Source organism: Roseivirga sp., assembly GCF_049099775.1.
In the GTDB taxonomy this organism is placed as follows: domain Bacteria; phylum Bacteroidota; class Bacteroidia; order Cytophagales; family Cyclobacteriaceae; genus Roseivirga.
Genome location: NZ_JAGDZM010000001.1, coordinates 1 through 230,686, shown reverse-complemented (window position 1 = coordinate 230,686; position 230,686 = coordinate 1). Strand labels below are relative to the sequence as shown.

Sequence of the window (230,686 nt, the reverse complement as noted above, 5' to 3'; positions counted from 1 at the left end):
TTCACAATCGAAGGAGGGGAGCACAAGAACTTAGCTACTTTCGATGTTTTTCAGAAGAGTTTAAAAGAAGTCCTGAGGTAACAAAGGTTCCTATTTCCCGACTTTCCCTTTCATAGATTCAAAAATCTTTTGTGAATCGAAACCGATACCATCTTTAAAGACGATTTCCATTTTTCTGATATTAGAAACATCGGCTTCAAGGTCGCCATTTATCAGCACGATGTCAGCTTGCTTCCCAACTTCAATAGAACCGACTTTATTAGCCCTTTCAAGAAATTTAGCGCCATCAAGAGATGAAATTTTTATGGCCGTGGCTAAAGAAAACCCTGCTTCAATGAATAATTCGATTACTCTTTGATTTGCATAGCCAGCAATGGTTCTACCGGCACCCGTTGGGTCTGTTCCAGCTAAAAGTTTTCCGCCTGCTTCATAAAACGATTTTTCCCAAGCCATCTGTTTCTTAAAGTCGACCAAAGATGTTGAGTCACGTCCTTGTCTTCTCTTGTGACTGGCAGTAAGACTTTTTTGAAAATCTTCGCTCATGGCTTGTAATCCACCACCAAGAACAATTTCTCTATCAGTGTAAGGCTCAAAAACAGGTAGTGTTGAAGTGATGGCAACATCTTTTTCAATCAGAAAATCCATGAGTGATTTCATCTCAGGACTGTCGGGAGAAAGCCCGCTTAGAGCCCTACCTCTTTTAAATGCAGGGCAAAAGTCCGCTATTTTATCACCTACAAAGTCGGAACTTTGAAAGAAGCCATGTTCAATATTATCAATGCCGATTTCAGCAGCTTCTCGGTAAGTAACAGAACATATATGGCCTGTCACTTTTTTGCCGACAGCGTGTGCAGCTTCAACTACTCGCCTTAAGTCTTCTTTAGTTACATTCTGATAAACTTTAAAGGAGTTAATGCCACGTTTCGACCAGTAGTTTACCATCTCGGCGGCATCATCTGAACTTTCAATTACACCTACTTCTGGCACTGGAGTTCCAGCTCTTTCAATAAATGGACTGGTTAAATCCATTTTTGGTCCTAACATTTTACCTTCTTGAATGGCTTTTCGAATATTAAGATCAGTCTGAGGTTCAATACTTCCGGCTGTTCTCATAGTTGTTACCCCTCCTGCTAGGTATAACCTCGGAAAGGTAAATGTCATTTGTGCTACGCTAAAGAACCCATCGGCTGGTTTTGGATAGAAGATATGTTCATGAAGCATTACTAAACCAGGAATTACAGTTTTTCCTGTGGCATCTACCACCTTCGTATCAGCGGGTATTTGAATATCTCTATCATTTCCAAAATGAGTAATTATACCGTCCTTGAAAATGATTGTTTGATTGGTTTTGATTGCTCCGCCAGTGCCGTCAACTACTTTGGCGTGTGTAATGGCCACTGCGCCTTCTTGCATACTTACATAAGGTTTTACGGCTCTTGAGAATTCTTGATTGTAGGCAGTAAGGGTGAATAAAGAGAGAATTGAAACAGTAAAAAATAACCTGAAATTCATAGTGTTCTGTTTAAGATGATTGGAAGATAAGCAAATCCCTTAAACTTCATGATTAGAGTTGTAATGATTGTATTAATGCTTCTTCTCTTCTAAATTCGATCAACAGCACTCTATGAAATCCATTGAAGATTTAATGCGTCAGTTTGCCCAACCCGGAAAGGTTGAAATAATCACTATTCGTCCTGAGAGAAGGGCAGCTCCTGAAATTAGAGAAAGGGTAAATGCCAAAGCATCTGTGGGCCTTGAGGGCGATCATTATGCGAGCAAGGGAGGTAAGCGACAGGTGACCATTATCGCCTTAGAGCATTTACGTGCCGCTGCTTCTATGTTGGGTAAAGAGAAAATCGACCCCTTATTAACAAGAAGAAATATTGTCACGACAGGGATTAATTTATTGGCGTTGAAGCATAAAAAGTTCCGAATTGGTGATGCAGTTTTAGAATATACTGGTGAATGTCATCCATGTTCTAGAATGGAAGAAAATTTTGGTAAGGGAGGCTACAACGCGATGAGGGGACACGGCGGTATAACATGTAAAATTATTGCCTCGGGAGAAATTGGAGTAGGAGACTCACTCGTTGTGTTAGACTAGTTTCTTATTTCAAATGCAATGATGAAGCTAAACCCTAAGGATTCGAAAACGAAAGTACCTGTACCATCCGAGTAGTCTTTTTCGCTTGTAACCGTTACAGGGTTTACAAGAAAAGAAGCCATAATAGTCGATTGATTTAAATCATCGAGTGGTTCATCATTGTCAATGAATATGAAAGCCCAATCTTCATCTGTAAGAACTTCCTGATTTGCTGGCGGTAAAGTGCCACCGGTTGGAATATCCGAAGGTTGTATATCTAGTCCATCAGTAATATTGTATGGTAAAAATGTTTCTGCGTCTGCTTTGGCAAAGCCAAACAGTAAATCTGGACCAGAGTTGTCTTCATCCCAAGGGTCACCATTTTGATCAGTAAACGGGATAGCATTTATACCCAAAGCAACCACCCAACGCTCACCAACAGTGACACTTCGCGTACTCGTTGATTGGTCGCCAGTTTCACTTGTTGCTGTAAGTGTTACTGTAAAATCTCCTGTTGAAGTATAAGTATGTACTGGATTTTCATCAGTAGATAAGGCTGAATTATCGCCAAAATTCCAAGAATAACTTACGGCATCAGTACTGTTATTGCTGAAGGTAATGTCCTCGTTGGATTCTATAAAATCACGATCTTGTGTAAATAAAGTAGTAGGGATTACCGCTGGCGCTTCATCATCTTTACATGAAAAAACTAAAGCGATTAGGGTTAAGATCAGGAATTTGTTAAGATTTTTCATAGCCTAAAATTTTTGTACGGTGTGAGGTTCAACTTAAAGACACTTTTGTTAAATGCTTTCCCTTATTCAAACGCAATGTTGAATAATAGAAACAATCTTAGATGAGATAAAACCAAATCTACTTAAAGACTGAAATCAAGGCTTTTAGTGCTGAGGAATAAAAAGTGAAATAATTTTTCAGAGATTTTGAACTATCAAAAAAATGAGACGTCTCTAGGGGCGAACATTGTTAATAAGGACAATTAAATGTCAAAACAGAATAATCCGAAACCAACCGATCTCCAGCTTTACTTTCTAGTAATGCGTGCTCAAGTTGGTGATGAAAATGCTTTTCAAGGATTGTTCTTAAAGTTTAGCAAAAGCACGTTGAGGTTTTTACAAAACCTTGTAAAAGACCAACAGGCCGAAGATTTAAATCAAGAAGTTTGGCTTACTATCTATAAACGGGTTGCTAGTTTATCAGAACCAAAAAGATTCAAAACTTGGCTTTTTCAGATCGCTAGAAATAAAGCGCTTGATTATTTCAGAAGCTCAAAAAGAGATTCGGAGTTTCAAGAGATGATGACCAAAGACCATAATGATCTGCAAGAGAGGTCAGTCGATGATGAGGTAGAATTGCTTAATAATCAAGTAGTGCATGAAGCGTTGCAGCAATTATCGACCAAATTAAGAGAAGTCTTGGTGTTGAACTTTCTTGAAGGAATGGATTATGATGAAATCGCTTTGATCACTGGCTGCTCATTAGGTACAGTCAAATCAAGGATTTATAACGGAAAACAGAAGATTAAAGAATTGATAAAAACTAAAATTGAAGAATCATGAATGAGATTAACAAAACAACAAACGACCCAGTTTGGGCGATGATTGAAAAAGAGAAGAAAAGAGACTTACTCATTAAACGCATCAGCAGAGTTGCATGGGGGGCTACCTTGTTGGTGCTATCTATCTACCTGATCATGACTTTGCAAGAATACCACAAGCTACTTGGGCTATACAGAGCCGGTGTTGTTCCTTATGATTCGTTGTCACAGACATTTATACCATTTCTTATCGTTTTTGGCTGCTTAAGTCTAGTGGTCGCTATTCTAACTACGATTGGGATGTTTCTTAGATTAAGAACAACAAGTTTATTGGAGGTACAACAGCGACTTGCCAATCTTGAACAAATGATCACTTCGGAAAAATAATAGGTCAAGTATTCGAAATGTCGATCCAAGAGTGCCTCTGGTCAGAGGGGCACTCTATTATAGTTTACCTACAATCGTCAATCGCCTTTTGAAGTATACCCATTACTTTTTCGGCATTCATACCCACTAAAGAAGCAGGGAAACCCACCTCCAAATTCGAAATAGAAAGTGTCTGCTGTGCCTCGTCGAAATGGTAGTCAGTTGAAATACCGTTTTTACTGAGGTAACCAGATGTGCCATCAAAAGCGAGGCCTTGTTCTTTCAGTTTTGACCCTAAACACTGAAAAGTGTTCGCCGAAACATTATTAAACGTCTTGTTCATCGCTTTCTAATTCAGAAACAGGTGTAAGGTTATCAGGAATTTTCTCCTCGTCGGATTTCACGTGATGAAATACTTCTAAAATTGGAGACTCTTTAATTTCTGGTACCACGAAAGTCACCAACATATTATTTAAGCTTTCGTGAATACGATCCCAAGCTATGCGAATGTCAGAAGCATGAACAATCATTAAGTTGGTTACCTTTTTTTCCTTTCCGGTGTCGGCATCGCCAACCATGTAAGAAACTTTCGCCTGGTAGAAAACATCACCTTCCGGGTATTCAAAAACGTCTATAATTTTACTTTTAGCTATACTCGTTACCTGAAATTCGCCCATTACACGTTGGCCAATCTCATCATAAATTTTAGCCTCAGCTTCAGTAAAAGAAAGCGCATCCGCCAAGTAGGTTTCAGTCACGTTTTTTACTCTTCCGTTTTCGTCTTCTTTTTGATACTTAACCTTACAGGTAAACCAGTTTTGCATAACAATAAATTTGGAATGCGAAGTTAAAATTCAATCATGAGAATGAAAGGCTTTGAACGAAAAGCCTTAGATTATTTTTGAATCATTTCTGATCTGACGTATTTCGCAGTCCATGAGTAGTGTATTTCCCTATAAAAGCGCCATTGTAGTTACTTGTTTTCCACAACAAAGCCCTTGGCTGGCCAAAGAGCTAGAAAACCTAGACTATGAAGTCCAGAGTCAAAGTATTTCTGAAGTAGAAATTTCAGGATATATGGACGATTGTATGCGATTGAACATGTACTTGCGTACCGCGAATAGGGTTTTATTTCAGATTCAACGCTTTAGAGCCAACAACGCGAACGAACTTTACAAGAAAATAAAAGCCATCCCGTGGGAAAATTATCTGGACAATGACGGATACATCTCAATTACTTCTTACGTAAGAAATGAAAGTATTACCGATGACAGGTTTGCCAATGTAAGGGTAAAGGATGCTATTGCCGATAGAATGACGGAAGTAACAGGAAAACGGCCTGATTCTGGTCCCGATCGGGACAAAACGGTAATTCATCTGTACTGGAAAGACGATAAAGTTCGTATCTATTTTGATACCTCAGGTGCTACTATTTCTAAGCATGGCTACCGAGAAATACCTTTTAAAGCACCGATGATTGAGTCTTTAGCGGCATCAACGATTATTGCATCACGTTGGGATAAAAAGAGCACTTTCGTGAATCCCATGTGCGGTAGCGGTACCCTAGCCATTGAAGCGGCACTGATGGCAATTAACAAAGCACCGGGCTTGATGCGTGAAAACTTTGGTTTCATGCACATTAAAGGATATGATCAGGAAGGCTGGGCAGGGTATCAACGACTGGCTGGTTTACAGGTGAAAGAAGCGCCCGATTTTAAGATAATCGCCACCGATCTCAGTAAAAATGCGCTTTGGGCAGCCAACCGAAATGCCAAAAAAGCAGGTGTGGCCAAGCTGATCGAATTTCAACTGTGCGACTTTAGAAAGACACCTATTCCAATAGAAACGGGTACCATTATGATGAATCCGGAGTATGGCGAAAGACTGGGAGCCGACAAAGACCTTGAAGCACTTTATGGCGAAATAGGGGATTTCTTTAAGAAAAGTTGTCAAGGATATACAGGCTTTGTATTCACTGGTAATTTAAACGTTGCCAAGCGTATAGGTTTGCGAACATCTGCCAGAACTCCATTTTTTAATGGTAGAATTGAATGTAGATTGTTGAGGTATGAATTATATCAAGGAACCAAGAAAGGGCAGGATTGAAAATTCTAAAGGCCATTGTTCATAGCTTTCCGATTAAGCTACTCCTTGTGCATATTAAGCACAACCAATTCCTTTTGCTTTATTGGGTAACGCTTTTTGCAATTGTAGATGGAAAATTCGGTAAAGCGCTTGGGCTACCTTTTCTGTTCTTAGACCCAATTTATATTGGTACTGTTGGCTTTTGGGGGTTCTTAATCATTGGGATTGCGCTGGCTGGTTTTTCCATGGCTTTTAATATTACCAGTTATATTTTAGACGGTTTTCGTTTCCCCTTCTTAGGAACGCTGCCAAGGCCATTTTCGCATTATTGCCTGAATAATGCGCTTATTCCCCTCGCATTTTTGGCATTCTATATTCATAGGGTAATTACATTTCAGCTGAATGTAGAACTCTACGAAAATGCACGAATTATAATAGCGCTGCTGGGACTGTTGTCCGGTTATATCTTAATGCTCTGTTTTCTGTTCCTATACTTTACTAGAACAAACCGCGACATTCAGAAAGTATTTTCGAGCAAATCAGTAAGAGTTGCCAAAAATCCTGCAAAAAAATATAACGCTTTTCAAAAGCTTAGAAGACTTAAAAAGAAGAAGGTAAAAGTGCTTTACTACTTCTCTTTAAAACTGAAGTTCCATTCCACCAGACGTTATGAAAAGTATTACGACCGAATAGCTATCCTAGGAATTTTCAAGCAAAATCAACGCAATGCCATCGTTGTAGAGATGTTGCTGCTAGTGGTTTTGATTGGGTTGGGCGTATTTCAATCCTCACCAATTTTCCAGATACCAGCTGCCGCATCAGCTATTTTGTTAATGACCATGATTGTAATGGCCACGGGAGCGCTGAGTTATTGGATGAGATCTTGGGTAGTGACTGCCGTGATTGGTGCGTTCATTTTGGCTAACATTTTGACGAGTGAATTTAATCTTGGCTATGAATACCCAGCTTATGGACTTGACTATTCAGGACCAAAAACTGAATATTCTCTCGATGTTGTGGATGAATTAGCGTCTGCCGAGGCAATTGCCGATTCGAAGGCTCATTGGCTTGAAATGTTGGAGAACTGGAAGAAGAAAACAGGTCAAGTAAAGCCAAGAATGACTTTGGTAGCCGTTAGCGGAGGAGGTCAGCGCTCTGCGTTATGGACCGTAAACGTGCTTCGTCACGCTGATTCAGTTACAAATGGAAACCTGATGAAGGAAACCTTCTTGATTACGGGAGCATCCGGTGGATTAATAGGGGCTGCGTTTTTTAGAGACTTGTATTGGGCAAAAAAAGACCTTCAGTCAGAAAAGCATATTGAAGAAATCGGTCAAGAACTTTTGAACCCATTGATTTTTTCACTGCTGATCAATGACATTTTTTATAAAGCCAAGAGTTTTGAATCTGGAGGACAAGTTTACAAAAAGGAGAGAGGCTATGAGTTTGAATCGAATTTATCAAAAAACTTAAATGGTCATTTAGATCTACCTATATCAGCCTATCAGAAAGCAGAGTATAATGGCGATATACCCGCCCTGCTCGTCAGCCCTTTGATCACAAATGATGGAAGAAAATTGAATATTTCTCCTCAGCCAGTCGCTTTCTTGAACCTAAGACCGAATGGAGAAAGTATAACGCAAGGGGTAGATTTTAGAGCGCTAATGAAGGGGAAGCAACCCGATAGCCTACGTTTTTTAACTGCCTTGCGAATGAGCGCCACATTCCCTTATGTTACGCCTACTATCACGCTACCAACCGATCCGCCAATTCAAATTGCCGATGCAGGTATTTCTGATAATTATGGGGTAGTGGATGCACTCGTATTTGTGAATGTATTTAAAGAATGGATTCTAGAGAATACCAGCGAAGTTGTCCTACTAACAATCCGAGATTCCGATAAAAATGAAGCACTTGGACCTGTTGAGTCTAAGAACTTTTTGGAGAGAGCGCTTTCGCCAATTCGATCGGCCTATCAGAGTTGGGATAAAGTTCAAACCATCAAAAACGATCAGTTTTTTGAAGTGACAAAGTCAGGGATGGGTAATCATTTAAGAAGATTAGAATTTGAATACATCAATGCTGAAGATGCAAGTAATAGAGCATCACTCAGTTGGCGTCTAACAGAGATAGAAAAACTCAATATCCTAAATGCCATTCATCAGAAAAAAAATCAAAAAGTCCTTTCTCGGTATTCTAAGGCTGTTTCAATTCAATAATACTGCCTAACACTTGTTAGGAAAATCACGGTTTTTAGCTAACTTTGAGCTCCGTTTTTAAATGGCAAAAACTATGCAAGAAGTAGCACCTTATAAGCCTAAGAATAAAATCAGAATAGTTACTGCAGCCTCATTATTCGATGGGCACGATGCAGCCATCAACATCATGCGAAGAATAATTCAAGCCACTGGCTGTGAAGTGATTCATTTAGGGCATGATAGAAGTGTGGAAGAGGTAGTAAATACTGCTATTCAAGAAGACGCTCAAGCAATTGCGATGACGTCTTATCAAGGTGGGCATAACGAGTACTTTAAGTATATGTATGATCTCCTTAAGGAAAAGGGGAGTGAGCATATACGCATTTTTGGCGGTGGCGGCGGTGTAATTTTGCCAGAAGAAATTAAGGAGCTGATGGACTATGGAATAACCAGAATCTATGCTCCTGACGATGGTCGTGCCATGGGCTTGCAAGGCATGATCAACGACATGGTTGAAAGGTGTGATTTTGCTACTGGTGAAAATTTAAACGGAGAGACAAAACATCTTGTTGAAAAGAATACAAAAGCTATTGCCCGCGTAATTTCTGCGGCTGAGAATTTCCCTGAAGAGTCAAAGGCTCATATTGATCAAGTGCATGATATGGCCAAGGCCATCGATACGCCGGTTTTAGGAATTACAGGAACAGGTGGTTCTGGAAAATCATCTTTAGTAGATGAACTGGTTAGAAGGTTTTTAATTGATTTTGAAGACAAAACCATTGCGATTGTTTCTGTTGATCCATCAAAAAGAAAAACAGGTGGTGCATTATTAGGTGATAGAATTCGTATGAATTCAATTAATAACGACCGCGTTTATATGCGTTCTTTAGCGACTCGCCAATCTAACTTGGCTTTGTCCAAGCACGTTCGCGAAGCTGTTCAAGTACTAAAGGCCGCACAATACGATCTTATCATTTTAGAAACTTCTGGAATTGGTCAGTCAGATACCGAAATTCTAGACCACTCGGATGTTTCATTGTATGTGATGACGCCTGAATATGGGGCAGCGACTCAGCTAGAGAAGATCGATATGCTCGATTTCGCCGATGTCATCGCGCTCAATAAATTCGATAAACGTGGCGCATTAGACGCGCTTCGTGATGTAAAGAAGCAATTCCAGCGTAACCACGGTCTTTGGACGGCCAATGTTGACGAAATGCCAGTTTATGGCACCATCGCTAGCCAATTCAACGATCCGGGAATGAACTCACTATATAAAGTGATCATGGATAAAGTGGTTGATAGAACAGGTGCGGAACTTAATTCTACTTTCGAGATCACTAATGAGATGTCTGAAAAGATATTTGTGATTCCACCAAAGAGAACTAGATACCTTTCAGAAATATCAGAAAGCAATAGGTCTTATGATGAAATTGCCCTTACACAAGCGGAAGTGGCAGATAAATTATACGGACTTCACCGATCAATAGAAACAATCAAAAGTGCTAACCTTGAAGACCGCGATCGTCTGGTTAAAGGTTTGCAAGAGTCATTCGAGCAAGTAAAACTCGATCTTGATCCGCGCAATTGGCAACTGATTGAACAGTGGGAAACTAAGAAAAAGAAATATACTGATCCTGTCTACACCTTTAAGGTACGTGATAAAGAGATCAACATTCAGACACATTCTGAATCACTTTCACACACTCAAATTCCAAAAGTATCGCTACCAAAGTTTAGAAGTTGGGGCGATATCTTAAGATGGTCTTTGCAAGAGAATGTGCCAGGTGAATTTCCATTTACAGCAGGAATTTATCCTTTCAAAAGAGAAGGGGAAGATCCTACAAGAATGTTTGCAGGGGAAGGTGGCCCAGAAAGAACCAATAGAAGGTTTCACTATGTAAGTTTAGGAATGCCAGCGGCTAGGTTATCAACCGCATTTGATTCTGTCACGCTTTATGGAAATGACCCAGATCATCGCCCAGATATTTATGGTAAAATCGGTAATGCCGGTGTAAGTATTTGCTGTTTAGATGACGCTAAGAAACTGTACTCTGGATTTGATTTATCAAACCCAACCACGTCTGTTTCTATGACAATCAATGGTCCTGCGCCGATGTTGCTAGGCTTCTTTATGAATGCCGCCATCGATCAGCAGTGTGAAATTTACATTAAGGAGAATGGCCTTGAAAAAGAGGTTGAAGCTAAGATTGAAAAAATATATAAAGCCAAAGGCGTAGCCAGACCGCAATATCAGGGTGATTTACCTGAAGGAAATGATGGTTTAGGTTTAATGTTACTCGGTGTAACTGGAGACCAAGTGTTACCTGCCGAAGTTTACGAACCTATTAAAGCCAAAACGCTTTCAGTAGTTCGAGGTACCGTTCAAGCCGATATTTTAAAAGAAGATCAGGCACAGAATACGTGTATTTTCTCTACAGAATTTGCCCTTCGTTTAATGGGCGATGTTCAGCAATACTTTATCGAAAAAGCAGTAAGGAATTTCTATTCTGTTTCCATTTCAGGGTATCATATCGCAGAAGCTGGTGCCAACCCAATTACTCAGTTGGCCTTTACTTTATCAAACGGATTTACTTACGTAGAATACTATTTAAGCCGAGGCATGGACATCAATGCATTCGGTCCTAACCTTTCTTTCTTCTTTTCAAACGGTATCGATCCAGAATATGCGGTAATCGGACGTGTGGCTAGAAGAATATGGGCTAAAGCCTTGAAGAATAAGTATGGTGCCAACTCAAGAGCGCAAATGCTTAAGTATCATATCCAAACTTCGGGTAGATCACTTCATGCGCAAGAGATCGATTTCAACGATATCAGAACTACGCTTCAGGCACTTTATGCGATTTATGATAACTGTAATTCGCTGCATACCAATGCTTATGACGAAGCGATTACTACACCAACTGAAGAGTCGGTGAGAAGAGCAATGGCCATTCAGTTGATCATTAACAAGGAGCTTGGTTTGGCTAAAAATGAGAACCCAATGCAGGGCTCATTTATTACGGAAGAACTGACGGATTTGGTGGAAGAAGCTGTTTTAATGGAATTCGATCGAATCACTGAAAGAGGTGGTGTGCTTGGTGCCATGGAAACTATGTATCAGCGCAGCAAGATTCAAGAAGAGTCACTTTACTACGAGACGCTGAAGCATACGGGTGAATTTCCGATTATTGGTGTAAATACATTCCTAAGCTCTAAAGGTTCTCCTACTGTGTTGCCGAAAGAAGTAATTCGGGCGACAACGGAAGAGAAAGAGTACCAAATTACTATGCTCGGCGATCTGCATAAAGGAAATGAGCCAAAGCAAAAGGAGATCATTAAACGACTTCAGAAAGCAGCTATACAAAATGACAACCTGTTTGAAGAATTAATGGAAGCTTGTAAATACTGCTCTTTAGGTCAGATCACGAGCGCACTCTTTGAAGTAGGCGGCCAGTATAGAAGGAATATGTAAGGTTTTAAAGTGTTTTTGCGTAGTCAATGAGCTACCCTTGAACATCCTGTTTTATAGTGAGGTATAATTAGTGCCTGCGCCAGCACCGTGTTTCTCTATTAGTTTAGCCTCGAGAAGTTGCCCTAGAATCCTCTTTACTGTGGGATTAGGTATTTCTAAGCGTTTAGCAATTTCACCCGATTTAGTACCAGGTCGTTCACTGATTATGGTAATGATAGCCTTTTCTCGTGGGGAAAGCCCAGCCATAATACCTTGTCTGCTAAGCTTTTTCATGAGTTGATTTTGTACCTTGATTAAAGCATTAAAAAAGAAGTGAATCCATGCTGTTATATCTTCATGTGGTCGCTGTGCCTGACATGACCTGAGTGTTTGGTAGTACTTATTTTTTTGAAATTCAATTTCATGCTCTAAACTAACGTACTGTATCCAATTGTAGCCCTCTTTGAGCAATGCCAGTGTTGAGAGTAATCGACTCATTCTGCCATTTCCATCTTGAAAAGGGTGAATGCTGACAAATTCGTAGGCAAGCAGCGCACACTTTATTAAGGTAGGCGTGTCTTTATCCTTTTTATACCAATTCACTAAATCACCCATGGCATCTTGCGTAGGAAAGCCTGGGTCAGGAGTTCTAAAAATAACTTGTTTATTCCCGTCTGGAAGTTTCGCCTCTACAGCGTTACTATGCTGTTTGTAATCGCCACGATGCCACTTATCTTTTTCGCTGTAGCGTAAAAGCGTTTTATGTAAGTTCTTTATTCCGTTTTCTGTTAATGGAATATGCTTAAATGAATCTGAGATAAGGTCGAGTACATCGAAATAACCAGCAACCTCTTGAGAGTCTCTGTCTGTCAGTTTCGAAACATCGATGTTTTTAAGCAGTACGTCAACTTCTTTATCCGACATTTTAGAGCCTTCTATTCTCGTAGAGGCACCTACACTTCGTATGGTCGCAATAGACTTAAGTTCTCGTAAGCTATTACCTTCTCTTTTTTCAATAGATGACCAGGAGGCGTCAAATCGATCAATTTGACTCACAAGGCGCATTAGGTGCCAATTGAGGTCAATTTTGAAGGTATAGACTTCCGTGATCATATATTGAATGTACGAAAAATTATTATAAATGATACGATATGATACGATTATATACGATAATGATACGATCGGTAGTGATACGATTTGATACGAAAAAATGCAATAATGATACGATTGACTACTTTCTCAAGATTGGCTTTTAAGCTTAAACGCTGTTCATAATAGAATGAAAAGGGTATACATTAAAATCGATTGATTTCATTCAGTGTACAGAAGCAATTTTCTTTAGCTGATTAAGCTTTCTAAGTAATGGTGTGAAATGCCGAATTGAGATTTCAGTTTTTCAACTTCGCCTAAGTATTGCTGTGGGTTTGGGTTTTGTTTTTTCTTCTCACCCACGATCATCAAGTTTTTGCCAGTGTGTTCGGTAGATATAAATTCGAAAACCTTTGTTTTGTAGCCATTAGCCTCCATAATCAAGGCCCTGATGGCATCTGTAACAATTTCCGCCTGGCGTTCTTTAAGAATTCCATGCTGTAAAACACTATCAAGTTCATCGTTCACCAACATTGATTTTCGAACTTGTTTGTGGCAACAAGGCGCACAGATAATCAGCTCAGCCTCGGCTGCCATTCCTTTGGCAATTGCATCGTCAGTGGCGGTATCACAAGCATGGAGGGCGATGAGAATATTGGTTTTATCGAGCGAAAAATCTGCGATATAACCCAGCTGGAAGTCGAGATTTTCAAAATTAACGGCTTTCGCAATCCGGTTACACTTATCGATTAGATCTTGACGAACCTCAACACCAGTTATTGTAGTAGGTAGTTTCAGTTGGGTCGATAAATAGTCGTAAAGAGCAAAAGTTAGATAACCTTTTCCAGAGCCCATGTCCACTACTTTTACAGGTTTATCTGTCGTGTTTAATTCACTGTTTTTAATTAGGCTTTCAATTACCTCAACAAACTTATTTATCTGCTTGAACTTGTCGCCTTTATCCTTCAGAACTCGACCATTTTTATCCAAAACGCCAAGTTGTTTTAAATATTCAGTGTCTTGAATCAAGTGCTTTTTCTCCTTGTCATGACCTCGGCTGGGAGTAGTTTTAAAAGAAGGCTTAGTGCTTCTTAACCTACTTTTCGACCCATTTCTTTCATATTGAAAGTCTGCCTTAACTGTGAAAAGGTTAGCAATTTGAAAGTCATTTTCAATTAGAGGTTTAAGGGAGTTAAATGCCTCTTTAATCTTGAAGTTTTTTGTAACGTCGTTCGTTTTATGTCGATAAACAAACGATAAGTGTGCCTCTCTTTTTATAAATGCTAAGGAGATGATCACTTTTTTTAATGTTCCTGCGCTGTCAACTGGTTTGCTGAGTGTTAGCCTAACAAAGGAATCGTTATCGATACTTGATTGAAATTCGGTTAATAACTCCGCTTCTTTTGACATACATCTTTACTTACTTCCGCAAAGATACATTTCTGCGGATGTTTTACAGCAAAATAAATGAAAGCCATCCTTTCTCTGAAGTATTAAGCTTCCGGCTGGGTATTATGATTTTGAATTGTAAAATTCTTGACTGATTCAGGAGTAGGTAGGCCTGGCTTGCAATCTTTATTGCGTACAATATTGCCAGGTATTGTATCGATTTCCAATACTCCAGCCCAAACATCTAAGTCATGATCAGCCACTTCATCGCTGGCTCCCACGTCGCGAATTTTGGCAGAAGCTTCTTCAATGTCTATGGCAACTACTAACGTTCCATTTAGCTCTTTTTCATTGGGGATTCTAGCTTCACTCCATCGGCCGGGAATAATGTTTTCCGTAATAATTTCAAGTGCATCCATTTTCTCATTGCGATCTTCTATTAGATGTGCTTTGCCAAATACGGTGACCGATCTATAATTGACTGAGTGATGAAAAACTGATCTGGCTAATACTAGTCCATCCATATGGCTTACTGTTAAACTGGCTAGTTCTTGGTCTAATAATGAAAGCAACATTCGATTCTTATTCGATCCGTGAATCAAAATTTGACTTCCTTTTCGGCCGTAGGCGGTAGGAATCACGATGGAAGTATTGCCATGAATGTAGGGAACGTAGCATATGAAGTGTGAGTCTAAAATGCTATTGATTTGATCTTTGTCGTAGGAAGCTCTTTTAGAGCCTCTAATCACTTTATTCAACTGGGTTTTTTCGAATTCTGACATCTTTTGAGTTTTTGATCAAACGAATATGTCATTAAATTGGACTATCATAATCATCCAGTTGTAAATACTATAGTAGTCCGGTATGATTGCATTTAAAAATTTGATTAAGATTAAGCGAGGTGGTGAGCAGGCTGTTTACCTACAAATCCATAATGCGCTGATTCATTTAATACAACAGGGCGTACTAGCGAGTGGCCTAAGGTTACCCGGTAGTCGAGATATGGCTGTACAGCTTTCTGTCCACCGAAAGACTATTGTGGCGGCCTATGACGAATTGATGAGTCAAGGCTGGATTGCTAGCGTGCCGTCGAAAGGCACATTTGTAAGCGGCCAATTGCCAGAAGTTAAACCAGAGGGCCTTGTACAAGAGGCGAGGTTCTCGGAAAATGCACCATTTGGATTTGATAGGATTGAAGCACTCCATAGAAGAGAGCCAGCCTTGCCAAGTGGCCTTACATTAGATGAGGGCACTCCAGACGTAAGAATAGCCCCTGTAACTGAGATATTTAGACACTACAGGAGCGTTATTTCACGAAAATACAATTCAAAGCATTTAAACTACGGGCCATTTTATGGAGATCTTTCGCTCAGAGAAGTGCTGGTTAAGCACTTGCAAGAAACACGTGGGTTAAGGTGCAGTGTAGATCAGATTCTAATTACTCGCGGCAGTCAAATGGCTATGTATCTCTCCAGTCAATTGTTGCATCGGGAAGGTGGTATTTCTATCGTTGGTGAAACGAATTACATCGCTGCCAGCTTAACACTGGAGCATGCCGGAGCACAAGTCATGCAGGTTTCTGTAGACGAGAAGGGGCTCGTTACACATGAAGTGGAGGCCCTTTGTCAAGAATATACAATACGCTCTGTTTACGTAACCTCACATCATCACCACCCGACTACCGTAACCATGAGTGCCGAAAGAAGAATGCACCTTGTGGAATTGTCAAGAGAGTATGGTTTTGCCATTTTGGAGGACGATTATGATTACGACTTCCACTATCAGCGTGCACCGCTTTTACCCTTGATCAGCATTGCATCCAACGGGAATGTAATTTATATGGGGGCTCTGTGTAAAATTGTAGCACCAGCTATTCGCATTGGCTACATAATTGCCCCTAAAGATTTCATTGCGTCAGCCGGACATTTAAGGCGTATCATTGATAGGCAAGGGGATGCGATTATGGAAAGATCAATTGCTCAAATGATTCAACAAGGAGACTTGCAAAGGCATAGCAGAAAGGCCTTGAAACTATATCATGCTAGACGAGACCATTTTTGTAACCTTTTATTAGAACATCTTTCTGATTATTTATCCTTTAAAATTCCGGAAGGCGGAATGGCAGTTTGGGTAATCTTAAGAAAGGAGTTGAGCTGGTCGGCCATCGCGGAGTTTTGTTTAAAGAAAGACTTGGTGATACCGAACTACCAGAATTATGACAGGACAAAGATAGGCCACAATGGTATAAGAATGGGATTTGCTTCGTTGGATTTGGGAGAACAACAAAGGGTAGTCGAAATTTTAAAAGAAGCGATTATATCGATCGCTGAGTAAAGACAAAATATATTATTTGATTTTGTCCCCAAGTGCAGAAACTTACGTCTATAAGGTGAATCGCGATTTTTTGAACTATATTTTGAATCATAATTTTTTAAGACAATGCAAAAGTATTTATATCTATTTAGAGGAGGCGACGCGCGAATGGCAACAATGTCGCCGGAAGAAGTTCAGGCTCATATGGCTGAATGGGGTGTTTGGATGCAAGGACTAGCCGAAAAAGGCCAATTAATAGACGGATTGCCATTAAAAGCAGCAGGAAAACAAGTGTCCAAAGGTGGTAAAGTTGTTACGGACGGACCTTTTGCTGAAGGTGCTGAAATAGTAGGAGGTTACTTAATGGTAAACGCCAGTTCTTTGGATGAAGCCACTGAGCTTTCAAAAGGCTGCCCTATTTTAGATGCTGAAGATGGCCACATAGAAGTAAGGGAAATCTCAGATATGTAATGTCTTATGCACTTGGGAATAGAAATTCTCAAGTGCTTTTTTTGCTGGCCATTTTTTTAAAGTAAGACACGGTTTTTTTTAACCAAATTTTTATGTCTAATCCAGTTAATAGTACACTCGATCACTTATTTCGACATGAATATGGAAAGTTAGTTTCTCTATTCACCAACCGCTATTCTCCCCATTTAATCGACAAGATTGAAGATGCTGTGCAAGAAGCGCTTTATAAAGCAGCAAAAATATGGTCATATCAACCTATGCCTGATAATCCTTCGGCTTGGATATATAGGGTAGCCAATAACCAACTGATTGATTTTTTGCGCAAGGATAAAAAGAATGCCGACTGGGATGATCAGGCTTCTATTGAATTGAACAAAGATGCGGAGAGCTTAGAACTTCCAGAAGAAAGCAGCCTTGTCGACGATCAGCTTCGAATGATATTTGCATGCTGTCATCCGGCAATGAAACCAAGTGAGCAGCTTATGCTAAGCCTGAAGCTCTTATGTGGTTTGTCGATTAAGGAAATTGCTCGTGCGCTGCTGAAAAAAGAAGAGGCCGCAAAAAAAGCCATTACACGAGCTAAGAAAAAATTTAAGGAGGAAGTGGGTGAACTAGTTGTACCGAAAGGCGAGGCTATTGAATCACGTTTGGCTGAAGTATTGCAAGTTATCTATTTACTTTTCAACGAAGGTTATAAGGCTACAGAGGGTGAAAATCTGATTAAACAAGACTTGTGTGAAGAAGCTATCCGGCTTGGTTTTTTGCTGACTAATGAGAAGAGTTGCGACAAGGGTGAACTTCAGGCACTTATTTCTATGATGCTCTTTAAAGCCGCTAGGTTTCCTGCCAGAATAGATAAGGCCGGTAATTTATTGACCTTAGAACATCAAGATAGAAGTCTCTACGACGAAGAGTATATCAAATGGGGCTGGAAATTTCTCAAAGAGTCATCTTTGCACGAAGGCTCCTCGGTTTATCAACTAGAAGCAGCCATTTCTGCTTATTATACTACGGCTAAAAACTATGAGGTAACGAATTGGAAGGTGATCCTAGGTCTGTATGATTCCTTGGTTAAGTTGAAACCAGCGCCCGTAGTGCAAATGAGTAGGGTGGTGGTTTTGAGCAAAGTGGCAGGGCCTGCCATAGCTTTGGAAGTAATGGAAGCTACTGAATCTGAGATAAAAGGAAATCAATCATTCAATGCCCTAAAAGCCGATCTCTATGCCGACCTGGAAAAGTGGCCTCAAGCAAGACTTTATCTTCAGAAGGCGATTGCAGAATCTCTCAATATTGCCGAGCGCCGTTTTCTCGAAAAGAAGCTGCAGTCTTGGATTGGTAAGTGATTGCTATATATTTTTGATCTAGAATTTTATTAATTGCAGTATGCTTAAAACAGTATTGCGCTTTGGTTTAATCATTGTGGCCTTACTTGTACTTTTTCAACTTAGTAACGTCTCTCTGTTTATCCCTAGTCTACCGGCAGATGTAGTGATTAGTATTGCCGCCGTTATTTTAATTGCTCTTGGAATCTACTTGGGTGGAAACATTAAAAAAGATAAAGTCATTGAAGTTGCTCCGTCCCACGAAATTGATGTGGAGAAGATCAATTCCTTAGGAATTAGTACTAGAGAAATGGAAGTACTTAAATTGATTGCCCAAGGGTTATCGAATCAAGAAATTGCCGAACGACTTTTTGTTTCGGAGAGTACTATCAAAACACATGTTTCAAGCCTTTTTGTGAAACTAGATGTGAAACGAAGAACGCAAGCTGTAACTAGGGCCAAAGAATGGCGCGTGATCAGTTAGAAGGCTCCTACTTTCGTATGAATAGTTAGATTGGTACTTAAGTATGAGTCTTCAATTATTGGTTTAAAGTTGATTTGGGTAAACAAAACAACAAATGATATGAAAAGAGTACTTAAAATTTATTCCCCTTATGTCTTCGGTATTCTCATGGGAGTGCCAATCATTTTTGGTCTTATTTACGGATATGGACCAGAAACTTTCGATGCAGGAGAGGTAATTGGTTATTCTTCAATGATTGTTGCTATGGCACTTATTTTTGTGGCCGTTAAAAACCATAGAGACAAAGTAAATAATGGGGTGATTAGTTTTGGTGAATCGATGAGAATTGGTTTGGCTATATCGGCTATTGGGGGTCTGGCATGGGGCTTGTATAATTTTATATTCGTAACCTGGATTATGCCGGATTTCAATGAGCAATATTTAGCGCATGTTGAAGGACTCGAAATAGGAACACCTGCCTTTGAAGAAAAATTTGAGGCATTAATGAATGGAAGTGATAGCTTTATGTATACGCCAATCGGTGGAACCATTCTAATGTTTGTAACCGTATTCTTAATTGGCGTGGTAATTAGTGTAATTAGTAGTTTAGTATTAAAATCAAGTGAGCATACAACACCTGCATAATTTCTAGAATGAAGAAGAAATATCTTTTATCGGTAATTTTTTTATTCACTATCCTGAGTTTGATAAAGGCTCAGGATAGCGCCTTTTATAAAGAGATCGCTGAATATCGGAGAACCCAGAATGAAGAATTTCTAGATCCGCAAAAGTCGCCATTAACAGCCCTTGGAAGAGAGAACTTCAAGGGGCATACATTTTTTAAACCTGATCCCACCTATAGCGTAAAAGCAAGGTTCGAGGAAACTCCAGAATCCAAACCTTTTGCCTTAGGAACGAGTAAAGGAACCACAAGAATTTACAGGCGTATTGGTATTCTTCATTTTCAGCTGAAAGGAGAACCTTATACACTTGAGGCGTACGTGCAAGTACAGAGTTTTGCGCTTCGTACAAAAAAGGTCTATGTATTTCTACCAATTATGGATGCGACTACGGGTGGAAGCACCTATAGCGCCGGAAGATATCTTCACTATGAGGGTATTCCAGAAGGAGAGGAATGGGTTGTAGATTTTAACAAGCTCTACAATCCAAGTTGCGCTTACAGCGATAGATACGAATGTCCTAAAGTTCCCGAACCAAATCATTTGCCCATCCCAATAGAAGCGGGCATCAAAGGTTGGTAGGGATAAATTTATTCTAGCGTGCAGCTTCCGTTAAAGTCAGAGGCATCGAAAAGAGAATTGGCTTTCCCCACAAGTGCCCCTTTATTTACCTCGATAGTGAGTTGGTTGTTGCCCGATCTTTTAGGTGAACAATATTCCAATAAATAATAACTATTCGCCCGACCATTAATGAGATCTCCTATTTCTCTAAAGCTGTCCAAGAGTTCTCCAATATTTGCAGCCGAAACGAAGCTTGTTTTTCCAATTTCGCGCAAGACTTGTTCGTCTATTTCTCCCCCTAGTCCAATAGTGTAGATTGATAAATCTCTATCGGCATTGGAAACTGCCGACAATGCTTGTCCTTTTGTGTTTCTGTTGGCCTGATCCGTGCCATCTGTAAAGATTACCACTGCACTTGAGGCAATCTCATCGAGGTTTCTGGTTTGTGTTAATTTTTGAGTGGCTACTTCAATACCTTGTATCACTGCACCAAATAAATTGGTAGAGTTATCAGAGCTCATAGCTGGCGAAATATTGTCAATAGAAGCTTTTAACTCTGTAGCACTCGTCGAAACAGCTTGCAGCTGTTTGATGTTTTCAGAGCCATCAAACCACCAAATGTCCATTTTTATGGCTTGAGCATTGGTTTTATCATCAGATGGAACCACTTCATCAATAAAGCTTTTCGAAGCTGTTTTTAGCGCCTCTAAATTTTCACTACCGAGCACACTCCCACTTAAATCGAGCATAAGCGTAATGTGGTAATCGAATACTTGTTCATTGGGTTGAATCTTCCGAGTGGCCTCAAATTCTGAAATTATGGCACCGTTTTCATAGATAACAAAGTCGTTTTCAGTAAGGCCAGCCACGCCGTTACCGGCGGCGTCCTCTACTCTAAAAAATACCGATACATTGGACGGTAGGTTTACAAATTGATCTTCAATAGTGACAGCTAGGTTTAAGTTTTCACTGTCGTCGCTGTTACAAGACATTGTAAACAGCGCTGAGACCATTAAAAGGAAGAAATAAAGTTTTGATTGTTGCATTTTCTTAGGTTTTGAGTTCCCCCTAAAACCGTGAAACTTATTTTCTTATTGTACAGTTAGGTGTTTAATTAGTTTAAATTTGCAAGCCATACAATTTCAGACAATATGAAGACAACAACCACGTTACTAGGAGATTATGAATTTGAAGCCATCAACGAAAATGGCAATAAAGTTCAGATTGATATGCGTGCACCTGAAGAGAAGAAAGCGCAATCGCCTACCGAATTATTATTGTCTGCTTTGGCAGGGTGTGCATCCGTAGATCTAGTACAGATGCTGAAGAAAAGAAAACGCACCGTCAATGGTTTATCGGTTGAAGCAGAAGGAGATAGAAGGGACGATCATCCAAGAGGGTTTACCCATATCCGTTTACATTTCGTATTGGATTCACCAGATGCGAAACAAGAAGAATTCGAAAAATTAGGCCATTTAGCCGCTACGAAATATTGCTCTGTCGCTGGATCTTTAAGTGCAGAAATGAGCCATACTTTTACCATTAACCGCTAAAGGTTAAGCCAATAGGTAAGCTTGATGACGAGTGCCCGGTTTTTATTCACAAAGTCATTTGGGAAGTAATTATCAGTATATGCAATAAAAATGTCAGATACTGGCTTAAACCTCCATTGAAGTCTCGAATTAACGTTCAGGTTATCAATCTGGCTGTTATACTGAATAAAAGTAGTCCAGAATAGGGATTTTGAGAAGGTGATGTCGAACCTAGGCCCAAAGAGAATAATGTCTGCATCGCCATATGGATCGGGCAGTCTAATGTTATTGTAATTATAGTTTAGGCTAATAAGACCATAGGGCTGAAACCGATAATTTATTGCACCGCCTAAGCTAAATCGATCTCCGTTGAAATACTCACCATAACTGGTTCTGAGTGTGTAATAAAACTTTTTTCGCGTGTCTGAATTATAGTCTGCCTCAAAATTCGTGAATGTATACTCGTTGCCTTCGGGGAGCGCTAGGTTGCCTTCTCGTGTAGGGTCGAAATCCGAAAATAGATATATAAAGTTTCGTACAAGGCTAGCGTTTATACGCCCTGTATTTTGTAACTGGCTACGTAGTCCTACACGATATTCAGAGTCTGTCGTTCCATTTAAGTCGTTTTCAAAAAAGTCAACAGAAACGAATGGGTTTAGTTGCTGAAATGCTCCCTTTTCAGGGTAAAAGTTTTTCGTAACACTCAGGTTACCTCTGTTATATCCGCTTCTTCGGGCAAAGCCAACCTCTGGATTATAATTATCACCCACTTGTTGTACTAAAGCTTCAACACGCCAGTCGATTGTAGAGTAGCTAATGCTAGCAGCTGTCGCATATGAATCATCCGCATCTGTTTTGTCAAATGATTGGTGATAGAATATTTTACCATTCCATACATTATCCGCCGAAGCAAGATTATAATCAATGCCTAAAACGCGATTATATTGATTAAAGGCACTTCCGTTTTCATTGTTTAGATCTTGTTTATTGATGAATATCAATCCAATATTAGACCTGCTAAATACCTTGCGCTGTAAAGCTGCAACGGTGTAATTGAGTTTAGGAAGGTTAATGTCCGATTCTTCAGCTGCCTGCATATTCAAAATGCCGATTCGCCAATTATTATTCAATTTTCCGCTTAACCGTGCGCCGAAATTAATTTTATTTTGAATATTCGTCCCGGTCGATTCGTCCCTAGAAACCCCAATCCGTCTAGAAAAAAACGGGCGTAAACCATCAGCTCCGAATTGACCAAACAAATCTGCGTTTTCAAGGAAAAACTGCCTGCGTTCTGGAAAAAATATTTCGAATCGATCGAGGTTAGTGACCTGCCGATCTACTTCAACTTGAGAGAAATCTGGGTTAACTGTTAAATCAAGATTCAGTGCCGGGCCAACTCCGATTTTAGCATCAAAGCCAAAATCACCTGAAGCATCTGATGACCTCGGGAGTGCGTCCGTTTCACCAGTCGGAACATAGCCTCCTTCGCCATTCATGTTAGCCGATATATAAGGAATTACAGCGATATTGGCCCCAGGATTTTTTAGCGGTTTATCCCAAATCAATTGTCCAGTGTGTGCTAAGGAATAGAGTACAAAATTTCGTGGTATCGGATTCCAGGCTGAACGTTCGCCAGTGTTGCTATCGATACGATATGAATTAATATTCCAAATTGTACCGCCTTCTTTGAATCTAATGCTCTTAAAAGGTATGGCCATTTCTACCATCCAATAGCCATCGTGCTGAGTAGCTTCTCCTCGCCATTTGTTTTCCCAGTCAAGTGATAGGTCACCTCTATTTCCACCTCCATTTGAGACTAAGCCTTCGCGCCTTACACCAAACGGATTTATCCCGAATTGAAAAGCATTTGTCTTATCGTCGAAGGTATCGAAGTGTACGATAAACATATCGTTTCCACCGCCTCGAAAATCCCTTCTTAGAGAAGGTGTTACATAACCATTTGAACCGGTATTGTACATTTTTGCCCCAATGTAAATGTACTTGTCATCATAGGTAAAACGCATTTCTGTTAATGCATTGGCACTTATGCTATCACTTGGAAAGTTTTGTTGATAATTATTGGCGACATCGGCAATTTCCCATGTCTTTTCATTCATTAACCCATCAAGAACTATGTTGTCTGATGCCCTTTGAATCCGGACTTGCTTCCGTTCTTGGGCCAAGGCAGAAAAGCCTAGGACACAAAATAAAATAGAGGTTAGTATTCTAAGGTTGAACATGTTGGATTGCAACAATAATTTTATTTCATGACTCTTCAAAAAACAGTCTATGCTTTCTGACAGGCGGTTGATTTCATAGAAAGACTATCTTTGACAAAATTTTAATTAACAAATGAGGGTAGTTAAAGAAATAGATGGGAAAGCGTGCAAAATAACCGTCTTCAGTTGGAATGGTAAGTATATTATAAAGTTAGAAAAGGGTCCTTTTGAGCAGACTTTTAAGGTAAGTGAGTTCGATGTACTAGAAGAAGAAATAGACGGAATTTTGTCTGATGAATTCATAAAAGAATCAATTACACGATTTAATGCAATGGCATTATCGTTGAAAAAGGCCATGAAATATTAATACTAGTTATACTTCTATAGTTAATGAATAATATTATATGGTAACTTTACTTAAATCTTGCAAAACACTAGATGTCTGAGTATTCCTATTTTTTAATAGCAGTATTCCCAATACTGCTTATAGTGAGTTACTTCTTATTTAAGTATAGAAGGAAAGTCATGCGGCTTGAAGACAAGCTGATTATTGTAAAAATGCGTAATGAAGCAATAACTGATACTTTCGAACTTTTGATGGATCACTCAGCAGATTTTGTTTTTAGATACAATAAAACTGGTGTAATTAACTATGTATCGAGTAATGTGGAAAGAACACTCGGTTATGCAAAAAGCGATGGAGAAATGCATTTTCGAAGCCTCATTACACCCAATAAAATCAATGATAAAATTGCCACACACGTAAAGGAAATTTTCAGAAGTGGTTCTAGTGTCAAATCACCTTATTTTATAGAGGTTTACGATAAACAGGAGCAAACTCAAATGTTGGAAATATTTGAATTTCCGCATACCAGTATTTCTGGAGAAATTGATTATGTAACATGTGTTGCCAGAAATGTTACGAGCATATACAAGGCAGAGTTGGAGCTCAAACAAAGCGAGCTTCAGCAAGCAATGATATTGGAAGCTATTCCAGATGCGCTGTTTACAATGGACAGAGAGGCAAGATACATAGACTACCAAGTGCAAGAAGAAGATCGGCTTTGGTTTAAGCCTGAGCAATTTCTTGGGAAGCGTGTAAAAGATGTGATACCAGAGCCTTTAGGAACAGTCTTTACAGACGCTATTGAAAACGCATTTAAAACAGGGGAATTACAAACGCTAGAATATCAATTCGGTAAACCGGGTAAGGAATCTACGTATGAAGGGCGATTTATAAAACTAGATGAATCCCAAGTATTCGTTATTGCACGAGATATTTCAGCTCAGAAGAATCTTGAAATTGAACTGAGAAAGGCCAAAACTGCTGCTGAAAACGCAACCAAAGCCAAGAGTAATTTCTTAGCCACAATGAGTCATGAAATAAGAACCCCAATGAATGGTGTAATCGGTATGACTAGTTTATTGGCCGACTCCAATTTAAATGAAGACCAACGCGAGTTTGTAGACACTATTCAAGCTAGCGGAGATACACTATTAAGGATTCTCAATGATATTCTTGATTACTCAAAAATTGAATCAGGAAAATTGTCGTTCGAAGAACATGTATTCTCACTCGAGAAAATGATCGATGATGCCATAGGACTTATTTCATTCGAGGCCCAAAAAAAGGACTTGGCGGTGAACAAAATCATTGCAAATGATATTCCTGAATTTATTAAAACTGACCGTGGAAGATTACGTCAAATTCTGCTCAATTTGCTTTCAAACGCAATAAAATTTACAGAGAGAGGAAGTGTTACTATAAATGTTTCGTTGAATAAAGTTACTACCAAGCATGCACACCTAGAATTTCAAATTAAGGATACGGGGATAGGGATTCCTCAGAAGAAACTAGACTCATTATTTAAGGAGTTTACACAAGCAGATTCATCTCATTCGAGAAAATTTGGAGGTACCGGACTCGGTTTGGCTATTGTAAAAAGACTGGTAAAACTTTTCCATGGTAAAGTATCGGTGAAGAGTGAGGTGGGTGTAGGGTCTCAGTTTTCATTTAGCGCTAGAGTAAAACTGGCCCTTGAGGTAGAAATTCAAGAATACCTTAAGGTAGGTGTTCAAAATACAATAGCACCAAACAAAAATAAAATCTGTGATGATTACCCAATTAAGATTCTCTTTGCAGAAGATAATGCCGTCAATAGAAAGCTGACAGTTATATTTTTAGAACGATTAGGCTTTACCCCAAAAGTGGTTTCTAATGGGCTGGATGTAATTGCTGAAATTGAGCGTGCAGCGTACGACGTTATCCTAATGGATATATCAATGCCAAATTTAGATGGATATGAGGCAACCAAAATCATTCGTAAAAAAGAACTAATCCGTCAGCCATATATTATCGGGTTCTCGGCCAATGCATTTCAAGAAGATATTGATAAAGCGATGGAAATTGGTATGGACGATTATTTAACCAAGCCAATCAGATTTGATGAACTCAAACGCAAATTGATTACGGCTGGAAGGCGTCGATTTCCATTTGTCTCTTAACTTGCAATCTTAATTCAATGCATGACATTTTTCGTAACAGCTATAGGCACAGATAGTGGTAAATCCCTAGTGTCTGCAATTTTAACAGAGGCACTAAAAGCAGATTACTGGAAGCCCGTTCAAGCCGGTTTGCCTACCGACACAGAAACGGTAAGCAGCTTGGTGAAGAATTCGATCACTAAATTTCATCCAGAAACACACTTACTCAAATTACCAGCTTCGCCTCATGCTGCTGCTAAATTTGAACACCTGCATATTCAACTAGACGATTTCGTTCTCCCTGAAACTAAGAATGACATTGTGATTGAAGGCGCTGGTGGTCTTCTGGTGCCACTGAATGATGAAGATTTTGTTATTGATATTGCTGTTGAACTCAAGGCTCCGGTAATTTTAGTAGCCAACTTATACTTAGGAAGCATCAACCATACCTTGTTGAGCATAGACTTTTTAAAACGCAATAATATTCCTGTTAAAGGGATCATATTCAATGGAGAATCTAATCCCGAAAGTGAGCGAATTATTGAGAAACATTCGGGTTTTAAGGTGTTGCTACGCCTTCCAAAACTGGGTTTGATTAATAAGGAAGTAGTAGAGTATTGGGCCGATGAATTATTACTGAATTGGTATGACTGATTGGATAAAAAGAGATGAGGCTGCTATTTGGCACCCATTTACGCCCTTACGAGGAATGGAAAGTCCTCTAATGATTGAAAAGGCCGAAGGGGTTAATTTATACACCGAAGAAGGTGAGAAAATAATCGATGCTATTTCTTCGTGGTGGGTAAATATTCATGGTCATAGTCACCCATACCTTGCTGAGGCCATTGCATCACAAGCAGCCCAGTTGGAGCATGTTATCTTCGCTGGCTTTACCCATGAGCCAGCTATTCGCTTAGCAGAAAGGCTCCTCGAGATTCTTCCCGAAAATCAATCGAAGATTTTCTATTCTGATAATGGTAGTACAGCCGTGGAAGTAGCCATGAAAATGGCTTTTCAATTTTTCCACAATCAAGGCATTGAGAAACGTAAAATAATTGCAATTGATGGTGCCTATCATGGCGATACATTTGGTGCTATGTCAGTCGGGGAAAGAGGCCCATTTACATCACCATTCGATCCATTTTTATTTGAGGTGGACTTTGTGGATTTTCCAAATGGTGAAAATGACGAAGAAGTTTGGAATCATTTCCAGCAGATAATAGCGACTAATGACGTAGCCGCCTTTATCTACGAACCTTTGGCACAAGGTGCTTCTGGAATGAGGGTTTATGATAAAGACTTATTAGATCGTATGATCAGCTTGGCACAAACCAATGATGTGATTTGTATTGCTGATGAAGTGATGACGGGTTTTGGTAGAACAGGAGAATTGTTTGCTGCTGATTCTTTAAAAACAAACCCAGATATCATGTGTCTTTCTAAAGGTTTAACAGGCGGAGCTTTAGCCATGGGTATTACTACCTGTTCACAAAGAATTCAAGATGCCTATCGATCAAGCGATTTAATGAAGACCTTTTTTCATGGGCACTCATTTACCGCAAACCCAATCACGTGCGCTGTGGCAAATGCTTCCCTAGACCTATTGCTGGATGAAAAGTGTACTGAAAATAGAACTAGAATAAACCGGCGCCATACAGCATTTAGTCAAAAAATAGCTCAGCATGCTTTGGTAAGAAATACCCGGATTCTTGGGACAATTATTGCTTTCGAGCTTAATACGGATAGAGATACTTCCTATTTCAATGAAGCCAGACATCACTTATATCCATATTTTATTGACAAGGGCATACTCATCCGACCACTTGGGAATGTTATTTACTTAATACCTCCTTATATCATTTCAGATGAAGACTTAGATTTTATTTACCAAACTATCTTTAACTTTCTGGAAGAATATCCTATGCTGATCGAAAATAACGAATTATGAAAAAGTACTTTTTATTACTTCTTACGGTATGCTTATTTACCAATTGCCAAGCGCAACAAGCTAATAATGTATACTATAAAGTAATTACCATGCGTGCGAACCCAGGTCAATTATTGGATTTAATTGATGTGATCAAGGCCGATCTTAAAAATTATGAACGTGCTGGTATAGAAAAGCCATTTCTTATGCGTCACTCTCAAGGCGATCAGTGGGATTTACTTTTAATGTATCCTGTAAAAGATTTAGGAAAACATTTCTCGGCTGCTGAAATGGATAAACGTAGAGATAATTCAGCAACGCTTGACCAAGGTTACGGCAGGCCTTATTACAGGATGGTGTCTTGGCAGGAAGAATCTATAGTGGAAGGGCCGTCTTTAGAAGAATTCAATGAAAGGTTTACCCAGTTTGACTACTACCATGTAGAAATGTTTCAAGCGCTGGCAGGAAAGCAAGAAGAGCTTTTAAGACAGAGGGAAATGGAGAACGTCTATTTAACTGAAATAGGCCGTGATACCAACCTTATCTTCACTAAGATTTTTGGTGGGGAAGTAGATATTTTCACATTGGGCTTTTACCGTGATATCAAGCATTTTGCTGAGAGTGCTGATATTCCAATTGAAACAGAAAATGCTGCGGCAAAAAAAGCTGGTTTTGAAAGTGTTTACACGATTGGTAGTTATTTGAGGTCTCTTCTTCTAGAACACCATGATACTTTGGCGGGTGCTGTAAGAAACGATTAGCAATAGTTTTTTCAATTGTAAAGTATTCATCCAATTAGATGGTCTTTACAGATGAATGCCCTTTCCTTTAGCTACTTCTTAAGGATTGTAGAGGACTTTGAATGCTAGTACTCCAAGACTGTCTCACGATTATACTGATAGAAAGAAGACACATGATTAATATGGGTAAGAGCGTAATACCCAAATGCAAGTTAATCCTAAATGCATAATTTTCGAGCCACTCTCTTGCAGCGTAAAACACCATTGGTATTGCAATGGCGCTTCCAATAAACATTAGTCTCAAGAAATCATGAACAAGTAAGTAGAGTATTTGCTGAATATTGGCCCCTAGTATTTTTCTGATACTTATTTCTTTGGCTCTTTTTAAAGCAGTAAAGGAGGACAATCCGAAAATTCCCAATGAGGCAATAAAGACTGCCATAAGTGTAAAAGCAAAGAAGATCTTAACCAAATTCTTCTCCATCGTAAGTTGTTGATCATATTTTCTTGTGAGAAAATATATCCCGCTAAGCTGCCTATTAAGATTGTTTTGAGCAGTTGTTACAGCGGTGTTAAGCTTTTCGGCAGAATTTCCCCTGGCTAAAATAGTTATATCGAAATAGGTTGGGTAGCGTAGACCAGTAACGTAAACTTTCGGAATATCATTGGTTGAATCATTTTTGATGATGCCCTTAATTTTTAAAGGGCCATTATAAGGTCGAATGAATTTAGAAAGGGCCGAATCTGGTGATGCAAACCTCATGGCTTCTAAAGCCGACTCATTAATAATCACGCTGTTATAGTCATAGCCAAACCTTCTATTAAAATTTGTGCCAGCTAAAAATTGCTCTTTCAGACCATCGAAATATTGATAATCAATTACAAAAAGATCGAATTTAGCGACTAAAGCTGTAGTGTCGCCCCCCACTTGATAAAGTGGCTTGATGGCCTGACGCATTTTGATTTGACCATTGTAGAGGTTTGAAATATCAGCCGATTCAATTTTGTCGTCTTTGATCAAAGCGCTAATAAATCCTTGAATTTGCCTAGCATAGTCATCATTCGCGCCAGTCAGCCCCGGAAATTTTGCCGTTAGGTTCATCCTAAAGCTCTTATTTTCTTTGTCTTTGACATAATTCAGTTGTTTTTGAACGATAAAGAGTCCAGATACGAAAATGATACTCACGGTGATCTGGAAAACGAGGAGAATCCGCATAATTCCCGAACCTTTGGAAGACTGTTTTGAATTGACCACTTGGTTTTTGCCCCGCATAGCTTCTATCGGTTTCAGGTTAATTAGAAGACGGGCTGGAAAGTAACCTGAGAGTATGGCCGCTATAATGATGATGACAACGAGCGACAGGCCACTCGCTACCATGACATTGGCGTTTAATACATTAGGATAGTCAATGGTCGTAAAAACGTCGACTGAGCGAACACCAAATAAGAATACGCCGAGTGCCAAAAGACCAGAGATTAGATTGATAAATCCTGATTCTACTAGAATGTTAAAAATCAGTTGAATCGGTCTTACGCCTAGTAATTTTCGAATACCGACCTCTTTAGACCTTTCGATAGAATTGATGATAGAACTATTGATATAATTGGTGGCTGCAAGAATTAAGATAATTGACCCCATCACGATTAAGAACAAGATGAAAGTGGGTTTTGCACTCTGCCCTGGGTCATTTGAAACGTTGGTTGAGGTGTGAATTTCTCGTAAGGGTCTGAGCGATAAGTAGTCCAATTGCTTATAAGAGAGCTCGGAAAGACTATCTCGATCGACTAGTCTTTCTTTGAACAATTGTCGATCATAGTCATCGTTGACGAGGGCATAAGTATAGGTGTTTTCTTGACTATTGGAATTCAATAAAAAGTCCTTTCCTGAAAGAGAGAATAATGCCCCAAAGGTTAGGTGAGAATTTTTGGGTAGTGGTTCGAAGACTCCTTGGATTGTCCAAGTTTCTTCATTTTGACTTGATATTCGAATGTTCACTTTTTGCCCAAGAATTGATTTCCCATTCTGAATCAGTTTTGGAAAAAGACGCTCGGCGGTAGTAGTAGAAACTACAAGACCATTCTCATTCAACAGAGATTCGTCTTCGTCTTTTTCAAGCCATTCAAGAGAGAATATATCAAAGAAAGATGATTCTGAATAGTAAGCTTTGTCTACAAAAGTAGTCCGTTTGGTACTATCAATATCCCGAGAAAGTAGAAAGGCAGAACTGTTTTCGGAAAAAGGTATAAGCCTTGCAGTATTATCAATTTCAGAGAAAGTATTTTTCAGATCTGCTGCTGCGCCAAACTTTGTAAAAGCATTTGTCTTTACAATCTCCTGTCTAAAGTAGGTGTCGGTTTCAATTCGGTGAATCTGTTTAGCCTTTTCATGAAAACTATCATAGCTGTACTCAAACCTTACATAGTTAAATATGAAAAGGCAAGTAGCCATACCGAGTGTAAGGCACAAAATATTAAGTACAGACGACCCTTTATTACCCCGAATGTTTCGGAGTGAAATTAGGAGGTAACTCTTCAGCATGTGTATTTTATTCTATCCGCTTATAAGCTATTCAATGGTAATGCCATAAGTGATAAACCGTCATAGAACTCTAAAAAGGCCTGTTTAGTAATTTCTCCGAAATTACCCTGAACGTTATTGAACTGATTATGTGCGGACTTGAACAGATTCTGCCTTAGTCTCGTGTTTTGTTAACTTCTTTATAATGAGAGAGTTATGAAGTGTGCAGGTAAATCTTTAATTATAGATTACCAAGGTAGATCAGTTGATTAGGGCTGCTGATGTATTTCTAGAAATGAGGCCCTTCTGTGATTTAGACTAACTGACCTGACGCTCTTCAAATTTCTCTATGGCTTCTTTCTTATACTTTCGGCCTATCGGGAGTTTAGTGGAGTTTAACTCGACAAAGTCATGTCCATAAGAATTAAGTCTATTTTGATCAATCAGGTAGGATCTGTGAATCCGAATGAACCAGCTTGGTAATGTTTTTTCTAGCGTACTGATTTTCTCTTTAGTTATAATGACTTCATTTAAGGTGTGGAGCTTTACGTAGTCTGCTAAACTCTCAATGTACAGAATGTCTGAAATATTGATTGAAAGTATCTTTCTATTCGATTTTACTCTAATTGTTTTCTGAAGGTTTTTCTCATTATTGGCTTCGAGTATACTTAAATCGATTCGATGTTTTTTGTCCGAACTGTATGTGTGGATAAACGAAAAGAGGATGGCCACGAAATAAATTATTATTCCCAATTGAAATAAGTCGGTCACAGCTGGGTTCATTTCATTCCAATTAAGGTCGGCTAATATTATGAATGATACGATCGAGACTACGGCCGAGAAGAATACAGATACAATAATTGTATAGATAGTGTATAAGCCAAATTTGAAATACTTTCCTTGCGATAAATACTTAGGTACTAGGAAAAGGTTGAAAAAATAGGAAGTTGCTTGCGCAACAGGCATCAGCATGGATGTGTAATAAAAGGAGTTTCCGTAGTTCCCCCACTTAGAACCAAAAACTATGTTTAGGAAAACGAATATCAATATCCAAAAAATGATCTGACTTGATGTTTTTTGCATGCAGATGAATTTTATCTAAAAGAGATGCTAAAATCTCCATTTTTCTCATATTACGAAGGGTTTGTCGATAAACAACAAATTAAGATGGGGATACAACTTCTGGCCTTAGACCTGTGGGTCATAACTTTATGAAAAGTTTAAATAACTAAAAAAACATATCATGATCAGTTTATTTAATGAAGGAGGTCCACTCTACATGGGTATCATATCAATAATAGGTGCAGTGATGCTTGTGCTATCAGTATTTCATGCACGGTCTGCATTTATGACTGGGTTTAGGAGTCATTCTTTTCAGAGGTTAGCGCAAATTAGGGAGGTTGGGCTCTTTGCCTTGATTTTTGGAGTACTATCAACGACTATAAGTTTAGTAAGTGTTTTTAGTGCAATAGAGGAGGTCGGAGATGTGCCGTTACCCTTATTGGCTGGTGGGTTGAAGTATGCGACTTACACCTTAATTTATGGTTTGATTATATATCTTCTTTCACTTTTGATTTCGATTATACTAAAGTGGAAAATTACGACTCAAAATCAATGATTTTCATGCGACTTTAGATCCTTTTAATGCTTCTAAACCTAGGTTACAACGAGTCCAAAAAAGCTTGCCCGTTTTCTAGATGGCCAGTTCTCTTTTCTTCATTCATTTTGTCGAATGTTCTAACAAGCATGCCTAGTCTAGGGTTTTGCAAGAAAAAATCTCTATTAACGTGCATAAAACGCCAAAAGAGGCCATCCCAAACCGTCTGCCAGTCGCCTTTCTTATAGTTGCTCATTTTCATAAGGTAGTTAGATCCGCTGATGTATGGTTTGGTGGCAAATAAACCACCATCGGCAAACTGACTCATGCCATAGACGTTAGGTACCATTACCCAGTCGTAAGCATCAATAAATAATTCCATAAACCAGCGGTAGACTTCTTTAGGGTCGAATTCGCAGAGCAACATAAAATTCCCTAAAACCATGAGCCGTTCGATGTGATGACAATACCCAGTTTTAAGAATTTGTTTTATGGTAAGGTCTATCGGTTCAATTCCGGTTGTTCCATTATAAAATGATGCAGGTATTTTGCGATCAAAGCCCCAGAAGTTCTTCGTTCTTGAGAAATTTCCTTTGGTTTCGTACATGCCTCGAATAAACTCTCGCCAACCTAAAATCTGACGAACAAACCCTTCCAAATCGTTGATAGCCACCTCGTATTCCTGAGCATAATCAATGGCCTTTTCAATTACTTCTTGAGGCTTAATTAAGCCTATATTCATCATAGGGGTGAGGATACTGTGGTGCAGCTGCATTTCTCCCACAACAATGGCGTCTTCATAGTCACCAAAACCGTGAAATCGATAGCTAAAGAATTGCTCTAGCCATGCTTGTGTATCAGCGTGTCCTGTTGGGTAAATTTGGCTTTCGGATAATTCACCAAGGTTGTTCCCGAAATGACGCCCTACATAGGCTTTTGCTTCTTTCCAAGACTTATCAGTTTCAGGGAAATGAACACTTGGAGGTGTTTTGCCTCTGGGATATTTCTTTCGGTTTTCACCATCAAAACTCCATTTTCCACCTGTAGGGTTTCCATCCGACTCGATAAGAATATTTCTTTTGCTCCTTTGTTGCTTATAAAATGTGGTTTGGAAAAATGATTTTTTGTTGGGCTTAAAAAAGTGCTCAAGATCTGTTTTTGTGTTGATGAAAAGCGGATTTTCATAATTGACAACTTTTAAGCCAGTACTGCTAATGGCTTCAAAGAACCGTTTTTCTAACCAATTATCAGTAGGGTTTATAAAATGTATAGTCTCAACTCCCTCCTGATATAGGTTTTTAACTAGGTCGCTGATTTTCGAGTCGTTTTCAGTTGAATTAATATAAATAACCTCAATGCCTCTACTGGTTAAATAGGCTTCTTGACGTTTCATAGAGGCACGATGAAACGCGATTTTTACTTTGTGGAAGTTGAATTCTTTAAAGAAAAGCGCTTCTTCTACCAAATAAATTGGAAAACCGTTAGCGTAAATCTCATGTTCCTGGAATAATTGATGCGGAAACAAAAGGTTGACTGACTTCATGATTTATGTTTATTTCTACTACATTTTTGGCTGCAATATTTTACTTCAACCCAATTGAGCGCCCATTTTTTTCTCCAAGAGAAAGGCCTATTATAGACAGGGCATATTTTAATAGGGAGGTGTTCTTTTTTCATTTTTTGAAACTTGGTACTTTACTGACTCGTGCATATGGAAAGTCAGTCATTTTTTCAAGTTTGTAATATGAGTTGAGCCCTGATATGCCAACGCTGTGGACAATACTCAAGTCAATATATCCATGCGCATTGATGGCCTGATCTGGAATATATAAGTGCTCAATTTGGCCCACAATCATCGTGGTACTGCTAGACTTAATGGGAACACTTTCAACGTGCTTAAGGCCTATTTTTAAACCACTTTCTTTGACATACGGTGCGTGAAAATCGTTCAGCGTTTCTTCTGTAAGACCACATGCTTCAAATTCAGAAATATTATGATCAAACTTAGCAGAGGTGTAGTGAGCATTTTCAATGAAATCGGTCTGAATATGATTTATAGTAAATAAACCGTTTTGGCTAATGTTTTCTTGTGTATGTCGTCTAATTTCTCCGCTTGGTCTTACAATGAAGCCCAAATAAGCAGGATTGCTCCCTAAATGAACTACAGAACTTATAATTGCCAGATTGGCTTGTCCACTATTCGATCGTGTGCCGATTAAATTTCCGGGTTTTATACCAGATACAGAGTTAATAATGTTAAGTCGTTTGACCCTTTCGGTATTCGATATATCGGTTTTTGATAAGTACATTTTAGTTATTTCTGGTATGAGTTTCTATTATTCTCTGTTGATCAGCTTTTACAGCTTGGTGTTTCCGATGGCCCCAGATTTTAGCCCTAGCTTTTTTGCCACTCTCTGCTAAATCTACAAGTGGTTTTGGGTAGTCAATGGGGGTAGTGATTTTGCTGAAAACCATATCCATTTCGGTCATTTTCCATGGTTCATGGATAAATTCCGTTGGAATTTCTCGTAGTTCTGGCACCCACATTTTTATGAATTTCCCCTCAGGGTCATGTTCCTGCGATTGTTTGAGTGGATTATACATTCTAATAGTATTTACCCCGGTAGTACCTGCTTGCATTTGGAATTGTGGGTAATGAATACCGGGTTCGTAGTCTAGAAACTGATTGGCTAAATGGTATACACCAGTTCGCCAATCCTGATCTAAATGGTGGCAAAGTATAGAAACCACCATAGCGCGCATCCTAAAATTTATCCAGCCAGTTTCGGCAACACAACGCATGCACGCGTCTACTAAAGGAAAGCCTGTTTTTCCCTCTTTCCAGGCAAGTACAAAGCACTCATTTAAAGGCCTTTCTAATAGTTCATATCCTCGATTGATGCATTTTGTCTCATAAGAACACTCCACTTCAAATTTTTGAATGAAATGACAGTGCCATTTTAAACGTGTGAGCAAACCATTAAAAGCTCGCTTATTTTCGGGGTAATTCTTATGTCTTTTAACGTGCTGTACAGACTGTTTTATACTGATATTACCCCAAGCTAAATAAGGTGATATCCTTCCACAAGAGGTACGGCTTTCAGATGGTTTTGAAATGAGTCGATGGTAATTTTTTCCTCTTTCATTGGTAAAGGAATCCAAGTATTTCCACGCATTTGTTTCGCCAGCCGGCTGAAAATGGCTTGAGTAATCGGAAAGTGTTTTTTTAAGTTTATCTGTAAGCGGAAAAGGATGGTTGAGCGGATGTAATTCTTGAATACTATAGGTGTTTTCAACCGTTGGTTGACTCATTGTGGCATACCACTTTTTATCCCATCCGTCTCTATTTTTTATCCCTCTTTCAATACCATCTCTTTTAAATTGTGTCCAACGAATGTTGTTGGCACCTAGTAAGTTAGAAACTGCTTTGTCCCTTTCCCATGTTAATTGTATACCACTTTCTTGATAAGAAAATACTTGCGATATTTTATAATTCTCAATTAAATGTTCAAAAACAGTTTCTGCATTTTCTTCAAAGACTTCAACTGATCTTTTAAAGCAGTTTAATGTTTTATTGAAGTCTAAGATCGAATGATAAATAAATTGTAAGTGCCGATCGGAGGTGTCTGGGTGACTGATTATTTCGGATTCAAAAAGGTAGATAATAATATAGGGAAGTCCACTAATCTCGGCTGCCCTCAAAGGAGCATGATCTTGTGTTCTAATATCACGCTTTAGCCAAACGATATTAATTGTTCTTTCTACCACGCTTTAATTTCTTTCTTACATTTTTTCCAGAAAGAGAAAAAAGAAGGGTAATAGCCTGTGGCGCTAAACATCCAATCTCTTGGTTCTTCAGTTCCTTGATACGATGTGTTGAGCGGATGCTCTTTAAAGTGTAATCGACTGTTGCCAGTTTGGAGCTTTAGATCTTCAAATTCGCCAACAAAAACTTTAAGGTTTGGAATGTTTTGAGCTAATGATAGGCAGAATTCAATACAATGTTTCGCTACGGGGTATTGCGTGAAAATGGAAGGTTCGAATATTAAAACCCGATTTGCGACAAGGTTTTCATTCCATTTAGGATCAAGATTATAGTAATTATAGATCAAAGTAGGTAGCGTACCGTCAATGTTCAGTTCGTCACTTTTGGGTAGCCAAGTGGTAAGTTTTGGTAAGGTTGTTTCTTGTAGAACTGGAGGTATGTTCAAATCAGGAAATTCTTCATAGGGTACGTCTAGAAATGTGCCCTTTTCTTTGGAGTAAAAGAAGGTATTGATGTTTTCTTGGTTGGCATAATACTTCTTATTTGCATTGGCACCAGCTACCCATTGCCAGCTGAGTGCATTGCTTGCCCAGTCTCCATCGAGCAAATTGTAATACATCCATTGAGCAGGAACTTTCCAATGACTCTTTCCAATATTGCATGCAATAGATGCCAAATACATGCGCATGTGGTTATGGAGATAGCCGGTCTCTTGAAGGTGCTTGATTTGAGTATCTATAATTTCAATACCTGTCGAGCTATTTGTTAGGGCAGTTGGCATTTCATTATTGTTAAAATCAGGCTGATCCTGTTTTAAATCTTTATTGATTTCGTTGCCTTTTGAAACCCATATTTGCTGCCAGTAATCTCTCCAAGCGAGTTCTTGAACAAATTTTTCCATTTGCAACACATCATGACCTTTTTCAATAAGTCGGTGTAAAACAAAATGCGTTGAAATTACACCTCTTGAAATATAGGGAGATAAGTAGCTGACTGCTCCGTCAACAAAGTTTCTTGTTTTAGCATATGCATTCGGATCTATCGCATCAATTTTGGCTAGGATATCAGCAAAAGATGTTTTAAATGTCATCTTTTGCTGATTTTATTACTTGTTATCTGTCGCTGTAGTGTGCATTTAAAACGATCAATATCAGGTTTTCTCTTTTTTAAATGCTTTTGACTCACTCCACTATGAACCCGCTTTCGCCAAAGTTTGAAGCTCGAGGCCTTCAGCGTATTGCGCATTAATTTGATGACCTCTTTTTCAGGTAAACCGAATTGTTGTTTGATAGCTTCAAAGGGCGTGCGATCTTCCCATGCCATTTCAATAATGCGATCTTGATCTCTTTCAGAAAGGTTAATTTCCATTAAAGTATTAACCAAGTGTAGTCGCAAGTGTTCAGCCTTGAACTCTTTTTTTCTTACTTAGCGGAAGTCTTCTTTTCTGTGAAATAGGCGTAAAAACTGAGAATGATCGCAGCGCTGGAAACGATAGTCATTAAAGTGCCAGGTATGAAATTTACAAACCCACCTAAATCTAGAAATAGAAAATAACCTAAATCGGCTAGGCCACCGGTAATAGCTGCTAAGAAAACGGCGTTTTTATTCTTTTTCCAAATGAAAAAAGCACTGATAAAAGTGACGATTCCTATCCAAAGTAAATTGAATCCATGCTGACCGATGATTGCGCCTGCAGCTTCGGGATAGTCCATCTGAACAGTGCTTGGGTCAACGGCATCGGCAATACCTGATATAGAACCAGAAATATCTCCACTCAGAATGTGGTTCACAGTAATTACTCCTGCTAAAATGTGTACAATACCCCATATTATCCATAAGATGGCAGAGGCTCTAAAAAGAATTTTAAGGTCTTTCATAATCTTACATTTGAATCATACGAAGGTTTCAAATCTTCAAGTCAAATGCATTAATCTAGATTAAGACTGTCCTTAAGAACGATAGTTTTTTGATTTACTAAGTGCTTCTGGTGTGATGCCAAGGTAGGAGGCTATCATTCTTTGGGGTACCCTTTTGGTAATTTTAGGGTATGTTTTTATAAAATGCTGGTATCGCTCGATAACAGATGCGCTCATCAGCATTATTACTCTTTTTTGAAGAACCGAAAGCCTTTTGATAAGCCTTTCAGTGTCGTTTACTTCGCTAATATCCTTATCTCTGACCAGTACCTCAGAATCTTCAATGGCATCAATATAGAGATCTGCAGGTTGTTCTCCAGGAACATTATCAGCAATAATCCAGTCTTCTGGAGCAAACATAAAGATGTGTTCTTTACCCTTTTCATCGATAGCGTAACTCCGCAGAATACCTTTTTGGACGATGTAAATTTTGCTATTTAAATCTCCTTTGCGTTGTAGAAATTCGCCTTTTTTTACGCTGATTTGCTTTCGCTCCATTTTTCTATTCACCGACCGGTTTCAATGTCATTTAAATTAGTTATGAAAAATAGAAATAAAAAAGGCCTTCGAAACTCGAAGGCCTTTTTTAATATATTGTAAGCTACTCTTTAGATCGCTCGATTAGCATCGAATCTTTCAAGATAATCAGCAACTCTTCTCACAAACATTCCACCTAAAGAACCATCTACTACACGGTGATCGTAAGAGTGCGATAAGAACATTTTATGACGGATAGCGATAGCATCGCCAGTTGGTGTTTCTACCACTGCCGGCTTTTTTACCACAGCTCCCAAAGCAAGAATTCCTACTTGAGGCTGCATAATGATTGGTGTTCCCATTACATTTCCAAAAGAGCCTACGTTAGATATCGTATAAGTACCACCTTGAAGATCGTCTGGCGTGAGTTTATTTTCTCTTGCCCTTCTCGCTAGGTCATTTACCTTTTTAGTAAGTCCGACGAGGTTGTATTGATCAGTATTGTGAATAACTGGTACAATTAAATTACCCGAAGGTAAAGCAACCGCCATACCGACATTGATCGCCTTTTTCTTTACAATATTCGATCCGTCAACCTGAACATTGATCATTGGGTAGTCCTTGATAGCGTTTACTACAGCTTCTAAGAAGATAGGAGTGAATGTAATCGGCTCGCCTTCTTTCTCTTTGAAACTTTGCTTAATTCTATTTCTCCAGTGAACGATATTAGTGACATCTGCTTCTACGAAGGAAGTTACATGTGGAGAAATTCGTTTTGAATCTACCATACGCTCCGCAATCATTTTACGCATGCGGTCCATCTCGATGATTTCGTCTTCTCCAGAAATAGATACAGGCATTGGCTTCGGAGCGCTTGCTGCTGGTGCTGGTGCCGGTGCCGGTGCCGAAGTAGGTGCTGGTGCTTGAACGCCCCCAGCTGGCCTAGATTTTAAATAGGCCATAATATCTTTTTTGGTCACCCGTCCATCTCTTCCTGTACCGGGTACAAGTTCAAGTTCAGCCATTGGAATGCTCTCCTTTCGAGCAATGTTCATGACTAATGGAGAATAGAATCTGTCAGATGCTGGTTTGTCTAAAGTAACAGCCTGTCCGTTTGAAGCAGGAGCTGCTTCAACTACAGGAGCACTTATAGTTTCTGCTTTTGGAGCTGGAGTTTCTTGTGCCGGTGCGGCATCTTCAACAGCTGCTTCGGTTTCAATCTTAGCAATCACTGCGCCTACGGCTACAACGTCGCCTTCTTGAACCAAAATTTCTTTTAAAACACCGCCGTGAGTTGCAGGTACTTCAGTATCAACCTTGTCGGTTGCTACTTCTAATACAGATTCATCTGCTTCGATAGATTCACCTTCTTGCTTGAGCCAAGATAGTACCGTACCCTCCATGATACTTTCTCCCATCTTCGGCATTACCATTTCTACTATAGCCATAACTTAAATACTAGCGGTTTAAAACGTTTGCACAGAAAGACAAAAGTAAGTCTTTTGCCAAATATTATCAATGTTTTAGTCCTTTAAACTTTTCCTAACCAAATTTAATATTGCTATCTCTGTCAATTCGATATTTAATATTCTATTTTTAGTCAATTGCAGCTTTTTTGCAATGGTTTGGTTCCCGTCGGCATAGGCAATCCATACAGTACCAACTGGTTTCTCTTCTGTTCCGCCACCAGGACCTGCAATACCACTGCTGGAAGCTCCAATATCGGCTCCAAATGCCTTTCTTACGCCCTCAGCCATTTCCTTTACACATAATTCGCTCACTGCCCCATGTGCTGCTAATGTTTCTTCTTTGACACCTAACAGATTGACCTTGTGGTCATTGTGATAGGGAACTACGCCACCTTGAAAATAGGCCGATGACCCTGCAATACTTGTTATTTTGTGTTGAACGTAACCTCCTGAACAGCTTTCGGCCAATGCGATGGTTTTACTCTTTTCAATCAGCATTTCGCCAATTGCTTTTTCTAAAGTCATATCATCATAACCGTAGACATATTTTCCAGCAATCTCTAGAAAACGATCAATGAGTTTTTGTACTTCTTCTGTCAATAACGCTTTGTCTTGGCCCACCGCGGTTAGTCTAAGTTTTACATGACCAATGCTAGGTAAATAGGCTAAGGAAATATGTTCAGGAAGAGACTCCTCCCAGTCTTTAACTTTATCAGCAAGAAATGACTCTCCAATACCTACTGTTTTGATGAGCTTGTGGTAAATGACTGGAGTTTGGAAGGTCGTTTGTAATTTCGGAAGCACACGGGTGGTCATGAGGTTCTTCATTTCATAGGGTACACCAGGCATAGAAACAAAAACCTTATTATCTCGCTCATACCATGTGCATGGCGCCGTACCTAAGTCATTGTGTATTACCTCCGCTACCTTCGGAACCAAGGCTTGGTTCTTATTCATTTCGGTAAAAACCCGACCTCGTTTTTCGAAAAATTGTCTAACGTGCTCAAGTACATCATCGTTGAGTATGATGTCACTATCGAAATACTTGGCCAACATCGGCATCGTTAAGTCATCATTGGTAGGTCCTAAACCACCAGTTATAAGTACGATGTCAGCTCTTGCTTCTGCTTCTTCGAAAGCCGTTAGGATGTCTATTTCCGTATCGGCTACCGTAGTTTTTCGCACTACTTTAATTCCCAATTTATCGAGCTCCGCACTCATCCATTGAGAATTAGTATCAGTTATTTGACCATAGAGAATTTCGTCTCCAATGGTTAGAATTTCAGCAAGAACTTTACGCATGAATTTTTATTTCTATTTTCTATTAATTGATCAATGCCTGATTTATGTCGGCCATGATATCATCAATATGCTCTAAACCTACTGAGATACGGATTAGTTCAGGAGAAATTTCAACGGCTAGCCTTTCTTCCTCACTGAGTTTTGCATGTGTTGTTGACGAAGGGTGGGTTACAATAGTTCTACTGTCTCCAAGATTGGCAGTCAGGGAACACATTTTAATTTTATTGAGGAATTCTATCCCGTTCGAAAGCCCCCCTTTTATACCAAAACTTACGACACCACCACCACCAGTCATTTGTTTTCTCGCAATGTCATATTGTGGGTGACTTGGTAGAAATGGATATTTAACCCATTCCACTGCTTCATGATCAGAAAGGAATTTGCTTAAGGCAAGTGCGTTGCTGCAGTGACGATCCATTCGAACAGCCAGCGTTTCTAGACTTTTCGATAAAACCCAAGCATTAAAAGGCGACATGGCTGGCCCTGTACTTCTACTGAACGCATAGATTTCGTCAATTAAATCCTTACTGCCAACGGTTATGCCTCCTAGTACTCTGCCTTGTCCATCAATAAACTTAGTAGCCGAATGAATTACCAAATCAGCTCCATATGTAATTGGTGTTTGTAGATATGGGGTGGCGAAGCAGTTGTCAACGACGAGTATTAAACCATGTGTTTTGGTGAATTTCCCCAACCACTCTAGGTCTACCAAATCAATGGCTGGGTTAGTGGGAGTCTCTACATAAACAATCTTGGTTTCTGGCCTAACAGCTTCAAACCATGAGTCAGTATTTTTTATATCGACATACGTAGTTTCAATATTCCATTTTGGAAGAATTTTGTTAAAAACGGTATGCGTTGAACCGAAAATCGATCGGCAAGAAATTATATGATCACCACTTGAAAGCAGGGCTGCGAAAGTTGAAAAGACTGCTGCCATACCAGAGGCGAAAGCATAGCCTGCTTCAGCTTTTTCCATGGCACAAATCTTATCAACCAGCTCTTGAGTATTGGGATTACTGAACCTGCTATAGATGTTTTTATCGATTTCGCCTGCAAAGGCTGCCCTCATTTCCTCAGCGTTTTCATAAGTAAAACTAGAAGTCATGTACAGTGGCGTCGCGTGTTCCTGTGCATGCGTGGTCTCAATTTGAGTACGGACTGCCTGTGTTTCGAATTTGCTAGACTTGGCCATGTGTAAATTTCTTTTGAACAAAGATAAGTGCTGATTTTACTCTAATATTCTGTCTGTTGAAATCTTTTTTTAGAAGGTGTTACAAACAGATGTGAGTGACTCGTCGTTTGTCTGACATTGAATTATATCAGTGGTTGAGAAACCATCATCTTGAAACCTTAGGTTTGTGTTACTTTTTTAAATCCTCGAGTGTATAGAATTCTATTATTCAGGATTATACTAAAAATTGAATTATGAAAAAGACCTTATTTCTGTCCCTAATTGTCACCTTGATGGCGTGCGAGGGCACCAAAACTGAATCTACTACAGAAGTTGTAGTGAAAGAGGAAGTATCTAAAACGGACCATCATATTGAAGCTATTGCTAAGGTGTTCAATGCGCATGGTGGATTTGACAAATGGACTGACTTAAAACAACTGTCTTACGAAAATGGTGGACAAAAAACACTAGTTGAACTTCAAAACAGGTATACAAGAATAGATGCTGAAGGTCAGACCGTAGGATTTGATGGAGATCATGTATGGGTTAATCCTCCGAGTGAAAATGCACCTAGACAAAGAATGCGTTACAACCTAATGTTTTATTTCTATGCATTTCCATTTGTTATAGGAGACCCTGGGATTACGTATGAGGATTTAGGTCAAAAAGAATTAATGGGTAAAACGTATAATGGAGTAAAAGTATCTTACGGCGATGGTGTTGGGGATTCTCCAAAAGATAACTACATCGTTTATTCTGATCCTGAAACAAACCAAATGCATTGGTTAATGTACACGGCTACCTTTGGTGGCGGAGAAGCCAGCGACAGATATAGCTTAATTAAGTATGATGGTTGGAAAGAATTCGAAGGCGTTATTTTACCAAGTTCTCTTCAGTGGTATCAATACCGAGATGGGGTAGTTGGTGAACCGCGAGGAGGCGCTAGAGTTTTTGAGAACATCCAAGTGTCTAAGGAATTTCCGGCTATGGATAATTTTTCAATGCCAGAAGGAGCCCAGGACATTACAAACCCAGCCTCTTAGTTTTTAGACTAGATGTTATTAAAAAGCCTGAATCATTGAGTTGATTCAGGCTTTTTATATTGAGCCAATTGTATTTAATCGTTCTATTTGCCCTCTGACATTATTTGATGACCAGTTTTATAAATCGATAACAACAGTTTCGAAATTAAGCCGTAAATTCATCTATCTGTTAATTCAACAGGTCATACCTATCATTTACCTGTAATAGTGTCTACAGGCAATCCGTAATGCTACATTGTCTAGTAGAAACGCATTGTTTACCTTATATTTTAATTAGGAACACAAGTTGCTTCTTGTTGCTTATTCAAAAACTATAAAAGATGAAAATCGAAAACACTCCATTGATTAAATCCTTAAAGGGCCTCGCCTTTATTGGACTGGTTATGCTTATGACTGCTTCGTGTAAGAGTAAAAAAGCGGTAGCCGATTTACAACCTGAAACTCCTGAGCCGGAAGTAGTCGATACGCCAGCTCCAGAACCTGAGCCTGAACCACAACCGCAGCCAAAAGTGGAAGAGCCATCGGCTGAGGAGGTGTTAACAAATAGACTGAATTCCTATTTCTCTGGAATTGCAAATGCTTCTTCTATAAGTGCTGCCAACAATAATATCAATGAGGCAACAAGGCTATTCAGTAATGGCGATGCTCCAGTGCTTATCATTTTTTACGCTGCCAATGGCCAAGAAGACTTTGATGAACCCACTACTATCTCTAAGTATTTGAATTACGTAAAAGATCAGGGTAAGAATCCGCATAAAGTAAAAGAAATGGTACTCGATGCACAGGGTAGGGTAAAGGAATTGGTGCTTGTAAAAAAGTAGTATAACTCATTTAGAAAAAGACATGAAAAACTATATATCAAAAATATCTATCGCATTAGTTATGATCTGCTTTATGGGTTTGAGTTTAAGTGCTCAGAACGCCGTCGATCCTAACAGAGAAAAGGCCATCGATTCACTGGCACTTGAAAAAGTAAAGGATCTTGGAAAGTACATTAGCATTATCGGCAATAAGGATACTCCATTTTCTGAAGCCACTCGAGTTATGGATCGCGCTGAAGAGCTTTTTGCCGCAGGTAGCGAAATGGGCGTTTCATCACTGGCTGAAGAAGAGATCAGTTATTACAAAGTAAGAGAGTATTTTAAGCGACTAATGGCACTCAACTATTCAAAAGTTACAATTGAATGGTATGATGTACAATATATCTCGGACTTAGAACGTCAACCTGATGGAAAGTATGTAGGCGTTGTTACGGTTTACCAAAAATTTGAAGGCCGCAGCGGTGATTTACTTCAATACAAGGACACTACAAAAAAGGATATCACGATTTACGTTGAGAAAAAGCAAACGCAAATTGCAGGTAGAACAGTAGAGTTTTGGGATGTAATCCTTGGAGATATTAGAGTGTCGGAAACTTCAGTATGATCAAAAAAGTATTTGTATTTATAGTAATAGCTACCCTCTGTACTGGCTATGCTTCTGCTCAAATTGTCAGCGATGATTATCAGATAGAACAGCAGCTTTTAGCCAGTACAAAACAGCTAAATCAATTTTTTAAACGCTTCAACGGTGAAGAAACCAATCGTGGTGATGAGCTAGAACCGGGCGACAGGAGATATAGAAATGCCAGGTTAAGGAAGCGCTATCTCAATATCTTATTCGATGAAGAGCACGCTCAAATCAGTAAGAATGTAAAGAACAAGTTTATCGATGTAGCAACAAATGCTCAAAATGCCCAATTCTTAAGTCTGAGGTCTAAAGACTGGTTTGCCGTGGTTAATACCACTTTTGAATACGAAGGGAGAGAACAGCCTTTGACCCTTTATATGGAAATTCAAAAAGAAGGCTTAGGCTACGAATGGGTAATCTCCGATATATCATTTGGCGCATATGATCAGCTTTTCGATAAGCAACGAGGCGAAACAAAGGAGTTTTTACACCCAATGAGCCATGAACTAGACTTTATGAACTTACGGAAAGCATTGGTTCAAAACGGGAGCCCAGAATCCTATACTTTGGCCGATTATAAGCCGGATTATTTGACCCTCTTTCTTTACGAAGTGAAAAAAGGCATGCTAAAGTTTAAAACTGTTGAAAATCTTAAATATCACTTCTTCTCATTAGACGGCTGGTATTTTTCGTTGAATAACTACAATCGGTCAGGATTAAATAGCGGTTGGTTAATTTCTGACCTTGCTGAAATTACTAACACTCAAAAAGATCAGTTACTCAAACTCATCTATGGTAAGAACTAAAGTACTCTTACTCATATGCCTTCTTACTTTCAGCACATGGTCGTTTGCACAGAACGAAACCCCGGCTGACAGTATTGCTGACCCTGAAAAGGAACAAGTGACGGCTATGGTCGAAGCGCTTGAGTTTTATTTTAACCTGTTAGGTGCTAAACGTACGACCGCCAAGGAAAAAGAAACGATTATCAATCAAAGTTACACCAAGCTCTTTCGAGATGGTAAAGTACAAGTGGAAGACGATCTTCAGGAAAATAGGTCAACTCAGATTTTCAAAGATGTTCAAGCTTATTTAAAAGACGTTGACTTCTTCTTTCAGGAAGCAGTTTTTGACTTTGAAGTAAGTAATGTAGAAAGACTTTATCAGCCTGATAGTACGCCATATTTTAAAGCGGAAACCATCAGGAATTTAACTGCGACAGGCATAGAAGGAGATACGCTCAGAATTGCCGGGCAGAGATTTATCGAATTAAATTTCGATAAGCCAGGAGGGGAATTAAAAGTTGTGAGTATCTATACCAAAAAGATCAATCGCGAGAAACAATTACGGAATTGGTGGCTGACGCTTTCTTTAGGATGGAAGAAGATTTTTCAAGATGAAATCGGAATTTACGACGATAGTTTAACGACCGACGAGTTAACCAGAATTGCGGAAATGGATTCCCTTGATTTGGCCAACAACGATCAGATCATTTCACTAGAACCAATTTATGTCCTCACCAATCTCTCATATCTACGCTTGAGCAATACTTTTATTAGTGATTTATCGCCACTAACCGCAATAAATAGTCTTAAAACCCTTGACGTCTCCAATAGCTCAGTGTATGATTTAAGTGTGCTGAAGTATCATACAGGAATTGAAGAAATGATACTCTTTAATAGCCATGTAAAAGACTTTTCAGTACTCGATTCTTTTGGAAAACTAAGGCGCCTCAATTTGAGTAATGCCAGCGGTCTGGATTTTTCATTTGTCAATACATTAAGTGTACTAAAAGAACTACAGCTAACGGGTGTAGATGGCATTGACAAGATAGAATTTTCCAATCTGATAGCACTGGAGAAACTTGATTTGCACCAAAGCGATATAGCTTCTTTAAACGGATTTGAGGTTTTAAATGACTTAAAAGAGCTGAATCTCAGCGAAACGGTCATAAATGATCTTTCGCCATTGGCTTCTCTAAACGACTTAAGGATTTTAAAGATTAATAACACCAAAGTTTCAAGCATTGCCACACTGAAAAAAGCACCAGCGCTTGAGAAGGTTTACTTAGATGGATTGGAAATCAGCGACCCTGAAATCAATGCGTTTATGGATGCTCAACCAAAGACTTTGTTAATTAGAAATCTTGATGAACTTACCACATGGTGGAATGGTTTATCGGCAGAATGGAAAGCCAGATTATCAGAACAGATAACGCTAAATGAGCCACCAGGAGAGGCACTAGTTTTGCTTTTAAACATTCAGTCGCTCGATGCCAATAATGCTGGTATTAGGACCCTTGAACCTGTAGCAAAACTGAAGCGACTTACCTATTTAAACGCCAGCGATAATAATATTAAGAGTCTTATTGGAGTAAGTGACCTGAATTCATTAGAAGAAATCAAACTGAATAATACGAATGTCAATGACTTTACCCTGATAGCAGGACTCAGCAACTTAAAAACAATCGAAGCGGTGAATACCAGTGTTAGAAATTTGGATGGTATTGATGGCCTGAAAAAGCTAGTTTCTTTAAATGTTGATGGTGCACCAATACGGGCTGAAGAAGTAGTTAAACTGCTTGAATCCAATGAAACATTAGAAGTAAAATTTCAAACTGCTGCACTTAATAGTTGGTGGGAAAACCTGAGTAGTACCATGAAAGGAATTTTCACTAAAACAATGGCGATTACTGGCAAACCAAGTTCAGATAACCTTCATGCGCTCACCAGAAGATCAGAATTTTCCATCAATGAAACTATTGAAGGGAATGACCTAACAGCATTTGAAAAGTTCTACCGATTGGAGGCGCTTTTATTGACTAGAACAGGATTAAGTAACCTAGATTACATGCCCAATAAAGAGAGTATAAAATCGTTGAGCATAACTGAATCTCCTTTAAGCGATCTTACTTCAATTCTGAAATTCAAATCCCTCACAAGGTTAAATATTAGCAATACAGCAGTTAATGATTTAAGACCTTTGGCGGTGTTGACTGACTTGGAAGAGCTCAATTGTTCGGGGACAAACCTTAAGCGTTTACGCGGACTAGAATACCTACTAAAATTGCAGAAACTCGACTGCTCCAATACGAGTATCAACCGATTAGATAGACTCTATAAATTAACTGAACTAACCGAAGTCACCTGTTTCAATAGTCGATTAAAATCAAACGACATTGATGGTCTAAAGGCTGCCCTACCTGATGTAAAGATCGTTTTTTACTAAGTGGTAAACTTCTTGAAAATCGCCGTTGCGATATGTCCGCCAAACCCAAACGTGTTACTCATTGCGTAATCAACCTTTCGAGCTTTTGCCTTACCGAGCGTTAAGTCGTATTTATCCGCCCATTCCGGTTCTACTGTAGTTGTATTGATGGTTGGCGGTATAATATCATCGGCCGTGGCCATAATACTGGCGATTGCCTCAATAGCACCCGCTGCTCCCAATAAGTGGCCAGTCATTGACTTAGTCGCGCTAATACTCAAGTCATTGGCACCACCAAAAACACGTTCGAGTGATTTCAGTTCACTGATATCACCCATAGGGGTAGAGGTGGCATGCATGTTTACATAGTCGATTTCATTGGCCGAGATTTCAGCCTCACGAAGTGCTTCTTTCATACCTAAATAAGCACCTTCGCCATCTGGGTGAGTGCCGGTTAAATGATAAGCATCAGCAGCCATGCCACCACCAGCTACTTCAGCAATAATGTCAGCACCCCTGGCTTGGGCGTGTTCTAGTGATTCAAGTACCAAAGCACCCGCACCTTCACCCATTACGAACCCATCACGACTCGTATCGAAAGGTCTTGATGCTGTTAATGGATCATCGTTTCTCGTAGAAAGTGCACGAGAAGCATTAAAACCTCCAATACCGGCGATGGTAATTGGTGCTTCAGAGCCACCTGTGATAATCATATCTGCTTTTCCCCAGCGGATATGGTTGAAAGCATCTAAAATGGCAGTGGTTGATGTAGCGCAAGCTGAAATAGTGGTAAAGTTTGGTCCTCTTAATCCATATTTAATGGAAATGATACCCGATGCTATGTCAGCTATTATTTTTGGAATAAAAAAGGGATTAAAACGAGGTGTTTCTCCATTTTTAACGAAGTCAATCATCTCATCCGTAAATGTTTGGATTCCACCGTTTCCCGACCCCCATATCACACCAATTCTGTTAGTATCTAAGCTATCAAAATTGACTTTTCCATTCTTCAAAGCTTCCTCCACTGCCACTAATGCATATGAGGTAAAAGGATCATAGCGTCTTGCTTCACTTTTTGGAATAAATGCTCCCAAATCGAAGTCTTTTAGTTCGCAGGCAAATTTGGTTTTAAATTTTTCAGTGTCGAAGCGTGTGATTTCTGCCGCACCACTTTTTCCGGCTTTTAAGTTTGTCCAAAAGTCATCTAAATTATTTCCAATTGGGGTTAGTGCCCCCATAGCGGTTATTACTACTCTTTTCATAATTAATTTAGTTTGAGTTCGCGCTGTACGAACGATTTTAATTGACGAGTAACCTGCATAAAATATTCAGGTTCATCCAAAGTCTTGGCAATCAAAATACCGCCCTCTACTAAGGCAATGAATGTATTCGAAAAAGCTATAGGGTCAGTTTCGGCTTTTATTTCAAATTGTCGTTGACTATCTATGATAATGCCAGTCAATTCCTGCTTCCAAAGGGTGAAAGTCTCTTTTACTTTTTGTTTTAGAACAGGGTAGGCATCGTCGGCCTCAATCGCTGAATTCATTAAAGGGCATCCACCGTTTGCTGAGATATTAGCATAGTGGCTTTCGTAAAAGTTAATTAAAGCTAAAAGCTTATCAATGGCCGTTCCACTAATTGCTAAAGATTTGTAAAGCCCTTTCTGAAGAAACCTTAAGTTATATTCAAAACACGTCATGGCTAATGCGTCCTTATCAGCGAAATTTCCATAGACAGCACCTTTCGTTAATCCAGTGGCACTAGTAATGTCTGATAGACTTGTGCCATGCACACCTTTTTTATTAAAAATAGGTGCGACTTGTGCGATGATAAAATTTCGAGTTCGCTCAGCTTTTGTCATATTTAAGATAAAAATATACTGACCGGTATATTAATTCAAGAAAATGTTAGTTTTTCTTTTCTGCAACAGACCAGTGTATCCTGCGTTCATCCTAAATATGGCCTCTTTTTATACATTAGACCTATATTCCATGGTCGGTTTGAAATAGAGCGTAGTTTTCTCGTCCTTGTTCTAAACTCTTAATAATTATGAAATTCAGAATAACACTTCTTTTACTCTTATCAATTGGGCTCAACTTTTCTTATGGTCAAGAAGAAAAAAAGTGGGAAAACCCAATCATAAAAAACTACGGAGGCATATTGGATTTGGAGGGTATTGATGTAGCCCCTGATCCGAATTTGGAATATAAAATACTCGTTGAGCTAGTTTTTAAAATGGACAATAAATCAAAGCGACCTGCATTTGCAGCTGTTAATATAGCGCGTTTGATGAATTTACATGGTGTTGGCGGTGTTAAGCCGGAAAACTTGAAGGTTGTAGCTGTGATCCATGGACGAGCTACTAGTTCTGTACTGAATGCTGAGGCTTTCAAGGAAAAGTATGATAAAGAGAGTCCATATGTTCCACTTTATAAAGAGTTAATGGACGCTGGTGTTGAGGTGGTAGTTTGCGGACAATCCTATGTCAATTCAGGCTATAATTATGACCAATTGATCGATAACGTAAAAGTAGGCACCTCTGCTTTGACGACCATTACAACATATACTCAGAAAGGATACACTTACTTTAAGTGGGACTAGTCAATAGATGAATGTTTAATTGATTTATTCTTCAAAATTGTGTCTATTGACCGCTGGATAAATCAATCATACTATGAATTCTCGTAAAAGCGTTTTTCTCTTATTCTTCGCCCTTTTTATTGTCAATATTTCTCTTGCTCAGCAGAGGATTAATCCTGTAATAAAGAATTATGGAGGTATTTTCGATGCGCCACATGCTACTGAAAAGCCTGATCCTGATATGGAGTACAAAGTCATTGTCGATATTGTGACTGCCGACTCTAAAGTGAGTGAGCCATTTTATTCTATTGTTAATGTGGCGCGCCTAATGAATTTACATGCCATGGGTGGGGTGAAGAAGGAAAATATGAAAATCGTAATGGCAATACATGGAGGTGCCGTTTGGTCTGTTTTGAATAATGAAAAATACAATGAGAAATATGGAATTGACAATCCACACATTCCCTTATTCAAAGAACTGCAAGATGCCGGAGTTAAGATTGTTGTTTGCTCTCAATCTATGATGGGACGTCAAATTGACCATACTAAACTGGCTCCGGGTTTAGAAACAGCCACTTCAATGTTGACGACAATGACAACTTACCAATTGAAGGGCTATGCGGCTCTAAAATTCTAAGCTTTAAGTTATCCTTTGTAGTGTCATCACTAAGAATGATATCAGAAATATTGACATTCCAAATCCGATAAGAAACATAAATCTAGCGCTCGACTTTTGTTTACGTCGAGCGTTTTCTTTTCTAATCCTCAAAAGCTCATCAAAATCAGTAGTTATATTGACCTTTTTAGGCTTTTTTATGAGAGAATCTTCCATTCTATCGCCGTAAATACTTCTGGCTTTGGCAAAAGCTTTTTTAGGTTTATTCTCTTCAATTTGCTGTTTAATATGTATTGCTGACCATCCCATGTTATCTCGTTTTAATACCCCCTATAGATTGTTTTTACGAGAATTAACAAGTTATTTCCAGTGGTTCATGGTTAGCGGTCGGCAAGTATGTTAACCGTTTATTTATTAGATTCTCCTAAATAATTAGGAGTTTGTTAAAACTATTTGCGAAACGAGTTCATCTAAAGGTTGTAGAATACGAATAAACCTTAGATGAATAAAGCTAGAATATGAAATACTCCTTCAATTTTGCGCTCAAAACCATGCTCAGAAATAAGCTGATTACTTTAGGAAGTTTGACGAGTATGGTAGTTGGAATACTGAGTGTATTTCTGATTTACATATGGGTAGACAATGAACTTTCAACAGATAGATTTCATGAGAATTCTGAAAACTTATACCTAACGGTAATTCAGCAAAGCCAGATAGATAGATTGAGAATGGTTAGTGGTCAGTTAGACCTAGGCCTAAATTTCGATGGCTTTCCCGAAGTTAAGAAAAGGTTGAGGACGACTTTTTATACTGCGAATAGAATAAAATTAATAAAGAATGAGGAGGAGTTTCCAGGAAGAGGCTTGGTATCAGATAGTACCTTCTTCGACTTCTTTGATTTTGAAGTTCTGGTAGGGGATAAAGAGAATGTCCTGAAAGACCCAACGAGTATAATTCTTACGGAGACAACCGCAAAACGAATTTACGGAGAGGCTGACCCAATTGGTGAAACGCTTTATCTTGAAACTGATCAAACTGGTTATTATCAGGTTCGAGCTATTATGAAGGATATTCCATCCAATAGCTCCATAAGCTTTGATTTTATAGTGCCCTCACACGCCGAGAAATTCTGGGCACGCGCCTCGCAAGAATTTCTTCTAATGGAAAATGGCTTTGATAAAGAAGCATTCGCTGTCAAAATTGAGCATCTAGCGAGAAAAAATCCTCGATTTAAGGAGAGCGTTTTATCAATAACTCCTTTTAAAGATATCTACTTCAATAATCAGTTCACGGGTTCTCTATTTGTAAAGTTTGGTGATATAGAAGAGGTAAATATTCTAATTTTAGTGGCGCTTGTTGTGCTTTTGGTTAGTGTTTTTAATTTTTCAAGTCTACAAATAACGCTTGGATATGCTCAATTAAAAGTTCGCGGAATTAAACAAGTAAATGGTGCAGATGCTCTAGACTTTCTCAAAGAACTAATAGTTAACAGAATTATTTATGCTACGCTTTGTATTAGTCTATCCTTCGGGATATTTAAGTTGATTAAGCCTGGGTACTTAGGGTTTCTAGAAATATCACAGAATTTTTCTACCCTTGAAGTAGTTGCAACTTTAACAATGGGTGTCTTAGCTTTTATCACCATGTCAACTGTCTTCACCGCTTTTAAAAACCCTCGAAATGTAACTGCTCAAGCTTTACGTGGTGCGCTTACAACTGGAAAGGCAGGTCGAGCAGGTAAAATTCTGACGACCGTTCAATATGTTTTTGCAATTACATTGATTATAGTAACCTCAATAGTATATAAGCAATTCAGTTACATGCAGTCTAAGGACCTTGGTTATAAACCAAGCAATGTAGTAGCTATTAATTACTTCGAAAGGATCCCGTACAACTTCGATAACCCTGAAGAAACACGAGTAAAAGAGCAGAAGCAGGTTGAGAACTATCAATTGGTTAAAAATGAGCTGTCTAAAATTCCGGGAGTAATATCGTTTTCTCAGGGTCCAATGCCGATTGATGGTTATGGCTCAAATATGCCTTGGAGAAGAGCGAAAAGCGATTTCAAATATTCGGAAACTAAAATGTTAAATGTAGACCCACGCTATCTGGACGTTTTAGATTTTGAACTTCTCGAAGGTAGGTTTTTCGATGAGAATACTGACGACCCTCTTCAGCCTAAGCTTATTATCAATCAAGCGGCAAAGGACTATTGGAACATTGAAAATATAGATGATGTGAAAGCCGTGGGTTCAGGGATCGGTGGTGAAGGCAATCCTTTCCAAATAATCGGTGTAACGAATAATTTTCACTTTGAACACCTATCGAGCAAGGTAATGCCGATGGTGATGATATATTTGGAGCATCCTGAAAATCAGTTCATCGTAAAACTTAGACCTGATAATTTCCAATCCACAATAGGTCAATTAGAACTTCTATTTGACACCATAAACCCGAATAAAACTTTTGAGTATACCTTGTTGGAAAATAAGCTATTGACTCAGTATAAGCGAGAGAGGAAACTGTCTCAAATATTTATGATTTTCACGCTTACAGGATTAATTATTTCTTCAATAGGGCTCTTTACGTTTGCCTTATATGAAACTAGAAAACGAATCAAGGAGATAGGAATAAGAAAAGTAATCGGTGCGAATGTGCAACAGGTAGTGGGACTTTTGAGTGTTTCTTTTGTGAAATGGGTGTTACTAGCTTTCTTAATTGCCTGTCCTTTAGCCTGGTTCTTTATGAATAGTTGGCTGAATAATTTTGCGGCCCAAACATCTTTGGATTGGTGGTTATTTGTTGGTGCAGGTCTTTTGACCCTCGTATTGGCATTAATGACTGTAATAGGGCAGACCTACATGGCTGCGAAGCAAAATCCTATTGAATCATTAAGGTATGAGTGAGGTTTAGAATTTATTGATAACTCGAACGCCAATTCCTTTGAATTTATTCATTTCTGGGAGTAGTGCCGCGCCTTCTTCCAAACTGATCAGTTCACCAATGAGTCGTTCGGGTTCTAATTCTCCAGACTTTATCAAATTCATCATTTCTGGATAGGCATGAGCTTGCATACCATGGCTACCTAGAATTTCTAATTCATTGGCTAGCACCAAGTGCATAGGTACCTTAGGGTCGTAATCATCACCAGCCATGAGGCCTACTTGAACATGCTTTCCTCTTTTTCTTAAGTTGGCAATTGAATTATAGCAAGTGATTTTATTTCCTAAAGCATCCATTGAAAGATGAGCACCACCATTCGAAATTTCCTTTACAGCTTCTACTGGATCTTGCTCTTTCGAATTGATTAAAAAATCTGCACCTATTGACTCAGCAAATGCTAAAGCTTCATCATTGATATCAATAGCAATTACTTGGGCTCCTTTTGATTTAGCAATCATAATGGCTGATAGGCCAACGCCACCACAACCATATATGGCTACCCACTGATCGGCTTGAACCTGTCCTTGATGAACAACCGCTCGATAAGACGTAATGAAACGACAGCCAAGACTTGCAGCCGTTTCAAAAGAAACATTGCTTGGTAGGTGCACCAAGTTAGTATCTGCATAGTGAATACCCACATACTCTGCAAAACTGCCCCAGTGCGTAAATCCTGGTTGAAATTGATTATCACAAACTTGCTGGTTGCCACTAGCACATTGGGCACATTTACCACACCCGCCTACAAAAGGTACGGTTACCCTATCGCCAACTTTGAACTTTTTTGTGCCTTTACCCACTGCCGAGACTATCCCCGCTAATTCATGACCAGGCACATGGGGCAAGAGAATATCAGTATCGTGGCCTACCCAGCCGTGCCAGTCAGATCGGCATAGTCCTGTTGCCTCAACTTTTAGCACAACACCTCCATATACTGGTACTGGATCCAATAGATTTTCAATGGTAATTGGACCATTAAACTCAGTGTAAAGGGCAGCTTTCATATCAAGTTGAAATTAGCGTTTGAGTGAAAATTAGGGAATTGAGTTGAAGGAAAAAATAGCAAAATATAAGTCGAAAGACTTTTGTGATTAAATTGCACTTAAACCTTACCATTATGTACAACGGACTTTTACATGCACATTCAGGTTTACGCTGGATTGTTTTAATTCTTTTAATCGTAGCGATTGCCAATGCCTTCTCGAAAAAAGGTAGTGGTCGATGGTCTCCAAAAGACAAGAAGATTACACTTTTTGCTATGATTTTCACTCATATTCAATTGGTTTTGGGTATTGTGATGTACATAATGAGTCCTAAAGTGGTGTTTTCAAGCGAAACGATGTCCAGTCCGGTGCTTAGATTTTACACGGTGGAACATATTAGTCTAATGTTAGTCGCTATTGCTCTTATAACGGTAGGCTACAGTAAGGCGAAACGTGCGGTAAGTGATACTAAGAAATCTCGTGCGGTTGCCACATTCTACTTGATTGGTCTTATTCTAATACTTGCTTCTATTCCGTGGCCTTTCAGAAACCTAGGAGCTGGTTGGTTCTAAACTGATACCAGTTATTCTGCTGGTTTACTTGAGTTTTTGATTAACTGAATATAGAAACGTATGGCGTCTTTATAATCCTCAATCGGGATACGTTCGTCGATTCCATGGAAAGTATCTATGTTCTGTTCATTGATGTGATAAGGCACAAACCGATAGATATTTGAGCTTATAGCCCCAAAATGCCTAGAATCTGTCGCTGCAATTACAAGATTAGGTCCTGTTAAAGTCTTGTCGAAAATCTGTTTTATAGTTTTGTTGATTGTGATATAACCATCCGATTCTATTGATGACACTGGAGATGGGGCAGAGTTAAAACCAAAGAACTTAGCTTTCACCCTTTCATCGCCCATGACATTTTTAGCATGCTTTAGAATGTCTTCAGCAGTTTGGCCAGGTACAATTCTAAAATTGACTAATGCCCTAGCATAGGTGGGAATCACGTTTTCTTTAATACCTGCTTCAAAAATGGTTGGTGCAGTAGTCGTTCTCACCAAGGCATTTCCAGCAGTACTTGCATTTTCATAGGTACTAATAATCATTCCTTTAAATAAACCACGATTAGCAAAAGCCATCTTATTAACAAAACCCATTTCTGGCCCTAAGTAGTCCATAAACCCGTTCATGGCTTCCGAAATTGAAGCTTTCAAGGGGCTAGCTTTTAAGTTGGAAATACCTTTGGCTAAAACATCAATAGCCGTTTCTTTAGCTGGTTTTGAAGAATGGCCACCATCCATATCAACTGTAAATTCGATGGTTGTCGACCCTTTTTCGCCAATCCCTATCATGGCCACATCTGCTTCAATTCCAGGGACAAGCTTTTGGGTAATGGCATAACCTTCGTCTAAAACGAATGCTGCTTTTACCCCCAGATCTTCCAAATACTTGGCCATCTGAACAGCACCTTTTTCACCACCTATTTCTTCATCGTGACCGAAAGCAAGGTATATGGTTCTTTCAGGTTGAAATCCTTGATTGAGGAGCATTTCTACTGATTCCAGAATACCGATTACCGAAAACTTGTCATCGATAGTGCCGCGTCCCCAGATCTCCCCATCTTTTATTTCGGCTCCAAAAGGGTCTACTGACCACTTCTCTGGCGATGCTATTGGCACCACGTCAATATGACCCATGAGTACAACAGGCTTCAGGCTAGCATTAGCACCTTCCCATTTATAAAGGTGGCTGAACTCGCTGAACACTTGATGGTTTAGTAGTGAATCGGTTAAAGGGTAATTTCGTTTGAGTAAATCGTTGAATGCCTGAAATGGTTTAGGGTCAAAATCAGCATCATTTTCAAAAGAGATAGTTTTTAACTTCAATGCTTCCTGAAAATTAGCAACCGCATCGTTACTAATAACCACTTTTTCTATTACATCAACCTTGAGTTGTTTTGACGTAAAAGTGAAAGTCTTAACCAAAAGATAGACCACAAACAAGAGTAAAATGAGGAGTACGCCTAAACCAATTTTTTTCATAGAAAGGGAAGTCAGTAACAGCCCACAATTTACATGTTTTGATGATTAATAAGTCTTGGTCATATGACTGTCCACACAAATAATAAAGTCAGCTTGCCCAAAATGATCCTTAGACAGTTTAGAAATGTCATCTTGTTCAACAGTTGAGATGGTTATTATCTTATTGTCGGGATTTAGCCTATTCAAATACCAGACAATCCCTTCGAAGAAGTCAGAATGATAGGCGCCGTTGTAATGAATAAATAGTTCGCCTTTAGGGTGATTTTCTGCTATGAAATGAGCCATAGTTGCATCTTTTGATGCTTGGGATTTTACTAGGTTAGGTGTGCCATGATCGCCCATCATACTTAAAATGTTCACATATCGAGGAAGGCTTGCATCAAATGCAATAGGAAGGGGAGCAATCCAAGATTTTTCTTCTTCAGTCAATCCATCTAGCGTTTCAAAACCTTTCTGATATACCTGATTGGCATATCTTCTAGGAATGTTTGTCGCTACAAATTTCAACTGATTATTCTTGGCAAAATCAACTAAAGGCGCGTAGTCTGTCGGATGATTTTTCCAAAGACGGGCAAGGGTATCGAAAGCCTTTTGGTCTATAGCACCTTTTAAATATTCATCTAATTCGTCCTGGTTGTCAGCCTCGATCATTTCTGCACCAAGTACCAGCTTACGTTTTGTATGTAAGGCACGTGTCACTTCAAATTGAAGCCAATGCGCAATTGGGTTGTTGTGTTGTTCACCAAAGAAAATGACATCCTGTTTCTCCAGTTGCTTGAGCATTTTTTTATATGAAACCTTTTTGCCCTTGGCATTATAAATAATGTAAGGTGTCATGTCTTGAGCAAAACCTTGTAGACTGGAGCAAAAAATAAAGAAAAGCAAAAGTGAGATTCGCGCAGTTCGAATGACGGTATCCATAAGATTTGAATTCTATTGATGAAATGATTAGATAAGTTAAGTCAATGCATCAATCAACTCAAATCAATTTTATAAACGGAAATGAGATCGAGAGCTAATCTTGTGATTCAGCAGGAAATTGAGCATTGCCAATTTTAAGCTTCTTGCTTTCTGTATTGCCGGATATAAGTTTAGCGATTACCCTCGTGCTTTCGTATTGCTCTAGCAATATTTTAATAAATACTGTAATCGGTATGGACATGATTAATCCTGGAATGCCCCATACATAGCCCCATAGCATCAACATAATTAGAATTGTGATCACGTTTATGGAAAATGATTTTCCCATAAAAATTGGTTCTAAAACACCCCCAAATAATACTTGAACACCGGTGATGGTAGCAATAAAAAAGAATAATATGGATGTAGTTTCAATTTCAACGAAGGAAAATATGGCCAAAAGCACCACGCTGACCACCGAACCAACCATTTGTAGGAAGTTGATGGCAAATGCAAACAGACCCCAGAAAATTGGAAAGCTGACACCAAATGCCCAACAGGCAATACCTATTCCCAAACCAGTAAAAAGACTAATAAAGAACTTTACCTTAATGAAGGTGATCAGGTCTTTTTCAATTTTCATGAAGGTCTTTATGGATGCGAACTCTTTCTTTAATATTGTTAGTCTTAAGATTTTTTGAATATCAACTGAACCGGCTAGAAGTAGTAAAACGAAGAATGCCGTAGTCAAAGTCATCGTGAGCGTATTCGTGATGAAACCAACTGTCGGAGCAAAGTTTTTGCTGATTGTATCTCTATTAATAAACGATGCTAAAGTGTCTTCTCCTTGTAGAAAATCTACCCCAAAAAAGCTTTCAATCGAGTAGAGGAGTCCGCTTAGTTTTACTTTGGCTTGATCTAAAAAGGCGTTGTCTTTGGAAAGAATTTCCTTACTCGAAAGTTGTATTAACTCGCCACTCAACTTAAAGAAAGCTGCTATGATTAAAACGACGAGAATTAGGCTGACTACTTTAGGAGAGCCTTTACTTTTAAGCCAGCGCATGAGTGGCAAAAAGAGTAAGGCAATGAACATCGATGACACGAAAGGTATCAAGATGAAGGATAAAGTCTTAAAAAGGTAGAAAACCAAAGGAATAACGATAATCAGCAATAATAAATTAGTCGTTTTTCTATCGTTCATTTTCTCCACTGTTAACCTCCGCAAAGGTATACCTAATTACTTTCGGAAATGTTTTGTAGAAAGAACTTTCTTTTTCTAGGTACTGTTTAAACAACTGATTTCAGTTAGAATATACGGATCGTTTTCATGAAGAAGGCACATAGCGGAACAATCGTGTTTCAACGCTGTTAATTATCAAACCATTGTTTTAAATTCGACCAAACAAACGTTCGTTATGGGATTGTCACCAGCAAATAAAGAAATTTTAGACAAGGCGATAGAAGCCTTACACACCAGAGTTTTTCATGCACAGTATCCGGAGCATCCATCGCCAAAAATTTATGGTGAAACTGCTGATGCTGATGGTAAAAATGCTTTCAAAGCCCTGAGAAAAGGTAAGTTTGAAGAGTTGCAGCAGTCTGGTGAAGTGGCATGGATTGGAGAAGAGGATTCTCCATATTTTGCTGAACCTGTTGGAACAACTTACCCACAAATTGCGAATGATGTGCTAATTGAAAGAGCCGAAAAGTCATTTCACAGTTGGAGAAAGGTTTCTAAAGAAGATCGTGCACAAGTACTGATCGATTCGCTAGAGCGATTTTCGAAAAGATTTTTCGAGAATGCTTATGCTACTATGCATACCACCGGACAAGGTTATATGATGGCTTTTCAGGCATCTGGTCCTCATGCAGCCGATAGAGCATTGGAAGCAATCGCTGCTGGGTACGAAGAGCTCGGTAGGTTTCCTGATTCAACAGTTTGGGAAAAGCCAATGGGTAAATACAACTTGGTGATTAACAAAGAATGGAGAGCAGTTCCTAAAGGAATCGGCTTGGTGATTGGTTGTTCAACATTCCCAACATGGAATTCTGTACCCGGCGTTTATGCAGATTTAATGATGGGGAACTCAGTATTAGTGAAGCCTCATCCTGGTGCCGTTTTACCGATGGCCATTGTGGTTGCAGAAATCCGAAATGCGCTAAGAGATGCAGGGTTTGATCCAGAAGCATGTCAATTGGCAGTTGATTCGCAATCAGCACCTATTGCTAAAGAACTTGCAGAGCACAAGGCTATAAAAGTGGTTGATTTCACGGGTAATTCTGAATTTGGGTCTTATCTAGAAACTTTACCAAAAGCGGTATTTACTGAAAAGACAGGAGTGAATTCAATCATCCTTGATTCAGTTGAAAACCTAGATAAAGTGATTCAAAACATCACATTCTCAGTAGCGCTTTACTCTGGACAAATGTGTACTGCACCTCAGAATTTCTTTATTCCTGAGGGTGGTGTTAAAACACCAGAAGGCGTAGTGACATTCGATGAAGTGGCTCAAAAATTTGCTGATTTTACGAATGGCTTGATTAACAACCCTAAAGCAGGACCATTTGTGGCAGGAACCATTCAGAACCCCGCTACCGCTGAAAGAACAGTTGGTGCATCAGCGGCAATAGGCGGTAAGACTTGGTTAGAGACCAGGGCCATAGAGCAAAGCATACCAATCTTTCAGAATGCGAGAACTCAAACACCAACAGTTATCGAATTGACGGCAGGCGATAAAGACAAATTTTCTAAAGAAATGTTTGGCCCAATCGCTTTCTTAATCAAGACAAAGGATACTAAAGAGTCAGTCGCTTTAGCAAAAGAAATGGCAGAATCTTATGGTGCTATTTCATGTGGTGCTTACACTACAGATGAAGAAATGAAGGAGTTCATAGCAGATGAAATGTCATTAGCAGCTACACCAGTATCATTTAATTTAGTAGGTCAGATTTTCGTGAATCAGAATGCTGCATTCTCTGATTTCCACGTGACTGGAGGGAACCCAGCTGGAAATGCATCTTTCACTAATCCTGATTATGTGAATCGCAGGTTTACATGGGTAGGCATGAGGGAGCCTGCAGCTAGGGTTTAAGGAAAATTGAAATTATAAAAAGCCATATCGAAAACTCGATATGGCTTTTTTTATATTCACCGGTTGACGCCTTATACTAAATAGGACAATGGGGCTACCTTACTTTGGCCTTTTTAATAAGCCTTGCGAAAAGCCATGGCAAATACCGTTTCACATAGGCCGCATAAGACTCTTTGCCGATATATACTTCTCTTTTTTGTTTTGAAATTGCCTTGATGATGGCTTTTGCACACTGTTCAGGAGTCAGGCCATTGGCTTGTGCATCGTCCATTTTTCCAAGCGCCTTGCCATCACCTTGAAAAGCATTAATGGAGACGTTGGTCTTTACGAAACCAGGTGCAGCAATAGTTACTTTTATGCCTGAATCTTCAAGTTCTGCTCGCATACTATCATAGAAACCGTGAAGTGCATGTTTGCTAGCCGCATAACCCGAACGAAAAGGCGTTCCGAAAATACCGGTTAGGCTTGTTACTACTGTAAAATGCCCATTTCCACGTTTTAGCATATGTGGCAGAAGCTGTTTCGTTAAACTGACTGACCCAAAGTAATTGACTTCCATTAGGTCTTTATCGACTTGAAATATGGTGTCTTTGACCAGAGAGCGTTGGCTACGGCCACCGTTATTAATTAAGTGATCTACTTGGCCAAATTGCGCAATCGCATGGTTAGTCTTTTCTTCATGACTGTCAAAATCAGTTAGATCAAGTGGTAAAATTTTAACGCGATCTTCGTTTGAACAGGCTTTCTTAACTCTTTCTAGTTCTGTTGCTCGCCGTGCAGAGAGAATCAAATTTACGGGTAACTGAGATAATTGTATGGCTAGTGCTTCACCAATGCCCGATGAGGCTCCCGTAATCCAAAAGGTTATGTTTCTTAGATTTTTCATTGCTTATCGTGATCTAAAATAAGCAGATTGTTCGAGATCAACTTTTAGCCAACAATTGGTCAAGCCTTAGTGTAAGTCACAAAATCGAAAGCGTATTTGTGCCGATCGTCAGCGGCGTGGTGTTCTCTCGCGGCTTCGGTCCAATTGGTACTATCGTACTCGGGAAAGAAGGTATCAGCGCCCTCTATTTCAGCATCAACTTCGGTGATATACATTTTATCGACCAAACCTTTATCGATAGATTCCTTATAAATGACGCCGCCACCAATTACAAATGCTTCTTCTTGCGCTTTGAGCTGGCAAAGGTCGAATGCTTCTTCCAAACTATGCACCACAAAATGACCCTCAGGTGCTTGGTAATCTTTTTGACGCGTGATGATAACAAAAGTTCTTCTGGGTAAAAGGCCAGGTAGAGAATCGAAAGTCTTTCTGCCTAGAATTACAAAATGATCAAGCGTAACGTTCTTGAAAAATTTAAAATCGTCAGGTAATCTCCACAAAAGATCATTATCCTTTCCGATGGCGTTATTCTTGGCTTTTGCCACAACTATGGTACTGATCATAACGTATTTCCGAGTAAAAATGACTTAATATCCATGCGTTTCTTTCCTTCCATTTGTAACTCTAAAATGGCAATCGGGCCTGTTCCAGTCTGAATAAACAAATAGGTTTTGTTATCAGTCAGAACTTCTCCTGGATGGCTGCCTTTCTTATCGGTAACCGTTTTTTGAGTTTTAAAAACTTTGAATTTCTTCTCGTTTAAAATACTCCATGCGGCTGGATAAGGAGATAGGCCTCTTACAAAATTGTGGACCTCTTCTGCTGATTTTGACCAATCTATTTCGCACGTTTCTTTGAAGATTTTTGGCGCATGCTTTATTTCTTGGTCCTCATTCTGTGCGATTTGTGGATAATCTCCAGCTTGTATGGCTTCGACTGTACGTAGCACAAGCTTAGCTCCTCGATTCATCAGTCGTTCATAAACATCGCCAACATTGTCATCCTCGCCAATGGGTTCTTTCTCTTGAAATATGACATTGCCAGTGTCGATTTCATGTTTTAGGAAGAACGTAGTTACGCCGGTTTCCTTTTCGCCATTAATAATTGCCCAGTTTATAGGGGCAGCGCCTCTGTACTGTGGCAAGAGTGATCCGTGTAGATTGAATGTTCCAATTTCAGGCATATCCCAAACGGCTACGGGTAGCATTCTAAAAGCCACTACAATTTGCAAGTTGGCCTTGTAGCTTCTTAACTCATCCAGAAAATCAGGATTCTTCAGATTTGTAGGTTGAAGCACGGGTATGTTTTGCGAAACAGCATAATCTTTCACCGGTGTTGTTGCCAACTTTCGTCCTCGCCCTTTTGGTTTATCAGGCGCTGTGATAACCGCCACCACATTGACACCATTTTCGACCAATATTTGTAGACTGGGTACAGCAAACTCTGGTGTGCCCATATATATGATGCGTAATTCTTGCATTTATTCGAAGTCGGAATATAGTAAGTACTTTTTCCTCATGGCTTTATACGCATTCAGTTTAGGTTGCCATGTGGCTTTTATCTGTTCTTCTGTCCAGCCTAATTCAACTTGTTCTTTGAATGATTTGGTGCCTGAAAGAATATTAATGTATGGCCTGAAAAAAGTCGTGTCGTCTTTCAAATCGTTATGATATTCTAGTAAGTAACTGAGGTTCAATTCGTGTTTTGCAGTTTCGTTGCCGAAAAATTTCCCCACGCACAACTCATCTTCTAAGGGAGGGTACTTAGAGCCTTGGTTAGGTTTTGGAGTAAAGCTAAATGTCCCTTTGGAATAATCTGGATGACCAATAACCTCGAAAGGAAAATCCGTTCCTCTTCCAACACTTACTACTGTTCCTTCAAAAAAGCCTAAGGAAGGATATAGCGTGATGGCGTTGTCGGTAGGCAAATTAGGAGAAGGGCTAATTGGTAAGCTGTATGTTTTTGTATGATCCCAACCTGCCATGGAAATTACTGTCAAGTCACTTTTGACTCCATCTTTGAGCCATCCTTCGGCATTAATCATCAGGGCTAATTCTCCTACCGTTAGGCCATGTACAACTGGGATGGGGTGCATGGCGACGAAACTGTTAATGTCATCATCTTTTACAGGGCCATCCACATACATGCCATTTGGGTTTGGCCTGTCTAAGACAATCACTTTCTTACCATTTTCTGCTGCTGCTTCCATAACGTAGTGCATAGTGCTAATAAAGGTGTAAAAGCGTATGCCTACATCTTGGATGTCGAAAATGAGCACATCTAAATCCTCCAGCATTTCGGGACTCGGCTTTTTTGATTTTCCGTAAATTGATATGATCGGTAAACCCGTCTTTTCGTCTTTCGCGTCGTCAATTTTGGCGCCATCAGGTGCTTCACCACGAAAACCATGTTCAGGTGCCATTACTTTAACTACATTAACACCTCGAGACAATAAGGTGTCGACCAAGTGCGTAGTATTGATGACGGAGGTTTGATTGACAACCAAACCCACCCTTTTATTTTCTAATAAGTGTAAATATTGGTCCATTCTCGATGCCCCCAACTCAAGTTCTTGGGCATGGGAACAGGCAAAAAGTGAAAAAATGCAAAGGCTAAGCAGTACTCTAATCATTCGCTTCGTTTATCTTTGAAGAAAGTGATTTAAAATTAACCATAATCTTGAACCTCCCTTACTTCATTTCCAAAAGAATAAACGCTACCGATAAAGGGAGTTTCTCATCTGTCATTCATAAGGTTGCTATTGCAAGTGTGGCACTCGGAATAGCCATCATGGTTGTATCGTTTCAGGTTTTAGGTGGTTTTCAGAATAATATCAAAGACAAGATCTTTAGTTTTTCTGGTCATATTCAAATCAAAAAATATTCTTCGACCAATGTTTACGAGGAGGATCCGATTTTAATGGAACCGGAAAGGTTGACGAACCTCTTAGAAGATGAACATGTAAAGCATATTCAAGAATTTGCACACAAACCTGGTTTAATCCCACATAATGATGAGATGTTTCCGCTTCTTTTTAAAGGGGTAACTGATTCTTTTGACAGGGAAACTTTTAGCGACTATATGGTAGAAGGGGAGTATCCGAACTTAGATACTGCGGCCAGAGCGTCTAACGAAATATTAATGAGCCGCCGTATGGCCAACAAAATGAGGGTTGCGATTGGGGATAGAATAGTGACTCACTTTATAATGGATCCGCCTCGAACACGATCTTTCTATGTGTCTGGTATTTTTGAGACTGGCTTGGACAACTTTGATGAACAAACGGTGATCGGAGATATTAACGTGATAAGAATTTTGAATGGTTGGACGCAGAATGAAGTTGGCGGGTACGAGGTTTTTGTAAATGATATTGATGAGCTAGAGGCCGCCGATGATGCTATAATTCCAAAAATTAGTGTTGAGCATTATACAGAACGTGCGGATGAAAAGTTTGTACAGATTTTTGATTGGTTGGGCCTTCTGAGCCAAAATGTATTCATATTGATAGCTCTTATACTTTTTGTTGCATGCTTTAACATGGTGTCGGTGCTATTTATCCTTATCATGGAGCGCACTCAAATGATTGGTTCATTCAAAGCTTTCGGTGCAACTAATAAATTAATTCGGAGAATTTTCACCTTTAATGGACTCAGGTTGGTGGTCAAAGGCTTGATCTTGGGTAACGCGATTGCCTTAGGTTTTGGCGCTTTACAGTACTTCTTTGAAATTATTCCATTGGAGCCGGCTACCTATTATATGGACCATGTGCCAATTGATTGGAATTGGTTAAGTACTATCGGCATTAATCTTCTGACTTTAATGCTTGTGGGTTTAGTATTGGTGATACCAACTGCTATTATTGCTCGAATTAGCCCTGTTAAAGCGATTAAGTTTGATTAAGTTCTAGAGTTGGGGGCATACTTCCTTTAGCTAGCGCTTGCTTCAGTAGATACTTCCATTGGTCTTCTATAAGTAGTAAAAAGGCTACCAAGTTTAATCTGAATAACTCCGAAGACAGCTTCTTTAATTATACCACTGCTCATTTTTGACTCGCCGCGTGTTCTATCAGTAAAAATGATTGGTACTTCATTAATTTTGAACCCGAATTTCCAGGTTAGGAATTTCATTTCTATCTGAAAAGCATAACCCATAAACCTTACTTCATCTAGGGAAATAGTTTCCAAAACACTTCTTCTGTAGCATTTAAACCCTGCGGTGGTATCGTTGATTGGCATGCCTGTCACCATTCTTACGTAATGACTCGCGAAATAAGACAACATTACTCTAGACATAGGCCAGTTGACCACATTGACACCTGTTACATACCGAGAGCCTATGGCCATATCATTGCCATCGTTCTTACAAGCTGAATAAAGCCTATTGAGGTCTTCCGGATTGTGAGAAAAATCTGCATCCATTTCGAAAATGAATTGATAGTCTTTTTTCAAGGCCCATCGAAAACCATGAATGTAAGCGGTGCCCAAACCTAATTTTCCAGAACGCTCTTCAATGAAAATTCTACCGGGAAATTCCTCGATTTTCGCCTTGACCAATGCACCCGTACCATCTGGTGACCCGTCATCGACAATTAAAAGATGAAATGACGAAGGTTGTTTCATCACGACATCGATCATCTCGCTGATGTTCTCGCGTTCGTTGTAGGTTGGTATAATTACGATACTGTCTGACATGGGAATGGTCACAAAACTAATATAATCTCAAATACGGCACTCGGGTGGAGAAAATTAATTTACTTTAATAACTAGTGATTTAAAAAGGCCAAATGAATAACTGCGTATTTCTAGATAGAGACGGTGTTTTGAATGAAGAATTAGGTTTTCAGGTTACTGCCTTCGATCAATTCAAAATAAAAGAAGGTGTGGCTGATGGTTTAGAAAGATTGAAAGCCGCTGGTTATAAGTTAATTGTCATTACAAATCAGAGTGGAATCGCAAAAGGAAACTATACAGCTGAATTTGTTCTAAAATGCCATCAGGCTATACAAGACCAATGTAATAATGCCTTAGACGACATCTATTTTGCTCCAGGCTACGATTCCATATCGAAAACGCTCTCACGAAAGCCAGGCTCCTTAATGCTTGAAAAAGCCATTGCAAAACATGAGGTGATTGTGGAAGGATCTTGGATGATTGGCGATAGAGAAAGCGATATGATTCCTGCCAAAAAAATGGGGTTAAGCACGGTGCAGATTACAGCGGATGAGGGTTCTGCATTAGCAGACTATACTAGGAGCGATTTTAAGCGTGCTGTGGAGGTAATTTTGGGTAAATGAACTGATCGATTACTAAGAATTTCTTGTTCATCCTGAAAAATCTAGTGTTCACCGATAAAATTTTAGTAGGTAAGACTTCTCCTACACATTTGGGTAATCAAAAACTCAAAATAGAATTAAAATTAAAAGTCATGAAAAAGAAACTCAAAGTACTCCTTGCCATAAGCTTACTTACTATTTGTATGAGCTCATGTGTCTATTCCTTATTCCCAATTTATACAGAAGAGAGCATTGTCTATTTACCAGAACTAATCGGTAAGTGGGAGCTTGATGGTTATGGTGAACGCTATGTTGAATTCAAATCAAGCACGGCGCTCGACCTGAATATAAAAGTGAATGAGAGTGACCAAAATGCCAAAACTAAAGTAAGTAGCAGTTTTGAAGTTACCGTAGGAGACAATGATTACATCGTTGTAAAAGGAGATACCATTAGAGATAGAGAGGTGGTGCAAGCCTACTGGGATGCACAAATGGATTCTTTAAGCGATGAGTTTGAAGGTAAGATGTTGGAGTTCGGTACAAAACTAGAAGAGGCTTTAGCCAAAATGGGAACTGCCTTTAATAAGTTAGGAAAGGCCTTCAATAACATTGGTTCCACAAATACGATGAAATATTCTAGCTCATCCAAGTCTTATAAAATGATATTGAACGATGAGGGGCAAATTTTCGAATACGAGGCAACTTTGACGCTGATTGGCGATGACTATTTCTTAGACCTTTATGCCACTGAAGGTGACCAAGTAGACTTGACAATGGAATCGAGAGTATGGTTTCCAGTACACACTTTTATGAAAGTGGATGTAGAAGTAGACCGGATTTCGATTACTGAATTTGATTTGCAGAAAATGAACAAATTGTTTGAAAGCAATTTGGTAAGAATGCGTCATGAAAATGTGGATGGTACAATCTTGATAACGGCTAAAACTGAAGAGATCCGTCAGTTTTTAGACAAGTATTCTAACGACGAAACAGTGTTTGAAAAGCCTGAATTTTACAATAAAGTTGCCCAATGAAAAGGCTGTTTAGTAAAGTCATTAACTCAAAATGGTTCCAGCACCCAATTTTTTGGGTGCTTTCCATCTATGTGATTGGCGATTACTTTGCTATTTCTAATTTTCTAAAGTCGGTCGACTTCTATTACGCCTTGCTTTTTCATATACCCTTGTTCGCGTTAGTCTACCTGAACTTGAACCTACTAGTGCCGAAACTGCTCCAGAAAGGAAGGTATTTTATTTATGGATTATTGGCGATTGCTTTAATTCATTTGGCTTATGGTCTGCATGAACTCACCTTTGAGTTTTTACTGCCCTTGCTTCCTCTTGAGTACTACATGGTATCTTTTACCGACTATGAAGTGCTCGTTACAGTGTTTCTGATTTACATTGTATTAACTACACTTTTGAAGCTGTCAAAATCTTGGTATAAGTTGCAACGCGTAGAAAAAGAGAAGTTAACAATTGAGTTAGATTCCCTCAAAGCGCAGGTTAATCCACATTTTTTGTTCAATAGCCTCAATAGCATCTACTCCTTGGCCTTAAGTAAAAGCGATCAGACGGCAGAGACTGTTTTAGAGCTTTCTAATTTGCTTAGGTATATGCTATATGAAGTTAGTGAAGATGAAGTCTCACTTTCTAAAGAGCTAGAGATGTTGGAGAACTATATCGAATTACAAAAACTAAGGTCTGATATCAGTACCCAAGTGCGCCTGAATATAAAAGGAGATTTAGAAGGTAAAATGATAGCCCCATTACTCTTTTTTCCGCTCATAGAAAATAGTTTCAAACATGGTGTAAAGGGAGTTTCAGATTCTGCTTATGTTGATATTTCACTTAATGTAGAAGACGGAATAGTATTCTCGATTCAAAATAATAAAGGAGTGATTGATGATATGGAGGATGGTAAATATGGTGGAATTGGGCTTGAAAATGTAAAACGAAGACTTGCTTTGATTTATACTGGAAAGCATGAATTCAAAATTGAAGAAACTGAAAAGGACTTTAAAGTAAAACTGACTATAAAATGATCACTTGTTTGATTGTCGATGATGAGCCATTGTCGAGAAACGTACTCAAAACTTTTATTAACGATCATCCAGACCTTAGCCTACAGGGTGAATGCAAGGATGCTTTTGAAGCGATGGATGTACTGAATAAGCAGTCGATCGACTTACTATTTTTAGACATTAATATGCCCAAACTATCGGGGGTTAATTTTTATAAAGGGTTGAGCAAAAAGCCGCAGGTTATTTTTACAACGGCTTATCCAGAATTTGCAGTTGAAGGTTTTGAGTTAAACGCCATCGACTACCTTATGAAACCCATTGCCTTCGAAAGGTTTGTTCAGGCTATTTATAAGGTGAAGGAGAAGCTTGGTAAAGAAAACGAACAGGAGGTTGCTCTGGATTATATTCTTCTTAAAGCTGATAAGAAGGTATATAGAACTCCGTTTGATGACATCCTTTTCTGTGAAGCTTTGGGTGATTATGTGAAAATTCACCTCTCTGATAAAGTTTTGATTGTAACAACAACCATGAAAAAGCTATTGTCAGAATTGCCAAATCACCTTTTCATTCGAACCCATAAGTCTTACATCATCAATAAAACGAAGTTCGAATATATTGAAGGTAATCAGGTCAGAATTGGAGACCAGATGGTGGCAATAGGGCAATCTTATAGAGAAGAAGTTTTAAGGCAGTTGGGCAAGGCTTAAGGTTAGCTTTTACTGCTTTTTGTAAGCTGAAATAGATTGCTCTAATATTATTCTACTTTCCTCTGCCCCGTAAAAACCACTAGACTCAAGTTTGCCTTTTCCTTTGTAGTTACTAAACCAGATATTGACTATCTCTAGCATACCACCGTACTCTTTTTCAAGCTCGCCTATAGAATTAATGTGGGATAATAATGAACCAATCTGAATCCCGATTAATTTATCATCCGTTTCTCCATTGTCGAGTAATTTTAGCCCACCAATAATCTTAGTTTCTACCACCTTACCTCTTTCAATAGGTTCACCAAGTACCAATACATCTAGCGGATCGCCATCACCACCCACCGCTTTCGGAAGTAAGGTCTGTGGAACCATTCCATAGTTAGCAGGGTAGCCTAGGTAGTTAATTACGCGAGGTTTTCCGTTTTCTTCATCCTGTATCATCGTACCGCTAGGTTTGCTCACTTCCCATTTTTCTACAGTACCAGCAGGTATTTCTATAACTACATTTACATGACCCTCGGATGAAATGGGAGCAAAATCTGCCAGGTAATTGACGTGTAAATCATCGACCTGACTTTTGTCTGTTGTGCAGCTCACAAATAATACTGCTAGCAATACGAATATATTGCGTTTAAGGAAAATTCTAGCTTGGGACATAATTTGAATGCAATGATGGTGAATAATATATAGAATCGATGCTTTTGTTTGTAAAGCAATTGTTAAAAATAGGCTAACTTATTCCGGATGATCCAGAATCCGATTTACATTTTAGCGATCCTTAGCTTTCTGATTTTCGGAAGTGAATGGCTTTGCAAGCATACCAAGCTCAAGCACTTGAGCAGTTCTCTTTTAGTCATTTTATTGGGGGCTTTGTTCGCTAACCTCGGCGTGATTCCCTCTGCTTCCAATGCAAGTCCTGTTTACGATTCTATTTTTCAGTATGTAGCTCCGGCCAGTATTTTCTTTCTTCTTTTAGGGGTAAGCCTTAGGGAATTAAAAAAAGCAGGAATGCCTATGCTCATCGCTTTTTCACTTGGGGCACTGGGTACAATGTTTGGTGTGGTAGTGGCTTTACAACTGGTCGATTATCGCGCTGTTTTTGGTGAGAATTATGCTGCAATTGCTGGTATGATGACTGGTACATATACCGGAGGTAGTGCCAATTTTAATGCAATAGCGTTAGAGTATGGCATGCTAAAAGAAGGTGCCGTTTTTACAGGAATTGTTGTAGCCGATAATATTATGACTACCATTTGGATGTTAGTGACTTTAAGTTTGCCTATGCTAATGAAGAAGGTTCGGAATAATCCCGAAGTCTTGAGTAAACCAGCTTTAGCTATTGAAAAACATTCAGAAGAGGAAAAGCTATCTCCGTTAAACTTAGGCTTGCTGATGGGCTTAGCGCTGGGCACCATGTTTATGTCTGACTTTATTTCTGATTGGGCAGCACTACAAGGCTTTCCTGTTCCATCGGTTTTAATTCTGACCACGCTGGCCTTAGTATTTGCTCAGACTAAATTCATTCAAAAAATCTCTGGTGCTAAGTTTCTAGGTATGTATGCCGTTTACCTATTTTTAGTAGTGGTTGGCGCATTCTGTGAAGTTACCGCTTTGGCAGCTGTAGGTGTAAATGCCATAGACATATTGGTGTTTACAGGAGCCATAGTAGTGGTACATGGTATTGTACTTATTTTATGTGGATTGATGTTTAAACTTGACTGGTCAATAGTAGCTATTGCCTCACAGGCAAACATTGGTGGCTCAAGTACTGCTTTAGCGCTTGCAAAAAGCTTTAAAAGGGTAGATTTGGTTTTGCCTGCTATACTTGCCGGAGCGCTTGGTACGGGATTAGGAACCTATTTAGGTTTTCTAGTGGTGACACTAGTTTAATAGAGCTACTCGATTATTTCAAAGATAATACGAAAACCTAACCAACTTTCAGGTCCCGTATAATTAGAAATCAGTTTGAAGTTCTTTCCTTCATCTTCCTTAAACCAACTGCCACCTATCGCTTCACCTTCAGTAGAAGTCAATTCAGATACGTTTGAAAACAAATTGTAAAAACCAAGTTTACTGTCTTTTTGCCCATAAATATCCTCGATGAATTTGTTGTTCACCATCAGTCGACTTTTTGAATATTTGAAAGCTTTTCTATTAGCACTAGCAATCTTAGAAAGTTGTTTCATCATTGCTTTTTCTTGGATTAAGAACCTCATTCGAGACCATTCATTGGCAGTGGGTAATCTAAATTTGAATTTCTTTGGAAAAAGCGCCCTTTCCCTTTTACTCATTTCGGCAAGCTGAGCTTCAAACATTTCGGTACGCCATTCACAATAGCGTTCAGCTTGTGATTTGGTAATCCCTACAATTGGCATTAAGGCCAGTTGGTCAGTATTTTGAAATTTATCTTCAATTTTTTCAGTATTGAGAGAGGGGAATAGGTCCTTCCATTTCGAAAAATCTGGTTTGGCCGCTTTAAATTCTGGTGCGTTCATACCTTTCTCTTCAGCCATCCAAGCCAAAAAATCTTTATACATATAGGCAGGCGTTTCCGAAATACCAATACAGATCCGCTGGTTTATTGGAAGTGTATTGGCAGCACAATTGTAATTTGGGAGGTCTTGCTGCCCAAAAGAATTTATTTCACTAAGTAAAACCAATAGCGAGGCTATCACTAAGAAGAAGCTCGTTTTTCTCATGTGTCGATTAAGGTACTTGGCCTGAATTTAGTGTATTTCAATCAGAGATGAAATAAAATTATGCAGGCTCGAATAAAGCGCATACTGCTCCGGCTGGGTCTTCGATATAACATGTTCTTCCGTAGGCACCCATCGATTTAATTTCTGTAAGTAATTTACCGCCTTTGGCTTCTACAGCAGTTACGCTTTTATCCAGGTCAGGAACGTTAATATAAATGATCCATTGAGAAGGTAGGTCAGCATTTGGCCCAGTCTTATGACAGATGCCAGTTTTAGGATCTCCATTAGCGGTCATGTTAAAGTCGTTGTAATCGCCCATAGACACGGGTTCAGGTGTCCAGCCAGTCACTTCTGCATAAAAATCTTTTACATTTTCAGCGTTCGCTACAGTTAAATCTATCCAACCAACTGTTCCATAAATTGAATCTTTGTCCTTTTCCATTTTTTTCTTTTTAAGGTACCCAAGAAGCACACATGCCCTATCATACGAAAGTATGATTTACCAATTCATGCGCTTTTTTAAATTCACAACATGCGCTAAATGGTGGTTTCCATGCCAAGCATACATGCCGACGACTTCTCGCAAAATGTATGATTTCCCATCTTCAGGATGAACGTATGTCTTTTCCAAGTCTCCATCAGAAAGGTTTTTTAGCAAAACCACCCATCGGGCATGAATATGATCTAACATCCCCAATGAGCTTTCAATAGGCACATTATTCTGATAGCTAAGGTTGGCCCAAGCTTTTTCATCATATGCCTTTATTGTAGGGTTGTCTTCCGTTAAAGCCCAATGAAAACGGCAATAACTTCCTATATGGCTGTCTGGTAAATGGTGGATTACTTGCCTAACTGTCCATCCTTCAGGGCGATAAGGCGTGTTTAACTGTTCTGCGGATAAGTCAGAAACAGCTGAATGGAATTTAGCGGGGAGTTCTTCAATCTCTTGGATCCAAACTGCTATTTGAGCTGAACTTATGTTCTCTGGCGGAACAAAGGGACCTATAGGGTAACTTAAGTTTTCTTTCATAACGATTTTTTTATGGTACGTTTTCACCTTTTGAAGCTACCCAAAGTTCGAACCACTGCTGGGTTGTTAAATCAATATTTAAGGCGTTTACAGCAGACTGCACTCTTTCAATTTTTCCGCTACCCACTATGGGGATAATATTAGCCGGATGTTTTAAAAGCCAAGCGTACATGATCTGATCTATGCTAACGCCGTATTGCTCAGCTATTTTGTGGAGTACATTTTTTATGGTTAGAAAACGATGCGTTTCAGCTTTAAAGATATTTCCCCCAGCAAGCGGCGACCAAGCCATAGGAGGTATACCAATTTCTTGACAAAGACTGATAGCACCATTTTCAAATTCCTGTAAAGCGGCCACTGATATTTCTATTTGATTGGTAACCAATGGTGAATCCATATAGGCTTGCAGTGCATCGAATTGGTGAGGTAAATAATTTGATACACCAAATTCTTTCACTTTACCTTCTTTTTTAAGCTTGGTAAAGGCCTCTGCAATTTCTTCAGGATTGCTTAAAGGGTCAGGTCTATGAATTAAGAGCACGTCTATATTATCTCTTTGAAGTTTTTTAAGAGAATTTTCAACAGACCAAATGATGTGATCATAGCTCGTGTCGTAATGCTGAATATAGTGATCAGGTCTATTTTTTGATCTCAGTTTTATACCACATTTTGTAACGACTTTGATCTTTTGGTTTAAGGTTTTGGCTTGGCCAAGAGCATTCCCAAAAAGCTCTTCAACCATATAATCGCCATAAATGTCGGCATGGTCGAAAGTATCTATGCCCAATTCAACACACTCTTCAACTAGCCGTATAATTTCATTTGGTGAAAGATTCCATTCTGGAAGTCTCCACATACCATGAACAATGGCTGAAAGGTTAACTTCTTGGCTAAGTTTTATCTGTTCCATGATTTTTAATTGTCTTCTTAAAATTGAATCAATAAATTGAATTTTGGTACTGAGAAAAGTTTTTTAATTTTACTTGACTTGCAAAGTCGAATTCAGAACCAAAAAAACACAATCATTCGATGAATAATTTCAAAGTACATACTTTAAACGGTCGACGTGCGTATTATGCAAAGCTCGGAAGACGTTGGATCGTTGAAGAAGGAGATGACACTTATGAATTTCGAAATATTGAGGAAATGATAAAAACGTATCCTGATTTACTCGAAATTGATAGTGTAAAAATGTCATTCGAAAGAAGACTAGCCGCAAAAAGAGAAGTGCGACCTGAGCCCCCTGTAAGACATGTTGAGGTTCATTCAAAAACAGTTACTTGCTACTATTGCTCTGGAAAGGGTAATGTTTATGAAGGTATAATGTGCCCTAACTGTGATGGTTCAGGTTCCTACACTGTGAATACAAAAGGGTTGGGCTAATATATCCATGAGTAAGAGAATACAGGTCTACCACAATCCGAGATGCACTAAAAGCCGCCAAGCTGTTCAATTGCTTGAAGAGCGAGGTGTTGATTTCGAAGTAATTGAGTATTTAAAAGAGCTACCTACAGCTGCAACGTTAAAGACAGTTATCAGTAAACTTGGTATTACACCGTTCGAATTATTGAGAAAAGGGGAGGCTGTTTATAAGTCAGATTTTAAAGGTAAATCATTGTCTGATGATGAATGGATTCAAGCAATGCTTGATCATCCAAAGCTCATAGAAAGGCCTATCATAATCAAAGGGGATCAGGCAGTAATTGGTAGGCCAACGGAAGCCGTTAATACACTGCTTTAGTCTTAATAACCCAAGATATTTAGCATGCTTTCGTGACTTTGCTCTTCAGCAAAGACTTTAGTAGTCAATTCGCCTTTCTCATTTTTATCTACGAGCACATGTTTTGGTGCGGGAATAAGACAGTGTTGAATTCCGCCATAGCCCCCTAAAGATTCTTGGTAAGCACCTGTATGGAAAAAGCCGACGTAAAGGTTTTCGTCTTCTTCTATTAAGGGCATGAATAATTCAGAAGAATGGGCCTCAGAATTATAGTAATCCATACTATCGCAAGTTAAACCACCCATGTTGATTTTTTGGAAAGGGTGATCCCACTTGTTGATGGCTAGCAAAATAAATTTTTGATTCGTGCCCCAAGAATCTGGCAAACTGGTAATGAAAGAGCCATCTACCATATACCATAATTCTTTGTCGTTTTGAAGTTTTTGGTCCAGAACAGAGTAAATAATTGCTCCGCTTTCACCCACAGTAAATGACCCAAACTCAGTAATGATGTTGGGCATATCAACATTATTCTTATTGCAAATCCATTTTATGTTTTCAATGATCTGATCAACCATATACGGATAATCATATTCAAAAGTCATGGATGTTTTAATCGGAAAACCACCGCCAATATCGATAGTATCCAATTCGGGACAAATCTTCTTTAACTCGCAGTATTTATACAAAAAACGACTCAGTTCACTCCAGTAATATGCAGTGTCTTTTATGCCCGTATTAATAAAAAAGTGGAGCATTTTAAGCTTAGCCCGACTGCCTTCTATTTCCTCTGTGTAAAGCTTATTAATGTCGCTGTATCTTATGCCAAGGCGAGAGGTGTAAAATTCAAAGTTTGGTTCTTCATCGGCGGCAACACGAATACCAATTTGAAAATCACCTTCAATCCTAGCGCTATATTCTTGTAGTTCATTCAGGTTATCTAAAATAGGAATGCAATTTTTGAAACCATTGTTTACAAGTTCTACCAAGTACTGAATGTAAAGCGGTCTTTTAAAACCATTACAAATCACCGTAAGCGATTTATCCACTTTTCCTTTAGCATATAAACTATTTACAATCTGAAGATCGAAAGCAGATGAAGTCTCGATCTGACAATCGTTATCGAGCACTTCATCAAGCACAAATTCAAAATGTGATGATTTAGTGCAATAACAATAAGTATAATCCCCTTTGTAGTTGTGCTTTTTCATGGCATCGGCAAACCATTTTTTAGCATTTGAGATGTTCTCTGCAATTTTTGGAATGTATGAGAGCTTTAAAGGGGTGCCGTGCTCTTTTATAATATCCTTGAGCGATATGCCATGGAATTCTAAATACTTTCCATTCACTTTGAATTCTTCCGTTGGGAATCCAAAAGTCTGATCAATGAGGTCGAAATAGCTTTTCAATTTTACGCGAGTCTGCTAAGTGTTAAGACAAATATTGTAACAAAATTTCAAATGTGAATACACTGTTATTCTAAAAATAATTTGCGCTGAAAAGTCTCCAATATATGAGTTGATGAAGTCTTAATGATTTTTGAGTTTTTACCCAGTAAAAGCAATATCTTGCAATCGATTGTTCGACTTGTGCGCAATCAATATCACATATGCTTATTCTTAATTATCACTTATGAGAAAGATTAGATTGGTAGAAGTAAGATCAGAATTAGCCGCAGGTACTCGCGGTGCCAGTATGGGGATAGATGCGCTTAAAATTGCCAGTATAAAAAGGCATTCGAGCTTTTTTATGAAATTTGAACCGGTTAGCGTTAAAGATGAAAATCAATTACTCTTTGGCGATCCTCAATTTCCATTTGCAAAATATGGTGATGGTGTATTTACTATGCTTAATAGGGTTTGTGATGCAATTACCGAATTGAGAAACGAATCACTCTTTCCAATTGTATTAGCTGGAGATCATTCTACTGCGGCTGGAACGATTTGTGGGATTAAACAGGCTGATCCGGATAAAAGGTTGGGCGTAATATGGATTGATGCACATGCAGATTTTCATACACCATATACAACACCATCGGGAAATATGCACGGAATGCCGCTAGCCATGGTTTCTGCTTTAGATAATGAAGCGTGTGAAGTAAACGACGTAGAAGAAGAGACAGAAGCACTTTGGGAAAGGATAAAACAAATAGGAGGTCGAGGGCCTAAAATAGCACCTTCTGATGTTGTTTTTATAGGAGTTAGAGATACAGAAGAAGCAGAAAATCACATCATTGATAAGTTTGGAATTAGAAATTTTAAAACGGAGGAACTCAACCAAAAAGGAGTTCAAAAAGTGGCTGCTGAAGCACTTGAAATTCTAAAAGACTGCGAACAAATTTACATTTCTTTCGATGTTGATAGTTTAGACACGTCAATTTCAACAGGAACAGGAACTCCAGTGGCCAATGGTCTTTCAAAAGAAGAGGCTTTTGAGCTAAATAAGGAATTAATAAAAGATAAAAGAGTTTGTTGTTGGGAAATTGTTGAGGTGAACCCAACTTTGGACACTGAAAACAGAATGGCGGAAAATGCATTTGATATTTTAGAAGCCACTACTGATTCTTTGATCGAGAATTTCTAACTAATGGAACAACATATTAAAGAGGGTATCTCTGCTGCATTGAAAGCACTCTACAGCCATGACTTATCCGCTGATGAAATAGCCCTACAGCCTACACGAAAGGAATTTGAAGGGACGTATACCTTTGTGACTTTTCCTTTTGCACGTTTTTCTAAGAAGAGCCCGGAAGAAACAGGTAAAGACATTGGAAACTTTCTTAAAGAAAACACCAATGAGGTAGCAGGCTTCAATACAGTAAAAGGATTCTTGAATATTGAAGTTTCAGAAGCATCCCAAATTGGTGGATTCGCTAAAATTTTCAATGGAAAAGAAGTCAGTCAGTCGCCACTATTTCAATTACCTACCACTGGAAGAACCGTTGTAGTAGAATATTCTTCTCCTAATACGAACAAACCCCTTCATTTAGGTCACTTGAGAAATAACTTCCTTGGCAACTCGGTTTCTCGTATTCTGAAAGCCGCAGGAAATGAAGTGCAGAAAGTTCAGATTATCAACGATAGAGGAATTCACATTTGCAAATCAATGCTTGCATGGCTGCGTTTTGGTGAAGGAGAAACACCGGAGTCTTCGGGGCTTAAAGGCGACCACCTCGTAGGAAAGTATTACGTGGCATTCGATAAAGCCTATAAGAAAGAAATAGCTGAACTTACTGCTACAGGTATGGCTCAGGACGAAGCTGAAAAGCAGGCGCCAATTCTTTTGGCCGCCCAAGAAATGCTAATGAAGTGGGAAGCAAAAGACCCTGAGATTTATGCCCTATGGGAGAAGATGAATGGCTGGGTCTATGATGGATTTAATGCCACTTATGATCGTATGGGTGTCGATTTTGATAAACTTTATTATGAAAGCGATACCTATCTTATTGGCCGAGATCGAGTTATGGAAGGACTCGAAAAAGGAGTCTTTTTTAAGAAAGAAGATGGTTCCATATGGGTCGATTTAACCGATGAGGGGCTTGATGAGAAGTTGCTCTTAAGAAAAGATGGTACCTCGGTTTATATGACACAGGATATCGGTACTGCTTTAATGCGTTTCGATGATTATCCCGGTTTAAGTCAATTGATTTATACAGTAGGAAACGAGCAGGAGTATCATTTTAAAGTGCTTTTTCTTATCCTTAAAAAATTAGGTTATTCATGGGCTTCCGCCTGCTATCACCTGTCTTATGGAATGGTAGATCTTCCATCTGGGAAAATGAAATCTCGGGAAGGTACTGTTGTTGATGCTGACGACCTGATGAAGGAAATGGCTAATACCGCAAAAGCCAGAACGGAAGAATTGGGTAAAATAGACGGATTCACTGCAGACCAAGCAGAGAAACTTTACGAAATGCTTGGTTTGGGAGCAATCAAGTACTTTTTACTAAAGGTAGATCCAAAAAAACGGATGCTGTTTAACCCTGCCGAATCAATCGAGTTTCAGGGAAATACAGGCCCATTCATTCAATATACATTTGCCAGAATTAGTGCCATACTGCGCAAGGCAAATCAAATTGGTGTAAGCACTGAGCAAATTGACTACAATGCATTAAAGAATGTGCATCAAACCGAAAAAGACTTAGTATTTGCCTTAGGTCAGTATCCTGAAAGGCTCAATTTAGCGGCTGATGCCTATTCACCGGCTATAATTGCCCAGTATATTTACGACCTGGCTAAAGATTATAACAGGTTTTATACAGAGCTTTCAATCTTCAACGAATCAGAAAAATCTGTACAACAATTTAGAGTTGCACTTTCAGCACTTACAGCCGAAACAATAAAAGTGAGCATGGGTTTATTAGGTATTCAAGTACCTGACAGAATGTAATATGCCTTATCTCTTTTTACTAATAAGTCTGATTTTACCACCTAATCAAGAAAAAATGGGTTTCCACGATTTTAAATTAAAGGCCATCGATGGTAAAGAGATTGACTTTGATCAATACAAAGGAAAGAAGATTTTGCTCGTAAATGTAGCCTCGGCATGTGGTTATACCCCACAATATGAGGACTTACAGATGCTTTCGAATCAGTTTGGACACCAAGTGGTAGTGATCGGAATACCTGCTAATAATTTTGGTGGGCAAGAGCCCGGCAGTAATGCTGAAATTCAAGCTTTTTGTAAGGCAAACTATGGTGTGACTTTCCAAATGATGGAAAAAATATCGGTAGAAGGAAAAGACCAACATCCACTATATAAATGGCTAGCAGCTGAATCAGGAAAAGTGCCGAATTGGAATTTCTGTAAGTTTTTAATTAGTGAAAAAGGTGAGGTTTTGGGCTTTTTCCCATCATCTGTAAACCCTTTGGAAGAAGTTATTACAAGTAAGCTATAAGCATGAAGCACTGGTTGTCGGCCTTTAGACTTAGAACATTGCCTTTAGCATTGGCCTCCATCGGAATGGGGACTTTTCTAGCAGCTGCTTCGGGAAATTTCAATGGCCTAGCATTTGCCTTTTGTGCCCTAACAACCATTTTTTTACAAGTACTTTCCAATTTAGCTAACGATTATGGCGATTCTGTTCATGGAGCAGATAGCGCAGAAAGAGAAGGCCCATCCAGAGCGGTGCAAAGTGGTGCCATTTCTAAATTAGCCATGCGTAATGCTATTATTGTTTTTGCCGTGCTCTCTTTAGGGTCAGGGTTGACTTTACTTGAAGTGGCCTTCGGTTGGGGTTCGGATTTCTTCTGGGTGTTTCTCGGAATAGGTGCCTTGGCCATTATTGCCGCAATTACGTATACAGCGGGTTATAGGCCTTACGGGTATGCGGGACTGGGTGATTTGAGTGTTTTAATTTTCTTTGGATTTGTGGCTGTTATGGGAAGTGCTTTCCTGTTTGAGCAAAAGATAAATTTGGACTACATCCTGCCGGCAATATCAGTTGGGTTTTTCTCTGTTGCCGTGCTGAACGTGAATAATATTCGTGATATAGAATCCGATCAGAAAGCCGGTAAAAAGTCCATTCCTGTACGGGTTGGCAGGGCAGCAGCAGTTAAGTATCATTGGTTTCTTTTACTAATGGGAATGCTCCTCAGCATAGCTTATGTAGCAATAAATTATACAAGCCCCGTACAACTCATTTTTGTGCTATCAACACCATTGTTTTTGAGAAATGCCATGGCGGTTAAATCTAAAACGACTTCCCAAGAATTAGATCCTTTCTTAAAGCAGATGGCACTATCAACACTCTTATTTGTGCTGCTATTTGGTGTTGGCCAAGTCATTTGAGATTGCTCTTTCAAGACCTGAAAATACCTCTGCGGATAAGGAAATGACCTTATTTATAAAAAAGCCCTATTGTTTAATTGATTGGTTTGGGAATGAAGTGAACCGTTCCTAATTTTAATTAAAACAAAGTACAATGGCGCTTAAGAAATCGAGTCAACTGAATGTTCAATGTCAATTTTGTAAGTCTAAAGCGGATTCACATTTTGCCGAACTGTCAGATGCCGATTTAGATGTTCTTTCAGCGCATAAGTCTTGTATCACCTATAAGAAAGGCCAAAACCTATTTTACGAAGGCACCCGTCCGATGGGTATTTTTTGCATCAACTTTGGTAAAGTCAAGGTTTATAAGATGGGATCAAATGGCAAAGAGCAGATTCTTTTTATCGCCCAGCCCGGCGATTTCCTAGGTTATAGGTCTTTGTTGAGTGAAGAATTCTATGGCGCATCGGCCACCGTAATTGAACAAGCGGCCATCTGCTTTATTCCTAAAAGCGACTTTCTTACCATACTTAATAGTAACCCTGCTTTTTTTCAAAAACTGATGAAAGCTGTATGTCACGAACTTGGTGTAATGGAAACTAAGTTAGCAGAGCTTTCGCAAAAATCTGTCAGAGAAAGGTTAGCAGCTACTATTCTAATGCTAAAAGAAACTTATGGTATGGAAGGAGAAGATAGCGACTTGATTGATATTGCCTTGTCGAGAGAAGATCTTGCAAACATTGTAGGTACTGCCACCGAGACAGTTATAAGGCTGCTTTCAGAATTTAAGTCAGATGGTTTAATTGGCCTAGAAGGGAAAAAAATAAAGGTAGTTGACACTCAAAAATTAATTCACGAGGCAGACTTTTATGCCTAAACATGATTTTTGTCATGTTTTTCTCTGATACCCATCAATAACCGCCTAGTCTATCTCAACTACTTTTGATTCAATCAATAGAATTAAAGGTCGTGAAGCATAAGATTCTCCTTGCCGCAAATAATACCGTCGGTCTCGAACATATTTTCGAAGATCTGACCAATCTGCTCAACAAAACCCACAAAAAGTATGTCACGGCCTTTCCCATAAAAAATTACACAAGTAAGCTAGTACTCAGTTCAAATAACCGTGAAGCAAATAAAAGCCTTGACCATTTGGTGGAGGGTTTGGAAAATGTAGCCGCTACAGAACAAAGTGCGGCGGACTTTAATTTATCGCTTGACTGGATAAATCGAAAAGTTAACCACAAGGAACTGAAAATACTCAGTACGGTTTACGATTTGCTCATTTGGGAGCAAAGCGTTTACGAAGCCTATGACAACGCCCTTTTAAAAGAAATAATCGATGCTATAAAATGCCCAATGCTGTTTCTGCCTAATGGTTGGCAAATTGAAAACCTAGTCGTTTTTCACGATGGCTCAATGGATTCTGTGAAAATGGTAAAGGGATTTATAAATGTATTCAATCCTTCGCTTCGCGACTTGCCACTGTCAGTTTTAATAAACCACGACAGTAAATCCTATAATGTGAGAGAAGAAAAAGTTTTTATCGATTATCTAAAGCTTTTCTTTAAGAACATTGGCGTTCAGTTAGTGGAGGGTGATTTGTTTGAGCATGGGAATGAAGCTTCGCCCGCCAAAATGAATAACCCATTTCTTATGTTAGGTATTAATCGTTCGGGATTCGACCCTGAAAACATCTTAAATTCTCCTACTTTCTTATTTAAAGGCTAAAGCATGGTTTCGCAGCAAGATGTGTCCGTTGTTTCAAAGTGCTACCATTGCGGAGATGAGTGTAGTGAGGATAAAATTGTTTTAGACGACAAGAAATTTTGCTGCAATGGATGTAAAACTGTTTTTGAAGTATTGAATGAAAACGACCTTTGCGATTACTACACGCTTGAAGAAACCCCCGGCGTAAATCAAAAAAATGAGCACAACACCCTCTTTGATTTTTTGGATAATGAAGAGGTAGCCAGACAAATATTGGAGTATAGTGATGATGTTCAAGAACGCGTAACCTTTTCTATTCCCAATATTCACTGTAGTAGTTGTATTTGGTTATTAGAGCATTTGAATCGACTAAATCCCGCAGTTATAAATGCGAAGACCAACTTTAGTCAGCGAAAACTGACGGTGACCTACTTTCGCGAACAAGCTTCTTTGCGCACAATCGCCGAATTGCTCGATAGAGTTGGTTATACGCCTGTTGTCAATTTAGATCAAGCTGAAGAAGATAATTCAAGTACGAAGACATTTAATAAAACGCTTCTTGTAAAGCTTGGTATTGCAGGTTTTTGTTTTGGAAACGTCATGCTACTTAGTTTCCCAGACTATCTAGGAATTACAGCCCTAGAACAGTCATATCAGGTAGTTTTCCGATGGCTAAACCTTGCCCTTTCCTTACCTGTAGTCTTTTATGCCGGTAGTGAATATTTTGTTTCTGCTTGGAAGAGCCTAGCGCAGCGATTTGCCAATATTGATGTACCCATTGCCCTAGGTATAACGGCTCTTTTTCTCCGAAGTACCTATGAGGTAGTGGCTGACATAGGCCCAGGTTATTTTGATTCACTTGTTGGCCTTATCTTTTTCCTACTCATTGGTAAATGGTTTCAAGGCCGTACCTACGAGGCGCTCTCATTCGATAGAGATTATAAAAGCTATTTCCCCTTGGCTATTCAAACCAAGAAAGCGGAAACCTATGTTCCCACCGCTGTTAAAGAAATTGTAAAAGGAAATGAGATTCTGATTAGAAATGGTGAGCTCATTCCCGCCGACTCCATATTGGTAGATAGCAAAGCATACATTGATTATAGTTTTGTTACGGGAGAATCCGCTGCCATAGAAAAGGGTAAAGGTCAATACGTCTATGCCGGTGGTAAACTTTATGGCAAACAGGCTCATTTTGTAGTACAGAAGCCAGTTTCACAAAGTTACCTCACCAGTCTTTGGAATAATGAAGCTTTTACGAAAGAAGCGCAACAAGAGAAATTAGTTGACCAAGTCAGTCAATATTTTACGATTGTAATTATCGCTATAGCGATAATTTCAGGAGTGTATTGGCAATTGGTCGACCCCACAAAAACTTGGTTAGTGTTCTGTTCTGTGCTTATTGTGGCTTGTCCTTGTGCTTTGGCGCTTTCTACACCTTTTACAACAGGAAGTATCTTAAGAGTGTTAGGAAGAAATCATATTTACCTTAAAAATGCCAATATCGTAGAAAAGCTTCAAAAGGTAAATACCATTGTTTTCGATAAAACGGGTACTATTACCAATGCGCTGGATAAGGACATCACTTTTGAAGGAGAGGAATTATCGGAGGCTGAAAAAGAATTGATTCTAACTGCTGTTTCGAGTAGTACGCATCCGTTGAGTAGGTTTATTAAATCATTTTTGAAAGGCATAAATACGGCGAATTATACACTTGAGTCTTTCCAAGAGAAAGTAGGCGCAGGTATTTTAGCCGTTGTCAATGGCGTTGAAATAAAACTCGGTTCTGCCGCTTTTATTGGGGTTGAAAAAGACAACGTGAATAAAAATACTTCCTACGCTTACCTGAAAATTGGCCAAAATCAGAGAGGTCGGTTTGTTGTAAATAATGTTTATCGAAAAGGGCTTAAGTCGGTTATTAGTCGATTGAAAAACAGCTTTAAACTTGCTATTCTTTCTGGGGATTCTAATGCCGAACAGAAGAATTTAGCCAGCTTCTTTCCTGAAGGTACCCCAATGCTGTTTTCACAAAAACCAGACAATAAATTGAAGGCAATAAAAGAGATGCAGGCCTACGGCCAATCGGTTATGATGGTTGGTGATGGCTTGAATGATGCAGGTGCCTTAAAACAGAGTAATGTGGGCGTCGCTATCACAGAAGATATCTCTACATTTTCTCCAGCATGCGATGTTATAATGCATGCAGATTCGTTCTCTAAATTAGATCGATTTATTGCTTTGGTTAAGCGCAGTAGGTATATCGTTTATGTCAGTTTCTTGCTCAGTTTACTATACAATGTTGTTGGTCTTTCGGTGGCAGTTTCAGGATGGTTAACGCCGCTTTTTGCAGCTATTCTTATGCCGCTTAGTAGTATATCGGTAGTGGTACTAACTACTTTATTAGTCAAACTAATTTCACTAAAACTAAAGTTGTAATGTCTGTTATTTTGGTGCTTATCATTACCAGTATAGTAGTTGCAATAGTATTTCTCGGCGCTTTTTTCTGGGCTGTTAAATCTGGGCAGTACGATGATACCTATTCTCCATCAGTTCGCATGCTTTTCGAAGAGAAAAGTAAGAAGAAGGATAAGTGACTTGGTGAAAGGTGGAGGGAGTAAATGGTTAACTACTCTATGCTCAAACTCATGATTAGCGACTGAACAAGGAAAAAGAAAACGACCTACTTGAATTCATTCCAAGTAGGCCGTTTTGCTGTGTTTATTTTCTCAAGAAAATACTAGCACCCAAGGTAAAACCGGATAGATTGAAGTTTAAGCCAAAGTTATTCGTGTCATTACCGCCTACATCTTGGTTATTATAAAACAACCCGCCAATATTAGCGTCTAAGGCAAATTTGTCGGATAAGAAATAGGCTACTCCGGGAACAACGTTCAATCCAAAGGAAGAAAAGTCTCCACCATTGATATCTCCACTTGAGTAATTAATCCCAGGCTGTAGATACAAGTAAAATTTTTCGCCCATGCTTCTGTAAAACCTGGCAAAAACACCGAAGTTGACTTGATCTGATTCAACTATTCCACCCCCGTTTTCATTTTTCTGGCGTCCATAGCCCACCGTTAAGCCAAGACTTGTAGTTTCTGATAGAAATAAGGACGCTTGGGGATTTACTTGAAAGTTACTTGTTTCTAAAAAATCGTTGTCGGTTTTATTATACAAGAAGGATCCACCTAATCGAACATCGCCTTTTTGAATCTGCCCGAAAGCTAAACTGCTAAAGAACATGAGTGAAAGTAGTAGTACTGATTTTTTCATAATATTTGAGTTTGACGTTTAATATTGTTTAAATCATATTACGTTAATAACTAGAGATTAAGTTGAATTTTTAGACAAAAGGCCGACTTCTTTTGTATGTGGTGATTTTTAGATGAAATTAGACAAAATGCCGCCCGAATACGGGCTAAAATGGGCGAAATCGGACAGTAAAGGGCTTGTTATTTCTCTTTAAGTTCTTTGAACCTGAGCTTTAATTGGCCGTAAGCCTCGTTTAATGCGCCTATGGTGGCTTGCTGCTGATTTATGATGCGCTCTTTTTCTTCGAGCAATCTACCCTGATCATTTGGAGGACTTTGGTAAACAGATTCAGGCTCACGGGCAGCGTTATATTCAATCTCGTACTTTTTCGATGTTTCCTGAGGCCCATTGCCAGTAATGAGCCAACGTAAGTTTAATAATTCAAACAAGTTTGTAACATCCTCAATAACCTCAAAACTAGGTCTCGCATCAGGATCTCTTTTGAGCCTATACAGTCTTTCAGGCTTATCATAGCCCAGTTTTATGGCCAAATCACTGGTGTTCTTAATTCCCTTCGACTGTGCATAAGTGAGTAGGCGATTGTAAAAAGAATTAAGATATGACATTATAGTTTGTATTAATACAAAAAAATAAGTATTTTAGACTTATTGATTTGAGATAATACTCGAATATAGAAAAAAACACAAACAAGTCAGTAAATCAACACACGTTCTTATTTATGGAGTTATTGTCTAAAGAAAGAGATCAGCTTATTATTAAGCTACTCATTGAAGATTACCGATTTCAGCAGATTGTTTACCAAATGCGTCAAATTAATTTCCACTTTGACCAGTCACTTGACCTTATGCAGGTGATTGCCGAGCTAATGAACCAAAACGCCAACTCAGAGAATATTCATTGGATGCACGAATACGGTGAAGGATTGGAGCAGGTATACCAAGCCGATTTCTGGGACGAACGCCAGCTAGAAGCTATAGCAATTCTTTCATACGATCGCCTGAAGCGCATTTAAACCCAAGAATTCTATTTAAACGGTATTTCAAAATATCCTTTTCTTAAAACATGATTTAAATCAGTTTTTAAGCTAAGCCGCATCAGTTCTTAGCGGAATAGTCACAGCTACCTTCGAATTAAAATTCATCAACCCAAACTGTGACTATGGAATTGGAAAAGTTTAAGTATGACAATAAAATCGTCAAGTATTTTGCCATCGCAACGGTCGTGTTCGGTATCGTTGGTATGCTCGTAGGGCTGCTCATTGCTACGCAACTGTTTCTTCCCCAACTAAATTTTGGTATTCCTTATACGTCTTTTGGTAGAATTAGGCCTTTGCATACCAATGCGGTGATTTTTGCTTTTGTAGGAAATGCCATGTTTGCAGGTGTTTACTATTCGATGCAGCGCCTTTTGAAAACACGAATGGTCAGTGATTTGCTGAGTTACATTCATTTCTGGGGTTGGCAATTGATTATAGTTGCGGCGGCCATAACGTTGCCGCTTGGGTTAACTACCTCAAAAGAATATGCTGAACTAGAATGGCCGATTGATATCGCTATTACGCTCATTTGGATTGTGTTTGGTATGAACATGATAGGCACCATCCTAAAAAGAAGGGAACGTCATATGTATGTTGCCATTTGGTTCTATATCGCCACGTTTGTAACGGTGGCGGTACTTCATGTGGTAAACTCATTTGAAATTCCGGTAACAGCGTTTAAGAGTTATTCTTGGTATGCAGGTGTACAAGATGCACTTGTGCAATGGTGGTATGGGCACAATGCTGTGGCGTTTTTCTTAACCACACCGTTTTTAGGGCTCATGTACTATTTCTTGCCAAAAGCGGCAAATAGACCGGTTTATTCCTATAAGCTTTCTATTATTCACTTCTGGTCACTCATATTTATTTACATCTGGGCAGGGCCACACCACTTACTCTATACTTCATTGCCCAACTGGGCACAATCTTTAGGTACAGTATTTTCAATTATGCTTATTGCGCCATCTTGGGGTGGTATGCTCAATGGTCTTTTAACCTTAAGGGGTGCATGGGATCGTGTGCGAGAAGATCCAGTTTTAAAATTTATGGTAGTGGCCGTTACGGCATATGGTATGGCCACACTCGAAGGGCCGCTACTTTCTATAAAAAATGTGAACGCCATAGCACATTTTACAGATTGGATTGTTGCCCATGTTCACGTTGGTGGATTGGGCTGGAATGGATTCTTGATCTTTGGTATGCTATACTGGCTAGTTCCACGTATGTGGGGCACAAAACTTTGGTCTACAAAAGCAGCTAACATTCATTTCTGGTTAGGTACGCTAGGCATAATAGTGTATGCTTTACCTATGTACACCGCCGGTGTAGTACAGAGTTTAATGTGGAAAAATTTCAATGCCGAAGGTTTCCTCGAATACCCGAATTTCTTAGAAACGGTAACTCAAATAATTCCGCTTTACATGATGAGAGCCATCGGGGGGCTGCTCTACTTCGCAGGAGTTATTATCATGGCGGTTAATCTGGTGAAAACTGCTAAGCAAGGAAGCTTTATTTCCGAAGAAGATGCAGAGGCACCGGCTTTAGAAAAGAAGAAAATTGTAGGCGGCTACTGGCATAATAAGTTAGAGCGTAGACCTGTCATATTTACAACTTTAGTTTTAGTAGCCATTGTGATTGGTGGAGTAGTAGAGATGGTGCCTACTTTCTTAATAAAGTCGAATATACCGACCATTGAGAGTGTGAAACCATATACACCGCTTGAGCTCCATGGCCGTGATTTATACATCAGAGAAGGTTGTAGTAACTGTCATACGCAAATGGTCCGACCATTTAGATCGGAAACCGAACGCTACAAAGGCGAGTACTCAAAAGCAGGCGAATTCGTGTATGATCACCCATTTTTATGGGGTTCGAAAAGGACGGGGCCTGATTTACATAGGGTAGGTGGTGCCTATAATAATGCTTGGCATTTAAACCATATGTACGACCCTACTTCAACTTCGCCGGGTTCGATTATGCCACCTTATCCATGGCTGTATACTGATCATATAAACCCTGAAGCTACAGCAGCTAAAATAAGAGCACTCAGAAGAGTAGGTGTGCCATATGCCGAAGGTTTTGAAGATGGAGAAGCCACAAGACAGCTGAAAAATCAGGCACAACAGATTTTAACCGACCTGAAAAACGATCCAGCTAAGTCTTTAGAGACTATAGAAGGATATGCAGGCGCAAAAATCACAGAGACTTCGGAAATCGTAGCCTTAATCGCATATCTGCAAAGGTTGGGTACAGATATAAAAGTGAAATCAACAGCTCAAAATCAATAAGCCATGTTTAAGTATTATTTCGAACAAGTTGAAAACGTCGCCATTTGGCCAATTATATCACTTGCTATATTCTTTGTGTTTTTCATTGGCCTTAGCATTTATGTCTACAAAATGAATCGAGACCACATCAAACACATGGAGAAGATGCCTTTGGCAAAAGACGAAGAAAATCCAATTTCTCACTCAGACTTAAAATATCAAGCTCATGGATAATAGTAGTTTATTTAGTCAAGAAGTATTGTTATACATCACCTTTGGACTGGTTCTTATTGTAGCCCTCTTGGTGCTCGTAGTTGCCTTCTATGTACTTCAAGTAATGAAAACATTGCTTGAAAAGAATAGAACAGAAGCACAGCAATTAGCAGAACAAGCTCAGCCAAGTTGGTTTGCACAGCAATGGATGAAATGGAATGCTCTGAAACCTCTCGCTGATGAGGAAACCATACTCTTAGATCATGATTTTGATGGAATTCAAGAGTTAGACAACCACTTGCCACCATGGTGGAAAGGCCTTTTTTACCTCACAATCGTTTATGCTGTCGTTTACATTCTAGTTTTCCATGTGTTTGAAAGTTCGCCACTTCAAGAAGAAGAGTATGCGATAGAAATGGCCGAGGCTGCAGCTGAAAAGGCCAAAAGAGTAGAAGATGTTGTATATGATTTTGATGAGACTACTGTTACAGTCACCACAGAACCCGAAGCCATTGCCTCAGGTATGGAGTTTTTCAACGGAAACTGCGCCATATGCCATAAAGCCGATGGTGGTGGGCTAGCCGGGCCAAACCTAACTGATGAATACTGGAGAAACGGCGGCGGCATGAAAAACATTTATAAAGTCATTAAAAATGGTGTGCAGGGGACAGCTATGATTCCATGGGAATCGCGATTAAACCCAGATCAAATGAGAGGTTTAGCATCTTATGTACTGACACTTCAGGGCACTAACCCGCCGGGAGCATTGCCTCCAGATGGTGAATTGTACAAAGAGGAAGAAGAGCAATAAAGGCGCTTGAGATGGATAAAGGAACCGACATAAAGGCGCTATATCATTACGATGAACAATTTCGTGATGGTATAGCCACTGTCGATAAAGATGGGAAACGAGTTTGGGTATATCCCAAGAAGCCAAAAGGGAAATATCACAACAAGAGGGTTGTGGTTTCTATCATTCTTTTATCCATACTCTTCGCAGGCCCTTTTATTAAAATAGGAGGTGAACCCTTCTTACTACTAAATGTATTCGAGCGAAAATTTTCAATTCTTGGCACCATCTTTTGGCCGCAAGATTTCTTTATCCTGGCTTTAATGGCCATTTCCTTTTTCGTTTTCATCATTTTATTTACTGTAGTATTTGGTAGAGTTTGGTGTGGGTGGGCATGCCCTCAAACGCTATTTATGGAAATGGTATTTCGTAAAATCGAGTACCTAATTGATGGAGATGCTAATCAGCAGCGTCGACTAACCAAAATGCCTTGGAATGCTGAGAAAATCAGAAAGCGACTTTTGAAGCACAGCATATTTGTTTTTATCGCTGTTTTAATTGGGCACACAGCCATGGCTTACCTCATAGGTATAGAACAAGTACAAGAAATTGTTACTACTCCACCAAGCGAAAATTTGGCGGGTTTTTTTGGACTCATTGCATTTAGTGCAGTGTTTTATGCCGTTTTCGCCTATCTCCGAGAGCAAGCTTGTATTGCCATTTGTCCATACGGTCGTTTGCAAGGTGTGTTATTAGTAAAGGATTCAATAGCCGTAATGTATGACTGGATTCGAGGCGAACCAAGAGGGAAACTCAAGAAAAAAGAAGTATCCGCGCAAAAGGGCGATTGTATCGACTGCAAACTTTGCGTCCATGTATGTCCTACCGGTATCGATATTCGAAATGGCACACAATTAGAATGCGTGAATTGTACTGCTTGTATTGACGCTTGCGATGACGTGATGACAAAAATCGGAAAGCCGAGTGGGCTTATTCGCCCGACATCAGCGAGCGCTATAGAAGAAGGAAGACAAAGAATTTTTACGCCAAGAGTGGCGGGTTATACAGGTGTTTTGCTCCTGCTCATGATATTATTGACAGTTTTTGTTGCAGGTCGTGCCGATGTAGAAGCTACAGTTTTGCGAATGCCTGGTATGATGTACCAGAAACTCGATGATGGCAGAATTCAAAACATCTACAACATCCAGTTTCTGAATAAAACTTCTGAAGAATTAGTTCTAGAGGTTACTATAAAAGATATGCCCAATGCCACTATTGAAAAAGCCGGTGGCGGCGCGGTGAACTTAGGGGCTAAGTCGAAATTGGACGGAGTTTTTATCATTAAAATCCCGGCTACGGAACTGACAGATAGAAAAATGAAAATTGTGCTAGAACTAAAATCTGGAGAGGAATTGGTGGATGAACTTAAAACTAATTTCCTAGGTCCGGTAAACTTCTAGTCGTCTACTATGAATGAGTGGAAAGGTTGAATTTAAATGATTGAGTTATGAATTGGGGGAATAAAATTGTAGTTGCTTTTGTAGGTTTTGTAGGCGTACTGTTCACCATGGTATACATAAGTCTCAATACTAATTTCAATCTGGTAGAAGAAGATTATTATGCCAAAGAGTTGGCCTATGAAGATCAAATTCAGCGCATTCGTAACCATAATAATTTAGTCGAAAAGCCAACCTTCAATATTAACCGATCGGCCTTTCAATTAGAACTAGCATTTCCCGATGTCTTAGTTCAAAAAGTAGTAGAAGGTAAGGTGATTTTTTACCGCCCAAACACTGCTATTTATGACAAAGAGTTGCCGCTAAAATTTGATGAGAATGGCAAGTTTCTCATCGATGTTTCTTCATTCCCGATAGGAGCATGGAAGCTTAAAATCAATTGGGCTGATAAGGAAAAAGAGTATTACAAAGAAATCGCATTTGTTATATAAATGTTACTCGCCACAGCCATAGCGTTTGGGTTTTTAGGTAGTCTGCACTGTTTGGGTATGTGTGCACCTTTGCTCTGGGCCATGCCTGAAGATAAAGCCAAAAGATCCGTTTGGTGGCGAAACAAACTGCTATACAATTTTGGTCGAATTTTAACCTATGGTCTCCTCGGTCTTATGATCGGTTTAGTGGGAGAAGGTATATCATTTATCGGTTGGCAGCAACACCTTTCGTGGATTACAGGTGTTGTTTTGATTTTGGGTTTGAGTCTCACAATTTGGGAGCATAAATTGATTTTTTTCAAGTCTTTTTCAGTCAGAATAAATGAATTCGTTAGGAAAGGAGTTTCCAAGTCGTTCAGAAAACACAATGCTAAATCGCAGTTCATATTTGGCCTTTTTAATGGTCTTTTACCATGCGGTTTAGTCTATATGGCGCTTATCGCCAGCCTTTCCATGGAGACTATCGGCGGGAGTATCCTTTATATGGTGCTTTTCGGTTTAGGAACCATTCCCATGATGATTGGTGCTGCTATTTTGAAGCAGTCCATTAAATCCATGAAGGGTTTTAGCTTTAATAAATTCTACCCCAAAATCGTTTTTACCATTGCCTTATTACTCATTATTCGAGGTATGAATTTGGGTATTCCTTACCTCAGTCCTAAGTCTAATTCAATAGATGGAATTACTGTTTGTGAAACAGAATAAAAGTTAGGTTTAAACCTGATTTAAGTCATCAAATTTGGTCTTCACAATGGCGATCTTTAGTTAAAGATTTAAACCATAAACCCAAAAGCCATGAAAACGATACTTGTACCAACCGACTTTTCAGAGCAAGCGAACAATGCACTGTATTTAGCCACTCAGATTGCCCGAAAATCTGGTGCTAAGATTTTGATTGTGAATGTAATCGAGGGAATCAGAAACTTCTCTTTTAATACCATGGGTGAATCGAACGCTGCCATGGGGGAAGAAGTGTTTTTGGTGAAAAAACTTATTGAACAAGTGAATGAAAGGATGGCTCAGCTGATTTCTGATAGCATGTTCGACGGCATAGAAGTAGCCACCGAAGTAGAAATGGGTAGTCCCTATGAAAGTATTTCTCGGGTAATAGCTGGCCATAATGCCGACCTAGTAGTAATGGGAACTGTGGGGATGAGCGGGCTCGAAGAAGTACTCATAGGTTCGAATACCGAAAAAGTAGTTCGTCATGCAAAGTGTCCAGTGATTACACTCAAGAAAAAGGTATCGTTGGAAGATATTCAGAACATCGTTTTTGCGACTAACCTCGATAGTGATCAAACTGCGATTATTGAGAAGCTAAAAGTGATGCAAGATATGACGGGAGCGACACTCCACTTAGTAAAAGTCAATACGCCGAACCATTTCCATACTCAGCATCAAATGACTGAAGAATTTGAAGACTATTTGGAAAAACATCAGCTGAAGAATGCCAACACGAATATCTATAATGAGATTACTGAAGAAGATGGGATTCTCCGTTTTGCGGAGGACTTAGGGCCATGTATGATTGCGATTGGCACTCATGGAAGAACAGGCTTGCTCCATTTGCTCAGCGGTAGTATTGCGGAAGACTTGGTGAACCATTCCGACAAGCCTGTATGGACCATGTCCATGAAGCATGCTAAATAAACACTGTAAGTATAAAATAGAAAGGGCTTCTAGTTTACTAGAAGCCCTTATGTGTTTATTGGCTAAGGTTTTACCCTACTTGGCGCCTTGTTTACTTAGGTATTCCACTATAGCAAGGTGACCTTCTTTTCTTGCCATTCTTAATGGACTTCTTATTTCACCATTTTCGCGAGTAAAGAAGTTTATGTCAGCGCCCTTGGCAATTAATAGTTTTACCGCTTCAAGGTGACCATTCCAAGCAGCAGCAATTAGCGGAGTTTCATCTCCAGGTACTTCTTTATTCACTTGAGCTCCCTCTTCAATCAGAAGTTCTATGATTTGAATATGACCATTTTTGGCAGCCATTATAAGCGGACTTGCATCTCCGTTCACCCCTTTATTGACATAAGCGCCTTCTTCAATTAGATATTTGACCATATCAATATTTCCTTTTTTAACCGCCATAATCAATGGGCTGCCATCGCCGTCCGAAGATCTGTTAGGGTTAGCACCCTTTTTAAGGAATAGTTTTACAACGGCTGCATTGCCACCATTTACAGCAGCTATTAAGGGTGTGCCGTCGCCAGCAACATTGCTTTTTACTTTAGCGCCATATGCTATTAGTGCGGTTGATAGCTCAAAATCGCCGGCTTTGGCCGCCGAAATTAATGCGTTACCATCCCCTGAGATATTTCTATTCGCCTTAGCGCCATTTTTAAGTAAAAGCATAGCCACATCAGTATGTCCATTTCTAGCCGCTGCAATGAGTGCGGTGGCATCGCCTTTACCTCTTAAATCGACCTTAGCTCCGGCTTTGAGTAATAGTTTAGCAGCATCTAGCTGATCTTCTCTAGCCGCAGCATTCAAGGCTGTTCTAGGTCCGTTCTTTACCTGATAAACACAATTCGGATTAACGCCCTCGTTGAAGAACTTTTCCATGGCATTCAGATCACCCGATTGAGTGGCCGAAATTAGATCGGCGCAACTAGATTGACCATAAGTGGGTATGACCGCACCTACCGTCAAAAGCAAGAATATTGAGATTCGTTTATACATAATCTTATTGTTTTAAAGTGTTTGACGGTGTATCAGTATTCTAAATACATGCCATTTGGGAAATAAGGCTTATGGTATGCTGAAAAGCATGTTTTGGTATATGGTTTTATTGAGAGTTGTTCTAAAAATGGACAAGACTTTCGGGAAATGGTCAGTATCCTTAGCCATTATTTCATACTGATTCACCTAAAATATTAACTTTGAAACCATGGGAAGAAAGAATTCGAGAGACAAAGGCAGAAATGGTGTAGTTTATTCAACGAATGACGATTACAGCTATGATTATGATGGCGATCAGGAAGATGAAACGCTTGCACCTAGCGATCAGAATTTAAAAGTTATGCTCGATAAAAAGAGCCGTGGAGGGAAGCAAGTCACCCTTGTAGAGGGCTTTGTTGGGACTGAAGACGATTTGAAAGCACTCGGTAAACAACTCAAATCGAAATGTGGAGTTGGCGGGTCGGCTAAGAATGGTGAGATACTGCTTCAAGGTGATTTCAGAGACAAAATAATGCAGCTACTTCAGGCCGAAGGCTATCGCGTAAAAAGAGTTGGGGGATAAGATGAAAACGACGCTCCGTCTTACCCTTTTAATGCTAATTGCTGGCTTAATTGGCTGCTCGATTCCGAAAGAAGTTCTGGTGAAAGAAGGAACACTCATGATTAATGGGTCGGAAGTTTTTTATAAGACGATGGGTGAGGGGGAGCCGCTAATAGTTATTCACGGCGGACCAGTTTTAGATCATTCCTATTTGCTGCCACACTTAGAACCATTAGCCCAAGATTATCAGCTTATTTTTTATGACCAAAGAGCCAGTGGACGCTCTTCCGTCGAGATCGATTCTGCTTCTATGTCCATGTCAGGTTTCATGGAAGATGTTGAGTTGATCAGAAAAGCACTTCAACTTGATAAAATTAATTTACTAGCGCATTCATGGGGTGGCCTAATCGCTATGAATTATGCCATAAAGTATGATCAAAACCTCAATCACCTGATCCTCTCAAATTCAATTGCACCCAATGTTGCCGATTGGCAAGCAGAGAATGCCGTAGTCGCTCAAAATATTGACCCTGAAATACAAAACAAGCTGAATAACATTGTGAGTAGCGGACTTCTTAGAACAGAAGACCCTCGAGAATATATCAACGAAATGATGACATTGTCCTATCACGTACAAATGTACGATACTGCCAACTTGAGGAACTTGAAACTTTATATTCCGCAGGATTATATGTTGCGAAACCAGATTTTTGGCTTGTTGGGGCCAGATATGAATAATTTCGATTTATATACCCAGCTAGCCAGTGTAAAAACTCCCACATTAGTTTTATATGGCGAGTCCGAAGGAGCAGTAGATTTACATGCTCAAAAAATGGCTAATTCGTTTAAGCATGGTCAACTTTCGGTAATAGAAAAATCTGGGCATTTCCCTTTTATAGAATCCAATAAGACTTTTTTGGCCCAAGTAGAGGATTTTCTATCAAAATAAAATATTCAGGTTTATTGCTGTTTTATGTGGTTAACGAAGCCACTCAATTCGTTTTGGAAGACGCCATTCAAGTCGCTATCGGTAATGCCTTCTTCCTCAGAGAAGTTCTTCTGAAAAAACGGAAAAGAAAACGTTCCAGCTACATCTGCGCCCTGATGTGGGAAAGTTAATGCTGCTTGATTTAGAACGGTTTGTCCGCCTCTACCACCGGGTGATGTACTCAAGAGTAACATAGGTTTATTAAGCCAAATTTTTCCTTCCAAACGGCTAATCCAGTCCAAAACATTTTTGAAAGCTGTGGCATAACTACCATTATGTTCGGCGAAAGAAACAATAACACCATCAGCAGCAGCTAATAGGGATTTAAAAGTTTTTGCTTTATCAGGGATTCCGCCACTTTCTTCACGATCAGTGCTGAATATTGGCATCTCAAAATCATTCAAATCTACTACCTCAACTTTTGCCCCATCGATTTGATTAGCAGCGTAAATGGCAAATTTTTGGTTGATTGACTTTGAGCTAGAACTAGCTCCAAAGGTTAAAATATTCATGCTTTTAAAAATCTTTTGATTGATGGGTTAACAAGAAATAGTACGGTTAAAGTTCAATAAAAATGCAATAACCCTTTAGAATAGAAGAGTGAAAACCGCTAATAGAATAATAAGCTGAAAGCGAGCGACAGGTATTTATCTTTAATCCTATAAATTATACCTATGAAGTTATCCAAGTATCTATCGCTTTTTACGCTTTTATTCTTTTGTGCACTAAGCATTCAGGCGCAAACTGACCTTTCTCTATTCAAAACTATGGAGCCGAGGTCTATCGGGCCAGCCGGTATGTCAGGCAGAGTTACATCAATTGATGTCGTTCGGTCGAATAAAAATGTCATATACGTTGGTACTGCTTCTGGTGGCTTGTGGAAATCTGTAAGTGGCGGCGTAAGCTGGGAACCACTTTTCGACGATCAAGAAGTTGCCTCTATTGGTGCTGTAGCCATTGATCCTTCCAATGCCAGCACAATATGGGTAGGTACGGGCGAAGGAAACCCTCGTAATTCTTTAAACGGAGGGTACGGTGTTTATCGCAGTTTAGATGGCGGTGAAACTTGGAAGCATATGGGATTAAAGGATACTAAAAATATCCACCGTCTAATCATTCATCCGAACGACCCAAACACGATTTGGGTAGGCGCTATCGGATCACCGTGGACGGAACACGAAGAAAGAGGTGTTTTTAAATCGACCGACGGAGGTAAATCATGGAGAAAAGTACTTTATGATGTTCCGGGTGCAGGTATTTCAGACTTAGTCATCGACCCTGAAAATCCAAATAAGCTGATTGCAGGTATGTGGGAACATCGCAGATACCCTTGGTTTTTTAATTCGGGTGGCCCTGCATCAGGCATTTATATAACACATGATGGTGGTGAAACTTGGGATCGGAAAACTTCTGCCGATGGTTTGCCAAAAGGAGATATGGGTAGAATTGGATTAGCCATAGCCCCTTCAAAACCAGATAGAGTATACGCCTATGTAGAATCTAAAGAAAATGCTTTGTACCGTTCTGATGACGGCGGAAATAAGTGGTATAGAATTTCAAATAAGGGAGATAGAGGCTTAGGTGGAAGGCCATTTTACTATGCAGATATTTATGTTGATACAGAAAATGAAAACCGTGTTTATTCCATCCATACGCAAGCTACTGTAAGTGAAGATGGCGGTAAGAGTTTCGGCGGATTTGTCAATACAGGAATTGTCCATGTAGATAATCATGCCCTTTATATTCACCCAGACGATCCGAATTTTATGGTATTAGGTAACGATGGAGGAATGGTAATGACGCGTAATAGAGGAGGAAGCTGGCACTTTATGGAAAACCTTCCAATAGGTCAGTTTTATCATGTGAGCTACGATATGGAAACGCCTTACAATGTAATGGGCGGCATGCAAGACAATGGTGCTTGGTTGGGGCCAAGTCAACTCCTAAAGCAAGGTGGAATTAGAAATGGTTTTTGGGAAAGAATAGTTGGAGGCGATGGCTTTGATGTAGTTCCAGACCCACTCGATACACGGTATGGCTATTCGTTGAGCCAAGGAGCAAACATTCAAAGATACGACCGTAAGACGGGGCAAATGGTTGGTATAAGGCCAGAACACCCCGATGGAGAACAAATAAGGTGGAACTGGAATGCCGGAGTAAATATTGATCCGATCGACAAGAAAACAATCTACCTAGGTGGTCAGTACCTTTTCAAATCAAGCGATCATGGAGATAATTGGGAAATTATTTCTCCAGATTTAACCACTAACGACCCTGAAAAACAACGTCAGATGGAAACTGGCGGATTAAATTTCGATAACTCAGGTGCAGAAATGCATACAACTATAACCGTTGTATCGCCAAGTAGCTTAGCGGAAGGAATGATCTGGGTAGGTACTGATGATGGAAACGTTCAGTTGACAAGAGATGGTGGTGGAAAATGGGTGAACAGTGCGGGTAAATTTCCTGGCTTGCCAGCCAATAGTTGGGTACAGCAAATTAGACCTAGTACTTACGATGCTGGAACCGCTTTTGTAGTGTTCGACGAACACAGAAGGGATGATTGGAGCCCTTATGTCTATAAAACCACGAATTATGGGCGAACTTGGAAACGCATTGTAAATGATGGAGATGTTTTTGGTTTTGCCATGTCGATCGTTCAAGATCCAGTAGAACCAAACCTGTTTTTCTTGGGCACTGAAGGTGGCCTTTATGTTAGTATGGATGGCGCTGATACATGGGCCAAATGGACGCATGGATTTCCGACCGTGCCAACAATGGATTTGCAGATTCATCCAAGAGAGCATGATTTAATAATAGGCACATTTGGCCGTGCTCTTTGGATATTAGACGATATCCGTCCGTTAAGAGAGGCTACTCAAATGGGAATGAAGAAACTCAAAGAAAAGGAGATTCATACCTTCAGTATTCCTGATGCTACGAATGCTATAATTGGCCCATATTGGGGCTATAGAAGTACGGGAAGCGGTTTGTTTAGAGGCGAGAACAAACCTTTTAATGCTGCAATTAGCTTCTACGCGAAAAAGGCAGGTCGTGTAAAAATGGAAGTCGCCGATGCATCTGGTAAAGTAGTAAGAACACGTTCTTATAATGCAAAAGAGGGAGTCAATAGAGTTTATTGGGGGTTTGAAGCAGATGGTATTCGTCAGCCTGGTTCTAGAAAACCTTCAAGTGCCAATGGAAATAAGCCAAGCGGATATGATGTGTTGCCTGGCACATATACTATTACAATGACACTTAAAGGTGAATCTTCAAGCCAACCTATTAATGTATTGAGAGATATGAGAACCGATTGGGATGATGGAGCGATGCAAGAGAAACAAGCCTTTATCGGTCAGTATTATGCATTGATTAATAAAGTAACAGCGGCGGTAGATCAGCTCACCGAAGCCAATAGCGTACTAGCAGAGATATCTGGTCTTTCAGTAGATAACAAAGAACTTAATAAGAAAACGAGTGAGGCTAAAAAGAAGATCGCTGAACTTCGAGGGTTGATTTTTGAAGCACCTGTGCAAGGATTTAGAAACGATCCGTCGATGCTCTCTAGAATTTTAGGAAATGTTAGAGGCAAAATGGGTGGTAGTTTTAAACCCGTTACTCAACCTCAAACACTAGCCTTGAAAAATGCTTCCAATGCTGCCCAGCCTATTTTGGATAAGATCAGTGCTTTCTTTATTGATGATTGGGAGGCCTATAAGGATTTTGTGAACGGACTTAACCTAGAGTTAGTTAAAAAAATAAATGACTAAAATTTAAAGTAGTCAATATGGAAATAAGAAAAGCCACAAAAGCCGATCATGAAGCCATTTGGGCAATTACTAAACAAGTAATTGCCTCTTGTGAAAGTTTTGTTTTTGCTCCAGACACAAGCAGAGAGCGAATGTTGGCTTTTTGGTGTAATCGTAAAAAACACGTTTTCGTGGCTTTGGTCAATGAACGCGTAGTTGGTACTTTCTACATTTCTGATAATCAGCCCGGTTTGGGAGCACACGTGGCCAACGCGGGTTATATGACAGACCCTTCTTTTGAAGGCAAAGGTGTCGGCTCAGAAATGGGTCTATTTTCTTTAGAGGAGGCCAGAAGGTTGGGGTATAAATCCATGCAGTTCAATATTGTTTTAAAAAGCAATGAACGTGCAGTAAAGCTTTGGCAGCGCCTTGGATTTAAGATTGTAGGAGAGGTACCAGATGTGTTTAATCACCCTACAAAGGGATTGATTAATAGCTATATTATGTGGCAGAAATTGTAAAAAAAGGAGAATCAATAAAAACTGGTTCTCCTTTTTATTTTCAGGCTAAGCCAAGTTCTCTTTAAAGAAACGGATGGTTCTAGACCAAGCTAAATCAGCGGCTTTTTCATCATAGCGAGGTGTAGTGTTATTATGGAAACCATGATTGGCTCCCTCATACACAAAAGCTTCATATTTAACATTATTCGCCTTTAAAGCCTCTTCAAATGCAGGCCAGCCAGCGTTTACGCGTTTGTCTAAACCGCCATATTGAAGCATCATGGGCGAATTGATATTGGCCGTATCTTCGGCTGAAGGTTGTCCTCCATAAAAAGGGACAGAAGCAGAAAGTGTTGGCACTTTAACTGCCATCATGTTGGCTATCCAACCACCAAAGCAAAATCCTACAACACCAATTTTACCGTTACAATCTGGGTGATTTTTTAAGTATTCATAAGCCGCGATAAAATCCTCTAACATCTCATTTCTATCGCGCTTACGCTGCATAGTTCTACCCTCATCGTCAGTACCTGGGTAACCACCTAGCGGCGTTAAGGCATCCGGTGCTAGAGATATAAATCCGTCCACCGCCGTTCTTCTCCCAACATCTTCTATATAAGGATTAAGCCCTCTGTTTTCATGCACCACCACTACACCAGGTACTTTGCCCGATGTGCCTGTAGGTTTTGAAAGTAAACCCTTTATGCTACCGCCCCCTTTAGGAGAATCATAATTGATATAATCAGAAGACAAACGATCGTCATTTTCAGCAATAAGTCGGGTAGTTTCATAATCAGGCATCATGCTACTCATCAATGTCGAAACGGTAAGGCCACCGATAGCGTAGATAGATAGCTTTTCAACGAATTTTCGCCTATCAATTTTATTGTGGGCGTAGTCATCATATAAATCAAAAACTTCTGGGTTGATTTCTTCTCTCGATAATTTTTTCATAAGGCTTAGTCTTGAGCTTGTCACCTTAAGATAGTCATTTTGTAATGTTTAGGGAAGTTTAATTGTGAAGGGTGGTAGACGAACAGCTACTTGAATTGATCGATCAGTGCAAGAATTGACTGGTGATCCTGCAATTGCTTCTCGGTCAGTCTATTGCTAGGAGATACTAGTTGTCGGTTAGTAAAATTCCGAAAACTTGGCTTGAGTTTTTCTAAATCAACCTTACTGCATAGTATGCAGGTAGATTGGTCGAATGGGAACGCAGCTTGATTCCAGAAATCTTCAGAATAAATTACAATAGGGTTTATGCTGTAACTATTCACAAGTCCAAATAAATTATTATTTAGCGAGAGTTGAGCATCTTTTTGGAGAATGGTCTGAAATTCGGTGATATGGTTAAGCCCGTTTTTTGTGTATTCAACACTGCCAAACTTTATATAAGGAACTCCATTGATATAATTGAACCCTAAGAGAATATCTGCCCCTAAGTTTTGGTGAAATGGGTGGCTCCAAATGTAATTGCTGCTGTATACTATTTTCTGAATTTGGTAATTATCGCTATTCACGAATAGTTTCCCTTTATCGTTTCCACTATTAAACTGTATGACTAACACCTCATTATTTGATTCCGTGTAACTAGAATCAAGCTTAAATCGGTACTTATTGAATCTATTTTCAGCCAGTAGGCCACGTGTTTCGAGTACTCTATATGTTCTTAAAACACTTCCGCCGGAAGATTGAACTCCATTATTTACTACTCCCCCCAAATTACTACCATAGGCAAACCAAGTAGGGCTATCTGCAAAGGCCCTTGTTTGTTCATTTATGAAATTATAGTTGGCATAAGTAGCCCATTGCTTGTTTTTTACATAAACAGAATAGCCAACACTTTCTATATACATAATGGGCTCGTTACCTTGAAAAGCCATTTCACGATACTGAGCGTAGGCTATATGCGAATCACTATTTTTCTTAGCATTGAAATCCTTGATGACCCTTCGCATAAAAGACTTCACTTTGAACTTTTTAGCTTTAGCCACCACATTTACGGAAGCTAAATTTTTAGCTTCTACAGACAGCCCATAAGCTTTACCCTGTTCAAACTCACTAATGATTATAGATCGTTTTTTGAAGCCCAAGAATGACAATTCGATCGCATCCGAGCTATCGGCACTAGGGATATAAAATTGAAAATACCCATCTTGATTACTTGCGATGCCTAAGTTTTTATTTGGGTATGCTATGGTAGCAAAAGGAAGTCCTTCGCCCGTTTCAGCGTCGATTACACGACCTTTTAGTATTACTTCGGTTTGGCCAAATGTTACCTTTCGACAAACAAAAAACATGAATGCTAAGGAGAATAGAACAAATAGAAATCTAATTTTCACGAAGGGTCTGTCTTAATTCTGTTGTCTAAAAACGCTTGAATTTGAAGAATGGTTGGCTTTTGCTTTACCAATTTGTCACCAGTAGTCGATGCCGTTTTTACTTCGTTTAATTTAGCTAAGGCGAAAGTCCATTGTAAGTATTTTGGCAATCGGTAAAAGTGATTCATTCTATGAATAAAACTGAAATCCAATAGATAAGTTTTAAAGCTAATGCTTAATTAGATTATTTGAGCTAATGATAATATCGGATATTCGTGATAGTTTAATTGTCTATAATGTCATCTTTGATTTATGAGTAAAAGAGCCCTTGTAAAGTATCTGCAATCTTTGAATAAGCAAGAACTCGAAGATCAAGTGCTTGATTTGTATACTCGTTTTAAACCGGTTCAGACTTATTACAATTTTGTATTCAACCCTAAGGAAGACAAAATGGTGGAGGAGGCTAAACTGAAAATTGCCAACGAATATTTTCCTTTAAAAAGGAAACGAGCTCGCGCCAGAAGATCAGTTGCTCAGAAGTATATCAAACAGTTTTTATTGCTCGGTTTAGATCCCGTATTAATAGCTGAGGTTATGCTTTTCAATTTAGAAACAGCGCAGCGGTTCAATGCTAAAAAACGCATTAATCAAGAGGCCTTTTATAAAAGCATGTTCAATTCTTTTGATCAGGCTATTTCCTTTGTGGAGTCAAACGGCCTAAGAGCAGTTTTTAAAGATAGAATTCGCGCAATTGTGGAAATCGCATGGGATCAGGAATGGTACAATGCAGAAGGCATGGAAAACAAAGTGGCCAGCTAAGCTTTCACTATTCCTCGCTTTTATCTGAAGAACTCAACTCTTCTTTTAAAGTATTAATGTCTGCAATTAATTGAGCCACTGAAACCTTATTCAGACCGTTATAAATGCCACGGATATGACGATTTTGATCGATGAGCACGAAATTTTCGGTATGTAAAAACTCATCTTCGGTTTTCTCAAGGCCTAGGTCTTCTTCTACAAAGTAAGATTTTCTTCCTAGGTCATATATTGCTTGCCGATCACCAGTAAGGAGCTGCCATTTGTTCGCATTTATGCCATTTCTTTCGGCGTAAGATTTCAATACGGAAACGCTATCAGTTTCCGGTGTTACTGAATGTGAAAGGAGCATAACGTCTTCGTCATCAGTAAATGCAGCCTGTACCAACTGCATATTCGTCGTCATTTTAGGGCAAATGCCTGGACAAGTGGTAAAGAAGAAATCTGTTACATATATTTTACCCTCTAGTGTTTTTTCGGTCACTACTTCACCAAGTTGGTTGGTTAAGGAGAAAGCAGGTATTTTATGAAAACTATCAAGTACTGGACTGCTTTTATCCAGCCATTGAGGGGTGAAAGTTGCCTCTTGATAATAAGGCAAAGCGTCATTTTTGCTGACTTTTTCTTCAGACTTTTCGCTTGTGCATGATGCTACTAAAATCAAACACAATAGGGTGATTAGGTTAGTCTTCATAGGTGATACTTTCATTGTCTAATTGATAGCATAAATTCGATCTTTTAAGGCCATAAATTCGACCACTTTTTGCTTCATAGTTAACATAGAGTTTGCCGTTTTCTCGCCAGGCCCTTTGTAATCCAGATTCTTTGCCAGCTACTAAATTTGTTTCCTTGAAGAGTAGGCCTGATTTGTACCATTTTTTTTGCGGCCCATCTAAAACACCATTGTCAAATGTCGCTTCAGAATGTTTCAGTCCATTTTTCCACCAAGTAGTCGAAATTCCATGCAATCTTCCGTTTTGATAATTGGCTTGATAACTTTTTGAGCCATCGATAAAGTTTTTGGTCAGCTTTCCATGCCGTTTGCCGTTATAAAAATCTGCACGCTCTAGTAAAACGCTATCAGCTGATAAGGTGATAGCCGTTCCAGAAAACGGCTTATCGTTGAAAGTAAAAATTCCTGCCTCAGCCTTGAGAATAAGGTCGGCTTTATGAATAACCAAATTGCCTTCAGATTCCGAATTGTATTGGAATCCAAAGGCACAAATGGCCGTCAGAAAAATACTTCCTAATATTACTTTAATTGATCGCATTGGGAGTTCCTTGATAATCACCTGGAAATAAAATATAGTATTGGTTTAGGTAAAGCTCATTTTGCGTATGGTAGTGGTAAATGGCCGTATTATGGAACTGCGTTGTGGCAGTGTGTCCTCCAGAAGCGTCTAAATCCATTGGATAAGTTCCATTTGATGCACATTTTCGTCCATAAAGAAAGAAGCCATCTGAAATAATTCCAATCAATGCTGTATCATCAATAGACCAAGCTTTAGGTTCTAAATGATAATGATAGCTCTGTGGGCCAGTATGTGCTCCGGAATAATCGAGTGAGGGAGCGGCATCATCTAAAGGCACATTAGGGCCTTCCTGATCATTATAAATTACTGCTCCACTTATGGCTATTCCAATAGCACCAAGTCCGGTTGCAGAACTGGTACTTGCTTTAGTTGGGTTAGCGGGTACTCGTAAAGTATAGGATCCGTTGAAATCGTCAATATTGCCTGGTGCCATTTGCTCATGAGACGTTACTGTAGGTTCTACAAACAAAGCGTGATTTGTGGCTGCCGCTGGAGTAGTCAGCGTCATGTTTCCATTTTGAGCAGTTCTGGCAGTGGTATTAGACCAGTAAGGAGATGTGTGGTTCGGAAGGCCATTAGTTTCAATTACAACTTGACTACCATCGAGGTAGATGTTTAAATTATCGTTGTCGAATTCTTCAAAGGCAGAAGACAATTCTACATCTTCATCTTGATCAATATCAGTATCTGAATCAGTGCCGTCATCATTGCTGCAACTCCATGAGAGTAGTGCTAAAAATAGGAGTGGTAGGGCAAATTTGTGTTTCATGTCTCCAAGTTTTGTTTCCCTTATAGATGATAAGGAGAAACAAAACTTGCGCACTATCTTGAAAAAAAATGAATTATTCTGCTCTCAAAGTATCCACAGGATTGGTGTTGGCTGCTTTGACGGTTTGAAAGCTAACGGTTAACCAAGCAATGATCAAGGTAGTTAAGCCTGCCAAACCAAAATACCACCATTTTAATTCAATGCTGTAGGAGAAATCAGCCGTCCATCGCTGAGCGGCAAAGTAGCTGACAGGTAGGCCAATGATCATAGCCAGCATAACCATTTTAGTGAAATCAGCAGATAATAGCTTAATAATACGCCATGTACCTGATCCTAGAGCCTTACGAATTCCTATTTCTTTTGACCGCTTTTCAGCGGTAAATACTGTCAACCCAAGTAAGCCCAAACAAGAAATAATTACGGCAACAATTGAAAAGGATTTGGCCAGTGTAGAGACGCGTTGCTCTGCTACATACATACGTTCAAAATCAGAGTCGATAAACCGATATTCAAAGGGTATTTCCGTATTGTACTCTTCAAAAATACCCTTTACAATTGCCATTGTTCCTATTATGGCGTCTGCACGGAGTTTGACGAGCGTTTTACCCAGATCTCCATTCGACAAAATGAATGTAGGCATGATGTCGTTGTAAAAAGAGTCAGTATGAAAATCCTTCACAACCCCTATGATCTCTCTGTCTTTGCCCCATAATTGAATGGTTTTTCCGATGGGGTCTTTAATTCCCATGGCTTCAATGGCGGTTTCATTGAATATTATTTTATTGTCTTCACCTGCTCGCTTGTTATCATAAGTTCGTCCAGAAACCAATTCAATGCCCATGGTTTCTATGAATCCGAAACCCATTTCTAAGTTCGCAAAGCTTACATAATTGTTCTTTTCCTTTCCAGGCCAGCTTAAGTAAGAAGTTCCTCCATGGTTTCCGGTCAGGTCATGATCAGCACTAGCCGCGTGAATTACCCCTGGAAGATTGCTGATTCTATCTATAAATACATCGTAGGACTCCTCTGCAATTCCGGTATTACCAAAGTAGACTACGTTTTCTTTGTCATAACCGAGGTTTTTGGAATGAATAAAGTCTATTTGAGCAGAAATAACCATAACCGCTGAAATGAATATTATGGTTATGGAGAACTGGAAGATCACCAGGCTCTTTCTAATAAAGGCATCGCCAAAAGTCTTATGCTGTCTGCTTTTTAGCATAGAAATGGGATTAATGGATGAAAGGTATAGTGCGGGATAGCTACCTGAGAGTATACCCACAATCAGGGTAATCGCAACCAAAGCACTGGCAAGTTCGAGCGTGAAATCCAAGGATAGGTTTTTGCCAGTTAACACATTGAAGAATGGCAACAAACCCAAGACAATGGCAATAGCTACAACGAGTGCCATAAATGCCATCAACATTGACTCACTTAGGTATTGTGCAGCTAGTGTTTTCTTTTTGGCCCCAATCGTCTTTTTTACACCAATTTCTTTTAGTCGGTTGCCAGCTTTGGCTGTGGTAAGGTTCATGAAATTAATGCAAGCTATGGCCAGTACGAACACCCCGATCAGGCTGAAAAGAAGTACATAAGAAGCTCTTCCACCTGTTTGTTGTGCATCGGTAAATACACCATTCAAATATCGATCTTGAAAAAGTTGCAAACTCAGGGTGTTTTTGGCCCAATCATTCTTGGTTTTGAGGAAGTTTTCAATTTTAGCATTGAAAGCATTGATATCAGCACCGTCACGCATTACCAAATACGTTGCATCATTATTGTTCGCCCATAGATTATAATTCTCATGATGTTCTTCAAGAAGTCCCATAGGAAATAGCATTTCAAAGTCTTTAGAAGAATGCTTTGGTGCCTCAAAGATTCCAGAAACAGAGTAAAGGCCTGACATTTCTTCTTGATGCCATTCTATGGTCTGACCTACAGCATCCTCTGGAGAATCAAATAGTTTTTGTGCTAGTTTATTCGAAAGAAGTACTGACTTGGTGTTGGGCAGTGGGTTATCAATATTTCCTATGAGTAACTCATAAGAAAATACTTTGAAGAAGTCCTTGTCTATATGGTTGTCTTCAGCAGTAAATGTGACTTCATTAAAACTGATATAACCTGGTTGATCAGCCCAATCTTCGTTGACTGATATCGCCATTTCAACTTCTGGAAAGTCTTCTTGAAATGACTGAGCTAAAAGTCTTGGTGTATAGGTTTTGGTTTTCACTTGACCTCCCCAACGGTCGTGGTTAAGTACCTGATAAAGACGGTCACCGTGCTCATGAAATTTATCAATATTGAGTTCGTCCGTCACCCACAAATAAATGAATAAGGTACAAGCCAAGCCACTGGCCAAACCAATAAGATTAATTAAGAAAGTGCTTTTAAATCGCATGAAACTGCGATAGCTGATTAGAATGTTGTGTTTGAACATGGCTATTTTATTTATTGAGAACTGACTTTTTCCTTTGAAAAAAAGGTGAACGACTATACTCAGCACCTCTATGAGGTAGAGCAGTTTGGCTTTTAGAGGTCCTTTAGTTTTAAGATTTTGGTAGAATAACTCTTCCAGATCCCAAAGGGCCGTTGGTAGAAAATCGTAAGAACAAAAGCTTTCAAGTAGCCATTGACCGAATTTTGGAGGCTTCATATTTTTATTCTCTTTATTCATACATTTCTGACCGTGATTGATTTCTCATTGTCTCATCGGACAATGTTATTTATTTAAACTCTATTTAGTAATAAATACCAACAGTTACAATATGTTACGGAAAAGAGAAGAAATATTTTCGAAGGTTGCATGAACCCGATCAAAAATATTTTTGGGGGAGTGAGGCTATGTTAGATACATAGTGCCAAGAATGTTTTTATTCACTTCTTAAATTTTCTGTGATGTTGATTTTCGCCGACTTGGTGGTTTGAGTAAATATGGTTAGCCAAGCCACTAGGAGCATTAGAACGCCGGCAAGGATGAAGTAAACTGGCGATAACTCGATTCGATAAGCAAAGCCATCCAGCCACTCACGCATGAAGTAATAACTTACTGGCAATGCGATGAAGATTCCACCTAAGACTAAAACCATGAATTCGTTCGATAGCATTCTGATAATCTCGACGCTTTTTGAACCTAGTACTTTTCTTATGGCAATTTCTTTGAACCTTCTTTGCGAACTAAAGGCAGTAAGTGCTAACAGACCTAAGGAAGAAATGGCTATGGCAATTCCGGCAAAATATTTCGAGAGCACTGTAATTCGTTGTTCTGAGGCATAAACTGCCTGATATTCATCATCCAGAAATTTAAATTCAAAAGGGTACCCTTCATTAAAGTCTTTATAAACCTCTTCGATAGCTGCTATTGTCTCAGTTTCTTTTCCTGCCTGTAACTTTAAAATAACCTTTTGTCCATAGTCACTGATTGAAAAGAAAAATGGCTTTACCTTTTCTTGTAAAGATTGAAAGTGGAAGTTTTTGGCCACCCCGATAATTTCTTTAGTAGGGGCGTTTGGGTTTAGGTTGCCAAATTTTTGACCTATCGGATTCTCGAGCTTTATCATTTCGAGCGCTGCTTCGTTAAGAATAATGCCATCAACGTCAGTGGCGTATTCTTTGGAGAAAGTTCTTCCTTCTTTGAGCGTAATTCCTAGTAGATCTGGCAATTCATATCCACCGCGGATTTGGTAGAATCTTAGTTTTCTATCTTCATCACTCATGCCTTCCCATTTATATCCTTGAGAATAACCAATGCTACCAGGAAGGTTTCCGCTCATTTGCGAAGCGTGTGTTACCCCCGTAATATTCTTAATGGCGGTCATGAATGGCTGGAAATTTTCTGTGATTTTTCCCTCCTTAGGAAATGTAATGATGTGATCTTTATTATAGCCTAAGTTCTTGTTTTGAATAAACTCAACTTGTTTATAGACCACAATAACAGAAGCGATAAGTATAACTGAAACGGCAAATTGAAAAACCACAAGCCCTTTTCTTATCCAAATGCTGTTGCCGTGGCTTTTGAGCTTTCCCTTAAGAGCAACAATTGAATTAAACCCTGAAAGATGTAAGGCAGGGTATACACCAGAGATTACTCCAGTAATGAGGGTTATTAGCAAAATCGCAGAAATGAGATTAAGAGAAATGTCGAAGCTTAATTGCTTACTTGTGATCTCATTGAATTGGGGAAGTAATAAATAGGCAATGCTCATGGCCAATCCAAGGGCTAAGAATGCCATGAAAATTGACTCTCCAAAATATTGTCTGACGAGTGATTTTCTGCCTGCACCGATCGCTTTTTTCACGCCAATTTCCTTCAATCTTCTAGAAGCATTGGCCGTTGAAAAATTCATATAATTAATACAGGCGATCACCAGAATAAAAATGGCGATAAGGGAGAATAATCTTACATAAATGATTTTTCCGGGCTGTGGGAGTCCATTTTCATAATTTCCATAGAGGTATCTTTCCGAATAAGGCTGAGCGTACAGAATGTAGTTGGAATTCTCCCATACGGTTTTCAAATAGTCTTTGACTTTGACATTGAACTGGTCTAAATCAACACCCTCTTTGAGTACCAAATGTGCTTGGGTACCACCGTTATACCATTTCATCATCTCTTCATTTCGAAAGAGTTCGTAGCTCAATAGAACATCGGAAGGCTTTGAAGAATTGAGGACTGATTTAAAAACCCCTGAAACCAGATAGGAGCCTCCATAATCTTCATCTTTCAATTCCACCAGTTGTCCCATGGCCTTTTCTGTAGATTGAAATAAACTTAAGGCCAGTTTTTCAGAAATAGCGATCTCTCCTTTGTCGGATAGTATTTCATGCTTGTTGCCGTGGATAAAGTCACCCGGGAATAGATTGAAATACCCCTTGCCTATAAATTGAAATTGTGCTCGTGCATTGTTGTCACCAACCGAAAGAACACCCTTGTAATAGGAGTCTACTATAATAGGGACGGCGTATTCTACCTCGGGCATATTTTCGGCCAAGGCTTCAAATAGAGGGTTGGGTGTCCCATTAATCTCAGTTTGGATAGTGCCAGAGGTGGGATAACTATAGATTATCTGGACATGCCTATCGCTGTCTTTTTCACTGAACTTGTCGGTGTTCAATTCATCATTGACCCATAAATAAATCAAAAGGGCACTTGCCAGCCCAATGGCCAACCCGAAAATGTTGATGAGAAAGGTGCTTTTGAATCTTTTAAAGCTTCTGAATGAGATGAGAATATTATGCTTGAACATGGCTGTTTGATTTATTTGATTTGACCGATTTCGTTTAAGAGCAAAAGGCCTCATGTATTTAAATACCTGATACCAGTAGTTTCTTCTTGCTTTCCAAGTAGAATTTTTCTTTAGTGTTGAATAAAATTTTTCATCCAAGTCACCCAAAACCTCCTCTGCTAGCTCATCTTTTAAGAACCAGAGTAATAGTCTTTCGGCGAGACGTGGAGGGATGATATGGTTTTTGTTTTGGTTCACTCGGACCTCAATCTTGTGGCAGGGTTTATCGTCGCGGCTTTTATAGATTCAAAGCTTACGGTTATTAAAGCAATGGTGAAGGCAAGAAGGGCAGCGAAGCCAAAAATTGACCACGACAAATCAATTCTGTTAGCCATATCGCCCAGTAGCATGTCCATAAGGTAATATCCAACAGGAATAGCTATTATAATGGCAATTAAAATGAGCTTTATAAAATCTGTTGCTAGTAATTTGAAGATCCTTTCGGCAGTGGCTCCTAATACTTTTCTAACGCTTACTTCTTTAATTCTTTGCTCAACTGAATATGCGGAAAGGGCGAAAAGTCCTAGGCAGGCAATGGTTACTGAAAGAATGGAAAAAATAACTAGTAATGTTTTGGCTTGGGTTAACCCTTCATACATCTGCTCAAATTTCTGATCCATAAAGCTGTATCGCAATGGCTGATTTGGTTTAAACGTGTCCCACACATTTTGAATAGACGATAAAGTCTGTTCAACATTACTTGCATCTACCTTTAATGAAAGTATTTCTCTGCCATCACCGAGCACCATGGCTAGCGGTCGGACAGTTCCTGTAAGTGACTCGAAATAAAAGTCTTTTACTACTCCAATAATGCGGTAATTACCATCGAACATGTCAACTACTTGCACATCAATTGGATCTTCAAGATTAAAGCCTTGGGCCATAGATTCGTTGATGATAATTGAATTTTCGTCAGCCATTTCTTTGTTAAAATTCCTACCTTCAATTAAGTCCATACTCATAGTGGCTAAGTAATCTTCATCTATTGCCCAGCGCGCTGCCTCAAAACCTTGATTTAACCCTTTGTCTTTCAAGAGATCAAAGCCAAAATTGGTCCTTCTTCCGCCTTCTACGGGAATGTAATCGCCCAAAGTGGCATACTCAATAGTCGGAATCCTGAGCATTTCCTCTTTCATCACTTGTCGCTCATTTTCATTTAAACCATTAAGCCCTAAAACATTAATAACTTGTTCTTTTTCAAAGCCTAATGACCTTGTCATGAAGTGTTGAAACTGCTTTTGAGACACGAGTGCCGAAATGATTAAAACAACGGTAACGGTAAACTGAAAAACTACCATGCTGTTCCTGAAAAATGATGCCCTTACGCCTTTCGTTACATTCCCTTTAAGCACTTGAATGGGGTTGAATTTTGATAAATAGAAAGCCGGATAAACCCCAGAAAGGAATCCTATTAGGAGTGCCGCAGCGAACAGTGTTGGTATAAACCAATAAGATGTCCAAGGTATACTTATAGACTGTGCTGCGACGTGATTAAATGTTGGAAGAAAAGCCCAAGCAATACAAGCGCCAATGGCTACAGACAGTATACTGTAAAATGAAGATTCTGTAAGGTGCTGAACGATAAGTCCAGAGCGGTGTGAACCGACTACTTTTCTAAGCCCAACTTCTTTAGCTCTTTTGACAGACTTGGCTGTGGACAAATTAATAAAGTTGAGTGCTGCCAGTAGGAGTATAGTCAATGCCACACCACCAAATATCCATATCAGGTCGTGGGTGCCGTGTTTCATGTTATCGGCAACATTTTCTCTGTTCAAATAGATTTTATCAACTGGCTGTAAATAGAATGTCTGATGTTTTTGAATGTCATCAGTACCCGTTTGTCCAGCTTCCTTCAATTCATTTATCACATAAGTATCCCTTATGTCGACCAATTTTTGTTCTAATGCTGCCTTATCTGCATTTGGAACAACTTTTATATAGAAATTGTAATTCGTACAACACCAACCAGAAGTGCCTGGGCCAGTTTTTCTACCTTTCAACGTCATGATAAAATCGCCCTGAAGGTGCGATGTCGTTAAAAAGTCTTCCATTACACCACCAATGGTGTAAGCATTTTCAGTGTCGTCGTTCAGAACAATTTGTTCCCCTACAGGATTTTGGTTAGGGAAATACTTAGCTGCTTTACTTTTGGAAATAACAATGCTATTGGGCATATCGAGGGCCTCTTTTTGACTACCATAAACCATTGGTATTTCTAATATTTCAAGTAATTCAGGGTCGGCATAAAAAAAGCCTGATTCATAAATATTGTTTGGAGAATCGGGCAATCGAATATGGTTTTCGCCAACATTTCCCCATCTCCAGAGCACAACTCGGCTTACGCTTTCTATTTCAGGAATGTATTCTTCCAGAACTGGCTTGAATGGGCCGTGTAAGTTTGCCCATAAATCTGAATATTCTTCGCTCTGATAGCTATTGGCGATTCTGAATATGCGTTCGCCTTCTTCATAATGTTTGTCATAGCTAAGTTCATGATTTATGTAGAGTGAGATAAGGATGCAAGCCGCTATTCCTATAGCAAACCCACCAATTTTGATGGTAGAAAACACTTTATCTCTCAATAAATTTCTCCAAGAAATCTTCAAATAATGTCTGTGCATAGCTGTTGTTTTGGGAAGTTTTAACCTTGTTTTTTTGACAGCAAATGGTCTCATATAGTGTGCTACTTGAAGCCAGTAATTTCGCTTGGCCCTTTTTGCACCATGTTTATCAAAGACCACTTGATATTTTTCCTCTAAATCGCCTTCAATTTCCTCTAAGAGTTCGTTTTTAAGACAACACTTGAGTACTTTCTGAGCGAACTTTGGAGGTGTGATATGGTCCTTCTTTTTTATCAATGAATGGGCCTTTTTTATTCAGTTCTTAATGATTTAACCGGATTTAGAGTGGCCGCCCTTAAAGTCTGTATACTTACAATTAAGAGCGTTACCACTAAGGCCGATATAATAGCAACTGCAAATACCCACCACTCTAGGTCAATGCTGTATTGGTAAGAATCAAGCCATTGGTTTAATGAAGTGTATGAAATAGGAACTGCAATAACCGATGCTATGATGATCAGTATGGCGAAGTCTTTTGAAAGTAGTTTCCAAATACTCATGAGTGTCGCTCCGAGTATTTTTCTAATTCCTACTTCCTTAGTGCGTTGCTCTGAAACGAAAGAGGCCAAGCCATATAGGCCTAAAATGCTGATGAGAATGGCCAGTATGCTAAAGAATGTAATTAGGCTACTTATCCTTTCTTCTTCGGCGAATTTCAAAGCATATTGATCATCTACAAAATTGTACTCGAACGGATGGGTAGGGGCTAAAGACCTCCAAGTACTTTCAATTTTTGGTAGTGCATCCGAAAGGTTGGCACTTGGATTCACTCTTATCAGTAAAAATCGCATGTCAGCATCCATCGGAAAGATAAAAGCAGGCATAGCTGGTTCGAATGGAGATTCCTTAATCATATCGGTAGCTACACCTACAATGGTGTATTCGTTCTTCCCATTAAAACCATCTTTTCTTCTGACCTTCTTTCCGATAGGGTCTTCTAGGTTCATCACTTTAGCCGCCGATTCACTGATAATAATGCCTTTGTCCATGTCTGCGGCTATATTTCTGTCGAAATCCCTGCCCTTTAGAATTTTCCACCCCACTGTTTTACCATACTCTGGCCTAACGAAAATGGTGTTAAATGAGAATTCTCTTTCCTCAGGCGCTCCTGTCCAATCAAAGCCTTGATTTTGCCCTAAAGTGTTGGTCAATGGGTAGTTGGCCTGTGCAATTTCACTGACCATCCCAGTGCCCTTAAGTTCAGTTTGTAAGGTTTCGAAAATTCCACCGTATTCTTGATTTTGAGCCCTTAGTGTAATGAGACCTTCTTGACTATAACCGACTGGCCTATTTTTGGCAAATTGTGTTTGACTGTGAATAGTTATCGTTCCAATGATAAGCGCTATGCTAATGGCAAATTGAAATACAACGAGCGCTTGTCTTAGCTTTTTTCCTCCTGTTCCAAATTTCACCGTTCCACGCAAGGCTTGTATTGGTCTAAATGATGATAGGTAAAAAGAAGGGTAGGCACCGGCCAAAAGTGCTGTGGCAAAAGTGAAAACGAGTGCTGTAAGCCAGAAAGATGGATTGGCAAAGGGTAGGGCAATGGTTTTTTCGGCAATACCATTAAACCATGATAAGAGTGCCACTATGGCGCCTATAGATAGACCGAAAGCTAGAAATACGAAAAGGAATGATTCTGATAAAAACTGACGTATAAGGTCAGTTCTATGCGATCCTATTGCTTTTCTTACGCCCACTTCTTTCATGCGTTTTTGAGATCGGGCAGTGCTTAAATTCATAAAATTAATACACGCTAAAAGAAGTACAAAAGCACCAATGGTTGCGTAAATCCAAATAAAACGTAGCCTTGGACTGGTTTTGAGTACACCGTTTTCATAGTAAGCGTTTAAGTGCCAATCTGACATTGGTTTTACAAAAGCTCGCGGTTTTCTATCCCCTTTCATATGTGGAAACATAGTCTCTTCAATTGCCTTTGATACAGTTTCGTGATCGACTCCTGCTTTGAGTTCGGCGAAAACAGCCATGTTATAGTTGCTCCACTGGAAAAAACCAGGATCGTTATTATAGAATAACCTTAATGGAGCTACGAAATTAGCATCATTGAAAGCTGAGTTCTTCGGAATATCTTGATATACCCCAGTTACCAGTAATTCTCTTCCCGCTCTTAATTTCACGGATTTCGCCATCGGATCAGTATCACCGAAAAGTTTCTCTGCCAGGCTCTCACTCAGCATTATGGAACTCATGTCTTCTAAGCCATTTTGTGTTCCACGTATCATTTTCAGTCCAAGTAAGTCAGGACCATCTACCTGCATATATCTACCCGTCTGGGTAAAACTTGATTGATCAACAGATAAAAGTACTTCTTCAGTACGCCACGGCATGAGCACCACTTTTTCGAAAAAATGAGAGTAGGCCTCTTTAAGGTGTGGTCCTAACTGGCTTACCTGAGAAGTGTTGGTCATAACCTCTCCGTTATTTCTTTCTCTTTGGTGCATGACTTGAACTATCCGATCATAATTGTCGTGATATTTGTTATAAGACAGTTCGTCATTAACCCAAAGCCCAATGAGAAGCGCTACTGTCATTCCAGCGGCTAAACCACCGATATTAATGATTGAGTAAGCTTTGTTCTTTAATAGATTTCGGTAACTGATAAGTAGATTATGTTTGAACATGGCGTTGTTTTTTGACCTGAAAATTCGAGGTGAGTTGATCTTTTTTAATGCGAAAGGGCGTAGGTAACCAAATACTTGAACCCAGTAATTCCTTTTGGCTTTGCTAAGGGAACTTAACCTGCCCTTTTGGAAGAATTTTTCTTCCAAATCTCCCTGTACTTCCTCGGCTAGTTCGTCTTTCAGGAACCAGAGCAGTAATCGCTCTGCCAACCGAGGTGGGGTGATTTGATTATTAGTTTTTTTCATTCAATTTATTCTTGCCAGAAAGTCCTCAAAATCATATTGATGAATGTCTTTTTATTGGCAAATGCGAAACTCTCTTACTCGCTTCTCAAAGATTTTACAGGATTAGCGACGGCTGCTTTGATTGCTTGAAAGCTTACGGTCATGATTGTAATGAACAGTCCACCAAATGCGCCGATAGCAAAAATCCACCAATGCAGTTTGGTCTGTACGGCATAGCCTGCAAGCCACCCCTCTAAAACATAGTAGGAAATAGGAATGGAAATGATGCTAGCTAGCATAACCAGTAAAGCGAAGTCTTTAGATAAAAGCTTCCACAGGGTTAGAATACTTGCTCCAAGAACTTTTCTAATGCCTATTTCTTTGGTTCGCTGTTCCGCTATAAATGAAGCTAAACCGAACAGCCCAAGACTACTTATAAAAATTGCCAAAATGCTAAAGAATTGTGCAAGGCTACTGATACGCTGCTCTTCTTCAAATTTCACATTGTAATCACTATCGGCGAAGGTGTAGTCAAAAGGAGCTTCTGGAAAAACTTTATTGTACACCTTTTCTAATGCGGGAATAGATTGGCTTGCACTAACTTCTGGGTTAAGTCTTATGTAAAGCCATTGCATATAACCCTCATCAAGAAACATGATTGACAATGATGTTTCATCAAAAGGAGAGCCTTTAATCATGTCTTCCACTACGCCTATAATGGTGTAGTTTCTCGGCTCACGCCACCTTGGGTTATACGTAACAACTGTGCCTATTGGGTTTTCCAATTCCATGGCTTCCATAGCAGATCTATTAATGATAATTCCGCGGTTATCAGTTTCTAACGCTTCGGAAAAGTCTCTTCCGGCTATGAATTTTAACCCGACGGCATCTCCATATCCGTGGGAAATGCTTATGGTATTAAAAGCTCTATTAAAGTTAGGGTTCATACCTTCCCATGAAAAGCCAGGGTTCCAGCCGAGCGTTGAAGTAACTGGGTAGTTTGAGCTTCCCACCGCTACTGCCATACCAGTCTTTAGTAGCTCGTCTTTGATTAAATCTCGCTTGGGCATGACATTGGGTGAAGCAGGGTTAATGGCTAGCATGCCTTTTGGAGAATACCCAACTGGTCTGTCTTGTGCGGTCTGTATTTGATTATTTACGGTGATTGTACCAATGATTAGGGCGATTGAAATGGTGAATTGAAATACGACCAATATTTTTCTAGGAATTGATGCTCTTTTTCCCCCAGAAAGAGCTCCCTTCAATGCTTTGATGGGTTTGAAAGAAGATAGATAGAAGGCAGGATAAGACCCTGAAAGAAGTGAGGTCAAAAGGACGAAACCACTTGTTAAAAGCCAAAACCGCGTGCTTTGCCATGGTGCCGAAATTTCTTTGCCTGACACACCATTGAACCAAGGTAAAAGGGCGTAAAGAAGAATAATTGACAAGGCGAATGCCAAAATACTATATAAGAAAGACTCGATATAAAATTGAGCGATTAACTGTTTCCTTAGAGAACCTAGCGTTTTTCTGATGCCTACTTCCTTCGCCCTTTTCTCAGATCGGGCTGTACTTAAGTTCATAAAGTTTATGCAAGCCAGTATAAGTACGAAAAGTCCAATGATACTGTAGAGCCAAACAAAGCGCATGGCTTTACTGGTCACAGGTTCGCCGTTTTTCCATTCCGAATTTAGGTGCCAGTCTTTCATCGGGTGAAGAAAATATACCATATCTGATTCTCTTGCACCTTCACTTATGTTTGGCTTAAAAGCCTCATTAATGAGTTTACTTAATGTATTCGGATTGACTTCAGGTTTTAGTTGTAGGAAAATATCTATGTTCTGATTATTCCAAATATTCATGTTTTCAGCGCCGATCGCCATTTCTATTCTCACGAGGTATTTACCATTGGTGAACTTTGAATTATTTGGTATGTCCTTGTAGACTCCAGTTACCAATAAGTTATCTTCAGCATCTAGTTCTACCAATTGGTTCATTGGGTCTTTATCTCCGAAAAGCCTTTTGGCAAAAGATTCTGAAAGCAAAATAGAGGTTATATCATTTAGTCCTTCGTGAGTACCTCGAACCATTTCTAGCCCAAGCATTGAAGGAGCACTCTCTTGCATGAACAGTCCAATTTGTCTGAACTTGTTTTCGCCATGGCTGATCACGCGATTTTGGGTTCTAGCCCTTGAAATCACGGAATGCTCTACCATATCTGGGTATTTAGTGCTAATGAATGCCCCCATTCCAGTGACTAAGGCATTATTAGTGTACCATTCACCATCTTCGTTTTCGTGCCTAAGTAGGTGATATGTGTTTTCGTAGTTACTATGGTATTTATTAAAAGTAACTTCGTCTTCTACCCATAGACCAATGAGTATAGCGACGACTAACCCCATGGCGAGCCCTGCGATATTGATAAAGGAGTAGGCTTTATTTCTCAGCATCTGCCGATAACTGATTTTAAAGTTGTGCTTAATCATGCTTGTGTTGTTAAAGAGTTCTGACCTGAAAAATTTAAAGGCAAAAGGTCTCATATAATTGAAAACCTGATACCAATAATTTCTTTTTGCTTTTGTTGTTGAGTGGTGTTTATCGAGTTGGCTATAATATTTTTCATCTAAATCGCCCAATACCTCTTCCGCTAGGTCTTCTTTCAAAAACCAGAGTAACAGTTTCTCTGCCATTTTAGGAGGGGTGGTATGGTCGTTAGATTGCACTAGAAGTTGAAATTTAAATTTCCTCCGGCAAGTGATGGGTACTGATTCCAGAGTGATACTTTGAAATCTCTCGATTCTTGTAATGCTCGCTGACCTGCTGCGGTAATTGTATAGATTCGTTTTCTTCGTCCGCCACGTTCTGCAGTGGATGCTCCCATTTCGGAAGTCAGAAAACCCTTGTCTCCTAAACGATTCAGTGTAGAATGCACTGCACCAATGGATACGGCCCTTTGTGTTTGTGTTTCGAACTCTTCCGCGATTTTAAACGCATAAGCCTCTTTGTCAAGAATGCCTACTAATAGAAGAATGGTCTCTTCGAAGTCACCTAGTTTTGTTTCCTTCATAATTCTTATGTTACTAAATTGTAGAACAAATATACGGAGTGATTTTAAATATGTTCTACTTTTTAGTAACTAATAGATGAGATTGGAGCAAAAGGGTTGCATTCGACCAGAATTTTTTTTCTAGTTCAAACAATTGTTCCAATAGAAGAGATAATATTGTGTAGCCGAATTATCTATGCAGTGAATAGTAAATACCCTTTCGACCCATCCATTAAGCATCATTTTATTGTAGCGCTAGGTTTAGCGGTGTGGGTATTCGTGTTTTTGTTCTTTACTGAACCCCTAGATGTCAGTGAGTTTGATACGCAAGAGAAGCTCATTTACATGCCACTCTATGGTGTTTTTACATCGATTTGTTATCTCATAACACTGCCTTTTCAAGCTTGGCTTTATAGGAAGAAAAATCAGAAATGGACTTTAGGTAGTGAATTGCTCCAATTCTTCTTTCTAGTGGTCTTGGGTTTTTTCGTTACGCGTTCGGTTTACTTCTATATCGTAATGGAGCAACATCCGAATGCTTATACTATTGATTACTTTGCCATGGCGATTTACTTACCAGGTATCCTCACCATTTTTCCTATCATCGCTATTGGCCGATGGTCTTTCGGAAAGTATAAAGACAAGAAGTTAGAAGACCAAAAAATTGAAATTCAAGGTGCTGGGAATTATGAAAGCTTTAAACTTTTACTCAATGATTTAGTATGCATTCAGTCTTCCGACAACTATGTTGAAATTACCTACAAAGAGGACGGTGAAATTAAAAAGCAGTTGATTAGAAATAAGCTTGCGGAAGTTGAAAACTCTAGGCCCGAATTGATAAGGGCGCATCGATCATTTTTAATAAATCCATACCACTTTAAGCAATGGAAAACTGGCAATCGGAAAATATTTGCTGTGCTTTCTAGCGATATTGAAGTCCCTGTTTCTAAAACTTATCAGCCAATCATAGAAGAGGCTGTCAAATCCGCCACAGAATAGTGCACTTTCGCCACAAGACCTATTAAATAGGTTTAAAGGGCGGTTTCTGTTTGTACGTTTGGATCATCAGTCCCCCGAAGTTTCGGGGCAAAAACAAACAGAAATGAAAAAGCTAATCACTTTAATTGCAGCCTTAATTATCAGTTCTACACTTACAGCGCAAACGAATTGCGATTGTAAAGCCGACCTCAAGTTTGTATACGATCAAATGCAAACAATGTCTTCTTATAAGTCACAAATAAAGGGAGAAGAAGTCGGAAAATTCAATGCCAAATTTCATCAAATTTCAGGTCGAGTCACATCGGATATGGACAAGCTGAAATGCTACGAAGAAATTAACAAGCTAATGAATTTGGTGAAAGATAAGCATGCGAGTTTTTCTGAGGTACGACCTGATTTTTCTATTGAAGATGCACTGGATTCCAGTTTCGTAAAGGAATATAGAGCAAGTGAAAGTTTTAAGAATTTCCCGACCGTCTCGATCGACTTAGGTGAAATCAGAAATCGACTTGAAAATAAATCGATTAACGATGTAGAAGGGATTTACAGTGTCGGAAATTCTATGAAAATTGGTGTCTATAGAATCGCGTCATCCGATAGCCTAGTTGGTGTTATGCTTTCTACAAAAATTGGAATTTGGGCTCCTGGCCAAATCTTCATGTATTTGAAGGAAACTGACCTTACTAACCGATACGATATTACTGCATATGGTCAGGTACATAAAAACCTACTGACTTATAAATCGCACCTAGTAACTAATGGTATTTTGATGAGGAATGTTGTTAAGGCAAGCTTACAAAAAAACCATGTACATATAAATAAGGAAGAGCGGGAAACCTATAAGCTGCATTCGCTCAATAAAAATGTACAATACGTCTGGTTAAATAGTTTTTCAAGATTTGGCAATGCCGATAAGAGAGATGCGCTGGTCAAAGAGATTAAGATGGAGTTAAAAGCGGATAACTTAATTGTCGATTTAAGAAATAATGGGGGAGGTGCCAGTAAAATATCACTTCCTATAGTGAAAGCCATCCGTAAGTCCGGTGTGAAGGTATTTGTGCTTACAAATTTTGCTTCGGGAAGTAATGCAGAGCAGACAACAGTAAGATTAAAGAGAGATAAAACAACAGTTCATTTGGGGCAAACTACTTATGGCGCTATTGCCTATGGTGTCAATTACGGTTATTCCTACACCTCACCCTCAGGATTATTCACGTTTACCCCTACGGACATGAGGTTTAATCATTATTTAAAGTATGAAGAGACGGGTGTAGTTCCAGATGTTTCTTTGAGTCCGGATTCCGATTGGATTGAGCAAACCATAGATTACATTAACAAACAAAGTCTTTAGTAATTCATGTATTTAGCATATTTCTGGTCAGATGTGTTTGACTGATATATCTGCCGATGATAAGGCCATCCTGAGCAATTGGGATGGTCTTTCTCATTGAATAGAAAATTGTAACTTCCTAAAAAAAGTATCGCTATGAAATACTTAATGAGGTCATTGTTAGGGGTTGTGATTTTAGCTACTTATTCCTGTAGTTCTACAGGTAACGGTGAGTTAGATACAGACAGCATTTCGAAAGAGATATCCGCTAGAATGGATGCATTTGTAACGAGCAACAATGCCATGGATTTGAATGCCCTTAAAGACTTTTATTCCAATGATGAAAGTTTCTATTGGGTAGAAGATGGAAAAATTCAATATGCTAACAAACAAGTGCTTGAGACTTCATTGAGCGGTTTGGTAGGTATGGTTTCAGGTGTCGATATGAAAATTCTTGATCAACGAATTGAGGTTATTAGCGAAGATTCTGCCTTAGCATTTCTTGAATATGAACAGGCCATGACGATGTCTTCAGGGGGTGCATTTAATATCAATGGCGCCATGACAGTTTTACTTAAAAAAGAAGAGCGCGTGTGGCGATTTCTATTTGGACATAGTTCTACGAAAAAGGAAAGGTGATCTACGACGTGGAGAATTTTATGGCTCCTTTCTTAAGACAAAATGATCGATAAATGTTGTGGCAAAATCCGATGCTAAAAGGTTTTTGTGGAGACTGTTTCCAAATAAGAATTTATAAAACGGGCGACTTACATCTTGGGAGTTAGCCAGAATAATAAAGGTCAAATCCAATTCAGGGACTTTTAAAAATAAAGATGAGTAACCCTTCCACCATCCGGTGTGCCAAATGAATTTCATGCCATAATACTCATCTACAAACCAACCTAGGCCATAAATGGTCTCTTTACCTTTTGGTGTAATGAATGGAGTGAGCATACTATCCCAAGAATTATCATTTAGAAACATTCGATCATCAATAGCATTCGAGTATTTAGCTAAGTCCGAAACAGTACTCATGAGTCCTGCTGCAGGGCCAAAGTTGTAATGATAGTCAACGGGTACTATTGTTTTTTTTGCCCAATCGTAAGGTTTAGCCACTTTTTCGGCATACAGACTTGAGTCGATACCTGTTTTTGCGAAAGCTATACTATCGTGTAAGCTGGGCGCCGTGTTAGACATGCCCAACGGTATGATAATATTTTCCATGACTAATTCATCAAAACTTTTACCCGAAGCAGACAGATAAGCTTTTCCTAAAAGGTGATACCAACTGCCGTTATAACGATGAGTAAAACCAGGTTTGAAGCCGTTGAAGGTATTTCCACGGGCCGTGTGCGTAAGCAAATGTTGAATTTGAATGTCATCGCTATCTCCCCATTTACCCGGTAGCGTAATTCCATGTGACTTAATAGGGTCATTCAGATTTATTTTTCCTTCTTCAACCAGTTGCATCATCACCATTGCACCAAAAGTTTTGGTGATAGAAGCTGTATGATAAACAGTATTTTCATCGGGTTTTTCTAGCAACTCAATATCCTTAAACCCGAACCCCTTTTTCCATGTAAGATTTCCTTGATGAACAATGCCAACTGAGAACCCGGGAATATGATGTCTTTGCCTAAGTAACTCTAATTTTGTCTCAAACTCGCCTAGGTTGATTTTGCTCCACGTGGAGACTTTACCTCCGATGTCATTTCTAACAATGCCTTTGGATGACGAACAAGCGTATAGAAATGCTAGTGAGATGATGATGGAGTAGGTAACCTTTTTCATGAGAATTATACTTTGAGTTGTTACCTGCAATTGACCTAATTATAGATCATCAGTCTACTCAAATACGGATTTGAGTACTATTTATTGACTTTTTTCTCATTTTTTGATGCATATTCCTTCGGAGAAATACCTGTTGATTTTTTAAAGACACGTTGGAAAGTGGCCTGTGAATTAAAGCCTGCGTCTAGTGCCAAACCAGTTATGGTATTTGTTTTGAGTTTTCCCGAGTGCAATTGCCTTTTTACTTCTTTAATTCTATAACTGTTGATAAAATCGTTGAAGTTTTGATTGTGAAACTGATTAAGGACCGTTGAAATATGTTTAGGGCTTATTTGTGTTTCTCTAGCCACGAGTTCTCTGGTTATTTTAGAGTTTAGATACAGTTTTTGCTCTTCCATAGATGCTTTGAGTTGCTGGATAATGAGCGTGGCCTCTGGTTTAGAAATAATCAATTGTGCAGTTCGCTTTTGCTGATCATTTAAGAACTGCATCTTATTATTGATCGCGAAGAACGACCAGTAAGTGAAAAAGACTAATATAATTTCAATTGGATAGTAGACGGCCTCCACATTCAGGTCGGTGAAGTTGATGAAACCAAGGGTTAGGATCCACAGAGCGGAGAAAACCGACATAATGATCAATAATATTTTAATGAATTGTAAAGTGGTTTTCTGAGCTGAGTTCGATTGAATCAACTCTTTTTCTATAGCAGAGGCATTTATGTAAAGTCTTATGGCTAAGACTACATAAATGGCAAAAACCAAAGTGCTTAAAGGTTGGCTATAGGTGTCAAAAATGGCATATAATAAAAGTAGGTCCCAATCAACACGTATAGCTTGGCTTGTAATGAGCAGGTAGGTAGCGAAAAGAAAAATATTTATGAAGCACTGAAAAACTGGCAGCGCCAGGTGTGGAAGTAGCACCTTTTTCGAAATTCGTTTTTCTGGAAGTAAAATTGAATGGATGTAGAAATAAAGACTAGGTCCGAGCAGGAAGATTATGGTAAAAGAGAAGAGGTCAAAGAAGACTATATTTTCGCCTAATCCTGAAATTGCGGTGAAGGTTTCGAACGCGTTGTAAGAAAGTACAAGCATAAATACGCCAAGAAAAACCTGCCCTTTACTCTTCCTTTTTAAGAGTAAGATCAGCGAGAAAATAAGCCCTTGAATTCCACCGAGGAGGATAAGAATAGGAAGGAAATTATATTCTAATTCCATAGTTGACCGTCATAGAAGTGTTACTTAGTTACTAGCGAAAATTAAGCAAATAATGAACCAGCTTGATAGATTAAATAAACTTTAGAATACATCGGCTATCATGCTGCTCAATGCATGATCACTTTTGTACTGGAAAAATCTAGGTTAAGGAAAGATTTACTTTTAATTACTCAGGAGAATTCATCTTATTGGATGGAAAATAAACTCATTTCTCAATGTCGCCGCAAAAGCTAAATAGTCGTAGGAATTTTCTCTATAAGTCTGCCATAATTATGTCAGGAATGGCTCTTCCATTATCTGGTTGTCAATTGGCCACCAGTAAAAAGCATAAAATGGGCCTACAGCTTTTTACAATCAGAGATGCTATGGCTAAAGACCCACTTGGGAGTTTGAAACAGGCTAAAATGATGGGTTATGAAGACTTTGAGACTTATGGTTATGACCCTGAAACGAACCAATATTATGGGTTTGATTCGAAGGTGTTTAAGGAATTACTGGACGATTTGGATTTGGGTACATCAAGCGGACACTACGACTTCTCCAATTATTTTGGCAAGCCTACTGATCAAATGATGCGCTATGTTGATCATTGTATCATAGGAGCCGATGCCATTGGTCAAGATTATATCACTTGGCCCTGGTTACACCCTGATTTCAGAAGCATTGAGAATTACAAAAAATTAGCAGGCTTACTCAATGTAATCGGTGAGCATGTTGACAAGGCAGGTCTAGGTTTCGCCTATCACAATCATGATTTTGAGTTTATAGATCATAATGGAGAACAGGGGTATGAGATTATCTTCAATCAGACTGACTCTAGCCTAGTCAAATTTCAATTAGACATGTACTGGGTTGTACATTCGTCAAAACTTAGCCCTATTGAATTGGTGCAGAAGCAACCCGATCGTTTTGTGATGTGGCATATCAAGGATATGGATAAGGTAACGCGAGATTATTCAGAACTTGGGAACGGATCCATTGATTATGAAAAAATGCTTTCTGAAATAGATCAATCTGGCCTTCAGTATTACTTCTTAGAACAAGGAGGGAATTTCACGGAGAGCTCAATGAAGAGTATTGCTGAGAGTGCTGCTTATTTTAAGAAGAACCTTCAGAAATACCTTTAAACATCTCGATAACTGTAGGAAAGTTATCTTTGAAGCCGCTTATTATGACCATTAGATCGAATAAATAATATGTCACTGAATATTGTATTGATTGAACCTGAAATCCCGAATAACACCGGTAATATTGGTCGATTGAGTTTGGCAGCAGGCGCAAACTTACATTTGGTAAAACCCTTCGGTTTCGAGCTGTCGGATAAAAGGGTGAAAAGAGCTGGATTAGATTATTGGCAGCACCTTTCTCTGACCATTTATGAGAGTCAGGAAGAGTTTTTTCAGAAGCATCAGGGTAAACCAATGGCGTTCCTTTCAAGTCACGGCAGCCAAGATCATTGGTCTATAGACTATGAAGAAGATATGTTCTTGATTTTTGGCAAAGAGTCAGTCGGCCTGTCTTCAGAAATTACCGATAGACACGCCGACCAACTCTTTAAAATCCCAATGCATAGTGATCATATCAGGAGCCTTAACATTGCCAATGCCGTAAGTATTGTAGTTTATGAAGGGCTTAGAAGGCTTAGTAAATAATTTCTATTTCGAACGAATAGCTTCCTCAACTACTGCACCATTTTCACGGATAATAACCTTTTCTACACCTTTATTATCCTTGTCGATAAACTCAAAAGTGAGACTACTTTGCTTATGAAAGAACATGTTTGACTTCATTGGTACAAGTATCAATTCCATTGAACCTGCATTCATTTGAAGTTTGCCTTCCAGTTTTTTAAAAGTAACCAGGCCAGTTTGGGGTGCATTGTATTCCCCCACAAAGCTTTGCAAGGCTTTCGCATCTAAGTTGATGGCTTTATTTGAGCTTTTATATACTACGGGTTGATGATCGAAACTTAGGACTCGCGACATTTTCCATTTTCCATTCTCAAGCTTCCAAACGTGGGTGAATTTGGCCGTTTCTACTACTTTACCTTCTATAGAAAAACTATGTGCACCACTAATGAGTGCTCTATTTTCCCCTAAAGGGTAAATCGCTATGCTTTCAATGTCGGCCTTTCTTTCTAAATATGCCCCATTAGCACATAGACCAGTCTCCAAAGATTTTTTGAAGGAGGGAAGACCTTTTGTAAGCCCCGATTTATCATGATAGAATTCCAAGTCTTCAGCAAGAAAGCTTGTCATAGCTGCGATGTCACAAGTATTATATGCTTTCCAAAATGAGTTATCATTGAAACGAATGGTATCTTCTAATTTTTCATTAGTATTTCTGCCAGTTTGTGCTGATAAGTACTGTGTGCTAACAAGTACCCCTAAGAGCATTATTATTTTTGAAGTTTTAAGTAATTGAGAGTTGTTGAACATTTCATTTTAAGTTAAAAAAAAGGCGACCGCCCTCTTGGTATGATAAGAGAACGGACACCGATGAAATGTTGCAGAAAAAAGTTATTCGTTTCGTAAGCCTTTAATAGGACTAGCAAATGCAGCTTTGAGTGATTGAAAGCTAACGGTGATCAATGCAATCACGAGTGCTGATATGCCTGCCAAAACAAAGAGCTGAATGCTTAAATCGATTTTATATTCAAAGTCCTTAAGCCACTCACTCATGGCATACCAGGCTACGGGAGTAGCAATCATTAGGGCTAGAATGATAGGCTTGATAAAGTTAAAGCTAAGCATACTGACTACTTGAGTGATTTTGGCGCCTAGTACCAGCCTTACACTAATCTCCTTACTGCGCTGTTCAATCATAAAGACAGAGAGCCCAAACAGTCCTAAGCACGCAATAATAATGGCCAAAACTGCGAAAGTGGATAGAACATCTCTGATTTTTTGAACTCCTTGATACATGTTCTTGAAGCTTTGATCCATGAACTGATACACAAAAGGCTGCCCAGGTGCTGCTGCTTCCCAAACACTTTGAATCTCAGCAAGTGATGCCTGAATGTCGTTGGGTTCAATTTTGATGGCGGTCATGAACGGACTGTTTCCAAGCCGCATTATCAGTGGTTGAATTTCCTCTGTGAGCAAGTCGTAATTGAAGTTTTCTACAATTCCAATGACATTATAGGTAAAGCCATTATTAGGGTCGCTTGTGATTTTGGTACCGCTAAAATCTTCACCAATGCCTAATGATTTGGCCATTGCCTGGTTAATAATTACGGCATTGATATCTGTTTTTTTCGATTCCTCAAAGTTTCTGCCATGGGCCAATTTCATGCCCAAAGTTTCGAGATAGCTATAGTCTATATTCCATATTTGAGCAGAAATGAAAGGGTCTATTTGAGTCCGACCATCTTTCCACCACATGTCTCCATCACGTTGAGTTCCGGCTATTGGTAAGTAACCACTCATGGTACTGCTTTTCACACTCGGTATCTGAGATAGCTTATTTTGAAAAATTTCGCGTTGCTCTCCGACTGCGCCTGTTCCTCTTAGGACAACGACCTGTTCCTTATCAAAACCTGTTTTGGTATTGAGGATGAAATCGAGCTGTTGAAAAACAACGAATGTTCCAATAATTAAGGCCGTGGATGCGGTAAACTGGAATACCACTAAGGTGTTTCTTAGCTGTGAGCTTTTTCCGCCAAGACTCAGTTTCCCCCTCAAAACACTAATTGGTTTAAACTTGGAGAGGTAAAAGGCAGGATAAACACCTGCTAGACATCCAATAGTCACAGCTGAAGCCACTAATGTTGGAATAAACCAAAGGCTAGTCAATGGTACAGAGATGTTCTTGCCTGAAAGGTTATTGAAATAAGGGAGAAGGAGAACAACCAGGCCTAGGGCCAACAAGAACGACAATAGACTGTAAAGTATTGACTCAGTTAAGAATTGGTTGATGAGCTGTGATCTAAAAGACCCAAGCGTCTTGCGCAAGCCAACCTCCTTGGCTCTATTAGCAGATTTGGCTGTGGATAGATTTATAAAGTTGATACAGGCCAATGCCAATATCAACATGGCTATTGATCCGAATATCCATATATATTTAATATCGCTCTTTTGGTAAACGTCCGTAACGTTTGCGCTACGTAGGTGAATGTCTGTTACAGGCTGGATGGAATAACTGAGCGTACTCAAGAACTCTTTCGCATTTGCCATACCATTGGACTCCATGGCGGGGAGCATATATTTTGTGTTGATTTCCTCAAATCTTTCCTCGATGCGCTTCAAATCTGCACCAGATTCAATGTGAGCAAAAACCTGATAGTTTTGAGCTTGCCAGTTGGTTTGCTCTCCTGTCCAGAATTCCCATCCGCTCAGGCTTCTTACATAGTTAAATTTGAAGAACCCATTTTCTGGCAAGTTCTCAAGAACTCCAGTAATCGTATATGGAATACTAGTGTTATTATTGATGACCACTGTTTTTCCAATTGGGTTCTCTCCTGGGAATAGCTTTTCAGCCTTTTTCTGGGTCAGGACTAAAGAAAATGGCGCTTTTAGAGCTTCCTTATTATCCCCATAAACCATAGGGAAGTTAAAAAGATCAAGGATTGACTGATCGGCAAAAATGAAACCATCTTCATAATAGTTTTGCTTCTCATCTGTCTTTCGAATGTTGCCAAAACCAGCACCTAGGTTCTCGCTTTCCATGGTCCGCCCCGCAAGAGTCACTTCTGGAAAGTCATCCATTATTGTCTTTGCAAAAGGAGACTGGAACCAAGTATACTTAGAGATATCCCCGTTTTCGCGATAGTTTTTAACTAGTCGGTAGAGGTTCTGATTATCCGGAATATGTTTATCGTAACTGAGTTCATCTTTGATGAAGAGGCCAATCAGTATACATACTGTAATACCAATAGCAAGCCCACCTATTTTGATTGCTGAATATGTTTTATTTCGAAGTAGTTGCCTTTTGGCAACTGTGATGTTGTTTTTGATCATGCCTAGTGTGTTGAGTTTTATGGTACCAGTCATCGACCGAATTATACCTGGGCGAAACAACTGGATGATATCTTTGTTTAACCTTTTCTTAGCCAAGACTTGACCATGCTTGGCGGCTCTTATCTCGAATCTTTCGAGCAAATCTCCTTCTATATCCTCTACTAGTTCCGGGGCACAAAACCAACGAAAAAAGCGAAGGAGCAAGGTAGATGGGTTGCTATGTTTAGGATCGCTATTCATTTCGCAAGCCTTCTACAGGGCTAGTAAATGCCGCTTTAAGTGATTGAAAACTAATTGTGATCAACGCGATGAGAAGTGCTGAAATTCCAGCGAGGACAAACAGTTGTACGCTTAAACCAATATTGTACTCAAAATCATTGAGCCACTGATTCATCATATACCATGCGATCGGTGTGGCAATAATTAATGCAAGTACGATCGGTTTCATAAAATTAATACTCAACATACTGACGACTTGAGTGACTTTTGCGCCTAAAACCATTCTTACGCTAATCTCTTTTGATCGCTGTTCTACCATAAAGACTGAAAGTCCAAATAATCCAAGGCAGGCTATAATAATGGCCAATATGGCAAATGAGGTCAATATATTTCGGATCTGCTTTACATTGGCATACATCTTAGCAAAGCTCTGGTCCATGAATTCATATACAAATGGTTGGTTAGGGGCTACTTCTTCCCAAACTGCCTCAATTTGACTTAAAGTTGAAGCAATGTTTTCGCCACTCATTTTTATAGATGCGATGTTTGCACCATAATTTAACCGCATAGCCAGTGGTCTAATAGGTGCGGTTAAATCCTCGAAGTTGAAGTCCTCTATTAAGCCTATCACGGTCCAAACATTTCTATTACTTGCCCGATTGGTGATCTTTTGCCCGATCGGATTGTCAATGATGCCCAATGTTTTCGCCATTTCTCTGTTAATGATCATAGCAGAGGTATCTGAGCGCATGGCGCGGTCAAAGTTTCTTCCTTCAATAAGCTTCAAACCGAGTGTCGCGAGATAGTCTTCATCTACTTCCCAATTCTGACCAGTTATACCAGCATCAATTTTAGTTTTTCCATCTTTCCACCAAGTATTTCCATTTCTTGATGTGCTTGCAATAGGTAAATAGCTACTTACACTGACGTTGCTAACGTCTGATATTTTTATTAGCTCATTTTTGAATGGACTTGTTTGATCACCTAAAAATCCTGTGCCTCTTACCTGAATGACTTGTTCTTTATCAAAGCCCGTGTTGGTATTCAAGATGAATTCCATTTGTTGATAGACTACAAAAGTACCTATGATGAGCACGATGGAGGCGGTGAACTGAAATACTACCAATGAATTTCTGAGCCTAGAGCTTTTACTTCCCATACTAAGCTTCCCTTTTAGTACTTGTGCAGGCTTAAATGAAGACAAATAAAATGCAGGGTATAACCCAGCAATAATTCCTATGATTAATGCAGAGACGAGGAGTGTAGGAATAAACCAGAGTTCGGCCCAAGGAAGTACCAATGACTTATTTGCCAACTGGTTGAAATATGGCATGGCTAGGCTAGCAATACCAATGGCAATACCAAATGACAGTAGGCTATAAAGAATGGATTCAGTTAAGAATTGGGTGATTAAATGAGAACGATAAGAACCAATTGTTTTACGAAGGCCTACTTCTTTGGCTCTATTTGCAGATTTTGCGGTGGATAGATTCACAAAATTAATGCAGGCCAAGCCAAGAATAAATGCGGCAATGATTCCGAAGATCCAAATGTACTTGATGTCGCTTTTTCGATATGGATCGCTAATGTCTGTGCTATTGAGGTAAATATCCGTAACGGGTTGAAGGCTAAAGGACATCTTTTTCATTTCCTCTTCTGCGTTAGGATTACCATTTCTCTTTTCTATAGGAAGAATATATTTTGTTCCTATTTCAGAAAGTCTTGAGTTAAGAGACGCTATATCTGTTCCAGGGTTTACTCTTACATAAACTTGATAGTTTTGCGATTCCCATGATGCTTGCTCACCATCCCAGAATTCTTGTCCCGAAAGTGTCCAAAGAAAATCGAATTGAAAGAATCCAGTAGAAGGTAGGTCTTCTAAAACACCACTGATTTTAAATGGGCGATTCGTATTGCCGTTGATATATACTGTTTTTCCAATAGGGTTTTCATCGGGAAAGAGCTTGTCAGCCTTTTTTCTTGTCATTACCAAAGTATTGGGTTGAGCAAGCGCCTCTTTTAGGTTGCCACGAACCATCTCAAATTGAAAGAGATCAAGAATTTGTTGGTCTGCATAGATGAAATCACCTTCGTAGTAGTTTTGCAAATCACCTTCAATACGAATATTGGTTTTTCCAGCACCAAAGCCATTTCCCTCAAGGGTTCTGCCTGCTAGTGTTACTTCTGGGAAGTCATCTTGAATTGCCTGAGCAAAAGGAGGGGCAAACCAAGTCCACCTGATTACATTACCATCTAGTTCATAATTGTTCAGTACACGATAAAGATTTTGATGATCGGGTATATGCTTGTCATAACTAAGTTCATTTTTAATAAAAAGAGTAATTAACAGACAGACAGCTATACCAAGGGCAAAGCCTCCGATTTTGATTGTTGAGTACATCTTATGTCTCAATAGTTGCCTTTTAGCAACCACAATGTTGTTCTTAAACATACCTAATTTGTTTAGTTTTTGAGTTCCTGTAATGGGGCGGATAATTCCAGGTCGGCAGAGCTGTAATACATCCTTTATAAATAATTGCCTCGCTTTTTTATGACCATTTTTCGAAGCGCGTATCTCGAACCTTTCTACCAAGTCACCCTCAATATCTTCCACCATGTGTGGATCACAATACATTCGGAAGAACCGAAGGATTAGCTGTGGAGGAGTTGGACTGGTCTGGCTCATTTATTCTTAATCATGATAAGCCTACGAATTCAAGTGCTATATCTGGAACAGCGTTCCAAAGTTGCATGCGTTGCTCTTTCGAGGTGCGCAGCATGTCTTTACCAACGTTTGTTACTGTGAAAAAACGCTTGCGCTTACCACCTCTTACCGATGTAGCTTCGCCCATTTCTGATTTGAGATAGCCTTTTTCTTCAAGCCTTTTAAGTACTACCTGAAGTGAACCTATACTGACAGATCTTTTTAGTCTTGTTTCAATTTCTTCAATGATGGCTACACCATATGCCTCGCCATGTAAGATGGCTACGGTTAGCATCACAACTTCTTCGAATTCGCCTAAGTGATTTTTACCCATGATTATATATTTACCTCAAAAGTAGTTATTATACAGACTCCATGCCAAGTGATTGGTTGCATATTTACCTATATTGTAGTTAATATATTTTTAACTATCTAAATATCAATAAGATAAAGTTTTAAAATGAATTGAACTCTTGTTGAAGAACTAGGTTTACCCAATTATCAAGGCTAACACCCAGCATGGTATAGGTATAATTGGCATCGACATCTAGTGCTGGCGCAGGGGAGGTGTCGTTAATATTGAGGACGACATTCGACAAGTCGTAAAACTGCCAAGTTCTATCGGCGGTGTAAGTACCGGAAACTAAATTTCCACTTTCATTAGTAATGGCATGAAAGTATATCGCATTCTCAGGTGTTCTACCATCTTCCCAAGAAAAAATGGGTGCTATGGGATCCGACTGATCTATGTTTAGTAGTGCATTGTTCAGTTCAGTAGGTTTTTCTGCATATTTGATTCGAATTGGGTTTGAATAGTGAATGGCACCATCTCTTACGAAGGTTACAATACCCCATTTTTCGGTTGATTGTGCTTCTTGTTCAAAGTATCTCAAGAAACCACCAAAAAGAGGCTCGTCATTTAATGGCACTTCGTTATATAGCGAAAAGTCGGTATTGTCTATACTCACTGCGTCAGTTTCGAAATACCTAAAATCCGAGGCGTTGCCTTCGGGCAAAAAGAGGATGGAAACAGGCAGTGCAGCAGAAGCTAGGGCATTTGATTCGCCTCCAAGGGCACAGGCAATAAGTTCATTAACCACGATTGAACCAGAAGTTTCAATATAACCGGCCAACGAATTACTCAAAGGAGAATCATCATTGCTACAGCTTGAAGACAGGAATATGATTAAAACTAGGCCGACTAAATTTCTAAAATTTGTGAATTGCATTGTTGGGACAACTGGTATTGTGTGTGATTAGTTCTACTAGGTAAACGTTTTTATTCCGAAAAGTCACATGGCATACTATTCTTGATTAACTACTGATAATCAATGCGATGCAATCGATAGCTAGACTATTAACGGACTCTATAACCACAGAATCAATTGGAAAGATTACCTTTGCCGCTTGATTTTTTCAAGAGTAAAACCAAAAGCGTGACTTATACTTTTATCAACAGGAAACAAGGGACCATCAAAGATGAAATCCTTTCAGGTCTTACCGTAGCTATTGCTTTAGTGCCTGAGGCTATTGCCTTTGCTATAATAGCTGGCGTAGATGCCAAGATTGGTCTTTTTTCTGCCTTTATGATGGGATTAATTACTTCCCTATTGGGTGGTAGACCGGGTATGATTACGGGAGCCACTGGCGCGGTAGCGGTTGTAATTGCTCCATTAGTGATGCATAGTGGTGTAGAATATCTCTTTCCAACGATAATTGTAGCAGGCCTTTTACAGATGGCCGTAGGCGCACTAAAACTGGGTAAGTTCATAAGAATGGTACCGCATTCGGTAATGCTTGGCTTTGTAAATGGTTTGGCCATTGTCATTTTTATGGCACAATTCAGTCAGTTTACCAGTAAATCAGGCGGCGCGCTCGACAATGCCGGCTTAATTGCTTTTGCAGCATTAATCGCCATTACTATGCTGGTAATGTTTGTGTTACCAAAATTTACGAAAGCCATTCCCTCAGCACTTGTAGCGATTGTATTGGCTTCAGTCGTTGCGGTTTTCTTTTTCCCGAATACAATTACAATTGGTGATAAGGCAGATATGAGTACCATGTCTGACGGCCTTTTTGCACCTTTCTTTATGATGTTTGACGCGATTCCATTTACCATGGAAAGCTTCTTAATTATACTTCCATTTGCCCTTAAGGTGGCTGGTGTTGGATTGATTGAAAGTCTTTTGACACTAACACTTGTTGACGAAATGACCGATACGCGTGGTAGTGGTAATAGAGAGTCAATGGCACAAGGAATTGCCAATGTAGTAACTGGTTTCTTCAGTGGAATGGGTGGTTGCGCCATGATTGGGCAAACAATGATTAATATTAATTCAGGAGCAAGAGCTAGATTATCTGCATTTATAGCGGCTGTTTTCTTGTTGTCTTTTATGCTAGTGCTTGGTGAAATTATTGCCGTAGTGCCGATCGCCGTGTTAGTAGGCGTTATGTTTATGGTGGCTATTGCTACTTTCGAATGGTCTAGTCTTCGAATTTGGAATAAAGTGCCAAAACTAGATGTATCTGTAATAGTGATTGTATCTGTGATTACGGTTATTGAAGATTTGGCTGTAGCTGTACTAGTTGGAGTAATTATTTCTGCTCTGGCTTTCGCTTGGGAAAATGCTTTACGAATACGTGCTAGAAAGTATGTAGACGAACACGGAGTAAAACACTATGAAATTTTCGGTCCGCTTTTCTTTGCGTCGACTACTACTTTCTTAACAAAATTTGATGCCAAGAATGATCCGGATTCAGTGGTTATCGACTTCCAAGAATCAAAGGTAATGGACCAATCTGCCATTGAAGCGATTAACAAAATTGCTGAAAAATATACCACAGAAGGAAAGACCATACACCTAAGACATCTGAGTAAAGATTGTATTAGAATGGTGAAACGTGCTAGCGAGATTTGCGAGGTGAATGTAGTTGAAGATCCGGATTACTTTGTAGCGATCAACGACTATGAACGCAAAATGAAAACCGATAGAGAAACGGTTTAGCACCAACTTACTTCAAGTCTGCTTTCTTAAGCATTAGTTGCTTACTGTTTGATTGTTTCAAAATCAAGCTGAATGCTTGTTATATCCTAGTGGAGCCATTTCTTGCCCTATGTCAAGAAGTTTGCTAATGTGCCTATCTAATTTGCAATGACAACAATCAAAAACTCATTCAAATGAAAAGGAACATTATAATCTCAGTATTTTTAGTTGCCCCCATCTGGTTACAGGCGCAGCAAAAAGGTAAATCTTCTACAATGGAAAAGCACTTCGACAAAATAGAATCACTTATTCCTAAGCGTGATAGTGCTAACCTGAAAATATCAAAATCTGATGTAGCTTGGCATATTGATCACATGCTTAAGGTAGTCAATAAAATATACGACACACTAGCTACTTCTGATCCAAAACAGTATAAATATCAGTTAAGTCTTTCAAGGCCTTTTGTATTCCTGTGGGGCGATTTTCCTAGAGGGATTGCTACTTCGCCAAAGGCAGTATTACCACCTGAAATGATTAAGGATGAAGATATTTATGCTCAGTTAGAAGAAGCACGCAATAAGATGGCGCAACTCGATGACTTACCAAAGAAGAGTTTTTTTTATCATTTCGCTTTCAAAAACTTGAACCGACGCCGAACGAGACGGTTTATTGAAGTGCATACAAAACATCACCTTAAGATTATTCGTGATATTTTGAAAGGGTAAAAAATATGTCTTCGTTTCCAGAAAAAATATATGAAAATGCGGCCCTCACAACCGATGCGAAAAAAGAGCTCTTAAGCATTCACCACCGAAAAGTTATTAAAAAGGGGGAAGATTTATTAAAGCTCGGTGCCAAGAGTAACCATTATTGGATAGTGGAGGAGGGTTTATTGCGCTCGTTTGTCATTAGTCCAAATGGCGATGATATAACAACAAACTTTTATAGTGCTCGTGAGATTGCGATGGAATTTAATGGCTTCTTCTTAAGGAAGCACTCCCTAGAAGCAATGCAGGCGCTTACTGAAAGCGTAGTTTGGGAAGTAAACTTTGACGATTTCTCTCGATTTATGAAGGGCAATGGTCCGTTTGGAACTTGGGGAAGGGAGTGGATGGTGAACTATTTAGTCGCACGCCAACAGTTTCACTTATCAGTTCATACCGATGCTGCACGCGATCGGTACGAACGATTAGTAAAAGAACGGCCTGAGGTTATACGGCTTTCTCCGCTTAAGCATATTGTTTCTTATTTGGGTGTGACGGACAGCACGCTGAGCAGATTAAGAAAGCATCTTTAAGCTTTAGCCATTATCCCTTGTTTGAACTGGTACTTCTTGGATGATTCGATTAGCCAATCTAGAAAACGGAAGACTCTGCAAATAAATAGTTCCAGTGCCACTGAGGGTAGCTAAAAATAGACCTTCGCCACCAAAAAACATAGATTTCATGTTTCCAGCACGCTGTATATCATAGTCGATGCCCGTTGTAAACCCAACAACGCAGCCTGTGTCCACTAAGACTGTTTCATTATTAAGCTCACGTTTGATCACTGTACCACCTGCGTGTAAAAATGCCTTTCCATTTCCCTGAATGTGCTGAAGAATGAAGCCTTCTTTACCGAAAAATCCAGCACCCAAACGCTTAGTAAAAGCGATGTCAAGTTTGGTTCCTAACGCAGCACACAAGAAGGCATCTTTCTGACAAAGAATTTCTCCATTTACCTCATCAAGATCTATTGGAATGATTTTACCTGGGTAAGGCGCTGAAAAACAGACTTTTCTTTTGCCACTGCCCACGTTGGTGAAGTGTGTCATAAATAAAGATTCACCTGTAAGTGCTCTTTTTCCTGCACTAACCAGTTTACCAAAAAACCCTTTGTCAGGTTCTGATCCATCACCCATCTTGGTTTCAAAGTTAATTTGAGTGTCCATCCAGTTCATGGCACCAGCTTCGGCAATAACTGTCTCTTGCGGATCTAATTCAATTTCTACCATTTGCATGTCATCTCCATGCAAGGTGTAGTCTATTTCGTGAGCGTTCATATTTCTTTGTTTAAGGTAGGAATATCAATATTCTGAACTTAAAAAGAAAGTAGTATCAGCAGCCCGATTTAGTTTGATTCTGGTTGGATAATCTCTCTGATCGTGACCCAACCCGTCGGGCTTTTGGCATCACGGATGTAGGTTACCATGGTTCGTCCACTGAAAATAAACGGATCGCCACCTTTTTTTGAAGTCCCTTTGATTGAAAATCTAGTTTGCTCTATCGCCATGTTGCCTTCAATTAAGATGCTCTCAACATTGTTCTGTATAAATTCTAAATGATAGTTTTCAAGGGTTCCTTCAATGCTCTTAATTACAGTTTCTCGACCCTTTTGGATATCGTTGAAACCGAGTGCTTTCTCTACTTTGGGATGATGAAGCTGCTTGATTTTTTCAATATTACCATCAGCAAAAGCTTTTCGAATTTCGGCTCCATGATCAAGGATTTCTTGCCGTATATCGTCGTTCGTTTTGCTTTTAATTCGAACGAAATTCCCTTCATAAAATAAACCAGTTGGTTTGTTAGTGGCATCAAATTGGATCGATTTAAGAGCATATTCGTCTGAGCTGATCCATGTATAAGTGTAGATGCGATAAGTGCCCTCTGGTTCGCCCTCGAAGGAAACTTTTAATCTTAAGTCTCCATTTTCGTTGACTGTGCCTTGTCCCTGACCTGACCTTATCGTACCAAAACTAGAGGAATGAAATACTTCTTTGGTATTGGGGTTGTAAGACCAGAAAATATGCCCGTTTGGTTCTGGTCCATCTACGATTGAAAGTAAACTATTGACAGTATTAATTTGACTAGAAACCGTGTGATGCCCCGGAATTTTTATTGTCTCTGTTTCACCTCCCCAGTTCTGCGTCCAATCTTCGTTTTTAAGTCCCCATTCTCCTATGTATTTTATAAAAGGGTTGATGGAGTTATAGGGTTTTTCAACGGCAAGTTTTTGATTAGAAGTTCTACCGTTTAACTCGTATTTAATCGAGGTTTGTTGTCCGTAACAGATCACGGAACAGAACAGAAAAAGGGTTGCTACTGCGCGTTTCATTTCAAATTGATTTGTTAAGACAACCAATTTTGGGATTTTATTTTTCCCAAATTACCAAGGTCGATGAGGACAATCCGTGATAGATAGAAAACCATTATTGATAGACATACTTCATATGAGCTGGTAATATTGACAATGATGAAATTAGGTCAACTACTGCGTTAGATAATACTGAAGGTTTACAAATTCGATGGAATTTATTACGCCTAAATCCAAAGAGGATTCTTTATCATATATGAGTGTACAGCTAGAATTAGCGGCTAAGGAATTGCACGGGGAAGAGGCGTCAGCAGAGTAGTTGCCGGTTATATTGACCTCGTCAATTAGTAAATTGAAAATGGGGATTCCTTCAACCGGAAAGTCATTAGGATTATTCAATTCAATTGCGAATTGTAGTCGTGATGTATTATTGCCAGTATCTGGCGTAAAGTTGAAGCTTTGAACGGTAAATGAAAAGTTCTCCAATATTGGTGGTTCAATTTCCTGAGATGTTTCAGGATCGGGGAAATCACAGGGTACTTCTTGGGTTATATCGTAGCTGTAAGATTGGTTGTTGACAAGATAGAATTGGGGTATTGTGATGGTTTTTAAACAATCGTCGTCCTCTCCCGAGCCACAACTGCTTAAAAGCACACAGAGTAAAAGCACAAGTTTAGGTAGATGTATTCTTTTCATGGATTAAGTCAAGTAGAGTGTTTGTGCGTTTTAAACAGTCATCAATTGACTTAAACGGTAACGAAGAAATTTGTTTCACATTCTTTAGAGCCTTGGCTTTTTTCTGTTCTATAATAGGTGATGGCAGTGATTGTGTCAATTCATTGCCCCTAATACCCGGCCTAGGACTTTATAGGCTCTTGAATGCCCGTATCGAGGTCCATAAGCGGTTGAAGTAAGTGCAATCACCATGTTTTCATTTGGAATTACGATCAATTGATTACCACCACGACCTGATGCCCATAAATAATCAAATTTTCTACCATTAATGGTCCTAGATTTTTTATACCAGAGCATGCCATAAGCATCAGTTTGCTCCCAATAATCTGTCAGATCAAAGTTTCGGCTGGCGATCAGTTTTTTGATATATTCTGGTTGCACAATCTGTTTGTCAGCCCATTTGCCATTATTGGCTACTAGAACTCCGAGCTTTGCAAAATCTAAGGTAGATATGTACAAAGTACCAGCTGCTACTGTTTGATTCGTCTCATTGGTATACCAATAAAACTGTTTGATGCCTAATGGTTTAAACACTTTTTCGTTGGCAAAGTCTCTTAAGCTCATGCCTGATGTTTCTTCTATAATAGCACCAACCAGCGCAGCATTTATATCTGCATATACCCATTTTTCACCTGGCTTGTCAGCTAATGGCACGCTAAGAATGTATTGGACCCATTCTTCGCCTCCTGACCAGTTTACTGCATGGCCTGGCGTTTCTGATCGATCCGTGTCAGCATCAAGACCCGAAGCCATATCTAGAAGATGGCTGATTTTGATTTTCTTTAAGTCTTCATGTATATCTGGATATTTTTCCTTTGAAAAAAAAGAATAGACATCTTGATCTAAGCGCTCGACTAAACCTTCTTTCATGGCTACGCCGAGAAGTAATGAGCTAATGCTTTTACCAGCTGATCGAATATCGAGAATCTGGTTTCGCCAGTAAGTGTTGAAGTGCCATTCTGTAACCAGTTTATGGTCTTTGATGATGACCAAGCCCGTAAAGTCACTATTGTCGAAATTATATATATCATCGATTAGAGCGTTCATGGAGTCTCTATTCAATCCAGCATCTTCAAGGCTGATACTGGGGAGGTTAGGCACAGGCGGCATCTGTCCATAAGCAATAAAACGTAGACAGACTAAAAGCAGGGTAACGATAATATTTCGCATGGACGTAGTTAATAAGGTTCTTTAAAAGACAGTCAACTACATTAAGGGTTGCATTTAAACGATTTGCCTTAATAAGTGCCTATAATTCAAACAGCAGAGGTTTTTAGTCTCTGATTTTGAATAATATATTTTCAACGCCAAGCAACCCTTTAAAATTGCGATTGTTATTTACTTAACATATATGAAAATAATTATTACTTTTACTTTTGTTAAGTAAATAGATCAGTATGTCAGAACAATCACTTGGTGAATTTGAAGAGCTCGTGCTACTTGTTGTCGCCGCTAATAATAATGAGGCTTATGGTGTGCTCATTCTGGAACAACTCGCCGCTAAGCTCAATAGGAAATTGAATATCAGTGCCATTCATGTTGCGCTCAAGCGCATGGAGAAGAAAGGTTTCGTTGAATCAAGCTTTGGAGGTATTACAAATGAGCGAGGCGGTAGAAGAAAAAAGTATTACCGTATTACGTCAATTGGAAAGAAAATGCTGGATAGGCAATATGAGTTGCGCACCAGTTTCTATCGTCAAATTCCTAAAATTTCATTTGGTCAATGAAACCACAACCGCCAAATAGGTCACTTCGGTTTTTACGCTGGTTTTGTAAAGATGAGTACCTCGAGGAATTCGAAGGCGATCTTATTGAGCTCTACGAGCAATACCATGCGGATTCTCCAAAAAAGGCAAAACGAAAATTCTTCTGGGAGGTGATGAGATGTTTTCGCCCAGAATTTATCAAATCAATATTTCAGGTCACCCCGCACTATCGGGGCTCAAACACAACAGCTATGTTTAAACACAATCTTTTAATCGCATTTAGGAATTTTAAACGTCACAAAGTCTCTTTTTTCATTAATCTAATTGGATTAACTACAGGCCTTTCATGTGCTCTATTGATTTTTCTATGGGTCAATGATGAGAAGAGTATGGACAAGTTCTATAAGCATGAAGCTAGGCTCTATCAAGTCATGGAACATTTCCAACAAGACTTTGGGGTAAGAACTGTTACAAGTACTTCGGGTCTCATGGCAAGTGCCCTAAAGCTGGAGGTTCCAGAAGTTGAGACGGCTGCTGTTACAGGAGCTTTTCAGGATGTAAATGTATCGGTCGAAGAAAAGCTGATACGGGCAAATGGTCTTTATACAAGTGAGGAGCTTTTCAAGATTTTCTCCTATGAGTTCTTGCATAGGAATGAAGAGATGCTTTTTCCAGATAAAAGCTCGATCGTAATATCTGAACAATTGGCATTAAAACTATTCGGTACGACTAATAATATCATAGGGCGAGATATCGTCATTCAACAAGACAAAAAATATTTTGTATCAGGTGTTTTTGAAAACATTCCATCAAATGCATCAGAACAATTTGATTTTGCTTTGCCATACTCCATTTATGAAGAGCTGTTTCCTGGTGCTCTGGAATGGGGAAATAGCGGAAATCAAGTCTATGTCCTGCTACAGGATAATGTGAATGTAGATCAGGTTAACGATAAAATTAAAGATTATATCAATATCAAGACGGATGGTCGAACAACCTTCAGAACACCATTCTTGAAACGCTACTCGACGAAATATCTCTATGGAGAATATAAAGATGGTAAACAGTCGGGAGGTAGGGTAATTTATGTCAAATTGTTCTCAGCGGTCGCCGTTCTTATCCTAATCGTAGGTTGTATCAACTTTATGAACCTCTCTACTTCACAGGCTTCAAGACGGTTGAAGGAAGTGGGCGTAAAGAAGGTAATGGGGATTCAAAGAATGGATCTTGTGTCTCAATACCTACAAGAATCAATGTTGATAGTTTTTATATCAGCTGCTGTATCTGTCGTGTTGACCCTTATTCTTTTGCCTTGGTTTAATGTAGTTACAGGTAAAGTGCTTACACTAGCGTTTGATTTGACTTTCGTGGTGCGGATACTATTGATAGTTGTGACGACAGGCTTCTTAGCAGGAAGTTATCCAGCATTTTATCTGTCAGGTTTCAAGCTATTTACAATTCTAAAAGGGAATCTAAAGGGTTCTTGGAGTGCCATTTGGATACGGAAAGGTCTAGTGGTATTCCAGTTTATCGTTTCACTGGTATTGATAGTGGCGGTTACTGTGATAGACAACCAAATTCAATTTATTCAGGAGAAAGACTTGGGTTATGATCGAGAAAACATCATATCCTTCCGCAGAGAAGGGAAATTGATGGATGACTCGTCATTTGAAACTTTTTTAACGGAACTTGGCCAATTACCCGGAGTCACGAGCGCTTCAAGTATCAGTCATGATTTAGCAGGTCATGCTTGGGGAGTTGGAGGGCCGGTTTGGAAAGGTAAAAACCCAGAAGATGAGACGGAGTTTGAACTTGTACCAGTCCATTACAATATGCTCGAAACTCTTGGAATGGAACTTGTTCAGGGCAGGTCTTTTTCAAAAGATTTTGGGTCAGAATTTAGCAGTATTATTTTTAATGAAAGTGCCATAAAGTTAATGGGGCTTAAGGATCCAATTGGTGAACCAATCAAAGGTTGGGGACCGGAAAGACAGATCGTCGGCGTAGTAAAAGATTTTCACTTTGAATCCCTTCACCAGAATATTAAGCCACTGGCATTTTTACTTTGGAGCGGCAGAACAAATCGGGTAATGGCAAAAATCCAGCCTGGAAGCCAACGACAAACACTTCAGGCCATGGAAAAACTTCACCTTGAACATAATCCAGGGTTTCCAATTCAGTATCAATTTCTAGATCAAATCTATAAGGCACAATATGTTTCAGAGCAAAAGGTCGCGGTTTTATCCAAGTATTTTACTGGCTTTACCATTTTGATTTCAATGATGGGTTTGTTTGCCTTGGTCAATTTCACAGCTGAAAGAAGGTTTAAGGAAATTGGCATTAGGAAAATCCTAGGGTTAAGCTCCTTTGGTATTTTTCGATTGTTATCTCAGGGGTTTTCTAGGCTTATTTTGATCTCGATGGTCATAGGATTACCCATAGGCTTTTTCGCTTCAAAATCATGGTTAGATAATTTCATTTATAAGATTGATATGGAAGTGTGGTTTTTTCTTAGTGCTGGGATTTTGACTTGGGTTGTTGCTCTATTTACCGTGCTTACTCAAGCAGCCAAGATATCCAAAATCAATCCTATTGAATGCTTAAGAGATGAATAAGCCATTTCCGCCAAATAGGTCACTTCGGTTTTTGCGCTGGTTTTGCAAGGATGAATATCTGGAAGAATTCGAAGGTGATCTTATAGAACTCTACGAGCAATACCACGCCGATTCTCCTAAAAAGGCAAAACGAAAATTCTTCTGGGGGGTGATGAGATGCTTTCGCCCAGAATTTATCAAATCAATATTTAAGGTCAACCCGAGCTATCGGGGCTCAAACACAACAGCTATGTTTAAACACAATCTTTTAATTACCCTTAGAAACTTTAAGCGTTACAATGGCTCCTTCCTCATTAACTTGATAGGCCTCTCCGTCGGGCTTTTATCCGTCCTACTTATCTACTTCTGGGTGTATAGTGAGCTTACCGTCGATGCCTTTCATGAGAAAGATAAGCAGCTCTATCAGGTAATGAGAAATTCCAACTATGGTCAGGGAACTCGAGTTCATAACAACAATTCTGATTTGCTAGTCCCTGCCCTAAAGGAAGAGATTGCAGAGGTTGAATATGCTACTTCATTTGTAGAAGTATGGTCTGAGGTATACTTGTCAGTGGGTGATAAAAAACTCAAGGCTGATGGGAAACTAGCGGGCGAGGACTTTTTTAAGATTTTTTCCTATAACCTCATCAAAGGGGATCGTGAGCGTGCACTATCGGATAAAAGTTCGATCGTTTTGTCAAAGCAGTTGGCCGAGTCTCTATCCTCTAATCAAGAAATTGAACTAGGTCAGGTGGTCTCCATTTTGGGAGAAACTGAGTATGGAGCGCGATATGCCGGAGACTATATTGTGACAGGTATCATGGATTTATCAGAGCAAAACGTTTCTGAAAAGTATGACTTCTTACTTACTACAGAGCTATTCTTAAGCAAGCGCAGTCCTGGCAATAACAAATGGAATAGCAACAGTTCTAGAACTTATATCACACTTCGTGAGGGCACCGATATAGTACAGTTTAATGAGAAGCTCGATGACTTTTTCCGAAACAAACGATATGAGAACAATGCTGAAGTAGAGCCAGAGTGGGGCGAGCATATGTTTTTGCAGCAATATTCTACTCGATATCTATACAATCGCTATGAAAATGGGGTACGAGCGGGTGGACGTATTGATTATATCATTCTCTTTTCGGCCATTGGCTTAATGCTGCTTCTGGTGGCCTGTATCAATTTTATGAACTTGTCTACCGCACAAGCTTTTAGAAGACTGAAGGAGGTTGGAGTCAAAAAAGTGGTGGGTGCCTCAAGGAGCGTGTTGGCTTTCCAGCATGTGACTGAATCTGTGATTTTAGCAGGTCTTGCTTCATTGATTGCTGTGCTGGGTGCCATTGGTCTTTACCCAAGGCTGAGTATGATTTCAGGTCGAGATATTCTGATCAGTTGGACTCCAGAACTGATTGGAGGAATTGTTACGATTGTATTGGTGACTGGACTGATTGCGGGAAGTTACCCTGCCTTTTTTATCTCAAGAATGAAGCCCATACAGATACTCAAGGGTAAACTTAAAACTTCAATGGGTGAGGTGCTGGTAAGAAAGGGGTTAGTGGTTTTTCAGTTTTGTGTGTCACTCATCCTCATTATTACAGTGGTTGTGGTAACAAAGCAAATTGAATACACCCAATCTAAGAATTTGGGATACGATCGTGAAAATATAGTCTCTTTCAGAACAGAAGGGAAGTTACTCGAAAACTATGACGCCTTCCTTAATGAGGCGAAGAGTATCAAAGGTGTGGTGAATGCCGGAATCGTTGAGGGAGACCCTATCAACTTTAGAAACTCTGGAGGTGGTTTTCCTAGAAAGGATAAGTTTATGGTGGAGTTTACTTTTGCCCGTGTAGGCTATGACTATTTAGAAACCATGGGGATTGAATTACTTGAAGGGCGTTCATTTTCCAGAGAGTTTGCTAACGAGGAGGAAAAAATCATTCTGAATGAAACTGCGGTGAAGGCCATGGAACTCGAAGATCCGATTGGCAAGGTTTATAATATTAGGGGCAAAAAGGAGGTCATTGGAATTATGAAAGACTTTCACTTTCAATCACTTCATCAAGAGATCAAGCCCAGCTTTCTAATCTTTAGGCCAGAGGATGTGAATCGAGTGGTAATTAAAATAGCTGCCGGTTCTGGGCGAGAAACGCTCTCTGATTTGGAAGAACTTTACTCATCCTTCAATTCAGGTCTTCCTTTCGAATATGAGTTCTTGGATCAAAACTATGAGTCGCTCTATTTGACGGAGCAGAGAACAGCCAGCCTGTATAGATATTTTGCTCTCGTAGCTGTTTTTATCTCTTGCCTTGGGCTATTGGGCTTATCGGCTTTCACCGTTCAGTTAAGGTTGAAAGAGATCGGTATAAGAAAGGTATTGGGCTCAAGTATCTGGAAGATTATTACACTTCTGACACAAGACTTGACTCGAACTGTGTTCATCTCACTGTTAATCTCCATACCTCTTGGTTACTACTTGTCTCAAGGTTGGTTAGAAGGCTTTGCCTATAGGGTTGATCTTAGCATTGGCATATTCGTTGTTTCAGGTGTCGGAATAGTACTAATGGCTTGGGGAATTGTTGCTCTACAGGCGTTTAGGGCTTCGAGAGTCAATCCTGTAGAGTGCTTGAAGGATGATTAGATACATCACGTATAAGGCCTTTTTTAAGCCTAGCTTCACCGAGCTAGGCTTTTTTATGAAAAGTTGCTAGGGCTGAGAATTCCTTAAAACTCGTCATACAAGCAATTTGAGTTTTAAAGGATTTCTTTAGGTTTAATATGCTATTTCCAACTCAGTAACTAAAGGGCGATGATCAGAAACAATAGGCTCAGAAAGGAGGGTGATATTTTTGACACTAATGAACTGATTGGAGGTGTTTCGATAAATCACATGATCTATTTCTGACTTCTTTTCGCCTTGAAAACTTAAGTTGTCTGCTCCTTTCTGTGCAAATTCAAATCCTTGCGCATAGAAATATTGCATGGTAGGTGAATCTGGTCTGCAATTAAAATCTCCGGTAATTACGACGGCCTTGTTTATCGTATCCACATATTTAATCAAAGCTTTGGCTTGGTTCATACGACTGGTCGATCCATCGGTTCCGCTGATCCAGTCAAAGTGAACATTGACAAATAGAATAGTACAGCCTTCGGCGATTTCTACTTCTTGAATTATAGCAGAACGGGGTTCATAAAGGCCATCAGGAAGTGCCAATACCTTTGTATTGGCTATTGGTTTGGCAGAAAGCGTAGCCATTCCATATTGACCGCCTTGGTAGTCCATGAATTTCCCAAAGCTTCCTTTCATACCTGTTTGTTTAGCTAAAAAATCTATTTGTCCTACACTATCAGAGCGAGAACAAAAATGATCGATTTCTTGAAGCCCGCAGAGGTCAGGTGCTTGGGCTTTTATGATGGCTGCGGCTCGGGATAAATCCAATACCTCGTCGTTGCCAACGCCATGCTTGATATTGTAAGACATTATTTTAAAACTGGCAGTTTTTTGTCTATCACAAGCTGTAAGGCTCAGGAAACCTATGACTAAGGCAATGGAAAGTAGGAAGCGCTTGAGCTGGGTCATTGTAGGAAGTTACGCTTTTGTTGGGAGTGGTTACTTCGCTCTTTGATTATTTCTCGTATTCTATATTTGTGAATACGCCATTTAATACTTTCTGCTGGAGTGTTAACCACTACATCATCTTCCTCTTGCTTTTTTAATATAACCTGAGCGATAGGAGGGTCTATATTTGATTTAATCCATTAGCCTTTTCCACCATGCTTTTTTCTTGACTTTTTGAGCGGCAAGTATCTTATCAATTTCCCCGATCTCCCAATCCCATAAGTGAGTCGTGTTTTCGTCAGCCAGGAACCCTTCAAATGAGTTTTGAATCTCATTTTCCTTTTCAGTATTAGTCGCTATCACGAAAAAGAAACTATCCCAATCGATAGTAAAAATCACTTCTTTGTCTGATGGGTAGATATAATAGTCTTTATGTGCAATTCTCTCAATGAACGCTTGTTCCTCCAGCTTATCTAAATTCAGTGTATAGTTATGCTCAAAGAATTCATCTGTGACTATAATATCCCTTTTTCCTAGTGATCTTAAAAAATGAAAAATCTTCCGTTTGGTGAGTACATCAAAACAACCTTCCGTAGGCTGCCAAATCTGATTTTCTTTGGTATAAATATTTAGTTTTTCTGATAAATCAGGGCGTTGTAATTCTTTTCTATAACTGCCTATCGATGTTTTCAACGCTTTGTTTAATTCGCTGATATTACCTAAGCCTGAATTTGAAATAACATCGTTCCAGCTAATTACTTCAGCTTCCTGTAGAATGGTCTGATTGTCAGGGTATTCATTGTTTTTTATGTATGCTTGAGCGTTATCAATAGGAAGACCAACAATTTCAGGAAATTTAGATTTGATGTCTTCATTTGATGTTTTTTTCGTAGCCGATATAGCCTCACTATTTCCGTTGTTTAAGACTTTAAAAAACGGAAGAAAGGAAATGAATACTGTAGAATAATACGTTGAGAAGTGCTTTTTTAGGTGCTCTTCTTCAGAGGGGTATAGTTTTCTGTCTGTAAAAATATCCATCTTAAATTTTGAGAGGTTAAAACGTCGTTTTGGTTTAATTGTACATGACAACCTATCTGCCGAGAAGTAGGTTGCAAGAAAGACGATATTTTTTATTCATTGTTTCTATTGGTTATATAGACTATTGGCGTACGCTTTCTATTATTTTCTTTAGTTTCCTAAACTCATTTTCTTCGAGTATATCGTATTCATTTGTCGTTGCCAATAGAATTGCATTTCGACATTCCTCAATTCTACGAAGCATAGGAAGAATAATGCTTTTCCCATGATTAATAAACCTTTTCATATCTATAGCGGTCGTAGGTATCTTATATCCATCTCTACTACTTGCAATTAGAATTCCTTTGTCTCTTAAAGCGCCAACTATTTTGCTGCCAAATTGCTCTTTAGATATTCTTTTCTCACGATTAACATTTAAATGATTTATAAATTCATGAGATGTAGTGTACTTTTTGTGATGATTAGACTGATGAAACAAAAGGAGAAGCTTTAAAAAATTTAAACGATCTCTATCATCTTGATTACTCCCTGTGGTTTTTTCAATAAAATCATTGACCCGGTTTATACTTAAAGTAGAAATGGTTTCATCGTATTCAGAAAAAATGTCATTTTCATTTAATTCCTTAGGGTCAAATTTTTTTGGGAAATAATTCAGGCTAATGAGCTTTGATTGTAATAGTTGTCTGAAATTATCCGATTGATCCGATTTTTTCAATGCGTCAAATATATAACCCAACGTACCAGCCATAAAATCAGCTAATTGAACACCTAATTCGTTATGGCTTTTTCGTACATAAAATTCTGAACCTGAAAACAAAGATCGAATATGATTTTTTTCTACATACTTTTTAAAGCTTCGCATGAAGTCATTTCCTCCATGTTCATCAACTTTTAGTTCTAATTGTGGAAAGGTTCTATATAATTCTTTGTAAAGTATACCATTTAGATACTTATAGAATGACTTTTTGTATCGAAATCCTTCCCCGAATAACTTGCTTTTGTCTACAACTACCGCGTAAACAGAATAATTGATTTTAGATAATTCTTTTAGAATTAAGATTCTTCTTTTATGGTTGTATTTGACTTTGTTTGATTTGATTTCGCCAGTTTGAAAAAACTTTTTTCTTATTTCCTCAAGTTGTTGATTAACCGTTTTAAGTTCATCCTTATTAATTATTACGCTAGCAACTATGAAATGACTTCCTTGTTCTTTAAAATCGAAAGAGTTATTCCCAAATTCATCTGCAAATGCTACTACTTGTTTCATCGATTGGTTTTTGTCTTATGTGTCACAGCCCTAATCTGCCTAACATTTTTTGAAGAATGTTTAAAATAGACATAAAGCAGGAATAAATTGTAGGGTTTAGTATTTTATTATAATGATTAGTCTCTATCACAGCAAGGATGTTTCAGAACTAAAACCTTATTGATCTGGCGGCAGATCTTTCAGTTAAAGAGGAGAACTACTGCACTCAATTACAAAATCTTTTGATGGGCGGGCTTGTGGAATTATAAGTGACAACTATCTTTGCACTTGATGTACGCAAATTCACATATCGCACTCAGCGCAGCTCATGCACATCACTTCCATCATCTCGTTTGAGATGCATGTAAACTTATGTGGCCTACGCGGTCGCAAGAATTCCCAACTTTATTAAATCATTTTTCATTAATTACAGTTCTTACATCCAGATGGATAATACATTACGCATAGCAGTACAGAAAAAGGGTCGTTTAAGTGATGATTCTTTAAAATTGATAAAAGAGTGTGGCATCAAATTCAATAACGGTGCAGGCAAGTTAAAAGCCAATTCAACCAACTTTCCAATGGAATTTCTCTTCTTAAGAGATGACGATATTCCAGGTTACGTTCAGGATGGTATTGCCGATATCGGTATAGTAGGTGGCAATGAAGCTGAGGAGAAAAATAAGGATGTCGACACGGTGAAAAACCTCGGCTTTTCGAAATGTAGATTGTCTTTGGCGATCGATAAAAACGAAACTTATAATGGGGTACAAGATTTTGAAGGCAAGAGCTTGGCTACCTCTTACCCAAAGATTTTAGGAGACTATCTAAAGTCAAAAAACGTCAACGCTGAAATTAATGAGATCAGTGGGTCGGTAGAAATTGCGCCGAGCATTGGTTTAGCTTATGGTATCTGCGATATCGTGAGTTCAGGGTCTACTTTAATGAGTAATGGGCTAAAGGAAGTGGAGGTAATCTACAAGTCCGAAGCAGTGCTTTTAGCCAATAAGAATTTAAGTGCTGAAAAGAGAGCAATTCTTGATCGGTTTGTTTTCAGAATTGAGTCGGTCCAAGCCGCAAAAAACAACAAGTACATTTTAATGAATGTGCGCAATGAAGCTATTCAGCAGATCATTGACATTCTTCCGGGTATGAAAAGTCCAACGGTAATGCCGCTGGCCGATGAAGGTTGGAGTTCTGTGCACACGGTAATTCAGGAAGACGATTTCTGGGAAATTATTGAAGCACTTCGCGAAGCTGGTGCCGAAGGGATATTGGTAGTGCCAATTGAAAAAATGATTCTATGAAAACGGTAATCAACCCAGCCAGATCAACTTGGGCAGGCCTCTTGGAAAGACCTACCATGGATTTAGAGTCCATCGAGCGTTTGGTGAAACCTGTGATGGAAGCCGTTCAATCCCGAGGTGACGAGGCCTTACGAGAATTCACCGAAAAGTTTGACAAGGTTACTTTGTCGGCTATTCAAGTAACAGAATCAGAGATCAGTACGGCCATCAATTTGGTAGACGATACCTTGAAACAGGCCATTGCGGTAGCTAAAAATAATATTGAGATCTTCCACGAAGCACAGAAAGATGATTTCGCGAAAGTAGAAACTATGCCTGGCGTTAATTGCTACAGAAAATCTGTAGGTATTGACAAAGTAGGTTTATACATACCAGGTGGAACAGCACCGTTATTTTCTACGGTTTTAATGTTGGCGGTGCCGGCTAAAATTGCTGGTTGTAGAGAGTTAGTCCTTTGTACTCCGCCTGATCAATCAGGTGCAGTTCACCCAGCCATACTTTACACTGCACAACTAGTCGGTATCGATAAAATTTTTAAAGTAGGCGGAGCACAGGCCGTAGCCGCCATGACTTTCGGAACGGAAACTGTACCTCAAGTTTATAAAATATTCGGTCCGGGTAACCAGTACGTAACGGCAGCTAAGCAGTTGGCCATGAAATACGGGGTATCAATAGATATGCCTGCTGGCCCATCCGAAGTAGCCGTTTATGCCGATGATTCTGCCGAGCCTGCTTTTGTAGCAGCAGATTTGCTTTCACAAGCAGAACATGGCGTCGATTCTCAAGTGGTGCTCGTCGCTTCTTCAGATGATATTGTAAAAGCAGTGAAGGCCGCCGTCGCAGAACAATTGAAAACTTTGCCAAGGGCAGATTTTGCAGAGAAAGCTTTGACCAATAGTGTGGCCATTGTGCTGTCAGATCAAGATTTGGCCATAGATTTACTCAATGAATATGGTGCAGAGCACCTCATTTTATCGGTAAATCAGCCATGGGATATTGCGAACCGTATTGTAAATGCTGGTTCTGTTTTCTTAGGAAACTATACACCAGAATCTGCAGGTGATTATGCATCGGGAACTAACCACACCTTGCCTACTAATGGCTATGCGAAAATGTATAGTGGAGTTTCGCTCGATAGTTTTGTGAAGAAAATCACCTATCAAGAGATCACGCCCGAAGGCTTAAAGGTATTAGGGCCGGTAGTTGAAACAATGGCTGCCGCCGAGGAATTAGAAGCGCATAAAAATGCGGTGACTTTAAGATTAAACGCTATCAATAATGTTTGATCCTAACGCGCTATTAAGGCCGCATCTTAAAAACTTAGTGCCCTATTCATCGGCGAGAGATGACTATAAAGGGAGCGAAGGGGTCTTTTTAGATGCGAATGAAAACCCTTTCGGATCGATTACCGAGGAAAAATGGAACCGTTACCCCGATCCTTATCAAGTAAAATTGAAAAGTCGGATTGCCGAGATAAAATCGGTTGAAGCAGACTGTGTTTTCTTAGGAAATGGTAGCGACGAACCTATCGATTTACTTTTTCGCGCTTTTTGTGAACCTAGTGTTGACAATGTAATCATTAACCCACCCACTTATGGCATGTATCAGGTTAGTGCCGATATCAATAATGTCGCTGCTCGTGAAGTGCTCATGACCCGCGATTTTGACCTTGATGTGGAAGGGATTTGGAAAGCCGTTGATGCCAATACCAAAATTATTTTCATTTGTTCGCCAAACAACCCTTCTGGAAACGACGTGGACTTGGCCAAAATTGAAGAGGTCGTAAAGAATTTCAAAGGTTTAGTCGTCGTAGATGAGGCCTATATAGATTTTACCGATCGCGCTTCGTTTACGGATCGCTTAGACGAGTTTCCGAACTTAATTGTGTTACAAACTTTTAGCAAGGCATGGGGGCTAGCTGCCCTACGTTTAGGAATGGCTTTTTGCTCGAAGGACTTGTTGAATATCTTGAATAAGATTAAGGCGCCTTACAACCTGAGTGGGCTTACGCAGGAAACTGTATTTGAGACCTTAAAGAATGTTTCGGTGAAGGATAAAATGGTGAAGGATATTCTTGCGAACCGCGATGCTTTAAGAAAAGACTTAGAAGGCTTAGCTATTATCGAAAAAGTCTATCCAACAGATGCGAACTTCTTCCTAGTGAAAACGGGAAATGCACGTCAACTCTATGAAGATTTAATCGGTCACCAAATTATACTACGCGATCGCTCGAAAGTGGCGCTGTGCGAAGAAGGAATTAGAATTACTGTTGGTACAAAATCCGAGAATAGGGTTTTAATCCAGACATTGAAAGAATTAGGCAAATAGAGCATGAAAAAAGTACTTTTTATAGATAGAGACGGAACAATAATCGTTGAGCCACCAGTTGATTTTCAGATTGACTCTTTGGAGAAACTAGAATTCTTACCAGGTGCTATTTCTAACCTAAGAAAAATCGCCGAACAGCTAGATTACGAGCTCGTAATGGTGACCAACCAAGATGGGTTGGGTACAGATTCTTTTCCAGAAGATACTTTTTGGCCTGCTCAGAATAAGATGCTAAAAACACTTGAAGGAGAAGGAATGGTTTTCGATGAAATCTGCATCGACCGTACCTTTGAAGTCGAAAATTCACCTACTAGAAAACCAAGAACTGGGCTATTGACCAAATATATTGAGGGTGATTATGACCTAGGGAATTCTTACGTGCTTGGCGATCGGAAAACAGATATTCAATTAGCTGAAAATTTAGGAGCTAAAGCGATATATGTTTCAGAAGCGTCCGATGAACGCGCAGCACTTTCGACCACCAATTGGGATAAAATTTTTGGATTTCTCCAAATGCCTGATCGTACCGCTGAAATTCACCGGGTAACAAAAGAGACAGACATTCTGATTCAGTTGAACTTGGATGGAACTGGGCAATGTAATAACGAGACTGGCTTAGGCTTTTTCGATCATATGCTCGATCAATTGGGTAAACACTCAGGAGCGGACCTATCCATAAAAGTAAAAGGAGATTTACACATCGATGAGCATCATACGATTGAAGATACAGCACTTGCTTTAGGAGAGGCCTATCTGGAAGCTATTGGCGATAAAAAAGGGATTAATCGATATGGGTTCTTATTGCCTATGGATGAAGCACTTGCCCAGGTGGCGATCGACTTCAGTGGGCGCCCTTGGTTAGTTTGGGAGGCAGATTTTAAAAGAGAAATGGTAGGCGATATGCCAACAGAAATGTTTATGCACTTCTTTAAGTCGTTTTCTGATACTTCGAAGTGTAATTTAAATGTCAAAGTAGAAGGTGATAATGAGCATCATAAAATCGAAGCTATTTTTAAGGCCTTTGCAAAAGCGATAAAAATGGCTGTAAGAAGAAACCCTGATGAACTCGATATATTACCAAGTACAAAAGGGTTGCTCTAAATCGCGGTCAAACGAAACTGATTATCTTATTGATCTACTCTGATAGCCTCTAGCTGCTGGCCATCTTCACGGATCATCAGTAGCTTGGTGATTTTGTCTTTGTCGTTTTTTACAAATTCAATATCTACTCCGAAGGCTTTAAGAAAGAATCGGCTATTTGTGATTGGTACTAACTCATAAACTTTGTCGTCGGGCCCAATGGCCTGAAGATCTTCCTTTTCAATCTTGATTTTCAGGAAAGTATCTTTTTGCATCTCATAGCTGCCTACATAGGCTTTCATGGTCTTCTTCGGTACCGTGATGCCCTGTTGTTGTGTACTTTGTGCATAGCCACCGAATTGGAATAAAGTAATGGCGAATAAGGTGAATAAGCTTATCCTTATGGTTTGTTGTTTTTGAATTGTTTTCATGGTCTTACGTTGTTGCTTAATGATAAGACAGTGAGGGGAATAGACTAGTTAACAAGTCTTTTTTATCAATCGACAAGTAGGTGTGATTGCTCTTCAAACTACGGCTATCTCTATACCAAATTGATATAGAAGTGACTTTTAGAATCATTAATCAACACTTAGGTGTTAATTTTTTCCGCTTTTAGCCACCGATGTTTTACTTTCGGAACACAAACTCACCCATGAGAAAGATTTTTTGCCTTTTCATTATCCTAATGGCCCAGCAGCTCTCAGGCCAAAACCTTGATTGGTGGGATACACTACATGATTATCCTAATGCCGCCGGTACGGATAGAGATCGGTACGTGAGTATTTCGCCTGGTTATTTTGGGCCGAATGCTATAAGAATCCCAGTGCTCCGAAATGGTAAGATTGACAATGAGTTATGGTCTGAAAATACGTTCGAATATCATTATGGAAGGGGAGATAATACGATCAATAACTGGTCTGAATTTAATATACCCTTGGCCAAGGATAAAGCCTTGCTCTACGTGCAAAGTATTGCCTGGGAATATTGGGAAGTGACCGATGAAATTCGAGATGAACGTAGAATGAGAAGCCGTAGTGGGATTGGTTGGAATACAGGAGATACTGCTTTTGGTATAATACTGAGGATTGCCAATGAAGATAAGTCACGCATGCCGAATATTACCTTTAGAGCCCATTCAAAGACCACTACTGGGGGAAATGTAAGCAATGCACGTTTTACCGATGCGAGTATGTTCTTTTGGGAAGCCACAGTGAGCAAAACCATAATTAAAACAGATGATAGTAGCCTTTTGCTGAAAGGGATGCTTGGGTTTTATACATGGCAAACCAATAAAAATGGCTTGCCCAATGGTTCGGATTTCTTTCAAAATGACGCTGGAACTTATGGGGTCGGTTTAGAGTGGATGAAAGGGAAATGGCTTGTTGCCAGTGATGTCTCTGGTTACCACGGGTATATTCAAAACCGTGATACACCGAGTGCTTGGCGTAACCAAATTCAATATAGGCTCAGCAAACATATTGCCCTATATTCAAATTTTAATGTTGGTTTAAATAGCTGGGGTTGGCAAACGGTGACGATAGGTTACCGTCATTTCTTCAAAACAATTGAGTAATATTTAAAATAAAAAAAGCGAGCCGAAGCTCGCCTTAGTCTAGTTGCCTCCCTTACCGGAGCTGGTCAACTGTTTGGTCATGGCCGCGCCAATTAAAGCTTCTAAAGGAGTGCCGCCGTCATCTCCACCACCTGATATTATCATTGTCGTTGGAAATTTAATCTTGGCAACCTGTTGGGCAACTCCAATTGCAATTTGCTTTTGCAATTCCGCTTCCTGCTGAGGGGTCAAACCCGCAGAAACGAGTTTCGCGTTTTGGTAAGATTCAGCATCTGCCTTTACTTTTTGGGCAGTGGCCTTTAAACGCTCAGTTTCTAGTGCAATGGCGGCTAACTTCTTATTAGTTTCCTCCTGTTTTAGCTTCGTTTCAATAGAAATCAAGGCTTTAACTTGCTCTTTTTCCTGTGTTACACGCTCGCCCGCTTTGTCACGCTCACCTTCGGCAATAATCCTTGCCTGAGCATCTTTGGCAGTTTTAATTTTCTGCTGCTCTAGCTGACGTTTAGCAGATTCATCACGTTGTGCTTCAAGTCGCTGTTTAAAGACTTGTTCTAGAACCACATCATCCACAATTACCTGAGCGACAATTATATTGTTCTCATTGATGTCGTGTGGGATTCTAATGAAAAGACCATTTTCGTCCTTACGCTTGTTCACTTCATAGCGCGTCTGCACCTCTTTGATCTCACGCTCACCTTGTTCTATCGCAGTGATGATAGTGTCACGATATTCTGTCTTTTCAACACTAAAAGCACCATCCTTTAATTGCTCTTCAATTGACACCCTAAAGTCAGATGCCGAACCTGAGATATAATCCTGGGCAGCAAACATATATCCTGTGTTAGAAACAACCTCTCTTACCGTAGGTATTAAGGTGTTTTGTGCAAGATTTTGTAAGCTACGGAACTCGATAGCCAACTCGATGAAAGACTCCTTGTCTGCAGGTAGCTGAAAACGAGTTGATAGCTTTGTTGTAGCGGTGACTTGGTCGATGAATCGTATGGGAATTGGGTCCATTTGACCTTCAATGTCGTCCGTGTCATCTCCGGGGTTAACAACTTTTACATCGATAAACTTTTGCCAAGGGGTTATCTTCGCAAAACCTCTAAACTTAATTCCTTCAGTCATAATAGCGCTCTTTTTACCGTTTGGGTAAACTAGAAAGTATTGATAACCAGGTTCTGCCCAGAAAAACAAATTAGGCAATGTAACTAAGGTTAGGCCTGAAATAATTATAGCAATTGAAACCCTTCGACTAAACATGAGCAGCCAGGTCGGCGATTTAGACTTTATCTTTTCTAAATGGCCAGAGTTATTCTCCTTGAATTGGTCTTCATCAGAAAGGAGTGGTCTAATGATAAGAGTGATTAATCCGATGATTAATAAAATGATTCCGAAAAGTATCATAGTTGTAAGTTTTGAGATGAAACATAGTTTTACTGACCTGCCCGTTTGGCAAGTGCGATGGTTGTATAAAATGGTAGTGTATTTGATAGCTGCTGAAGGCTATCTCAATGTCATTTGGCCCAGTTATTTCCTGGGTTCAAATAACTCATTATGCGAAAAGGAATTATCGAAGTGTCCAACACTTCCTAGAAGATATGAGCTTCTTATGTTGGTAGTGTTTTTAAAATCGATTCTCTTTAGAAAATCTAATGTTCCTCGATGGAGGTTCTGAAAGGATTTCCCAATAATCCCGACTCAAGCAAGTGCTTGATTTTTGAGGAATCTGAAATGGGAAAAAAGTTTTCATGGTTTTTAAGATTAGATGTTTCTATTCCGAAACACAGTAGTATATACGGATTACAACTGTAATATGTTTCATATTCAGAATAATATTTTATATATATGATATATCGGAATATTGTTCGGATATCATGTGTGCTCATTTTCAGCAAATTACCCTTGTATCTCCTTTCATATTCTATGATCTAAAATTAAAATCTATAGGCTTTAGCGATAATATATAAGAAAATTATATATTGTGTTTTCTTATATAAAAAATATGTATTCAAAAGAACTGATAAGAGGTACACTTAGAACAATAATCTTGAAGTTGCTTTCAGAAAATGGGCAGATGTACGGGTATGAAATAACGCAAAGAGTAAAGGAGATTTCATCTAATGAAATTAACCTCACTTTTGGAGCACTTTATCCGACGCTACATAAGTTGGAAAAAGAAGGAATTGTCATTACTAAATCTCAAGAAGTAGATAACAGAATTAGGAAATATTACTCTTTAACCGAAGCCGGTGCTGAAACAGCGCGCGTTAAAATCGAAGAGTACTTCCAATTCGCAAAAATGATGAACCTAATTATGATTACCGATGGTGACTAAAAGCCAAGTTAACATAATAACAAGAAAGGTCAGGCAGAGAAATATCAAGAGCTTTTCGATTGAAGAAGAGCTTATTGATTATATCTCTTGTGAAATCGAAGACATGATGGTTCGGGGTATAGCCTTTGAATGTGCGCTCGAAGAGGTGCTAGATTCTATGAGCTTCGAGTCAAAAACAGAGGTCAATAAACTCAAAAGGCTTAGTCAGCCAAACACAATAGATATGTTACAGAACTATTTAAAAATTGCTTTAAGAAACCTTACGAGATACAAGGTTAATGCCACTATTAATATTTTCGGATTAGTTATTTCTTTGACAGCCGCACTTATAATCGGTTTGTATTTAAAATTTGAAAACTCTTATGATAAGCAATATCCCGATTTGGATCGATTGTATCGGGTAAACACGATTTCTAATTTGGGGCAGACGCCAACGCACATGACGTCTGTCTCGTCCAAACTAATCCCTGAGGTTAAGGCAAATATTCCAGAGATCGAAGCTTCATCTGGTTTGTTTTTGGCTATTCTTAATCAGCCATTAAAATGGAGTGATGGTGTATTCTTCAATAACCTAATTTCTGCAGTAGAAGATGATTTCCCGAAAATGATGGGGTTAAAGGAGGCTCAGGGGACAATTGCCAACGTTTTCACCAAGTTGAATACCATCATTGTTTCCGAGACTCAGGCTAAGAGTATATTTGGAGAAACTAGTCCGGTTGGAGAAATCGTAGATGTAAAAGTCAATGATAAACAGTTGAAATTAGAAGTAGTAGCCGTATATAAAGACCTTCCTCCAAATACACATTTTGCGGAAACGCGTTGGACTGACTTTGGGTTTCTAATTTCAAATAAAACCTTAGAAGGATTTTCAGGAAACAAGCCTACTTGGACTTCTATTAATGGTTCAGCTTATGTAAAACTTAGTAAGGGAGTGTCGGTTGCAGATGCAGAACTAAAAATTAACAGCCTCATAGAAGAGCGATTTGGGAAGAATATATGGTATAAACACTATTTACAGCCCATTTCTGATATTCATTTGAATAGAAAGGGTTTTGAGATTGGTTCAGAAGGTAGTTCTGCTCAATTAAGACTGTTTGTACTCGTGGGTTTAATTATTGTGTTCATTGCTTGTATTAATTATGTCAACCTGACAACAGCACAAGCCTCGATTAGATTGAAAGAGGTTGGCGTAAGGAAAGTTATTGGAGCAAGACGACGCCAGTTCTTAACACAATTTTTTGTTGAGGGCACTTTGATTTCATGCTTGAGTTTGGTCCTTGCCTTGGTTTTAGTCTTGGTTTTTGTCCCTGTTTTGAATGCAAGATTTTCACTGCATTTGGGTTTAAACTTTACAGAAAGTACTACTGAACTTGTGATGTTTTTTGTGCTTGCCCTGCTTATCAGTCTTGTCTGCGGTATTTACCCTGGATGGTATCTCTCGCGCATGAAGCCTAATCAATTATTAAGAGGAGGTGGAGCAGTCAATTCAGGCGGAGGATTGTTAAGGAAGTTTCTAGTAACCGTTCAATACATTACCTCTATCACTCTTATAGTTGCAACGCTCATCATTTCCGGTCAGATGAATTTTATGAGCAAAAAGGATTTAGGGTTTGAAAAAGAACAAGTAGTTTACTTGACACTTGATTACAAAATAGCGACTAAATATGGTGAATTGGTTTATGATGAAATTATCAAGGAAAGTGGTGTAATAGCCGCTTCCCTTACAGGTAATTCTCTAGGCGATGGAAATATGCCGGGCAATCGTATTGTTGTGGGTACAGAAGGCGTCGAGAATAATAATCAAATGCTTCAGGTTCTGGCTGTTGGTGATGATTTTCACAAAACATTGGGGCTGACCATGATTGAAGGGCGTTGGTTTTCTGCAGAATATGCTACAGATAGAGCAAAAGGTTTCGTAGTTAATGAAACGTTTGTAAAGCATTTTGGACTGGCAGAGCCTCTAGGAATAGCAATAAATCGAAATGGTCAAGAGGGTACCATCATCGGAATCGTTAAAGATTACCATTTTAAATCTATGCGAAATGAAATCGAGCCTTTAGTTATGCACGAAAGCGAGAATCCTCAATACGATTACTGGAACATAGCAGTTCGTTTGGCCGAAGGAGACAAGGCTAACACGCTGGCGCGATTAGAAGATGTCTGGTCAAATATTGTCCCTGAGTACCCTTTCGACTATGAGTTCTTGGATGATAAAATAGATCAGTATTATAAATCAGATCAATATTTTTCCATTGTATTTAAAATATTTTCCTCAATAGCAATCCTCGTTTCTTGTTTAGGGCTTATTGGCTTAGTTGCTTTTACAACGCAGCGAAGGGCCAAAGAAATCGGAGTAAGAAAAGTACTTGGTGCCTCAATCGGTACCATAGTAAGTCTCCTTTCAAAAGATTACTTGAGGTTGATTGTTATCGCTGCATTAGTGTCGATTCCAATTGCCTATTATGCTATGGATGATTGGTTAGATAATTTTGTCTACAGTATAAGTATCAAACCTCATGTTTTCATTTTGGGTTTATTGATCACAATTGTTTTATCATGGTTGTCAGTGAGTTATCTTTCTTTTAGAGCAGCAAAGGCTAATCCGGCGGAATCCTTGCGGTCTGAATAAGTCAGCTGATATGGCGAATTATGGCTTATTCTTTTTTGACCAGATAATTGGCCTCTTTTAGACTAGAAATACTCCGTAAATATTAGTGATTAGTCAGGGCTAATATTATTTTTGCGCATGGCAGAACAGATACTGATTCTCGACTTTGGTTCCCAGTACACCCAACTCATAGCCAGAAGAGTTCGAGAGCTTGATGTATATTGTGAAATACATCCTTTTAACAACATTCCAGAAATATCTCCCGACATAAAAGGAGTCATCTTATCGGGTAGTCCGTGTTCGGTAAGAGAGAAAGATGCACCCGATTTAGACCTTGACCAATTTAGAGGTAAAATACCCATATTAGGAATTTGTTATGGTGCCCAACTTATGGCTCAGAAATTCGGAGGTAATGTAATGCCTTCTGAGATCAGGGAATACGGTCGTGCAAGATTAAGTAGGGTCGATAGCCAATCTGAATTACTCAAAGATATTAGCCTCGATTCTCAAGTATGGATGTCTCACGCAGATACCATCTCCGTATTGCCAGAAAACTTTGAGATAATAGCTAGTACTGCGAGTGTGGAAATGGCAGCTTATAAAGTAAAAGACGAAAAAACCTACGGAATTCAGTTTCATCCAGAGGTAACGCATTCTGAAGAAGGTAAAACTCTCCTAAGAAATTTTCTTGTTGATATCTGTAATTGTTCGCAAGACTGGACACCAGATATGTTTGCAGAGACCGCGATTGCAGAACTTAAAGAACAGCTAGGTGATGATAAGGTAGTACTGGGCCTTTCAGGAGGAGTTGATTCTTCCGTGGCTGCTATTTTGATTAACCGAGCAATTGGTGATAACCTTCATTGCATTTTTGTTGATAATGGCTTACTCAGAAAACATGAATTTGAATCTGTTTTAGCGTCTTATCAAGGCATGGGTTTAAATGTTAAAGGAGTTGATGCCAAAGACCAGTTCTATACAGCTTTAAAAGGAATTTCAGATCCGGAAGGTAAAAGAAAGGCCATTGGAAGAGTATTTATAGAAGTATTCGATCAGGAAGCACAGAAGATAACAAATGTGAAGTGGTTGGGCCAAGGCACTATTTATCCGGATATCATTGAGTCGGTATCTGTTAAAGGACCTTCGGCAACAATAAAATCGCATCACAACGTTGGGGGGTTACCGGAAAAGATGAATTTGAAGGTAGTTGAACCACTCAAAACACTATTCAAAGACGGTGTAAGAAATGTAGGTAGAAGCCTAAATATTGATCAGAATATTTTAGGGCGTCACCCTTTCCCAGGTCCAGGATTAGGCATCAGAATTTTAGGAGATGTAACTGCTGAAAAAGTAGCCATTCTACAAGACGTTGACTATATTTTTGTTGAGGGCTTAAAGAAAAGAGGCCTTTATGATGAAGTATGGCAGGCGGGCTCTATGTTGTTGCCAGTGCAGTCTGTAGGGGTAATGGGTGATGAGCGAACTTACGAACGTGTAGTTGCGCTTCGTGCGGTAACCAGCGTAGACGGTATGACAGCAGATTGGAGTCACTTACCGTATGATTTCTTGCAAGACGTTTCAAACGAAATTATAAACAAAGTAAAAGGAGTAAATAGAGTGGTGTATGACATCAGCTCTAAACCACCAGCAACGATAGAATGGGAGTAATGCGAAAATCCTTATTGGCAATTACATTAGTGTTCTTTTGCCTGTTTCAGGCAGCAGGACAAAATGTAAAAGCACTTTTCGAGGAAGGCAAAAAACTCTTCGACCAAGAACAATATGCCTTGGCCTTGGGTAAGTTTGCCCCTATCACTTCACTTGATGAATCAGGTGATATGGTAAAATATGCCTCCTATTTCTATGCCATATCCGCGCATAAATCTGGTGATAATGTGTCGGCCAAGAACATGTTCTTGCAGGTGCTAAAGAAATACCCAGAATGGCAGGTTACGGATGATGTTAATTATTGGCTAGGGTTTTTGGCAGCTGAAAGAGGTAACTTAAATGACACCTTTAGCTATCTCGCCAATGCAAAAAATATAGATCAGGCACAAAAGAATGCTGTAAAAAGCAAAGCACTGCTTGGCGATGTAGATATGGCTATTCTAAAAGGCTTGTTGGCTGAGTATCCGGAAGATAATCTCCTGGCCTCAAAACTGGCGAATGGTATCTTGTCCCTAGACATAGAAAATCAGGACATCGATTTACTCAACGAGCTTCAATCGACATATGCGCTCAATTTAGATTTAGGAATAGATGGTATAGAATTCTCTCCTAAAAAGTCGGTATACAACGTTGGTCTATTTCTGCCATTTGCTTACAGCAGTGATTCTGCCCGTCTTGTTAGGTCAATGACGGCTTGGACTACTCGTATGTATCAAGGCGTTAGATTAGGTGTTGAAAAACTTGCGGATGAAGGTGTTGATGTAAACCTGATTACTATTGATACGAGAAATAGCCAGGATAGACTCTTTGAAATGGTGAGAAATGGAGACTTTGATGACCTTGACCTCATTATTGGCCCTGTTACCCAAAGTGCCGTTCAACTGATGAGCAGTTTTTCGAAAAACAAAAAAATCAATATGATCAATCCGCTATCATCGAATAGCGATATTTTAGTTAATAATCCTTTTGCCTTTTTGTATTACCCTAGCAACGAATCTTTGGCTATAAAAGCCGCAGAATACGCAAAAGAAAACTTTACCAGAAATAAGAATGCCGCCGTTTTTTATAGTGGGTTTGCCGATAAATCAAGAGCCGATTTATACAGGCAGATCATTGAAAAAGACTCATTCAATGTGACTATTTTTCAGGAAGTAAGAGAGAACGAATCGGTGTATATCCAAACCTTATTATCAGAAGAACACGAGCAAGACAAAGATTCTGCGGTTGTAGCCAATATGATTGCCGAAATGGACTCTCTAAGAGAAGCAGGAGAGGAAGATTGGGAAATTTATCGTCCAAGAGATTTCGTTTATGATACGTTGAAAATATTGCCAGATAGTATTGGTCACGTATTCATTGCATCTGATTACTCTTCTTTAGCATCAAGTGCACTGAGTGGGATAGAAAGTAGGCCAGATACCGTAGATTATCTTTCCTCTTCTAGGTTTTTAACAACTGAAAGTTCTATCTCTTTCGATCAATTAGAGCGGTTAAGCGCCACTTTCATTGGGTCTAACCTGATTGATTATTCAAGCGAAGCTGTAGCAACTTTCAGAGAACTTTATGTGAATGAATATTTATCCACGCCGGTCAAAGAAGATCGGTTAGGAGATGCATATATCGGATACGATATCACTGTTACCTTCGGTAGGTTACTTCACCAGTATGGAAAGTATTTTCAGCTAGGGCTAAAAAGGAAAGCTTCTGTTTCTGGTGAATTAACAAATCAGTTCGACTACAAGTTTTCGAATGACAACCGCTATACACCTGTTCTTAGAATGAAAGAAGGAGTAGTTGTACCTGTTGAAAAATATTAATTATGAGTAAGCATTCAAATAGCCAGCGTCTTTTCGAAGAGGCTCAAAACTTTATTCCTGGAGGCGTAAATTCACCTGTACGTGCTTTCAAAGCAGTAGGAGGCAACCCACTATTTATCAAATCAGCCAAGGGCGCTTATATCACCGATCAAGATGATACTCAGTTTGTAGAGTTGATCAACTCTTGGGGGCCAATGATTTTGGGGCACGGAAACGAGAAAATACAAGCTGCAGTTGCTGAAGCAATCTCAAATTCACTGTCATTTGGTGCGCCTACATCCATAGAAGTGGATATGGCTAAGCTCATCTGTAGCATGGTGCCAAGTATTGAGAAGGTAAGAATGGTAAACTCTGGAACAGAAGCTACCATGTCAGCCATTCGTCTGGCGCGTGGATATACAGGGCGCGACAAAATCATCAAATTTGAAGGATGCTACCACGGGCATGGAGATTCGTTTCTTATTGCAGCAGGTAGCGGCGCCATTACCTTAGGCCAGCCAGATAGCCCAGGTGTTACAAAGGGCGTGGCGAAAGATACACTCACTGCACCATTCAACGATTTATCCAGCGTCAATGAAATAGTTCAAGCCAATAAAGATCAAGTGGCGGCGATCATTGTAGAACCTGTAGCGGGTAATATGGGGTGTGTTTTACCTGCTGAAGGATATTTAGAAGGATTAAGAACCATATGTGATCAAGAAGGCATAGTGCTAATTTTTGATGAAGTAATGACCGGATTTAGATTATCACAAGCCGGTGCTCAGGGAGTCTTCAATGTTCATGCAGATATTACAACACTCGGAAAAATCATAGGCGGAGGAATGCCTGTTGGAGCTTATGGCGGTAAAAAAGAAATAATGGATTACGTTTCACCGCAAGGCCCGGTTTATCAAGCCGGAACGCTCTCTGGTAATCCGGTAGCTATGGCAGCAGGAATTGCTATGCTTACTCAAATTGTAGAAGACACTGAATTATATACTGACCTCGCCCTAGTTACAGAACAAATTGAAAAAGGTTTTCAAAGTAACCTCGATGAACTTGGCTTAGGTTATACAATGAATAGAATTGGTTCTATGGTCAGTCTATTCTTCACTGATCAAAAAGTGGTGGACTTTGAAACTGCAAAATCAAGCGATGTTGCGCTATTTGGAAAGTACTTTAGAGAAATGCTGAACAACGGTGTTTACATAGCGCCATCGCAGTATGAAAGCCTCTTTATTTCGAAAGCTGTAACTAATGATATTGTTTCTAAAATAGTTGAAGCTAATAAGATATCACTCGAAGCTATCCATTGTAATACCAAAAACTGATAAAGACTTCTAAGGAGAAGAATACGAGTAAGAAAAAGGAATAGACATAACCCACTATGTTAAACTTGATCAGTGACTTGAACCAACCCTGTCCATATACCTTAAGGAATGATATGTAGACATAAGTACTTACCAGAATAAACGAGATAACACCAATCCACCAACGCCAAGCCGTAATATCTGCGTTCGGAAAGTTGCCAGCTGTAAAAATCTTAAACATTAATAGAAGCCCTAATCCATAGGCCAAATAGGCAAATGAATGAACATGAAGGGCATGTACAACATGTTTGATATATAGGTGTTTTCTCCGGACATAAATGAATTTGAGTACCCCAGCGAATAATGGAATTAAGATAAACATCATCAATGGAAGGTTTCCCAATACAAAGCCTTTGAAACCTTCATCGTTCTCAAATATCTTTCTTACCTGACTGAAAAAGTGCTTTTTTTGACTCTCATCTAAGAAGTTGCTTTCCGCAAAATCAATACCCATACCAAGTGAGTCGATAAATGCTTCGTCGCTAACTCTCCTTTTATCACGTGCCAATCGATGGAATTTTTCAACCTGCCGCTCATTAGCTACGGGTAAGGTCGTCTGTTTAACTGGAATCAAATATTTATTGACGGAATCTATGCCAAGTTCTTGGCGCATTGAGTCATAAAATTGAGCAAAAGTTTCAATTCCTGAGAATTGATTGACCAGTGTATCTGGAATCGACCTGAGTCTTACGCTATCAGCAACTAGGTTCCACCTTTCATCATCCATCATGTCAGAAAGATTAATGTCGCCTGATACTGCAATATCCTCATCGTCAATAAGGCGCAGATCAATACCAGAAAGCAGATAGCTAATGGTGAAGAAATAGAAAAGACTCATTACAAAATAAAGCCTGATCGGATGAATAAAATGTTTGATTTTCCCTTCCTGAAACCTATTGGTTAGGTTGCCAGGCTTAATCATAAAAGGGATGGCACTATGGGCCATTTTAGAGTCTATGCCCAGATAGTTATCTACAAATTCCTTAACCAGCGTTGCGAAAGTCACATTGTTATCCGAATTGGATTGACCACAATTCGGACAGAAATTGAAACTCTCTTCTAGAGGAGAATTACAATTATGGCATATAGGACTTTTACGCTTCTTAGGCTTCATGAAATAATGTCACTCAAAATCAAAGATAACGGATGATTCGTTAGTACAAAATGTTGCTAAACTAAAAAAAGCCAGCTCTTGAAGGAGCTGACTTTGGGTATTAGGTGTTTAGGTAAAGGTGATCTTTAAACCATATCGAGCAACAATTCTGTTTGCTCAAGTCGGCTATATCTTTTAGGTTTCTTGACTGGGGCAAGTTCCTGTTTAATGCTTTTAATTAATTCTTTGTTACCCGTTAGGTAAGTGACGCTTGGAACTATGTTTTGCTTGATTTCAATGTTATTGCCTTGTTCATCAGCTATTGATCCAATCCAATCTTTTTCAGAAATCCCATATTTCTGACAAACAAGCGCTCCAATATCTCTTTTTGCCTGCGGATTACTGCTTCTAATCTCCATTTTGCCAAAGAAGAATTGATCCTGATAGAAATGTATCTGTAGAATGCACTTTACTTCTTTAATGCTTAAACGATAGTATATAGTTGCATGCTTGTTTAGGCAAAAAGTCCTTTTGTCTTTATAGTTTGGTTTACCTAGCTTTTTGATAGTCTCTTTAAGCGTTTGACCGAACTCTAATCCGAAAAATCGAATTGGTTTGTCCGTCTTTAAAGTAGTATCAATATTATATGTGTTGAAAAGTTTTGAGAAGGAAGAAGATGAAACGAGTGCGTTTCTTCCTTCATAAAAGTCGACCCTACTCTGGTGGTAGCGCTTTCTTTTTTTGGAGCTAAAACTCCATGGCAAATCTGAGGTGAACAGAGTTCGCATTGTCAATTATTCAAGTGTTTAGGTTCGGTGTTGTCCCTGAGGAACGAACACAAGTTATGCAAAGAACTCGATAAAAGTCAAATATGTTTACACTTGAAATAGGCGTTTAGAGTTAGTATTGGCTTATTATGAGTGCGACCACGGAGATGATGTATGTGAAAGACAAATATATGTATCTACAAATTTCCTTCTTTTTTTATACTAAATTATAGTTGAGCACTATTGGGCCTTGGTTCTTACTTTGGCCCAAGATTTTACCTGCCAGAAGATATGGCCTGTGCTGAGGTGGTTGCCTTGTGCGTCGTGGGATTTTACTTCGCAGTCAATAATTACGGCATCATTTTCTTTTAGAGGTAGTCTAACATGTTCATTGAGCCAGTCATCATTTACAGAATAAGAGACCACCACATCCATTTTGCCTTGGTAGTGATAATTCATTTCCATTTTCTGCATAATAATCCTATACTCCCGCTGACCAAGCTTGCTCAATAGCACAAGCCCAGTGGCATATTCAGAGGCGGTAGCAAGTGCGCAAGCATGAATTCCTTTTATGTGATTAAAATTTATTCTTCGGTAGGGAATCTTCACTTTGACATGATCGTCACCTAAATCCACAATTTTAAATCCATGAGGCTTATTAAAAGGGATCATTCTGGATAAACCAAAATTAAGAAGGGCTAGATGTCTTTTAGAGGTTTTTGCCCTCTCCATGAGTTTTGCAGGATCCAACATTACTGAGATTTTCAACTAATTTAGGGTATCTAAACTATAATATATAATGCTCAGTTTTTGGGAGAAAGATGAATTTCTAAATTATTATGTGGTCGTTATCGGTGGAGGCATTGTAGGGCTATCAACAGCAATTAGTTTGAAAGAAAAACACCCTAGTCAAAAAGTCTTGGTGTTAGAGCAAGGCGTATTCCCAACTGGAGCAAGTACTAAGAATGCTGGCTTTGCTTGCTTTGGAAGTTTAACGGAAATATTGAGTGATCTAAAATGCCTCCCAAGTGAAGCGGTATATGATTTGGTGAAATTAAGGTGGGAAGGATTGAACTTACTTCGAAATAGACTAGGTGATCAGGCCATAGATTATAAAAACTGGGGAGGATATGAATTACTGAAAGAAGAACAAATGGCTTGTCTAGATAAAATGGATGAGGTAAATGAACTTTTGTATCCATTATTCTCTCAGAAAGTCTATACCGACAAGACTGACCACATTCAAGCCTTGGGGTTTCCCAAACAGTCAATACATGGTTTGATATTTAACCCATTAGAAGCACAAATTCATACGGGTAAAATGATGTGGCAGCTCAATGCCCATGCAAAAAAACTAGGCATTGAAGTGTTAACTGGTGCCTCTGTTATCAGTTTTGAAGATAACGGCAAAGGATGTGACGTAGAATTAGAAAATGGCATCACCTTTAAAGCACATCAACTAGCTATATGTACAAACGCCTTCTCAAAGAAACTTATTCCGAATGTAGAACTCAACCCCGGCAGAGGAGTAGTGTTAATCACTAAGCCGATCAAAGGACTTGGCTTAAAAGGCACCTTCCATTATGATGAAGGATATTATTACTTCAGAAATTACAAGGATAGAATCATTTTTGGAGGAGGTCGTAATTTAGACCTTGAAGGAGAGAATACGACTGATTTTGAAATCCGGTCATTAATATTGGAAAAACTGGAGCAAGACCTTAAAGAGGTGATAATTCCTAACTATGATTTTGAAATAGATCATGTTTGGGCAGGTATTATGGCATTCGGCCAGAACAAGAAACCAATATTGAAAAGACATTCTACAAATGTTTTTCTCGGACTTAGGTTAGGAGGAATGGGTGTTGCCATTGGAAGTAAAATGGGAGAAGAACTAGCTGCATTGATGTCCTCACCATCCTAAATTTCATTATATTTCAGTTCTGATCATTTCAGCATTTCGTTTATGACATACAATTACAAGAAGCCAACCTTACTTCAGGCCCTAATACCCATCATTTTTTTAATAGTAGCACTCTTTTATAATGTTCTTGTTTTTGGTGATGGTGCGCTCGATGGTTCAAATCAAATAATTCTAATCCTTTCTGGCGGAGTAGCTGCAATTGTAGCCTTGCGCCTTGGAATGAAATGGAAGGAAATAGAAAAAGGCATCGTAAAAACGATTAGCTCAGCAATGGCATCCATTATCATCCTGTTGTTGATTGGTTCTTTGGCAGGTACTTGGCTACTTTCCGGAGTAGTTCCGGCAATGATTTATTATGGGCTTCAAATTCTAAATCCAACAATCTTTTTGGTAGCAGCCTGTATAGTCTGTGCAATTGTTTCTATTGCTACTGGTAGTTCTTGGACTACCGCGGCTACAGTGGGCATTGCCTTAATGGGAATAGGTAAAGCATTGGGTATTCATGATGGTATGATTGCCGGTGCCGTGCTTTCAGGTGCTTACTTCGGCGATAAGATGTCTCCACTATCAGATACCACCAATTTAGCACCAGCTATGGCGGGAACGGATTTGTTTACTCATATACGCTACATGACCATCACCACGATTCCTTCTATCGTGATTGCACTAATTCTCTTTTTAATTCTGGGTTTTACACAAGGTGGAACTGGTGAGGTAACAGAAACCGGAGCAATTTTAACGGCTATAGATAGTAAATTCAACATCAATGGATGGCTCTTTTTAGTACCTGCAGCCGTAGTGTTTCTAATCGTAAAAAAAGTGCCTGCTATCCCGGCCATTTTAATAGGAGCCCTATTAGGCGGTGTTTTTGCTTTGATATTTCAACCTGAAGTAGTGAAAAGCGTAGCCGATTGGACAGGGAGTAATAGCAAACTGATGTTTGTTGGACTTATGAAATCACTCTTTGGTGACGTCGCTATAGTCACTGGAAATGGAGTTGTAGATGATTTACTTCAGTCAGGAGGAATGGGCGGCATGCTTAAAACGGTCTGGCTTATAGTTTCTGCCATGATTTTTGGAGGAGTAATGGAGTCAAGCGGCTTGTTGAAACGAATCGCTGAAGCGGTAATCACTAAAGTAAGTTCCACAGGTTCTTTAGTAGCTGCAACAGCAGGAACCACTATTTTCTTTAATGGTACGGCTTCGGATCAATACTTAGCCATTGTTGTGCCTGGCAGGATGTATGCAGATATCTATAGAGAAAAAGGACTCGCCCCTGAAAACCTAAGCAGAACGCTTGAAGATTCAGGTACAGTAACATCAGTATTAGTGCCATGGAATACTTGCGGTGCCTATCACTCAAATGTGTTGGGAGTGGCCACAGGTGCCTATCTACCCTATGCATTCTTTAACCTAATAAGTCCTGTGATGACCATTGCGATGGCCTACCTAAACTATAAAATCAGAAAAATCAAACCTGGTTCAACGCAAACTGAGCCTGCTGTATGATGTTTCCAATTACAATTACCAAGGATGAAGTAATGGAACGCCCGCTGAGAAGCTATGAGGGTAAAGTTGTAATTGCTGCAGATGAAAAGAGCATCGCCAACGCGATGGCTGAAATAGTACAATCAGATATTGTAGGGTTTGATACTGAAGCTAAACCCACTTTTAAAAAAGGAGAGATTAGAAACATTAGCCTAGTTCAGGTTGCTACAGCAGAAAAAGTATTTCTCCTAAGAACTCAGTATACAGGTATTTCTGATGCCCTCCATAAATTTCTTGAAGACCCAAATATCATTAAAGTAGGAATAGGGTTATTAGATGATTATAATTTACTCGATAGGCTTCGGCCATTTAAGCCCGATGGATTCATCGACCTGAATAATACTTTTAATGATTTAGGTGCTGAGAAAATAGGTGCTAGGAACTTAGCCGCTATGGTGCTTGATATAAGAATATCCAAATCAGCACAAACCTCGAATTGGGAAGCCCAAACCCTTTCCGATAAGCAAGTCAGGTATGCTTCAACCGATGCATGGATCTGCCTTGAAATCTATAATAAATTGCTCTATTGGGGGTATATTTAATATCCACTGTCCCCCGTATTGTCTACATCTTGTCTACGTATACTTCCTTTTTAGGAAGAAGATGTCTGCTACATTTGAATATCCATTCAGAGTTAAAAGCTATGATTTGATTTTGAATGTACAGAAGGCTTATGTGAAGAGTTGAAAGTGTAGAAGCCAAGCCATCTGTTAAAGCCAAGCAAGAGTTTATTTAGTACTATGTGTTTTGATGAGTAGAGCTGACCCATACGGGGACAGCTCTTTCTATTTCAAGCCTATTTGTATAAACTCATTTACGTTAGATTTAATATTTTTATAGATACTGAACCAAAACTGAATCCCCTCGAAAGGATTCCTTCAATTTTTGAAAAAAATTTGTGTATACATAATAGCAGTTCTCTTGCCTATGTTTCCATATGCGCAAACCGAGGATGCAGATCAATCTCTAAACAGTCTTTACGACTCACTTTATCAATATGAAAGAAGAGGTGATTTAAACGATGGAATCCGATTCGCTTATCAACTCCTAAAAGAATCACAGAACACAGATGATCGGCGATTAGAGGGTAAAATTAGTCATACCCTTTCAAAGCTCCTTTATTACAATAATTTGGTAGATAGCAGCAAGGCATTAGCCAGATCGAATATTAAATATGGAGAAGAGATAGAAGACTATGACATCTCCATTAACGCCGCTAACCTCTTAGCGACCTTCTACTTTAACGAAAGTAAGTACGACTCCAGTGAATATTATTTTAAGTACTGTATGGAAGTATCGGAAAGCTACTTACCCGTGCGATACCCAACTTCACTCGTTAATATGGCTTTTATTAACGGTTATAGAGGACAAGAAGAAGCGGAAATGACCTACTACTATAAGGCGCTACGGGCCGTTTTGGCAGAGCCAGCTTTTGACAGTTTAGGCAGAGTCAAAGCGATGGCTTATGGGGGTATAGGTGATTATTATTTGCGCATAAAGGATTACGACAAGGCCAAAGAGAATTTTGAGGCGAAACTGGCACTTGGCTACGAGAAGAATGATAAGCGTATGATCTTCGAGGCAGGATTCGGGCTATCAACCATTTATAGATTGCCTGAGAATTTCGATTTTGAGAAATCTGATAAATACTTAAAAATAATGCTTACCGATACCACCAAAGAATTTGGCGAATATCGTGGAAGGGCATTGATTAATTTGGGTAAGCTCTACCGAGATGCTAAAAAGTATGATCAAGCACTAAAGTACCTGGGGGATGCTTATAAAGTCTTTGATGAGGGAGATGGAAATGACGCATTTTCTAGAGTGGAAATTGAAATGGGGGAAGTCTTTTTGGCACTCGGTCAAATCGAGAAAGCGGAATATTGGCTAAAAAATGGACTGAATAATGCAGTTGCCGGAAAGCTTGCATTAAGAGAGAAAGAAGCTTTGTATACACTCTATAAAATCGATTCTATAAAATCTGATTATAAAGCGTCATTGATAAAATATCAACGCCTAAGAGCCATCCAAGATTCCCTTTTTACTGAGGAATCGGCTGAAAAATTAAGTGCTCTACAAGTAGAATATGAAACCCAAAAAAGCGAACGTGAAAACCTAGTCTTAAAAAGTGAATTGGCCCTTTCAGAAGCTGATTTAGAAAAGCAAAAACTGATTCAGTGGATAATAACAGCCGCTATTGTCCTTGCTTTTTTTGCCATAATAATACTCATTAGAATTTATCGCAGAAAGCAGGCTTCTAATCTTCAGCTAGCAAGTCAAAATGCCCTAATAACTACACAAAAGGAAGAATTAAGTTTTAAAACTGATAAACTAGAACTCGTAAATTCTCAGCTTCAATCTTTGGCAGAATTTAGAACAGATTTAACGCAAATGATCGCTCATGATATGAAAAATCCTTTGAATTCAATCATTGGTATATCGAGCATTGATCCGAACGACAAGCATTTTAAAAACATTACCCAATCAGGTTATCAATTACTCAACTTAGTCACAAATATGTTAGAAGTTGAGAAGTTTCAAGCTACTGACTATGTTCCTAAGGCTGTCCCAACACCACTCGATCAAATCATACTAGAGTCCCGAAAACGTGTTGAAATTCTGCTGGAAGCAAAAAGTATTCGATTCGAAAGCTTAATTCCGAAACTGATTTGCGTTAACGTTGATCCAGAACCTATCAAAAGGGTTTTTGTAAACTTGATTTCAAATGCAATTAAGTACTCACCAACTGAGGGTAAGATTATTGTCGACAAACTTAAAGTGGTAGATAACAACATTTGGATTAAGGTGATTGATCAAGGGGCTGGCATTTCTCCAGACAGGTTGCCACATGTTTTTGAGAAATTCTGGCAAACGAATGCCAAAGAATCAGGATTTGCGGCATCAACCGGCCTAGGTTTAACATTTTGTAAAATGACTGTTGAAGCACATGGCGGAAAGATTTGGGCAGAATCGGAGATCGGAAAAGGCACATCTATCTTTTTAACACTCCCTTTAGAAACAAGCCAAACTTGTGAGAAAGCCCTTGCGGAATTAAATGAGAATGTCGGTGTTAATCATGAAAATGAAGAAGTACTGATAGCGCCAAATGAACTGGCAGAATTAGTCGAACATGCGGAATTTCTCAGGAACTTAAAAATTCATCAAGTAAGTGCAATAAACCGTATCCTTAATAGCCTAGAAAAGAAGGGCATCCAATCAAAATGGCAAACGAAATTACAAGCAACTATTTATCAAGCCGATCAAGATAAATACGACGAGCTCTTGAAATATCTGTTGGAGTTCAATTCTAATAATTCTTAAGGATGACAGCTGAAAAGGCCAAAATTCTAATTGCCGATGATGACCCTCAGAATTTGGAGGTAATGTTGTCCTATTTGGAGCAACAGGCATATGAAATACTTTATGCCCCTAATGGTAAAAAGGCTGTAGCAATAGCTTTTAGTGAGCTTCCCGACCTGATCATTTTAGATTGGGAAATGCCAATAATGAATGGAATTGAAGCCATTGGTAAATTAAAAAACAAGCCGGAAACCAGAGAGATACCCATTGTAATGGCAACAGGTGTAATGACTGGAACAGTAGACTTAAAAACAGCCTTAGATGCCGGAGCAAATGACTTCTTAAAGAAACCATTTGAAGGGGTAGAATTTAAAGCAAGAGTTGAAAATGCACTTCGATTAGCTAACTCTCAAAAAGAAGTCAAAAAGCAGCACAAGGAAATAATAGCACTCTCCATAAGAGAACAATCACTGCTAAAAGATAACCTTGATTTTAAAACAAGAGAGCTTAGTTCCGCCACACTTATCGAGTTTCAAAAAAACGAGTTACTCACTAATTTACTCGAAGAGGTAAAAAGGCTCGATAACTTGACTAATAACCTATATGCGCCTGAAATTCGAAAGATTACAAGGCAGATCAGTTCCTATATAAACTTGGATAAAAGTTGGTCGAATTTTAAAAGACATTTTGACGAAGTTCATCCAGAGTTTTTCGAAAAAGTGAAGAATGGTAAAGAGCTCACAAATAACGAGACACGGATTTGTGCTTACCTGAAAATTGGTTTAGGCAATAAGGAGATAGCAGCCCTCACCAATGTCGAGAGCGGTTCTGTAAGAAGAGCTTTGCATCGGTTAAAAAAGAAACTAGAGCTCGGTCAAGACGAAGTATTACGAGAGTTTATAAGTGCAGTTTGATAAATTTTCAGCAGAAAGGAAGCGCTTGAGTAGAATAACAATTACCTTAAGCAAAACCATATTTTGAAATGAAAAGATCACTTTTATTCTTTGTGCTAATCGCCCTTTTTAGTTTCCCCCTCAGTGGCTTTCAAGTAGATAGATTGGTCAATCCCTATTATGAATTAGTGGACGAAACCTTTAATAAGGAATCTGCCTATAATACCGTCTCTTTTGTCGAGAAATACTTTAGAGTAGTAGGAAATAGCGGTTTTGATAAGAGTATCTATCACGTGGTGGAAAAGTTGAAGGCCGCAGGCTATGTGGAGGAAAATAAGGCTAAAGCAACTGATAGACTAGTTTATAGAATAGAGAAAAGAGCACTTAAAAACCCAACATGGGAGCCTGTTTCAGGCAGTTTGAAACTAGCTTCTGGAGAAGAGATTCTAAACTTCAAATCCAATTTCAATATGATTGCCATAAACTCATACGGCACCAATGGAGAAAAGGAATTTGATATAGTTTATGTTGGCGATTCAAAGGCTAATGAATTGGATAACTACGATATCAAAGGAAAGGTAATTGTAGGTGAAAATTCTGCCGGTTTTCTCTTCAGAGAAGGAGTTCAAAAAAGAGGAGCAGTTGGTGTAATTAGTTATAGAATTCCAGCCTATAATCAAGCCAGTAAACACAGAAACTCTATTTCATTCACCGGTATTCCGCGAGATCCCGAGGCGAAGTCTTTCGCCATTCTCGCTTCCTATAATGCTTATGATAAAATTTCGAATGCCATTTTTGAGGACAAGTACGGACTAAAAATAGAACTAGAGACTAAAATTTATGAATCCGAAGAATTGACCCTTGTCGCCGAAATTAGAGGAAGTAAAATGCCGGAAGAAAGATTTGTCTTTAGTGCTCATGTACAAGAACCAGGAGCGAACGACAATGCAAGTGGAGTGGGCGTATTGGCCGAAGTAGCATCAAGTACGGCTAAGCTTTTAAAAGAGGCTAAAATTGATCCAGAACGTACAATCACTTATTTATTTGGCGATGAAATAACATCAACTAGAAGGTTTATTCAAGAAGATCCCGAACGTGCAAAGCATATCAAATGGGGTATGAGCTTAGATATGGTAGGACAGAATACGGACTTAACCGGCGGTACTTTTTTAATTGAAAAAATGCCAGATCCAGGAGCAATTTGGGTAAGAGGCGTAGAAAAACATTCAGAATGGGGAGGAAGGCCTTTGCAGAAAAAAGATTTAAAACCACATTATTTCAACGATTTAACCATCGGTGTTTTTGAACGAATAGGCCTTGAGAAAGATTGGACGGTAAAGTTCAATCCATTTGAAGGCGGCAGTGATCATGTACCGTTTCTTTCAGGAAATATTCCGGGAGTATTGCTATGGCATTTTACAGATGAGTTTTATCATACTGATGGAGACAGATTGGACAAAGTATCTAAGGAAACAATGCACAATGTAGGTATCGGAGCCATGATCATTTCATTGATTCTCACAGAAAATAAACCAATGGTTACCGATAAGCTCTTATTGCTCCTTTCTACTAAAGCTGCAATAAGAATGACAGGAGAAGCTAGGTTAAGCCAAGATATAGTGTCAGAAGGAGGTGATGTTGCCCAAGAAAAAGACATCTTGAATACGTGGTTCGATTACTACAGCAAAGTATTTGAGACTACCTTGGATTTAAACCCAACGAATAGAGAAGCGTTTATGAAAAATTTGGAAGATACTCAAAGTGCATTAACACAATTGCGTTGGATGACTCTTTCAAGAATAAAGAAGGAATAATTTAGAAGACAGCTTATGCTGTAATTGCCTCAACAAGTAAATTGTTGCAGACCCGTTCGCTAAGGGTTAAACGCTGATTCTTACCGAAAGCGATCTCCATACTGTCATCGAAGGACTCCTTGCCAATAATTTCGAATTCCATATGCAATTCGATAGACTTATTATTGAGAAATATAAGGAGGTCTTTTTCCGAATCGTTCAATGCTTTAAGTATAACCCTATCACCTTTTTTAAAAGTGCTCAAGGGCTCAAATGTAGATTTTCTAAAAGTACCATTACGATCTGGAATCGGTGAGCCGTGCGGATCATTAGTTGGGTAGTTGAGCAACTCCTCCATTCTATCAAATAGCTTCTTAGAACTGATATGTTCCACCTGTTCTGCTATCTCATGAACTTCCTCCCAGCCAAACCCCATTTTTTCAACCAAGAACATCTCCGTAAGTCTGTGCTTTCTAATGATCAGTGCAGCAGCAGTCTTCCCTTTCTTCGTCATTACCAATGGTCGATACTTCTCGTGGTTAACCATTCCCTGCTGACTCAGCGTTTTAATCATGCTATTAACGGTTGGTTTACTTACACCAAGTACTACGCTTAGCTCCGAAACATTCACTTCTTCCTTTTTTTTCGAAAGGTAGAATATCGCCTTAAGATAGTTTTCTGCCGTTTGTGAAGCCATAATGATCTATTCGCACCAAATCTAACAAATTTCTTTTCAAAAAATTTGTTAGACTGATCTAACAAATTAATTTTGTGTATCTAATAATTTGAATTGAAGTGTCTAACGTTGTGTTTATGAACTTTCTTAAGATCAGTTTGATTGTGGCTTTACTTTGTTTAACATGCTCGGCAGTTGCTCAAAGTGGGCGAGTTTCTGGCTTGGTGAAATCGGAAGGAGTGCCTATCGAGTTTGCGAATGTAGGTTTACTCGGTACCACTTTTGGAGACGTTACGAATGCCGATGGTTTCTATAAAGTTGAGAACTTACCTTTTGGTGAATACACCCTAGTGGTTTCAGTAATTGGTTATGAAAAGGTGCAAAAGAGAATTGTGCTTTCTGCCGAAAAAACTAGTCTAACTATAAACTTCGACCTTGTGGAATCAGTCAATCAGTTAGAAGATGTTGTAGTTTCAGGAACGCTAAAAGAAGTTTCTCGACTTGATAGTCCCGTGCCAGTTGAAGTTTACACTAAACAGTTCTTCAAAGCCAATCCCACACCTTCAATATTCGAATCGCTTCAAAATGTAAACGGCGTTCGCCCGCAGCTTAATTGTAATGTTTGTAATACTGGCGATATCCATATAAATGGACTAGAAGGACCTTATACTATGGTGTTATTAGATGGAATGCCAATCGTTAGTGGACTTTCAACCGTTTATGGGCTCACAGGTATTCCTCAATCGCTAATTGAAAGAGTTGAGATTGTAAAAGGCCCAGCTTCCACCTTATATGGTTCAGAAGCAGTAGGCGGTTTAATTAACATAATAACAAAGAAACCCAGTTCAGCCCCGCTTACCTCAGTCGATGTATTTGCCACAGGATGGGGAGAAGTAAATACAGATGTTGGGCTTAAATACAACTTGGGTAAAAAAGCACAATCATTATTAGGCGTTAATTACTTTACCTTCCAGAACCCTATAGACAACAACGGTGATAACTTTACGGATCTGACGCTTCAGAATAGAGTGTCGATTTTTAATAAAATCAATTTTCAACGTAAGCAAAACCGAGTCTTTTCACTTGCGGCAAGGTATGTATACGAAGACAGGTGGGGTGGTGAATTGGATTGGAAAACTGAGAATAGAGGAGGTACGGAAGTTTATGGCGAAAGTATTTATACTAGCCGATGGGAAACTTTTGGTATATACCAATTGCCAACCAGCGAAACCTTAAATTTTCAGTTTAGTGCCAACGGCCATGTGCAAGATTCGTTTTACGGAGATACAAGTTATGATGCCGATCAGTATGTTGTATTTGGTCAATTGACTTGGCAAAAAACTCGCGGCAAACACGATTTTGTATCAGGTGCAGTTTATCGATATACCTATTACGACGACAATACTCCTGCCACATTCGATGCTTTCAATGACAGCAATAATGCCTCCATAACTCATCTGCCAGGTTTATTCGTTCAAGACGAGATTAGTTTAAATACCAATAATAAGCTACTACTTGGTGCGCGATATGACTTTAATAGTTTGCATGGTAGTATCCTTACACCCAGAGTAAATTATAAATGGAACTCGGCAGATAAAAAGAATATTCTTAGAATTAGTGCAGGCAACGGCTATCGTGTGGCAAATGTCTTTACAGAAGACCATGCGGCATTAACAGGAGCTAGGACTGTTGAGTTTGAAGGTGAATTGAACCCAGAGACATCGTGGAATGCAAATGTAAATTTTATAAAGAAAATTTATACCAGCAAAAGCACCTTCATCGGTTTGGACGCAACCGCGTTCTATACATATTTTACTAACCGAATTTTACCCGATTATGAGTCTGATCCAAACAAGATAATTTATGCTAACCTAGATGGAAACTCCATTTCTAAAGGTGTTTCTTTAAACTTAGATGTGGCTTGGGAAAGCGGTTTAAAAATCAATGGTGGAGTTACTGTGATGGACGTAAGGGTAGAAGAAGATGGTGAAAGCAGAAGACAAATTCTTACAGAATCGGTTCAAGGTGTTTGGCGTGTTGGATACACCCTGAATAATGGATTGAAGATTGATTATACAGGTAATCTTTATGGCCCAATGCGCTTGCCTTTACTCGGCGATTTAGACAATAGACCGGCTGAATCTCCTTGGTTTAGTATACAGAACGTCCAATTGAGTAAAAGCTTTGGAAGAAAGTGGGAAGTATATGGTGGGGTTAAAAACTTACTGAACTTTACGCCGGACGCAAGTAGCATTGCGCGTCCTTTTGATCCTTTTGACAGGAATGTAGTTTTTGATACTGATGGTCAAGTAATACCTACCTCTAGCAATCCAAATGCGCTGACATTTGATCCTTCTTATGTCTATGCATCGAATCAGGGTATTCGAGGCTTTTTAGGGGTTAGATTTACGGTAAGATAAAATGAAATACCGCTTTATTATTTTCTTTGTGTTTTTTGCCTTTGGGATAACCGCAAGTTTCGCTCAATCATCAGCAATCAGTTTTCCTGAATTGGAAATACAACATCAAAAGTCGCCGAGGCCTGTAATTGTGTTTTTGCATGCGCCATGGTGTCAATTTTGCGATAATATGAAGCGCACTACCTTCCAAGATGATGAAGCAATGAAAGTTCTTTCAGAAAACTTCTATTTCGTAAGCTTCGATGGAGAGTCTAAGGCAGATGTAAAATTTTTAGGTAATACCTTTAGATACAAACCTACCGGAGCCAATACAGGTGTACATGAATTAGCAGAGCAGCTGGGCACCAAGAACGGCTTAGTATCTTACCCAACTGTGACTTTCTTGAACGAGAAATATGAGATTATTTATCAGAATGATGGTTTTCTATCGGCTAGAAAGCTTAAGCAGATGTTGCGTAAAGTGCTTGAGGAACTGGAAAAATCCAAATAAGAATATTTCTTAACAACGGGCTGTCTTTCTTTTTTTACCAACCGACCCACGATCTACTACTTTCTTAATATAATCTTTCGCCAGTGGTACCTTACAAGCAGTACCACCCATTAGTACTTCCACTTTCCCGATATCGTTAGCCGTCTCAATAGATTTTGCGGTTAGCGCTTCAATGTATGACCCAATCGCTATTACGAATCCATTGATCGTATATTTCACCCTGTTTTGAGCATTGGGCAAATCACGCTTAGCTCGATCTAACAAGTCGCTATATGCATTAATGTCTAGCGCATCATCAGAATTAACGCTGGCATAAGAAGCGAGCGTAGACCAACCGGCAGCAGCAATTCTTTCTTCTTTTGATTCAATCCACTTTAAACCTAAATCGAAACCAAAAGGCGTTTCGGCAGCTACCCACGGCACGGCGTATTCGCTTAAATAGTACCAATAAGCCTGATCTGCCCACTTATTAAGGTTTTCTTCGGTAATTTTATGCTCATCGGCCATCAAGCCAGCTAAATACATCGCATCAGAATTGCCAGTATTGTACAAGGCGAGTGATAGCTCATGATCCTTCTTTGTTTTTTTAAGTATCTTCTTTAAGTCAGCTACTTTTACCCCGAAAAAAGGCTCTTTCGCACCATGTTTTAAAAGCGTATTCTTTGTTCTTTCGTCGCCGAATTCGGCCAGTTGGGTCATTACTTCTTCAAAAGTCATAGCATTAATTTAAGCATTTTACCATTTACCTGCGTAGCTAATATCCGAGATGGCATTTTTCGCAAGAAAAGCTCTTTTCGTACGATTAATTTGCCTGAGATGTATATAATCATGCGCGAGCCAATTTTCTAAAAATAGTTGAGCACTCATTTTGCCGAATATATCGTGGACTAAAAAGCTATTCCAGTCTACATCCTTTAAAGACTTTAGCCATTGAATAGACCTTTCTCTTTCACTAATCCATTCCTGCATTTTTATTTCGTAGTTCTGATCTATATAAGCGTTAGCCGTTACCCAGCTCACTGGGTCAATCGGAATAAACGAGTATTGGTCTGGAAAAAGCGCAGTTTGTGTTCGGGCCCTGAAATCCAAAACTTCTTCATCTATTAAATGACAGACAATTTCGAGCAGGCACCATGTATCAGGCGTTGGTTTCCATTTAGCTTGATCAGGCGAATGTGTAATTGCCATGTTTTTTACAACGTCGAGGTTTGATTCTAATTCATTGATAATGATCGTAGGATTGAAACTCATTTTAATTCCGCGTTGATGCATCCTTTCGAATCTAATGAATGTCTATAAGAAAAAACTCACTAATCATGCAAAAACTCAAACCAACACTTTTAGCCTTATCATTTCTATTGATTTCAACTTTGGCATTCGCACAAAAAACAGTCAATAAGTCTTATACTGGGGTTAAAATCATTCGGCTAACCACTGCATCGGGCAATGGTACGATCAAAAAAAGCAATTCACAAGAAATTAAAGTAAACCTAAGGTACACATATGACGACGATGTGTATGAGCCTCTTTTCGAACAAAATGGAGACAGACTTTATATAGAGGAAGATTTCAAAAGAAGTCGATGGAGTAGAGGTTATTCAGAATGGGTACTTGAAGTGCCAGATGGAATGGAAATTGAATTCAAAACGGGATCGGGAAATATTGAAGTAATGGGTATAGATGCCGAACTAGTAAGTAATACGGGTTCAGGAAATATCGAGCTTGAAGATATAGCTGGTTCAGTAAGAGCAAGCACTGGATCGGGTAATATTACATTTAGTGATATTGACGGAGAGTCGAGAGCTAGTACTGGTTCTGGGTCTATTCGTTTAAATTCAATTAAAGGAGATGCGAACTTCAGTACAGGTAGCGGAAATATTAAGGGAGACGGTGTTGAAGGAGAATACAATATGAGTACTGGGTCAGGTAACATAGATATTAACAACGCGATCATTACAGGGCGTTCTAATTTTAGTACTGGATCAGGAAGAACAGAACTCTCTCTTGGTGCTGAACTAGAATACGATTTGGCATTAAGCACGGGTTCTGGCGATGCCGTTCTTGACTTTAATGGCAAGAAAATTTCTGGAGAGTTCATCATGAGGGCTAGCGATAAAAGTGATATTCGTGCGCCATTCGATTTTGACGAAGAGTACGAAGATGGCAGAGGTGGTTCCAACAGAAGAGGTCGAAATAGAGGCTATGTAAAAGAAGCCAAAGTAGGCAACAAAGACATTGTTATAAGGATTAGCAGCGGGTCAGGTCGAGCTGTGGTACGCAAGTAATTCATTACTTGATATTTTTTTCGATTAGTGTGTAACGATTCAGACACTAGTCAGTCTATACAACAACGGTCAACAACCCAACGGTCAAATGCTCAAAAATTTTATACTGGTAACCCTGCGCAATTTGCGCAGGAATACCCTCTACTCGGTCATTAATATTTCTGGACTCTCAATCGGTATTGCTTGTAGTATACTGATTCTACTTTGGGTTCAGGATGAAACTTCATTCGATAAATTCATCCCTAAAGTCAACAAGATTCATCAAGTATGGATCAATGCTGAATTTGATAATAGTGTTCAGTCGTGGAATTCTGTTCCGCTCCCAACTTACGAGGAAATGAAAGGCGCCCATGCAAAAATTGCCAATACTGTGGTCACGGGTTGGGGAGGAATGCGCCTTATTGCTAAGGATGACAATCGGATTATGAAAAGGGGCTATTATGCTAGTGAAGAGTTCTTAGAAGTCTTTGAGTACCCTATGCTTATAGGAGATCCATCTACAGTGATGGATGATCCATCTTCAATTGTCATTTCAGAAGAATTATCCAATGTACTTTTTAAAGGAGCCGACCCGGTAGGTCAGTTTGTGAAAGTAGATGACGAAAGCACACTTCAAGTGACGGGAGTTTTTAAAAATGTACCCGAAAATTCTACTTTTCAGTTTGATTATTTAATCCCTTGGAAACATCGTGAAGCAACACAGCAGTGGGTTAGAGATAATAAAAATAATTGGGGCAATTACTCATTTCAAGTATACCTTGAACTTACGGGTGATGAAGATGAAGCGGAGGTAGAAGAGCGTGTAAAAGGTATGCTGATGGAGAAGGGTCAGGACGATATTGAGAGAGCTTTCTTCCTTCACCCAATGTCTCGCTGGAGGCTTCATAGTAATTTTGAAAATGGTAAAGAATCAGGAGGTCAGCATGAATATGTGACTCTTTTCACTGCCATTGCCATGTTTATACTTGTAATAGCATGTATTAATTTCATGAACCTTGCCACAGCTAGGTCTGAGAAGCGTGCGAGAGAAGTAGGTATTAGAAAGAGTTTGGGCTCGAAAAGGAGTCAGTTGATTTTTCAATTCTACGGAGAGTCCATTGTTATTTCATTAATCTCTTATTTGATTGGGGTTTTACTAGTATTTGCATTATTGCCGAGCTATAATAGTTTAGTTGATAAGCGACTTTTTCTCGATTTTCAATCAAGTCAATTCTGGATTTTCTCTGTAGGGATTATCTTAATAACCGGCATCGTATCAGGTAGCTATCCATCATTATATCTCTCATCTTTTAACCCGATTAAGACTTTAAAAGGAAAAGTATCAATCGGTAAAAACTCAAACTTGCCAAGAAAAATACTTGTAGTGTTTCAGGTAGGAGTAGCCGTTATTCTTATCGTGGGCACTATCGTAATTGTAAAGCAAATCGATTTAGCCAAAAAACGAGACTTGGGTTATAGCCAAGAAGGATTGATTTCTATTCCTGGAACAGAAGATATACTCGATAACTATGACGTAATCAAGCAGGAATTGCTTAGAAAAGGAGCCATTCTGAATATGACAAGATCGAACAGCAGCGTCACCAGTATCAATTCCAATAACTTTCTAAGTTGGCCAGGTAAGCCAGAATCTCAAAGAGTAATGTTCGTGACCATAGTAAGTAACTACGACTATGCCGAGACAATGGGAGCAAAAATGCTCATGGGGCGCGATTTTTCGAAAGAATTTGCCACAGATTCTGCGGCAATAATTGTAAACCAAGCGGCATTAGACATTATGCAACTAGAAAACCCGATAGGGACCCAATTAGACTTATGGGGGGATAATAGAACCTTGGTTGGGGTGATTGACAATATTTTAATGGGTTCTCCATATGAGCAAGTGCGTCCTATGTTTATGATTTTAGACGATTGGGGTTATGGAACAATGAGTCTTAGAATTCCAGCTACCAATGATATCCAAACTAAACTAGCCGATATTCAAGAAGTGTTTGAACAATACAATCCGGCCTATCCTTTTGAGTATACGTTTACTGATGTTGACTTTGGCAGAAAGTACACAACCATCAATTTAACGCGTGATTTAGCAACTATTTTTGCCTTCCTTACCATTTTTATTACTGGACTGGGGCTATTCGGTTTAGCATCATATATGGCAGAACAGCGCATAAAAGAAATTGGGATTAGAAAAGTATTAGGTGCTTCAGTAAGTAATCTAGTAAGACTGATTTCGGTTGATTTTGCAAAGCTCGTATTACTCGGTTTTGTGATTTTTTCGCCGCTGGCCTATTTCGGCTTAGATCAATACTTAGGAAGGTACACCATTCGTACTTCTATTGATTGGTGGGTGTTCGCCCTTACTGGCGTAATCGCACTAGCCTTTGCCCTTTTGATTGTTATTAATCAAGCAAGAAGAGCAGCATTGGCAAATCCAGCGTCTTCTTTGAGAAGCGAATGATATTAAGATTTCGGCAATAAAGGTGCTAGGCTAAGACCTTTATTGCTGAATTCCGATTTCATCTAAGATCAAGACACCACTACCTGTTTTATCGAACAAAAACTCGATTTTTTGAATATTAGATAAAGCCTGAGTGCCCGAGAAGGTATCCCAAGGCAGAACAAAAGTTTCTAAAGTAGCCTCCCATTTATTGCCAAATCTGCTATTCATTTCATCCAATTTCATATACTTCACACTGATTCTGGGTGAAATTTTCTTGATCTGACTTATAGTGGTTTTGATTGTATTTCCTTGACTGTCAGTAAGTCGAATGGTGAAATTCAAATCTTGGGGTTCTTTAGCATCTTCCTCTATCAAACCCAATGCATTGTGATCGCCCCTTGCTAGGGTTAGTCTTAGCGCATCAAATCCTTCTAGGCTGATGGCACTGTCCAAATTCACCGAATAGTTAGCATCATTATTTGTCCAACCGATTACAGCAGATGTTGTGCCCTGCAAATCACCATCTCTGAACTTTAACGGTTCTTCTTTCCAAATTTCTAGGTTGTTACCTGAAATGCTACTCCCTTTCGGTGTTCCTGTCGTTAAGTCAATATCTTCATCGAAAGTAACTATATCGTTAGAGCCAGCATCTTTATAATTATTGAGCAGAAGGGCATCTGGGAGCCAATCTTTTCCAATGGCAGCATTTTGAAAAAGCGGCAGATAGTCTTTGTTTTCGTGAAGAACAGCTTCGGCATAAGCACCCAAATAAACCTTGGCAATCTGACGTTGATCTTCTCCAGTCATCATTGGGCCAGTGTTTAGAAACCAACCATAAGGAGGCCCACCATCCCTTCGGCCCCAAATTGAATTGAATTGCCCATGATTTGCGAGATGTACGTAGAGGCCTGCTTTAAAATGATCAGAGCTATCGGAAAAACTCGTTCTTTGGTATTGTCTTAGCCCAAAAAAGCTAGCCTCATCACTGTCATAAGAACCTTGAACTGAAAAATAGTTTACATCTTTTAATTCGAGTCTTCTGAAATATCTAGCATCCGTAGGAGCAATGGCAGCAACGCCTTTAATTCCAAAATTGAAATCAAATTTGACCGAAGCATCATCAGGGAAATGTGACAGCTTGTTATAAGTTAAGGCAATTGGCATAGCCTCGCCACCACGCGAATGCCCCATCAGCATTACGTTGTTCAAATCTGCTTTTTGAAATAGCGGATGTGAATTATCTGCAGACCAGTTCTTCCATTGTTCTAGATGCTTGAGTAATAACCAACCCCGTGCAGGCATTTCCTTACCTCGAAAATCTCCTGACCAAGTGCCATTAATAAAGTTTTCGTCAACAGAGACCGTGATAAAACCGCGACTTGCCAATAATTCCCCTAGATAAGCGTATCCGGGGTCTGAAAAATGCTCCATGCCATGGTTTCCATGTACAATCAAAATTAAGGGGAAAGTGCCCTCACCTTTAGGCATCCAGACACGACCATTAAGTGGGAAATTTTCACTCGTAAAACCCCAAAAACGCTTGCGCCATTTAGCTTTTTTGCCCTTCCACTCGGGGATGATTTTAGAGGCGTTTACAGTTTCAGTCTTGTACTTAACGTTTTTGTATTCTTCGCGGCGAAGATCAGTGCCATTTCCATAAGTGAAGAAATCGAATTCGTAGTTTCCTCTACTCCCAGGATTAGAAGTACCAATAGAAGAAAGTAAGGGAGCAGGAGTTTGTTCGAATGCAATTAGGTAAGGGTCTTCACCTGGATCACTGATGGATTTAACTGATAAAACCGCCATAGCAAATGCTCCGACAATTGTTACAATGTGAAAGAGCTTCATGCTGCTTTTCTTCTTCACTAGTACATAAAGCGATCCGGCAAATAGTCCAAAACTCAACATAGCGATTGCAATGGATGAATTGTAAATAGCTGATGGCCATCCAAAACGCATTTCTTTGGCCAAACTGAAAATTGCTATGGTGCCTAGTATTAAAGAAAAAACGAAAGTAGGTAAGCTATTAATGGTGATGTGGATGAGGCTGGCAACAAATCGGAATATCCAAAAACCGACTAAGCCTATTATTAAAGCACCTAATCCCATCAGTACAGGTGAAATGCCTGTTCTAAAGAACCAGCCAGACATAAAAGTCACCAATAAGCTCAGGGCAAGCAATCCATAAAAGGCACCTTTCCAGAATAATTGGTTTTCGGAGAGTTCGCTACCTTTTGGAGGTGTAATAACGCCAATAAGGCGTTTTAAGAAGTCAAGCATGGTTATGGTGGTTGAGTCCACAAAAGATAAGGATTTCATTGGTTCTCACCATTTTGAATTCCTTTAAACGGCAGTCGAACTAAAGATCTTTTCGGTAGAGATAAGCTTCGGAACCATGAAAATCGAAGGCTACAGTTCTTTTCATTCCATTTTTTTCAGCTACACGTTGTGAACCTATATTTTCAATACTGATGATGGAAACTACTCTTTCATCAAGCTTTTGTGCTTCAAAATACTCACGAAGGCGTATGGCCATTTCAGAAGCATAGCCCTTATTCCAATAACTAGGGATTACCCCATAACCTATTTCGAAAAAGTCTTCTCCAAGTACTTTTTCCCTTAGTATAATACCCACATTCCCCATCAACGTACCAGTCTTTTTTTCGATGGCGGCAAGCATACCAATACCCGTTTCTTCATAGCGTTTCATTTGCCGATCTATCCAAATTACCGCTTCTTCAGCAGGGCTCTTTGGGTTCGAAATGCCAACAAAATGAAGCTGATCATTACCGATAAAAAATGCCTCCCAGGGTTTGGTATCTTCTTTTACTATGGGTCGGTAGTACAACCGCTCTGATTCTATTGGGAATTCGTATTCATGGACAAGCATATGTAGCGGGGTGGCTAATTATTCTGAAATTTTAATATTATGGCCAAGGTCGTTCAGCAAGGTAAGCTTTTCATGCATGATGGCCATTTTGCTCACAATTACCTCGAGTGTCATTACGCATCCAGTATCATAGTCTTGCCCTTTAATTTTAAGTTCAAGGTCTTTGACAAGCTTCATTACCTCATTCATTTCGTCATATGGAAATCTTAATATGACGCTTTCCGTAATTTCGCGTTTTACAATATCTGCTTCTTCCAAGGCCTCAAAAGCAGCGGTTTTATAAGCATTAATAAGGCCACTCACACCAAGTTTGGTGCCTCCGAAATAACGCACCACGACGACTAGAGTGTTGGTTAAGTTCTTGGACTTAATTTGACCAAGAATCGGGTCGCCGGCCGAATGATTTGGTTCACCGTCATCATTTGCCCTAGTTTCAGCGCCTTCGTACCCAAGAATATAAGCGTAGCAATGATGTCTAGCATCGTAATATTCCTTACGTAATGCTTCGAGTTTTTCCTTGACTGCTTCAACAGATGTCACCGGGTGAGCGATAGCAATAAACTTGCTACCTTTTTCTTTGTAAAGGCCTTCGGTTGAATTAGATATGGTCAGAAAGCTATCCTGCATTTATAAGGCCTTAAGAATTTCTTGGTGACTTAATAACATGATTACGATAATAGCTAAAACTACACCGATAGTATTAATTCTACTCAACTTCTCCTTAAAGAGCAAAATGGCCATTAAAGTAGAGGCAATGATAATTCCAATGTTAAGCGATGGATAAAGAATAGCACCGTTGTTGTCGAAAGCACTTAGTGCTTTGAGTTGAAGGTAAATGGAAAAATAATTAGGGATGCCCAGATAAATGCCTCCCAAGATATCTTTTTGCCTAAATTTTATGCCACGAATTAGCGCTACAGAAATGCCGATGATAAAGGCAAAGCCGAAGATGAATATTGGAAACACAGCTTCAGTTGATTCATTTACGTAATGATGATTCGTATAATTCAGTGTTGTGTCAATAACACCACCCAGTAGGAAAACTGCCAGTGGCAAAGCAATATATTTCAGTGTTAAAGGTTGCTTCTTAAAACTATCGACTTGCTTCTTTTTGCTGACCATTATAATGGCGACAAAGGCTAAAGCTATACCAAGGTAATTCCAGGTATCGAGATTGTTGGTGCCAATCTTCAAGATAAATAAACTAAATACCACAGGAATGGCTAGGCTCATCTTACTCGCTACTGTAGCCACAGAAACGCCTCTCAATTGAGTCGTTCTAGCCATTAAATAAAACGTACTGACAAATACTACTCCCAGTATACTAGCCATATAGAACCAAGGAGCCGATACGTCGGTTTCAGCGCTTACAGTAGAAAAGCCCGTGTAAAGAATTCCAGTAATCACACAAACACCATAATTGGTTATAATCGCTGGAAAGGTGTTAATACCGAGCTTGGTATAAGACCTAAATGCCATGAAAATGGCAACGTTTGCTAAGATGGTGAGTAGTAGATAAAACACAGGAAGCGAAATTAGTGAATACAATCTTATTCTGACATTTGTATATTGTCAACCGATCAGAATATCTAATTCTTTTAGCTTGAAAAAACCCGAACTCTACGATTTCCAGAATATCGCAGCTCCAAGAGGAAACCTATCCTTTTTAGAGGAACTGAAAGATGTGCCTTTTGAAGTGAAGAGAGTCTATTGGCTCACCGATGTTCCCGAGCAACAGGTACGAGGTGATCATGCCCATAAAGTAGGAGAGCAGGTTATTGTATGCATTAAAGGAGTCATAGAAGTAGTACTAGAAAATAAGAGTGGCGACGTTTTCACATGCACGCTAGATAGAACTAATAAAGGTTTGTATATACCACCAATGTGGTGGGGTAAAATGCTTTTTAAAGATAGAGCAATGCTGCTAGGTTTGGCCTCAGATGAATTTTCAGAAGAAGATTATATCAGAAAGAGAGAGGATTTTTAATGGGATCTTTTGTGTTAAGGGAGGAATTGAAAAGGGAATATAATTTCAAGTTTCAGCCCTACGTATACAGTGCTCCCGATTTTCTCAAAGGCAACAATGACTTCCAGAAAAAACATTTCTATTGGGTGAATGAATCCGATATGTCGGTTTCCGCCCATCTAGCTTTTTCTCTTATCGAAGATGTGGCTTACAGCCCGCACCAACTTCCCTTTGGCGGCATAGAATTTTCTAAAGACTTATCTGAATTGGACCTTCAGGTATTTCTAAAATCTGTTGAATCACGTCTAGACGAATCCGGCGTAAAGAAAATAAGAATTCATCAAGCTCCAGAAGCATACGCCAACCAAGATGTTGTGAAAAAGGCATTGCTTCAATGTGACTATGAAATTATTCAAACCCGAATTTTCCATACAATAGCGGTCAACGATAGTGACCTTTTACCTGAAATGCACAAAATGGAGCAACGCAAATACAAAATGTGCTATCGGGATGGGGCAATATTTAGAGAGATTAAGAAAAAGGAGAAAATTGAGGCATTTCAATGGATTGAAAGAAAAAGGAACTTGGCCTACAAGCCACCATCAATGTCATGGGTAGATTTGCAGGAAGCGAGCCAAAGAAACCCTAAAGTGTATAAGGTTTTTGGCGTGTTCTTGAATGATTGGTTGTTGGCTGCAACGGTATTGGTGGTCGTGAATGGTCGTGCAGTTTATCATTTTATGCCGGCAAGTCAGGTAAATTTCAGACAATACAAAAAGTATAGCCCCATGGTCTTTCTGGTCAATGGACTATACAATTGGTGCCGTACGAATGGTGTCGAAATCTTAGACCTTGGAACATCCTATGTAGACATGAAGATGAAAGACTCACTGGCTAAGTTTAAAGAAAATACTGGCGGTAAGCCTTGTGATGCCCTGAGTTGGCAGAAAACACTATCTTCGTAGTAAATCTGGCACCATTGAAATCGGAATTTTTGAAAAGCTCATCATGGTCGTTTTCGGCTGTGGTTTTTCGAGCCCTTGGTGGGCTTACAATTAATAAGCTGTTCGCCTATTTCTTAGGCGCCCCAGGTATCACCCTACTATCACACTTTCAAAACCTTACGGCCCTGTTCACGCTCCTTCCGAATGAGGGCGTAAATAGAAGCATTATGAAATATTGGTCTGACCCGAAAATGTCAGAGCATGATAAATTAAGACATTTCAAAACTGGCTTTTGGGTCACTACCACAATCTTCGGTGCTACGCTAGGTGTTCTTTATTTCTGGCATCACGACTATTTTTTCGACCGGTTTATCACCTCATATTCACCTAAGGAGTTCCTCATTATCTTTATTCCTGCCGTATTCTTAATGCTCATGTCGGGTTACCTTAATTCGGTTATTCTCGCACTAAGAGAGGTCAAAGCATATGCTGTGATTAACATCGTTAGCCTTTTGCTCTTGGTAGGAATCGTATATGTGGGAGTCAATTATGGAACGATTGATCAGGCATTGCTCAGTTTTGCGATAGGTTATGCCGCTATGTTTTTCTTAGCACTTTTCTATCTGCTGAAAAGAAGGAAAGCGATCAGACTGGGCATGGGGAAGCCCGATTTATCCTCAATGAAGAGAATCGGTAAGTTTATAGCGATGGCGATTAGTGCGATAGTTTTTGGCAAACTGCTCGATTTTGGTGTCAGAGATTATGCCATCGAGTTATACGATCTGGAACGAACAGGTTTATGGCAATCTGTAGCCAAAATGTCTACCAGTTATTTGCTCGTATTCTCTGGAACAGTTGGCGTTATATATTACCCGAAAATTGCCTCATTAATTCATGAAAGAAATGCCCTGCGGAAATATGTTTTGAAGGTAATAGGCTTTGTAGCATTTGTATCCATTCTCGCTCTTGGAATTTACTATCTGAATAAAGAGTTTATTCTTAACCTCTTTTTCGCCGATGGATTTGACAAAGCGGCCTATCTCGTAAGGTATCAGGTGATCGGTGATTTCTTTGCTTTACTCGCGTACCTATTAGCCTATGTATTGAGCGCAAGAGTTCAGACCATGAAATACATTGCAGCGCAATTTGTTTCGGCGCTTGTCTATTTAGGTACTATATCTCTATTGATTGACCAGTTTAATTTAGAAGCATTTACAATGGCCTATATGTTTCGATATATTGGGTTCTTTCTAATACTCTTGATTTTTAATAGAAAACTCCTTTTCAGATGAATCCCTTAGTGAGCGTCATCTGTATTTCTTATAACCACGCCCCTTACATACAAGAGGCCTTAAACTCCGTTTTTAGTCAGAATTATGATTCAATTGAAATTATCATTGCCGATGATGGAAGTAACGATGATAGTCAAGCTGTTATTAAAAACCACCTAAAAGAAAGAGACATTCAATGTCTTTTTAACACAAAGAATATCGGTTATACGAAGACCTTCAATCAAGCATTGAGGCATGCGAAAGGGGAATTTATCATTGACTTTGCGTTAGACGATGTGATGAATACGTCGTTTGTTAGCGCGAGTATAGCACGTTTTAAAAAAGCTGGTAAATCGACGGGTGTAGTGTTTTCTAATGCAGATTATATTGATGAGGAATCCTCAGTCATTGGAAACCATAATGATACTCTGTTTCAGAAGAAGATGATTGATTCCATACCAGAGGGAGATGTCTTCTCGTCGCTTATTGCTCGGTATTTTATCTGCACACCAACTATGGTTATCCGTAAAGAAGTATTCGATCGGCTGGGTGGTTACGATGAATCCCTCGCCTATGAAGATTTCGATTTCTGGATCAGATCTTCAAGATATTGGGATTATGCCTATGCCGATATAATCCAAATGCAAAAGCGAAAGCTAAAAACGAGTATGTCAGCTAATCGTTATCATCATCAAAAAAACGAGCAGTTGGCATCGGTGTTAACAGTATGCAAAAAGGCTTTTCATCTTTGCAAAACCAATACGGAGCTAAGTGCACTGAAGACTCGCCTCAATTACGAATACCGACAATGTTTGAGAAATAGGGCAAATGATTTGGCCAGTAAATATGAAGAACTAATCGGTTTTGTAGGAGGGAAGACAGACTTGGCGTCTATGCTAGTGAAATTTCTAAAAAGAGACTTTAAACGAAAAATTGGTTGATTTTATTAGATCTTATGATCATTTAATCCAACCGTCTTTCAAAACCAAGTAAATGCCTTAAGAGAAGAATGAAGGTATTAAAAGAGCCTTGTAGCCCTATTTTTTACCATAGTATTTGTCGACCATTTCCCGAGCGTAAGCCCAAACGGCGACGGAGCCTTCTTTCATCTTTTGCTTTTTCTCGATAACGGTTTCATAGGGCACATCAAATTCCCGCCAAGTACCGCCGTCGTTAGAGGCGTTCTGAAGCATAGGCTCAAATCTATCCATGGTTTTGGCAAACTTAGCTTCTTTTGTTTCTCCGGCTTCAAATTCCTCCCAGACAGCAATTAATTCCTTTGCTTGATCTTCAGGTAAAAGTCCGAAAATTCTTTCGGCAGCCTTTAATTCTTCCTCTGTATTCGAGTGGTTCTTGGTGGTGTCGAAAAGGAAAGTATCGCCAGCATCAATTTCAACGATATCATGGATCAAGAGCATTTTGATCACTTTCAGTAAATCAACATCCTCATTGCTATGCCCAGATAATACGATCGCCATCATGGCAAGGTGCCAGCTATGTTCCGCATCATTTTCGTGCCGATCGCTATTGAAAAGCCTTGTTTTGCGCTGAATGTATTTCAGTTTATCAATCTCTTTTATAAAGGCCAGTTGTTTTTCGAGAGCAGAATTCATGACATTTTTCTTTATGACATAAAAAAAGCCAATTCTATCGAACTGGCTATTTATTATTTTAAGAATTTTGAAATTAACCTACTTCCGCTACACTGGCATCTGCGCCACCAGTAGCAAAATTAGCAAGGTCATTCACAGCAGCTTGCCCTTCGGCAGACCCCATTTGTTTCTGAAGTTCATCCAAAGTAGGAAAATATACTTCTGCCATTCTATAGTTAGATGCCTTCTGTCCATCGGGTGTCCCTATAAATTTGGTCAGTTCTACTTTAGAAACACCTTTGATTTGCCCTGCAATGGGCAAATGTGTTTCAGCATAGTACTTTTCAAATGCCGCCGGATCTTCCGGGTGGCCATATACAACAACGAGCTTTACCATGATTCTTAAGTTTTGGTTATCAAAAGGTACAGAATATTCGACAATTCTAACTCAACGGGTATGATTACCGGAATAGAATTTATTTAAACCTAAATATTTCTTCTCTTTTTAGTAACTAATTTTTATTATTGGAGTTAATTACGAAAAAGAGAGGAAATGAAAAAGATCACATTAGGAGCTTTTGAAGAAATGGTTTTACTCACGGTAGGGGTGTTGCAAGACAATGCTTATGGCGTAACCATAAAGACTGAATTAGAAGCGAATATGAAGAAAACCATTAGTCTAGGAGCTTTATATGCCGCACTTCAGCGTCTAGAAGAAAAAAAATGGGTCAATTCTCGTGTCGGTGGTATTACGGAAGAAAGAGGAGGTAGACGCAAACAGTATTTCGACATTACCAAAGAAGGGGTTGCTGCACTCAATGAAGTAAGAGCGATGAGAAATGAACTTTTCGATAGACTCCCTGCCAAGAAAGTGCAGTGGCTTAACCTATGAACCAAAAGAACATACATAAAAAGCCCCCATGGGTTGGTGAGTGGTTGTTAAGGAGCTTTTGTTCCTATGACTTCCTGAATACCGCACTGTGGGATATGGAAGAGATTTATATCTACAACTTAGAACAAAAAGGTAAAAACAAAGCAAAATGGCTTTATCTCAAGGAAGCGGTCGGGGTGATCTATCACCTATATTTCAGAGGGAAAAGCCACTATGCAACAAATAACGTCGCTATGGTCAAAAACAACATTATTGTCGCATTAAGAAGCATTAAAAAAAATAAAGGGAATGGATTAGTCAATATTATAGGGCTAAGCGCCGCCTTGATCTTATTTCTGCTTACAACCCTCTACACCTCTTACGAATTTAGTTTCGACTCTTATCATGAAGATTCAGATAATATTTACCGTATCTATAAAAGTGTCAATACTATCGGTGATCCAGATTACAGAGACTCCGGAACGCCAGGGCCACTTGCCGATGCACTCACAACCGAGTTTCCTTCTATAATTAGTGCGACACGAATTCGTCAGTGGAGAAAAATAATATTAGAAACGGAAAACAAAACCTTCGTAGAGCCGGAAGTTTATCCTGCCGATCCTTCCATATTTAGTGTGTTTAGTTTCGAACCCGTCAGCGGTAAATTGGATGACTTTATTGTGGAACCATTTACCATGGCTATTTCTGAGACGACTGCCCTTAAATACTTCAACAGAACAGATGTTATAGGAGAAAGTATTACGTTCAATAGTAATGTGCCTATGACCATCTCTGGAGTTTTCAAAGATATGCCGGAGAACTCTAGTTTTAGACTGGATGTTGTTATCAACCTCGAGAGCATTATGAATGCTTACAATGAAAACATGACCCGCTGGGGGAACAATCCGTTCTTTACGTACATCAAAACACAGAAAAATATTGACATAAAAACCCTTGAAGCCCAACTAACGGCCATTAGAACCAAATATGCCAACGACCCAATGGACGAAGATGGTCAGGAGTATACTTACTTTTTGCAGTCTTTAAAGGATGTTCACTTTGAACAAAAGATCTTAGGCAGTTTAGGAACACCAGTGAATGGACAAAGGCTTCAGAACTACTTTATCATCTCAATTATCATCCTCATTATGGCATGTGTCAACTACGTCAATTTGGCCACGGCACAATCCATTGTTAAAATGAAAGAAGTGGGGATAAGGAAAGCGATTGGTGCGAAAAGAGCTAACCTTGTGGCGCAATTCATGATCACATCTGGAATTGTCGTTTTCTTCGCAGTTATTTTAGCTACATTGATAATTTTTATGGCGCTACCAGCTTTTGCCAACTTTGTTGAGCGCCCACTCGAACTACAATTTTTTGATCCGAAATTATGGTTATTCCTCACTGCTACCTGGTTCGGACTAACTCTTGTTTCAGGATTGTATCCTGCACTGATGGCTTCTAAATTTAATCCACTTCAAGCATTGAGCGGTCATGGTTATAGTGCCAACAGAAGTAGTGTATTAAGAAAAGGGTTAGTTGTGTTTCAATTTGCTATATCCATAATGCTGATCGTTGCGGCCATTGTGCTCGTAAAGCAACTACGTTATATTGACAACCTTGATGTCGGCTATTCTAGAGAAAAAATTGTAATTCTTAGTACAAGAGACGATGCTGTTGACAATAGACTTGGGGATTATATGGAAGAATTGCGTAAAGTATCGGGTGTATCTACGGTGGCCACCTCATGGTCATTACCCACCAACGTAACTTCTAATACACAAGCCAACTGGAACGGCATTACCGATGCAGAAAGATTGCCCATGTATATGGTTGGTGTAAATCACGACTTTTTCGACCTCTACGATATTGAGGTAATTGAGGGTAGGGCATTCGATAAGGAAATTAAAAGTGATAGGAATAATATTCTTCTTAACGAAACTGCAGTAAAAGAACTCGGCTGGGAAAACCCAATCGGCAGAGAAATGATCACGCAAGCTGGAGTTAAGGCGCAAGTAATTGGTGTTGTAAAAGACTTTCATATTAAATCCTTAAGAGATAAAATAGAGCCTTTGCAAATTCTTTTAAGTGGCCGATATGCCACGCTGGCTGTAAAAATAAATGCGGATTTGTATGAAACGCTGGTTAAAATTGAAGATGTCTATGAAAGCTTTTCTCCCGTTTATCCTTTCGAATACAGGCTTTTCGAAGATGTTTTTGATAATGCTTACGCCGCCGAATCTAAAATGGCTAAACTTGCTTTTTGGATCACCATTTTGGCCATCAGTATAGCCTGCCTAGGCTTATATGGCTTAGCATCGCATAGAGTAGAACAAATGGTAAAGGAGTTAGGCGTTAGGAAGGTAATGGGAGCTTCTACTAACAATTTATTAAGTCTACTGAGTTTCGATTTTCTAAAATTGCTTGGGCTTTCCTTTTTACTCGCTGGCCCAATTGCCTATTATTTTATGAACCTTTGGTTAGAGGGCTTTGCTTATCATACGCAAATTGGTCTTATGAGCTTTGTGTTGGCGCTAGTGTTAATTGCAATAGTCGCAATATTGGCGATTGGTTATAGAACTTATACCGCTGCTGTAGGAAACCCTGTTGATGCTTTAAGACAAGAATAAATAGTGATTTTAGCTAAATGAGCCCCTTTCTTTCAAGCGAGTAATACTCCCGAAAGCTAATCATACGTTGCTGCGTTTCATCCCAAAGTTTATTCGACATAAGGGATAAGCTATCAATGAAGCCGATAGTAGTAGGATATTTATTGAGCCATGGATTTTCCTTAATGCACTGCTTTAAGTTATAATTTGGTATAGCAGGGTTGAGATGGTGTACATGGTGAATACCAATGTTACCAGTAAGCCAATTAAAAAGGCCTGGTACTTTATAATACGTACTGCCCTTTAAAGCAGAAGTCACATAATCCCAGTTCTTTTTCCATTGCTTATAGCCATGTTCATGCTGATGTTGCACATAAAAGAACCAAATAGCGATAATGGAAAATAAGGTAAGCACGGTAACATGCACAGTTAAGAACTTTTGCCAGCCAAGTGTAAAACCAAGTATTGTAAATAGCCCTAAAAGAACAAGGTTACTAAGGATGACACTGCCTTTAAGTTTTTGAAATGCCGGCATTTTTATCTTGGCCAGTCTGTTGTGAATGAAGATATAATAAACAGGTCCTATCAAAAACATTACAATTGGCGATCGGTAAATACGATAACCAACTTTTTTGGCTTTGCTAAAAGCTTTGTATTCCGCCACAGTATAAGTAGTTACGTCCCCAATGTCGCGCAGTTCAAGCTGACCATTTAACTTGTGGTGAATGCTATGAGATTTTGCCCAATAGTAGAAAGGAATGGCCGATAAATAACTACAAGCATGACCGATGATCTTCTGGGCCTTTCTGTTTTTTACAAATGATTGATGGCCACAATCGTGCTGAATGATAAAGATCCTTACCAAGAAAAATGCATTAATTGCCCCTAGACCTAAGGTAATCCAGTAGCTCATGTCAAGGCTCAAATACATCAGAATCCAGATTCCTATAAAAGGGATAAAAGAATTAATGATTTGTATAGCCGCTTTCGACTTATGCTCTTGCGTGTATTTTTTGAGCACTTGGATCTTGTCTTTGCTCAAGACGATTTTTTCTGCCGGGTTTGGGTCCATCTATCGCTTTAAATCTTATTGTAAAGCTATTTGTTTAAAACGATTTTTGGAACCCTTATGAAATGATTTTGATAAAAGAATTCAGGAAACACAGGTTATACACCGAAGACTTGAGGGCCTAATTATTATTCTTCCTAGTGTCTGAGATGTCAATTTCTTCTCAGGACTTTTTTTGAGTACAATAAGGTACAGGTTAACAGGATAGTGATTAGAGTTGTAGGCAGAATATAGTTCTGTAAAACACTATTTACATTAATGATTGTATGTCATTTTTTGAATTTAATAGTACAAGGGAGGTTTTAACCATCTAATAAATTATTATATTAAACTGCAACCAAGACCAACATGAAAGTACTATTAATTTACCCAATCTTCCCGACCAGTTTCTGGTCATTTGAAAAGGCTGTTCAGGGCATAGGCAAGAAAGCATTTATGCCACCACTAGGACTAGTAACAGTCGCCGCACTTTTACCTCAAAAATGGGAATACAGACTCAAAGACAGAAACATTGAAGATGTTTCTGAAGAGGATTGGGAATGGGCCGACATGGTGATGTTTTCAGGAATGATTGCACAGAAGGAAGACTTTATGGCCTTAATTCTTGAAGCCAAAAGACGCAATAAGCCAGTAGCTGTTGGTGGGCCATATGCTACATCCTTACCCAACGATTTTTTAGAAGTAGGTGCAGATTATCTTGTGTTAGATGAAGGTGAGTACACGATTGACCTTTTCGTTCAAGCCTTAGAAAGAGGGGAGAAAGATGGAATTTTTAGATCAAAGGATAAGCCCGATGTTACTTTAAGCCCGATACCGAGATATGATTTACTGGATATGGATGCCTATTTCCTAATGGCGATTCAGTATTCTAGAGGATGCCCGTTTAGGTGCGAATTTTGTGATATCATAGTTTTATATGGTCGAGTACCAAGGACAAAGACTTTCTCTCAAGTCGAAAAAGAATTAGATCTGCTAAGAAGTTTAGGATGGACAGGAGGAATTTTCTTTGTCGATGATAACTTCATTGGCAATAAACGAACGGTAAAACCATTCCTCGAAAAACTGATAGATTGGCAATCGGCCAACGGATATCCGTTCAGTTTTACAACCGAAGCTTCAATTGATATGGCTCACGATGATGAGCTGCTCGATTTAATGGTTATGAGTAAGTTTTCGACGGTCTTCATTGGTATTGAAACACCAGATACAGAAAGTTTGGCGCTTACATTGAAGCATCAAAACAACCGCCAACCAATGAACGAGTCATTGGAGAAAATTGCGAAAGCAGGCCTGCGGATTATGGCAGGGTTTATTATCGGTTTTGACGATGAGAAGAAAGGTGCTGGTACGAGAGTTTTTGACTTTGCAATGGAGAACGCCATTCCTGGCGTAACCTTTAGTATGCTACAAGCCTTGCCAAATACGGCACTGTGGGACAGACTCAAGAAAGAAGGTAGATTGCTGGACGATGCGAATTTAAACCAAACAACTTTACTCAATTTTGTGCCTTCCAGACCTATTGAAGATATAGCCGAGGAGTATGTGGAAGGGTTTTGGAAGCTATATGATCCAAAAAACTACATGAAGCGAGTTTTTGACCATTTCATGATGGTCGGGCAAGCTAAAGTCCATAGAGATCCTGAATTGCGTAAAAAGTTGGCCAATCAGCACAAGACTGATTTTGATTGGAAAGGCATCTGGTTTGGCCTTAAAATGGTTGGAAACTTGGGATTTGTAAGAAGTACAAGGTTCGTATTCTGGAAATACCTTTACTTAATGTTTAAGCACAATAGAGGAGGAATCGGAAATTTCTTGTCATTTGCTGCTTTCCTGAACCATTTCCTCCCTTACAGGAAATTGGTTAAAAAGGAGATTGAAGAGCAATTAGCCTTAAGAATGGCTGGAAAAGTTCAGGTTCTTAACCCTGAAATAGAATTGTCAGATGAATTGAAAGACGAAGTAGAATGGTATAAAGCCAGTTAGTCCTTACTAAATAAAAACATAAAAAAGGGTTGGCATCAAGCCAACCCTTTTTTATTAAAGCTTCACCCTGAGAATTTGAAATTTGCTTACAAAACCATTCTTAATTATGGCTCTTTCTGAATCAGTGTTCTCGGCTTCACAAGAACATATTGGTTTTCTTCCCAAGTCATAAGCCAGCTCTTTAGCCTTTCCTAGTAAGTAAGTACCTAGCCCTTTCGATCTAAATTTAGGAGCTACAACCATGCCGATGTCAGCTATTCCTTCATAAATATCGCTTAATCGTACTTCACAAGAACCTGCTATTTCACCTTCTCTTTCGACAAAAAAGAGTTCGCCTTTATCAATTAATGTACCCAAGTATTGAGTTAACCAAGCTTCAGGCGCACCCGTACTTTCATGATAAAAAGAGACCAATTTTTCAAGATTCTCTTCCCATGCAAGCCGAATCATATCATTGAGGAGATTTGCTTCGTCATGATTTGAATCTTGAAAAAGTAAAGTGTGTACCTCTGACTCAGTTGAGAATGGATTGATCAATTCTTGATAAACGGGGTTATTTGTGCCTATCAATGCTTCAGATATTTGGTAAACTTTTTTGAACTCTTCAAAGACCTGTGGCCCTAAATTCACCCATTCGCTTTCTAAGTACAACTGTAAAAGTTGTTCTTGGCCATTGGTTATGGCATAGCCAATCGTTTCGTTCTCATACCTGATTTCGATGTGGGACGATGATTGAAAAATAGATTCCCACATGCCATCATGCGGGCAAAGTAGCGTTTTTCTCCAATTGTCAATAATTGGTTTAAGACAGGAGGGATTCGCGACCTTTTTATAGTAAAATTGTTGTTTCATTGCTGTATAAATACATCTGACCACACTTTATGGAGGGTCAAAAAAATCTGAAAATTTAATTTTTTCCATCTGAAATTGTTCTTCAGATGTACTCGAGACATATTAGAATCGCGAGATAGGTGGGTACCTATCTTGATTTGAAAAAATGCTTGACACGATTCAGGATTATACAATCATAAAACAAATATAGTAAATCGGCTTATATACCTGCATGGAATATACTCCCATTAGGTTCAATCAAGGAAAAATCTTCTTAAATCTAGAAGGGAGCGGATCTTCAAGCGAGATTTTTTCGCCAGTAAATGGATGAGTAAATTCAAGCGTTGTCGCGTGCAGATACATACCCTTACCTTTTAATAGTAAGCCTTCATTAAAATAATCTCGATCACCCAAAATAGGATTCCCTATCTTGAATAAATGCTTTCGAAGTTGATGCCTTCTACCTGTTTTGGGATTCAGTTTAACAAGATTAAGCCGCTTAAACCGCTCTGAAATGACTGTCTTCTCTACATTATATTCAGAAAGGGCTGGTTTATTATCAATGTCATGTGAGATTGTTCCTTGGCTATTAGTCATTTCGCCGATCGTAATCGCATAGTATGTTTTCTTGATCTGTTTTTTCTCGAAGAGTCCATTCAAAACCCTTACGCTATCTTCGGTTTTTCCTACCATTAAAATACCAGTCGTTGCATAGTCTATTCTGTGGACTGGTTGTGGTTTACGAGCGTCTTTAAGTGAGCTGGGTTTTAAATTCTGGGGTAGTGCTTCAGCAATTGTTTTGAATCCGTTGCCACTCACCAATATACCCGCTGGCTTATGCACTAAGGCGAGGTATTCATCTTCATATAAAACACTCAGAGGATACACCAAGCGACTTTCTTTCTCGGCAACCTCTGTGTATTTTAAACTAATTAGTTCACCACCAGAAATTATTATCCCCGTTGTCGCTGGGCACCCATTTACTTGTATCAAGCCTTTCTTAATCGCCTTTTTAAATGCCGATTTAGTTTTAAGCGCTTCAAATATACCAACCCCATATGCTTGCAATCGCATCGATTCAATGCTTAAAGGGACGATATGAGTTTGAGTTTCCTTGATGGTAGCGGTTTTGCTTTTTCGATCTTGATTGTGCCGGTTATTCTACCGGCATGCAAAGGTCAACGATAAATTTACCTTCAGGGTGATTTCGATAATTATTATAATAAATATCGAAAGCGTATCGGTCTGCTTTTTTGTAACCTTTCTCACCCATCCAAATGGAGAGGCCAGTCCATGCTTTTTCGAACTCATAAGGCTTAATTTCAAACCGACCGACAATGAATTTACCTTCTTCTAAAGTGGTTTTACTGACAATACCTTCCACTGAAGTAGATTCGTTCAAGACAATACAAGCGCTTATTCTAACCTTTGATGCCTCGGTTACTTTAAAACTGTCGTGGTAAATGGAGACCATTCTTGTTTTTTCGTTGATCAATTCTTTTGGTGTAGCCCATTTTACCAGCTCGGTATAAGCATTTTCAACATTTTCAGAACCTATACAAGAAATATAGGCCAAGTCTAATCGAGGAAGGGTCTTTACTTCAAAATTTGTATTCATTTTTATCCAGTTTAAATGGTTATCAATGATGCAAATGTATTTTTCAATACTCGGGTAAGCTTGACCATTCTTGCGCTCGAGTTGACGAATCTTGCTAAACTTATTTGGGTTTTGTCTTTGGAACTCCGTTGGGCTTACTCCATAATACTTTTTGAAAGTTCTGGTAAAAGACGAATTATCGTTAAATCCGTAACTGTGAGAAAGGTCTGTTATGGTTTGCCTTTGATGTATTAGCATAGAAGCCGCTTTCTCTATTCTTTTGCGGGTTACATAGGTATTCAGCGTCTCGCCAGTGATGGATTTAAATACTCTGTGAAAATGAAATGGTGAAAAATAAGCTTCTGCAGCTACTGTATTCAGTGATAAATCTCCATCTAGGTTTTTCTCAATGAAATCGAAAACCCGATCTATCCTGTTTTTATATTCCTGCTTAATTCCTTTAATACTAGACATTCTCAAAGCGGGCGTTTAGCCTTGTATTGGGAAGGTGATAAATTTCTAATCAAAAATGAAAGCGAAAAGCGTTTGGGCAAAGAAATTTTAATCACCCGATTAATCAATAAATGCTTGTGTGCATGCCAGCAATTTTCCATTGACCGTTTTCCTTTTCCATCAACCTGGTTTCTCTTTTCTTCCGTTTTCCGATATCATTAACCTCATAATTTACGAATGCACCAGAATTGTAAAGTCTCACTTCTATGTCGGTAATGGACTTAGGAAGCGGTTCAGGTTCAGGGTGTTCTTCAATATAAACCCTAACAAAATCGTCCACTTTTTCCCAGCCAAGTGTTTCCGTTGATGTACTGTCTGAAAAGTTAATATAGGTCTTGGTTACGTATGCTTTTTGAACCCAATAGGATTTCCATAATTCGTAATTGCGATTAAAAGCTGCAGCAGTTTCACTATTGATTGTATGTAGAATTTCGGCTTTTTCTGTTTCAAAGTTAATCTCTGCCAAAGTTGATTTTTCACAACAGTAGACAGTGAGTATGAAGAAAAATAGAAAAGTGACCTTAATCTTAGTTTGTGATTTCATATTACTTACGCAAAGGGTTATCACTAAAGATAATGGAAGGCTTTATTAAGTAATTGTATAAAAGCGAACTACTTAAATGAAGTATTGATTGAGTAATTGTGTATTCGATTGGAATTGCGAAGGTGTAAACCCACTAAAGGCTTTGAAATCGCGTATAAAATGAGATTGGTCAGCATAACCTACATCATATCCAGTATGGGTTAGTGTCGGTAAAGGATTTTGATTTAATACCCGAATTGCCGATTGAAATCGTATGATCCTTTGGAGTTTTTTCGGACTAAGGCCAATCTTTTCTAGAAAAACATGTTGTAAGTAGCGTAAAGAAACACCGCATTCTTCTGCCAACTTATCAATTGCAATATGTCTTTCGTTAGTGGAAAGACGCTGCACCGCGTAACTAACAAGCTTGTCTTTTCGGGTGGCTGCTCGAGAAATTATTTGCAATTCGAAGTAATTATTTATTTCGCTAACCAGTCTCTTTATATCACCTGATTCTAAGTATTCACCGATATTTTCTATTAAGGTTTGAGGAAACAGATTGTCGAGCGCTATCGCCCTATCATTTATTGATTGTAAAGGAAGTTGTGCTAACCTTGAAAAGCCGTGTGGGGTAAACCAAATTCCGAAGCTTTTACCTTTTCCCTCTGCTTCAATATGGAGTGGCTTCGTGATTTGGCCAATTATCTTGGCCCAATTTTCCTTTTCCTTATCTCTGTAGAAATCAATATTTAAGTTGAATACAATCTCTATACAGCCATCAGCAAAGAAAACATCACTCACTCTTTCACCTAAATTTCCTTCAAGCAGGTAATATTCTTTAATGAAGGGTTGTAAGCGTTGCGTAGGCCTGAATTGTTGAAAAATCATTCTTAATTAAATCTCTGGTTGATTTCTTTAAGGCTTCTTACTTTGATTTTTCCCTTTGTTGGGATCATGTTTCGCCAGACCCAATTGTAATGTATAATCACATCTTTGGCTGTCATATGTGGTCGTTCACCCGTAGTATGACCATCGGCTACAACGGTAATGTTATAGTCCTTTGCGATAGCAGATTGCACAGTTGCCTCAACACAGAAATCCGTTGCGCAGCCAGTAATAAATAATTCTTCGACTTTTAATGCTTTCAAGGTAGCTGCTAAAGTCGATTGATAGAAAACGTCGTTCGCGTACTTATCTATCAATATATCTGTAGCTGCAACTTCAAGTTCATCTAATATTTCCCACGTTGGAGTGTTCTTTTCAAATTCTCCACTTCCGTTGCCATCATGTTGAATATAAATAACGGGTAGGTCTAACTTCCTAAAAGTATTGGCTAAATGATTAATCCTAGTCACGGTGCCTTCAGTATCATAGCGTGGTGTCTTAGGTGTAAAAGACCCTTTCTGCATGTCTATTATCAATAAGGCTTTATTAGAACTCACTCAGCTTGTGTTTAGCGAAGATAAACTTAATCGAATTTCTGGAAAACTGGGCTTTTCTAAGCTATATCTGCGAATTCTTAATACAGTTATTTGTGTTCCTCAAGATTGAATACATGACCATTTGCCACTGCATATTCTTCTATGGTTTTCAGTCCTATACTCAACCTGCGTTCATTCACTGTGGCTACATTTTCTATAGGGTAAATATGGGTTTTACCTGTGATGTCATTTGGTTTGGCTTGCGAACCATACACTTGCTTTTTGCCTTGGCGCATGTTAATTCTATCCTCTAAAAACGCCAAGTACCAACCATCAGAACCTCCGGTATTGACAGATTCTTTCAACATCGGTAGATATTCAATTTGAGTTGCTAAAGGAGCGTGTTGTATAACCAACCATAAAGTTTGATTGGCCATATAACCAACCCTTTCTGCACTAATCCAACCGTGTTCATCTAGTATTTTTCTGATCTTGATTTCACACAGACTATCTTGTTGAACCATCAGTTTTCTAAAGGCAGTTTGCTCTTCTGCAGCTCTATCGTACCTCTTGTTTAAATCGGGCAGCATCATCCGCAGTACCTGATCTTCCGCTCGAATAGTTTCAAGTTTCTTTCTTAGTAAAGAATCCAAGGGCACATCAGAAATAGTTGCCTCTGATGGTTGTAAACTGTCATATTGATCCTGTTTTTGTTGACAAGAAAATAAGCCTATTAGGAGCAAGGGGAACATGTATTTCATCATACTTTGCATTAAAAGTGCTAAACCTTTAAGAGAAGCTAAATTTTATAAAGCTAATCAAGCATTGGTGTGTGTGCAATTGCTCTGAAATAAGCCGATCAATACGCGTAATAAACGGCGTTCATTTCTTTTAAATGGATAAAAGGGGACATATTAATGCTTTTGAATAGTATGAGTTATATTTCGAAAAAGCGCTTTAAATTTTAGGTAATGCTCATGGATGAAACTGTAATGCAAGTTTCGTAAACTTAAAATTTCATCATAGAGTGTTTAGTTTAACACTACTATTCCATTAAGTAATTTCTCACTTATAGGTCGATAACTATCCATCAAATTTTGAGAAGTATATGTAATGAATTGGACGGTTCCATTGGTGTTTGAGAAATAATAACCGTAGTAAGAAAATTTTATTCCTTGCATAGTTCCATTCAGTTGTAGGAGAAGAACTTTTAAACCGTTTACCGTTCGATACTCTTCCTTAACTACTTTTAGATCAGGAGCAGCCGATTTTCCATTTTCTAAAGCAATAAATTTTAAGGTTTCAAGTGGGATTTCAACCTTTTCAGTAATAACCATTCCATATAGATCTCCTTCTCTTAACTGAAGTTCATACTCTGCTTCCGGGTTATCTTTGGCCTTAGTAAAAGACCATTGTTTCGGATCCAAATAAACTCCGATTTCAAGCTTGGAACTTTTCAATAGAAAAGTTGATTCCTCGCCCTTTTCAAATAGAGTTGGGTTGGTTAGAATTTCTCCTTTTAGTGAGTCTTCTTGATTTTGGTATTTCCATGTTCCATCTTCATACAAGATTACTTCTTCTCCTTTTTCTGTCACCGCTTTTTGTTGAGAATAAGCAAGTTGAATTATGAATAGGCAGAGTAATGATAGAATTAATCTTTTCATGTTTTTCTAATTAGAACCAATGTCTTGAATATTGACCAAGCAGTTAAACATCCTAGTTTTTCTTTACCTAATTGCCAAGACCGATTTCTAAATTTAAAATATGTAGTGGACATTCCAATCCCCATGAAAAGTATCTTGATCTAATTAGCTACGATTTCTTTTTTGCTATTTGGCATCACAACTTGTTATAAACCCAGCGATCGAAAAAAGTATCCAAGTTTAAACCAGTGGCGTTTTCCATTGCGACTTTGAAATCATCAGTTTTTACAGATTTCCCAAAATACTTTATGCTATAAGATTGGATGCCTTTCCAGAAAAGCTCATCCCCAACTTTCTCTCGTAATAGATGCAGTACATAGGCGCCTTTGTAGTAAATAACATTTCGGTTAAGTCGCGACGGCATCCATGTTTTAAAAACCAATGACCTGTCCTTACCTCTTTTCACGATGTCGTCATAAATGCTTTTATAAATTGATATGTCCGACTGGTACTTTTTATCACCAAATTTATATTCGCTGAAAGCCGAAGACATATAAACTGCAAATGCCTCGTTCAACCAAAAATGGCCAAAATCCTCGCAGGTAATCATATTTCCCCACCATTGGTGGGCCAATTCATGCGACGTAAGATGAATTTCTGAACTGTCTTTGAATACGAAAGTCGGGTAAGCCTTGGACAAAACTGAAAGGCCAGACATTTCTTGATAGTTATCACCTATTAACACTTGCGAGTAGGAGTCTTGAACATATTGAATACCTGATTTTTCTTCAAAAAACTTCAGGATGTTCGGCGTCTCGACAAATACTTTTTTAAGCGCTTTAGGTTCTAGTTCAGAAGAATAGTAATTGAGTTTTACATCACCAATTTGCTCAGCTGTTGCTTTGAATGATCCGATAACGAAGCCATAAGTGTAGGATGGTGTTTCATAGGCCTGATGCCATTTGTGAAGTGTCTTTTCTGCTCTTTCTTCAATTCCCAAAGATTTACCACTAGCTACTGATTGCATGCCTTTCGGGAGGAGTAAGTTGAGTGAAAAAGAAGCTCTGTCGCTCGGATTGCTGTTACAAACCATCCAATGATCTGTAAAATAGACCGTGTGCGCTTGGTTTAAATTAGCATTGAAAAGGAGCCCTTTTTTCGGGTTTCCACTGTATTCAATGGTTACTTCATATGGAGACTCATTTGATGTTGAAAGGGCTAACTCCAATTCCGAACCGACTTTACTAAAGGATAGCAAGTTTGCTCCTGACACCTTATCAATATTGAGTGTTCCAGCATCAAAAGTTACCTTTTTAGTATCACCTTCTACTTCAAATTGAACTTTAAGACTTCCTTTAACAGACTGGGTTTGAATGTCAGGCTCAAGTGTTAGTTCGTAACTTAATACATTAAGTTTGGTTACCTGAGCATGGACTGCAGTGGCGAGAAAACAATACCAAATTACTATTAATATATTTTTGCATTTGAACATCAGTGATCAAGGTTAATTAATGATAGATAAGGTCTAGTTGAATTACTTGTTCATCCAATTTTTGAAATCACTCGTTTTTGGTCTGCTTACAATAAATTCTTGATCTCTTGGATTGTCAATTGTAAGCTTAACTCTATGGTTGAAATATGGGGATATCTTCTCGACGGAAGATTTAGCCACAATTTGACCCCGATTAATTTTGAAGAATTTTGTCTGATCTAGCGTGCTATAAAGTTCATCAAGCGTTTCTTCTATAATAAAACGTTTGCTCTGAGTAACGCCAAAAGTGATGCTATCTTCAGAATAGTAGTAGAGTAAATCTGAAATTTTAATTTGTACAAAACCTTTCCCGGATTTAACGAGCATACCTTCTCTTTGAGAGGGGATTTGTAGATCACTGAGTAATTGTTTTAAAACCGAAGCATTGACCTTAGAAGAGTTGTTTGATTTAAGGAACTTATCAAGCGCTTTGCTCAAGTCATCTTTTTGAATTGGTTTGAGCAGATAATCAACACTATTTACTTTAAATGCTTGGATGGCATATTGATCAAATGCTGTGGTGAAAATAATTGGAGCATCTACCGTAGTGTTTTGAAAAATTTCAAAACTCAAACCATCGGCCAATTGTATGTCCATAAACACGAGGTCAGGAGACTCATTTTCTTCAAACCAGATTACAGCGTCTTCGACAGTATCGATAATGTCTAATAATTCATAATTGAATCTACAGGTTTTTAGCACAAGTTGTAATTGGCTGACAGCCCGAATTTCATCTTCGATGATTAAAATTTTCATGTTTATTCTTTTATTGTACTGTCTTTCAATAATGGTAGAGAAACGGAAAAGCGATGACCGTCATTTATAATTTCTATTGATTTGTCAGAAATCAGGGCATACCGTTTTTCAATGTTTTTTAGCCCAACTTTTGTTGAAGGGAGTTGTGTGGATTTTTTCTGAATTATGTTATCCACTATCATAGTTTCGTCTTTGATGTTGATGTTGACCATCAATGGTTTTGCTCTTGAAATGACATTGTGTTTGATGGCATTTTCTAAAAGTAATTGGAGACTCATCGGTACAATCATGGTGTTTAAATGAGCTTGAGGGATGTTCCAATTCAACTCTAGGTTCTCCCCAAAACGTTCTGATTGTATATGAATATATGCTTTTGCAAATTTCAGTTCATCCTTCAAAGAAATTAAATTGGTGTTTCCTGATTCAAGGAGGAAGCGGTATATATCTGATAGTTTATCTACAAATTGCTTGGCATCCTCTTTAGGGCTTTGGTCTATAATGTCTCGTAATGTGTTGAGCGTGTTGAAGAAGAAGTGAGGTTGTGCTTGATTACGAAGTGTATCAAGTTGTGCCTGTATAATCGCTTGTTTCGACTGTTCTTCCTCTCGAATAGACTTTTGCAGCAGCAGGAAAAAATATACGGCTTCATAAATGGCCATGATCATAGTGGTAAGGGCAATGACCACTAATAATGACCTGGCTCTTTCTTGAAAGTCATAGCTAATATTTTCTGATACTAGGGAAACTAGGCTAACGCCGATAAAGTCAACGACAGTAACGGTGATCAAAATACCCAAGAAAAGCAGGGCAATCCGCTGAGTACTATCTTTTAGGCTTGGGTACTTTTTTCGTAGGCGAATTAATATTGTTCTGTTAATGAGCCAGTCACTGGCAGAAAAAAATATACTCACCACAAAAGTGATAATGGTTTCAGTAGTTGTTAGCCGATCTGCTGGTGTTTTGAATATGAAAACAGCAGATAAACTTAAGATGATAATTCCTATTACAGCAAACCATACATCGTCGAAACCAAGGTGCTTTATACGTTTTTCTCTATTTGTTAACATACTCATTTCAATTCTAATTGACCTTGGTTCTTCTAAGCCTCTTTTGAACAGATTCAAATTGCACAATAGCTTTTAAATTTCATAAGCTTCCAATTCAGGAACGACCGGCTTAATGATCAGGTTAAATATTAAATTTTCGGATAGTTTATAAAATGACTATAAGTTGAATCATCGTTAAAATGAGTTGAATTGTAACGCCGACTCAATGGTCGTGATCGTCCGTTTTCGAAAACACAAGATCTCAGGAGCAACTTGTTTAAATTAAGGACAAGCATTATTACGCTAAATATAAATCTCACATATTTCTTTATTACGATCTCTTTCATCTTACAAATCCGTTAAAGTACCTCGTTCAAACTCATTAAATTCGATTTTCAATTTTTAGAGATACAGCGTAAATGCAATTAATAGGCAGGTCCAAGTAGCTTAAAATCAAGCTAATCCAAAGTAAAAACTAAGTAAGCCCAGAGTATTAAAAATGCCATGCAGCATAATCATGAACCATAAATCGTACTTACGCTTATAGAATATTATGGAAAAGAGTGCTCCTGTAGATGCGGCAACGAGTTGTCCTGTAATTCCTTGTTGCATATGCATGTATCCGAAAAAGCTACTGAATATTAGAATGTTAATGACGAGACTCATTTTGCCATCTCCAAAAAATTTAACGAACTGTCGCATAAAATAGCCTCTGAAAATTATTTCTTCACCAAAGCCTGCTGTTGCCCAAACTATTAATAGCCAGATAATAGTAGTTGGAAGGTCTCCTTTCAATTGCGACATGCTTGAATAATCAATGGATATTCCTGTAAGCATTTCGATTCCTGGCACTAGGGCAAATACATAAACAATAAAAAGTCCAAATGCCGCTAAAGGTGCGTATACAAGTAGGTTTTTCGCATTGAATTTTGATCGTTGAAATCCAAGTGCTGATAATGGCTTTCCCTTATATTCAAAATAATTTGCGATAATGATAATTATAGAGATAACTATATTTTCAAAAGGTGTTCGAGTAACTGGTCCAAAGTACATGAAACAAATTATCGCTAGGGTGACTAATGGCGTTACGGTTTGTTTAAGGGTTAATTTATTCATCTTTCTGTTTTTTTGAATTAATATGCTCGCAACATATATTCAATCTAGCCGCTCGGAAAGCTGTTTATGCCGGACTATCGTTAAGACTGGTTGAATTGTAAAGTGTAGATATTGGATCTAGTCTGTCCAACCCTATTAATTTCAGTTCAGTTGTATTTTTTGTTTGCCGGCCCAATCATAAGTTTTATGAAGCGTTTTTAATCTTCTAATTTTCAAACAATAGAGATGAAAAGAATATTGTAACCACTAAATTGGTGTTCGAATTAAGACATTCTTTGCCCTTATGGTTCGTATAGTATTGGTTCTATTAGTTTGTTTTGTAAGTATTCCAAGATTGGAAGCTCAAGAGCATTCTATTGCCAGACAATGGAATGAAGTGCTTCTTCAGTCAATTAGGAATGACTTAGCCAGGCCGACAGTTCATGCTCGAAATCTATTTCATCATAGTGTAGCCATGTATGATATCTGGGCTGTGTATGATGGCAAAGCTCAGACTTACTTTCTGGGGAATATTATTGGAGAGTATATTTCGGATTTCGAAGTATTTACATTTGATAGTAATACGGAAGAAGCTCGTGAAGAAGCCATCAGTTATGCTTCCTTGCGTTTGCTGAAGCATCGTTTTCAGTTTTCACCAAATTCATTTGAGATCTTCAGAGAAATTGATGGACTCTTCAATCAATTGGGGTACGATCAAAACTTAACTTCTACCGACTATCAGAGTGGAGATCCAGCAGCATTTGGTAATTACGTTGCTCAGCAGTTGATTCAATTCGGTTTGACTGATGGTAGCAATGAGATTGCCAATTATCAAAATCGCTACTATGAACCACTAAATGGAGGTTTAACGCCTCGCGAATCAGGAGTAGGCGATATAACAGACCCGAATAGGTGGCAGCCATTAGAATTTGAAACTTTTGTTGATCAAAGCGGTAATCCGATCTCTGGTGGTCGTCCAGATTTTTTAAGTGCCGAATGGGGTAACGTCATTCCATTTTCTATGACGAATTCAGAGGCCAATACATTTGAGAGAGATGGATTTATTTACAAGGTTTATCATGATCCAGGCCCTCCTGTATATTTAGACACCACAACGAAAGAAGGGCCGAGCGAACTTTACCGTTGGAATCATCAATTGGTGAGTGTTTGGTCTTCTCATTTAGATCCAGAAGACGAAACACTTATTGATATTGCTCCTTCCTCGTTGGGGAACATAGGTTTTGATGACTTGCCCGAATCTTTTGAAGAGTATCGATCATTTTATGATTTAACAAATGGAGGAGACCCGGGAGTAGGTTATGATGTAAACCCAAGCACTGGAATGCCATACGAACCTCAGTTGGTTAAAAGAGCTGACTATGCAAGGATATTAGCTGAATTCTGGGCAGATGGACCAGATTCTGAAACACCTCCTGGCCATTGGTTTGATATCATGAACTATGTTTCTGATCATCCGCAATTGGAAAAGAAGCTACAAGGAGAAGGTGATGTATTAAGTGATTTGGAGTGGGATATAAAATCATACTTCCTTTTAGGCGGAGCTATGCACGATGCTGCTATTGCAGCATGGAGTGTAAAAGGCTATTATGATTATATCAGACCAATATCTGCAATAAGGTATATGGCTAGTAAAGGGCAGTCAAGTGATGAGACTTTGCCAAATTACCACCCTGCAGGTGTCGATTTGATACCTGGCTTTATTGAGCTTGTGCAAGATGGTGATCCGTTAGCAGGCCCACAGGGAGAAAATATTGGTGAGATTAAGGTGTTTGCTTGGAGAGGGCATTTTTATATACGAGATCCAGAAACTACCTATGCTGGAGTGGGATGGATACTAGCAGCAGACTGGAATCCCTATCAACGACAAACCTTTGTTACCCCACCGTTCGCAGGGTATGTATCGGGCCACTCGACTTATTCTAGAGCAGCAGCAGAGGTGCTGACACAATTAACTGGGGATCCGTTTTTTCCTGGAGGTATGGGGGAATTTCCTGCCATTAGAAATGAATTTCTAGTGTTTGAAGAAGGTCCAACTGCAGATGTCACACTCCAATGGGCAACCTATCGAGATGCTTCAGACCAATGCTCACTATCAAGAATATGGGGTGGTATTCATCCGCCTATTGATGATATCCCAGGTAGAAGAATTGGAAGAGATGTGGGTGTTAATGCTTTCAATTATGGTATCGAGTATTTTAGTCCCGGTATAGAAGTCGAAGAAGGTCAGCATGTATTGTATCCCAATCCTGTAACAGATTTTTTAAATGTTGTGGGAGAATCATCAACCTTTAGAATTATGGGACTCAATGGACAGTTCTATGCGCTTCAGTCTGCAGGTCGAAACGGAATTACACAGCTAGACGTTCGTTTTCTTGATAAAGGTGTTTACCTTTTATTAGGAGATAATAATCGAGTGGTGGGTAAGTTTATTAAAGAGTGACTACCAGACTTTTAAGTCCCTCTGTTATATTTAAGGTATGAAGTTGAAGAGGCTAAAAATTGTAGTGTTAATTCTAATCTCTACAATTAATCTAATACATGCTCAAATTGGATTCTCTGATTTATCTGTTCAATCGGGAATAGATAATCTCGGAAGTAACCACGGTATTTCTTTTGGCGACATTAATAATGATGGACTTGAGGATATATATATATCAGTGAGAGAGTCTGGTATACCTAATAAGTTGTACCTAAATAGAGGAAATTTCATATTTGAAGAGATTGCCGAATCGGCTGGGGTGAATTCTACAGGCAACACAACTGCCGCTACTTGGGGTGATGTAAATAATGACGGCTTCTTAGATCTCTATATTGGTAATACGAATACTCCCAATACTCTTTATATTAATAATGGAGATTTAACATTTCGAGACATTACCATGACAGCAGGAGTGGGTGACCCCTTCGATCCGCGATCAGTACAGTTTGCCGATGTGGATAATGACGGTTACTTAGATATCTATATTCATAACTACAATACTGAAAATGTACTCTACAAGAATAATCAAGACAACACTTTTAGCGATGTAACTACTGAGTCAGGAGCCCTAAATATTGATCCTGCTATGGGTACGATCTTCTTTGATTTGGATGATGATGGTGATCTAGACCTCTACATGTTGAATGACGGTGGCGATGCAGTATTATTCGAGAATGATGGTACCGGTAAGTTCGAGGATATTACGGAAGGCTCTGGCCTAGGTATATTCTGTGCCTGTATGGGAGTAGATTTTGGTGATTATGATTTAGATGGTGACTGGGATATTTATATCAGTAATTATGGAGTGAATTATTTCTTTGAAAATAATGGTGATAAAACGTTCACGAGTAAGGGTAGTGATTATGATCTAAATGATAGTGGTATGGGCTGGGGAACTTTCTGGTTCGACTATGACAATGATGGAGACCAAGATATTTACCTGGCTAATCATCAGTTTATCAGTTCCAAACCTAATAAGCTATATCAGAATAACGGAGGAAGTGATTTTGAATGGATTAGTGCCGACACCAACATAGAAAGTCCGTACGCTTCTTTTGGAACCGCCGCGGCCGATGTTAATAATGATGGTAACATGGACATAGTGGTGGCTAATTGGGGGACGACAGCAAGCAATCAGCTTTTTGGAAGGGAAGTTCAAGATAATAATGCTGTATTGGTAAAGGCAATTGGCACTGAAAGTAATACCTCGGCGATAGGTGCAGTGGTTAAAATAAAGACTGGTGATAAAGTTCAGATGGACCAAATTACTGGTGCTACAGGTTATGCTTCGCAGAGTAGTTTAGTACTTCATTTTGGCGTGGGTAGATTTGAAATTATCGATGAGATGACTATCGAATGGCCTTCCGGTGCTATAGATGTTTACACTGATCTCTCAGTAAATAGACGCTTTACTGCAACCGAAAACGAAGGTATACAAGACGTGCCTTTATCTAATACTATTATTACAAGCATTGATAACTCAGAGCCAGAACAAGTCTTGACAAACTTTCCAAACCCATTTTCGGATAGAACCTTTATCCCAGTACAAAGTTCGCTCCCTAATCAAACGAGAATTGAAGTATACACACTTGGAGGAGAGAAGATTCAGACGCTAGAAGAAATTGATTTCATAAACGAACAACCTGGCTTTTATTGGTATGGAGATAATGCATCAGGTTATAGCGTAAAAGACGGAATGTATCTCTATAAAGTTTACTCTAAAGGCAAGGGTGTCCTTAGAACGGGTAAACTTATCTATGGTAAATAGTATCTTTCAATCAGACTTTTTAGAGCAGGATTTTGACTAAGCAAAATACATTCAAACCTCCTAAAATAATCTCGAAGATCATACCCTGAAATGTTTGTTGATTAGGTTTTCCATCTACACTTAAACTCACCGATCTGCCAATAGCGTAGCTTACATAAAAAATGCTGCTGACTATAAAAGATGTAAGTTGCAATTGAGGAAGTAAAGTCCCTAATAAAATAGTGATGCCAGCAAATACGGTGTGTAGACCTGCACCTCTCATCTCGCTAAACATACTCGATTTTCCTTCTATTTTTAATTCGGGATTGTCGGCATAAGACTTTAGGCAATAAGAACCAATAGGCTTTAAGAATCTCATAAAACCTGCAAAAGTTAACATGAGACCTGATAATGCTAAAACTACTATGTTGAAAATATCCATTTTAATTGCTTTTATATGATTCGTATAATGCAAACATAAAGAGGGCTTGTGACAGAGGTGTGTCAGGGGTGTTCTTGGTTTCTAACATATTTTTCAAAATACTCCTTCAATGTCATATTGTGAGGGGTAAATGTTTCCTTAAGAGTCTCGAGGCTCTCAATATAATCTATCCTAAATGCCCTGAAACTATTCCTTAATTTGCAAAAGGCAATGAGGAGAAAATTCCCATGTATGCTGTAAAGGGCGAAGGGTTCTATTTGGCGTATAGTATGTTTATTTTCGGAAGAGTTGTATTCTATCTTTAAAAGTTGAAAGTGGATTATTGCAGATTGTATCTCCATCAAATTGTTGCTGGTTCTCTCCTGAGAATTATTACCTCCAAAATATATTCGATCTGTTAGTAGGTCTGCGTTTCCCTTTTGCGAGTACTTTAGAATTACTTTAATCTTTTCAATAGCACTGGATACATTTTCACTTAGTGATTGATCCTTATTCTTAATTGCAAGCTGTTCAATAGTAATCAATGCATTTGCTTCTTCTTCAGAGAATAGGACAGGGGGAAGATGATACCCTTCCATGATTGAATAGCCCTTACCTTCTTCAGTTGTAATAGGAATTCCTGATTTTTCAAGTGTTCTTATGTCTCTGTATATTGTTCTTACACTGACATTGTGCCTTTCAGCAAGTGTGTTGGCTGTTACAATTCTCTTAGATTGCAGTTGAGTTAAAATTGCGGTTAACCTCGAAAGTCTTGGTTTTTCTTCTTCCATTTAAACTTGTTTTGCTGCTGGCCAACGTTTAGTGCATCGTAGTGTCTCGCAGGGTGCAAGACACTATAGACCTTGTTGTATACAGTATTTAATTTCCTCTTCTTCTAAATTCAATCCATCGAACTTCTTGAATATTGAGAATTTTGCTCCAAAGTATTTCTCATGTGGTTCACTACATTCCCAAGTAAGGTGATTCTCTCTTGCATCATAAATCAATCGGTGATTTCTTCCCGAAATGCGGTACGCTAATAACCCATTTCCAAAGTGGTAAGGCTCATATCGAAATTCTAAGAGTTCAAAACGAGCAATTGAATTGAGTTTATGCTCAATATCAATTCTAAATTCCTCAAAATTCATCTTCGTCTATTCAATTTACCCTGTAATCCTTAACTCTTGCTTCTATGTTAATTCCGTTCTTATTGTCACCCAAAAAGGCTAATTCATTAATGATTAGTCTTCGGTTACTCCGTTTATTTCTTTAATAATCTTCTTACCTAGTTCTTTTAGTTGTCCATATTGATCGATCATTGTATCGAATTGCCAAGCAGCTAAATTGACGACGTTTCTATAGGCAGGTTTAGACGTGTATTCCAGAAACACCTTATCATATTCAGATTGTGGAGTAGCTTTTGCGGCTAAAGAATCTTGGGGGATAAAAGCAGATGCGAAAATAAGCGACCTGTCGAATTCAGTATCAAGAAATTTTTCTTGATACACTGCATATTCGTTATAGCTCTTTTCATTTTCAGAAATTCCATCTACCAAAATATGATATTCAGCCAGAAGTGAATCGAGCCTAGAGTTGTTTATTTTACCATAATATGGCGAGCCTTTTAATGATTCATAGCCACCAATATTGGGTTTAAAGTAAAAATCGGCAAAAGCGGTGCCACTGGCCTTAAACAAAAATAGGTTTTCATTTTCGGTTTTGTCTAAGATGCTCTTTCGCACGTTTTTGCATATGTCGGCAATTCGCTTTCTTCCTTCGGATAGCTCATCTAACTGGATTATGTCTTGCGATGTATGGGATTTAATCTTTGTTAAATATTCATCTAGGGAATTCTTGTCTTTTACTAACTGATTCCAGTTGTTAATCTGTAATGCAATCAAAATACCGATGACTACCAGTATGATTTCTCCTAAAGCATACTTTAGATATTGAGATTTCTTATCCTCTATAATCAGCTTATGTCTTACTTTTCTAAATAATTTCATAACTAACGACAACGTCTAGGTATAGCATATACCTCTAGACTTTGTTTATAGCTACAATCTAACTTATTTGCTAGACACTTTACAGGTAGCTAAGTAAAACAATACGTCATCATCTTTTGACATGCGCATTAACACTGTCAATTGGAATCTTCACCCCGAAACTTAGTAACCATATACCTACTCCCAATTCGAAAAGAGCACCAGGAAAAAGCACAAACATGGTCTCGCGAGGTAAATCTGGAACAAGTATTTTGAGTATAGGATAAAGGATCAAACTTGAGTAAGTCAGGATCCCCCATACTGACCAAAATCTTGGAATAATGCGAGATTTCAAAAATAAATAAAACGTAAGTACTCCCGCGAACCCCATGAATATCCAGCTGTATTCATATGCAGGTTGTCTGAAATTTGAGGCCAGGATTACAAATTCATACAGTTGTTCCGAACTGTAAATATCTAATAGATTTGACTTGACCGACAATGTCAACATTACCATACTAAAAACAACTGCCATTCCGCCAATAATTATCTCAACGGACCTTAGGTATAAAGCCATAAGTGATAGTTGCCTGTTTATAGGTTTGAGTACTACATAAAATGAGACAGAAGCTAAAATAACACCGAGAAACATTATTGTTTCTGCCACGATTCCAAGCCGAAAATGCAGTTCGTTTTCAAATAGTGTGGCTTTAATGGCACCTGCATTAGACAATCTAGTATCCAATACAAAATTCTTGACCAAGCCGCTAAGTGTAAAAATGATGTAACTGAGTCCTGCTAGTCTGGAATATTTAAATTGAATATTTCGTTCTGCTTGTCTGTCCATTGTAGTTCTGTTTTCATTCTAAATTATGACATGACGGTCTCCTATAACCGTTAGTTATGGATTACTATGTGGTAGTTTTCTGTTTGGTATAGACTTTAGCAATTCCATGGAGAATCGGAAGAATGTCAAATCTGTTGTAATCGCAGCTGTAGATTGTCGACTACCTATTAATTGCCAACGTTCTGATTATGGTGCTTATGCCGGTTTGTCAGTCAACAGCCTAAAAATTTAATCCAAATTATATGTTTTAAGGTGCCTAGTCTTAAAACCAATTAAAACCTATTCCAAAGGAGAGCACTACAGCGTCTCGATCTTTTCCATTATCTAGATTAGTCCAACCCATCTGCAGTTGTGTTTGAAGGTCTAGCGCAAAATTTTTCTTTTGCACAAATTCATATCCTGTACTGAAGGAAACAGCACCGCCAAAATTCCAATCTTCATCCTCAATATTATCTTCATAGAATACTGGAAAATCCATAGCCAATCCTGCACCTGCATTAATCCACCATCTATCTTTTACCCAATATTGAACAGAGGGCATAAATGCATCAAAAGTTCTGTCTTTGCCTTCGTACTCATATCCCATTCCGGAATACATTCCTAAAATCGCTAAGCGATCATTGACCATCCAACCAAATTTTAAATTAGGAAAAGTACCTCCGAACTGAGCTTCATCGAAAGGCACTTCTTGATCGCTATCAGATATACTGATGACACCACCGCCTAACCCAAAGCCAATGATAAATCCTTTTCTTTCAATTTGAATGGCCTCATTTTGGCCATAGGAGAGAAACGCGTAAAATATAAATATGGTAATCAATATGTTTTTCATTTTTTCATGTTTAAAAGTGTCTAATACAATGTAGACTGATATGCTTTCTAAGCTTATGGCTTAAAGATTCATGCCAGTATTAATGTTAAGCTCAAAAAGGAAGTAGTTTTTCCACTTACAGTCTAGCACCTTAAATGCTTAAGGAGCATTGTTCCCAAAAATCTAATCTTGCTATCAACTCTTGGGATGTATAAAAAATCGTTTTTGTGTATGCTAAAAACTATATCCGATTCGCAAGTGCATATTCAATTCTATTTCACTTTTGTCCTTTGAATAACCAGCACGTTCAGCAAATGTGTAACTGTACCCTACACCAATTCCTGCTTCATAATTAAAATGGTCTCCTAGATTTCTTCTAATTCCCCAAGTAGGTATAATGGCGAAATCACTTACCACCGGAGCATCGTCAGTATTGAAAAGAGCCAATTCTGGATGATAACTAGTTTTTAGAGCAATAAAATTGCCGCTGTTTCCGTCAGTTCGTTGAGAATTTTCTGAACGTTTTTTGAGGTTGTAATAGAATCTTGGCTCAACAACTATAACAGGTGTAAGAATGAACGGAGAATCATAATCATCGTAATAAGTAGTTTCCCAAATACCAAAATCAAAACCAAGCTCTGTTCTAAGTGCTAAGTTGTTTGACAGTTTTGCTTCATTATATACCCAGATACCTAAAACTCCAGTTTGTACTCCGAATGTTGATTTTTCAACGCTTGTTTTTTGAGCTTTGACGACTAATGTGCTAAAGAATAAAAGAATGATTAATAGATTTTTCATGATCTTAATTTTTAATGTTCTGTGTGATTAACAGTTTTTACAAAGGTCAGGAAGGAATGAAAGGGAGCCCTATGAGCTATACAGCCAAATCCATAAAGTTTGCGGAAGTCATAAAAACTATGGAGCTGAAGTATAAATTATGAAGCAAATGGTTAAATTATACTCTCTATTATGGAAAACACAAGTGGGGTTGGTGCACTAAAATTTTACTGGTTTAGAACCACCTAAAGCTATGTCAGGCGCATCTTATAATACCGAAAGTTTTGTTGATCAAGCGGAATCCATCATCCTAGAGAATATCTCTAATGAACAATTTGGTGTCTCTGAATTGGCAGAGGCAATGAATACAAGCCGTTCAAACCTGCTCAGAAAGATCAAACAGCAAACCCAGCTTTCAGCGAGTCTGTTCATTCGAAAGGTTCGGGTAGAGAAGAGCATGGAGATACTTGGGCAGACTTCTCTCACCGTGTCGGAAGTCTCCTATAAAGTTGGCTTTGGAAGTACTTCCTATTTTATCAAATGTTTCAGGGAATATTATGGATATCCACCTGGTGAGGTTGGTAGAAGAGGAGCGAGCGATAAAGACCGGGGAGGGGCATCTACCAGAAACAGACAGTTGGTCGCCATTATGTTCACTGACATTAAGGGATACACTTCTCTCATGCAAACGGATGAAAGGAAAGGTGTTGCTTATCGAGAACGTCACAGAGAGGTTTTTGACACTACGACCAAAAAATACAATGGACGTATCCTGCAGTATTTTGGTGATGGGACATTAAGTACATTTCCTAGTGCAATTGATGCTGTACGATGTGGTATAGAAATGCAGCTCGCTTTTAGAGAGGAACCGAAGGTCCCCATCCGGGTTGGAATACATTCAGGTGACATTATTGTAACTGAGGAAGAGATTATCGGAGATAGCGTAAATATTGCTTCTCGTATTGAATCACTTGCCAACGCAGGAAGTGTTTATATCTCCGACAAGGTGTATGACGAAGTGAAAAATCAAGATGACCTTATAACGGCATCTATGGGGGTTCATAAACTGAAAAACATCACAAAGCCCCTTGAGGTATATGCTGTTTCTAATCATCTACTTGGTGATATTGAGGTGCCGAATTCTAAAAATGCGAATGGAAATCTGAATTTGAAATGGCCATCAGTAGCTGTCGCGGTGCTACTAATTAGTATTCTTGCTTATTCCTTTGGATTACTTAATCGGAAACCGGGGCCAAATTCAAGTGCAACTTGGAACGATAAGTCTATTGCTGTTTTGCCATTCAAAAACGATAGTGGTGATTCATCGAATCTTTATTTTGTGAATGGTCTCATGGAATCGATGCTGAACAACCTTCAAAAGATTAAAGACTTACGCGTAATTAGTAGGTCTTCCGTGGAAAAATATAGAAATACTGAGAAGACAATTCCTGAAATAGCCAAAGAAATGAATGTTGGTTATGTTTTGGAAGGCAGTGGTCAAAAGATTGGAGACCAGATTCTACTCAACATCCAGTTGATAGAAGCTACAACGGATAGTCATCTATGGGCAGAGCAGTATGACCGGCAGTTTGTTGATGTTTTTGAACTACAGAATGAGGTCGCCAGAAATATAGTTAGTTCTATAGAAGTGATTGTGACCCCGTCGGAACTCGAACTCTTAGAGAAAAAACCTACCGAAAATTTACTGGCTTTTGATTATTATCTAAGGGCACTTGGCCCTCTGAATTCACAAACGCCTGATGGTCTTCGACAAGCCATTGTATTACTTGAACAAGCGCTAGAACAGGATCCTGAGTTCGCTTTGGCATACGCCAACATCGCGATATCATATTATCTTCTGGAAAGAACTAGAATTGAGAAAAAGCATACCGAAAAAATTAACAGCTATGCGGATAAGGCCTTGCTATATGATTCAAAATCAGACAAGAGTTTGATCGCCAAGTATTTTTATTATATACAGACAGAGGAATACGAACTTGCCCTCCCACACCTTGAAAAGGCTCTAGAATATAACCCCAATTCGTCTTTTGCCATACAAATGCTGGCAGACTTCTATTTTAGAATCGTTCCCAATTCCAGCAAATATTTGGAGTATGCCTTGAAAGGGACTCAGCTCGATGTTGCCGCCAGTGATTCCGTTACCTTAAGCTATCTCTATTTAAACCTAGGCAATGCGTTGATCCAAAACGGTTTTGTGAATGAGGCAATTTTGTACATCGATAAATCGCTTAACCACTTCCAAGAAAACTACTTTGCGCCTTATCTAAACGCCTTGATCATGTATGCCAAGGAACGCGACCTTGAACAAGGTCAAAAGTCTCTATTAAAGGAATGGAAAAAAGACACTTCTCGATTAGACATCTTGCAGGAAGTGGCGAACTTCTATTATTACGAGGAAGACTACGATAGTGCCTTTTACTATTTCGAAAAATTCGTCACTGCCAGAGAGACAAATGGACTGAATGTTTATCCCCAGGCGGATATTTGGATTGGTAAAGTTTATGAAAAGATGGGTCTGATTGAGGAGTCAATTGGTTTTTACCAGTCTTACGCCGAGTATTGTGAAAATGACGAAACCATTTACAAAAGTATGAGCCTTGCGATGAAATTTGCCAACGAGGGAGAAATAGACCGAGTCATTGAACAACTTAATATCTTTGCAAAGGAGGATAGTTTTCAATACTGGACCCTCGTATTTCTAGAGGTTGACCCGATTATGAATAATTTGAGGGGTAATACGGCATTCGATGAAGCAGTAGAAAAGATTAAGGATCGGTTTTGGGAGAATCAGGCTAAACTAAAAAAGTCGCTAGAGGTAAAAGGCCTGATTTAAAGGAAAAGAAATTGCTACTAACGATCTAGTATACGAGCAGTTACGGGTTCTGAAACTCTAACCATTCGAATAAGACTCTATTAAGAACCTTTAAAAACTCTGTTCTTTCATTTTCTTTCTTGCGTTTAGTAAGTAATTCGCATCATTTCCTGCTCGGTATCTCAACTGGTTTGTTCCGTCAATTACAGAACTATAAATTACTTCGGCAATCAAATTTGGCGATGAAACTGTGTTGTTTGGATTCAGCGATTGTTTCATTAGAGCAGTTATGATTGGTTGGTAGTCTTCAATATTTCCAGTTTGAAAGTAATTATCATTTTTTACATCCACATAGCTTTTAACTGGTTTGACCTGTGTTTTCCCGATTTTGGTGTTTGAAAAGGAATAGTTGCTTGGTATTAATGTTTGCCAACGTTCGAAGGTATGAACTGTGAATTATGGAGGAATATCAAAATGTTAGCTTGTCCTCTAGCACAGTGCTTGTTTTCGAACTTTTTGTTTGCGACATAAGATACGATTGAAAAAGTTGATTTTGAATATTCTGGGAATAAGATTAGTTGACAATTCAAGCTGCACATTGTATATACCGTATGTTGGGTATTAGTGCTTTGGTGTGAAATCTGTGAAGTGTTATAGTTTAGGGGCTTGATTTGCTTCGAACGTTGGGATTAATGAATAGGTTGGGAGCGCAGCGGAAGTCTATGCCCCTCGCGGGGCATTAATCCCAACGACCAGCTATGATTAGTGGGGATTAGAATGAACTAACCTTTCCGACTCCTCAAAGCCACGCCTTGATTTAATTTTAAAATTTGTGGTGGACTTTCCAGTCCCCACTAATATACCTTGACCGATAAAACCACATTCATTCATAGCATTTGTTGGTTGCCGTTTTTAATGTATATAGTTTCCAAATTCAACAACTAGTGTTCTATTAGTTTCTTGAAGGACTATTGCTCGGACTAAACTGCCGTCACCACTATCAATGGTATATTCATGAGCATTAACGTTCCATTGCCTGGTATACTGCTCAAGTCGTTCCTTGACTTTATAAATTAGATTTTTGAGATTATCGAGATGAAATTGACTGTCAAATAACGAAGGAACTTGGCAAAATACTTTAAGATGTTCAAATGACCATTCAAAATTCTCATCGAGCCTATTGGCTATTGTTTGAACATCAGTTTTAGTTGAGAGTACCATATTGAAATATCTTTCATTCGCTATGTCGCTATATTGATGATCTGTAAGTTTGAAAATTTCCTTTTCTTCAATTCTGCGATTTAAAGAAATCCGAACTGAAATTATTGAGGGGTTGTACCCATCAGAAATTACATTAAAAAAATCTGATAGTAATTCGATCGAGTTCTCAATAATTTGCTTATCAGCTAACTCGTGTTTCATTTTTTTCATTCTTTAACATCCAATAATCTAATATTAGTGTTTTGGTTTAAAATCTGTGAAGTCTTACAGTTTAGGGACTTGATTTGCTTCGAACGTTGGGATTAATGAATAGGCTGGGAGCGCAGCGGAAGTCTATGCCCCTCGCGGGGCATTAATCCCATCGGTTGGTATATGCAAAGTAGGCGATTTAGAAGCGACAAACTTTCGTTAAGCACAACGTCAGATACGAGCTAAAACTCTTGATCTTACTGATATCTCGCCTATTTTATATATACATTGTTAGTGGGCGTTTATTCATTTTGCTATTTTCTTATAATAGTTTCCCTGTCCTTTGGCATTAATGATTTTTCCTTTCTTATCTCGTTCAAAGACGAGTGTCTCTCCCAGTTCTTGATCACCCCTAATTCTCCGAAATGTATCTCCTTCAATATGTTTGTAAAATATCATGTGATTTTCTGGTTTACCTGATGGTAATCTGAGTGTAACTAACTTTCCCTCCCAAGTTGATATGAACACTTCACTCGACCAAGGCATTGGGCTATAGTATCCAACATATTCTTGTAGGTTTTTATTTTCAATTTTTTCACCTCTTGGTTTTTCCTTCTTTGTAGTCTTCAATTTCTTAATAATTGCATTTATTCCATTTGCATATTTTGCTGGGTTAGTATTATTGGCATTGATCATAATAGAATATGCTCTTTTATTCTTTAAGTCAATTTGAAGTATTGATTCATATCCTGGGCAAATCCCATCATGACCAACCCATGTATTACCATCTGCTCCTTTATAAACGATAAAACCCAAACCCCAAGTGGTTTTCCAATCAGGGTTTGTCCAATGCACATTTTGCATATATTTTAAAGTGGAAGGCTTTAAAATTTCCGTAATTGTACTATCTCTTAATCGAAATTGCCAGGAAGCAAATTTTCCTAAATCTTCCACATTTGATGATAACCCAGCAGCCGGTGTAATTCCATTGGCCTGAAAGAAATTTACTTTTTCACGCTTTCTACTTCTTGTCATTGCACTATACCCAATGGCAAGTTTGGTACCATACAACTGTTCAGGTAGTTCTGTTCGAGTATCAAAAAGACCAAGCGGTTTTAGAATATTTTGTTGGACATATTCATCATATGGAACTCCTGATACTTCTTCAACTATTTCTCCTAAGAGAGTAAGTCCGAGATTGCTGTATTGAAAATAGGTAGAGGCCGGATAAAGCGTTTCTTGTTCGCTTAATTTTGAATCAATTTGTGCTTTGGTTGGAAAAGGAAAGTTTGGCCCAGTCCAATACGGATAGGCTGCTTCTCTTGGTAGCCCAGACGAATGGGTTAACAATGACCTGATGGTAATAGGTCCACTTTCTGGGTACTTCTGCTTTAGGGTATAAGCAGGAAGTAAGTTACTCACTCTATCATCTAATCGTAATTTACCTTCATCGTATAATTTCATAATGGCAACCGAAGTAAACAACTTGGATATCGAGCAAATACTACAAAGTGTAGATGCTTCCGCCTTAATGTTTTTTTCGACATTGGCTAAACCAAAAGCCCCTGACCAAAGTACTTCCTGATCTTCAATTACAATTGCAGTCAAACTTGGTAAGTTATCAAAATCCTTTTGAGCATCTAACCAGACCTCTATAAGATTGAAGGCCTCTGCATAATTATTTACACCTTCTTGTGAAAATCCAATTGTGATTGAAAAGGAAAGAAATAATGTAAAATAATATTTTTTCATAGTCTTGTTTGTTAATGCCCGCTAACGTTCGAAGGTATGAACTGTGAATTACGGAGGAATATCAAAATGTTTAGTTTGCCTCTCATTCAGTTTTAGTGATCGAACTATCTGTTTGAGAGTTAAGGTACGATTGAATTTGTTGATTTTGCATATTCCGGGAATAAGATCAGTTGACAATTCAAGCTGCTGATGGTTTATACCGGGTGTTGGGTATTAGTGCTTTGGCGGGGTGGAAGCAGCGAAGCCTCGGTACCACTACAGCCGCATTGCGTATAGGTTATGTTAGCATCAGTTTTTCGTCCAGTTGAATTTGTCAATTATCCAATCTGAGCCCATCTCTTTATAAAGCGTAATATTTACATTCACATCAGTAGTTTTGCCTTTCACTCCAATCGTAAAATATGCTTCTCCCTCTCCATTAGTTGTACTTACGCTGCCCTTTGGGAAAAAGTCATATCCTTCAATACCACCTGTAGTTTCAATAATTTCAGAATTGTTTTCAATCTCGTTCTGAGCCATTTTATAGGCATCTGAATTTTTAATAGCCGAGGATATGAACAAAAATATGAACGCAAAAAAGACCATGAAAAACGATGTAATAAGAGCTATTCTCGGTGTCTTAGATATTGCTTCTTCACTCTTAATTACTACTGTTCCAATTTGTTTATCTGCCAATCTTTCCTTTTCAGAAGATGTAATCAATACAATTAGCTCTATTGGCCAAATAATTAGAAAGACGTTTCGAAGTAGCAATTGTCGTACCGATGGGATTTCATTGAGATTATTCTTTTTTCTAACCTTTAATTGAAGAAACCATTTCCCAGGACTTTGACCCTTTATGCAATCTTTTGAAAAGTAGGCTGTAAAACCTAATAGAGCTGTGATGATAACAGGAATATAACCAAATGGATCAGTATCATTCAAAAACCCTGTTCCCGATGCTGCAAATGTGCAGCAGACTATCAAGAAGGTAAATATGAAGTGGTCAATCATGAAGGCAGCTAACCTTCTTTTTCTACTTGCTTTCTGATAATTGGTGTTGAATTCGTGTGTCATTTAAGTGTTTAGGATTGATGCTAACGTTCGAAGGTATGAACTGTGAATTATGGAGGAATATCAAAATGTTAGCCTGTCCTCTAGCACAGCGCTTGTTTTCGAACTTTTTGTTTGCGACTTAAGATACGATTGAAATGATTGATTTTGCATATTCCGGGAATAAGATCAGTTGACAATTCAAGCTGTTCATGGTTTATACCGTATGTTGGGTATTAGTGCTTTGGTGTAAAATCTGTGAGGAGTTATAGTTTAGGAGCTTGATTTGCTTCGAATGTTGGGATTAATGAATAGGCTGGGAGCGTAGCGGAAGTCTATGCCCCTCGCGGGGCATTAATCCCAACGGTCCGGCTAAGGAGCCGAAGCCACTTTTACGTTTATATTTTTAGTAACGAAATATAACAAAGTCCGAGCTTATGCAGAAGTAGGAGAGATGCACCGCTTGACATAAGATCACGCTTGGCCAGCGGCCAATTCTTAAACAGCTGCAGCTTCTGCTACGAGGTTTTGTGGTAAGACTTGGTTTTAGAACGTCAATTTGAAAACGGAAACCCTATCGGCTCTGCTCCTTAGGTAATGTTGCAGGGCGTATTAATCACCAATCCAAGTAGTCTTATATTCTTTTCCGTCAAAATATATAAGCTGAGAAGACGATTCAAACTTTACAAATATTATGGAAGCATGTTTTGCATTCGGAATTTCATATTCTTCCTCTTGTCTTTTTGCTGATACCGTTTCTATACCGAACCCTAGTCCTCCATCATAGATTCCATAGCCAATGTCCATTATATGAATCAATTCATAATTGTCTTCGTTTGATTGGACAATTTGGAAAGAGTAATTCTCATCTTCGGTGCTTGTTCTGCCTAGAATTCCATAATCATTTATGCCATCTCCATTAAAATCTTCTATGGCTATTGTCGGACAATTAGAACTTATAAAAAGTGCCCAATCATCAACCAAACGATCTTTATGAATCATGGCTAAACTGTTTGTGTCCATCAATTTTTGGACTTCATGGGGTAACTCACATTCATCAAATTGACAAAGTATAAACAGTAATAAGGAGATTGTGGTCTTCATTATTTTGATGCTCTGTAACGGTCGTAGCTATGAGTAGTTGCGTGGGTTAGCACTAAACTTTGCAAGTACAAACCAAACTGAAAATCCTCTCGAATTTTCAGAAGTAGGCGAGAACAAGCAATTACTTATAGCCATTGTTAGCAACAGTTTATTTCTTTATTGTAAATCCTACAGGTGCTTTTAGAGTTCCATAATCATACATATTTATATAAACCGAAACCGTATCTTTTGAGCCTTTCCAGGTCACTCGATAATTGTCCAACATAACGCTTCCAAATCCATATGGATCATTTTTGCTTTTTATGGGACAACAACTACCTGCTCTAAAATATGTAACCTCTTCACCATTTGGTCCAGCCAGAGCGTTTAAAAACCTCCTTTCATTTAAAGGTCCTTCTTTCTTGTCTACCCCACCAACTTGAACTGGATTCTTTTCTGACAAACCATATGTTCGGTCAGTTGATATTTCAGTTAGTTCAAACGTTTGATTGTTTCTTAAATTGGTTTTTACAGCTTGTTTGGTTGTAGTGCAAGATATTATGAACCCTAAAATTCCAATGTAAATTATTCTTTTCATTTTATGATTTTAATTGTTGCTAACGTTCGAAGGTATGAACTG

At 39.0% G+C, this 230,686-nt stretch carries 210 protein-coding genes (1 of these 210 cut by a window edge); 100 read left to right on the top strand and 110 right to left on the bottom strand.

Annotation, left to right across the window (positions count from 1 at the left end; all coding sequences use genetic code 11):
* A protein-coding gene (locus JXQ92_RS01050) for an alpha/beta hydrolase (protein WP_421984724.1) crosses the window boundary here: on the top strand, positions 1–81 show its 3' end. 717 nt of this gene lie to the left of the window's left edge; the window shows 81 of its 798 coding nt (coding positions 718–798); its start codon lies off the left edge, out of view; the stop codon is at positions 79–81.
* A gap of 9 nt (positions 82–90) precedes the next feature.
* Here JXQ92_RS01050 and JXQ92_RS01045 read toward each other — a convergent pair whose 3' ends face one another.
* The gene (locus JXQ92_RS01045) at positions 91–1,512 is read right to left on the bottom strand and encodes an amidohydrolase family protein (protein ID WP_421984723.1); all 1,422 of its coding nucleotides are present in this window, start codon (positions 1,510–1,512) and stop codon (positions 91–93) included.
* A 112-nt stretch (positions 1,513–1,624) separates the two neighbouring features.
* On the opposite strand from JXQ92_RS01045, the gene JXQ92_RS01040 reads away from it, so the two are divergent.
* Positions 1,625–2,104: an MOSC domain-containing protein gene (locus JXQ92_RS01040; RefSeq protein WP_421984722.1), complete on the top strand. Its 480-nt coding sequence runs from the start codon at positions 1,625–1,627 to the stop codon at positions 2,102–2,104.
* Here the strand turns inward: JXQ92_RS01040 and JXQ92_RS01035 are convergent.
* Complete coding sequence (locus JXQ92_RS01035) at positions 2,101–2,838, bottom strand: PKD domain-containing protein (RefSeq protein WP_421984721.1); 738 nt, start codon at positions 2,836–2,838, stop codon at positions 2,101–2,103. The genes JXQ92_RS01040 and JXQ92_RS01035 overlap by 4 nt on opposite strands.
* A gap of 246 nt (positions 2,839–3,084) precedes the next feature.
* On the opposite strand from JXQ92_RS01035, the gene JXQ92_RS01030 reads away from it, so the two are divergent.
* Together JXQ92_RS01030 and JXQ92_RS01025 are read left to right on the top strand one after the other, a co-directional pair.
* Complete coding sequence (locus JXQ92_RS01030; RefSeq protein ID WP_421984720.1) at positions 3,085–3,660, top strand: RNA polymerase sigma factor; 576 nt, start codon at positions 3,085–3,087, stop codon at positions 3,658–3,660.
* Positions 3,657–4,025, top strand: coding sequence for a hypothetical protein (locus JXQ92_RS01025; protein ID WP_421984719.1), 369 nt, complete (start codon positions 3,657–3,659; stop codon positions 4,023–4,025). The genes JXQ92_RS01030 and JXQ92_RS01025 overlap by 4 nt, the downstream gene beginning before the upstream one ends.
* Before the next feature lie 64 nt (positions 4,026–4,089).
* Here JXQ92_RS01025 and JXQ92_RS01020 read toward each other — a convergent pair whose 3' ends face one another.
* Together JXQ92_RS01020 and JXQ92_RS01015 are read right to left on the bottom strand one after the other, a co-directional pair.
* Positions 4,090–4,347 (bottom strand): hypothetical protein, encoded by a 258-nt coding sequence (locus tag JXQ92_RS01020; RefSeq protein ID WP_421984718.1) that lies wholly within the window; start codon positions 4,345–4,347, stop codon positions 4,090–4,092.
* The gene (locus tag JXQ92_RS01015; protein ID WP_421984717.1) at positions 4,331–4,828 is read right to left on the bottom strand and encodes a DUF4494 domain-containing protein; all 498 of its coding nucleotides are present in this window, start codon (positions 4,826–4,828) and stop codon (positions 4,331–4,333) included. Before JXQ92_RS01015 ends, JXQ92_RS01020 begins: the two co-directional genes overlap by 17 nt.
* Positions 4,829–4,940: 112 nt before the next feature.
* Between JXQ92_RS01015 and JXQ92_RS01010 the strand changes: the two genes are divergently transcribed.
* The 3 genes from JXQ92_RS01010 to JXQ92_RS01000 all read left to right on the top strand — a co-directional run bounded on the left by JXQ92_RS01010 (position 4,941) and on the right by JXQ92_RS01000 (position 11,762).
* Positions 4,941–6,110 carry a THUMP domain-containing class I SAM-dependent RNA methyltransferase gene (locus JXQ92_RS01010; RefSeq protein ID WP_421984716.1) on the top strand — a complete coding sequence of 390 codons (1,170 nt, stop codon included), beginning with the start codon at positions 4,941–4,943 and terminating at the stop codon, positions 6,108–6,110.
* Positions 6,107–8,308 (top strand): patatin-like phospholipase family protein, encoded by a 2,202-nt coding sequence (locus JXQ92_RS01005; protein WP_421984715.1) that lies wholly within the window; start codon positions 6,107–6,109, stop codon positions 8,306–8,308. Before JXQ92_RS01010 ends, JXQ92_RS01005 begins: the two co-directional genes overlap by 4 nt.
* A 73-nt stretch (positions 8,309–8,381) precedes the next feature.
* On the top strand, positions 8,382–11,762 hold the full coding sequence (locus JXQ92_RS01000) for a methylmalonyl-CoA mutase family protein (protein ID WP_421984714.1): 3,381 nt from the start codon (positions 8,382–8,384) through the stop codon (positions 11,760–11,762).
* Between the two features lie 51 nt (positions 11,763–11,813).
* On the opposite strand, the gene JXQ92_RS00995 is transcribed toward JXQ92_RS01000, so the two are convergent.
* From JXQ92_RS00995 to JXQ92_RS00985, 3 genes are all read right to left on the bottom strand, one after another.
* On the bottom strand, positions 11,814–12,854 hold the full coding sequence (locus JXQ92_RS00995) for a Fic family protein (protein WP_421984713.1): 1,041 nt from the start codon (positions 12,852–12,854) through the stop codon (positions 11,814–11,816).
* A 225-nt stretch (positions 12,855–13,079) separates the two neighbouring features.
* Positions 13,080–14,240: a class I SAM-dependent methyltransferase gene (locus JXQ92_RS00990; RefSeq protein WP_421984712.1), complete on the bottom strand. Its 1,161-nt coding sequence runs from the start codon at positions 14,238–14,240 to the stop codon at positions 13,080–13,082.
* Between the two features lie 83 nt (positions 14,241–14,323).
* Positions 14,324–15,001: a pyridoxamine 5'-phosphate oxidase family protein gene (locus JXQ92_RS00985; protein ID WP_421984711.1), complete on the bottom strand. Its 678-nt coding sequence runs from the start codon at positions 14,999–15,001 to the stop codon at positions 14,324–14,326.
* Positions 15,002–15,101: 100 nt separating this feature from the next.
* Between JXQ92_RS00985 and JXQ92_RS00980 the strand changes: the two genes are divergently transcribed.
* The 6 genes from JXQ92_RS00980 to JXQ92_RS00955 all read left to right on the top strand — a co-directional run bounded on the left by JXQ92_RS00980 (position 15,102) and on the right by JXQ92_RS00955 (position 20,050).
* Entirely contained in the window at positions 15,102–16,553 is a 1,452-nt protein-coding gene (locus JXQ92_RS00980; RefSeq protein ID WP_421984710.1) for a PLP-dependent aminotransferase family protein, read from the top strand.
* Between the two features lie 105 nt (positions 16,554–16,658).
* Complete coding sequence (locus JXQ92_RS00975; RefSeq protein WP_421984709.1) at positions 16,659–17,003, top strand: YciI family protein; 345 nt, start codon at positions 16,659–16,661, stop codon at positions 17,001–17,003.
* A 92-nt stretch (positions 17,004–17,095) separates the two neighbouring features.
* On the top strand, positions 17,096–18,346 hold the full coding sequence (locus tag JXQ92_RS00970; protein ID WP_421984708.1) for an RNA polymerase sigma factor: 1,251 nt from the start codon (positions 17,096–17,098) through the stop codon (positions 18,344–18,346).
* A gap of 40 nt (positions 18,347–18,386) precedes the next feature.
* Entirely contained in the window at positions 18,387–18,809 is a 423-nt protein-coding gene (locus JXQ92_RS00965; protein ID WP_421984707.1) for a response regulator transcription factor, read from the top strand.
* Between the two features lie 99 nt (positions 18,810–18,908).
* Positions 18,909–19,433, top strand: coding sequence for a DUF4199 domain-containing protein (locus tag JXQ92_RS00960; RefSeq protein ID WP_421984706.1), 525 nt, complete (start codon positions 18,909–18,911; stop codon positions 19,431–19,433).
* 8 nt (positions 19,434–19,441) lie between these two features.
* Positions 19,442–20,050, top strand: a complete 609-nt coding sequence (locus JXQ92_RS00955) for a DUF1684 domain-containing protein (protein WP_421984705.1) — start codon at positions 19,442–19,444, stop codon at positions 20,048–20,050.
* An 8-nt stretch (positions 20,051–20,058) separates the two neighbouring features.
* Here the strand turns inward: JXQ92_RS00955 and JXQ92_RS00950 are convergent, their stop codons facing one another.
* A complete protein-coding gene (locus JXQ92_RS00950) occupies positions 20,059–21,075 on the bottom strand; it encodes a VWA domain-containing protein (RefSeq protein ID WP_421984704.1) in 1,017 nt (338 codons plus the stop codon).
* A gap of 105 nt (positions 21,076–21,180) precedes the next feature.
* On the opposite strand from JXQ92_RS00950, the gene JXQ92_RS00945 reads away from it, so the two are divergent.
* Entirely contained in the window at positions 21,181–21,582 is a 402-nt protein-coding gene (locus tag JXQ92_RS00945; RefSeq protein ID WP_421984703.1) for an OsmC family protein, read from the top strand.
* Here JXQ92_RS00945 and JXQ92_RS00940 read toward each other — a convergent pair.
* Complete coding sequence (locus JXQ92_RS00940; RefSeq protein ID WP_421984702.1) at positions 21,579–23,801, bottom strand: DUF5916 domain-containing protein; 2,223 nt, start codon at positions 23,799–23,801, stop codon at positions 21,579–21,581. The genes JXQ92_RS00945 and JXQ92_RS00940 overlap by 4 nt on opposite strands.
* Before the next feature lie 112 nt (positions 23,802–23,913).
* On the opposite strand from JXQ92_RS00940, the gene JXQ92_RS00935 reads away from it, so the two are divergent.
* The 5 genes from JXQ92_RS00935 to JXQ92_RS00915 all read left to right on the top strand — a co-directional run bounded on the left by JXQ92_RS00935 (position 23,914) and on the right by JXQ92_RS00915 (position 28,952).
* Positions 23,914–24,147, top strand: coding sequence for a hypothetical protein (locus JXQ92_RS00935; RefSeq protein WP_421984701.1), 234 nt, complete (start codon positions 23,914–23,916; stop codon positions 24,145–24,147).
* A gap of 71 nt (positions 24,148–24,218) precedes the next feature.
* On the top strand, positions 24,219–26,285 hold the full coding sequence (locus tag JXQ92_RS00930) for an ATP-binding protein (RefSeq protein ID WP_421984700.1): 2,067 nt from the start codon (positions 24,219–24,221) through the stop codon (positions 26,283–26,285).
* Positions 26,286–26,306: 21 nt separating this feature from the next.
* On the top strand, positions 26,307–26,918 hold the full coding sequence (gene bioD / locus JXQ92_RS00925) for a dethiobiotin synthase (protein ID WP_421984699.1): 612 nt from the start codon (positions 26,307–26,309) through the stop codon (positions 26,916–26,918).
* Positions 26,911–28,212: an adenosylmethionine--8-amino-7-oxononanoate transaminase gene (bioA, locus tag JXQ92_RS00920; protein ID WP_421984698.1), complete on the top strand. Its 1,302-nt coding sequence runs from the start codon at positions 26,911–26,913 to the stop codon at positions 28,210–28,212. Before bioD ends, bioA begins: the two co-directional genes overlap by 8 nt.
* Positions 28,209–28,952, top strand: coding sequence for a hypothetical protein (locus tag JXQ92_RS00915; protein WP_421984697.1), 744 nt, complete (start codon positions 28,209–28,211; stop codon positions 28,950–28,952). Before bioA ends, JXQ92_RS00915 begins: the two co-directional genes overlap by 4 nt.
* Positions 28,953–29,019: 67 nt before the next feature.
* Here JXQ92_RS00915 and JXQ92_RS00910 read toward each other — a convergent pair whose 3' ends face one another.
* On the bottom strand, positions 29,020–31,470 hold the full coding sequence (locus JXQ92_RS00910) for an ABC transporter permease (RefSeq protein WP_421984696.1): 2,451 nt from the start codon (positions 31,468–31,470) through the stop codon (positions 29,020–29,022).
* A 297-nt stretch (positions 31,471–31,767) separates the two neighbouring features.
* The gene (locus JXQ92_RS00905; RefSeq protein ID WP_421984695.1) at positions 31,768–32,532 is read right to left on the bottom strand and encodes a LytR/AlgR family response regulator transcription factor; all 765 of its coding nucleotides are present in this window, start codon (positions 32,530–32,532) and stop codon (positions 31,768–31,770) included.
* 160 nt (positions 32,533–32,692) lie between these two features.
* On the opposite strand from JXQ92_RS00905, the gene JXQ92_RS00900 reads away from it, so the two are divergent.
* Positions 32,693–33,067 (top strand): MotA/TolQ/ExbB proton channel family protein, encoded by a 375-nt coding sequence (locus JXQ92_RS00900; protein WP_421984694.1) that lies wholly within the window; start codon positions 32,693–32,695, stop codon positions 33,065–33,067.
* A 43-nt stretch (positions 33,068–33,110) separates the two neighbouring features.
* Here the strand turns inward: JXQ92_RS00900 and JXQ92_RS00895 are convergent, their stop codons facing one another.
* The 11 genes from JXQ92_RS00895 to JXQ92_RS00845 all read right to left on the bottom strand — a co-directional run bounded on the left by JXQ92_RS00895 (position 33,111) and on the right by JXQ92_RS00845 (position 43,171).
* Positions 33,111–34,589, bottom strand: a complete 1,479-nt coding sequence (locus JXQ92_RS00895) for a cryptochrome/photolyase family protein (RefSeq protein ID WP_421984693.1) — start codon at positions 34,587–34,589, stop codon at positions 33,111–33,113.
* Positions 34,586–34,723, bottom strand: a complete 138-nt coding sequence (locus tag JXQ92_RS00890; RefSeq protein ID WP_421984692.1) for a DUF2256 domain-containing protein — start codon at positions 34,721–34,723, stop codon at positions 34,586–34,588. The genes JXQ92_RS00895 and JXQ92_RS00890 overlap by 4 nt, the downstream gene beginning before the upstream one ends.
* On the bottom strand, positions 34,720–35,355 hold the full coding sequence (locus JXQ92_RS00885; RefSeq protein WP_421984691.1) for a flavin reductase family protein: 636 nt from the start codon (positions 35,353–35,355) through the stop codon (positions 34,720–34,722). The genes JXQ92_RS00890 and JXQ92_RS00885 overlap by 4 nt, the downstream gene beginning before the upstream one ends.
* 1 nt (position 35,356) lies before the next feature.
* The gene (locus JXQ92_RS00880; protein ID WP_421984690.1) at positions 35,357–36,814 is read right to left on the bottom strand and encodes a deoxyribodipyrimidine photo-lyase/cryptochrome family protein; all 1,458 of its coding nucleotides are present in this window, start codon (positions 36,812–36,814) and stop codon (positions 35,357–35,359) included.
* Entirely contained in the window at positions 36,808–37,902 is a 1,095-nt protein-coding gene (locus JXQ92_RS00875; RefSeq protein WP_421984689.1) for an FAD-binding domain-containing protein, read from the bottom strand. The genes JXQ92_RS00880 and JXQ92_RS00875 overlap by 7 nt, the downstream gene beginning before the upstream one ends.
* A complete protein-coding gene (locus tag JXQ92_RS00870) occupies positions 37,899–38,180 on the bottom strand; it encodes a TIGR03643 family protein (RefSeq protein WP_421984688.1) in 282 nt (93 codons plus the stop codon). The genes JXQ92_RS00875 and JXQ92_RS00870 overlap by 4 nt, the downstream gene beginning before the upstream one ends.
* Positions 38,181–38,233: 53 nt before the next feature.
* Positions 38,234–38,689 (bottom strand): hypothetical protein, encoded by a 456-nt coding sequence (locus JXQ92_RS00865; protein ID WP_421984687.1) that lies wholly within the window; start codon positions 38,687–38,689, stop codon positions 38,234–38,236.
* A 72-nt stretch (positions 38,690–38,761) separates the two neighbouring features.
* Positions 38,762–39,226: a Crp/Fnr family transcriptional regulator gene (locus tag JXQ92_RS00860; RefSeq protein ID WP_421984686.1), complete on the bottom strand. Its 465-nt coding sequence runs from the start codon at positions 39,224–39,226 to the stop codon at positions 38,762–38,764.
* Positions 39,227–39,336: 110 nt separating this feature from the next.
* Positions 39,337–40,653, bottom strand: coding sequence for a dihydrolipoamide acetyltransferase family protein (locus JXQ92_RS00855; protein WP_421984685.1), 1,317 nt, complete (start codon positions 40,651–40,653; stop codon positions 39,337–39,339).
* A gap of 75 nt (positions 40,654–40,728) precedes the next feature.
* Entirely contained in the window at positions 40,729–41,976 is a 1,248-nt protein-coding gene (locus JXQ92_RS00850) for a competence/damage-inducible protein A (RefSeq protein WP_421984684.1), read from the bottom strand.
* A gap of 22 nt (positions 41,977–41,998) precedes the next feature.
* Positions 41,999–43,171, bottom strand: coding sequence for a trans-sulfuration enzyme family protein (locus JXQ92_RS00845; protein WP_421984683.1), 1,173 nt, complete (start codon positions 43,169–43,171; stop codon positions 41,999–42,001).
* A 233-nt stretch (positions 43,172–43,404) separates the two neighbouring features.
* Here JXQ92_RS00845 and JXQ92_RS00840 point away from each other — a divergent pair, with 233 nt between their 5' ends.
* From JXQ92_RS00840 to JXQ92_RS00820, 5 genes are all read left to right on the top strand, one after another.
* Positions 43,405–44,193, top strand: a complete 789-nt coding sequence (locus JXQ92_RS00840) for a DUF6503 family protein (RefSeq protein WP_421984682.1) — start codon at positions 43,405–43,407, stop codon at positions 44,191–44,193.
* Between the two features lie 320 nt (positions 44,194–44,513).
* Positions 44,514–45,014 (top strand): nucleoid-structuring protein H-NS, encoded by a 501-nt coding sequence (locus JXQ92_RS00835; RefSeq protein WP_421984681.1) that lies wholly within the window; start codon positions 44,514–44,516, stop codon positions 45,012–45,014.
* A 22-nt stretch (positions 45,015–45,036) separates the two neighbouring features.
* Entirely contained in the window at positions 45,037–45,618 is a 582-nt protein-coding gene (locus JXQ92_RS00830) for a hypothetical protein (RefSeq protein ID WP_421984680.1), read from the top strand.
* A complete protein-coding gene (locus JXQ92_RS00825) occupies positions 45,615–46,448 on the top strand; it encodes a hypothetical protein (protein ID WP_421984679.1) in 834 nt (277 codons plus the stop codon). The genes JXQ92_RS00830 and JXQ92_RS00825 overlap by 4 nt, the downstream gene beginning before the upstream one ends.
* Positions 46,435–48,870 carry a hypothetical protein gene (locus JXQ92_RS00820; RefSeq protein WP_421984678.1) on the top strand — a complete coding sequence of 812 codons (2,436 nt, stop codon included), beginning with the start codon at positions 46,435–46,437 and terminating at the stop codon, positions 48,868–48,870. The genes JXQ92_RS00825 and JXQ92_RS00820 overlap by 14 nt, the downstream gene beginning before the upstream one ends.
* Here the strand turns inward: JXQ92_RS00820 and fabF are convergent.
* Both fabF and JXQ92_RS00810 read right to left on the bottom strand, forming a co-directional pair.
* Positions 48,867–50,111, bottom strand: coding sequence for a beta-ketoacyl-ACP synthase II (gene fabF / locus JXQ92_RS00815; RefSeq protein ID WP_421984677.1), 1,245 nt, complete (start codon positions 50,109–50,111; stop codon positions 48,867–48,869). The two genes, JXQ92_RS00820 and fabF, sit on opposite strands and share 4 nt — an antisense overlap.
* Positions 50,112–50,113: 2 nt before the next feature.
* Positions 50,114–50,710, bottom strand: coding sequence for a TetR/AcrR family transcriptional regulator (locus tag JXQ92_RS00810; protein ID WP_421984676.1), 597 nt, complete (start codon positions 50,708–50,710; stop codon positions 50,114–50,116).
* Between the two features lie 188 nt (positions 50,711–50,898).
* On the opposite strand from JXQ92_RS00810, the gene JXQ92_RS00805 reads away from it, so the two are divergent.
* Both JXQ92_RS00805 and JXQ92_RS00800 read left to right on the top strand, forming a co-directional pair.
* Positions 50,899–51,450: a DsrE family protein gene (locus JXQ92_RS00805; protein ID WP_421984675.1), complete on the top strand. Its 552-nt coding sequence runs from the start codon at positions 50,899–50,901 to the stop codon at positions 51,448–51,450.
* Between the two features lie 73 nt (positions 51,451–51,523).
* Positions 51,524–52,066 (top strand): DsrE family protein, encoded by a 543-nt coding sequence (locus JXQ92_RS00800; RefSeq protein WP_421984674.1) that lies wholly within the window; start codon positions 51,524–51,526, stop codon positions 52,064–52,066.
* Between the two features lie 3 nt (positions 52,067–52,069).
* On the opposite strand, the gene JXQ92_RS00795 is transcribed toward JXQ92_RS00800, so the two are convergent.
* Complete coding sequence (locus tag JXQ92_RS00795) at positions 52,070–52,354, bottom strand: hypothetical protein (protein WP_421984673.1); 285 nt, start codon at positions 52,352–52,354, stop codon at positions 52,070–52,072.
* Between the two features lie 209 nt (positions 52,355–52,563).
* Between JXQ92_RS00795 and JXQ92_RS00790 the strand changes: the two genes are divergently transcribed.
* Positions 52,564–54,951, top strand: coding sequence for an ABC transporter permease (locus JXQ92_RS00790; protein ID WP_421984672.1), 2,388 nt, complete (start codon positions 52,564–52,566; stop codon positions 54,949–54,951).
* A 3-nt stretch (positions 54,952–54,954) separates the two neighbouring features.
* On the opposite strand, the gene JXQ92_RS00785 is transcribed toward JXQ92_RS00790, so the two are convergent.
* The gene (locus JXQ92_RS00785) at positions 54,955–55,992 is read right to left on the bottom strand and encodes a zinc-dependent alcohol dehydrogenase family protein (RefSeq protein ID WP_421984671.1); all 1,038 of its coding nucleotides are present in this window, start codon (positions 55,990–55,992) and stop codon (positions 54,955–54,957) included.
* Between the two features lie 113 nt (positions 55,993–56,105).
* On the opposite strand from JXQ92_RS00785, the gene JXQ92_RS00780 reads away from it, so the two are divergent.
* Complete coding sequence (locus JXQ92_RS00780; RefSeq protein WP_421984670.1) at positions 56,106–56,543, top strand: cytochrome B; 438 nt, start codon at positions 56,106–56,108, stop codon at positions 56,541–56,543.
* Positions 56,544–56,554: 11 nt separating this feature from the next.
* Here JXQ92_RS00780 and JXQ92_RS00775 read toward each other — a convergent pair whose 3' ends face one another.
* From JXQ92_RS00775 to JXQ92_RS00765, 3 genes are all read right to left on the bottom strand, one after another.
* Positions 56,555–58,018 (bottom strand): M20 family peptidase, encoded by a 1,464-nt coding sequence (locus tag JXQ92_RS00775; protein WP_421984669.1) that lies wholly within the window; start codon positions 58,016–58,018, stop codon positions 56,555–56,557.
* A gap of 45 nt (positions 58,019–58,063) precedes the next feature.
* On the bottom strand, positions 58,064–58,801 hold the full coding sequence (locus JXQ92_RS00770) for a ChaN family lipoprotein (RefSeq protein WP_421984668.1): 738 nt from the start codon (positions 58,799–58,801) through the stop codon (positions 58,064–58,066).
* 232 nt (positions 58,802–59,033) lie between these two features.
* Positions 59,034–60,119 (bottom strand): AI-2E family transporter, encoded by a 1,086-nt coding sequence (locus JXQ92_RS00765; protein WP_421984667.1) that lies wholly within the window; start codon positions 60,117–60,119, stop codon positions 59,034–59,036.
* Positions 60,120–60,333: 214 nt separating this feature from the next.
* On the opposite strand from JXQ92_RS00765, the gene paaN reads away from it, so the two are divergent.
* Positions 60,334–62,010, top strand: a complete 1,677-nt coding sequence (gene paaN, locus JXQ92_RS00760) for a phenylacetic acid degradation protein PaaN (protein WP_421984666.1) — start codon at positions 60,334–60,336, stop codon at positions 62,008–62,010.
* 94 nt (positions 62,011–62,104) lie between these two features.
* Here paaN and JXQ92_RS00755 read toward each other — a convergent pair whose 3' ends face one another.
* Genes JXQ92_RS00755 through JXQ92_RS00740 form a run of 4 tightly spaced genes read right to left on the bottom strand, consistent with a single transcriptional unit; the run spans position 62,105 to position 65,528 of the window.
* Positions 62,105–62,896 carry an SDR family oxidoreductase gene (locus tag JXQ92_RS00755; protein ID WP_421984665.1) on the bottom strand — a complete coding sequence of 264 codons (792 nt, stop codon included), beginning with the start codon at positions 62,894–62,896 and terminating at the stop codon, positions 62,105–62,107.
* A 59-nt stretch (positions 62,897–62,955) separates the two neighbouring features.
* A complete protein-coding gene (locus tag JXQ92_RS00750; protein WP_421984664.1) occupies positions 62,956–63,459 on the bottom strand; it encodes a dihydrofolate reductase in 504 nt (167 codons plus the stop codon).
* Positions 63,456–64,376, bottom strand: coding sequence for a methionyl-tRNA formyltransferase (fmt, locus tag JXQ92_RS00745; RefSeq protein WP_421984663.1), 921 nt, complete (start codon positions 64,374–64,376; stop codon positions 63,456–63,458). Before fmt ends, JXQ92_RS00750 begins: the two co-directional genes overlap by 4 nt.
* Positions 64,377–65,528 carry an exo-beta-N-acetylmuramidase NamZ family protein gene (locus tag JXQ92_RS00740; protein WP_421984662.1) on the bottom strand — a complete coding sequence of 384 codons (1,152 nt, stop codon included), beginning with the start codon at positions 65,526–65,528 and terminating at the stop codon, positions 64,377–64,379.
* Positions 65,529–65,575: 47 nt separating this feature from the next.
* Between JXQ92_RS00740 and JXQ92_RS00735 the strand changes: the two genes are divergently transcribed.
* Positions 65,576–66,796, top strand: a complete 1,221-nt coding sequence (locus JXQ92_RS00735) for an ABC transporter permease (protein ID WP_421984661.1) — start codon at positions 65,576–65,578, stop codon at positions 66,794–66,796.
* Between the two features lie 26 nt (positions 66,797–66,822).
* On the opposite strand, the gene JXQ92_RS00730 is transcribed toward JXQ92_RS00735, so the two are convergent.
* Positions 66,823–67,587, bottom strand: coding sequence for a polyprenol monophosphomannose synthase (locus JXQ92_RS00730; RefSeq protein ID WP_421984660.1), 765 nt, complete (start codon positions 67,585–67,587; stop codon positions 66,823–66,825).
* Between the two features lie 92 nt (positions 67,588–67,679).
* Between JXQ92_RS00730 and JXQ92_RS00725 the strand changes: the two genes are divergently transcribed.
* The 4 genes from JXQ92_RS00725 (at position 67,680) to JXQ92_RS00710 (ending at position 70,898) form a co-directional block, all read left to right on the top strand.
* Positions 67,680–68,189, top strand: a complete 510-nt coding sequence (locus JXQ92_RS00725) for a D-glycero-alpha-D-manno-heptose-1,7-bisphosphate 7-phosphatase (RefSeq protein WP_421984659.1) — start codon at positions 67,680–67,682, stop codon at positions 68,187–68,189.
* A gap of 131 nt (positions 68,190–68,320) precedes the next feature.
* Positions 68,321–69,202, top strand: coding sequence for a hypothetical protein (locus tag JXQ92_RS00720; protein ID WP_421984658.1), 882 nt, complete (start codon positions 68,321–68,323; stop codon positions 69,200–69,202).
* Positions 69,199–70,212, top strand: coding sequence for a sensor histidine kinase (locus JXQ92_RS00715; protein WP_421984657.1), 1,014 nt, complete (start codon positions 69,199–69,201; stop codon positions 70,210–70,212). The genes JXQ92_RS00720 and JXQ92_RS00715 overlap by 4 nt, the downstream gene beginning before the upstream one ends.
* Positions 70,209–70,898, top strand: a complete 690-nt coding sequence (locus JXQ92_RS00710) for a LytR/AlgR family response regulator transcription factor (RefSeq protein WP_421984656.1) — start codon at positions 70,209–70,211, stop codon at positions 70,896–70,898. The genes JXQ92_RS00715 and JXQ92_RS00710 overlap by 4 nt, the downstream gene beginning before the upstream one ends.
* A 9-nt stretch (positions 70,899–70,907) precedes the next feature.
* Here the strand turns inward: JXQ92_RS00710 and JXQ92_RS00705 are convergent, their stop codons facing one another.
* The gene (locus JXQ92_RS00705) at positions 70,908–71,555 is read right to left on the bottom strand and encodes an inorganic diphosphatase (RefSeq protein ID WP_421984655.1); all 648 of its coding nucleotides are present in this window, start codon (positions 71,553–71,555) and stop codon (positions 70,908–70,910) included.
* An 87-nt stretch (positions 71,556–71,642) separates the two neighbouring features.
* Here JXQ92_RS00705 and JXQ92_RS00700 point away from each other — a divergent pair, with 87 nt between their 5' ends.
* Positions 71,643–72,788 (top strand): DUF819 domain-containing protein, encoded by a 1,146-nt coding sequence (locus tag JXQ92_RS00700; protein WP_421984654.1) that lies wholly within the window; start codon positions 71,643–71,645, stop codon positions 72,786–72,788.
* Positions 72,789–72,793: 5 nt separating this feature from the next.
* Here JXQ92_RS00700 and JXQ92_RS00695 read toward each other — a convergent pair whose 3' ends face one another.
* From JXQ92_RS00695 to JXQ92_RS00680, 4 genes are read right to left on the bottom strand one after another with little or no spacing between them, the layout of a single operon-like run.
* Positions 72,794–73,597, bottom strand: a complete 804-nt coding sequence (locus JXQ92_RS00695) for an SUMF1/EgtB/PvdO family nonheme iron enzyme (RefSeq protein WP_421984653.1) — start codon at positions 73,595–73,597, stop codon at positions 72,794–72,796.
* A gap of 58 nt (positions 73,598–73,655) precedes the next feature.
* Positions 73,656–74,039 carry a VOC family protein gene (locus tag JXQ92_RS00690; protein ID WP_421984652.1) on the bottom strand — a complete coding sequence of 128 codons (384 nt, stop codon included), beginning with the start codon at positions 74,037–74,039 and terminating at the stop codon, positions 73,656–73,658.
* A 57-nt stretch (positions 74,040–74,096) separates the two neighbouring features.
* Positions 74,097–74,627, bottom strand: coding sequence for a YfiT family bacillithiol transferase (locus JXQ92_RS00685; RefSeq protein WP_421984651.1), 531 nt, complete (start codon positions 74,625–74,627; stop codon positions 74,097–74,099).
* Positions 74,628–74,637: 10 nt separating this feature from the next.
* Positions 74,638–75,537, bottom strand: a complete 900-nt coding sequence (locus JXQ92_RS00680; RefSeq protein WP_421984650.1) for an aldo/keto reductase — start codon at positions 75,535–75,537, stop codon at positions 74,638–74,640.
* A 119-nt stretch (positions 75,538–75,656) separates the two neighbouring features.
* On the opposite strand from JXQ92_RS00680, the gene JXQ92_RS00675 reads away from it, so the two are divergent.
* Both JXQ92_RS00675 and arsC read left to right on the top strand, forming a co-directional pair.
* A complete protein-coding gene (locus JXQ92_RS00675; protein ID WP_421984649.1) occupies positions 75,657–76,010 on the top strand; it encodes a hypothetical protein in 354 nt (117 codons plus the stop codon).
* 7 nt (positions 76,011–76,017) lie between these two features.
* Complete coding sequence (gene arsC / locus JXQ92_RS00670) at positions 76,018–76,368, top strand: arsenate reductase (glutaredoxin) (protein ID WP_421984648.1); 351 nt, start codon at positions 76,018–76,020, stop codon at positions 76,366–76,368.
* Between the two features lie 2 nt (positions 76,369–76,370).
* Here arsC and JXQ92_RS00665 read toward each other — a convergent pair whose 3' ends face one another.
* Positions 76,371–77,756 (bottom strand): arginine decarboxylase, encoded by a 1,386-nt coding sequence (locus tag JXQ92_RS00665; RefSeq protein ID WP_421984647.1) that lies wholly within the window; start codon positions 77,754–77,756, stop codon positions 76,371–76,373.
* 223 nt (positions 77,757–77,979) lie between these two features.
* Here JXQ92_RS00665 and JXQ92_RS00660 point away from each other — a divergent pair, with 223 nt between their 5' ends.
* The 8 genes from JXQ92_RS00660 to ccoS all read left to right on the top strand — a co-directional run bounded on the left by JXQ92_RS00660 (position 77,980) and on the right by ccoS (position 86,417).
* Positions 77,980–78,930, top strand: a complete 951-nt coding sequence (locus JXQ92_RS00660) for an arginase (RefSeq protein ID WP_421984646.1) — start codon at positions 77,980–77,982, stop codon at positions 78,928–78,930.
* 3 nt (positions 78,931–78,933) lie between these two features.
* Complete coding sequence (gene argS / locus JXQ92_RS00655) at positions 78,934–80,736, top strand: arginine--tRNA ligase (RefSeq protein ID WP_421984645.1); 1,803 nt, start codon at positions 78,934–78,936, stop codon at positions 80,734–80,736.
* 55 nt (positions 80,737–80,791) lie between these two features.
* A complete protein-coding gene (locus JXQ92_RS00650) occupies positions 80,792–81,244 on the top strand; it encodes a glutathione peroxidase (protein WP_421984644.1) in 453 nt (150 codons plus the stop codon).
* Between the two features lie 2 nt (positions 81,245–81,246).
* On the top strand, positions 81,247–82,137 hold the full coding sequence (locus JXQ92_RS00645; RefSeq protein WP_421984643.1) for a 1,4-dihydroxy-2-naphthoate polyprenyltransferase: 891 nt from the start codon (positions 81,247–81,249) through the stop codon (positions 82,135–82,137).
* A gap of 133 nt (positions 82,138–82,270) precedes the next feature.
* Positions 82,271–82,993 (top strand): Crp/Fnr family transcriptional regulator, encoded by a 723-nt coding sequence (locus tag JXQ92_RS00640; protein ID WP_421984642.1) that lies wholly within the window; start codon positions 82,271–82,273, stop codon positions 82,991–82,993.
* A gap of 92 nt (positions 82,994–83,085) precedes the next feature.
* Entirely contained in the window at positions 83,086–83,847 is a 762-nt protein-coding gene (locus JXQ92_RS00635; protein ID WP_421984641.1) for a hypothetical protein, read from the top strand.
* 3 nt (positions 83,848–83,850) lie between these two features.
* Positions 83,851–86,259 (top strand): heavy metal translocating P-type ATPase, encoded by a 2,409-nt coding sequence (locus JXQ92_RS00630; protein ID WP_421984640.1) that lies wholly within the window; start codon positions 83,851–83,853, stop codon positions 86,257–86,259.
* Positions 86,259–86,417, top strand: coding sequence for a cbb3-type cytochrome oxidase assembly protein CcoS (ccoS, locus tag JXQ92_RS00625; RefSeq protein ID WP_421984639.1), 159 nt, complete (start codon positions 86,259–86,261; stop codon positions 86,415–86,417). Before JXQ92_RS00630 ends, ccoS begins: the two co-directional genes overlap by 1 nt.
* A 124-nt stretch (positions 86,418–86,541) precedes the next feature.
* On the opposite strand, the gene JXQ92_RS00620 is transcribed toward ccoS, so the two are convergent.
* Both JXQ92_RS00620 and JXQ92_RS00615 read right to left on the bottom strand, forming a co-directional pair.
* A complete protein-coding gene (locus tag JXQ92_RS00620; protein ID WP_421984638.1) occupies positions 86,542–87,096 on the bottom strand; it encodes an outer membrane beta-barrel protein in 555 nt (184 codons plus the stop codon).
* Between the two features lie 179 nt (positions 87,097–87,275).
* On the bottom strand, positions 87,276–87,701 hold the full coding sequence (locus JXQ92_RS00615; protein WP_421984637.1) for a hypothetical protein: 426 nt from the start codon (positions 87,699–87,701) through the stop codon (positions 87,276–87,278).
* A 113-nt stretch (positions 87,702–87,814) separates the two neighbouring features.
* Here JXQ92_RS00615 and JXQ92_RS00610 point away from each other — a divergent pair, with 113 nt between their 5' ends.
* From JXQ92_RS00610 to JXQ92_RS00575, 8 genes are all read left to right on the top strand, one after another.
* On the top strand, positions 87,815–88,108 hold the full coding sequence (locus JXQ92_RS00610) for a hypothetical protein (RefSeq protein WP_421984636.1): 294 nt from the start codon (positions 87,815–87,817) through the stop codon (positions 88,106–88,108).
* A gap of 146 nt (positions 88,109–88,254) precedes the next feature.
* Positions 88,255–90,420, top strand: a complete 2,166-nt coding sequence (gene ccoN / locus JXQ92_RS00605) for a cytochrome-c oxidase, cbb3-type subunit I (RefSeq protein ID WP_421984635.1) — start codon at positions 88,255–88,257, stop codon at positions 90,418–90,420.
* A 3-nt stretch (positions 90,421–90,423) separates the two neighbouring features.
* A complete protein-coding gene (locus tag JXQ92_RS00600) occupies positions 90,424–90,633 on the top strand; it encodes a cytochrome C oxidase Cbb3 (protein ID WP_421984634.1) in 210 nt (69 codons plus the stop codon).
* Positions 90,626–91,423, top strand: a complete 798-nt coding sequence (locus tag JXQ92_RS00595; protein ID WP_421984633.1) for a cbb3-type cytochrome c oxidase N-terminal domain-containing protein — start codon at positions 90,626–90,628, stop codon at positions 91,421–91,423. Before JXQ92_RS00600 ends, JXQ92_RS00595 begins: the two co-directional genes overlap by 8 nt.
* A gap of 11 nt (positions 91,424–91,434) precedes the next feature.
* Positions 91,435–92,862, top strand: a complete 1,428-nt coding sequence (gene ccoG, locus JXQ92_RS00590) for a cytochrome c oxidase accessory protein CcoG (RefSeq protein WP_421984632.1) — start codon at positions 91,435–91,437, stop codon at positions 92,860–92,862.
* Between the two features lie 47 nt (positions 92,863–92,909).
* Entirely contained in the window at positions 92,910–93,350 is a 441-nt protein-coding gene (locus JXQ92_RS00585; protein WP_421984631.1) for a FixH family protein, read from the top strand.
* Positions 93,351–94,055 (top strand): sulfite exporter TauE/SafE family protein, encoded by a 705-nt coding sequence (locus tag JXQ92_RS00580; RefSeq protein ID WP_421984630.1) that lies wholly within the window; start codon positions 93,351–93,353, stop codon positions 94,053–94,055. It begins immediately after the preceding gene.
* A 90-nt stretch (positions 94,056–94,145) separates the two neighbouring features.
* Positions 94,146–95,000, top strand: a complete 855-nt coding sequence (locus tag JXQ92_RS00575; protein ID WP_421984629.1) for a universal stress protein — start codon at positions 94,146–94,148, stop codon at positions 94,998–95,000.
* A gap of 75 nt (positions 95,001–95,075) precedes the next feature.
* Here JXQ92_RS00575 and JXQ92_RS00570 read toward each other — a convergent pair whose 3' ends face one another.
* Positions 95,076–96,035 (bottom strand): ankyrin repeat domain-containing protein, encoded by a 960-nt coding sequence (locus JXQ92_RS00570; RefSeq protein WP_421984628.1) that lies wholly within the window; start codon positions 96,033–96,035, stop codon positions 95,076–95,078.
* Positions 96,036–96,243: 208 nt separating this feature from the next.
* On the opposite strand from JXQ92_RS00570, the gene JXQ92_RS00565 reads away from it, so the two are divergent.
* Together JXQ92_RS00565 and JXQ92_RS00560 are read left to right on the top strand one after the other, a co-directional pair.
* Positions 96,244–96,597 (top strand): translation initiation factor, encoded by a 354-nt coding sequence (locus tag JXQ92_RS00565; RefSeq protein WP_421984627.1) that lies wholly within the window; start codon positions 96,244–96,246, stop codon positions 96,595–96,597.
* A 1-nt stretch (position 96,598) separates the two neighbouring features.
* Positions 96,599–97,525, top strand: coding sequence for an alpha/beta fold hydrolase (locus JXQ92_RS00560; protein WP_421984626.1), 927 nt, complete (start codon positions 96,599–96,601; stop codon positions 97,523–97,525).
* Between the two features lie 11 nt (positions 97,526–97,536).
* Here JXQ92_RS00560 and JXQ92_RS00555 read toward each other — a convergent pair whose 3' ends face one another.
* On the bottom strand, positions 97,537–98,076 hold the full coding sequence (locus JXQ92_RS00555; RefSeq protein ID WP_421984625.1) for an NADPH-dependent FMN reductase: 540 nt from the start codon (positions 98,074–98,076) through the stop codon (positions 97,537–97,539).
* A 162-nt stretch (positions 98,077–98,238) separates the two neighbouring features.
* Between JXQ92_RS00555 and JXQ92_RS00550 the strand changes: the two genes are divergently transcribed.
* Both JXQ92_RS00550 and JXQ92_RS00545 read left to right on the top strand, forming a co-directional pair.
* Positions 98,239–101,334 carry a VPS10 domain-containing protein gene (locus JXQ92_RS00550; protein WP_421984624.1) on the top strand — a complete coding sequence of 1,032 codons (3,096 nt, stop codon included), beginning with the start codon at positions 98,239–98,241 and terminating at the stop codon, positions 101,332–101,334.
* 17 nt (positions 101,335–101,351) lie between these two features.
* Positions 101,352–101,834: a GNAT family N-acetyltransferase gene (locus JXQ92_RS00545; RefSeq protein ID WP_421984623.1), complete on the top strand. Its 483-nt coding sequence runs from the start codon at positions 101,352–101,354 to the stop codon at positions 101,832–101,834.
* Positions 101,835–101,879: 45 nt separating this feature from the next.
* Here the strand turns inward: JXQ92_RS00545 and JXQ92_RS00540 are convergent, their stop codons facing one another.
* The 3 genes from JXQ92_RS00540 to JXQ92_RS00530 all read right to left on the bottom strand — a co-directional run bounded on the left by JXQ92_RS00540 (position 101,880) and on the right by JXQ92_RS00530 (position 104,322).
* Positions 101,880–102,767 (bottom strand): dienelactone hydrolase family protein, encoded by an 888-nt coding sequence (locus JXQ92_RS00540; protein ID WP_421984622.1) that lies wholly within the window; start codon positions 102,765–102,767, stop codon positions 101,880–101,882.
* A gap of 86 nt (positions 102,768–102,853) precedes the next feature.
* Positions 102,854–104,155, bottom strand: a complete 1,302-nt coding sequence (locus JXQ92_RS00535) for a carboxypeptidase-like regulatory domain-containing protein (RefSeq protein WP_421984621.1) — start codon at positions 104,153–104,155, stop codon at positions 102,854–102,856.
* Positions 104,152–104,322: a hypothetical protein gene (locus JXQ92_RS00530; protein ID WP_421984620.1), complete on the bottom strand. Its 171-nt coding sequence runs from the start codon at positions 104,320–104,322 to the stop codon at positions 104,152–104,154. The genes JXQ92_RS00535 and JXQ92_RS00530 overlap by 4 nt, the downstream gene beginning before the upstream one ends.
* Positions 104,323–104,446: 124 nt before the next feature.
* Between JXQ92_RS00530 and JXQ92_RS00525 the strand changes: the two genes are divergently transcribed.
* Positions 104,447–104,953 carry a DUF6155 family protein gene (locus tag JXQ92_RS00525; RefSeq protein ID WP_421984619.1) on the top strand — a complete coding sequence of 169 codons (507 nt, stop codon included), beginning with the start codon at positions 104,447–104,449 and terminating at the stop codon, positions 104,951–104,953.
* 7 nt (positions 104,954–104,960) lie between these two features.
* Here the strand turns inward: JXQ92_RS00525 and JXQ92_RS00520 are convergent, their stop codons facing one another.
* The 9 genes from JXQ92_RS00520 to JXQ92_RS00480 form a co-directional block, all read right to left on the bottom strand.
* Positions 104,961–105,644 (bottom strand): SCO family protein, encoded by a 684-nt coding sequence (locus tag JXQ92_RS00520; RefSeq protein WP_421984618.1) that lies wholly within the window; start codon positions 105,642–105,644, stop codon positions 104,961–104,963.
* Complete coding sequence (locus JXQ92_RS00515; RefSeq protein WP_421984617.1) at positions 105,634–106,221, bottom strand: toxin-antitoxin system YwqK family antitoxin; 588 nt, start codon at positions 106,219–106,221, stop codon at positions 105,634–105,636. Before JXQ92_RS00515 ends, JXQ92_RS00520 begins: the two co-directional genes overlap by 11 nt.
* On the bottom strand, positions 106,208–107,032 hold the full coding sequence (locus tag JXQ92_RS00510) for a YHYH protein (protein WP_421984616.1): 825 nt from the start codon (positions 107,030–107,032) through the stop codon (positions 106,208–106,210). The genes JXQ92_RS00515 and JXQ92_RS00510 overlap by 14 nt, the downstream gene beginning before the upstream one ends.
* A gap of 73 nt (positions 107,033–107,105) precedes the next feature.
* Positions 107,106–109,685, bottom strand: a complete 2,580-nt coding sequence (locus tag JXQ92_RS00505; protein ID WP_421984615.1) for an FtsX-like permease family protein — start codon at positions 109,683–109,685, stop codon at positions 107,106–107,108.
* Between the two features lie 217 nt (positions 109,686–109,902).
* Positions 109,903–112,512, bottom strand: coding sequence for an FtsX-like permease family protein (locus JXQ92_RS00500; protein WP_421984614.1), 2,610 nt, complete (start codon positions 112,510–112,512; stop codon positions 109,903–109,905).
* On the bottom strand, positions 112,509–115,172 hold the full coding sequence (locus JXQ92_RS00495) for an ABC transporter permease (RefSeq protein WP_421984613.1): 2,664 nt from the start codon (positions 115,170–115,172) through the stop codon (positions 112,509–112,511). The genes JXQ92_RS00500 and JXQ92_RS00495 overlap by 4 nt, the downstream gene beginning before the upstream one ends.
* A 14-nt stretch (positions 115,173–115,186) precedes the next feature.
* Positions 115,187–117,823: an FtsX-like permease family protein gene (locus tag JXQ92_RS00490; RefSeq protein WP_421984612.1), complete on the bottom strand. Its 2,637-nt coding sequence runs from the start codon at positions 117,821–117,823 to the stop codon at positions 115,187–115,189.
* A gap of 74 nt (positions 117,824–117,897) precedes the next feature.
* The gene (locus JXQ92_RS00485; RefSeq protein WP_421984611.1) at positions 117,898–120,492 is read right to left on the bottom strand and encodes an ABC transporter permease; all 2,595 of its coding nucleotides are present in this window, start codon (positions 120,490–120,492) and stop codon (positions 117,898–117,900) included.
* Between the two features lie 32 nt (positions 120,493–120,524).
* Positions 120,525–120,869, bottom strand: a complete 345-nt coding sequence (locus tag JXQ92_RS00480) for a PadR family transcriptional regulator (RefSeq protein ID WP_421984610.1) — start codon at positions 120,867–120,869, stop codon at positions 120,525–120,527.
* Positions 120,870–121,049: 180 nt separating this feature from the next.
* Between JXQ92_RS00480 and JXQ92_RS00475 the strand changes: the two genes are divergently transcribed.
* The 3 genes from JXQ92_RS00475 to JXQ92_RS00465 all read left to right on the top strand — a co-directional run bounded on the left by JXQ92_RS00475 (position 121,050) and on the right by JXQ92_RS00465 (position 123,816).
* Positions 121,050–121,847 (top strand): LytTR family DNA-binding domain-containing protein, encoded by a 798-nt coding sequence (locus JXQ92_RS00475; protein ID WP_421984609.1) that lies wholly within the window; start codon positions 121,050–121,052, stop codon positions 121,845–121,847.
* Between the two features lie 103 nt (positions 121,848–121,950).
* Positions 121,951–123,198, top strand: a complete 1,248-nt coding sequence (locus JXQ92_RS00470) for a S41 family peptidase (RefSeq protein ID WP_421984608.1) — start codon at positions 121,951–121,953, stop codon at positions 123,196–123,198.
* 135 nt (positions 123,199–123,333) lie between these two features.
* A complete protein-coding gene (locus tag JXQ92_RS00465; protein WP_421984607.1) occupies positions 123,334–123,816 on the top strand; it encodes a nuclear transport factor 2 family protein in 483 nt (160 codons plus the stop codon).
* An 18-nt stretch (positions 123,817–123,834) separates the two neighbouring features.
* Here JXQ92_RS00465 and JXQ92_RS00460 read toward each other — a convergent pair whose 3' ends face one another.
* A complete protein-coding gene (locus JXQ92_RS00460) occupies positions 123,835–124,968 on the bottom strand; it encodes a serine hydrolase domain-containing protein (RefSeq protein ID WP_421984606.1) in 1,134 nt (377 codons plus the stop codon).
* A gap of 77 nt (positions 124,969–125,045) precedes the next feature.
* Positions 125,046–126,185: a helix-turn-helix domain-containing protein gene (locus JXQ92_RS00455; protein ID WP_421984605.1), complete on the bottom strand. Its 1,140-nt coding sequence runs from the start codon at positions 126,183–126,185 to the stop codon at positions 125,046–125,048.
* Positions 126,186–126,400: 215 nt separating this feature from the next.
* Between JXQ92_RS00455 and JXQ92_RS00450 the strand changes: the two genes are divergently transcribed.
* A complete protein-coding gene (locus JXQ92_RS00450) occupies positions 126,401–127,312 on the top strand; it encodes a sugar phosphate isomerase/epimerase family protein (protein ID WP_421984604.1) in 912 nt (303 codons plus the stop codon).
* A 69-nt stretch (positions 127,313–127,381) separates the two neighbouring features.
* The gene (locus JXQ92_RS00445; RefSeq protein WP_421984603.1) at positions 127,382–127,837 is read left to right on the top strand and encodes a tRNA (cytidine(34)-2'-O)-methyltransferase; all 456 of its coding nucleotides are present in this window, start codon (positions 127,382–127,384) and stop codon (positions 127,835–127,837) included.
* A gap of 3 nt (positions 127,838–127,840) precedes the next feature.
* Here JXQ92_RS00445 and JXQ92_RS00440 read toward each other — a convergent pair whose 3' ends face one another.
* The 5 genes from JXQ92_RS00440 to JXQ92_RS00420 all read right to left on the bottom strand — a co-directional run bounded on the left by JXQ92_RS00440 (position 127,841) and on the right by JXQ92_RS00420 (position 135,295).
* Complete coding sequence (locus JXQ92_RS00440; protein WP_421984602.1) at positions 127,841–128,623, bottom strand: nuclear transport factor 2 family protein; 783 nt, start codon at positions 128,621–128,623, stop codon at positions 127,841–127,843.
* Positions 128,624–128,704: 81 nt separating this feature from the next.
* The gene (locus JXQ92_RS00435; RefSeq protein ID WP_421984601.1) at positions 128,705–131,383 is read right to left on the bottom strand and encodes an ABC transporter permease; all 2,679 of its coding nucleotides are present in this window, start codon (positions 131,381–131,383) and stop codon (positions 128,705–128,707) included.
* On the bottom strand, positions 131,376–134,048 hold the full coding sequence (locus JXQ92_RS00430) for an ABC transporter permease (protein WP_421984600.1): 2,673 nt from the start codon (positions 134,046–134,048) through the stop codon (positions 131,376–131,378). The genes JXQ92_RS00435 and JXQ92_RS00430 overlap by 8 nt, the downstream gene beginning before the upstream one ends.
* A 10-nt stretch (positions 134,049–134,058) precedes the next feature.
* The gene (locus tag JXQ92_RS00425; protein ID WP_421984599.1) at positions 134,059–134,400 is read right to left on the bottom strand and encodes a PadR family transcriptional regulator; all 342 of its coding nucleotides are present in this window, start codon (positions 134,398–134,400) and stop codon (positions 134,059–134,061) included.
* Positions 134,401–134,521: 121 nt separating this feature from the next.
* Positions 134,522–135,295, bottom strand: a complete 774-nt coding sequence (locus tag JXQ92_RS00420; protein ID WP_421984598.1) for a hypothetical protein — start codon at positions 135,293–135,295, stop codon at positions 134,522–134,524.
* Between the two features lie 156 nt (positions 135,296–135,451).
* Here JXQ92_RS00420 and JXQ92_RS00415 point away from each other — a divergent pair, with 156 nt between their 5' ends.
* The 3 genes from JXQ92_RS00415 (at position 135,452) to JXQ92_RS00405 (ending at position 138,347) form a co-directional block, all read left to right on the top strand.
* Positions 135,452–137,071: a SulP family inorganic anion transporter gene (locus JXQ92_RS00415; protein WP_421984597.1), complete on the top strand. Its 1,620-nt coding sequence runs from the start codon at positions 135,452–135,454 to the stop codon at positions 137,069–137,071.
* Between the two features lie 173 nt (positions 137,072–137,244).
* On the top strand, positions 137,245–137,775 hold the full coding sequence (locus JXQ92_RS00410) for a hypothetical protein (RefSeq protein ID WP_421984596.1): 531 nt from the start codon (positions 137,245–137,247) through the stop codon (positions 137,773–137,775).
* 5 nt (positions 137,776–137,780) lie between these two features.
* Positions 137,781–138,347: a Crp/Fnr family transcriptional regulator gene (locus JXQ92_RS00405; RefSeq protein WP_421984595.1), complete on the top strand. Its 567-nt coding sequence runs from the start codon at positions 137,781–137,783 to the stop codon at positions 138,345–138,347.
* A 3-nt stretch (positions 138,348–138,350) separates the two neighbouring features.
* On the opposite strand, the gene JXQ92_RS00400 is transcribed toward JXQ92_RS00405, so the two are convergent.
* The 4 genes from JXQ92_RS00400 to JXQ92_RS00385 form a co-directional block, all read right to left on the bottom strand.
* Complete coding sequence (locus JXQ92_RS00400) at positions 138,351–139,091, bottom strand: TIGR00266 family protein (protein WP_421984594.1); 741 nt, start codon at positions 139,089–139,091, stop codon at positions 138,351–138,353.
* Between the two features lie 68 nt (positions 139,092–139,159).
* The gene (locus JXQ92_RS00395; protein WP_421984593.1) at positions 139,160–140,143 is read right to left on the bottom strand and encodes a DUF4440 domain-containing protein; all 984 of its coding nucleotides are present in this window, start codon (positions 140,141–140,143) and stop codon (positions 139,160–139,162) included.
* A gap of 153 nt (positions 140,144–140,296) precedes the next feature.
* A complete protein-coding gene (locus JXQ92_RS00390; protein WP_421984592.1) occupies positions 140,297–140,818 on the bottom strand; it encodes a hypothetical protein in 522 nt (173 codons plus the stop codon).
* Between the two features lie 135 nt (positions 140,819–140,953).
* Positions 140,954–142,027, bottom strand: a complete 1,074-nt coding sequence (locus JXQ92_RS00385) for a serine hydrolase domain-containing protein (RefSeq protein ID WP_421984591.1) — start codon at positions 142,025–142,027, stop codon at positions 140,954–140,956.
* Between the two features lie 227 nt (positions 142,028–142,254).
* Here JXQ92_RS00385 and JXQ92_RS00380 point away from each other — a divergent pair, with 227 nt between their 5' ends.
* Genes JXQ92_RS00380 through JXQ92_RS00370 form a run of 3 tightly spaced genes read left to right on the top strand, consistent with a single transcriptional unit; the run spans position 142,255 to position 147,801 of the window.
* Positions 142,255–142,584, top strand: coding sequence for a PadR family transcriptional regulator (locus tag JXQ92_RS00380; protein ID WP_421984590.1), 330 nt, complete (start codon positions 142,255–142,257; stop codon positions 142,582–142,584).
* A complete protein-coding gene (locus JXQ92_RS00375; protein ID WP_421984589.1) occupies positions 142,581–145,178 on the top strand; it encodes an ABC transporter permease in 2,598 nt (865 codons plus the stop codon). The genes JXQ92_RS00380 and JXQ92_RS00375 overlap by 4 nt, the downstream gene beginning before the upstream one ends.
* A complete protein-coding gene (locus JXQ92_RS00370) occupies positions 145,171–147,801 on the top strand; it encodes an ABC transporter permease (RefSeq protein ID WP_421984588.1) in 2,631 nt (876 codons plus the stop codon). Before JXQ92_RS00375 ends, JXQ92_RS00370 begins: the two co-directional genes overlap by 8 nt.
* A 132-nt stretch (positions 147,802–147,933) precedes the next feature.
* Here JXQ92_RS00370 and JXQ92_RS00365 read toward each other — a convergent pair whose 3' ends face one another.
* The 3 genes from JXQ92_RS00365 to JXQ92_RS00355 all read right to left on the bottom strand — a co-directional run bounded on the left by JXQ92_RS00365 (position 147,934) and on the right by JXQ92_RS00355 (position 151,024).
* On the bottom strand, positions 147,934–148,740 hold the full coding sequence (locus JXQ92_RS00365; protein WP_421984587.1) for an endonuclease/exonuclease/phosphatase family protein: 807 nt from the start codon (positions 148,738–148,740) through the stop codon (positions 147,934–147,936).
* A 171-nt stretch (positions 148,741–148,911) separates the two neighbouring features.
* A complete protein-coding gene (locus tag JXQ92_RS00360; RefSeq protein WP_421984586.1) occupies positions 148,912–149,757 on the bottom strand; it encodes a DUF2711 family protein in 846 nt (281 codons plus the stop codon).
* A 121-nt stretch (positions 149,758–149,878) separates the two neighbouring features.
* Complete coding sequence (locus JXQ92_RS00355) at positions 149,879–151,024, bottom strand: DUF3800 domain-containing protein (protein ID WP_421984585.1); 1,146 nt, start codon at positions 151,022–151,024, stop codon at positions 149,879–149,881.
* A 425-nt stretch (positions 151,025–151,449) separates the two neighbouring features.
* Here JXQ92_RS00355 and hisG point away from each other — a divergent pair, with 425 nt between their 5' ends.
* Genes hisG through hisB form a run of 4 tightly spaced genes read left to right on the top strand, consistent with a single transcriptional unit; the run spans position 151,450 to position 155,739 of the window.
* Positions 151,450–152,310 carry an ATP phosphoribosyltransferase gene (hisG, locus tag JXQ92_RS00350; protein ID WP_421984584.1) on the top strand — a complete coding sequence of 287 codons (861 nt, stop codon included), beginning with the start codon at positions 151,450–151,452 and terminating at the stop codon, positions 152,308–152,310.
* On the top strand, positions 152,307–153,596 hold the full coding sequence (gene hisD, locus JXQ92_RS00345; protein ID WP_421984583.1) for a histidinol dehydrogenase: 1,290 nt from the start codon (positions 152,307–152,309) through the stop codon (positions 153,594–153,596). The genes hisG and hisD overlap by 4 nt, the downstream gene beginning before the upstream one ends.
* Positions 153,589–154,638 (top strand): histidinol-phosphate transaminase, encoded by a 1,050-nt coding sequence (gene hisC / locus JXQ92_RS00340; RefSeq protein ID WP_421984582.1) that lies wholly within the window; start codon positions 153,589–153,591, stop codon positions 154,636–154,638. The genes hisD and hisC overlap by 8 nt, the downstream gene beginning before the upstream one ends.
* A 3-nt stretch (positions 154,639–154,641) precedes the next feature.
* Positions 154,642–155,739, top strand: coding sequence for a bifunctional histidinol-phosphatase/imidazoleglycerol-phosphate dehydratase HisB (hisB, locus tag JXQ92_RS00335; RefSeq protein ID WP_421984581.1), 1,098 nt, complete (start codon positions 154,642–154,644; stop codon positions 155,737–155,739).
* A gap of 26 nt (positions 155,740–155,765) precedes the next feature.
* Here the strand turns inward: hisB and JXQ92_RS00330 are convergent, their stop codons facing one another.
* Positions 155,766–156,149 (bottom strand): DUF3471 domain-containing protein, encoded by a 384-nt coding sequence (locus tag JXQ92_RS00330; RefSeq protein WP_421984580.1) that lies wholly within the window; start codon positions 156,147–156,149, stop codon positions 155,766–155,768.
* A gap of 221 nt (positions 156,150–156,370) precedes the next feature.
* On the opposite strand from JXQ92_RS00330, the gene JXQ92_RS00325 reads away from it, so the two are divergent.
* A complete protein-coding gene (locus JXQ92_RS00325; RefSeq protein WP_421984579.1) occupies positions 156,371–157,291 on the top strand; it encodes a hypothetical protein in 921 nt (306 codons plus the stop codon).
* A 39-nt stretch (positions 157,292–157,330) separates the two neighbouring features.
* Here JXQ92_RS00325 and JXQ92_RS00320 read toward each other — a convergent pair whose 3' ends face one another.
* Positions 157,331–158,698: an SPFH domain-containing protein gene (locus JXQ92_RS00320; RefSeq protein WP_421984578.1), complete on the bottom strand. Its 1,368-nt coding sequence runs from the start codon at positions 158,696–158,698 to the stop codon at positions 157,331–157,333.
* Between the two features lie 598 nt (positions 158,699–159,296).
* Between JXQ92_RS00320 and JXQ92_RS00315 the strand changes: the two genes are divergently transcribed.
* The 5 genes from JXQ92_RS00315 (at position 159,297) to hemL (ending at position 167,032) form a co-directional block, all read left to right on the top strand.
* Positions 159,297–159,629, top strand: coding sequence for a PadR family transcriptional regulator (locus JXQ92_RS00315; RefSeq protein WP_421984577.1), 333 nt, complete (start codon positions 159,297–159,299; stop codon positions 159,627–159,629).
* Positions 159,619–162,258, top strand: a complete 2,640-nt coding sequence (locus tag JXQ92_RS00310) for an FtsX-like permease family protein (protein WP_421984576.1) — start codon at positions 159,619–159,621, stop codon at positions 162,256–162,258. Before JXQ92_RS00315 ends, JXQ92_RS00310 begins: the two co-directional genes overlap by 11 nt.
* Positions 162,259–162,375: 117 nt before the next feature.
* Positions 162,376–163,905, top strand: a complete 1,530-nt coding sequence (guaA, locus tag JXQ92_RS00305) for a glutamine-hydrolyzing GMP synthase (RefSeq protein ID WP_421984575.1) — start codon at positions 162,376–162,378, stop codon at positions 163,903–163,905.
* Entirely contained in the window at positions 163,905–165,722 is a 1,818-nt protein-coding gene (locus JXQ92_RS00300) for a hypothetical protein (RefSeq protein WP_421984574.1), read from the top strand. The genes guaA and JXQ92_RS00300 overlap by 1 nt, the downstream gene beginning before the upstream one ends.
* A gap of 2 nt (positions 165,723–165,724) precedes the next feature.
* Positions 165,725–167,032, top strand: a complete 1,308-nt coding sequence (hemL, locus tag JXQ92_RS00295) for a glutamate-1-semialdehyde 2,1-aminomutase (RefSeq protein ID WP_421984573.1) — start codon at positions 165,725–165,727, stop codon at positions 167,030–167,032.
* On the opposite strand, the gene JXQ92_RS00290 is transcribed toward hemL, so the two are convergent.
* The 3 genes from JXQ92_RS00290 to JXQ92_RS00280 form a co-directional block, all read right to left on the bottom strand.
* Positions 167,007–168,185: a DUF3667 domain-containing protein gene (locus JXQ92_RS00290; RefSeq protein WP_421984572.1), complete on the bottom strand. Its 1,179-nt coding sequence runs from the start codon at positions 168,183–168,185 to the stop codon at positions 167,007–167,009. The genes hemL and JXQ92_RS00290 overlap by 26 nt on opposite strands.
* Before the next feature lie 125 nt (positions 168,186–168,310).
* Positions 168,311–168,952 (bottom strand): hypothetical protein, encoded by a 642-nt coding sequence (locus JXQ92_RS00285; protein WP_421984571.1) that lies wholly within the window; start codon positions 168,950–168,952, stop codon positions 168,311–168,313.
* Between the two features lie 219 nt (positions 168,953–169,171).
* Positions 169,172–169,663, bottom strand: coding sequence for a DUF4442 domain-containing protein (locus JXQ92_RS00280; protein WP_421984570.1), 492 nt, complete (start codon positions 169,661–169,663; stop codon positions 169,172–169,174).
* Between the two features lie 67 nt (positions 169,664–169,730).
* On the opposite strand from JXQ92_RS00280, the gene JXQ92_RS00275 reads away from it, so the two are divergent.
* From JXQ92_RS00275 to JXQ92_RS00250, 6 genes are all read left to right on the top strand, one after another.
* On the top strand, positions 169,731–170,855 hold the full coding sequence (locus JXQ92_RS00275; RefSeq protein ID WP_421984569.1) for an NAD(P)/FAD-dependent oxidoreductase: 1,125 nt from the start codon (positions 169,731–169,733) through the stop codon (positions 170,853–170,855).
* Positions 170,856–170,897: 42 nt separating this feature from the next.
* Complete coding sequence (gene nhaC, locus JXQ92_RS00270; RefSeq protein ID WP_421984568.1) at positions 170,898–172,364, top strand: Na+/H+ antiporter NhaC; 1,467 nt, start codon at positions 170,898–170,900, stop codon at positions 172,362–172,364.
* Positions 172,361–172,945, top strand: a complete 585-nt coding sequence (locus tag JXQ92_RS00265; RefSeq protein ID WP_421984567.1) for a 3'-5' exonuclease — start codon at positions 172,361–172,363, stop codon at positions 172,943–172,945. Before nhaC ends, JXQ92_RS00265 begins: the two co-directional genes overlap by 4 nt.
* A gap of 343 nt (positions 172,946–173,288) precedes the next feature.
* On the top strand, positions 173,289–175,724 hold the full coding sequence (locus JXQ92_RS00260) for an ATP-binding protein (RefSeq protein WP_421984566.1): 2,436 nt from the start codon (positions 173,289–173,291) through the stop codon (positions 175,722–175,724).
* Positions 175,725–175,726: 2 nt separating this feature from the next.
* Entirely contained in the window at positions 175,727–176,617 is an 891-nt protein-coding gene (locus JXQ92_RS00255) for a response regulator (protein WP_421984565.1), read from the top strand.
* 68 nt (positions 176,618–176,685) lie between these two features.
* Positions 176,686–178,410, top strand: coding sequence for a M28 family peptidase (locus JXQ92_RS00250; RefSeq protein ID WP_421984564.1), 1,725 nt, complete (start codon positions 176,686–176,688; stop codon positions 178,408–178,410).
* 13 nt (positions 178,411–178,423) lie between these two features.
* On the opposite strand, the gene JXQ92_RS00245 is transcribed toward JXQ92_RS00250, so the two are convergent.
* A complete protein-coding gene (locus JXQ92_RS00245) occupies positions 178,424–179,086 on the bottom strand; it encodes a metal-dependent transcriptional regulator (protein WP_421984563.1) in 663 nt (220 codons plus the stop codon).
* 116 nt (positions 179,087–179,202) lie between these two features.
* On the opposite strand from JXQ92_RS00245, the gene JXQ92_RS00240 reads away from it, so the two are divergent.
* Together JXQ92_RS00240 and JXQ92_RS00235 are read left to right on the top strand one after the other, a co-directional pair.
* Positions 179,203–181,485 carry a TonB-dependent receptor gene (locus JXQ92_RS00240; protein WP_421984562.1) on the top strand — a complete coding sequence of 761 codons (2,283 nt, stop codon included), beginning with the start codon at positions 179,203–179,205 and terminating at the stop codon, positions 181,483–181,485.
* 1 nt (position 181,486) lies between these two features.
* Positions 181,487–181,975: a thioredoxin family protein gene (locus tag JXQ92_RS00235; protein ID WP_421984561.1), complete on the top strand. Its 489-nt coding sequence runs from the start codon at positions 181,487–181,489 to the stop codon at positions 181,973–181,975.
* A 9-nt stretch (positions 181,976–181,984) separates the two neighbouring features.
* Here the strand turns inward: JXQ92_RS00235 and JXQ92_RS00230 are convergent, their stop codons facing one another.
* Together JXQ92_RS00230 and JXQ92_RS00225 are read right to left on the bottom strand one after the other, a co-directional pair.
* The gene (locus tag JXQ92_RS00230) at positions 181,985–182,692 is read right to left on the bottom strand and encodes a DNA alkylation repair protein (protein WP_421984560.1); all 708 of its coding nucleotides are present in this window, start codon (positions 182,690–182,692) and stop codon (positions 181,985–181,987) included.
* An 18-nt stretch (positions 182,693–182,710) separates the two neighbouring features.
* Positions 182,711–183,226 (bottom strand): DinB family protein, encoded by a 516-nt coding sequence (locus JXQ92_RS00225; RefSeq protein WP_421984559.1) that lies wholly within the window; start codon positions 183,224–183,226, stop codon positions 182,711–182,713.
* A gap of 65 nt (positions 183,227–183,291) precedes the next feature.
* Here JXQ92_RS00225 and JXQ92_RS00220 point away from each other — a divergent pair, with 65 nt between their 5' ends.
* Entirely contained in the window at positions 183,292–184,260 is a 969-nt protein-coding gene (locus tag JXQ92_RS00220; RefSeq protein WP_421984558.1) for a DUF4097 family beta strand repeat-containing protein, read from the top strand.
* Between the two features lie 124 nt (positions 184,261–184,384).
* Positions 184,385–186,715, top strand: a complete 2,331-nt coding sequence (locus tag JXQ92_RS00215; protein WP_421984557.1) for an ABC transporter permease — start codon at positions 184,385–184,387, stop codon at positions 186,713–186,715.
* Positions 186,716–186,754: 39 nt separating this feature from the next.
* Here the strand turns inward: JXQ92_RS00215 and JXQ92_RS00210 are convergent, their stop codons facing one another.
* From JXQ92_RS00210 to JXQ92_RS00195, 4 genes are read right to left on the bottom strand one after another with little or no spacing between them, the layout of a single operon-like run.
* Complete coding sequence (locus JXQ92_RS00210; protein WP_421984556.1) at positions 186,755–189,016, bottom strand: chlorophyllase/cutinase-like alpha/beta fold protein; 2,262 nt, start codon at positions 189,014–189,016, stop codon at positions 186,755–186,757.
* Between the two features lie 40 nt (positions 189,017–189,056).
* Positions 189,057–189,587 carry a GNAT family N-acetyltransferase gene (locus tag JXQ92_RS00205; RefSeq protein WP_421984555.1) on the bottom strand — a complete coding sequence of 177 codons (531 nt, stop codon included), beginning with the start codon at positions 189,585–189,587 and terminating at the stop codon, positions 189,057–189,059.
* 18 nt (positions 189,588–189,605) lie between these two features.
* The gene (locus JXQ92_RS00200; RefSeq protein WP_421984554.1) at positions 189,606–190,214 is read right to left on the bottom strand and encodes an IMPACT family protein; all 609 of its coding nucleotides are present in this window, start codon (positions 190,212–190,214) and stop codon (positions 189,606–189,608) included.
* Positions 190,215–191,111: a hypothetical protein gene (locus JXQ92_RS00195; protein ID WP_421984553.1), complete on the bottom strand. Its 897-nt coding sequence runs from the start codon at positions 191,109–191,111 to the stop codon at positions 190,215–190,217. It abuts the gene before it with no gap.
* Between the two features lie 79 nt (positions 191,112–191,190).
* Between JXQ92_RS00195 and JXQ92_RS00190 the strand changes: the two genes are divergently transcribed.
* From JXQ92_RS00190 to JXQ92_RS00175, 4 genes are read left to right on the top strand one after another with little or no spacing between them, the layout of a single operon-like run.
* A complete protein-coding gene (locus JXQ92_RS00190; protein WP_421984552.1) occupies positions 191,191–191,574 on the top strand; it encodes a sugar 3,4-ketoisomerase in 384 nt (127 codons plus the stop codon).
* Positions 191,574–192,518 carry a hypothetical protein gene (locus JXQ92_RS00185; RefSeq protein ID WP_421984551.1) on the top strand — a complete coding sequence of 315 codons (945 nt, stop codon included), beginning with the start codon at positions 191,574–191,576 and terminating at the stop codon, positions 192,516–192,518. The genes JXQ92_RS00190 and JXQ92_RS00185 overlap by 1 nt, the downstream gene beginning before the upstream one ends.
* A 14-nt stretch (positions 192,519–192,532) precedes the next feature.
* The gene (locus JXQ92_RS00180; RefSeq protein ID WP_421984550.1) at positions 192,533–193,789 is read left to right on the top strand and encodes a hypothetical protein; all 1,257 of its coding nucleotides are present in this window, start codon (positions 192,533–192,535) and stop codon (positions 193,787–193,789) included.
* Positions 193,786–194,709, top strand: a complete 924-nt coding sequence (locus tag JXQ92_RS00175) for a glycosyltransferase family 2 protein (protein WP_421984549.1) — start codon at positions 193,786–193,788, stop codon at positions 194,707–194,709. Before JXQ92_RS00180 ends, JXQ92_RS00175 begins: the two co-directional genes overlap by 4 nt.
* 96 nt (positions 194,710–194,805) lie before the next feature.
* On the opposite strand, the gene JXQ92_RS00170 is transcribed toward JXQ92_RS00175, so the two are convergent.
* Both JXQ92_RS00170 and JXQ92_RS00165 read right to left on the bottom strand, forming a co-directional pair.
* On the bottom strand, positions 194,806–195,381 hold the full coding sequence (locus JXQ92_RS00170; protein ID WP_421984548.1) for an HD domain-containing protein: 576 nt from the start codon (positions 195,379–195,381) through the stop codon (positions 194,806–194,808).
* Positions 195,382–195,454: 73 nt separating this feature from the next.
* Positions 195,455–195,757 (bottom strand): EthD family reductase, encoded by a 303-nt coding sequence (locus JXQ92_RS00165; RefSeq protein ID WP_421984547.1) that lies wholly within the window; start codon positions 195,755–195,757, stop codon positions 195,455–195,457.
* 156 nt (positions 195,758–195,913) lie between these two features.
* Here JXQ92_RS00165 and JXQ92_RS00160 point away from each other — a divergent pair, with 156 nt between their 5' ends.
* On the top strand, positions 195,914–196,252 hold the full coding sequence (locus tag JXQ92_RS00160) for a PadR family transcriptional regulator (protein WP_421984546.1): 339 nt from the start codon (positions 195,914–195,916) through the stop codon (positions 196,250–196,252).
* Entirely contained in the window at positions 196,249–198,861 is a 2,613-nt protein-coding gene (locus tag JXQ92_RS00155) for an ABC transporter permease (RefSeq protein WP_421984545.1), read from the top strand. Before JXQ92_RS00160 ends, JXQ92_RS00155 begins: the two co-directional genes overlap by 4 nt.
* 13 nt (positions 198,862–198,874) lie before the next feature.
* Here JXQ92_RS00155 and JXQ92_RS00150 read toward each other — a convergent pair whose 3' ends face one another.
* Complete coding sequence (locus JXQ92_RS00150) at positions 198,875–199,912, bottom strand: fatty acid desaturase (RefSeq protein ID WP_421984544.1); 1,038 nt, start codon at positions 199,910–199,912, stop codon at positions 198,875–198,877.
* 345 nt (positions 199,913–200,257) lie between these two features.
* Between JXQ92_RS00150 and JXQ92_RS00145 the strand changes: the two genes are divergently transcribed.
* Complete coding sequence (locus JXQ92_RS00145; protein WP_421984543.1) at positions 200,258–201,892, top strand: B12-binding domain-containing radical SAM protein; 1,635 nt, start codon at positions 200,258–200,260, stop codon at positions 201,890–201,892.
* Positions 201,893–201,946: 54 nt separating this feature from the next.
* Here the strand turns inward: JXQ92_RS00145 and JXQ92_RS00140 are convergent, their stop codons facing one another.
* From JXQ92_RS00140 to JXQ92_RS00085, 12 genes are all read right to left on the bottom strand, one after another.
* A complete protein-coding gene (locus JXQ92_RS00140) occupies positions 201,947–202,744 on the bottom strand; it encodes a GNAT family N-acetyltransferase (protein ID WP_421984542.1) in 798 nt (265 codons plus the stop codon).
* Positions 202,745–202,981: 237 nt separating this feature from the next.
* Entirely contained in the window at positions 202,982–203,797 is an 816-nt protein-coding gene (locus JXQ92_RS00135) for an RluA family pseudouridine synthase (protein WP_421984541.1), read from the bottom strand.
* A gap of 82 nt (positions 203,798–203,879) precedes the next feature.
* Positions 203,880–204,794: an AraC family transcriptional regulator gene (locus JXQ92_RS00130; RefSeq protein WP_421984540.1), complete on the bottom strand. Its 915-nt coding sequence runs from the start codon at positions 204,792–204,794 to the stop codon at positions 203,880–203,882.
* Between the two features lie 103 nt (positions 204,795–204,897).
* Positions 204,898–205,299 carry a nuclear transport factor 2 family protein gene (locus JXQ92_RS00125; protein ID WP_421984539.1) on the bottom strand — a complete coding sequence of 134 codons (402 nt, stop codon included), beginning with the start codon at positions 205,297–205,299 and terminating at the stop codon, positions 204,898–204,900.
* A 150-nt stretch (positions 205,300–205,449) separates the two neighbouring features.
* On the bottom strand, positions 205,450–206,244 hold the full coding sequence (locus JXQ92_RS00120; protein WP_421984538.1) for an AraC family transcriptional regulator: 795 nt from the start codon (positions 206,242–206,244) through the stop codon (positions 205,450–205,452).
* 2 nt (positions 206,245–206,246) lie between these two features.
* Positions 206,247–206,798, bottom strand: a complete 552-nt coding sequence (locus tag JXQ92_RS00115) for a cysteine hydrolase family protein (protein ID WP_421984537.1) — start codon at positions 206,796–206,798, stop codon at positions 206,247–206,249.
* Between the two features lie 86 nt (positions 206,799–206,884).
* Positions 206,885–207,541 (bottom strand): DUF6624 domain-containing protein, encoded by a 657-nt coding sequence (locus tag JXQ92_RS00110; RefSeq protein ID WP_421984536.1) that lies wholly within the window; start codon positions 207,539–207,541, stop codon positions 206,885–206,887.
* 267 nt (positions 207,542–207,808) lie between these two features.
* A complete protein-coding gene (locus tag JXQ92_RS00105; RefSeq protein ID WP_421984535.1) occupies positions 207,809–208,441 on the bottom strand; it encodes a hypothetical protein in 633 nt (210 codons plus the stop codon).
* A gap of 175 nt (positions 208,442–208,616) precedes the next feature.
* A complete protein-coding gene (locus JXQ92_RS00100) occupies positions 208,617–209,912 on the bottom strand; it encodes a M1 family aminopeptidase (protein WP_421984534.1) in 1,296 nt (431 codons plus the stop codon).
* Positions 209,913–209,954: 42 nt separating this feature from the next.
* Entirely contained in the window at positions 209,955–210,707 is a 753-nt protein-coding gene (locus JXQ92_RS00095; protein WP_421984533.1) for a LytR/AlgR family response regulator transcription factor, read from the bottom strand.
* Positions 210,708–210,709: 2 nt separating this feature from the next.
* Positions 210,710–211,780, bottom strand: a complete 1,071-nt coding sequence (locus JXQ92_RS00090) for a sensor histidine kinase (protein ID WP_421984532.1) — start codon at positions 211,778–211,780, stop codon at positions 210,710–210,712.
* Positions 211,781–212,206: 426 nt separating this feature from the next.
* Positions 212,207–212,869 (bottom strand): CPBP family intramembrane glutamic endopeptidase, encoded by a 663-nt coding sequence (locus tag JXQ92_RS00085; protein ID WP_421984531.1) that lies wholly within the window; start codon positions 212,867–212,869, stop codon positions 212,207–212,209.
* Between the two features lie 283 nt (positions 212,870–213,152).
* Between JXQ92_RS00085 and JXQ92_RS00080 the strand changes: the two genes are divergently transcribed.
* Positions 213,153–215,309, top strand: a complete 2,157-nt coding sequence (locus JXQ92_RS00080; RefSeq protein WP_421984530.1) for a DUF6851 domain-containing protein — start codon at positions 213,153–213,155, stop codon at positions 215,307–215,309.
* A gap of 37 nt (positions 215,310–215,346) precedes the next feature.
* A complete protein-coding gene (locus JXQ92_RS00075; RefSeq protein WP_421984529.1) occupies positions 215,347–217,116 on the top strand; it encodes a CRTAC1 family protein in 1,770 nt (589 codons plus the stop codon).
* A gap of 19 nt (positions 217,117–217,135) precedes the next feature.
* Here JXQ92_RS00075 and JXQ92_RS00070 read toward each other — a convergent pair whose 3' ends face one another.
* From JXQ92_RS00070 to JXQ92_RS00040, 7 genes are all read right to left on the bottom strand, one after another.
* Entirely contained in the window at positions 217,136–217,537 is a 402-nt protein-coding gene (locus JXQ92_RS00070; protein ID WP_421984528.1) for a DUF4345 domain-containing protein, read from the bottom strand.
* A gap of 62 nt (positions 217,538–217,599) precedes the next feature.
* Positions 217,600–218,307 (bottom strand): helix-turn-helix transcriptional regulator, encoded by a 708-nt coding sequence (locus JXQ92_RS00065; RefSeq protein WP_421984527.1) that lies wholly within the window; start codon positions 218,305–218,307, stop codon positions 217,600–217,602.
* 63 nt (positions 218,308–218,370) lie between these two features.
* Entirely contained in the window at positions 218,371–218,664 is a 294-nt protein-coding gene (locus JXQ92_RS00060) for a hypothetical protein (RefSeq protein WP_421984526.1), read from the bottom strand.
* Positions 218,665–218,757: 93 nt separating this feature from the next.
* Positions 218,758–219,522, bottom strand: coding sequence for a DUF6090 family protein (locus JXQ92_RS00055; RefSeq protein WP_421984525.1), 765 nt, complete (start codon positions 219,520–219,522; stop codon positions 218,758–218,760).
* A gap of 109 nt (positions 219,523–219,631) precedes the next feature.
* A complete protein-coding gene (locus JXQ92_RS00050; protein WP_421984524.1) occupies positions 219,632–220,348 on the bottom strand; it encodes a DUF4386 domain-containing protein in 717 nt (238 codons plus the stop codon).
* Positions 220,349–220,610: 262 nt separating this feature from the next.
* Positions 220,611–221,180: a hypothetical protein gene (locus JXQ92_RS00045; protein WP_421984523.1), complete on the bottom strand. Its 570-nt coding sequence runs from the start codon at positions 221,178–221,180 to the stop codon at positions 220,611–220,613.
* 213 nt (positions 221,181–221,393) lie between these two features.
* On the bottom strand, positions 221,394–221,957 hold the full coding sequence (locus JXQ92_RS00040) for a hypothetical protein (protein WP_421984522.1): 564 nt from the start codon (positions 221,955–221,957) through the stop codon (positions 221,394–221,396).
* A 232-nt stretch (positions 221,958–222,189) separates the two neighbouring features.
* On the opposite strand from JXQ92_RS00040, the gene JXQ92_RS00035 reads away from it, so the two are divergent.
* Positions 222,190–224,790: a helix-turn-helix domain-containing protein gene (locus JXQ92_RS00035; protein ID WP_421984521.1), complete on the top strand. Its 2,601-nt coding sequence runs from the start codon at positions 222,190–222,192 to the stop codon at positions 224,788–224,790.
* Positions 224,791–224,880: 90 nt separating this feature from the next.
* Here the strand turns inward: JXQ92_RS00035 and JXQ92_RS00030 are convergent, their stop codons facing one another.
* The 6 genes from JXQ92_RS00030 to JXQ92_RS00005 form a co-directional block, all read right to left on the bottom strand.
* Positions 224,881–225,120 (bottom strand): hypothetical protein, encoded by a 240-nt coding sequence (locus JXQ92_RS00030; RefSeq protein WP_421984520.1) that lies wholly within the window; start codon positions 225,118–225,120, stop codon positions 224,881–224,883.
* 561 nt (positions 225,121–225,681) lie between these two features.
* Positions 225,682–226,191, bottom strand: a complete 510-nt coding sequence (locus JXQ92_RS00025; RefSeq protein WP_421984519.1) for a hypothetical protein — start codon at positions 226,189–226,191, stop codon at positions 225,682–225,684.
* A gap of 294 nt (positions 226,192–226,485) precedes the next feature.
* Positions 226,486–227,931, bottom strand: coding sequence for a serine hydrolase (locus JXQ92_RS00020; RefSeq protein WP_421984518.1), 1,446 nt, complete (start codon positions 227,929–227,931; stop codon positions 226,486–226,488).
* 288 nt (positions 227,932–228,219) lie between these two features.
* A complete protein-coding gene (locus tag JXQ92_RS00015) occupies positions 228,220–228,987 on the bottom strand; it encodes an RDD family protein (RefSeq protein WP_421984517.1) in 768 nt (255 codons plus the stop codon).
* Between the two features lie 588 nt (positions 228,988–229,575).
* Positions 229,576–230,067: a hypothetical protein gene (locus JXQ92_RS00010; protein WP_421984516.1), complete on the bottom strand. Its 492-nt coding sequence runs from the start codon at positions 230,065–230,067 to the stop codon at positions 229,576–229,578.
* Positions 230,068–230,215: 148 nt separating this feature from the next.
* Entirely contained in the window at positions 230,216–230,644 is a 429-nt protein-coding gene (locus JXQ92_RS00005; protein WP_421984515.1) for a hypothetical protein, read from the bottom strand.
* Between the last annotated feature and the right edge of the window lie 42 nt (positions 230,645–230,686).

Coding starts and splice junctions, on each gene's coding strand:
- JXQ92_RS00330 (WP_421984580.1), bottom strand. CDS start 156,149: ATGAAAACAATTCAAAAACAACAAACCATAAGGATAAGCTTATTCACC.
- JXQ92_RS00530 (WP_421984620.1), bottom strand. CDS start 104,322: ATGAATCACTTTTACCGATTGCCAAAATACTTACAATGGACTTTCGCC.
- JXQ92_RS00765 (WP_421984667.1), bottom strand. CDS start 60,119: ATGAACGATAGAAAAACGACTAATTTATTATTGCTGATTATCGTTATT.
- JXQ92_RS00480 (WP_421984610.1), bottom strand. CDS start 120,869: ATGAAGGAAACAAAACTAGGTGACTTCGAAGAGACCATTCTTCTATTA.
- JXQ92_RS00055 (WP_421984525.1), bottom strand. CDS start 219,522: ATGAAATTATTTAGAAAAGTAAGACATAAGCTGATTATAGAGGATAAG.
- JXQ92_RS00075 (WP_421984529.1), top strand. CDS start 215,347: ATGAAGTTGAAGAGGCTAAAAATTGTAGTGTTAATTCTAATCTCTACA.
- JXQ92_RS00585 (WP_421984631.1), top strand. CDS start 92,910: ATGAATTGGGGGAATAAAATTGTAGTTGCTTTTGTAGGTTTTGTAGGC.
- JXQ92_RS00825 (WP_421984679.1), top strand. CDS start 45,615: ATGATCAAAAAAGTATTTGTATTTATAGTAATAGCTACCCTCTGTACT.
- JXQ92_RS00010 (WP_421984516.1), bottom strand. CDS start 230,067: ATGAAGACCACAATCTCCTTATTACTGTTTATACTTTGTCAATTTGAT.
- JXQ92_RS00960 (WP_421984706.1), top strand. CDS start 18,909: ATGAAAAGAGTACTTAAAATTTATTCCCCTTATGTCTTCGGTATTCTC.
- JXQ92_RS00885 (WP_421984691.1), bottom strand. CDS start 35,355: ATGTACTTATCAAAAACCGATATATCGAATACCGAAAGGGTCAAACGA.
- nhaC (WP_421984568.1), top strand. CDS start 170,898: ATGACATACAATTACAAGAAGCCAACCTTACTTCAGGCCCTAATACCC.
- JXQ92_RS00140 (WP_421984542.1), bottom strand. CDS start 202,744: ATGAAACAACAATTTTACTATAAAAAGGTCGCGAATCCCTCCTGTCTT.
- ccoS (WP_421984639.1), top strand. CDS start 86,259: ATGTCTGTTATTTTGGTGCTTATCATTACCAGTATAGTAGTTGCAATA.
- JXQ92_RS00525 (WP_421984619.1), top strand. CDS start 104,447: ATGAGTAAAAGAGCCCTTGTAAAGTATCTGCAATCTTTGAATAAGCAA.
- JXQ92_RS00435 (WP_421984601.1), bottom strand. CDS start 131,383: ATGAATAGCGATCCTAAACATAGCAACCCATCTACCTTGCTCCTTCGC.
- JXQ92_RS00680 (WP_421984650.1), bottom strand. CDS start 75,537: ATGGAACAGATAAAACTTAGCCAAGAAGTTAACCTTTCAGCCATTGTT.
- JXQ92_RS00250 (WP_421984564.1), top strand. CDS start 176,686: ATGAAAAGATCACTTTTATTCTTTGTGCTAATCGCCCTTTTTAGTTTC.
- JXQ92_RS00640 (WP_421984642.1), top strand. CDS start 82,271: ATGGCGCTTAAGAAATCGAGTCAACTGAATGTTCAATGTCAATTTTGT.
- JXQ92_RS00975 (WP_421984709.1), top strand. CDS start 16,659: ATGCAAAAGTATTTATATCTATTTAGAGGAGGCGACGCGCGAATGGCA.
- JXQ92_RS00235 (WP_421984561.1), top strand. CDS start 181,487: ATGAAATACCGCTTTATTATTTTCTTTGTGTTTTTTGCCTTTGGGATA.
- JXQ92_RS00875 (WP_421984689.1), bottom strand. CDS start 37,902: ATGACATTTAAAACATCTTTTGCTGATATCCTAGCCAAAATTGATGCG.
- JXQ92_RS00455 (WP_421984605.1), bottom strand. CDS start 126,185: ATGGAATTAGAATATAATTTCCTTCCTATTCTTATCCTCCTCGGTGGA.
- JXQ92_RS01010 (WP_421984716.1), top strand. CDS start 4,941: ATGAGTAGTGTATTTCCCTATAAAAGCGCCATTGTAGTTACTTGTTTT.
- JXQ92_RS00205 (WP_421984555.1), bottom strand. CDS start 189,587: ATGCTTGTCCATGAATACGAATTCCCAATAGAATCAGAGCGGTTGTAC.
- JXQ92_RS00540 (WP_421984622.1), bottom strand. CDS start 102,767: ATGAAAAAATTATCGAGAGAAGAAATCAACCCAGAAGTTTTTGATTTA.
- JXQ92_RS00940 (WP_421984702.1), bottom strand. CDS start 23,801: ATGTTCAACCTTAGAATACTAACCTCTATTTTATTTTGTGTCCTAGGC.
- JXQ92_RS00440 (WP_421984602.1), bottom strand. CDS start 128,623: ATGTTCAACAACTCTCAATTACTTAAAACTTCAAAAATAATAATGCTC.
- JXQ92_RS00410 (WP_421984596.1), top strand. CDS start 137,245: ATGAAAAGGAACATTATAATCTCAGTATTTTTAGTTGCCCCCATCTGG.
- JXQ92_RS00160 (WP_421984546.1), top strand. CDS start 195,914: ATGAAAAAGATCACATTAGGAGCTTTTGAAGAAATGGTTTTACTCACG.
- JXQ92_RS00835 (WP_421984681.1), top strand. CDS start 44,514: ATGAAAATCGAAAACACTCCATTGATTAAATCCTTAAAGGGCCTCGCC.
- JXQ92_RS00065 (WP_421984527.1), bottom strand. CDS start 218,307: ATGGAAGAAGAAAAACCAAGACTTTCGAGGTTAACCGCAATTTTAACT.
- JXQ92_RS00365 (WP_421984587.1), bottom strand. CDS start 148,740: ATGACCCAGCTCAAGCGCTTCCTACTTTCCATTGCCTTAGTCATAGGT.
- JXQ92_RS00130 (WP_421984540.1), bottom strand. CDS start 204,794: ATGTCTAGTATTAAAGGAATTAAGCAGGAATATAAAAACAGGATAGAT.
- JXQ92_RS00840 (WP_421984682.1), top strand. CDS start 43,405: ATGAAAAAGACCTTATTTCTGTCCCTAATTGTCACCTTGATGGCGTGC.
- JXQ92_RS00660 (WP_421984646.1), top strand. CDS start 77,980: ATGAGAAAGATTAGATTGGTAGAAGTAAGATCAGAATTAGCCGCAGGT.
- JXQ92_RS00865 (WP_421984687.1), bottom strand. CDS start 38,689: ATGAAAGACCTTAAAATTCTTTTTAGAGCCTCTGCCATCTTATGGATA.
- JXQ92_RS00915 (WP_421984697.1), top strand. CDS start 28,209: ATGAAAAAGTACTTTTTATTACTTCTTACGGTATGCTTATTTACCAAT.
- JXQ92_RS00375 (WP_421984589.1), top strand. CDS start 142,581: ATGAAACCACAACCGCCAAATAGGTCACTTCGGTTTTTACGCTGGTTT.
- JXQ92_RS00095 (WP_421984533.1), bottom strand. CDS start 210,707: ATGAAAATTTTAATCATCGAAGATGAAATTCGGGCTGTCAGCCAATTA.
- ccoG (WP_421984632.1), top strand. CDS start 91,435: ATGGATAAAGGAACCGACATAAAGGCGCTATATCATTACGATGAACAA.
- JXQ92_RS00105 (WP_421984535.1), bottom strand. CDS start 208,441: ATGAAAAGATTAATTCTATCATTACTCTGCCTATTCATAATTCAACTT.
- JXQ92_RS00895 (WP_421984693.1), bottom strand. CDS start 34,589: ATGAAGTCAGTCAACCTTTTGTTTCCGCATCAATTATTCCAGGAACAT.
- JXQ92_RS00005 (WP_421984515.1), bottom strand. CDS start 230,644: ATGAAAAGAATAATTTACATTGGAATTTTAGGGTTCATAATATCTTGC.
- JXQ92_RS01000 (WP_421984714.1), top strand. CDS start 8,382: ATGCAAGAAGTAGCACCTTATAAGCCTAAGAATAAAATCAGAATAGTT.
- JXQ92_RS00575 (WP_421984629.1), top strand. CDS start 94,146: ATGAAAACGATACTTGTACCAACCGACTTTTCAGAGCAAGCGAACAAT.
- fabF (WP_421984677.1), bottom strand. CDS start 50,111: ATGAAAAGAGTAGTAATAACCGCTATGGGGGCACTAACCCCAATTGGA.
- JXQ92_RS00620 (WP_421984638.1), bottom strand. CDS start 87,096: ATGAAAAAATCAGTACTACTACTTTCACTCATGTTCTTTAGCAGTTTA.
- JXQ92_RS00785 (WP_421984671.1), bottom strand. CDS start 55,992: ATGAAAGCTGCCCTTTACACTGAGTTTAATGGTCCAATTACCATTGAA.
- JXQ92_RS00830 (WP_421984680.1), top strand. CDS start 45,037: ATGAAAAACTATATATCAAAAATATCTATCGCATTAGTTATGATCTGC.
- JXQ92_RS00155 (WP_421984545.1), top strand. CDS start 196,249: ATGAACCAAAAGAACATACATAAAAAGCCCCCATGGGTTGGTGAGTGG.
- JXQ92_RS00085 (WP_421984531.1), bottom strand. CDS start 212,869: ATGAATAAATTAACCCTTAAACAAACCGTAACGCCATTAGTCACCCTA.
- ccoN (WP_421984635.1), top strand. CDS start 88,255: ATGGAATTGGAAAAGTTTAAGTATGACAATAAAATCGTCAAGTATTTT.
- guaA (WP_421984575.1), top strand. CDS start 162,376: ATGGCAGAACAGATACTGATTCTCGACTTTGGTTCCCAGTACACCCAA.
- JXQ92_RS00550 (WP_421984624.1), top strand. CDS start 98,239: ATGAAGTTATCCAAGTATCTATCGCTTTTTACGCTTTTATTCTTTTGT.
- JXQ92_RS00755 (WP_421984665.1), bottom strand. CDS start 62,896: ATGAAAAATCTAAGAAACATAACCTTTTGGATTACGGGAGCCTCATCG.
- JXQ92_RS00870 (WP_421984688.1), bottom strand. CDS start 38,180: ATGGAAATTAACCTTTCTGAAAGAGATCAAGATCGCATTATTGAAATG.
- JXQ92_RS00695 (WP_421984653.1), bottom strand. CDS start 73,597: ATGAGAAAAACGAGCTTCTTCTTAGTGATAGCCTCGCTATTGGTTTTA.
- JXQ92_RS01020 (WP_421984718.1), bottom strand. CDS start 4,347: ATGAACAAGACGTTTAATAATGTTTCGGCGAACACTTTTCAGTGTTTA.
- fmt (WP_421984663.1), bottom strand. CDS start 64,376: ATGCAAGAATTACGCATCATATATATGGGCACACCAGAGTTTGCTGTA.
- JXQ92_RS00145 (WP_421984543.1), top strand. CDS start 200,258: ATGAAAGTACTATTAATTTACCCAATCTTCCCGACCAGTTTCTGGTCA.
- JXQ92_RS00615 (WP_421984637.1), bottom strand. CDS start 87,701: ATGTCATATCTTAATTCTTTTTACAATCGCCTACTCACTTATGCACAG.
- JXQ92_RS00805 (WP_421984675.1), top strand. CDS start 50,899: ATGAAATTCAGAATAACACTTCTTTTACTCTTATCAATTGGGCTCAAC.
- JXQ92_RS00610 (WP_421984636.1), top strand. CDS start 87,815: ATGGAGTTATTGTCTAAAGAAAGAGATCAGCTTATTATTAAGCTACTC.
- JXQ92_RS00405 (WP_421984595.1), top strand. CDS start 137,781: ATGTCTTCGTTTCCAGAAAAAATATATGAAAATGCGGCCCTCACAACC.
- JXQ92_RS00315 (WP_421984577.1), top strand. CDS start 159,297: ATGTATTCAAAAGAACTGATAAGAGGTACACTTAGAACAATAATCTTG.
- JXQ92_RS00425 (WP_421984599.1), bottom strand. CDS start 134,400: ATGGGTAAAAATCACTTAGGCGAATTCGAAGAAGTTGTGATGCTAACC.
- JXQ92_RS00675 (WP_421984649.1), top strand. CDS start 75,657: ATGAATAATTTCAAAGTACATACTTTAAACGGTCGACGTGCGTATTAT.
- JXQ92_RS00445 (WP_421984603.1), top strand. CDS start 127,382: ATGTCACTGAATATTGTATTGATTGAACCTGAAATCCCGAATAACACC.
- JXQ92_RS00025 (WP_421984519.1), bottom strand. CDS start 226,191: ATGAAACACGAGTTAGCTGATAAGCAAATTATTGAGAACTCGATCGAA.
- JXQ92_RS00730 (WP_421984660.1), bottom strand. CDS start 67,587: ATGTCAGACAGTATCGTAATTATACCAACCTACAACGAACGCGAGAAC.
- JXQ92_RS00230 (WP_421984560.1), bottom strand. CDS start 182,692: ATGACTTTTGAAGAAGTAATGACCCAACTGGCCGAATTCGGCGACGAA.
- JXQ92_RS00110 (WP_421984536.1), bottom strand. CDS start 207,541: ATGATGAAATACATGTTCCCCTTGCTCCTAATAGGCTTATTTTCTTGT.
- JXQ92_RS00485 (WP_421984611.1), bottom strand. CDS start 120,492: ATGGCAGAGAAACTGTTACTCTGGTTTTTGAAAGAAGACCTAGCGGAA.
- JXQ92_RS00370 (WP_421984588.1), top strand. CDS start 145,171: ATGAATAAGCCATTTCCGCCAAATAGGTCACTTCGGTTTTTGCGCTGG.
- hisG (WP_421984584.1), top strand. CDS start 151,450: ATGGATAATACATTACGCATAGCAGTACAGAAAAAGGGTCGTTTAAGT.
- JXQ92_RS00520 (WP_421984618.1), bottom strand. CDS start 105,644: ATGAAGACTAACCTAATCACCCTATTGTGTTTGATTTTAGTAGCATCA.
- JXQ92_RS00685 (WP_421984651.1), bottom strand. CDS start 74,627: ATGAAAGAAAACTTAAGTTACCCTATAGGTCCCTTTGTTCCGCCAGAG.
- JXQ92_RS00325 (WP_421984579.1), top strand. CDS start 156,371: ATGAGAAAGATTTTTTGCCTTTTCATTATCCTAATGGCCCAGCAGCTC.
- JXQ92_RS00740 (WP_421984662.1), bottom strand. CDS start 65,528: ATGATTAGAGTACTGCTTAGCCTTTGCATTTTTTCACTTTTTGCCTGT.
- JXQ92_RS01030 (WP_421984720.1), top strand. CDS start 3,085: ATGTCAAAACAGAATAATCCGAAACCAACCGATCTCCAGCTTTACTTT.
- JXQ92_RS00450 (WP_421984604.1), top strand. CDS start 126,401: ATGTCGCCGCAAAAGCTAAATAGTCGTAGGAATTTTCTCTATAAGTCT.
- JXQ92_RS00170 (WP_421984548.1), bottom strand. CDS start 195,381: ATGAATTCTGCTCTCGAAAAACAACTGGCCTTTATAAAAGAGATTGAT.
- JXQ92_RS00650 (WP_421984644.1), top strand. CDS start 80,792: ATGGGTTTCCACGATTTTAAATTAAAGGCCATCGATGGTAAAGAGATT.
- JXQ92_RS01015 (WP_421984717.1), bottom strand. CDS start 4,828: ATGCAAAACTGGTTTACCTGTAAGGTTAAGTATCAAAAAGAAGACGAA.
- hisD (WP_421984583.1), top strand. CDS start 152,307: ATGAAAACGGTAATCAACCCAGCCAGATCAACTTGGGCAGGCCTCTTG.
- JXQ92_RS00240 (WP_421984562.1), top strand. CDS start 179,203: ATGAACTTTCTTAAGATCAGTTTGATTGTGGCTTTACTTTGTTTAACA.
- JXQ92_RS00200 (WP_421984554.1), bottom strand. CDS start 190,214: ATGCAGGATAGCTTTCTGACCATATCTAATTCAACCGAAGGCCTTTAC.
- JXQ92_RS00285 (WP_421984571.1), bottom strand. CDS start 168,952: ATGCGAACTCTGTTCACCTCAGATTTGCCATGGAGTTTTAGCTCCAAA.
- JXQ92_RS00070 (WP_421984528.1), bottom strand. CDS start 217,537: ATGGATATTTTCAACATAGTAGTTTTAGCATTATCAGGTCTCATGTTA.
- JXQ92_RS00510 (WP_421984616.1), bottom strand. CDS start 107,032: ATGAAACACAAATTTGCCCTACCACTCCTATTTTTAGCACTACTCTCA.
- JXQ92_RS00360 (WP_421984586.1), bottom strand. CDS start 149,757: ATGGATATTTTTACAGACAGAAAACTATACCCCTCTGAAGAAGAGCAC.
- paaN (WP_421984666.1), top strand. CDS start 60,334: ATGGGATTGTCACCAGCAAATAAAGAAATTTTAGACAAGGCGATAGAA.
- JXQ92_RS00035 (WP_421984521.1), top strand. CDS start 222,190: ATGTCAGGCGCATCTTATAATACCGAAAGTTTTGTTGATCAAGCGGAA.
- JXQ92_RS00185 (WP_421984551.1), top strand. CDS start 191,574: ATGGGATCTTTTGTGTTAAGGGAGGAATTGAAAAGGGAATATAATTTC.
- JXQ92_RS00945 (WP_421984703.1), top strand. CDS start 21,181: ATGAAGACAACAACCACGTTACTAGGAGATTATGAATTTGAAGCCATC.
- JXQ92_RS00965 (WP_421984707.1), top strand. CDS start 18,387: ATGCTTAAAACAGTATTGCGCTTTGGTTTAATCATTGTGGCCTTACTT.
- JXQ92_RS00135 (WP_421984541.1), bottom strand. CDS start 203,797: ATGCGATTGCAAGCATATGGGGTTGGTATATTTGAAGCGCTTAAAACT.
- JXQ92_RS00460 (WP_421984606.1), bottom strand. CDS start 124,968: ATGAAAAAGGTTACCTACTCCATCATCATCTCACTAGCATTTCTATAC.
- JXQ92_RS00255 (WP_421984565.1), top strand. CDS start 175,727: ATGACAGCTGAAAAGGCCAAAATTCTAATTGCCGATGATGACCCTCAG.
- JXQ92_RS00100 (WP_421984534.1), bottom strand. CDS start 209,912: ATGTTCAAATGCAAAAATATATTAATAGTAATTTGGTATTGTTTTCTC.
- JXQ92_RS00015 (WP_421984517.1), bottom strand. CDS start 228,987: ATGACACACGAATTCAACACCAATTATCAGAAAGCAAGTAGAAAAAGA.
- JXQ92_RS00420 (WP_421984598.1), bottom strand. CDS start 135,295: ATGCAATTCACAAATTTTAGAAATTTAGTCGGCCTAGTTTTAATCATA.
- JXQ92_RS00320 (WP_421984578.1), bottom strand. CDS start 158,698: ATGATACTTTTCGGAATCATTTTATTAATCATCGGATTAATCACTCTT.
- JXQ92_RS00515 (WP_421984617.1), bottom strand. CDS start 106,221: ATGCGATCAATTAAAGTAATATTAGGAAGTATTTTTCTGACGGCCATT.
- hisC (WP_421984582.1), top strand. CDS start 153,589: ATGTTTGATCCTAACGCGCTATTAAGGCCGCATCTTAAAAACTTAGTG.
- JXQ92_RS00580 (WP_421984630.1), top strand. CDS start 93,351: ATGTTACTCGCCACAGCCATAGCGTTTGGGTTTTTAGGTAGTCTGCAC.
- JXQ92_RS00790 (WP_421984672.1), top strand. CDS start 52,564: ATGAAATACTCCTTCAATTTTGCGCTCAAAACCATGCTCAGAAATAAG.
- JXQ92_RS00555 (WP_421984625.1), bottom strand. CDS start 98,076: ATGAATATTTTAACCTTTGGAGCTAGTTCTAGCTCAAAGTCAATCAAC.
- JXQ92_RS00955 (WP_421984705.1), top strand. CDS start 19,442: ATGAAGAAGAAATATCTTTTATCGGTAATTTTTTTATTCACTATCCTG.
- JXQ92_RS00490 (WP_421984612.1), bottom strand. CDS start 117,823: ATGAAAAAAACTAATAATCAAATCACCCCACCTCGGTTGGCAGAGCGA.
- JXQ92_RS00505 (WP_421984615.1), bottom strand. CDS start 109,685: ATGAAGCCTCCAAAATTCGGTCAATGGCTACTTGAAAGCTTTTGTTCT.
- JXQ92_RS00470 (WP_421984608.1), top strand. CDS start 121,951: ATGAAAAAGCTAATCACTTTAATTGCAGCCTTAATTATCAGTTCTACA.
- JXQ92_RS00800 (WP_421984674.1), top strand. CDS start 51,524: ATGAATTCTCGTAAAAGCGTTTTTCTCTTATTCTTCGCCCTTTTTATT.
- JXQ92_RS00770 (WP_421984668.1), bottom strand. CDS start 58,801: ATGCTCAAGCAACTGGAGAAACAGGATGTCATTTTCTTTGGTGAACAA.
- JXQ92_RS00795 (WP_421984673.1), bottom strand. CDS start 52,354: ATGGGATGGTCAGCAATACATATTAAACAGCAAATTGAAGAGAATAAA.
- JXQ92_RS00560 (WP_421984626.1), top strand. CDS start 96,599: ATGAAAACGACGCTCCGTCTTACCCTTTTAATGCTAATTGCTGGCTTA.
- JXQ92_RS00565 (WP_421984627.1), top strand. CDS start 96,244: ATGGGAAGAAAGAATTCGAGAGACAAAGGCAGAAATGGTGTAGTTTAT.
- JXQ92_RS00175 (WP_421984549.1), top strand. CDS start 193,786: ATGAATCCCTTAGTGAGCGTCATCTGTATTTCTTATAACCACGCCCCT.
- JXQ92_RS00900 (WP_421984694.1), top strand. CDS start 32,693: ATGATCAGTTTATTTAATGAAGGAGGTCCACTCTACATGGGTATCATA.
- argS (WP_421984645.1), top strand. CDS start 78,934: ATGGAACAACATATTAAAGAGGGTATCTCTGCTGCATTGAAAGCACTC.
- JXQ92_RS00385 (WP_421984591.1), bottom strand. CDS start 142,027: ATGCGAAATATTATCGTTACCCTGCTTTTAGTCTGTCTACGTTTTATT.
- JXQ92_RS00810 (WP_421984676.1), bottom strand. CDS start 50,710: ATGACAAAAGCTGAGCGAACTCGAAATTTTATCATCGCACAAGTCGCA.
- JXQ92_RS01045 (WP_421984723.1), bottom strand. CDS start 1,512: ATGAATTTCAGGTTATTTTTTACTGTTTCAATTCTCTCTTTATTCACC.
- JXQ92_RS00910 (WP_421984696.1), bottom strand. CDS start 31,470: ATGCTGAAGAGTTACCTCCTAATTTCACTCCGAAACATTCGGGGTAAT.
- JXQ92_RS00700 (WP_421984654.1), top strand. CDS start 71,643: ATGATCCAGAATCCGATTTACATTTTAGCGATCCTTAGCTTTCTGATT.
- JXQ92_RS00570 (WP_421984628.1), bottom strand. CDS start 96,035: ATGTATAAACGAATCTCAATATTCTTGCTTTTGACGGTAGGTGCGGTC.
- JXQ92_RS00705 (WP_421984655.1), bottom strand. CDS start 71,555: ATGTCCCAAGCTAGAATTTTCCTTAAACGCAATATATTCGTATTGCTA.
- JXQ92_RS00045 (WP_421984523.1), bottom strand. CDS start 221,180: ATGAAAAACATATTGATTACCATATTTATATTTTACGCGTTTCTCTCC.
- JXQ92_RS00710 (WP_421984656.1), top strand. CDS start 70,209: ATGATCACTTGTTTGATTGTCGATGATGAGCCATTGTCGAGAAACGTA.
- JXQ92_RS00225 (WP_421984559.1), bottom strand. CDS start 183,226: ATGAGTTTCAATCCTACGATCATTATCAATGAATTAGAATCAAACCTC.
- JXQ92_RS00150 (WP_421984544.1), bottom strand. CDS start 199,912: ATGGACCCAAACCCGGCAGAAAAAATCGTCTTGAGCAAAGACAAGATC.
- JXQ92_RS00935 (WP_421984701.1), top strand. CDS start 23,914: ATGAGGGTAGTTAAAGAAATAGATGGGAAAGCGTGCAAAATAACCGTC.
- JXQ92_RS01025 (WP_421984719.1), top strand. CDS start 3,657: ATGAATGAGATTAACAAAACAACAAACGACCCAGTTTGGGCGATGATT.
- JXQ92_RS00750 (WP_421984664.1), bottom strand. CDS start 63,459: ATGATCAGTACCATAGTTGTGGCAAAAGCCAAGAATAACGCCATCGGA.
- JXQ92_RS00060 (WP_421984526.1), bottom strand. CDS start 218,664: ATGAATTTTGAGGAATTTAGAATTGATATTGAGCATAAACTCAATTCA.
- JXQ92_RS00775 (WP_421984669.1), bottom strand. CDS start 58,018: ATGAAAAAAATTGGTTTAGGCGTACTCCTCATTTTACTCTTGTTTGTG.
- JXQ92_RS00120 (WP_421984538.1), bottom strand. CDS start 206,244: ATGATTTTTCAACAATTCAGGCCTACGCAACGCTTACAACCCTTCATT.
- JXQ92_RS00380 (WP_421984590.1), top strand. CDS start 142,255: ATGTCAGAACAATCACTTGGTGAATTTGAAGAGCTCGTGCTACTTGTT.
- JXQ92_RS00860 (WP_421984686.1), bottom strand. CDS start 39,226: ATGGAGCGAAAGCAAATCAGCGTAAAAAAAGGCGAATTTCTACAACGC.
- JXQ92_RS00855 (WP_421984685.1), bottom strand. CDS start 40,653: ATGGCTATAGTAGAAATGGTAATGCCGAAGATGGGAGAAAGTATCATG.
- JXQ92_RS00080 (WP_421984530.1), top strand. CDS start 213,153: ATGGTTCGTATAGTATTGGTTCTATTAGTTTGTTTTGTAAGTATTCCA.
- JXQ92_RS00395 (WP_421984593.1), bottom strand. CDS start 140,143: ATGAAACGCGCAGTAGCAACCCTTTTTCTGTTCTGTTCCGTGATCTGT.
- JXQ92_RS00545 (WP_421984623.1), top strand. CDS start 101,352: ATGGAAATAAGAAAAGCCACAAAAGCCGATCATGAAGCCATTTGGGCA.
- JXQ92_RS00595 (WP_421984633.1), top strand. CDS start 90,626: ATGGATAATAGTAGTTTATTTAGTCAAGAAGTATTGTTATACATCACC.
- JXQ92_RS00845 (WP_421984683.1), bottom strand. CDS start 43,171: ATGGCCAAGTCTAGCAAATTCGAAACACAGGCAGTCCGTACTCAAATT.
- JXQ92_RS00280 (WP_421984570.1), bottom strand. CDS start 169,663: ATGGAGAGGGCAAAAACCTCTAAAAGACATCTAGCCCTTCTTAATTTT.
- JXQ92_RS00690 (WP_421984652.1), bottom strand. CDS start 74,039: ATGGAAAAGGACAAAGATTCAATTTATGGAACAGTTGGTTGGATAGAT.
- JXQ92_RS00400 (WP_421984594.1), bottom strand. CDS start 139,091: ATGAACGCTCACGAAATAGACTACACCTTGCATGGAGATGACATGCAA.
- JXQ92_RS00210 (WP_421984556.1), bottom strand. CDS start 189,016: ATGAAATCCTTATCTTTTGTGGACTCAACCACCATAACCATGCTTGAC.
- JXQ92_RS00820 (WP_421984678.1), top strand. CDS start 46,435: ATGGTAAGAACTAAAGTACTCTTACTCATATGCCTTCTTACTTTCAGC.
- JXQ92_RS00725 (WP_421984659.1), top strand. CDS start 67,680: ATGAATAACTGCGTATTTCTAGATAGAGACGGTGTTTTGAATGAAGAA.
- JXQ92_RS00090 (WP_421984532.1), bottom strand. CDS start 211,780: ATGAGTATGTTAACAAATAGAGAAAAACGTATAAAGCACCTTGGTTTC.
- JXQ92_RS00600 (WP_421984634.1), top strand. CDS start 90,424: ATGTTTAAGTATTATTTCGAACAAGTTGAAAACGTCGCCATTTGGCCA.
- JXQ92_RS00300 (WP_421984574.1), top strand. CDS start 163,905: ATGCGAAAATCCTTATTGGCAATTACATTAGTGTTCTTTTGCCTGTTT.
- JXQ92_RS00050 (WP_421984524.1), bottom strand. CDS start 220,348: ATGGACAGACAAGCAGAACGAAATATTCAATTTAAATATTCCAGACTA.
- JXQ92_RS00950 (WP_421984704.1), bottom strand. CDS start 21,075: ATGCAACAATCAAAACTTTATTTCTTCCTTTTAATGGTCTCAGCGCTG.
- JXQ92_RS00465 (WP_421984607.1), top strand. CDS start 123,334: ATGAAATACTTAATGAGGTCATTGTTAGGGGTTGTGATTTTAGCTACT.
- JXQ92_RS00995 (WP_421984713.1), bottom strand. CDS start 12,854: ATGATCACGGAAGTCTATACCTTCAAAATTGACCTCAATTGGCACCTA.
- bioA (WP_421984698.1), top strand. CDS start 26,911: ATGACTGATTGGATAAAAAGAGATGAGGCTGCTATTTGGCACCCATTT.
- JXQ92_RS00020 (WP_421984518.1), bottom strand. CDS start 227,931: ATGAAAAAATATTATTTTACATTATTTCTTTCCTTTTCAATCACAATT.
- JXQ92_RS00720 (WP_421984658.1), top strand. CDS start 68,321: ATGAAAAAGAAACTCAAAGTACTCCTTGCCATAAGCTTACTTACTATT.
- JXQ92_RS00985 (WP_421984711.1), bottom strand. CDS start 15,001: ATGTCAGAATTCGAAAAAACCCAGTTGAATAAAGTGATTAGAGGCTCT.
- JXQ92_RS00245 (WP_421984563.1), bottom strand. CDS start 179,086: ATGGCTTCACAAACGGCAGAAAACTATCTTAAGGCGATATTCTACCTT.
- JXQ92_RS00630 (WP_421984640.1), top strand. CDS start 83,851: ATGGTTTCGCAGCAAGATGTGTCCGTTGTTTCAAAGTGCTACCATTGC.
- JXQ92_RS01035 (WP_421984721.1), bottom strand. CDS start 2,838: ATGAAAAATCTTAACAAATTCCTGATCTTAACCCTAATCGCTTTAGTT.
- JXQ92_RS00890 (WP_421984692.1), bottom strand. CDS start 34,723: ATGAAAAAAGAACACCTCCCTATTAAAATATGCCCTGTCTATAATAGG.
- JXQ92_RS00165 (WP_421984547.1), bottom strand. CDS start 195,757: ATGGTAAAGCTCGTTGTTGTATATGGCCACCCGGAAGATCCGGCGGCA.
- JXQ92_RS00290 (WP_421984572.1), bottom strand. CDS start 168,185: ATGAAGCCTAAGAAGCGTAAAAGTCCTATATGCCATAATTGTAATTCT.
- JXQ92_RS00220 (WP_421984558.1), top strand. CDS start 183,292: ATGCAAAAACTCAAACCAACACTTTTAGCCTTATCATTTCTATTGATT.
- JXQ92_RS00265 (WP_421984567.1), top strand. CDS start 172,361: ATGATGTTTCCAATTACAATTACCAAGGATGAAGTAATGGAACGCCCG.
- arsC (WP_421984648.1), top strand. CDS start 76,018: ATGAGTAAGAGAATACAGGTCTACCACAATCCGAGATGCACTAAAAGC.
- JXQ92_RS00905 (WP_421984695.1), bottom strand. CDS start 32,532: ATGCAAAAAACATCAAGTCAGATCATTTTTTGGATATTGATATTCGTT.
- JXQ92_RS00715 (WP_421984657.1), top strand. CDS start 69,199: ATGAAAAGGCTGTTTAGTAAAGTCATTAACTCAAAATGGTTCCAGCAC.
- JXQ92_RS00970 (WP_421984708.1), top strand. CDS start 17,096: ATGTCTAATCCAGTTAATAGTACACTCGATCACTTATTTCGACATGAA.
- JXQ92_RS00850 (WP_421984684.1), bottom strand. CDS start 41,976: ATGCGTAAAGTTCTTGCTGAAATTCTAACCATTGGAGACGAAATTCTC.
- bioD (WP_421984699.1), top strand. CDS start 26,307: ATGACATTTTTCGTAACAGCTATAGGCACAGATAGTGGTAAATCCCTA.
- JXQ92_RS00275 (WP_421984569.1), top strand. CDS start 169,731: ATGCTCAGTTTTTGGGAGAAAGATGAATTTCTAAATTATTATGTGGTC.
- JXQ92_RS01040 (WP_421984722.1), top strand. CDS start 1,625: ATGAAATCCATTGAAGATTTAATGCGTCAGTTTGCCCAACCCGGAAAG.
- hisB (WP_421984581.1), top strand. CDS start 154,642: ATGAAAAAAGTACTTTTTATAGATAGAGACGGAACAATAATCGTTGAG.
- JXQ92_RS00645 (WP_421984643.1), top strand. CDS start 81,247: ATGAAGCACTGGTTGTCGGCCTTTAGACTTAGAACATTGCCTTTAGCA.
- JXQ92_RS00040 (WP_421984522.1), bottom strand. CDS start 221,957: ATGAAAAATCTATTAATCATTCTTTTATTCTTTAGCACATTAGTCGTC.
- JXQ92_RS00355 (WP_421984585.1), bottom strand. CDS start 151,024: ATGAAACAAGTAGTAGCATTTGCAGATGAATTTGGGAATAACTCTTTC.
- hemL (WP_421984573.1), top strand. CDS start 165,725: ATGAGTAAGCATTCAAATAGCCAGCGTCTTTTCGAAGAGGCTCAAAAC.
- JXQ92_RS00430 (WP_421984600.1), bottom strand. CDS start 134,048: ATGAGCCAGACCAGTCCAACTCCTCCACAGCTAATCCTTCGGTTCTTC.
- JXQ92_RS00990 (WP_421984712.1), bottom strand. CDS start 14,240: ATGTCAAAAGAAGCGGAGTTATTAACCGAATTTCAATCAAGTATCGAT.
- JXQ92_RS00310 (WP_421984576.1), top strand. CDS start 159,619: ATGGTGACTAAAAGCCAAGTTAACATAATAACAAGAAAGGTCAGGCAG.
- JXQ92_RS00780 (WP_421984670.1), top strand. CDS start 56,106: ATGTACAACGGACTTTTACATGCACATTCAGGTTTACGCTGGATTGTT.
- JXQ92_RS00930 (WP_421984700.1), top strand. CDS start 24,219: ATGTCTGAGTATTCCTATTTTTTAATAGCAGTATTCCCAATACTGCTT.
- JXQ92_RS00390 (WP_421984592.1), bottom strand. CDS start 140,818: ATGAAAAGAATACATCTACCTAAACTTGTGCTTTTACTCTGTGTGCTT.